General features: G+C 67.4%; 220 protein-coding genes, 2 tRNA genes and 7 pseudogenes (2 of these 229 cut by a window edge). 75 read left to right on the forward strand and 154 right to left on the reverse strand.

Features of this window, described 5'->3' with window-relative positions; translation table 11 throughout:
• The 3 genes from I3K84_RS10755 to I3K84_RS10765 form a co-directional block, all read right to left on the reverse strand.
• Nucleotides 1-121, reverse strand: partial view of a M14 family metallopeptidase gene (locus I3K84_RS10755; RefSeq protein WP_196994485.1) — the beginning only. The gene continues 980 nt to the left of window position 1, outside the view; the window shows 121 of its 1101 coding nt (coding positions 1-121); it begins with the start codon at nucleotides 119-121; the stop codon falls past the left edge of the window.
• A gap of 100 nt (nucleotides 122-221) precedes the next feature.
• On the reverse strand, nucleotides 222-1427 hold the full coding sequence (locus I3K84_RS10760; protein WP_011803913.1) for a M20 aminoacylase family protein: 1206 nt from the start codon (nucleotides 1425-1427) through the stop codon (nucleotides 222-224).
• Between the two features lie 115 nt (nucleotides 1428-1542).
• The gene (locus I3K84_RS10765) at nucleotides 1543-2691 is read right to left on the reverse strand and encodes an ABC transporter substrate-binding protein (protein WP_196994486.1); all 1149 of its coding nucleotides are present in this window, start codon (nucleotides 2689-2691) and stop codon (nucleotides 1543-1545) included.
• Nucleotides 2692-2812: 121 nt separating this feature from the next.
• On the opposite strand from I3K84_RS10765, the pseudogene I3K84_RS10770 reads away from it, so the two are divergent.
• Nucleotides 2813-4880, forward strand: a pseudogene (locus I3K84_RS10770) (molybdopterin-dependent oxidoreductase).
• Nucleotides 4881-4944: 64 nt separating this feature from the next.
• On the opposite strand, the gene I3K84_RS10775 reads toward I3K84_RS10770, so the two are convergent.
• Nucleotides 4945-5913 (reverse strand): tripartite tricarboxylate transporter substrate binding protein, encoded by a 969-nt coding sequence (locus I3K84_RS10775; protein ID WP_196994487.1) that lies wholly within the window; start codon nucleotides 5911-5913, stop codon nucleotides 4945-4947.
• 76 nt (nucleotides 5914-5989) lie between these two features.
• Complete coding sequence (locus I3K84_RS10780) at nucleotides 5990-6973, reverse strand: fumarylacetoacetate hydrolase family protein (protein ID WP_196994488.1); 984 nt, start codon at nucleotides 6971-6973, stop codon at nucleotides 5990-5992.
• Nucleotides 6974-7088: 115 nt separating this feature from the next.
• Here I3K84_RS10780 and I3K84_RS10785 point away from each other — a divergent pair, with 115 nt between their 5' ends.
• From I3K84_RS10785 to I3K84_RS10795, 3 genes are all read left to right on the forward strand, one after another.
• Nucleotides 7089-7877: an IclR family transcriptional regulator gene (locus I3K84_RS10785; protein ID WP_047350255.1), complete on the forward strand. Its 789-nt coding sequence runs from the start codon at nucleotides 7089-7091 to the stop codon at nucleotides 7875-7877.
• A gap of 4 nt (nucleotides 7878-7881) precedes the next feature.
• The gene (locus I3K84_RS10790; protein ID WP_196994489.1) at nucleotides 7882-9123 is read left to right on the forward strand and encodes a DUF3108 domain-containing protein; all 1242 of its coding nucleotides are present in this window, start codon (nucleotides 7882-7884) and stop codon (nucleotides 9121-9123) included.
• A gap of 176 nt (nucleotides 9124-9299) precedes the next feature.
• Entirely contained in the window at nucleotides 9300-9590 is a 291-nt protein-coding gene (locus I3K84_RS10795; protein WP_011803906.1) for a DUF3567 domain-containing protein, read from the forward strand.
• A 234-nt stretch (nucleotides 9591-9824) separates the two neighbouring features.
• Here the strand turns inward: I3K84_RS10795 and I3K84_RS10800 are convergent, their stop codons facing one another.
• From I3K84_RS10800 to I3K84_RS10870, 15 genes are all read right to left on the reverse strand, one after another.
• Nucleotides 9825-10370: a hemerythrin domain-containing protein gene (locus I3K84_RS10800; RefSeq protein ID WP_103738173.1), complete on the reverse strand. Its 546-nt coding sequence runs from the start codon at nucleotides 10368-10370 to the stop codon at nucleotides 9825-9827.
• Nucleotides 10371-10374: 4 nt separating this feature from the next.
• Nucleotides 10375-10800, reverse strand: coding sequence for a hypothetical protein (locus I3K84_RS10805; RefSeq protein WP_011803904.1), 426 nt, complete (start codon nucleotides 10798-10800; stop codon nucleotides 10375-10377).
• Nucleotides 10801-11463 (reverse strand): nitroreductase family protein, encoded by a 663-nt coding sequence (locus I3K84_RS10810; RefSeq protein WP_011803903.1) that lies wholly within the window; start codon nucleotides 11461-11463, stop codon nucleotides 10801-10803.
• A gap of 5 nt (nucleotides 11464-11468) precedes the next feature.
• The gene (locus tag I3K84_RS10815) at nucleotides 11469-12803 is read right to left on the reverse strand and encodes an NnrS family protein (RefSeq protein ID WP_196994490.1); all 1335 of its coding nucleotides are present in this window, start codon (nucleotides 12801-12803) and stop codon (nucleotides 11469-11471) included.
• Between the two features lie 36 nt (nucleotides 12804-12839).
• On the reverse strand, nucleotides 12840-13517 hold the full coding sequence (locus tag I3K84_RS10820; RefSeq protein ID WP_011803901.1) for a carbonic anhydrase: 678 nt from the start codon (nucleotides 13515-13517) through the stop codon (nucleotides 12840-12842).
• Nucleotides 13518-13538: 21 nt separating this feature from the next.
• The gene (locus I3K84_RS10825; protein ID WP_172205677.1) at nucleotides 13539-14375 is read right to left on the reverse strand and encodes a peptidylprolyl isomerase; all 837 of its coding nucleotides are present in this window, start codon (nucleotides 14373-14375) and stop codon (nucleotides 13539-13541) included.
• A gap of 90 nt (nucleotides 14376-14465) precedes the next feature.
• The gene (gene narI / locus I3K84_RS10830) at nucleotides 14466-15200 is read right to left on the reverse strand and encodes a respiratory nitrate reductase subunit gamma (protein ID WP_011803899.1); all 735 of its coding nucleotides are present in this window, start codon (nucleotides 15198-15200) and stop codon (nucleotides 14466-14468) included.
• A complete protein-coding gene (gene narJ, locus I3K84_RS10835; RefSeq protein ID WP_011803898.1) occupies nucleotides 15197-15895 on the reverse strand; it encodes a nitrate reductase molybdenum cofactor assembly chaperone in 699 nt (232 codons plus the stop codon). Before narJ ends, narI begins: the two co-directional genes overlap by 4 nt.
• A gap of 19 nt (nucleotides 15896-15914) precedes the next feature.
• Nucleotides 15915-17438 (reverse strand): nitrate reductase subunit beta, encoded by a 1524-nt coding sequence (gene narH, locus I3K84_RS10840; protein WP_196994491.1) that lies wholly within the window; start codon nucleotides 17436-17438, stop codon nucleotides 15915-15917.
• 18 nt (nucleotides 17439-17456) lie between these two features.
• Nucleotides 17457-21257, reverse strand: coding sequence for a nitrate reductase subunit alpha (locus tag I3K84_RS10845; RefSeq protein ID WP_196994492.1), 3801 nt, complete (start codon nucleotides 21255-21257; stop codon nucleotides 17457-17459).
• A 36-nt stretch (nucleotides 21258-21293) separates the two neighbouring features.
• Nucleotides 21294-22739, reverse strand: coding sequence for a NarK family nitrate/nitrite MFS transporter (locus I3K84_RS10850; RefSeq protein WP_196994493.1), 1446 nt, complete (start codon nucleotides 22737-22739; stop codon nucleotides 21294-21296).
• Nucleotides 22740-22758: 19 nt separating this feature from the next.
• The gene (locus tag I3K84_RS10855) at nucleotides 22759-24066 is read right to left on the reverse strand and encodes a nitrate/nitrite transporter (protein WP_196994494.1); all 1308 of its coding nucleotides are present in this window, start codon (nucleotides 24064-24066) and stop codon (nucleotides 22759-22761) included.
• A 146-nt stretch (nucleotides 24067-24212) separates the two neighbouring features.
• Nucleotides 24213-24884: a response regulator gene (locus I3K84_RS10860; protein WP_196994495.1), complete on the reverse strand. Its 672-nt coding sequence runs from the start codon at nucleotides 24882-24884 to the stop codon at nucleotides 24213-24215.
• Entirely contained in the window at nucleotides 24881-26797 is a 1917-nt protein-coding gene (locus tag I3K84_RS10865) for a type IV pili methyl-accepting chemotaxis transducer N-terminal domain-containing protein (protein ID WP_196994496.1), read from the reverse strand. Before I3K84_RS10865 ends, I3K84_RS10860 begins: the two co-directional genes overlap by 4 nt.
• A gap of 170 nt (nucleotides 26798-26967) precedes the next feature.
• A complete protein-coding gene (locus I3K84_RS10870; protein ID WP_196994497.1) occupies nucleotides 26968-29409 on the reverse strand; it encodes an adenosylcobalamin-dependent ribonucleoside-diphosphate reductase in 2442 nt (813 codons plus the stop codon).
• A 290-nt stretch (nucleotides 29410-29699) separates the two neighbouring features.
• Here I3K84_RS10870 and I3K84_RS10875 point away from each other — a divergent pair, with 290 nt between their 5' ends.
• Entirely contained in the window at nucleotides 29700-30554 is an 855-nt protein-coding gene (locus I3K84_RS10875; RefSeq protein ID WP_196994498.1) for a ChaN family lipoprotein, read from the forward strand.
• A gap of 27 nt (nucleotides 30555-30581) precedes the next feature.
• Here I3K84_RS10875 and I3K84_RS10880 read toward each other — a convergent pair whose 3' ends face one another.
• Nucleotides 30582-32954 (reverse strand): putative bifunctional diguanylate cyclase/phosphodiesterase, encoded by a 2373-nt coding sequence (locus I3K84_RS10880; protein WP_370567734.1) that lies wholly within the window; start codon nucleotides 32952-32954, stop codon nucleotides 30582-30584.
• Between I3K84_RS10880 and purU the strand changes: the two genes are divergently transcribed.
• The 4 genes from purU to I3K84_RS10900 all read left to right on the forward strand — a co-directional run bounded on the left by purU (nucleotide 32955) and on the right by I3K84_RS10900 (nucleotide 36956).
• Nucleotides 32955-33803 carry a formyltetrahydrofolate deformylase gene (gene purU, locus I3K84_RS10885; RefSeq protein ID WP_011803889.1) on the forward strand — a complete coding sequence of 283 codons (849 nt, stop codon included), beginning with the start codon at nucleotides 32955-32957 and terminating at the stop codon, nucleotides 33801-33803.
• 24 nt (nucleotides 33804-33827) lie between these two features.
• Entirely contained in the window at nucleotides 33828-34748 is a 921-nt protein-coding gene (locus tag I3K84_RS10890; protein ID WP_012655462.1) for a LysR substrate-binding domain-containing protein, read from the forward strand.
• A 175-nt stretch (nucleotides 34749-34923) separates the two neighbouring features.
• Nucleotides 34924-36408: an FAD-linked oxidase C-terminal domain-containing protein gene (locus I3K84_RS10895; protein WP_187148595.1), complete on the forward strand. Its 1485-nt coding sequence runs from the start codon at nucleotides 34924-34926 to the stop codon at nucleotides 36406-36408.
• Between the two features lie 92 nt (nucleotides 36409-36500).
• A complete protein-coding gene (locus I3K84_RS10900) occupies nucleotides 36501-36956 on the forward strand; it encodes a carboxypeptidase regulatory-like domain-containing protein (protein WP_231403309.1) in 456 nt (151 codons plus the stop codon).
• A 59-nt stretch (nucleotides 36957-37015) separates the two neighbouring features.
• Here I3K84_RS10900 and I3K84_RS10905 read toward each other — a convergent pair whose 3' ends face one another.
• From I3K84_RS10905 to I3K84_RS10915, 3 genes are all read right to left on the reverse strand, one after another.
• Nucleotides 37016-38362 carry a DUF445 domain-containing protein gene (locus I3K84_RS10905; protein WP_187148593.1) on the reverse strand — a complete coding sequence of 449 codons (1347 nt, stop codon included), beginning with the start codon at nucleotides 38360-38362 and terminating at the stop codon, nucleotides 37016-37018.
• Nucleotides 38363-38441: 79 nt separating this feature from the next.
• Complete coding sequence (locus I3K84_RS10910) at nucleotides 38442-39578, reverse strand: aminotransferase class V-fold PLP-dependent enzyme (RefSeq protein WP_196994501.1); 1137 nt, start codon at nucleotides 39576-39578, stop codon at nucleotides 38442-38444.
• Nucleotides 39579-39616: 38 nt separating this feature from the next.
• Nucleotides 39617-40333, reverse strand: a complete 717-nt coding sequence (locus tag I3K84_RS10915) for a YggS family pyridoxal phosphate-dependent enzyme (protein WP_196994502.1) — start codon at nucleotides 40331-40333, stop codon at nucleotides 39617-39619.
• Between the two features lie 39 nt (nucleotides 40334-40372).
• Between I3K84_RS10915 and I3K84_RS10920 the strand changes: the two genes are divergently transcribed.
• The 4 genes from I3K84_RS10920 (at nucleotide 40373) to I3K84_RS10935 (ending at nucleotide 44299) form a co-directional block, all read left to right on the forward strand.
• Entirely contained in the window at nucleotides 40373-41416 is a 1044-nt protein-coding gene (locus I3K84_RS10920; RefSeq protein WP_011803881.1) for a type IV pilus twitching motility protein PilT, read from the forward strand.
• A gap of 76 nt (nucleotides 41417-41492) precedes the next feature.
• Nucleotides 41493-42122 (forward strand): Crp/Fnr family transcriptional regulator, encoded by a 630-nt coding sequence (locus I3K84_RS10925; RefSeq protein WP_047350275.1) that lies wholly within the window; start codon nucleotides 41493-41495, stop codon nucleotides 42120-42122.
• Between the two features lie 46 nt (nucleotides 42123-42168).
• Entirely contained in the window at nucleotides 42169-43305 is a 1137-nt protein-coding gene (locus I3K84_RS10930) for a PilT/PilU family type 4a pilus ATPase (RefSeq protein WP_012655455.1), read from the forward strand.
• A gap of 64 nt (nucleotides 43306-43369) precedes the next feature.
• Nucleotides 43370-44299: an NAD(P)-dependent oxidoreductase gene (locus tag I3K84_RS10935; protein WP_011803878.1), complete on the forward strand. Its 930-nt coding sequence runs from the start codon at nucleotides 43370-43372 to the stop codon at nucleotides 44297-44299.
• Nucleotides 44300-44396: 97 nt separating this feature from the next.
• Here the strand turns inward: I3K84_RS10935 and I3K84_RS10940 are convergent, their stop codons facing one another.
• Genes I3K84_RS10940 through I3K84_RS10950 form a run of 3 tightly spaced genes read right to left on the reverse strand, consistent with a single transcriptional unit; the run spans nucleotide 44397 to nucleotide 46118 of the window.
• Nucleotides 44397-45071, reverse strand: a complete 675-nt coding sequence (locus I3K84_RS10940; RefSeq protein WP_012655453.1) for a BON domain-containing protein — start codon at nucleotides 45069-45071, stop codon at nucleotides 44397-44399.
• Entirely contained in the window at nucleotides 45068-45661 is a 594-nt protein-coding gene (locus I3K84_RS10945; RefSeq protein ID WP_011803876.1) for an SIS domain-containing protein, read from the reverse strand. Before I3K84_RS10945 ends, I3K84_RS10940 begins: the two co-directional genes overlap by 4 nt.
• 58 nt (nucleotides 45662-45719) lie before the next feature.
• Complete coding sequence (locus tag I3K84_RS10950) at nucleotides 45720-46118, reverse strand: YraN family protein (RefSeq protein ID WP_011803875.1); 399 nt, start codon at nucleotides 46116-46118, stop codon at nucleotides 45720-45722.
• Here I3K84_RS10950 and rsmI point away from each other — a divergent pair.
• A complete protein-coding gene (gene rsmI, locus I3K84_RS10955) occupies nucleotides 46118-47056 on the forward strand; it encodes a 16S rRNA (cytidine(1402)-2'-O)-methyltransferase (RefSeq protein ID WP_196994503.1) in 939 nt (312 codons plus the stop codon). The genes I3K84_RS10950 and rsmI overlap by 1 nt on opposite strands.
• A gap of 205 nt (nucleotides 47057-47261) precedes the next feature.
• On the opposite strand, the gene I3K84_RS10960 is transcribed toward rsmI, so the two are convergent.
• Together I3K84_RS10960 and I3K84_RS10965 are read right to left on the reverse strand one after the other, a co-directional pair.
• A complete protein-coding gene (locus I3K84_RS10960; protein WP_196994504.1) occupies nucleotides 47262-48191 on the reverse strand; it encodes a lysylphosphatidylglycerol synthase transmembrane domain-containing protein in 930 nt (309 codons plus the stop codon).
• Nucleotides 48188-49219, reverse strand: coding sequence for a glycosyltransferase family 2 protein (locus tag I3K84_RS10965; protein WP_103738158.1), 1032 nt, complete (start codon nucleotides 49217-49219; stop codon nucleotides 48188-48190). The genes I3K84_RS10960 and I3K84_RS10965 overlap by 4 nt, the downstream gene beginning before the upstream one ends.
• A 103-nt stretch (nucleotides 49220-49322) precedes the next feature.
• On the opposite strand from I3K84_RS10965, the gene I3K84_RS10970 reads away from it, so the two are divergent.
• From I3K84_RS10970 to I3K84_RS10980, 3 genes are read left to right on the forward strand one after another with little or no spacing between them, the layout of a single operon-like run.
• Entirely contained in the window at nucleotides 49323-50840 is a 1518-nt protein-coding gene (locus I3K84_RS10970) for a glycosyltransferase family 39 protein (RefSeq protein WP_168727693.1), read from the forward strand.
• Nucleotides 50837-51847, forward strand: a complete 1011-nt coding sequence (locus tag I3K84_RS10975; RefSeq protein WP_196994505.1) for an NAD-dependent epimerase — start codon at nucleotides 50837-50839, stop codon at nucleotides 51845-51847. The genes I3K84_RS10970 and I3K84_RS10975 overlap by 4 nt, the downstream gene beginning before the upstream one ends.
• Nucleotides 51844-53184, forward strand: coding sequence for a UDP-glucose/GDP-mannose dehydrogenase family protein (locus I3K84_RS10980; RefSeq protein ID WP_196994506.1), 1341 nt, complete (start codon nucleotides 51844-51846; stop codon nucleotides 53182-53184). Before I3K84_RS10975 ends, I3K84_RS10980 begins: the two co-directional genes overlap by 4 nt.
• Before the next feature lie 146 nt (nucleotides 53185-53330).
• On the opposite strand, the gene I3K84_RS10985 is transcribed toward I3K84_RS10980, so the two are convergent.
• The 25 genes from I3K84_RS10985 to I3K84_RS11105 form a co-directional block, all read right to left on the reverse strand.
• Nucleotides 53331-53407 (reverse strand) — tRNA-Met (locus tag I3K84_RS10985).
• A gap of 24 nt (nucleotides 53408-53431) precedes the next feature.
• A complete protein-coding gene (gene rplQ, locus I3K84_RS10990) occupies nucleotides 53432-53821 on the reverse strand; it encodes a 50S ribosomal protein L17 (protein ID WP_047350282.1) in 390 nt (129 codons plus the stop codon).
• Nucleotides 53822-53910: 89 nt separating this feature from the next.
• Entirely contained in the window at nucleotides 53911-54903 is a 993-nt protein-coding gene (gene rpoA / locus I3K84_RS10995) for a DNA-directed RNA polymerase subunit alpha (protein ID WP_011803867.1), read from the reverse strand.
• A 111-nt stretch (nucleotides 54904-55014) separates the two neighbouring features.
• A complete protein-coding gene (gene rpsD, locus I3K84_RS11000) occupies nucleotides 55015-55638 on the reverse strand; it encodes a 30S ribosomal protein S4 (RefSeq protein WP_011803866.1) in 624 nt (207 codons plus the stop codon).
• Nucleotides 55639-55726: 88 nt separating this feature from the next.
• Complete coding sequence (rpsK, locus tag I3K84_RS11005) at nucleotides 55727-56131, reverse strand: 30S ribosomal protein S11 (RefSeq protein WP_011803865.1); 405 nt, start codon at nucleotides 56129-56131, stop codon at nucleotides 55727-55729.
• A 17-nt stretch (nucleotides 56132-56148) separates the two neighbouring features.
• Nucleotides 56149-56514, reverse strand: coding sequence for a 30S ribosomal protein S13 (gene rpsM / locus I3K84_RS11010; protein WP_011803864.1), 366 nt, complete (start codon nucleotides 56512-56514; stop codon nucleotides 56149-56151).
• 23 nt (nucleotides 56515-56537) lie between these two features.
• Nucleotides 56538-56651 (reverse strand): 50S ribosomal protein L36, encoded by a 114-nt coding sequence (rpmJ, locus tag I3K84_RS11015; RefSeq protein WP_003050535.1) that lies wholly within the window; start codon nucleotides 56649-56651, stop codon nucleotides 56538-56540.
• A gap of 144 nt (nucleotides 56652-56795) precedes the next feature.
• Nucleotides 56796-58115, reverse strand: a complete 1320-nt coding sequence (secY, locus tag I3K84_RS11020; protein ID WP_011803863.1) for a preprotein translocase subunit SecY — start codon at nucleotides 58113-58115, stop codon at nucleotides 56796-56798.
• Nucleotides 58116-58138: 23 nt separating this feature from the next.
• Nucleotides 58139-58570: a 50S ribosomal protein L15 gene (gene rplO, locus I3K84_RS11025; RefSeq protein ID WP_011803862.1), complete on the reverse strand. Its 432-nt coding sequence runs from the start codon at nucleotides 58568-58570 to the stop codon at nucleotides 58139-58141.
• A gap of 10 nt (nucleotides 58571-58580) precedes the next feature.
• Nucleotides 58581-58763: a 50S ribosomal protein L30 gene (gene rpmD, locus I3K84_RS11030; protein WP_012655443.1), complete on the reverse strand. Its 183-nt coding sequence runs from the start codon at nucleotides 58761-58763 to the stop codon at nucleotides 58581-58583.
• Between the two features lie 14 nt (nucleotides 58764-58777).
• Complete coding sequence (rpsE, locus tag I3K84_RS11035) at nucleotides 58778-59299, reverse strand: 30S ribosomal protein S5 (protein ID WP_011803860.1); 522 nt, start codon at nucleotides 59297-59299, stop codon at nucleotides 58778-58780.
• A gap of 17 nt (nucleotides 59300-59316) precedes the next feature.
• Nucleotides 59317-59682 (reverse strand): 50S ribosomal protein L18, encoded by a 366-nt coding sequence (gene rplR, locus I3K84_RS11040; protein WP_011803859.1) that lies wholly within the window; start codon nucleotides 59680-59682, stop codon nucleotides 59317-59319.
• Between the two features lie 11 nt (nucleotides 59683-59693).
• Nucleotides 59694-60227 (reverse strand): 50S ribosomal protein L6, encoded by a 534-nt coding sequence (gene rplF / locus I3K84_RS11045; protein ID WP_011803858.1) that lies wholly within the window; start codon nucleotides 60225-60227, stop codon nucleotides 59694-59696.
• Between the two features lie 24 nt (nucleotides 60228-60251).
• Complete coding sequence (rpsH, locus tag I3K84_RS11050; RefSeq protein WP_011803857.1) at nucleotides 60252-60647, reverse strand: 30S ribosomal protein S8; 396 nt, start codon at nucleotides 60645-60647, stop codon at nucleotides 60252-60254.
• A gap of 20 nt (nucleotides 60648-60667) precedes the next feature.
• Complete coding sequence (gene rpsN, locus I3K84_RS11055) at nucleotides 60668-60973, reverse strand: 30S ribosomal protein S14 (RefSeq protein ID WP_011803856.1); 306 nt, start codon at nucleotides 60971-60973, stop codon at nucleotides 60668-60670.
• A 9-nt stretch (nucleotides 60974-60982) separates the two neighbouring features.
• The gene (gene rplE / locus I3K84_RS11060) at nucleotides 60983-61522 is read right to left on the reverse strand and encodes a 50S ribosomal protein L5 (protein ID WP_011803855.1); all 540 of its coding nucleotides are present in this window, start codon (nucleotides 61520-61522) and stop codon (nucleotides 60983-60985) included.
• Nucleotides 61523-61531: 9 nt separating this feature from the next.
• Entirely contained in the window at nucleotides 61532-61852 is a 321-nt protein-coding gene (gene rplX / locus I3K84_RS11065; protein WP_011803854.1) for a 50S ribosomal protein L24, read from the reverse strand.
• Nucleotides 61853-61862: 10 nt separating this feature from the next.
• Complete coding sequence (rplN, locus tag I3K84_RS11070) at nucleotides 61863-62231, reverse strand: 50S ribosomal protein L14 (protein ID WP_011803853.1); 369 nt, start codon at nucleotides 62229-62231, stop codon at nucleotides 61863-61865.
• 191 nt (nucleotides 62232-62422) lie between these two features.
• A complete protein-coding gene (locus I3K84_RS11075) occupies nucleotides 62423-64021 on the reverse strand; it encodes a glycerol-3-phosphate dehydrogenase/oxidase (RefSeq protein ID WP_196994507.1) in 1599 nt (532 codons plus the stop codon).
• A gap of 103 nt (nucleotides 64022-64124) precedes the next feature.
• Nucleotides 64125-65858, reverse strand: a complete 1734-nt coding sequence (locus I3K84_RS11080; RefSeq protein WP_123674860.1) for an ABC transporter substrate-binding protein — start codon at nucleotides 65856-65858, stop codon at nucleotides 64125-64127.
• Between the two features lie 174 nt (nucleotides 65859-66032).
• A complete protein-coding gene (locus tag I3K84_RS11085; protein WP_011803850.1) occupies nucleotides 66033-66341 on the reverse strand; it encodes a DUF2160 domain-containing protein in 309 nt (102 codons plus the stop codon).
• 149 nt (nucleotides 66342-66490) lie between these two features.
• Nucleotides 66491-67303 (reverse strand): carbohydrate ABC transporter permease, encoded by an 813-nt coding sequence (locus I3K84_RS11090; RefSeq protein ID WP_012655440.1) that lies wholly within the window; start codon nucleotides 67301-67303, stop codon nucleotides 66491-66493.
• A complete protein-coding gene (locus I3K84_RS11095) occupies nucleotides 67296-68192 on the reverse strand; it encodes a carbohydrate ABC transporter permease (RefSeq protein WP_196994508.1) in 897 nt (298 codons plus the stop codon). The genes I3K84_RS11090 and I3K84_RS11095 overlap by 8 nt, the downstream gene beginning before the upstream one ends.
• 141 nt (nucleotides 68193-68333) lie before the next feature.
• Nucleotides 68334-69404 (reverse strand): ABC transporter ATP-binding protein, encoded by a 1071-nt coding sequence (locus I3K84_RS11100; protein WP_196994509.1) that lies wholly within the window; start codon nucleotides 69402-69404, stop codon nucleotides 68334-68336.
• 1 nt (nucleotide 69405) lies between these two features.
• Nucleotides 69406-70500 carry an ABC transporter ATP-binding protein gene (locus tag I3K84_RS11105; RefSeq protein ID WP_123674858.1) on the reverse strand — a complete coding sequence of 365 codons (1095 nt, stop codon included), beginning with the start codon at nucleotides 70498-70500 and terminating at the stop codon, nucleotides 69406-69408.
• 195 nt (nucleotides 70501-70695) lie between these two features.
• On the opposite strand from I3K84_RS11105, the gene I3K84_RS11110 reads away from it, so the two are divergent.
• The 3 genes from I3K84_RS11110 (at nucleotide 70696) to proC (ending at nucleotide 74005) form a co-directional block, all read left to right on the forward strand.
• Entirely contained in the window at nucleotides 70696-71463 is a 768-nt protein-coding gene (locus tag I3K84_RS11110; RefSeq protein WP_196996103.1) for a DeoR/GlpR family DNA-binding transcription regulator, read from the forward strand.
• Nucleotides 71464-71512: 49 nt separating this feature from the next.
• A complete protein-coding gene (glpK, locus tag I3K84_RS11115) occupies nucleotides 71513-73009 on the forward strand; it encodes a glycerol kinase GlpK (RefSeq protein ID WP_196994510.1) in 1497 nt (498 codons plus the stop codon).
• Nucleotides 73010-73174: 165 nt separating this feature from the next.
• The gene (proC, locus tag I3K84_RS11120; RefSeq protein ID WP_047350288.1) at nucleotides 73175-74005 is read left to right on the forward strand and encodes a pyrroline-5-carboxylate reductase; all 831 of its coding nucleotides are present in this window, start codon (nucleotides 73175-73177) and stop codon (nucleotides 74003-74005) included.
• Between the two features lie 54 nt (nucleotides 74006-74059).
• On the opposite strand, the gene ubiA is transcribed toward proC, so the two are convergent.
• From ubiA to recG, 5 genes are all read right to left on the reverse strand, one after another.
• The gene (gene ubiA, locus I3K84_RS11125) at nucleotides 74060-74932 is read right to left on the reverse strand and encodes a 4-hydroxybenzoate octaprenyltransferase (RefSeq protein ID WP_196994511.1); all 873 of its coding nucleotides are present in this window, start codon (nucleotides 74930-74932) and stop codon (nucleotides 74060-74062) included.
• Between the two features lie 193 nt (nucleotides 74933-75125).
• A complete protein-coding gene (locus I3K84_RS11130) occupies nucleotides 75126-76664 on the reverse strand; it encodes a CYTH and CHAD domain-containing protein (protein WP_103738507.1) in 1539 nt (512 codons plus the stop codon).
• A 24-nt stretch (nucleotides 76665-76688) separates the two neighbouring features.
• A complete protein-coding gene (locus tag I3K84_RS11135) occupies nucleotides 76689-77207 on the reverse strand; it encodes a Dps family protein (protein ID WP_011803840.1) in 519 nt (172 codons plus the stop codon).
• Between the two features lie 77 nt (nucleotides 77208-77284).
• The gene (locus tag I3K84_RS11140) at nucleotides 77285-78250 is read right to left on the reverse strand and encodes a LysR substrate-binding domain-containing protein (protein WP_011803839.1); all 966 of its coding nucleotides are present in this window, start codon (nucleotides 78248-78250) and stop codon (nucleotides 77285-77287) included.
• Nucleotides 78251-78318: 68 nt separating this feature from the next.
• Complete coding sequence (gene recG / locus I3K84_RS11145; protein WP_196994512.1) at nucleotides 78319-80490, reverse strand: ATP-dependent DNA helicase RecG; 2172 nt, start codon at nucleotides 80488-80490, stop codon at nucleotides 78319-78321.
• A gap of 58 nt (nucleotides 80491-80548) precedes the next feature.
• Between recG and I3K84_RS11150 the strand changes: the two genes are divergently transcribed.
• The 3 genes from I3K84_RS11150 (at nucleotide 80549) to I3K84_RS11160 (ending at nucleotide 83896) form a co-directional block, all read left to right on the forward strand.
• Nucleotides 80549-81808, forward strand: coding sequence for an HD-GYP domain-containing protein (locus I3K84_RS11150; RefSeq protein ID WP_196994513.1), 1260 nt, complete (start codon nucleotides 80549-80551; stop codon nucleotides 81806-81808).
• A 103-nt stretch (nucleotides 81809-81911) separates the two neighbouring features.
• Nucleotides 81912-83012 (forward strand): tRNA preQ1(34) S-adenosylmethionine ribosyltransferase-isomerase QueA, encoded by a 1101-nt coding sequence (gene queA / locus I3K84_RS11155; RefSeq protein WP_196994514.1) that lies wholly within the window; start codon nucleotides 81912-81914, stop codon nucleotides 83010-83012.
• Nucleotides 83009-83896 carry a DMT family transporter gene (locus I3K84_RS11160; protein ID WP_196994515.1) on the forward strand — a complete coding sequence of 296 codons (888 nt, stop codon included), beginning with the start codon at nucleotides 83009-83011 and terminating at the stop codon, nucleotides 83894-83896. Before queA ends, I3K84_RS11160 begins: the two co-directional genes overlap by 4 nt.
• On the opposite strand, the gene I3K84_RS11165 is transcribed toward I3K84_RS11160, so the two are convergent.
• The 8 genes from I3K84_RS11165 to trpE form a co-directional block, all read right to left on the reverse strand.
• Nucleotides 83897-84610: a uracil-DNA glycosylase gene (locus I3K84_RS11165; RefSeq protein WP_011803835.1), complete on the reverse strand. Its 714-nt coding sequence runs from the start codon at nucleotides 84608-84610 to the stop codon at nucleotides 83897-83899. It lies immediately after the preceding gene.
• 54 nt (nucleotides 84611-84664) lie between these two features.
• Nucleotides 84665-87337 (reverse strand): diguanylate cyclase, encoded by a 2673-nt coding sequence (locus tag I3K84_RS11170; protein WP_196994516.1) that lies wholly within the window; start codon nucleotides 87335-87337, stop codon nucleotides 84665-84667.
• Between the two features lie 138 nt (nucleotides 87338-87475).
• Nucleotides 87476-88276, reverse strand: coding sequence for an indole-3-glycerol phosphate synthase TrpC (trpC, locus tag I3K84_RS11175; RefSeq protein WP_103738514.1), 801 nt, complete (start codon nucleotides 88274-88276; stop codon nucleotides 87476-87478).
• A gap of 70 nt (nucleotides 88277-88346) precedes the next feature.
• Nucleotides 88347-88520: a hypothetical protein gene (locus I3K84_RS11180; RefSeq protein WP_172205614.1), complete on the reverse strand. Its 174-nt coding sequence runs from the start codon at nucleotides 88518-88520 to the stop codon at nucleotides 88347-88349.
• Between the two features lie 10 nt (nucleotides 88521-88530).
• The gene (gene trpD / locus I3K84_RS11185; RefSeq protein WP_011803832.1) at nucleotides 88531-89565 is read right to left on the reverse strand and encodes an anthranilate phosphoribosyltransferase; all 1035 of its coding nucleotides are present in this window, start codon (nucleotides 89563-89565) and stop codon (nucleotides 88531-88533) included.
• Nucleotides 89566-89662: 97 nt separating this feature from the next.
• Nucleotides 89663-90235, reverse strand: a complete 573-nt coding sequence (locus I3K84_RS11190; RefSeq protein WP_012655422.1) for an aminodeoxychorismate/anthranilate synthase component II — start codon at nucleotides 90233-90235, stop codon at nucleotides 89663-89665.
• Nucleotides 90232-90576 (reverse strand): chorismate mutase, encoded by a 345-nt coding sequence (locus I3K84_RS11195; RefSeq protein ID WP_011803830.1) that lies wholly within the window; start codon nucleotides 90574-90576, stop codon nucleotides 90232-90234. Before I3K84_RS11195 ends, I3K84_RS11190 begins: the two co-directional genes overlap by 4 nt.
• Complete coding sequence (trpE, locus tag I3K84_RS11200; protein ID WP_041835856.1) at nucleotides 90573-92072, reverse strand: anthranilate synthase component I; 1500 nt, start codon at nucleotides 92070-92072, stop codon at nucleotides 90573-90575. Before trpE ends, I3K84_RS11195 begins: the two co-directional genes overlap by 4 nt.
• Before the next feature lie 356 nt (nucleotides 92073-92428).
• Between trpE and I3K84_RS11205 the strand changes: the two genes are divergently transcribed.
• Both I3K84_RS11205 and I3K84_RS11210 read left to right on the forward strand, forming a co-directional pair.
• Nucleotides 92429-93031, forward strand: coding sequence for a chalcone isomerase family protein (locus I3K84_RS11205; RefSeq protein WP_011803828.1), 603 nt, complete (start codon nucleotides 92429-92431; stop codon nucleotides 93029-93031).
• 222 nt (nucleotides 93032-93253) lie between these two features.
• Nucleotides 93254-93703, forward strand: a pseudogene (locus I3K84_RS11210) (hypothetical protein); the annotation flags it as partial.
• Nucleotides 93704-93962: 259 nt separating this feature from the next.
• On the opposite strand, the gene gph reads toward I3K84_RS11210, so the two are convergent.
• On the reverse strand, nucleotides 93963-94748 hold the full coding sequence (gph, locus tag I3K84_RS11215) for a phosphoglycolate phosphatase (protein WP_011803826.1): 786 nt from the start codon (nucleotides 94746-94748) through the stop codon (nucleotides 93963-93965).
• A gap of 166 nt (nucleotides 94749-94914) precedes the next feature.
• Between gph and I3K84_RS11220 the strand changes: the two genes are divergently transcribed.
• Nucleotides 94915-95280, forward strand: coding sequence for a hypothetical protein (locus I3K84_RS11220; RefSeq protein WP_011803825.1), 366 nt, complete (start codon nucleotides 94915-94917; stop codon nucleotides 95278-95280).
• 40 nt (nucleotides 95281-95320) lie between these two features.
• Here the strand turns inward: I3K84_RS11220 and rpe are convergent, their stop codons facing one another.
• Entirely contained in the window at nucleotides 95321-96001 is a 681-nt protein-coding gene (gene rpe, locus I3K84_RS11225; RefSeq protein ID WP_011803824.1) for a ribulose-phosphate 3-epimerase, read from the reverse strand.
• A gap of 121 nt (nucleotides 96002-96122) precedes the next feature.
• On the opposite strand from rpe, the gene apaG reads away from it, so the two are divergent.
• The 7 genes from apaG to I3K84_RS11260 all read left to right on the forward strand — a co-directional run bounded on the left by apaG (nucleotide 96123) and on the right by I3K84_RS11260 (nucleotide 103199).
• Nucleotides 96123-96530 (forward strand): Co2+/Mg2+ efflux protein ApaG, encoded by a 408-nt coding sequence (gene apaG, locus I3K84_RS11230; protein ID WP_047349333.1) that lies wholly within the window; start codon nucleotides 96123-96125, stop codon nucleotides 96528-96530.
• Nucleotides 96527-98509: a site-specific recombinase gene (locus tag I3K84_RS11235; RefSeq protein WP_172205580.1), complete on the forward strand. Its 1983-nt coding sequence runs from the start codon at nucleotides 96527-96529 to the stop codon at nucleotides 98507-98509. Before apaG ends, I3K84_RS11235 begins: the two co-directional genes overlap by 4 nt.
• A gap of 181 nt (nucleotides 98510-98690) precedes the next feature.
• On the forward strand, nucleotides 98691-99956 hold the full coding sequence (locus tag I3K84_RS11240) for a cation:proton antiporter (protein WP_011803821.1): 1266 nt from the start codon (nucleotides 98691-98693) through the stop codon (nucleotides 99954-99956).
• Complete coding sequence (locus I3K84_RS11245; RefSeq protein WP_012655413.1) at nucleotides 99946-101070, forward strand: YbdK family carboxylate-amine ligase; 1125 nt, start codon at nucleotides 99946-99948, stop codon at nucleotides 101068-101070. Before I3K84_RS11240 ends, I3K84_RS11245 begins: the two co-directional genes overlap by 11 nt.
• Nucleotides 101071-101085: 15 nt before the next feature.
• Nucleotides 101086-102060, forward strand: coding sequence for a thiamine-phosphate kinase (thiL, locus tag I3K84_RS11250; RefSeq protein WP_196994517.1), 975 nt, complete (start codon nucleotides 101086-101088; stop codon nucleotides 102058-102060).
• Between the two features lie 63 nt (nucleotides 102061-102123).
• A complete protein-coding gene (locus I3K84_RS11255) occupies nucleotides 102124-102654 on the forward strand; it encodes a phosphatidylglycerophosphatase A (protein WP_011803818.1) in 531 nt (176 codons plus the stop codon).
• 5 nt (nucleotides 102655-102659) lie between these two features.
• The gene (locus I3K84_RS11260) at nucleotides 102660-103199 is read left to right on the forward strand and encodes a CinA family protein (RefSeq protein ID WP_196994518.1); all 540 of its coding nucleotides are present in this window, start codon (nucleotides 102660-102662) and stop codon (nucleotides 103197-103199) included.
• A 230-nt stretch (nucleotides 103200-103429) separates the two neighbouring features.
• On the opposite strand, the gene I3K84_RS11265 is transcribed toward I3K84_RS11260, so the two are convergent.
• The 11 genes from I3K84_RS11265 to argS all read right to left on the reverse strand — a co-directional run bounded on the left by I3K84_RS11265 (nucleotide 103430) and on the right by argS (nucleotide 114553).
• Entirely contained in the window at nucleotides 103430-104260 is an 831-nt protein-coding gene (locus I3K84_RS11265; RefSeq protein ID WP_135149295.1) for a YecA family protein, read from the reverse strand.
• A gap of 481 nt (nucleotides 104261-104741) precedes the next feature.
• Complete coding sequence (locus tag I3K84_RS11270; protein WP_011803815.1) at nucleotides 104742-106043, reverse strand: UDP-N-acetylglucosamine 1-carboxyvinyltransferase; 1302 nt, start codon at nucleotides 106041-106043, stop codon at nucleotides 104742-104744.
• Entirely contained in the window at nucleotides 106031-106516 is a 486-nt protein-coding gene (locus tag I3K84_RS11275; protein WP_196994519.1) for a putative toxin-antitoxin system toxin component, PIN family, read from the reverse strand. The genes I3K84_RS11270 and I3K84_RS11275 overlap by 13 nt, the downstream gene beginning before the upstream one ends.
• Nucleotides 106506-107819, reverse strand: a complete 1314-nt coding sequence (locus I3K84_RS11280) for a class I SAM-dependent RNA methyltransferase (protein ID WP_196994520.1) — start codon at nucleotides 107817-107819, stop codon at nucleotides 106506-106508. The genes I3K84_RS11275 and I3K84_RS11280 overlap by 11 nt, the downstream gene beginning before the upstream one ends.
• Entirely contained in the window at nucleotides 107816-108259 is a 444-nt protein-coding gene (locus I3K84_RS11285; RefSeq protein WP_172205570.1) for a thioesterase family protein, read from the reverse strand. Before I3K84_RS11285 ends, I3K84_RS11280 begins: the two co-directional genes overlap by 4 nt.
• Nucleotides 108260-108262: 3 nt before the next feature.
• The gene (locus I3K84_RS11290; protein WP_135148076.1) at nucleotides 108263-109840 is read right to left on the reverse strand and encodes an RNA polymerase factor sigma-54; all 1578 of its coding nucleotides are present in this window, start codon (nucleotides 109838-109840) and stop codon (nucleotides 108263-108265) included.
• A gap of 52 nt (nucleotides 109841-109892) precedes the next feature.
• Nucleotides 109893-110645, reverse strand: a complete 753-nt coding sequence (gene lptB / locus I3K84_RS11295; RefSeq protein WP_088888621.1) for an LPS export ABC transporter ATP-binding protein — start codon at nucleotides 110643-110645, stop codon at nucleotides 109893-109895.
• Nucleotides 110646-110668: 23 nt separating this feature from the next.
• On the reverse strand, nucleotides 110669-111328 hold the full coding sequence (lptA, locus tag I3K84_RS11300) for a lipopolysaccharide transport periplasmic protein LptA (protein WP_041838776.1): 660 nt from the start codon (nucleotides 111326-111328) through the stop codon (nucleotides 110669-110671).
• A gap of 173 nt (nucleotides 111329-111501) precedes the next feature.
• Nucleotides 111502-112152, reverse strand: a complete 651-nt coding sequence (locus I3K84_RS11305; RefSeq protein ID WP_011803808.1) for a thiol:disulfide interchange protein DsbA/DsbL — start codon at nucleotides 112150-112152, stop codon at nucleotides 111502-111504.
• A gap of 58 nt (nucleotides 112153-112210) precedes the next feature.
• Nucleotides 112211-112837 carry an SPOR domain-containing protein gene (locus I3K84_RS11310; protein WP_196994521.1) on the reverse strand — a complete coding sequence of 209 codons (627 nt, stop codon included), beginning with the start codon at nucleotides 112835-112837 and terminating at the stop codon, nucleotides 112211-112213.
• A 12-nt stretch (nucleotides 112838-112849) separates the two neighbouring features.
• Nucleotides 112850-114553 carry an arginine--tRNA ligase gene (gene argS, locus I3K84_RS11315; protein WP_196994522.1) on the reverse strand — a complete coding sequence of 568 codons (1704 nt, stop codon included), beginning with the start codon at nucleotides 114551-114553 and terminating at the stop codon, nucleotides 112850-112852.
• 125 nt (nucleotides 114554-114678) lie between these two features.
• On the opposite strand from argS, the gene I3K84_RS11320 reads away from it, so the two are divergent.
• Nucleotides 114679-115011: a PsiF family protein gene (locus I3K84_RS11320; protein WP_196994523.1), complete on the forward strand. Its 333-nt coding sequence runs from the start codon at nucleotides 114679-114681 to the stop codon at nucleotides 115009-115011.
• Between the two features lie 100 nt (nucleotides 115012-115111).
• Here the strand turns inward: I3K84_RS11320 and I3K84_RS11325 are convergent, their stop codons facing one another.
• From I3K84_RS11325 to I3K84_RS11335, 3 genes are all read right to left on the reverse strand, one after another.
• Nucleotides 115112-115567, reverse strand: a complete 456-nt coding sequence (locus I3K84_RS11325) for a DUF2214 family protein (protein WP_196994524.1) — start codon at nucleotides 115565-115567, stop codon at nucleotides 115112-115114.
• Nucleotides 115568-115606: 39 nt separating this feature from the next.
• Complete coding sequence (locus I3K84_RS11330) at nucleotides 115607-116191, reverse strand: DUF3016 domain-containing protein (RefSeq protein ID WP_196994525.1); 585 nt, start codon at nucleotides 116189-116191, stop codon at nucleotides 115607-115609.
• Between the two features lie 91 nt (nucleotides 116192-116282).
• Nucleotides 116283-117221 (reverse strand): LysR family transcriptional regulator, encoded by a 939-nt coding sequence (locus I3K84_RS11335; protein WP_135148174.1) that lies wholly within the window; start codon nucleotides 117219-117221, stop codon nucleotides 116283-116285.
• 226 nt (nucleotides 117222-117447) lie between these two features.
• On the opposite strand from I3K84_RS11335, the gene I3K84_RS11340 reads away from it, so the two are divergent.
• The 5 genes from I3K84_RS11340 to I3K84_RS11360 all read left to right on the forward strand — a co-directional run bounded on the left by I3K84_RS11340 (nucleotide 117448) and on the right by I3K84_RS11360 (nucleotide 121641).
• Nucleotides 117448-119649 (forward strand): malate synthase G, encoded by a 2202-nt coding sequence (locus I3K84_RS11340; protein ID WP_196994526.1) that lies wholly within the window; start codon nucleotides 117448-117450, stop codon nucleotides 119647-119649.
• A 106-nt stretch (nucleotides 119650-119755) separates the two neighbouring features.
• Nucleotides 119756-119992, forward strand: coding sequence for a cysteine-rich CWC family protein (locus I3K84_RS11345; RefSeq protein WP_196994527.1), 237 nt, complete (start codon nucleotides 119756-119758; stop codon nucleotides 119990-119992).
• Between the two features lie 23 nt (nucleotides 119993-120015).
• On the forward strand, nucleotides 120016-120189 hold the full coding sequence (locus I3K84_RS11350; protein ID WP_196994528.1) for a 4-oxalocrotonate tautomerase: 174 nt from the start codon (nucleotides 120016-120018) through the stop codon (nucleotides 120187-120189).
• Nucleotides 120190-120237: 48 nt separating this feature from the next.
• Nucleotides 120238-121005: a class II glutamine amidotransferase gene (locus I3K84_RS11355; RefSeq protein WP_011803798.1), complete on the forward strand. Its 768-nt coding sequence runs from the start codon at nucleotides 120238-120240 to the stop codon at nucleotides 121003-121005.
• A gap of 126 nt (nucleotides 121006-121131) precedes the next feature.
• A complete protein-coding gene (locus I3K84_RS11360; RefSeq protein ID WP_172205556.1) occupies nucleotides 121132-121641 on the forward strand; it encodes a DUF4142 domain-containing protein in 510 nt (169 codons plus the stop codon).
• Between the two features lie 132 nt (nucleotides 121642-121773).
• Here I3K84_RS11360 and I3K84_RS11365 read toward each other — a convergent pair.
• The 7 genes and pseudogenes from I3K84_RS11365 to I3K84_RS11395 form a co-directional block, all read right to left on the reverse strand.
• A pseudogene (locus I3K84_RS11365) lies at nucleotides 121774-122938 on the reverse strand (zinc-dependent alcohol dehydrogenase).
• Nucleotides 122939-123002: 64 nt separating this feature from the next.
• Nucleotides 123003-123464 (reverse strand): hypothetical protein, encoded by a 462-nt coding sequence (locus I3K84_RS11370; protein WP_196994529.1) that lies wholly within the window; start codon nucleotides 123462-123464, stop codon nucleotides 123003-123005.
• Nucleotides 123465-123676: 212 nt separating this feature from the next.
• Nucleotides 123677-124006 (reverse strand): KGG domain-containing protein, encoded by a 330-nt coding sequence (locus I3K84_RS11375; RefSeq protein ID WP_088888622.1) that lies wholly within the window; start codon nucleotides 124004-124006, stop codon nucleotides 123677-123679.
• 273 nt (nucleotides 124007-124279) lie between these two features.
• Nucleotides 124280-124957 (reverse strand): HAD family phosphatase, encoded by a 678-nt coding sequence (locus I3K84_RS11380; protein ID WP_011803793.1) that lies wholly within the window; start codon nucleotides 124955-124957, stop codon nucleotides 124280-124282.
• 84 nt (nucleotides 124958-125041) lie between these two features.
• The gene (locus tag I3K84_RS11385) at nucleotides 125042-126460 is read right to left on the reverse strand and encodes an efflux transporter outer membrane subunit (RefSeq protein ID WP_159597435.1); all 1419 of its coding nucleotides are present in this window, start codon (nucleotides 126458-126460) and stop codon (nucleotides 125042-125044) included.
• Nucleotides 126457-129609: an efflux RND transporter permease subunit gene (locus I3K84_RS11390; protein ID WP_196994530.1), complete on the reverse strand. Its 3153-nt coding sequence runs from the start codon at nucleotides 129607-129609 to the stop codon at nucleotides 126457-126459. The genes I3K84_RS11385 and I3K84_RS11390 overlap by 4 nt, the downstream gene beginning before the upstream one ends.
• A gap of 10 nt (nucleotides 129610-129619) precedes the next feature.
• Nucleotides 129620-130750, reverse strand: coding sequence for an efflux RND transporter periplasmic adaptor subunit (locus I3K84_RS11395; protein ID WP_172205550.1), 1131 nt, complete (start codon nucleotides 130748-130750; stop codon nucleotides 129620-129622).
• Between the two features lie 222 nt (nucleotides 130751-130972).
• Between I3K84_RS11395 and I3K84_RS11400 the strand changes: the two genes are divergently transcribed.
• Nucleotides 130973-131746, forward strand: a complete 774-nt coding sequence (locus I3K84_RS11400) for an IclR family transcriptional regulator (RefSeq protein ID WP_196994531.1) — start codon at nucleotides 130973-130975, stop codon at nucleotides 131744-131746.
• A 238-nt stretch (nucleotides 131747-131984) separates the two neighbouring features.
• Here the strand turns inward: I3K84_RS11400 and I3K84_RS11405 are convergent.
• Nucleotides 131985-132060, reverse strand: a tRNA-Arg gene (locus I3K84_RS11405).
• Nucleotides 132061-132112: 52 nt separating this feature from the next.
• Nucleotides 132113-132724 carry a TetR family transcriptional regulator gene (locus I3K84_RS11410; RefSeq protein WP_011803787.1) on the reverse strand — a complete coding sequence of 204 codons (612 nt, stop codon included), beginning with the start codon at nucleotides 132722-132724 and terminating at the stop codon, nucleotides 132113-132115.
• A gap of 163 nt (nucleotides 132725-132887) precedes the next feature.
• Here I3K84_RS11410 and I3K84_RS11415 point away from each other — a divergent pair, with 163 nt between their 5' ends.
• From I3K84_RS11415 to I3K84_RS11430, 4 genes are all read left to right on the forward strand, one after another.
• Entirely contained in the window at nucleotides 132888-134189 is a 1302-nt protein-coding gene (locus tag I3K84_RS11415) for an efflux RND transporter periplasmic adaptor subunit (RefSeq protein ID WP_196994532.1), read from the forward strand.
• An 18-nt stretch (nucleotides 134190-134207) separates the two neighbouring features.
• Nucleotides 134208-137363, forward strand: coding sequence for an efflux RND transporter permease subunit (locus tag I3K84_RS11420; protein WP_196994533.1), 3156 nt, complete (start codon nucleotides 134208-134210; stop codon nucleotides 137361-137363).
• A gap of 24 nt (nucleotides 137364-137387) precedes the next feature.
• A complete protein-coding gene (locus I3K84_RS11425) occupies nucleotides 137388-138830 on the forward strand; it encodes an efflux transporter outer membrane subunit (protein ID WP_196994534.1) in 1443 nt (480 codons plus the stop codon).
• A 120-nt stretch (nucleotides 138831-138950) separates the two neighbouring features.
• On the forward strand, nucleotides 138951-139490 hold the full coding sequence (locus I3K84_RS11430; protein WP_012655387.1) for a cytochrome c5 family protein: 540 nt from the start codon (nucleotides 138951-138953) through the stop codon (nucleotides 139488-139490).
• A 76-nt stretch (nucleotides 139491-139566) separates the two neighbouring features.
• On the opposite strand, the gene I3K84_RS11435 is transcribed toward I3K84_RS11430, so the two are convergent.
• The 3 genes from I3K84_RS11435 to I3K84_RS11445 form a co-directional block, all read right to left on the reverse strand.
• Entirely contained in the window at nucleotides 139567-140106 is a 540-nt protein-coding gene (locus I3K84_RS11435) for a DUF2946 family protein (protein ID WP_012655386.1), read from the reverse strand.
• 40 nt (nucleotides 140107-140146) lie between these two features.
• The gene (locus tag I3K84_RS11440; RefSeq protein ID WP_196994535.1) at nucleotides 140147-141151 is read right to left on the reverse strand and encodes a YheT family hydrolase; all 1005 of its coding nucleotides are present in this window, start codon (nucleotides 141149-141151) and stop codon (nucleotides 140147-140149) included.
• Between the two features lie 72 nt (nucleotides 141152-141223).
• Complete coding sequence (locus tag I3K84_RS11445) at nucleotides 141224-141673, reverse strand: nuclear transport factor 2 family protein (RefSeq protein WP_011803781.1); 450 nt, start codon at nucleotides 141671-141673, stop codon at nucleotides 141224-141226.
• Nucleotides 141674-141817: 144 nt separating this feature from the next.
• Between I3K84_RS11445 and I3K84_RS11450 the strand changes: the two genes are divergently transcribed.
• From I3K84_RS11450 to I3K84_RS11460, 3 genes are read left to right on the forward strand one after another with little or no spacing between them, the layout of a single operon-like run.
• A complete protein-coding gene (locus I3K84_RS11450; RefSeq protein ID WP_011803780.1) occupies nucleotides 141818-142423 on the forward strand; it encodes a LemA family protein in 606 nt (201 codons plus the stop codon).
• 20 nt (nucleotides 142424-142443) lie between these two features.
• Entirely contained in the window at nucleotides 142444-143349 is a 906-nt protein-coding gene (locus I3K84_RS11455) for a YgcG family protein (protein WP_172205542.1), read from the forward strand.
• A 25-nt stretch (nucleotides 143350-143374) separates the two neighbouring features.
• Nucleotides 143375-143926, forward strand: a complete 552-nt coding sequence (locus I3K84_RS11460; protein WP_011803778.1) for a TPM domain-containing protein — start codon at nucleotides 143375-143377, stop codon at nucleotides 143924-143926.
• A 48-nt stretch (nucleotides 143927-143974) separates the two neighbouring features.
• On the opposite strand, the gene pdeM is transcribed toward I3K84_RS11460, so the two are convergent.
• The 13 genes from pdeM to I3K84_RS11525 form a co-directional block, all read right to left on the reverse strand.
• The gene (gene pdeM, locus I3K84_RS11465) at nucleotides 143975-144649 is read right to left on the reverse strand and encodes a ligase-associated DNA damage response endonuclease PdeM (RefSeq protein ID WP_011803777.1); all 675 of its coding nucleotides are present in this window, start codon (nucleotides 144647-144649) and stop codon (nucleotides 143975-143977) included.
• Nucleotides 144650-144652: 3 nt separating this feature from the next.
• Nucleotides 144653-147565 carry a ligase-associated DNA damage response DEXH box helicase gene (locus tag I3K84_RS11470; protein ID WP_196994536.1) on the reverse strand — a complete coding sequence of 971 codons (2913 nt, stop codon included), beginning with the start codon at nucleotides 147563-147565 and terminating at the stop codon, nucleotides 144653-144655.
• Nucleotides 147566-147656: 91 nt separating this feature from the next.
• Entirely contained in the window at nucleotides 147657-149336 is a 1680-nt protein-coding gene (locus I3K84_RS11475; protein ID WP_196994537.1) for an ATP-dependent DNA ligase, read from the reverse strand.
• On the reverse strand, nucleotides 149336-150436 hold the full coding sequence (locus I3K84_RS11480) for a ligase-associated DNA damage response exonuclease (protein WP_196994538.1): 1101 nt from the start codon (nucleotides 150434-150436) through the stop codon (nucleotides 149336-149338). The genes I3K84_RS11475 and I3K84_RS11480 overlap by 1 nt, the downstream gene beginning before the upstream one ends.
• A 130-nt stretch (nucleotides 150437-150566) precedes the next feature.
• Nucleotides 150567-150983 carry a F0F1 ATP synthase subunit epsilon gene (locus I3K84_RS11485; protein WP_011803773.1) on the reverse strand — a complete coding sequence of 139 codons (417 nt, stop codon included), beginning with the start codon at nucleotides 150981-150983 and terminating at the stop codon, nucleotides 150567-150569.
• A gap of 75 nt (nucleotides 150984-151058) precedes the next feature.
• Complete coding sequence (gene atpD, locus I3K84_RS11490) at nucleotides 151059-152465, reverse strand: F0F1 ATP synthase subunit beta (protein WP_196994539.1); 1407 nt, start codon at nucleotides 152463-152465, stop codon at nucleotides 151059-151061.
• Nucleotides 152466-152507: 42 nt separating this feature from the next.
• On the reverse strand, nucleotides 152508-153374 hold the full coding sequence (gene atpG, locus I3K84_RS11495; RefSeq protein ID WP_011803771.1) for a F0F1 ATP synthase subunit gamma: 867 nt from the start codon (nucleotides 153372-153374) through the stop codon (nucleotides 152508-152510).
• Between the two features lie 18 nt (nucleotides 153375-153392).
• A complete protein-coding gene (gene atpA / locus I3K84_RS11500) occupies nucleotides 153393-154952 on the reverse strand; it encodes a F0F1 ATP synthase subunit alpha (RefSeq protein WP_011803770.1) in 1560 nt (519 codons plus the stop codon).
• A 46-nt stretch (nucleotides 154953-154998) separates the two neighbouring features.
• Nucleotides 154999-155541, reverse strand: coding sequence for a F0F1 ATP synthase subunit delta (locus I3K84_RS11505; protein ID WP_011803769.1), 543 nt, complete (start codon nucleotides 155539-155541; stop codon nucleotides 154999-155001).
• A gap of 11 nt (nucleotides 155542-155552) precedes the next feature.
• Nucleotides 155553-156023 carry a F0F1 ATP synthase subunit B gene (locus I3K84_RS11510; RefSeq protein WP_103738591.1) on the reverse strand — a complete coding sequence of 157 codons (471 nt, stop codon included), beginning with the start codon at nucleotides 156021-156023 and terminating at the stop codon, nucleotides 155553-155555.
• 35 nt (nucleotides 156024-156058) lie between these two features.
• On the reverse strand, nucleotides 156059-156307 hold the full coding sequence (gene atpE / locus I3K84_RS11515) for a F0F1 ATP synthase subunit C (protein ID WP_011803767.1): 249 nt from the start codon (nucleotides 156305-156307) through the stop codon (nucleotides 156059-156061).
• A 51-nt stretch (nucleotides 156308-156358) separates the two neighbouring features.
• Nucleotides 156359-157222 (reverse strand): F0F1 ATP synthase subunit A, encoded by an 864-nt coding sequence (gene atpB / locus I3K84_RS11520; RefSeq protein ID WP_012655375.1) that lies wholly within the window; start codon nucleotides 157220-157222, stop codon nucleotides 156359-156361.
• 22 nt (nucleotides 157223-157244) lie between these two features.
• On the reverse strand, nucleotides 157245-157733 hold the full coding sequence (locus I3K84_RS11525) for an ATP synthase subunit I (protein ID WP_172205504.1): 489 nt from the start codon (nucleotides 157731-157733) through the stop codon (nucleotides 157245-157247).
• A 240-nt stretch (nucleotides 157734-157973) separates the two neighbouring features.
• Here I3K84_RS11525 and I3K84_RS11530 point away from each other — a divergent pair, with 240 nt between their 5' ends.
• The 3 genes from I3K84_RS11530 to lipA are packed head-to-tail and all read left to right on the forward strand — an operon-like array spanning nucleotide 157974 to nucleotide 159972.
• Nucleotides 157974-158270 carry a YbeD family protein gene (locus I3K84_RS11530; RefSeq protein ID WP_088887827.1) on the forward strand — a complete coding sequence of 99 codons (297 nt, stop codon included), beginning with the start codon at nucleotides 157974-157976 and terminating at the stop codon, nucleotides 158268-158270.
• 11 nt (nucleotides 158271-158281) lie between these two features.
• A complete protein-coding gene (gene lipB, locus I3K84_RS11535) occupies nucleotides 158282-158974 on the forward strand; it encodes a lipoyl(octanoyl) transferase LipB (RefSeq protein WP_196994540.1) in 693 nt (230 codons plus the stop codon).
• Nucleotides 158975-158991: 17 nt separating this feature from the next.
• A complete protein-coding gene (gene lipA, locus I3K84_RS11540; RefSeq protein ID WP_011803762.1) occupies nucleotides 158992-159972 on the forward strand; it encodes a lipoyl synthase in 981 nt (326 codons plus the stop codon).
• A 71-nt stretch (nucleotides 159973-160043) separates the two neighbouring features.
• On the opposite strand, the gene ptsP is transcribed toward lipA, so the two are convergent.
• Genes ptsP through I3K84_RS11565 form a run of 5 tightly spaced genes read right to left on the reverse strand, consistent with a single transcriptional unit; the run spans nucleotide 160044 to nucleotide 164314 of the window.
• Nucleotides 160044-161813 (reverse strand): phosphoenolpyruvate--protein phosphotransferase, encoded by a 1770-nt coding sequence (gene ptsP, locus I3K84_RS11545; RefSeq protein WP_011803761.1) that lies wholly within the window; start codon nucleotides 161811-161813, stop codon nucleotides 160044-160046.
• Nucleotides 161814-161831: 18 nt separating this feature from the next.
• Nucleotides 161832-162101: an HPr family phosphocarrier protein gene (locus I3K84_RS11550; RefSeq protein WP_011803760.1), complete on the reverse strand. Its 270-nt coding sequence runs from the start codon at nucleotides 162099-162101 to the stop codon at nucleotides 161832-161834.
• Nucleotides 162070-162519 carry a PTS sugar transporter subunit IIA gene (locus I3K84_RS11555; RefSeq protein WP_012655370.1) on the reverse strand — a complete coding sequence of 150 codons (450 nt, stop codon included), beginning with the start codon at nucleotides 162517-162519 and terminating at the stop codon, nucleotides 162070-162072. Before I3K84_RS11555 ends, I3K84_RS11550 begins: the two co-directional genes overlap by 32 nt.
• On the reverse strand, nucleotides 162516-163754 hold the full coding sequence (locus tag I3K84_RS11560; RefSeq protein ID WP_196994541.1) for an MFS transporter: 1239 nt from the start codon (nucleotides 163752-163754) through the stop codon (nucleotides 162516-162518). The genes I3K84_RS11555 and I3K84_RS11560 overlap by 4 nt, the downstream gene beginning before the upstream one ends.
• Entirely contained in the window at nucleotides 163751-164314 is a 564-nt protein-coding gene (locus I3K84_RS11565) for a hypothetical protein (RefSeq protein WP_196994542.1), read from the reverse strand. The genes I3K84_RS11560 and I3K84_RS11565 overlap by 4 nt, the downstream gene beginning before the upstream one ends.
• A gap of 253 nt (nucleotides 164315-164567) precedes the next feature.
• Here I3K84_RS11565 and I3K84_RS11570 point away from each other — a divergent pair, with 253 nt between their 5' ends.
• Nucleotides 164568-165071 carry a TlpA disulfide reductase family protein gene (locus I3K84_RS11570; protein WP_135149121.1) on the forward strand — a complete coding sequence of 168 codons (504 nt, stop codon included), beginning with the start codon at nucleotides 164568-164570 and terminating at the stop codon, nucleotides 165069-165071.
• A 95-nt stretch (nucleotides 165072-165166) separates the two neighbouring features.
• Here I3K84_RS11570 and I3K84_RS11575 read toward each other — a convergent pair whose 3' ends face one another.
• A complete protein-coding gene (locus I3K84_RS11575; protein ID WP_011803755.1) occupies nucleotides 165167-165628 on the reverse strand; it encodes a cytochrome c in 462 nt (153 codons plus the stop codon).
• Between the two features lie 180 nt (nucleotides 165629-165808).
• Between I3K84_RS11575 and I3K84_RS11580 the strand changes: the two genes are divergently transcribed.
• On the forward strand, nucleotides 165809-166477 hold the full coding sequence (locus tag I3K84_RS11580; RefSeq protein WP_012655366.1) for a cytochrome b/b6 domain-containing protein: 669 nt from the start codon (nucleotides 165809-165811) through the stop codon (nucleotides 166475-166477).
• 42 nt (nucleotides 166478-166519) lie between these two features.
• The gene (locus I3K84_RS11585) at nucleotides 166520-167035 is read left to right on the forward strand and encodes a GNAT family N-acetyltransferase (protein WP_012655365.1); all 516 of its coding nucleotides are present in this window, start codon (nucleotides 166520-166522) and stop codon (nucleotides 167033-167035) included.
• A 143-nt stretch (nucleotides 167036-167178) separates the two neighbouring features.
• On the opposite strand, the gene I3K84_RS11590 is transcribed toward I3K84_RS11585, so the two are convergent.
• From I3K84_RS11590 to I3K84_RS11695, 22 genes are all read right to left on the reverse strand, one after another.
• On the reverse strand, nucleotides 167179-167685 hold the full coding sequence (locus I3K84_RS11590) for a peroxiredoxin (protein ID WP_041835851.1): 507 nt from the start codon (nucleotides 167683-167685) through the stop codon (nucleotides 167179-167181).
• A 114-nt stretch (nucleotides 167686-167799) separates the two neighbouring features.
• The gene (gene rpsQ / locus I3K84_RS11595) at nucleotides 167800-168069 is read right to left on the reverse strand and encodes a 30S ribosomal protein S17 (RefSeq protein ID WP_011803751.1); all 270 of its coding nucleotides are present in this window, start codon (nucleotides 168067-168069) and stop codon (nucleotides 167800-167802) included.
• Nucleotides 168070-168078: 9 nt separating this feature from the next.
• On the reverse strand, nucleotides 168079-168276 hold the full coding sequence (gene rpmC / locus I3K84_RS11600) for a 50S ribosomal protein L29 (RefSeq protein WP_011803750.1): 198 nt from the start codon (nucleotides 168274-168276) through the stop codon (nucleotides 168079-168081).
• 12 nt (nucleotides 168277-168288) lie between these two features.
• Complete coding sequence (gene rplP / locus I3K84_RS11605; protein WP_011803749.1) at nucleotides 168289-168705, reverse strand: 50S ribosomal protein L16; 417 nt, start codon at nucleotides 168703-168705, stop codon at nucleotides 168289-168291.
• A gap of 2 nt (nucleotides 168706-168707) precedes the next feature.
• A complete protein-coding gene (rpsC, locus tag I3K84_RS11610) occupies nucleotides 168708-169574 on the reverse strand; it encodes a 30S ribosomal protein S3 (RefSeq protein ID WP_196994543.1) in 867 nt (288 codons plus the stop codon).
• Nucleotides 169575-169591: 17 nt separating this feature from the next.
• Complete coding sequence (rplV, locus tag I3K84_RS11615) at nucleotides 169592-169924, reverse strand: 50S ribosomal protein L22 (RefSeq protein ID WP_196994544.1); 333 nt, start codon at nucleotides 169922-169924, stop codon at nucleotides 169592-169594.
• Between the two features lie 9 nt (nucleotides 169925-169933).
• Nucleotides 169934-170212 (reverse strand): 30S ribosomal protein S19, encoded by a 279-nt coding sequence (gene rpsS / locus I3K84_RS11620; protein ID WP_047349368.1) that lies wholly within the window; start codon nucleotides 170210-170212, stop codon nucleotides 169934-169936.
• Nucleotides 170213-170222: 10 nt separating this feature from the next.
• Nucleotides 170223-171047, reverse strand: a complete 825-nt coding sequence (rplB, locus tag I3K84_RS11625; RefSeq protein ID WP_196994545.1) for a 50S ribosomal protein L2 — start codon at nucleotides 171045-171047, stop codon at nucleotides 170223-170225.
• Between the two features lie 3 nt (nucleotides 171048-171050).
• On the reverse strand, nucleotides 171051-171365 hold the full coding sequence (gene rplW, locus I3K84_RS11630; RefSeq protein ID WP_196994546.1) for a 50S ribosomal protein L23: 315 nt from the start codon (nucleotides 171363-171365) through the stop codon (nucleotides 171051-171053).
• On the reverse strand, nucleotides 171362-171982 hold the full coding sequence (rplD, locus tag I3K84_RS11635) for a 50S ribosomal protein L4 (RefSeq protein ID WP_011803743.1): 621 nt from the start codon (nucleotides 171980-171982) through the stop codon (nucleotides 171362-171364). Before rplD ends, rplW begins: the two co-directional genes overlap by 4 nt.
• Complete coding sequence (gene rplC, locus I3K84_RS11640; RefSeq protein ID WP_011803742.1) at nucleotides 171982-172656, reverse strand: 50S ribosomal protein L3; 675 nt, start codon at nucleotides 172654-172656, stop codon at nucleotides 171982-171984. The genes rplD and rplC overlap by 1 nt, the downstream gene beginning before the upstream one ends.
• Nucleotides 172657-172906: 250 nt before the next feature.
• The gene (rpsJ, locus tag I3K84_RS11645) at nucleotides 172907-173218 is read right to left on the reverse strand and encodes a 30S ribosomal protein S10 (RefSeq protein ID WP_003059431.1); all 312 of its coding nucleotides are present in this window, start codon (nucleotides 173216-173218) and stop codon (nucleotides 172907-172909) included.
• Between the two features lie 27 nt (nucleotides 173219-173245).
• Nucleotides 173246-174436 (reverse strand): elongation factor Tu, encoded by a 1191-nt coding sequence (gene tuf, locus I3K84_RS11650; RefSeq protein ID WP_011803741.1) that lies wholly within the window; start codon nucleotides 174434-174436, stop codon nucleotides 173246-173248.
• A 184-nt stretch (nucleotides 174437-174620) separates the two neighbouring features.
• The gene (fusA, locus tag I3K84_RS11655; RefSeq protein ID WP_196994547.1) at nucleotides 174621-176729 is read right to left on the reverse strand and encodes an elongation factor G; all 2109 of its coding nucleotides are present in this window, start codon (nucleotides 176727-176729) and stop codon (nucleotides 174621-174623) included.
• Nucleotides 176730-176886: 157 nt separating this feature from the next.
• Nucleotides 176887-177360, reverse strand: a complete 474-nt coding sequence (gene rpsG, locus I3K84_RS11660) for a 30S ribosomal protein S7 (RefSeq protein ID WP_011803739.1) — start codon at nucleotides 177358-177360, stop codon at nucleotides 176887-176889.
• Nucleotides 177361-177530: 170 nt separating this feature from the next.
• On the reverse strand, nucleotides 177531-177908 hold the full coding sequence (gene rpsL / locus I3K84_RS11665; protein WP_003059441.1) for a 30S ribosomal protein S12: 378 nt from the start codon (nucleotides 177906-177908) through the stop codon (nucleotides 177531-177533).
• A gap of 150 nt (nucleotides 177909-178058) precedes the next feature.
• Nucleotides 178059-179222, reverse strand: a complete 1164-nt coding sequence (locus tag I3K84_RS11670; protein WP_196994548.1) for a D-alanyl-D-alanine carboxypeptidase family protein — start codon at nucleotides 179220-179222, stop codon at nucleotides 178059-178061.
• Nucleotides 179223-179301: 79 nt separating this feature from the next.
• On the reverse strand, nucleotides 179302-179949 hold the full coding sequence (locus tag I3K84_RS11675; protein WP_196994549.1) for an alpha/beta hydrolase: 648 nt from the start codon (nucleotides 179947-179949) through the stop codon (nucleotides 179302-179304).
• An 83-nt stretch (nucleotides 179950-180032) separates the two neighbouring features.
• The gene (locus I3K84_RS11680; protein WP_011803736.1) at nucleotides 180033-180374 is read right to left on the reverse strand and encodes a ferredoxin; all 342 of its coding nucleotides are present in this window, start codon (nucleotides 180372-180374) and stop codon (nucleotides 180033-180035) included.
• 9 nt (nucleotides 180375-180383) lie between these two features.
• Nucleotides 180384-181481, reverse strand: coding sequence for a VanZ family protein (locus I3K84_RS11685; RefSeq protein ID WP_196994550.1), 1098 nt, complete (start codon nucleotides 181479-181481; stop codon nucleotides 180384-180386).
• Between the two features lie 97 nt (nucleotides 181482-181578).
• On the reverse strand, nucleotides 181579-182007 hold the full coding sequence (locus I3K84_RS11690; RefSeq protein ID WP_011803734.1) for a CopD family protein: 429 nt from the start codon (nucleotides 182005-182007) through the stop codon (nucleotides 181579-181581).
• Nucleotides 182008-182217: 210 nt separating this feature from the next.
• On the reverse strand, nucleotides 182218-182931 hold the full coding sequence (locus I3K84_RS11695; RefSeq protein ID WP_196994551.1) for a ligase: 714 nt from the start codon (nucleotides 182929-182931) through the stop codon (nucleotides 182218-182220).
• 160 nt (nucleotides 182932-183091) lie between these two features.
• Between I3K84_RS11695 and hemB the strand changes: the two genes are divergently transcribed.
• The 7 genes and pseudogenes from hemB to I3K84_RS11730 form a co-directional block, all read left to right on the forward strand.
• On the forward strand, nucleotides 183092-184099 hold the full coding sequence (gene hemB, locus I3K84_RS11700) for a porphobilinogen synthase (protein ID WP_011803732.1): 1008 nt from the start codon (nucleotides 183092-183094) through the stop codon (nucleotides 184097-184099).
• A 39-nt stretch (nucleotides 184100-184138) separates the two neighbouring features.
• On the forward strand, nucleotides 184139-185344 hold the full coding sequence (locus I3K84_RS11705) for a magnesium transporter CorA family protein (RefSeq protein ID WP_196994552.1): 1206 nt from the start codon (nucleotides 184139-184141) through the stop codon (nucleotides 185342-185344).
• Nucleotides 185345-185448: 104 nt separating this feature from the next.
• Nucleotides 185449-185964 carry a MarR family winged helix-turn-helix transcriptional regulator gene (locus I3K84_RS11710; protein ID WP_088887839.1) on the forward strand — a complete coding sequence of 172 codons (516 nt, stop codon included), beginning with the start codon at nucleotides 185449-185451 and terminating at the stop codon, nucleotides 185962-185964.
• A gap of 58 nt (nucleotides 185965-186022) precedes the next feature.
• Nucleotides 186023-187575: pseudogene (locus tag I3K84_RS11715) on the forward strand (efflux transporter outer membrane subunit).
• 37 nt (nucleotides 187576-187612) lie between these two features.
• Nucleotides 187613-188821, forward strand: a complete 1209-nt coding sequence (locus I3K84_RS11720) for an efflux RND transporter periplasmic adaptor subunit (protein WP_196994553.1) — start codon at nucleotides 187613-187615, stop codon at nucleotides 188819-188821.
• Between the two features lie 10 nt (nucleotides 188822-188831).
• Nucleotides 188832-189755 (forward strand): annotated as a pseudogene (locus tag I3K84_RS11725) (DHA2 family efflux MFS transporter permease subunit); the annotation flags it as partial.
• 268 nt (nucleotides 189756-190023) lie between these two features.
• Nucleotides 190024-190668, forward strand: a pseudogene (locus tag I3K84_RS11730) (MFS transporter); the annotation flags it as partial.
• Nucleotides 190669-190755: 87 nt separating this feature from the next.
• Here the strand turns inward: I3K84_RS11730 and I3K84_RS11735 are convergent.
• Complete coding sequence (locus I3K84_RS11735) at nucleotides 190756-191445, reverse strand: dienelactone hydrolase family protein (protein ID WP_196994554.1); 690 nt, start codon at nucleotides 191443-191445, stop codon at nucleotides 190756-190758.
• Between the two features lie 107 nt (nucleotides 191446-191552).
• Here I3K84_RS11735 and I3K84_RS11740 point away from each other — a divergent pair, with 107 nt between their 5' ends.
• Both I3K84_RS11740 and I3K84_RS11745 read left to right on the forward strand, forming a co-directional pair.
• Nucleotides 191553-192299, forward strand: a complete 747-nt coding sequence (locus tag I3K84_RS11740; protein ID WP_196994555.1) for an SDR family oxidoreductase — start codon at nucleotides 191553-191555, stop codon at nucleotides 192297-192299.
• Nucleotides 192299-192937, forward strand: a complete 639-nt coding sequence (locus I3K84_RS11745) for a MarC family protein (RefSeq protein ID WP_011803724.1) — start codon at nucleotides 192299-192301, stop codon at nucleotides 192935-192937. Before I3K84_RS11740 ends, I3K84_RS11745 begins: the two co-directional genes overlap by 1 nt.
• A 3-nt stretch (nucleotides 192938-192940) precedes the next feature.
• Here I3K84_RS11745 and I3K84_RS11750 read toward each other — a convergent pair whose 3' ends face one another.
• From I3K84_RS11750 to I3K84_RS11785, 8 genes are all read right to left on the reverse strand, one after another.
• On the reverse strand, nucleotides 192941-193870 hold the full coding sequence (locus I3K84_RS11750) for a sensor domain-containing diguanylate cyclase (RefSeq protein WP_196994556.1): 930 nt from the start codon (nucleotides 193868-193870) through the stop codon (nucleotides 192941-192943).
• Nucleotides 193871-194049: 179 nt separating this feature from the next.
• Nucleotides 194050-194556 carry a hemerythrin domain-containing protein gene (locus I3K84_RS11755; protein WP_011803722.1) on the reverse strand — a complete coding sequence of 169 codons (507 nt, stop codon included), beginning with the start codon at nucleotides 194554-194556 and terminating at the stop codon, nucleotides 194050-194052.
• A 148-nt stretch (nucleotides 194557-194704) separates the two neighbouring features.
• On the reverse strand, nucleotides 194705-195283 hold the full coding sequence (locus I3K84_RS11760; protein WP_196994557.1) for a hypothetical protein: 579 nt from the start codon (nucleotides 195281-195283) through the stop codon (nucleotides 194705-194707).
• A gap of 76 nt (nucleotides 195284-195359) precedes the next feature.
• The gene (locus I3K84_RS11765) at nucleotides 195360-195575 is read right to left on the reverse strand and encodes a CsbD family protein (RefSeq protein ID WP_011803720.1); all 216 of its coding nucleotides are present in this window, start codon (nucleotides 195573-195575) and stop codon (nucleotides 195360-195362) included.
• Between the two features lie 244 nt (nucleotides 195576-195819).
• Nucleotides 195820-196497, reverse strand: coding sequence for an ABC-type transport auxiliary lipoprotein family protein (locus I3K84_RS11770; RefSeq protein WP_196994558.1), 678 nt, complete (start codon nucleotides 196495-196497; stop codon nucleotides 195820-195822).
• A 17-nt stretch (nucleotides 196498-196514) separates the two neighbouring features.
• Nucleotides 196515-197492 carry an MlaD family protein gene (locus tag I3K84_RS11775; protein WP_196994559.1) on the reverse strand — a complete coding sequence of 326 codons (978 nt, stop codon included), beginning with the start codon at nucleotides 197490-197492 and terminating at the stop codon, nucleotides 196515-196517.
• Complete coding sequence (locus I3K84_RS11780; protein ID WP_012655342.1) at nucleotides 197492-198334, reverse strand: ABC transporter ATP-binding protein; 843 nt, start codon at nucleotides 198332-198334, stop codon at nucleotides 197492-197494. The genes I3K84_RS11775 and I3K84_RS11780 overlap by 1 nt, the downstream gene beginning before the upstream one ends.
• A 2-nt stretch (nucleotides 198335-198336) precedes the next feature.
• On the reverse strand, nucleotides 198337-199455 hold the full coding sequence (locus tag I3K84_RS11785) for an ABC transporter permease (RefSeq protein ID WP_123675269.1): 1119 nt from the start codon (nucleotides 199453-199455) through the stop codon (nucleotides 198337-198339).
• Nucleotides 199456-199791: 336 nt separating this feature from the next.
• On the opposite strand from I3K84_RS11785, the gene I3K84_RS11790 reads away from it, so the two are divergent.
• From I3K84_RS11790 to I3K84_RS11820, 7 genes are all read left to right on the forward strand, one after another.
• Complete coding sequence (locus I3K84_RS11790; RefSeq protein ID WP_041835849.1) at nucleotides 199792-201486, forward strand: GMC family oxidoreductase; 1695 nt, start codon at nucleotides 199792-199794, stop codon at nucleotides 201484-201486.
• A 299-nt stretch (nucleotides 201487-201785) separates the two neighbouring features.
• Entirely contained in the window at nucleotides 201786-202544 is a 759-nt protein-coding gene (locus I3K84_RS11795; protein WP_012655339.1) for a TSUP family transporter, read from the forward strand.
• Nucleotides 202545-202581: 37 nt separating this feature from the next.
• Complete coding sequence (gene rocF / locus I3K84_RS11800; RefSeq protein WP_196994560.1) at nucleotides 202582-203502, forward strand: arginase; 921 nt, start codon at nucleotides 202582-202584, stop codon at nucleotides 203500-203502.
• A 165-nt stretch (nucleotides 203503-203667) separates the two neighbouring features.
• Nucleotides 203668-204429: an ABC transporter substrate-binding protein gene (locus I3K84_RS11805; protein ID WP_012655337.1), complete on the forward strand. Its 762-nt coding sequence runs from the start codon at nucleotides 203668-203670 to the stop codon at nucleotides 204427-204429.
• 39 nt (nucleotides 204430-204468) lie between these two features.
• Complete coding sequence (locus I3K84_RS11810) at nucleotides 204469-205251, forward strand: amino acid ABC transporter permease (RefSeq protein ID WP_011803711.1); 783 nt, start codon at nucleotides 204469-204471, stop codon at nucleotides 205249-205251.
• Nucleotides 205248-206000: an amino acid ABC transporter ATP-binding protein gene (locus I3K84_RS11815; RefSeq protein WP_196994561.1), complete on the forward strand. Its 753-nt coding sequence runs from the start codon at nucleotides 205248-205250 to the stop codon at nucleotides 205998-206000. The genes I3K84_RS11810 and I3K84_RS11815 overlap by 4 nt, the downstream gene beginning before the upstream one ends.
• A 132-nt stretch (nucleotides 206001-206132) precedes the next feature.
• Nucleotides 206133-207032, forward strand: coding sequence for a DMT family transporter (locus I3K84_RS11820; protein ID WP_011803709.1), 900 nt, complete (start codon nucleotides 206133-206135; stop codon nucleotides 207030-207032).
• Between the two features lie 16 nt (nucleotides 207033-207048).
• Here the strand turns inward: I3K84_RS11820 and mrdA are convergent, their stop codons facing one another.
• From mrdA to I3K84_RS11840, 4 genes are read right to left on the reverse strand one after another with little or no spacing between them, the layout of a single operon-like run.
• A complete protein-coding gene (gene mrdA / locus I3K84_RS11825; RefSeq protein ID WP_012655335.1) occupies nucleotides 207049-208989 on the reverse strand; it encodes a penicillin-binding protein 2 in 1941 nt (646 codons plus the stop codon).
• Between the two features lie 27 nt (nucleotides 208990-209016).
• Complete coding sequence (gene mreD, locus I3K84_RS11830; protein ID WP_012655334.1) at nucleotides 209017-209538, reverse strand: rod shape-determining protein MreD; 522 nt, start codon at nucleotides 209536-209538, stop codon at nucleotides 209017-209019.
• Nucleotides 209535-210452, reverse strand: a complete 918-nt coding sequence (mreC, locus tag I3K84_RS11835) for a rod shape-determining protein MreC (RefSeq protein ID WP_196994562.1) — start codon at nucleotides 210450-210452, stop codon at nucleotides 209535-209537. Before mreC ends, mreD begins: the two co-directional genes overlap by 4 nt.
• 29 nt (nucleotides 210453-210481) lie before the next feature.
• On the reverse strand, nucleotides 210482-211525 hold the full coding sequence (locus I3K84_RS11840) for a rod shape-determining protein (protein ID WP_172205440.1): 1044 nt from the start codon (nucleotides 211523-211525) through the stop codon (nucleotides 210482-210484).
• Between the two features lie 205 nt (nucleotides 211526-211730).
• Between I3K84_RS11840 and gatC the strand changes: the two genes are divergently transcribed.
• From gatC to gatB, 3 genes are read left to right on the forward strand one after another with little or no spacing between them, the layout of a single operon-like run.
• Nucleotides 211731-212030: an Asp-tRNA(Asn)/Glu-tRNA(Gln) amidotransferase subunit GatC gene (gatC, locus tag I3K84_RS11845; RefSeq protein WP_088887854.1), complete on the forward strand. Its 300-nt coding sequence runs from the start codon at nucleotides 211731-211733 to the stop codon at nucleotides 212028-212030.
• Between the two features lie 10 nt (nucleotides 212031-212040).
• Nucleotides 212041-213543: an Asp-tRNA(Asn)/Glu-tRNA(Gln) amidotransferase subunit GatA gene (gatA, locus tag I3K84_RS11850; RefSeq protein ID WP_196994563.1), complete on the forward strand. Its 1503-nt coding sequence runs from the start codon at nucleotides 212041-212043 to the stop codon at nucleotides 213541-213543.
• A 2-nt stretch (nucleotides 213544-213545) separates the two neighbouring features.
• Entirely contained in the window at nucleotides 213546-215003 is a 1458-nt protein-coding gene (gene gatB / locus I3K84_RS11855; RefSeq protein ID WP_011803702.1) for an Asp-tRNA(Asn)/Glu-tRNA(Gln) amidotransferase subunit GatB, read from the forward strand.
• A 71-nt stretch (nucleotides 215004-215074) separates the two neighbouring features.
• Here the strand turns inward: gatB and I3K84_RS11860 are convergent, their stop codons facing one another.
• Both I3K84_RS11860 and pyrE read right to left on the reverse strand, forming a co-directional pair.
• Nucleotides 215075-215758, reverse strand: coding sequence for a DUF4124 domain-containing protein (locus I3K84_RS11860; protein ID WP_196994564.1), 684 nt, complete (start codon nucleotides 215756-215758; stop codon nucleotides 215075-215077).
• Between the two features lie 65 nt (nucleotides 215759-215823).
• Entirely contained in the window at nucleotides 215824-216534 is a 711-nt protein-coding gene (pyrE, locus tag I3K84_RS11865) for an orotate phosphoribosyltransferase (protein WP_196994565.1), read from the reverse strand.
• A 10-nt stretch (nucleotides 216535-216544) separates the two neighbouring features.
• Here pyrE and I3K84_RS11870 point away from each other — a divergent pair, with 10 nt between their 5' ends.
• A complete protein-coding gene (locus I3K84_RS11870; RefSeq protein ID WP_011803699.1) occupies nucleotides 216545-217348 on the forward strand; it encodes an exodeoxyribonuclease III in 804 nt (267 codons plus the stop codon).
• Nucleotides 217349-217452: 104 nt separating this feature from the next.
• Here the strand turns inward: I3K84_RS11870 and I3K84_RS11875 are convergent, their stop codons facing one another.
• The 3 genes from I3K84_RS11875 to I3K84_RS11885 are packed head-to-tail and all read right to left on the reverse strand — an operon-like array spanning nucleotide 217453 to nucleotide 220468.
• Nucleotides 217453-218493 carry a phosphotransferase gene (locus I3K84_RS11875; RefSeq protein WP_196994566.1) on the reverse strand — a complete coding sequence of 347 codons (1041 nt, stop codon included), beginning with the start codon at nucleotides 218491-218493 and terminating at the stop codon, nucleotides 217453-217455.
• Complete coding sequence (locus tag I3K84_RS11880; protein WP_196994567.1) at nucleotides 218490-219266, reverse strand: SDR family NAD(P)-dependent oxidoreductase; 777 nt, start codon at nucleotides 219264-219266, stop codon at nucleotides 218490-218492. The genes I3K84_RS11875 and I3K84_RS11880 overlap by 4 nt, the downstream gene beginning before the upstream one ends.
• A 2-nt stretch (nucleotides 219267-219268) precedes the next feature.
• The gene (locus tag I3K84_RS11885) at nucleotides 219269-220468 is read right to left on the reverse strand and encodes an acyl-CoA dehydrogenase family protein (protein ID WP_196994568.1); all 1200 of its coding nucleotides are present in this window, start codon (nucleotides 220466-220468) and stop codon (nucleotides 219269-219271) included.
• A gap of 124 nt (nucleotides 220469-220592) precedes the next feature.
• On the opposite strand from I3K84_RS11885, the gene I3K84_RS11890 reads away from it, so the two are divergent.
• On the forward strand, nucleotides 220593-221291 hold the full coding sequence (locus tag I3K84_RS11890; RefSeq protein WP_196994569.1) for a GntR family transcriptional regulator: 699 nt from the start codon (nucleotides 220593-220595) through the stop codon (nucleotides 221289-221291).
• A gap of 102 nt (nucleotides 221292-221393) precedes the next feature.
• Nucleotides 221394-221726: pseudogene (locus tag I3K84_RS11895) on the forward strand (MBL fold metallo-hydrolase) (it continues 305 nt past the right edge of the window).

Raw genomic sequence — 221726 nt, forward strand, 5'->3', positions numbered from 1 at the left:
TGGGGCCGCACAGCGGATGCACCTGCGGCTGCAGCGCCAGGCCGGCCACCGCCGCGGCGCCAACAAATTGGGCCCGCGCCTGTGCGTAACTTGCGGCGAACGCCTGCGGGATACCGATCATCGAAACCCCCTTTGGACATGTAAAAAAGGCCCCACCGCGCAACGGTGGAGCCTGGGCATGTCAGCCGTGTGAATGCCGCCTCACGGGGACCCGGAACCTCTCAGGCCGTGGGCTGTGCCAGCCATTGGCGCGCCAGTTCCACCCAATAGGTGCCGCCCAGCGGAATCAGCGCATCGTTGAAGTCGTAGCTGGGGTTGTGCAGCGTGCAGGGACCGCCGCCGTGGCCCATGGCGCGGTGGTCGCCGTCGCCGTTGGCGATGAACACATAGGCGCCCGGCTTGGCCTGCAGCATGAAGGAGAAATCCTCCGCGCCCCCGGTGGGCTCCTGCGCCAGCACCTTGTCTTCACCCACGATGCCCACCATCACCTGGCGCGCGAACTCGGCCTCGGCCGGCGAGTTGATGGTGGGGGGGTAATTGCGCACGAACTCGAATTCGCAGCGCGCCTCGAACGCGGCGCAGGTGTGCTCGGCCACCTGCCGCATGCGGCGCTCGATCATGTCCAGCAGCTCGGTGGAGAAGGTGCGCACCGTGCCCTGCAGCTCGCAGCTGTCGGGCACTACGTTGGTGGCCTCGCCGGCGTGGATCATCGTCACCGAGATCACGCCCGCCTCGATGGGCTTCTTGTTGCGGCTGATGATGTTCTGGAACGCCTGCACCATCTGGCAGGCCACGGGCACGGGGTCGATGCCCATGTGCGGCATGGCGCCGTGGCTGCCCTTGCCGCGGATGGTGATCTTGAACTCATTGCTTGACGCCATCACCGGGCCGGGGCTCACGGCAAAGCTGCCGGCCGGCATACCCGGCCAGTTGTGCATGCCGAACACCGCCTGCATGGGGAACTGCTCAAACAGGCCGTCCTTGATCATCTCGCGTGCGCCGCCGCCGCCCTCTTCCGCCGGCTGGAAGATCAAATACACGGTGCCGTCGAAGTCGCGGTGCTTGGAGAAATACTGCGCCGCCGCCAACAGCATGGCCGTGTGGCCGTCGTGGCCGCAGGCGTGCATCCGGCCCTGGTGCTTGCTCGCATGCGCGAAGGTGTTGAACTCCTGCATGGGCAGGGCGTCGATGTCTGCGCGCAGGCCCACGGCGCGGCCGCAGGCACCGCCGTCACGGCCGTGCACGATGCCCACCACACCGGTGGTGCCCAGGCCGCGGTGGATGGGGATGCCCCATTCGGTGAGCTTGGCCGCGATCACGTCGGCCGTGCGCACCTCCTGAAAGCACAGTTCGGGATGGGCATGGATGTCGCGCCGCACCTCGGCGATGGCGGCCGCTTCGCGGGCGATGGAGTCGATGATGTTCATGGGGATCGGGCCTGTCGTCCTGGGAATGCCACAGTCTAGCCGTGCTCCCCGATCCGCGCCGAAGCGGGCCCGAAGCCCCTGCGACCCGCCGATGGCGCCGGCGGGCGAGGAGCGCTCAGGTGCGCACGCGGCCGTCGCCGGTGAGCATGGACATCTCCACGAAGCGCGAGCCCTCATGGTCGGACGGGCTGAAGTTGACCGTAAAGCCGCCCACCGAACCGCGCATGGATTCCAGCCCCGCCACCAGGCTCTCGCGCGTGAGCTTGCCGCTGGCGTGCGCCTGCGCGTTGCGCAGCCCCTCGATGAAGACGCGCGCGGCCAGGTAGCCCTCCATGCTGGAGTAGTTGGCCTGCACGTTGCCGCCCTTCTTGATGGCCTCTTGGAATTCACGCGTGATCTGGCGCGACTGTTGGTAGGGCGAAGGCACCACCTGCGACACCACCACGCCCGCGCCGTTGGCGCCCAGCGCATCCGCCAGCGCCTGCGTGCCCACGAAGGACACGTTGTAGAACTTGCCGCCGTATCCCGCCTTGCGCGCGGCCAGCACGAACGCCGCACTGGCGGCATAGGCACCGATCTGCACGATGGCCACGGGCTGCGCCGCCACCAGCGGCGCCACGGCAGCCGTCACGTTGGCGGAGTTGCGCGCCACCGTGCCGGTCGCCACGGGCGCCAGCTTGCGCGTGGCCAGTGCACGGGTCACGGCGTCCAGGCCAGCCTTGCCATAGGCGTCGTCCTGGTAGAAGACGCCGATACGGTCCAGCCCCAGGTTGGTGAGCTGGCGCACGATGAGCTCGGCCTCGTCCGCGTAGGAGGCGCGCACGTGGAAGGCCAGGCGGTTGAACGGCTGGCGCAGGGATTCCGCGCCCGTGACGGGCGCGAAGAATGGCACCTTGGCCTGCGTGAACAGTGGTTGCGCGGCCAGGCTGGTGGGCGTGCCCACGTAGCCAAAGAGGGCCAGCACGTCCTCATTGATCAGGCGGCGCGTGTTCTCGGCGCAGCGGTCGGGCTCGTAGCCGTCGTCCAGCGAACGCAGCTCGATGGTGCGCCGCCCGATGCCACCCTGGGCGTTGACCTGGTCGAACGCCAGCTTGGCACCCGCCTGGAACTGCAGGCCCAATTGGCTGGCAGCCCCGGTCAGGGCCGCGGATTGGCCCAGCACAATGCGCGTCTCGCTCTGCGCGCGCGCCAGGGATGCGCCGGTCAGCAGGGCCGCGCCCATCCCTGCCGAGAATTGCCGGCGGCTCAACCGCGTTGAATGCATAGAAAACCCTCAGAGTAAACCATTATTGAAATAAATAAGGCACTGCGTTAAACGGAGTGCCCGGCGCGAAGTTTACCGAAGCCCGTTTCCCCCGGTTCATCCCTCACCAAAGTCCCCACACATGCTCCCGACTCCCGTCCCCGACGCTTCGGCCACCCACCAGGTGCGCGGCGCCTGCCCCCACGACTGTCCCGACACCTGCGCCCTGCTCACCGCCGTGGAGAACGGCCGCGCCGTGCGTGTGCAAGGCAACCCGGCGCATGCGCAGACCGGTGGCGTGCTGTGCGCCAAGGTGTCGAAGTACGCCGAGCGCACCCACCATGCCGAGCGCATCCTCACGCCCCTCAGGCGCTCGGGCCCCAAGGGCAGCGGGCAGTTCACGCCGGTGAGCTGGGACGAAGCGCTGGGGGACATCGCGGCGCGCCTTGCGCACATCGCCGCGCGCGCCCCCCCAGGCCATCCAGCCTTACAGCTACGCGGGCACCATGGGGCTGGTGCAGGGCGAGAGCATGGACCGGCGCTTCTTCCACCGCCTGGGCGCGTCGCTGCTGGCGCGCACCATCTGCGCCACGGCCGGCGGCGAAGGCCTGGTGCACACGCTGGGTGCCAAGGTGGGAATGAAGGTGGAGTTCTTCGCCGGGGCCCAGCTCATCCTGATCTGGGGCAGCAACTCCATCGGCAGCAACCTGCATTTCTGGCGCATCGCGCAGCAGGCCAAGCGCGACGGCGCGCGCCTGGTCTGCATCGACCCGCGCAAGAGCGAGACGGCCGAGAAATGCCATGAGCACCTGCAGCTGCGCCCGGGGACCGACGCCGCGCTGGCCCTGTCGCTGATGCACGAACTGATCGTGCACGACTGGCTGGACCACGACTATCTCGCCCGGCACACGCTGGGCTGGGAGCCACTGCGCGAGCGCGCCCTGCAGTGGCCGCCCGAGCGCGCGGCCGAGGTCTGCGGCCTGCCCGTGGAGCAGATCCGCCGGCTGGCGCACGACTACGGCACCACGCGGCCCGCCGCCATCCGCCTGAACTACGGCGTGCAGCGCGCGCACGGCGGCGCCAACGCGGTGCGCGCCATCGCCAGCCTGCCAGCACTCACGGGCGCCTGGCGCCACCGCGCGGGCGGCGTGCTGCTGTCCAGCTCCGGCAGCTTCCCCGTGGACCGGGCCGCGCTGCAGCGCCCCGACCTGCTGGCGGGCCGCAGCCCGCGCACCATCAACATGGTGACCATCGGCGACGACCTGCTGCGCGACGCATCGCCCAGCTTCGGGCCGAAGATCGAGGCGCTGGTGGTCTACAACAGCAACCCCGTGGCCGTGGCGCCCGACTCCCGCCAAGTGGTGCGCGGCTTTGCGCGCGAGGACCTGTTCACCGTGGTGCTGGAGCACTTCCAGACCGACACGGCCGACTACGCCGACTACATCCTGCCCGCGACCACGCAGTTGGAGCACTGGGACGTGCACCTGGCCTACGGCCACACCGACGTGCTGCTCAACCGGCCCGCGATTGCGCCCCAGGGCCAGGCGCGCAGCAATGCGCAGATCTTCCGCGACCTGGCAGCGCGCATGGGCTTCACCGAACCCTGCTTTGCCGACAGCGACGAGGCGCTGTGCCGCCAGGCCTATGGCGACAGGGTGGACTTCGATCTGCTGCTGGAACAAGGCTTCGCGCCCCTGCCAGTGCCCGATGCGCCATTCGCCGACGGCGGCTTTCCCACGCCCTCGGGCAAGTGCGAGTTCTACAGCCAGCGGCTGGCCGACCAGGGGCTGGATCCGCTGCCGGGCTACGTGCCCAACCACGAGGGCGCGGGCACCTCGGCCGACTACCCGCTGGCCATGATCTCGCCGCCGGCGCGCAACTTCCTCAACTCCACCTTCGTCAATGTGAAGAGCCTGCGCGACATCGAAGGTCGACCGCTGCTGGAGATGCACCCCGAGGACGCCGCCGCGCGCGGCATTGCCGACGGCGCCCTGGTGCGCGTGTTCAACGAGCGCGGCAGCTACGAATGCCACGCCGCGCTCAACGGCCGCGCCCGCCCCGGCGTGGTCAACGGCCTGGGCGTGTGGTGGCGCAAGCTGGGCCACAACGGCACGAACGTCAACGAGCTCACCAGCCAGGCGCTGACGGACATGGGCGCGGGGCCGACGTTCTACGACTGCCGGGTGCAGGTGGAGCCGCTGGCCTCTTAACTATCAAAAAGTGAGCTGATAGCGCTTGACTGTCAAGCGCTACAGCCACTTTTGGCACCAAACTTCAATCCAGCTTCACGCCCGTGGCGGCAATGATCGGCCCCCAGCGCCGCGCCTCGGCGCGGGCCAGCGCGTGGAACTGCTCGGGCGTGCCGGCCAGCGGTTCCATGCCAAAGGCCCGCATGCGCTCCACCACCTCGGGCGCGGCCAACGCCTGGTTCAGCGCGGCATTCAGCCGTGCGGTGATGGCCGTCGGCAGCCCGGCCGGGCCCAGCAGGCCCTGAAACGCATAGACCTCGGCATCGGCCACGCCCACCTCTGCCAGCGTGGGCACGTGCGGCAGCGCGGCCGCACGCCGGGCGGCGCCGATGGCCAGCGCCCGCACCTTGCCCGACTGGATCACCGGCAGGCCGGCCGCAAGGTCCAGGAACATGCAGGGCACCTGGCCACCCATCACGTCCTGCACCGCCGGGGCCGCGCCGCGATAGGGGATGTGCGTGAGGAAGGTCTGTGTGCGGTGCTTGAACAACTCCATCGCCAGGTGGTGCGGCGAGCCGTTGCCGGGCGAGGCGTAGTTCACCTGGCCGGGGTGGGCCTTCACATAGGCCAGGAAGTCCTGGAAGGTCTGCGCCGCGAACGCCGGATTCACCACCAGCACCAGAGGAAAGCGCGACAGCCCGCCGATGTACGTGAAGTCCTTGTCCGGGTGGAAGGGCAGCCAGCGGTACAGGTGCTCGTTGTAGGCCAGCAGCGCGTTGTCCGCCGACATGACGGTGTAGCCGTCCGGCTTGGCGGTGGCGACGATCTGGCTGCCGATGTTGGTGGACGCGCCAGGCCGGTTGTCCACCACGATCTGCTGGCCCAGCCCGCCGCGCATGGCCTCGGCCACGGTGCGCGCCAGCACGTCGGTGCCGCCGCCCGCCGGGTAGGGCACCACCCAGCGGATGGGTTGGCTGGGATAGCCCGTGTCGGCGCGTGTCCACGGCGCCGCCGCCGTGGCGGCACAGGCCGCCAGGAAGGTTCTGCGTTCCATCGGTTGTCTCCTTGCTCTTTTATTCATAGCTGCTCGCGCTTGATGGACGAGCGCTACGGCCCAAAATGACCTCAAACTACTGCGGCGCGGCAATGGTCTGGTCAATGGCGCCGAACAGGCTCTGGCCGGCCTTGTTCTTCATCTCGATGCGGATGGTGTCGCCATAGCGCATGAACTCGGTGCTGGGCTGGCCGTCCTGGATGGTCTCGATGCAGCGCTTTTCGGCAATGCAGCTGTAGCCCTTGGCCCAGTCCTTGTTGCTCACCGTGCCGCTGCCCACGATGGAGCCGGCGCGCACGTTGCGTGTCTTGGCGATGTGCGCGATGAGCTGGCCGAAGTGGAAGGTCATCTCCGGCCCCGCGTCGCACATGCCCACCTTGCGGCCGTTCCAGGTGGACTGCAGCGTGAGGTGCACGCGCCCGCCCTGCCAGGCGTCGCCCAGCTCGTCCAGCGTCACCGCCACGGGGCTGAAGGCCGTCGCCGGCTTGGACTGGAAGAAGCCGAAGCCCTTGGCCAGCTCGGCCGGGATCAGGTTGCGCAGGCTGACATCGTTGGCCAGCATCACCAGGCGAATGCCTTCCAGCGCCTGCTCGGGCGCCGCGCCCATCTTCACGTCGCCGGTGATCACGGCGATCTCGGCCTCGAAGTCGATGCCCATGGCCTCGCTGGGCACCACCACGTCGTCGCAGGGGCCCAGGAAGTCGTCGCTGCCGCCCTGATACATGAGCGGGTCGGCGTAGAAGCTCGCCGGAACCTCGGCGCCGCGCGCCTTGCGCACCAATTCCACATGGTTGATGTAGGCCGAGCCGTCCGCCCACTGGTAGGCGCGTGGCAGCGGCGCCATGCACTGGCGCGGGTCGAACGGGAACGGATGGCGCGCGCGGCCGGCGTTGAGCTGGTCATACAGGTCCTGCAGCTGGGGCGCCATGAAGTTCCAGTCGTCCAGTACCTGCTGCAGGCGGCTGGCGATGCCGGTCGCATAATGGGCCGTGCCCAGATCGCGCGACACCACGACAAGCTGGCCGTCGCGCGATCCGTCTTTGTAGGTAGCAAGTTTCATGGGCCTGGGTCTCCGGGTGAATGCATCGCCTGCGCCGCGCGAGCCCTCTCGCCTGGCACAAATTACGATCCAGTAAATTGATTTAACTAAACAAAACTCCAAAATTCTAGTGCAGATGGACAAGGAACGCGTCGGCATTCAGTCGGTGGAGGTCGGGTTCGCGCTGCTGGACGCGCTGTCGCGCGCCCGCGGGCCGCTGATGCTCAAGGACCTGGCGCAGGAGGCCGGCATGAGCGCGGCCAAGGCCCACCGCTACCTGGTGAGCTTTCAGCGCCTGGGCCTGGTGGTGCAGGACGCCCGCAACGCCCGTTACGACCTCGGCCCTGCGGCACTCAAGTTAGGGCTTGCTTCGCTGGCACGCCTCGATGCCATGCGGCTGGCGCGCGAGCGCATGGCGCCACTCATGGATGCGCTGGGCCACACACTGGCGCTGGCCGTCTGGGGCAACCATGGACCGACCATCGTGCACTGGGAGGAGGCACCACGCGCGCTCACGGCCAACCTGCGCCTGGGCGACGTGATGCCGCTGCTCAGCTCCGCCACGGGCCGCTGCTTTGCCGCTTACCTGCCACGCGAGAAGACCGCCGCGCTGCTGGCCGAGGAACTCGCGCTCGCCACCCGCCAGGGCCGCGCCGACCTGCCGCAAGACGAGGCCGGCGTGCAGGCACTGCTGCACGAGGTGCGCGAGCGCCGCTGCGCGCGGGTGCTGGACACGCTGCTGCCGGGCATCCACGCTTTCTGCGCACCCGTGTTCGACGCCGGCGGCCACCTGGCCCTGGCCATCACCACCCTGGGCCCCGCCGCCACATTCGACGCCGCCTGGGGCGGCGCGATAGAGGCCCCGCTGCGCGCCGCGGCCGAGCAGCTCTCGCGCGACCTGGGTCACGCCGCCACACCCGGCTGAACGCATGCCGCGCCGCGCCCTGCTGCTGCTGACCGCCGTGGTACTGGCCCTGCACTGGCTGGTGCTGGTCGGGTTGCCGCGGGGCGGCACGGACCAGGGCGCGCCGCAGCGGCTGGCCTTCCATACGCGGATGGTGGAGCCCCCGCCTCCGCCGCCTCCGCCGCCGCCTCCCCCGGAACCCCAGGCCGCACCAGTGCCGCCGCCGGCCTCCAAGCCGCGCCCCCGTCCCGTGCGCAAGCCACCGCCGCCGCCCGTGGAGGCACCGCCTCCCACGCAGCACCCTGAGCCCGCACCAGCCACGGAGGCGCCCGCGCAAGCCGCACCCTTTCCCGCGGAGCCCCCTGCCGAGGTGCCGGCCGATTCCTCCGCCCCAACCCCCGAAGTGCCGGCGGACGCCGCGGCGCCCCAGGCACCCTCCGCCCCCCTCTCCCCAGCCAGCGATCCGGCCATGCCCGCAATGGCCGAAGCCGCCAGCGCGTCCGCGCCAGCCGCCGCATCGCAGCCGGCGCAGCCGGCGCAGGAGGCGTCCGCGTTGACCGCAGGCGTGGAGATCCTGCCCCCCGGCGCCGCGGGTGCCGTGGCCGGCACCGAGCCGCCCCCGGTGCGCCTGCCGCCCTCGGCGCGGCTGGCGTTCGACGTGACGGGCGAGGTGAAGAAGTTCCACTACAACGCCAGCGCCGAACTGCTGTGGCGCCAGGACGGCACGCAGTACGAGGCGCGCCAGCAGATCAAGGCCTTCTTGCTGGGAGCGCGCTCGCAAAGCAGCGTGGGCCAAATCACGCCGCAAGGGCTGCGCCCCACGCGCTTCGGCGACAAGTCGCGCAGCGAGCGCGCAGCGCATTTCGACTTCGAGCGCGGCGAGGTGATCTTCAGCGCCAACGCCCCGCGCGCGGCCATCGGCAGCGGCGCCCAGGACCGGCTGAGCGTGTTCATCCAGCTGGGCGCCCTGCTGGCCGCCGCTCCCGAACGCTACCCCCCTGGCACCCGGATCACGCTGACCACCGTGGGTGCGCGCAGCGCCGAGCGCTGGACCTTCACCGTGGAAGGGCCGCAAACGCTGGAGCTGCCCGCCGGCCGCACGCCCGCGCTCAAGCTGCAGCGCCTGCCCCGCCCCGACCAGCGTTACGACCAGAAGGCCGAACTCTGGCTGGGCACGGACATGGGCTATCTGCCGGTGCGCATCCGCCTCACGCAAGCCAACGGCGACTTCGCCGACCTGTCCCTGAGCCATCACGACACGCCCTGATGCCGGCATTTGCCGCGGGCGGCGGGCGCGTCCCGGCGTGGGACAAGGCCGCGACCGCGCACGAAGGCCGCCACGGCCACTTTTCCGTGGAATACTGGTCACAGCGGCGGGGCGCGGGGGCTTGAACTCTGCCGATCCGCTGCAATCTGACAGGCATACCGATAGGGGGACACGCCATGAATATGCTCTACGACTCTGACTCCTTTGTGGTGGTCCACATGCTGGCAGACGCAACCCCCGACAGCGCCAGCGACGCCGCCACACCCGCCGTTCCACAACTGGTGCGCCATGGCTTCGAGATCGTGGACAAGCGCTCCGGCAAGGAGGTGTACCTGGATGGCTCCTGGGCCGAGATGTTCCAGCAGCAGATCCTGGCCTGGCAGCGCAACACGCCCACCCAGGAAGAAGTGGAGGACACGCTGGATGGCTATGTCGGGCTCGCGCAGAACCCGGTGATCGTGCACTGACGCGGCACCAGAGTTTCGGGGGCCAGGCCCCCGTTGCGGTCCGCTCCGGGCGGGTCGCCCCCGGCGGGTCGCCGCCCCGTGAGGGGCACAGCGCGCCGTGGCCTTGGCCACGGCGCCTTTTTTTTGGGGGCCGCCCGCTGACGAACAGCGGCGCGCAGCCGCCCGTCCGATTGAGAAGAAAAATGGCTCTAGCGCTTATCCATCAAGCGGTAGCAGCTCATATTTCAATAGCAATCAACGCACGCCGCGGCGACGCGCCATCTCCTGCCCCATGGACTGCTGTGCGGGGTCGTCCAGCAGCGCGCGCGCGGCGGGATAGATGCGGTCGTCTTCATGGCGCAGGTGATCGTCGTAGCACTGCGCAAACCGGTCCAAGGCCGTCTCGTGCTGCGGCGTGAACGCCTGCACGGCCCCGTCGGCCAGCGCCTGCAACCCCACGCGCGCGGCAGCCCAGCGTTCGGCCATCAGCACATGGTCCCGCTGCAGCTGGCGCACCAGGTCCTTCAGCGCGGCGTCGCCACCGGCCAGCAGGGGCGGGAAGACGTGGAGTTCCTCGTCCTCGTGGTGCAGCGGGGCGGCGATGTCGAAATAGCGCAGCACGTCGCGCGCCGCCTGGCGGGCGGAGTCGTCGCAGGCGTGCGTCTTGAGGTAGTCGCGCAGGCGCTGCAGCAGGTCCAGCGAGCGGCGTACGCGGTCATGGCAGGCGCCCAGCATCTCGAACGGCTCGTCAAAGCCCGCGCCTGGCGTGTGCAGACCGGGCAGGGACACACGGCTGGCCATGGCGTCAGCCCAGCCGCACGGGCTGGCCGTCGCGGTTGAAGGGCAGATAGGCGCTGAAAGCGCCCGTTTTCACGGCCTCCACCATGCGGCGCAGCACCTTGTCGGCGTCGTCGTCGGACGGCGCCTGCGCCGCCGTGCCCGACAGCGCCGCGGTGAACACCAGGCGCCAGGGCTGGCCCGGCTGCTCGAACTGCTGCGACTCGCGCACCAGCGCGTCGAACGACTCCAGCTCCTCGGGCAGCTTGTCCACGCACATCAGCGGCACCAGCACCCCGCCCTCGCCCTGCGCGAAGCGCTCGCGCTGCTCCGGCGTGGCCTCGTCGGGCAGCTCTGTACCGGCAAACACGAACAGCAGGCGCTGGCGCTCGCGGTGGCTGCGCGCGGCGCGCAGCAGGTCGTCAAAACTGTTGATCTCGGTTTTCACTTGCATTCATTCCCCTTGTTGCGGCCAAGGCTGCACGCCCCGGCCGGGCACCAGCGTGCCCACATACTGCGCCGGCACGGGCCGCGCGCGCACGGGCTTGCGCGACACGACCGTTCCCACGCTCACGAAACACAGCGCGCGCTCGCCTTCGCCCAGCGCGAACAGCCCGCGCAGCGCCTGCGACTGCAGCGCCTTGCCGCTGGTGAGCGCGGAGCCAAAACCCAGCGCGGTCGCCATGAGCAGCAGGTTCTGCACCGCGCAACCCGCGGACACCAGCCGCTCACTGGGTGCGATCTCGGGATCGCCCCCGCATTCGTCCACCACCACCAGCAGCAGCACGGGCGCGCGCAGGGCCTTCTCGCGCGCCTGCTCCTGCTGCTCGGGCGTGGCCTGCGCGTCGCGCTCGCGCAGCGCATCGGCAAACGCCTGGCCCAGCGCCGCGCGGGCCGCGTCGGGCACCAAGACAAAACGCCAGGGCAGCAGACAGCCATGGTCCGGCGCATGCGCGGCCGCGGCCAAAATGGCCTGCAGCTGCGCGGCGTCCGGCCCCGGCGCGCCCAGCCGCTTGGGCAGGATGGTCTGGCGCGCCTGCAGCAGCGCGGCGGCCAGTTCCGCCGTGGCGGCTGCATTGTTCAAGGCCTGTGGAGGCACCGGTCTCTCCTGTTCCATGGCATTCACCCCGGCCGGCCATCGGCGCGCAGCCGGCCATACCAGCCCATGAGGCGCAGGCCCCACACCGCCATGATGCCAGCCCACAGCAGGGCCGCGACGGCCAACAGCACGGGCGACCAGGGCCATGGCGCGCTCGCCGCCAGCCGCACCACGGTCGCCAGTTGCAGCACCCAGAACAGCGTCCAGACCAGGCGATCCGCCACCAGCGCGCGGCCGCCATGGCCGCAGGACACGCGCGTGACCATGGCGAGCATGAGCGAGCCCAGGCACCCCATGGTGAGCGCATGCAGCGCGCCCAATTCCCCGGCAGCGCTGCCGTAGAGACCCTGCGCCCCGTGCGCTAGGCCGTGGCCCACGAAGGCCAGCCCCAGCCAGATGAAGCCGATGTGCAGCATGGCCAGCAAGCGCTGCGCCAAGCTCTGCAGCAGGCCCCAGCGGTAGGCCAGCCACAGCAGCACGGCCCCCACCGACAACTCCAGCGCGCCACGCACCAGCAGCCCGGCCGTGTCGAGCGCGGGCGCCCAGCCAAGCCACGGCAGCCAGACGGCGAGCGCCTCGGCCACCACCGCGGCAAGCATCAGCCACAGAACCCAGAAAGGGCGCCATGCCTGCGCCATAGGCAGCACGGCCGAGGTGAAGAAAGGAATCATGCGGTGCGCCACCACCACGAAGACCGCGGCCACGAACCCCCACAGCCCGGTCAGCACCCAGGCACGCGCCAGGTCGCCACGGCCGCCGGCCAGGCTCAGCCCCAGCGCCGCGATGCACACGCAGCCCACCAGGCAGGCCGCGGCAATGGCGCGCGCATGCAAACGGTCCTGCAGCGTGCTGCGCTGGACCAGGCGGATGAAAAGCACCGTCATCCATGCCAATCCCAGGAACGCGGCAGCGCAGCCGGCGAGCGCCGCCAACAGCCCCCAGGAACCGCCGGCGAGCCACACCAGCCAGCCGCCGGCCTGCAGCAGCAGGGGCGGCATGACGCGGGAGACCGGCCAGGGCTCGACATGCAGCCACTTCGGTCCCGCGGTGAAAAGAAAGCCGGCGAAAAACAGCGGCATGAAGCCAAACGTCATCACCGCCGCGTGCACCAGCGACGGCGCCACACCGTATGGCAATGCCAGCGCCCCGCTCACGCGGTCGATCTGCACCAGAGCCCACCACAGGCCCGAGGCCATGAGCAGCAGCATCGCCAGGAAGAACCCCAGTCGGTGCGGCGCCAGCATGAGGTAGCGCGGCCGCCAGCGCCGGTCCAGCCGCGCCAGCGCCTCGGCCGAGGGCCGGCCCGGCGCGGCGGGCTCGCTGCGCAGGGGCACGGTGCGGCGCCGCGCTTCAGTCATGGGCGTGGGCCTCGCCCAGTGTGGCCAGCGCGCACCTCAGTCCACCAGCACTTGCCCATCATGTTCCACATACGGCGCATACGGGCCCGTGCCGCTGCTCTTGGCCTTGGACGCCGCCACGAAGCCGCCGGTGGCCACGTCGAACACGTGGACCTCGCCCTCCTCGATCACGTAGTGCCAGCCATGCAGCGCAATGCTGCCGTCCTCAACGCGGCGGCGCACCATGGGGTACTCCATGAGGCGTTCCAGTTGCAGCACCACGGCGCGCTGCTCGGTGCGGCGCAGGGCTTCGGGGCCGGGCTGCACGGGCAGCGCGGCCTCGCGGCCCAGGTCCAGCCAGCGCTGCAGGTTGCGCGCCTCGGGCGAGACCTCGCCATACAGCGCCTTGATGGCGCCGCAGTGGCTGTGGCCGCACACGACGATGCGGCTCACATGCAGTTCGAGCACCGCGAACTCGATGGCGGCGGCCGTGCCGTGGTGGCCGTAGGAGCCGTCGTAGGGCGGTACGAAGGCCCCCACGTTGCGCACCAGGAACAGCTCGCCCGGTCCTGCCCCCGTCAGCAGGTAGGGCAGCAGACGGGAATCCGAGCACCCGATGAACAGGGTCGTCGGGTGTTGCCCCTCGTCCACGAGCGTCTGGAATTGCTCGCGGTATTGGGGGAAGGCATCCAGATGGAAGCGGCGCAGCCGTTGCAGCAGCTCGTCGTCAGGCATGGGTGTCTCCCCTGCCTGGCGCTACTGCACCAGCGGCGTATCGGCCGCATCGAGGTGCACGCCCTCGACCTCGGCCTCGCCCGCCAGCAGCTGCAGGTACTGGCGCAGCGCGTTGACCCACGCCTGCTGGCGCAGCATGAGCGCCACGCTGGCGCGCACCTGCTCGAAGGGCAGCTCCTGGCCCGGCTGGCGCTCGCACACCTCGACCACGTGCAGGCCGAAGCGGCTGTGCACCAGGCGCGAGAGCACGCCCACTTCCTGCGTGCCGAACACCTCGCGCGCGAACTCGGGCGCGCAGTCCTCGGCCGACAGCCAGCCCAGATCGCCGCCCTCCTGCCCGCTGGGGCAGTTGGACCACTGGCCCGCCGCGGCGGCAAAGCGCGCGCCGTCATCGTCAGCGCAACGCAGATCCAGCAACACGCCTTCGGCGCGCTGGCGCAGCAGCTTCACATCCACCCCCGGGGTGACCGCGAACAGCACGTGGCGCATCCGCACGCGCTCGCCCTGCCCGCCCAGCGTCGGGTGGGCGGCGTGGTAGCGGCGGCAGGCCTCCTCGGAGGGCTCGGGCACTTGCAGGGCCTGGTCGAGCAGGCGCTCGATGGCCTGCGATGCCTCGGCGCTGGTGGCGCCGTCCAGGCCCGGCGCGTCGTCTTGCGACAACAGCCCCTCGCGCTGCGCCTGCTGGCGCAGCAGCTCGGTGCAGGCGCGCTGGCGCAGTGCATCGGGCGGCAGGATCTCGCCGTCGGCGTGCAAAGGCACGCCATTGATGCGGGCCACCGGGGCGGCGTCTTCCTGTGGGAGGTTGTCGGTGCTGCCGGCGCAGCCGCAGCCGCCCGATCCGCAGGTGGTGTTGCTCATGGGGTTCTCCTGGAGGCTGGGAGGCCGAAAGCCGATTTAAGAGAAATTGGCCTCCAGCCCGCTACCAGCAAGCGCTGGCAGCTATTTACTTCATAGCGCGTTGCGATTGCCCGGCTGGTTGTGGCCTGCGGGCAGGTTCATGCGGCGGGCGCGCACCAGTTGGTACGGGCGCGTGATGTAGGCCAGTGTGCCAAACCCGCTCCACACGTGCACCAGGCGGGTGAACGGGAAGATCAGGAACACGGTCATGCCCAGGAACATGTGCGCCTTGAACACCCAGCCGGCATTGGCCAACAGTTCCACGGCGCCGCCGCGGAAGGTGACGATGCGTTGCGCCCATTCGGCCAGCAGCATCATCATGGAGCCGTCCAGGTGCTGCGCCGACAGCGGAATGGTCGCCAGGCCCAGGGCCAACTGCACCCACAGCACCCACAGCAGCAGGATGTCGCTGGTCTTGGAGGTGGCGCGGATACGCGCGTCCGTCAGGCGGCGGTGCAGCAGCAGCGTCACGCCGATGAAGCCCAGGATGCCGGCCACGCCGCCCACGACCATGGCCATGATCTGCTTGGCGCCTGCGCTCATGAAGGGCTCGTACAGCGCGTGCGGCGTGAGCATGCCCACGAAGTGGCCGAAGAACAGGACCAGCACGCCCACGTGGAACAGGTTGCTGCCCCAGCGCAGGCTGCCGCGGCGCAGCAGCTGCGAGGAGTCGCTCTTCCATGAGTACTGGTCGCGGTCGAAGCGCGCCCAGCTGCCGATGAAGAAAACGGCCAGACAGATGTAGGGGTACAGGCCGAACAAGAGGTTGTCGATCCAGGCGGTCATACCGAGGCTCCTTGGGACGAGTTGGCGCGTGCGTTGCGCACGAAATGCAGGGGTTGGGGCTGGTCCGGGCGGTTCTGGCCGCGGGTGGCGCAGCCGTCGAATGCCTCGGGCTCGGCCCAGGCGTCGTCCAGGCCCGGCTCGGGCGCGATGGCGACGGCCTGCACGCGCTGGCCGGCGACTTCGAGCACCGCCGCGATCACGCAGGCGTAGGGGTTGCCCTTGCTGGTCAGCGCGGTGAACAGCGCATTGAGGATGTGCGCCATCTCGCCAAGGAATTCGCGCGCCACCGCCGGCGGCTGGGTGGAGGCGAATTCCAGCACCACCGCCAGATGGTCGGGCAGTTCCTGCGCGTCGAACTGCAGGCCGGCCTTCTCGTAGGTTTGCATCAGGTCGATGAGCGCGGGGCCGCGCTCGCGCGAGTCGCCGTGCACGTGCTCGAACAGGTGCAGCGAGGTCTGGCGGCCGCGGTCGAAGGTGTCGACGTAGCGCGCCTCGGCCTCGTAGGGCTCCATGGCACACAGTTGGCGGCACAGGGCTTCGATCTCCTGCATGCGCGCCTCGGGCAGGGCGCGCTCCAGCCGCAACGCGTCCAGCAGCGCCGGCGCATTCGCACGCAGCGCGGCATCGGGATAGCCCAGCAGGTGCGCCAGCGCACGCAGCGTCAGGCGCAGGGATTCAGGCGTTTTCTGGAACATGGCAATTCTTCCTTTCGCCTCAGACCGTGGCCTTGATGGGGATGGTGCGTCGCTTCTTGCCACCGAACATGCTCACGTCCGTGGAGCCGTCGGAGCAGCCGTTGCCGAACGAGAAGCCGCAGCCGCCGCGCAGGTCGAATGCGTTCTCGGCGTACTCGCGGTGCGCCGAGGGGATGACGAAGCGGTCTTCGTAGTTGGCGATCGCCATGACCTGGTACATGTCTTCCACTTCATGCACCGTGAGCCCCACCTGTTGCAGCACGGCCAGGTTCTGCTGACGGTCCACATGCATGCCGCGCTGGTAGGCGCGCATGGCCAGCATGCGCTCCAGCGCCAGCACCACAGGGCCGGTGTCGCCGGCGGTGAGCAGGTTGGCCAGGTACTGCACGGGGATGCGCAGCTGCGACACGTCGGGAATCTCGCCATTCACGCCCAGGTGGCCGGCGTTGGCCGCCGAGGTGATGGGCGACAGCGGCGGCACGTACCACACCATGGGCAGTGTGCGGTACTCGGGGTGCAGCGGCAGTGCGATCTTCCAGTCCACGGCCATCTTGTAGACGGGGCTGTTCTTGGCGGCTTCCAGCCAGGCGTCGGAGATGCCGTCGGCTTTGGCCTGGCGGATCACGTCCGGGTCGTTGGGGTCCAGGAAGATGTCCAGCTGCGCCTCGTACAGGTCGCGGTCGCGCTCCACGCTGGCGGCTTCCTGGATGCGGTCGGCGTCATACAGCAGCACGCCCAGGTAGCGGATGCGGCCCACGCAGGTCTCGGAGCACACCGTGGGCTGGCCCGCCTCGATGCGCGGGTAGCAGAAGATGCACTTCTCGGCCTTGCCGGTCTGCCAGTTGTAGTAGATCTTCTTGTAGGGGCAGCCCGAGACGCACATGCGCCAGCCGCGGCACTTGTCCTGGTCGATCAGCACGATGCCGTCTTCCTCGCGCTTGTAGATCGAGCCCGAGGGGCACGATGCCACGCACGCCGGGTTCAGGCAGTGCTCGCACAGGCGCGGCAGGTACATCATGAAGGTGTTCTCGAACTGGCCGTACATGTCCTTCTGGACCTGCTCGAAGTTCACGTCGGCGCTGCGCTTGGAGAACTCGCCGCCCAGGATTTCTTCCCAGTTCGGGCCCCACTCGATCTTCTCCATGCGCTGGCCCGTGATCAGGCTGCGCGGGCGCGCCGTGGGCGCGGCCTTCATCTCGGGGGCCGACTGCAGGTGGTCGTAGTCGAAGGTGAAGGGCTCGTAGTAGTCGTCGATCTGCGGCAGGTTGGGGTTGGCGAAGATGCGCATCAGCAGCTTCCACTTGCCGCCCTGGCGGGGGGCGATGGAGCCGTCCGGGTTGCGCACCCAGCCACCGTTCCACTTGTCCTGGTTTTCCCATTCCTTGGGGTAACCGATGCCGGGTTTGGTCTCGACGTTGTTGAACCACGCGTATTCCATGCCAGGGCGGCTGGTCCACACGTTCTTGCAAGTGACCGAGCAGGTATGGCAGCCGATGCACTTGTCCAGGTTCAGCACCATGCCGATTTGTGCGCGAATTTTCATCGTGTCTCTCCTTGTCGCTCAGGCGTGGGCGGCGCTGGTGGATGCCTCGTCGTCCATCCAGTCGACGCGGCGCATCTTGCGCACCAGCACGAACTCGTCGCGGTTGGTGCCGATGGTCCCGTAATAGTTGAAGCCGTAGCTGTACTGCGCGTACCCGCCGATCATGTGCGTGGGCTTCAGCACCACGCGCGTGACGGAGTTGTGGATGCCGCCGCGCGTGCCCGTGATCTCCGAGCCCGGGGTGTTGATGATCTTTTCCTGCGCGTGGTACATGAGCACCATGCCCGGGTTCACGCGCTGGCTGACCACCGCACGTGCCGCAATGGCGCCGTTGGCGTTGAACAGCTCCACCCAGTCGTTGTCCACGATGCCGCCGCGCTTGGCGTCGTCCTCGCTGAGCCAGATCACCGGGCCGCCGCGGTTGAGCGTCAGCATGTGCAGGTTGTCGCTGTACGTGCTGTGGATGCCCCACTTCTGGTGCGGCGTGATGAAGTTCAGCGCGATCTCGGGATTGCCGTTGGGCATCTTGCCCTCGACCTCGTGCAGTGCCTTCAGGTGCACCGGCGGACGGTAGCTCACGAAGCCCTCGCCGAAGTCGCGCATCCAGGGGTGGTCCTGGTAGAACTGCTGGCGACCGGTGAGGGTGCGCCATGGGATCAGCTCATGCACGTTGGTGTAGCCGGCGTTGTAGCTGACCTTCTCGCTCTCCAGCCCGCTCCATGTGGGCGAGCTGATGATCTTGCGCGGCTGCGCCTGGATGTCGCGGAAACGGATCTTCTCGTCCTCGCGGTGCAGCGCCAGGTGCACGTGTTCGCGTCCGGTCTGCTTGCCCAGGGCCTCCCAGGCCTTGCAGGCCACGTGGCCGTTGGTCTCGGGGGCGAGCATCATCACCACTTCGGTGGCGTCAATATCGCTCACGATGCGCGGACGGCCCTGCGTGACGCCTTCCTCGCGCACGCGGCCGTTGAGGTCGCCCAACTGCGCCACTTCGGTCTCGGTGTTCCAGGCAATGCCCTTGCCGCCGTTGCCCACCTTGTCCATCAGGGGACCTAAGGCCGTGAAGCGCTTGTAGGTGTTGGGGTAGTCGCGCTCGACCACTGTCACCTGCGGCGCGGTGACGCCGGGGATCAGGTCGCACTCGCCGCGCTTCCAGTCTTTTACGCCGTAGGGCTGGGCCAGCTCGGCCGGGGTGTCGTGCATGATGGGTGTCAGCACCACTTCTTTTTCCACGCCCAGGTGGCCCACGCAGACTTCGCTGAAGGCCTTGGCGAAGCCCTTGTAGATCTCCCAGTCGCTGCGCGACTGCCATGCCGGATCGACAGCAGCCGACAACGGGTGGATGAAGGGATGCATGTCACTGGTGTTGAGGTCGTTCTTCTCGTACCAGGTGGCCGTGGGCAGCACGATGTCGCTGTACAGGCAGGTGGTGCTCATGCGGAAGTCCAGCGTGACCAGCAAGTCCAGCTTGCCCTCGGGCGCATTGGCGTGCCACTTGACCTCCTGCGGCTTAGCCTCGTCCTTGCCGAGGTCCTTGCCCTGCACGCCGTGGGTGGTGCCCAGCAGGTGCTTGAGGAAGTACTCATGCCCCTTGCCCGAGCTGCCCAGGATGTTGGAGCGCCACACGAACATGTTGCGCGGCCAGTTCATGGGGTTGTCGGGGTCTTCGCAGCTCATGGTGAGCGAGCCGTTCTTGAGCGACTGCACCACATAGTCCTTGGGATCCACGCCCTTGGCCTGTGCGTCACGTACCACCTGCAGCGGGTTGGTCTGCAGCTGCGGCGCGCTGGGCAACCAGCCCATGCGCTCGGAGCGCACGTTGAAGTCGATCATCGAGCCCTGGTAGTCCTTGGGGTCTGCCAAAGGCGAGAGCACTTCTTCGACGCCCAGCTTTTCGTAGCGCCACTGGTCGGTGTGGGCATAGAAGAAGCTGGTGGAGTTTTGCTGGCGCGGCGGGCGAATCCAGTCCAGCGCAAAGGCCAGCGCCGTCCAGCCGGTCTGCGGGCGCAGCTTTTCCTGGCCCACGTAGTGCGACCAGCCGCCGCCGCTTTGGCCGATACAGCCGCACATCATCAGCATGTTGATGATGCCGCGGTAGTTCATGTCGCAGTGGTACCAGTGGTTCATGGCCGCGCCGATGATCACCATGGACTTGCCATGGGTCTTGTCGGCGTTGTCGGCAAACTGGCGCGCAATGGCGATCACCTGGTCGCGCGGCACGCCGGTGATGCGCTCTTGCCAGGCCGGGGTGTAGGGCGCGTTGGCGTTATATCCACCCTCCTCGCCGCCGTCTTTTTCTTCGCCCGGCAGGCCGCGCAGAACGCCGTAGTTGGCTGCCTGCAGGTCAAACACCGTGGCCACGGCCACGCGGCCGGATACGCCCTCGCCCTGCAGGTCCAGGTGGGTGATGGGCACGCGGCGCACGATGACGTCGCCGCCCTGGTCGTTGGACTGGAAGTTGGGCGTGTCGATACCGCCAAAGTACGGAAAGGCAACGTCCGTCACGTCATGCGCCTGCGCGCCGTCCTCCAGCACCGACAGCTTGAGCTTGACGTCGTTGCCGGTGCGCGCCTCTTTGGACTCCAGGTTCCACAGGCCCTTGTCGTCGCGCCCGTCCTTGCCCCAGCGAAAGCCGATGGAGCCGTTGGGCAGCGCCACCCGGCCGTCCACATCGTAGGCCACGGTCTTCCAGTCGGGGTGGTTGCTCTGGCCCAGCTTGTCGGCAAAGTCGCTGGCGCGCACGTAGCGGCCCGGCACCATCACCGTGCGGCCGTCGGGCAGCTGCTTTTCTTGCAGCACCACCAGCAGCGGCAAGTCGGTGTAGCGGCGCGCGTAGTCATCAAAGTACGCGGAGCGCTTGTCAAAGTAGAACTCTTTCAGGATCACATGCCCCATGGCCATGGCCACGGCGGCGTCGGTACCCTGCTTGGGGTGCAGCCACAGGTCGGCCAGCTTGGCCACCTCGGAGTAGTCGGGCGTCACGGCCACGACCTTGGCGCCCTTGTAGCGCACCTCGGTAAAAAAGTGCGCATCCGGCGTGCGCGTCTGGGGCACGTTGGAGCCCCAGGCAATGATGTAGTTGGAGTTGTACCAGTCGGCCGACTCGGGCACGTCTGTCTGCTCGCCCCACACCTGCGGGCTGGACGGCGGCAGGTCACAGTACCAGTCGTAAAAGCTCATCGGCACGCCGCCGATCAGGTTCAGGTAACGGCTGCCCGCGGCGTACGAGATCATCGACATGGCCGGAATCGGCGAAAAACCAATGATGCGGTCCGGCCCGTGCTTCTTGATGGTGTAGACGTTGGCCGCAGCAATCATCTGGTTAACCTCGTCCCAGGTGCTGCGCACAAAGCCGCCCAGGCCGCGCTGCTTCTGCCATTCGCGGCGCGCGCTGTCGTTCTCGACGATGGCGGCCCAAGCGTCCACAGGGCTCTTGGCGATGGCCAGTGCGGCGCGCCAGTGCTTGAGCAGGCGGCCACGCACCATGGGGTATTTCACGCGATTGGCGCTGTACAGGTACCAGCTGTAGCTGGCGCCGCGTGCGCAGCCGCGCGGCTCATGGTTGGGCAGATCGGGACGCGTGCGCGGGTAGTCGGTCTGCTGTGTTTCCCACGTGACGATGCCGCCCTTGACGTAGATCTTCCACGAGCAACTGCCCGTGCAGTTCACACCGTGGGTGGATCGCACGATCTTGTCATGCGCCCAGCGGTCGCGATAGGCGTCTTCCCATGTACGGTCTTCGCCGTTGGTCTGGCCGTGGCCCTGCGAGAAGGTTTCGCGCGGCTGCGCAAAGTACGAGAGGCGGTCTAGGAAATGGCTCATCGTGGGACTCCTTGGAAATCGTTGTAGTGGCGTGGCTCAGCAGGGCATCTCTGCATGCTTGCGAGAGTAGTACCACCAAGTGATGATGATGCAGAGAACATAGAAAACGGCAAACATCCACAGCGCGAATTCGGGACCGCCCGTCGCGGCGATGGAGCTGCCATAGCTCTTGGGAATGAAAAAGCCCCCGTAGGCGCCCAGCGCTCCGGCGAAGCCCACCGCGGCCGCGCCTTCGGTGTTGCCATCCTTGATGGCTTGGGCGCGCGATGCTTCGTCATCGGTGCGCAACTCGCGCAGCTTCTGGGTCAGAAATATCACGGGGATCATGCGGAAGGTGGAGCCGTTGCCGATGCCGGTGGTGAAGAAGAGCACCAGGAACATCAGGAAAAAGCCCGTGAAGCTGCCTTCAGCCGGGCCAAAGGGCAGCGCAAAACCGCCCGAGCCCTTGGGCAGGAAAAACAGAACACCCACCACGGCCAGCGCCATGACGAGGAAGTTCCAGACCGTGACCCGGGCACCGCCCACCTTGTCGGCCAACCAGCCACCGAGCGGACGCACCACGGCGCCCACCAGCGGACCCAGCCAGGCGTAGGCCAGGGGGTTGACTTCAGGGAAGAGCGCCTTGATCAGCAGCGGAAAGCCTGCGGCAAATCCGATGAACGAACCGAAGGTGCCCAGGTACAGCACGCACATGATCCAGTTGTGCTTGCGCTTGAAGATGGCCGCCTGCGCGGCGAAGCTGGCACGCGCATCGGCAATGTCGTTCATGCCGAACCACGCCGCCACCGCGGCCAGTGCGATCCAGGGCACCCAGATGAAGGCGGCGTTCTGCGCCCACACCATCTGCTCCTGGCCATTCTTCACGATGGTCTGGGGCTCCCCGCCAAAGATACCGAAGATGCCTGCCGTAATGACCAGCGGGCTCAGGAACTGCACCACCGACACCCCCAGGTTGCCCAGGCCGGCGTTCACACCCAGCGCGGAACCCTTGCGCTCCTTCGGGAAGAAGAAGCTGATGTTGGCCATGCTGGAGCTGAAGTTGCCGCCGCCCAGGCCGCACAGCAGCGCCAACAAAAGCATGGTGGGGTAGCTGGTGGTGTTGTCCTGCACCGCATAGCCGATGCCGATGGCGGGGATCAGCAGCGACGCGGTGGACAGCGCAGTCCAGCGGCGGCCGCCGAAGATGGGCACCATGAAGGAATAGAAGATACGCAGCGTGGCGCCGGACAACGCCGGGGCGGCAGCCAGCCAGAACAGCTGGTTGGTCGAATACTTGAAACCCAGCGCCGGCAAGTTCACGGCGACCACACTCCAGACCTGCCAGATGGCGAAGGCCAGGAACAGTGCGGGCACCGAGATCCAGAGATTGATCTTGGCGACAGCCTCGCCCTCTCGCGCCCAGAAGGACTTGTCCTCGGGGGTCCAGAGCGTGAGCACCCGGCCTTTGCGGCCGCTGCCTTGCGAAACGGTGTTGGTGGACATGTGGGATTTCCGGTGGGGATCAGTGGGCAGCCGGGGCGGCGTTGTGAGACTTCATCACGTCGGTGCGGCGCACCTCGGTGAAATACATCCAGATCAACGAAACCCATACCACGCCGTACATCAGCATGAAGGCACTGGAGCGGATGCCCGTCCAGTCCATGAGCATGCCGAACAGGATGGGCAGGATGAAGCCGCCCATGCCGCCCGCCAGGCCCACGATGCCGCTGATGGCGCCGATGTTCTTGGGGTAGTCGTCGCTGATGTACTTGAACACGCTGGCCTTGCCGAAAGCCCAAGCGATGCCCAGGACGAACAACAGCGCGGTGAACATGTATACGTTCAAGCCGACGTGCAGGGTGATGGGTCCGTTGACGGTCTGGATGGTGAAGTCGGTCTGCGGGTAGGACAGCAGGAACAGGCAGATCCAGCTCACCCACATCACCCACCAGGTCACGGAGTGCGCCCCGAACTTGTCGGACAGCACGCCGCCGATGGCGCGCAGCACGCCGCCCGGCAGCGAGAAGCAGGCTGCCAGCAGCGCCGCCACACGGATGTCAAGGCCGTACTCACCGACGTAGTACTGCACCATCCACAGGGAAAGCGCCACATAGCCACCGAACACGATGCTGTAGTACTGGCAGTACTTGAGCACCTTGGGGTCCTTCAGTGCCTTGAGCTGCTCGCCAAAGGACACGTTGCTGGGTACCAGGTGTGCCGGGTCGCTGTGGCTGAACAGCCAGAACAGCACCAGCGTACCGAGCATGATGGCGGCATACACATGCGGCACGGCCGCCCACCCGAAGGCCACCAGGATCACGGGCGCCACGAACTTGTTCACGGCCGCGCCCGAGTTGCCCGCGCCATACACGCCCATGGCCATGCCCTGGCGGTGCTTGGGGAACCACCGGGCCACATAGGGCGTACCGACCGAGAACGAGCCGCCGGCCAAACCGACGAACAGGCCGATCACGAGGAAATGCCAGTATTCGGTGGCGTAGCCCATCATCCAGATGGCGGGAACGGTGGCGGCCATGAGCAACGCCATCACGATGCGGCCGCCGTAGCGGTCGGTCCAGATACCCAGCGGCACGCGCACCAGCGAGCCCGTGAGCACGGGCATGGCCGTGAGCAGACCGAACTGGGTGGAGCTCAGGTTCAGCATCTTCTTGATCGGGATCCCGATGACGCCGAACATCATCCAGACCATGAAGCAGACGGTGAAGGCGAGCGTGCTCACGATGAGCACTGACCAGGCTTTGCGGGTATGGCGTGGATCTTCGCCGATGGTTGAGGCGCTCGGCGCGGCGCGCTGGGGCAGTTGAGCCATTGCAGATGTCCTCTCTTGGGTACGGTGCAATGGTCCCGCAACTGGCCGTGCCTGCACATCCTTCGCTGGGACACCGCGGGCGGTGCAAAAGGACGAGCGCGGCCTATGCCGCCCTACTCCCTAAGAACTATGCCGGGCTCTGGGGGTTATTCCGTGAGGCGGTGGCGGTCCGAGGCGTAGACCGCCGCCTGCACGCGCGAGGACAGTCCCAGCTTGCGCAGAATGTGCTGCACATGGATCTTCACGGTGGTCTCGGCAATGTCGAGCGCACGTGCGATTTCCTTGTTGCTGAGACCGCGCGCAATCTCGCGCAACACGTCTTCTTCGCGCGGCGACAACACCGACGCGGGCTCTTCCTCTTCGGGCAGGGGCTCGGGCGTGGGCGCCCCCTGGGACTGGAACGCCGCCACCAGCTTGCCCATCATTTCGGGGCTGACCACCGGCTCGCCGCGTGCAGCCCGCCGTATCGCCTGCGCAAGCAGGTCACCGTCAATGGTCTTGAGCAGATACCCCTGCGCGCCGTTGCGCAAGGCGGCCGCCAGGTCCTGCCCATCCTCGCTCACCGTGAGCATCAACACGCGGCTGCCCTGCGACGCCTCGCGCAGGTCGGCGATGGCGTCCACGCCGCGCACACCGGGCAGGTGGTTGTCCAGCAGGATCACGTCGGGGCGCAGCGCAGGCAGCAGACGCAGGGCCTCCGCGGCGTCCCCGGCCTCGCCCACCACGCGCAGGTCCGGCTGCTGGGACAGCAGCGCCACCAGTCCGCGGCGCAGCAAGGTGTGGTCATCGATCAGGAAAAGCGTGGTGGGAACATTCATGCGGCGGCGGAAGAAACAAGGGAGAGGGGCAACGCAGGCTCCTCGCGGGTGGTTGGTGGCAGCTCCAGGACTACGCAGGTGCCACCGCCGCCGGGGCGCGAAACCAGCTCCAGATGCGCACCGATGCGCTGCGCGCGTTCACGCATGATGCCCAGGCCCACATGCAGCGAATCGGGTGGCACGCTGTCCGGGTCGAACCCGCAGCCATCGTCCTGCACCTCGAAGCGCCAGCGGGGGTGGCGCTGCACCCGCAGCTCCACGCGGCGTGCATCGGCGTGCTTGCGCACGTTGGACAAGGCCTCCTGCAGGATGTGCAGCACCTGGATCTGCACGTCCTGCGCCAGCGGCAGGCCGTGCCCCGCCATGCTCAGCGCCGTGGCCGCGCCGGTCTGGTGTTCGAACTTCGAGAGCGTGGCGCGCAGCGCCGCTTCGATGTCCTCGTCCTGCGTGCGCGTGCGAAAGTGCACCAGCAGCTCACGCACGTCGGCATAGCATTCGCGCACACCGGTATCCAGCTCCGCCATGCTGCGGTCACGCGCTTCGGTGTTGCCCTTCGCCACCGCGTCGCGCAGCAGCTGGGTCTGGATCTTGAGAAAGGCCAGCGACTGCGCGATGGAGTCGTGCAATTCGCGCGCAATGAGGCTGCGCTCCTGCGCCACCGCTGCCTCGCGCTCCAGCGCCGAGGCGCGCAGGCTTTCCATGGAAGTGGCCAAGTGATGCGCCATGGTGGACAGCAGCTCGCGCATCTCCGCCGACAGCTCCAGCGGACTGCGATACAGCAGCGTGACCTCACCCAACAGGCGCTGGTGCATCTGCACCGGGATACTCACCACCGTCTCGAAGCCGGCCTCGCGGCAATGCGGCAACTGCAGGCCCCCGACAGGCATGATCGGAATCACACGCATGCGCGCCTGGCCCTGCGCCTGTCCGCATTCGCAGGCGCCGGTGACCACGCAGTGCTCGTGTTCCACCAGCGACTGGGGCAGCCCGTCGGAGGCCAGCAGCACGTAGCGCTCGTTGGCTTCGTCCGACCAGCGCACGGCCGCCGCGTCGCACCCCGCCACGCGGCGGATCTGCTGCACGAAACCCTGGGTCAACTCCTCCAGGCTTCCCGCCTCCGCCGCAAGGGCGCTCACCGCATACAACGCCGCCAGGCGCTGGTTGCGCACTTCGATGGTGGCGGTCTTCTCGCGTACCTTGCGCTCCAGGTCCTCATGCGAGGTCTGCAGCGCATGGGCCATGAGGTTGAAACCCGCCGTCAGCTGGCCGAACTCGTCGTCTGCTTCCACCTCCAGGCGCGTGCCCAGGTCGCCCTTGCGCAGCCGCGCCAGGGCCTGTTGCAGCCGCGTGACGGGGTTGAGTACGAGCAGGTAGCTCAGCGCCATGAAGGCCACAGCCGAGCCGATGGCCAACGCCACCATGAACAGGTGGAACAGATGCAGCACCGCCGTGAGGCGCACGATCTGGATCTCGATGGCCTCGACGAAGCTGTCCAGGTCCAGCACGAAGGCATCGGCGCGCGCCACGGCCGAGGCGGTGCTTTCATAGTGCGCGGCAGCTTTCCAGTCGTTTTCGATGAGCAGCCACTGCCGCCGGATGTGTTCGTAGCGCTCGCGCGTGTCATCGCTCCAGGGCACGAACAGCGGCCGGGCGGGGTCACCCGTGCGCAGCAACTCCAGCCCTTCGTTGAAGCGCGTTTCCAGCCGCGCGAATTCCTGGGGCGACTCGTTCTGCTGGGCCAGCACCATGCGCAGCATGTTCATGCGCAGGCGGCCCGCCTCGTTCACCGCAGCGGCGCCCCCCTCCAACTTCCAGGTCACCCACAGCGTGAAGCCGATGGATGCCAGCGCCACCAGCAGGAACACCGTGCCCATGGCCAGCAGCTTGGTGGACAGCGTGGACTTGTTGCGCATGGCGGCAGTGTAGGCACGCGCTTTTGAAATGTCTTGATGGAAGTCAAGTTTGCTCAAGCCTACGGCCGCGGCATACAAGCGAAAACATGCTTCCGCGCGCTCCCATCAAGCGCAAACAGCTATCATATTGATAGTGAACGCCCTGATGTTGCCAGGGCGTTCCGGTCTGCTCAGCCGCAGCTGCCCAGGGCGCCGCACTGGGTGCAGTAGTCGCAGCCGTCCTTGCGGATCACGGCGTGGGCACCGCACTCATTGCACTTCTTGCCGGCCATGGCCGGAGGCATGCCGGTCGCGGGCGCTGCGGCGGGCTCGTCCAGCGGCAGCACCTGCTGCTGCGGCATGGCACGCTGGGCCAGGATGTTCTGCACGGCATACGCGATGGCGGCCACCTCGGAGTCGTGCCACAGCGGCACGTGGGTGCCGTCGGCCTTCTGGTGCGTGCCCAGGCGCACGGGGCCACGGTCCCAGGCGACCTTGCGCATGTCGGACAACGCGCGCTCCAGGAAGCCGCCGCGCGCGGCCAGCGACAGCAGGCGCATGCTGGAGGTGATCCACTGCAGCGATTCGCCGCTCTGCCCCACGGGCATGAAGAACTCGATGGCGCGGTCCACCGTGCCGCCGCGCCCGTCAGGCACGGGCAGGAAGGAGACGATCAGGTACAGCGTCTTGTGGCCTTCCTGCGTCCAGTACTCCAGCTTCTCCGCCACGGCCGACAGGCCGCCTGTGGGACGGCTCTCGATCATGGTGCGCATGGGGTCCACCACCACGGGGGCGGGCGCGGCCTCGGGTGCGGCGGCGGGGGCTGGCGCTGCGGCGGGCGTGACTTCCAGCACGGCGCCCAGGATGCTGTTGGGCCGGTAGGTGGCCAGGCCCTTCAGGCCCGAGTGCCAGGCCTGCATGTACAGGCCCTTGAAATCGGCGTAGGGGTAGTCCTCGGGCACGTTCACGGTCTTGGAGATCGCCGTGTCCACGAAGGGCTGCACGGCCTCCATCATGGCCACGTGGTCGGCGGCCGCCATGTCCATGGCGCTCACGAAGTACGCTGGCAGATGGTTCACGTCGCCGCCCAGCGTCTTGTACAGACGCCAGGCGTAGTCCTCCACCACGTACTCGCTCTTGCTGCCGTCGGCCTCGCGCTTGCGGCGCGTGTAGCTCCAGGAGAACGGCGGCTCGATGCCGTTGGAGGCGTTGTCGGCAAAGGCCAGGCTCACCGTGCCCGTGGGCGCGATGGACAGCAGGTGGCTGTTGCGGATGCCGTGCTTGCGGATGGCCTTCTGGATGTCCGCGGGCAGGCGGCTGGCGAAGGTGCCCTTGGCCAGGTAGCCATCGGCGTCGAACTTGGGGAATGCGCCCTTTTCCTTGGCCAGTTCCACCGACGCGCGGTAGGCCGCGTTGCGCATGCGCTCGGCGATCTGTACCGCCATGTCGCGCCCTTCCTGGCGGTCGTAGCGCTTGCACAGCATGGCCAGCGTGTTACCCATGCCCGTGAAGCCCACGCCGATGCGGCGCTTGGCCGCCGACTCGGCCTGCTGCTGCGGCAGGGGCCAGAAGGTCACGTCCAGCACGTTGTCCAGCGCGCGCACCTGGGTGGCCACGGCCTGCTCGAAGGCATCGAAGTCGAACGACGCCTCGCCATGCAGCCCGAACGGGTTGCGCACGAAGCGTGTGAGGATGATCGGGCCCAGGTCGCAGCAGCCGTAGGGCGGCAGCGGCTGCTCGCCACACGGGTTGGTCGCCTGGATGGTCTCCGTGTAGTGCAGGTTGTTGTCGGTGTTGATCTGGTCCAGGAACAGGATGCCGGGCTCAGCGAAGTCGTAAGCCGACTTCATGATCGTGTCCCACAATTCGCGCGCGCGCACCGTGCGGTACACCCACTGGCCGTCGGCGCGCTGGTGTGCGCCCTGGGCCTGCAGCTCCGCACCGGGCGCGGCGCCATGCACCAGCTCCCAATCACGGTCCTGCTCCACCGCTTCCATGAAGGCGTCGGGCACGCCCACGGACACATTGAAATTGTTCCAGCGGCCCGGCGTACGCTTGGCGGTGATGAAGTCCAGCACGTCCGGGTGGTCGATGCGCAGCACGCCCATCTGCGCGCCGCGGCGCGCGCCCGCACTCTCCACCGTGGAGCAGGACTGGTCGAAGACGTTGATGTAACTGCAGGGGCCCGAGGCCATGGAGGCCGTGCCCTTCACCAGCGCGCCGCGCGGGCGGATGCGCGAGAAGTCGTAGCCCACGCCGCCGCCGCGGCGCATGGTCTCGGCGGCCTCGCGCAGGGCCTCGTAGATGCCGGGGTAGCCCGCATCGTCCACGCCCTGGATGCAGTCGCCCACGGGCTGCACGAAGCAGTTGATGAGGGTGGCCTGGATGTCGGTGCCGGCGGCGCTCATGATGCGCCCCGCCCCGATGGCGCCGGCACGCAGGTTGTCCAGGAAGCGCGCCTCCAGGGCCTGGCGCATGTCCTCGCGCTCGACCGAGGCCAACGCCCGCGCCACGCGGCGGAATAGATCCTCGACATCGCTCTCGCCGTCTTTGAAGTATTTCTCCTTCAGCACATCCATGCTGATGGGTTGTGTAGACAGGGCGGGGGCAAGGTCGGTGATTTCACGCTGCATGGAAGGGGCTCCGAAAGGATCTAACTGACGTGCACGCCGCGACCCAAGCGCGGCGGCAATTCTCGATTTTCACACCGCGCGGGACGCTTCGCCGCGAACCTTACATGAAGACCCTGCGAAGTCGTTGTCGCCTCGGCGGTCACGCGGCCGTGCAGCCTAGTTGCGCTCTCCGTTTCCTGTAGCACGCCAGCCGCCCGTGGCGCGGCCTGCCGCAAATTACGGCCCAAAGCGCTCCTCATGCAAGTCACATTTACGCCCGGTTGCAATGCCGCCACGTCCTACCATTGGGCATGCCAACCCTACCGCTGTACCGCTTTCTGCTCGCCACGCTGGCTCTGGCATTCGCCGCCGGCTGTACCACACTTCTGGAGCAGTCGGCACCAACCACCGCGGGCAACGCCGCCTGGGACGCCCAACTGGAGCGCTGGCCGCCCGTGGACGCCCTGCTGCTGGGCGAGCAGCATGACGCCGCCGCCCACCAGCAGTGGCAGCGGCACACGGTCCAGTGGCTCGCCGCGCGCCAGCGCCTTGCGGCCCTGGTGTTGGAGATGGCGCCCGAAGGCGCGGGCACCGATGGCCTGCCGCCGGACGCGGACGCTGCCCAGGTGCGCGCCGCGCTGCAATGGGATGAGCAGGCCTGGCCCTGGGACCGCTATGCGCCGGTGGTGATGGCTGCCGTGGCCGCGGGCGTGCCGGTGCGCGGCGGTAACCTGCCGCGCAGCCAGATGCCGCAAGCCATGCGCGACACCGCGCTGGACACGCACCTGCGTCCCGCAGCGCTGGCGCGCCAGCGCACCGCGATCGAGGAGGGCCACTGCGGCCTGGTGCCGGCGCAGCGGCTGATGCCCATGGTGCGCATCCAGTTGGCGCGGGACGCCCGCATGGCGCGCGCCGTGCAGGCCGCCCACCGCCCCGGCCGCACGGTATTGCTGGTGGCGGGCTTCGGCCATGTGCAGCGCAGCCTGGGCGTGCCCACGTGGCTGCCGAGTAATTTCACGTCAAAAGTGGCAATAGCCCAAGCGGGACAGGCGCGAGCAGCTATTGAAAGTGAAGCGGATCACATCCACCGCACGCCGGCGCTGACGCCCCACGACCCGTGCGCGGAGCTGCGCGAGCGCTGGCCCGGCCCGCCGCCCGCGCCGTAGCGGACGCTGGCCCCAGCCCGCGCTCGCTCAGCCCGCCATGCCGTTGTGCGCCTGCAGCAGCCGGGCGAACTCCTCCGCCGGCAGGGGGCGGCTGCACAGGTAGCCCTGGTAGGCGTCGCAGCCGCGCTCGCGCAGGAACGCCAGCTGCTGCGGCGTCTCCACCCCCTCGGCCAGCACCGACAGCCCCAGGCTGTGCCCCATGGCAACGATGGCGGCGCTGATGGCCATGTCGTCGGCGCTGCGGGGAATGTCGCGGATGAAGCCCTGGTCGATCTTGAGCACGTCGATGGGAAAGCGCTTGAGGTGCGCCAGGGACGAATAGCCGGTGCCGAAGTCGTCCACCGCCATGCGCACGCCCAGCTGCTGCAGGCGTTGCAGCACGGCGCGGATCTCGTCGGGCCGCTCGGCCAGCACCGACTCGGTCAGTTCCAGCTCCAGGCAGCGGGCCGGGAAGCCGCTGGACTTGAGCGCCTCGGCGGCGCAGGCGGCCACGTCGGTCAACTGGAACTGGCGCGGCGAGAGGTTGATGGCCAGGCGGATCTCCGGCAGGCCGTCGGCGCGCCAGCGTTGGCCCTGCTCGCAGGCGGCGCGCATCACCCACTGGCCCAGCGGGCCGATCACGCCCGAGGTCTCGGCCACGGGGATGAAGCGCGCGGGCGAGATCATGCCCTCCTGCGGGTCCAGCCAGCGCACCAGCGCCTCGGCCCCCATGATCCGGCCGGTGGCGATGCATACCTGCGGTTGGTAGTACAGCCGCAGGTGCCCCTGCGCCAGGGCCACGCGCAGCCGCGCCTCGATCTCCAGGCGCTCGCGCGCGGCCTGAATGAGCGATTCGTCAAAGAAGCAATACGCGCCGCGCCCGCGGGCCTTGGCGCCGTACACCGAGGAATGCGCGCCCTGCAGCAGCGCCTCGGTGGTCCGCGCATGCCCGGGGAACATGCAGATGCCCACGCTCACGCCCACCACCACCTCAATGCCATCGGGCGTGCACCAGGGCGTGCTGGCCGCGGCGATCAGGTGCCGCGCCACGGCTGCCGCGCCGTCCGCATGGCGCAGGTGGCGGGCCAGCACGGCGATCTCGTCGCCGGCCAGCCGCCCCAGCAGATCGCCCGGGCGCAGGCTCTGCTCCACCTGGCGGGTGATGTGCCTGAGCACCTCGTCGCCCACGGCGTGGCCGTAGCTGTCGTTCACGTCCTTGAAGCGGTCCAGGTTCAGGAGCAGCAGGGCCATCAGCTCGCCGCTGTCCTGTGCCTGGCGCACGGCGCTGTCGAGCTGCTCGCCAAACCAGGCGCGGTTGGGCAGGCCGGTCAGCGGGTCGCAGTGCGCCAGGAACTCCAGGCGCTGGTGCTGGGCCTTTTCCTCGGAGATGTCGGTGAACATGCACACGTAGTGCGTCACCGCGCCGTCCGCGCCGCGCACGGCCGAGAGCGACATGCGCTCCGGGAACACCTCGCCGTTCTTGCGCCGGTTCCAGATCTCTCCCTGCCAGTGGCCCGTCTGGCGCATGGTGTCCCACATGGCCTCGTAGAACACCGGTCCGTGCCGCCCCGACTTGAACACGCGCGGGTTCTGGCCCAGCAACTCTTCCTCGGTATAGCCCATGAGCCGCGTGACGGCCGGGTTGACCGAGAGGATGCGGCCGTCCGCATCGGTGACCACCACGCCTTCGATGGTGTTGTCCACCACCGTGGCCGCCAGGCGCCAGCGCTGTTCGCTGAGCGCCTGCGCGTCGCGCGCGGCATGCACTTCACGCAGGGACTGCAGCACGCACACCAGGTGGTCGGGCTCGCTCTCCAGGGCCAGCACATGGCTCACGGTGCACAGCACGGGCAGCTGCGATCCATCGCGCTGGTTGCGGCACCAGCGCTCGCCCTGGTAATGGTCGATCTCGCCGGCGCGCAGCCGCTGCAGTTGCCGCTGCGCCCAATCGCTGTCGTGCGGACGCACCAGCGTGCGAAAGTCGACCTGCGGCAGCGGCTCGTGCGGCGCCACGCCCAGCCATTCACGCAGGCGTTCATTGGCCCACACCAGGTGGCCGTCCATGCTCAACCGCGCCATGCCGGCGGGCGCGTGGCGCAGCACCTGCTCCACCCGGCGCGCCAGGGTGCGCCGGCTCCCGCCCCGGCGCCAGCGCAGCAGGAGCCAGCCCAGCAGTGCGCCCGCCAGCACGGCGTCCAGCCCGCTCTTGTACTGCAGCAGGGTCTGCAGCGCCTGCGGCTCCAGGGGCAGGTACTGCAAGGCGGCCGCACCCGCCCAGGCCCAGGCCGCACCCATGGCAACAACGGCCAGCGCCAACATCCAGCGGCCCTGCAGGGGCCTCCACGAGGGCCTGCGGCCCGCGCCTTTACTCAGCAATCCACACTCCTGAAGGGGCCTCGCGTGCTGCGACAATCGCAGCATATGACCCATTCCTACATCCTGACACTGTCCTGCCCCGACCGGCTCGGGCTGGTGCACGCCGTCTCCGGCTTCCTGCTGGACCACGGCGGCAACATCGAGGAAGCCGCTCAGTACAACGACCAGGGCACCGGCCTTTTCTTCATGCGCGTGCAATTCGCATGCGAGTCCACCGACGAAGCCACCCTCAAGGCCGAACTGGCCACCTTTGCCGAAGAGCACAGCATGCGCTGGAGCCTGCATGCCACCAGCGCGGCCATGAAGACCGTGCTGATGGTCAGCAAGGAAGGCCACTGCCTCAACGACCTGCTGTTTCGCTACAAGAGCGGTCTGCTGCCCATCGACATCCGCGCCATCATCAGCAACCACCGCGACTTCTACCAGCTCGCGGCCAGCTACAACATCCCTTTCCACCACATCCCCGTCACCGCCGCCACCAAGGCGCAAGCCGAGGCCAAGCAGTACGAGATCATCCAGGCCGAGGGGGCCGAACTGGTGGTGCTGGCGCGCTACATGCAAGTGCTGTCCAACGACCTGTGCACCAAGCTGTCGGGCCGCGCGATCAACATCCACCACAGCTTCCTGCCCAGCTTCAAGGGCGCCAAGCCCTATTACCAGGCGCATGACCGCGGGGTGAAGCTGATTGGCGCTACCGCCCACTACGTGACGGCCGACCTCGACGAGGGGCCGATTATCGAACAAGATGTTACAAGAGCAGATCACACGGATACCGTGGAAGATCTCACCGCCCGCGGGCGGGACACCGAAAGCCAGGTGTTGGCGCGCGCCGTGAAGTGGCACAGCGAGCACCGCGTGCTGCTCAACGGCCACAAGACCGTCGTCTTCCGCTGAACCCGCCCTGCCCCACACGCCGCCATGGCCACGCAATCCCTTTCCATCGCGGCCAAGGCGGCCCTGGACGCCGCCAGCCTGCGGCGCATCCCGCCCATCCAGTGCCTGCTGACCTTCGAGGCGCTGGCGCGCCTGCGCAGCGTGACGCAGACGGCCGATGAGCTGTGCGTCACCCCCAGCGCCGTAAGCCACCGCGTCAAGCAGCTGGAGCAGATCCTGGGCACGCGGCTGTTCGGGCGGGCCGACTTTTCCCTGACCACCGACGGCAGCGCCTATCTGGCCCATGTGCGCGAGGGGCTCACCGCGCTGCAGCGCTTCCCAGGCACGGCAGTGGCGCCGGGCAAGCGCCGGCTGAAGATCGCGGTCACCCCCACCTTCGCGCGCGCCTTGCTCATCCCGCGGCTGCGCCAGTTCACCGAGACCTACCCCGAGATCGACCTGGCCCTGCAGGTCTCCATCCCGCTGCTGGACGTGGTGGCGGAGGACGCGGACCTCGTCGTGCGCTACGGCCCCGGCCACTACGCCGACATGGAGCATGTGGAGATCGCACGCGACGTGCTCACGCCCCTGGCCTCGCCCGGCTTCGTGCGCGAGCACGGCCCCTTCGAGCGCCCCGAGGACCTGGAAGGCCTGCCCCTGCTGCGCAGCCCGCTGGAGCCCTGGCGCAGCTGGTTCGCAGCCGTGGGCCTGGCCTGGGCCGAACCCAACGAAGGCTCGCAATTCAACGACGTGGGCCTGATGTGCGACGCCGCCGCGGCGGGCATGGGCGTGGCCCCGGTACGGCTCAAGCTCGCCGCGCCCTGGCTGGACCAGGGCACACTGGTACGCCTGTTCGACACCGACGCCCCCAGCCCCTACGCGCACTACCTGTGCTGGCGCACCGGCACCATGGACCGCTGGGAATGCGCGGCCTTCGCCGACTGGCTGCGCCGCACGCTGGGGTAACCCCGCAAGCGGCGCGGCCGTGCGCAAGCCAATTTCCATAAGCCAAATCAGGCTCTAGCGCTTATCCATCAATCGCCAGTAGCTATTAATAACGCAGCAATTGGCGCAACACGGCTCACGCCCGCCTGCAAGAAAACTCACGCCGCGCGCGCACACCATGGCCTACAGTCACGCCATGCCCAGCCCCACATCCACCGAACGCGCCCAGCGCCAGGCCGAGGTCGTGCAGGCCCTTTCGGCCTGCGTGCCGCAGCATGCACTGCTCTGGCAGCCCGAGGACACCACGCCTTACGAATGCGACGGCCTCACGGCCTACCGCCAGCGCCCGCTGGTCGTGTGCCTGCCCGAGACGGAAGGCGAAGTGCAGGCCGTGCTGAAGACCTGCCACCGCCTGGGCGTGCCCGTGGTGGCGCGCGGCGCAGGCACGGGCCTGTCGGGCGGCGCCATGCCGCATGCTATGGGCGTGACGCTGTCGCTGGCCAAGTTCAACCGCATCCTGGACCTGGACCCGGTCGCCCGCACGGCGCGCGTGCAGTGCGGCGTGCGCAACCTGGCCATCAGCGAGGCCGCCGCGCCCTACAACCTGTATTACGCCCCTGACCCCAGCAGCCAGATCGCCTGCACCATCGGCGGCAACGTGGCCGAGAACTCCGGCGGCGTGCATTGCCTGAAGTACGGCCTGACGGTGCACAACGTGCTGCGCGTGCGCGGCTACACCATGGAGGGCGAGCCCATCACCTTCGGCAGCGAGGCGCTGGACGCACCCGGCTACGACCTGCTGGCCGCCGTGATCGGCAGCGAGGGCATGCTGGCCGTGGCGCTGGAGGTCACCGTCAAGCTGGTGCCCAAGCCGCAGCTGGCGCGCTGCATCATGGCCAGCTTTGACGACGTGCGCAAAGCCGGCGACGCCGTGGCCGCGGTGATCGCCGCCGGCATCATCCCCGCCGGGCTGGAGATGATGGACAAGCCCATGACCGCCGCCGTGGAGGACTTCGTCAAGGCCGGCTACGACCTGACGGCCGAGGCCATCCTGCTGTGCGAGTCCGACGGCACACCCGAGGAGGTGGAGGAAGAGATCGCGCGCATGAGCGAGGTGCTGCGCGGCTCGGGCGCCACGGCCATCTCGGTCAGCACCAGCGAGGAAGAGCGCATGCGCTTTTGGAGCGGGCGCAAGAACGCCTTCCCCGCCAGCGGCCGCATCAGTCCCGACTACATGTGCATGGACTCCACCATCCCGAGGAAGCGCCTGGCGGACATCCTGCTCGCCATCCAGGAGATGGAAAAGAAGTACCAGCTGCGCTGCTGCAACGTGTTCCACGCGGGCGACGGCAACCTGCACCCGCTGATCCTGTTCGATGCCAACGACCCCGACCAGCTGCACCGCTGCGAGCTGTTCGGCGCCGACATTCTGGAAACCAGCGTGGCCATGGGCGGCACCGTGACGGGTGAGCACGGCGTGGGGGTGGAAAAGCTCAACTCCATGTGCGCGCAGTTCACCGTGGAGGAGAACGCGCAGATGTTCGCGCTCAAGGAGGCGTTCGACCCGCAGGGCCTGCTCAACCCCGGCAAGGTGATCCCGACGCTGAACCGCTGCGCCGAGTACGGCAAGATGCTGGTGCGCAACGGCAAGATGAGCCACGCCAACCTGCCGCGCTTCTGACGGCCACCACGCGCGCTCGCGCCCTGGGCTGACAGCGCGGCGCGCAACCAGGTGCCAGCATGGCGCTTTTACCCCTGACAAGGAGGTGCGCCATGCCCGTGTTGTCCCCGTTCCCGTTTCGACTTCCGCGCCGTCTGGCGCCGCTGGGTCTGTGTGCCCTGCTGACCAGCGGCGCCAGCGCCGTGCAGGCGCAGGCCGACAGCGCGCCCCGCCCGGCCGTGCTGCCGCCCGTGCAGACGGCCGGCGCGCTGCACTACCAGTGCGGCGGCATCGGCACGGACGAATCCACCGCCATGCGCGCAGCCATGAAGGACTACCCCCTGTCGCTGCTGTTCGCGCGAGCGGATGGCGCCTACGAGGCCAACGTCGACGTGCGCATCACCCCGCAAGGCGGGGGCGACGCGATGCAACTGCGCGCCGGCGGTCCCGTGTGCCTGCTGCAACTGCCTGCGGGCAGCTACCGTGTGGAGGTACAGGGCACCGGCCAGAACCACAGCCGCACCGTGCAGGTAGGCCGGGCGCCGCAAACGCTGGATTTTCGGTTCTAAGCAAAATCGGGGCTTAGCGCTTATCCAGCAAGCGCTAGCAGCTACCAATTAGATAGCGATCACGACCCGACCACCGCCGCCCACAACGCGCCCGCGTGCGAGACGGCGAACAGCAGCAGCCCGATGCAGCCCCCCACCACGGTGCCGTTGATGCGGATGTACTGCAGGTCGCTGCCGATGTGCAGTTCCACCAGCCGCGCCATCTCCTGCGCGTCCCAGCGCTGCACCGTAGCGCGGATGTGTTCGGCCACCGACTGCGCCACATCGGGCGCAAAGGTGGCGGCCCACAGTTCCAGGCGCACGTTCAGGCGCACCCGCAGCGCCGCATCACCCGCGAGCGACAGCCCCAGCCACTGCCCCATGTCGGCCACGCGCGCGGACAATGCCGAGTCTTCGTTCATCAGATCGTCGCGCAGCTTCTGGCGCAGGTCGCTCCACAGATCGCGCACATAGCGGCCCAGCACCTCGTCGTTCTGCAGGTAGCCGCGCACCTCGTCGCCGCGGCGCGCCCAATCGGGGTCGGTCTGCAGGCGGGCGATGAGGCGCTGCACGGCGCCGTCCAGCGCCTCGCGCAGCTCGTGCTGCGGGTCCTCGGCCACCGCCTTGAGCAGGGTGTCCACGGCGTGCGTGATGGCCGAGGCGCCCTTGCCCGAGAGCCAGTCGGTGGGCAGCACCTTCTGCTTGAGCGGATGCTCACGCTTGATCCACTGCAGCAGCGTGTCGGCCACGAAGGCGCGCGTGTCCTCCGATCGCACCATGCCGCCCAGGCGCTCCAGCAGGTCGTCCAGCAGCGCCTGGTGCCGGCCCTGGTAGGTGAGCGCGCCCAGCGCCGACGCCATGGAGCGCGACAGGTCGATCTTGCCCACCAGCGTGCGCGCGGCCTGGCTCAGGAAGGCCTGGATCTTCGCGTCCTCCACCGTGTCCAGCGCGGTCAGCGCCAGCCTGGCCACCTGCCTGCCCAGCAGGCGCGCGTTGGCCGGTGCCGTGAGCCACTGCGCCAGCATGTTGGCCGGATCGTGGCGGCGGATCATGGTCACGAGCGAAGGCGCGTCCAGGAATTTGTCGCGTACGAACACCGCCAGGTTGCCGCCGATGCGGTCCTTGTTGCGCGCAATGATGTCGGTGTGGCGCTGCACCAGCGGCAGCGGGATGCGCCGAAACAGCGCCGACACCGCAAACCAGTCGGCCAGGGCGCCCACCATGGCGGCCTCCGCCACGGCGCGCACGCAGGCCACGCCCAGACTGGGTGGAAAGAAATAGGTCAGCGCAAAGACGACGACCACTGCCAGCAGCAGGCCGGTGGCCTGGCGCTTGGCCCGGGACAGCTGGGAGGCACGGCCCGCGAGCGCGGCCGGCTCGGCCGAAGCCGCGGCCTGCGCACCAGGCTCCAGGGGGGACGCATGCATGCGGGAAAGCATAGCCGCGCACCGCGGCCCACGCCACCCCGCGGTTGTAGGAGATGGACGCTTTTGCGCCGCCGGCCAGTCAGCGCGCCGGCGCGACCTGGTCCAGCGCCGCGGCCAGGTGGCCCACCGTGCGGTCCACGTTGTGCCACTTCTCCAGGCCGAACAGGCCCAGGCGGAAGGTCTGGAAGTCCGCACCCTCGCCGCATTGCAGCGGCACGCCCGAGGCGGTCTGCAGCCCCGCCTCGGCGAACTTCTTGCCGCTCTGGATGCCGGGGTCGGTGGTGTAGCTCACCACCACGCCCGGTGCCTCGTAGCCCGCAGCCGCCACGCTGGGAAAGCCCCGCGCCTGCAGCAGCGCGCGCACCTTGGCGCCGAGTGCGATCTGCTCGTCGCGCACCTTGGCAAAGCCGTAGTCGCGCGTTTCCAGCATCACGTCGCGCAGGCGCACCAGCGCATCGGTGGGCATGGTGGTGTGGTAGGCGTGCTGGCCCTTTTCGTAGCCCTCAGCGATCTGCATCCACTTCTTGAGGTCGCACGAGAAGCTGGAGCTCTGCGTCTGCTCGATCGCCTCGCGCGCGCGGGCCGACAGCATCACCATGGCGCAGCAGGGCGAGCCGCTCCAGCCCTTTTGCGGCGCGGAGATCAGCACGTCCACACCGGTCTTTTCCATGTCCACCCACATGGCACCGGAGGCCACGCAGTCCAGCACGAACAGCGCGCCCACCTCGTGCGCGGCGTCGCTCACGGTGCGCAGGTAATCGTCGGGCAGCAGGATGCCACTGGCCGTCTCCACATGCGGGGCGAACACCACCTTCGGCCGCTCGGCGCGGATGGCGGCGGCCACCTCGCTCGCCGGGCAGGGAGCCCAGGGCGCCTGTGGACCGTCGCCCTGGCGGCGCGCCTGGCAGACCACGGCACCACCGCCCAGCCCGCCGGCGTCGAAGATCTGGCTCCAGCGGTAGCTGAACCAACCGTTGCGCACGATGAGCACCTTCTCGCGGTTGGCGAACTGGCGTGCCACGGCCTCCATGCCGAAGGTGCCGCTGCCGGGCACGAGCACCGCGGTGTGCGCGCGGTAGACCTCCTTGAGCGTCGCCAGGATGTCCTGCATCACGCCCACGAAGCGGCGCGACATGTGGTTGAGCGCACGGTCGGTATAGACCACCGAGAATTCGAGCAGGCCATCGGGATCGACATCGGGCAGCAAACCGGGCATGAGGGAATCTCCGTCAAAACTAGAGGACGGCCAGCTTATCAGGCCGGGTAGTGGCGCGCACCGAAGATGCCGCTGCCCACGCGCACCATGGTGCTGCCGGCGCGCACCGCGGCCTCCAGGTCGCCGGTCATGCCCAGCGACAGGGTATCGACCGCCTCGAACCCCGGGCCGCCCTGCGCGCGCAGGGTGTCGAACACCTGGCGCACGCGCAGCAGCACGGCCAGTTGCGCGGCCTCGTCGGGCGCCGGGTCGGGGATGCTCATGACGCCGCGCAGCGTGAGCCGCGGCAGCGCTGCCACCGCCTGGGCCAGCGCCAATGCCTCCTCGGCCGGCACACCGGCCTTGGTGGCGCCACCATCCACGTTCACCTGGATACAGACCTGCAGCGCGGGCAGGTTGTCGGGACGTTGGTCGGACAGACGCTGCGCCGTCTTGGGGCGGTCCACCGTGTGCACCCAGTCGAAGTGCTGGGCCACCAGGCGGGTCTTGTTGCTCTGCACCGGGCCGATGCAGTGCCACTCCAGCGGCTGCGGCAGCCCGAGCGCCGCCACCAGAGCCATCTTTTCCACGGCTTCCTGAATGTAGTTTTCGCCAAACCGCCGCTGGCCCGCCAATGCCGCGTCACGCACGGCCTCGGGGCCGAAGGTCTTGGAAACCGCCAGCAGCGCCACGGCATCGGGTGGCCTGCCGGCAGCCGCGCAGGCGCGCGCGATGCGCTCCCGCACATTCTGGAGGTTGCTGGCAATCGTCGTCATAATGTTCGCCCAAGCGTATCAAACGATAAGAGGGAATCCGTGGACATCACCCAATTGCTCGCCTTCAGCGTGAAGAACAAGGCGTCCGACCTGCACCTTTCCGCCGGCCTGCCGCCCATGATCCGGGTCCACGGGGACGTACGCCGCATCAACGTCGATGCACTGGACCACAAGACCGTCCACGCCATGGTGTACGACATCATGAGCGACGCCCAGCGCAAGACCTACGAAGAGTTCCTGGAAGTGGACTTTTCCTTCGAGATCGACGGCCTGGCGCGCTTTCGCGTCAACGCGTTCAACCAGAACCGCGGCGCGGCCGCGGTGTTCCGTACCATTCCGAGCAAGATCCTGACGCTGGAGCAGCTCAACGCGCCCAAGATTTTTGCCGACCTGGCGCTCAAGCCGCGCGGCCTGGTGCTGGTGACGGGCCCCACAGGCTCGGGCAAGTCCACCACTCTGGCGGCCATGGTCAACTACCTCAACGAAAGCGAGTACGGCCACATCCTCACGGTGGAAGACCCGATCGAGTTCGTGCACGAGTCCAAGAAGTGCCTGATCAACCAGCGTGAAGTCGGCCCGATGACGCTGTCGTTCGCGGCCGCGCTGAAGTCCGCCCTGCGCGAAGACCCGGACGCCATTCTGGTGGGCGAAATGCGCGACCTGGAGACCATCCGCCTGGCCATGACCGCCGCGGAAACGGGCCACTTGGTGTTCGGCACGCTGCACACGTCCAGCGCCGCCAAGACCATCGACCGGATCATCGACGTCTTCCCCGCCGAGGAAAAGGAAATGGTGCGCGCGATGTTGTCGGAGTCGCTGCAGGCGGTGATCTCGCAGACGCTGTGCAAGACCAAGGACGGTTCTGGCCGCGTGGCGGCGCACGAGATCATGCTGGGCACGAGCGCCATCCGCAACCTGATCCGCGAGGCCAAGGTGGCGCAGATGTACTCCACCATCCAGACCAGCAACAGCGTGGGCATGCAGACGCTGGACCAGAACCTCTCTGACCTGGTGCGCCGCAACATCATCAGCCCGGCCGAGGCGCGCAGCAAGGCCAAGATTCCCGAGAACTTCCCCGGCTGACCCCCCTCCAAGGCGGGCCCGCACACTTTTTCACTACCAGGCTCGTTGGTACACGAGCCCGCATCGGAGCCCCATCATGAAAGGCATTCTCGGCCTGCTCAAGTCCAAAAACCGCAAGTCCGGCGAGGAGAGCACCGACTCGGTGTTCTTCACCACCGCATTTGCCGGCCAGGGCGTGGAGCAATCACAACTGGTCCCCTGGGAGGCGCGCGCCGTCGAAGTCGATGCCAAGCGCCTGCCCCAAAGCCGTGGCGGTAGGCTGCTGCAGTCGCTGTGGAGCAAGGACAAGTACATGGCGCACCTGGACCACGACGCCGTGGAACGCATGGAGCGCTTCTTCGAGTTCGCCTCCGTTGCGCCCAACCGCGACCTGATCCGCCAGGACGAATACGGCAACTTCATGGTCGTGCTGCTCACGGGCACCATCGCCGTGGACCGTGTCCAGCCCTGGGGAGAGCAACTGCGCCTGGCCGAGACGCGGCCCGGCGATATCCTGGGCGAGATGTCGCTGCTGGACAGCGGCATCCGTTTTTCGGCGTGCACCACGCTCACGGAATGCGAGATCGCGGTGCTCAGCGCCGAGGCGCTGGATGAGATGATGGCCCACGACCCGCAACTGGCCGCCAGCCTGGTGGCCCTGCTGGCGCGCAAGCTGTCGCAGCGCCTGCGCGTGGTGAGCGCGCGTCTGAGTGAAAATCAACGCTGAACAGCCCGGCACAACAACACAAGGCTGACGACCAAGGGGGTATGGGATGGAACGGGATCAGGCGAGTAAATTCATCAACGATCTGCTCAAGCTGATGGTCAGCCGCGGGGGGAGCGACCTTTTCATCACGGCGGAGTTTCCGCCGGCGATCAAGGTCGACGGCAAGGTCACCAAGGTCTCTCCCCAGCCTCTGACGCCCAACCACACGCTCACGCTGGCGCGCGCCATCATGAGCGACAAGCAGGTGGCCGACTTCGAGCGCACCAAGGAGTGCAACTTTGCCATCTCGCCTGCGGGCGTGGGCCGGTTCCGCGTGAACGCCTTCGTGCAGCAGGGCCGCGTGGGCATGGTGCTGCGGACGATTCCGCTCACGCTGCCCACCATCGACGGCCTGGGCGTTCCGCAGGTGCTCAAGGAAGTCACCATGACCAAGCGCGGACTGTGCATCCTGGTCGGCGCGACGGGCTCGGGCAAGTCCACCACGCTGGCCGCCATGCTGGACTGGCGCAACGAGAACTCCTTCGGCCACATCATCACGGTGGAAGACCCGGTGGAATTCGTGCATCCGCACAAGAACTGCGTAATCACGCAGCGCGAGGTGGGCCTGGACACCGACAGCTGGGAGGCGGCCCTCAAAAACACCCTGCGTCAGGCGCCGGACGTGATCCTGATGGGCGAAATCCGCGACCGCGAGACCATGGAGCACGCCGTGGCGTTTGCCGAAACCGGCCACCTGTGCCTGGCCACGCTGCACGCCAACAGCGCCAACCAGGCGCTGGACCGGATCATCAACTTCTTCCCCGAGGAGCGGCGCGCCCAGCTGCTGATGGACCTGTCGCTGAACCTCAAGGCACTGATCTCGCAGCGCCTGATTCCCAAGCAGGACGGCAAGGGGCGCGCGGCCGCCGTCGAGGTGATGCTGAACACGCCGCTGATCGCCGACCTCATCTTCAAGGGCGAGGTGGCCGAGATCAAGGAAATCATGAAGAAGAGCCGCAACCTGGGCATGCAGACCTTCGACCAGGCACTGTTCGACCTGTTCGAGGCCAACGTGATCAGCTATGAGGATGCCCTGCGCAACGCCGACTCGGTGAACGACCTGCGCTTGCAGATCAAGCTCAGCAGCCAGCGTGCCAAGACGACGGACCTGGCCTCGGGCACCGAGCATTTCGCCATCGTCTGATACCCACACACTCGCCCCACCCGGCCCGCCCCTGCGGGCCTCTCTTTTTGACGGAGCCCAACCCATGAGCAGCAGCATCAATCCCCGCACCTACGATCCGGTCCCCGCACGCCGCGTGGCCTTCCTGGGCTTGGGCGTCATGGGCTACCCGATGGCGGGGCACTTGGCATCGGCGGGCCATACCGTGACGGTGTACAACCGTACCGCTACAAAATCAGAAGCATGGTGCGCTGAATTCAAGGGCGTTGCAACCGTAAAACATGCCAAGACGCCGCGCGAGGCCGCACAAGGCGCGGACATCGTGTTTTGCTGCGTGGGCAATGACGACGACCTGCGCTCCGTGGTGCTCGGGGCCGACGGCGCGTTCGCCGGCATGCAGCAGGGTGCGGTCTTCGTGGACCACACCACGGCATCCGCGGCGGTGGCGCGCGAACTCTATGGCGCCGCCCGCACGCTGGGCCTGCAGTTCATCGACGCGCCGGTCTCCGGCGGGCAGGCCGGCGCGCAAAACGGGCAACTGACCGTGATGTGCGGCGGCGACGCTGCGGCCTTCGATGCCGTACGCCCCACGGCGATGGCCTTCTCGCGCGCGTTCACCCGCATTGGCGACAGCGGCGCTGGCCAACTGGCCAAGATGGTCAACCAGATCTGCATTGCCGGACTGGTGCAGGGTCTGTCCGAGGCGATCGCCTTCGGCCAGCACGCGGGCCTGGACATGCCGCTGGTGCTCGACGTGATCGGCAAGGGCGCTGCCCAGAGCTGGCAGATGGACAACCGCGGCAAGACCATGGTGGAGGGCCGTTTTGACTTCGGCTTTGCCGTGGACTGGATGCGCAAGGACCTGGGGCTGGTGCTCGACGAAGCCAAGCGCAACGGTGCGCGTCTGCCGGTCACGGCGCTGGTGGACCAGTTCTATGCCGACGTGCAGCTTGCCGGCGGCAACCGCTGGGACACGTCCAGCCTGATCACCCGCCTGGCGCCCAAAAAAGACTGAGGCCCCAAGCGCACTGCCCGCGCAGGGCGAGCAGTGGTTCAATCGCCTGTCACAAGGCGCGGATGGTGCCGACCTGTTCGGCGCGAGCAGCCCGTGCTCAGGGCTTGACTGGCTGCGCCGCCGCGGCGGGGTCCTGCGAGACGGGCGCGGGCTGCTGCGCCGCGCCACCGCGGATCAGTTCCTCTTCGGAGATCACCTCGAACACGCGCACGACCTTGCGTACGCCATCCACGCCGCGCGCGATCTCCGCGGAGCGCTTGGCTTCGCGCTGCGTGACACGGCCCATCAGGTACACCACGTCGCGCTCGGTGACGACCTTGAACGCATTGGCAGACAGGTCCTTGGCGTCCACGAGGCTCGCGCGCACCTTGGTCGAGATGAAGGCGTCGCGCGAGCGCTGCGTCAGCGAGGACGCGGGCATCACGCCCAGGTCGTTGACCACCGAGCGCACGTTGTCCACGCCTTGCGCGATCTGCTCCACCTTCTGGCCGTCGGCGGCCGTGGGCACTTCGCCCGTCAGCAGCACCTGGCGGTTGTAGCTGGTCACGTTCACGTGCACGCGGTCGCCCAGGGTCTCACGGATGCGGCTGGCGGTGCGCATCTCGATGCCTTCGTCCTCCACCTGGGTGCCGGTGGTGCGCCGGTCGGTCGCCATCAGGGTGCCGACCACGGCACCGCCGCCGATGACCAGCGGCGCGCAGCCGGCGAGGCTGCCGGCCAGGGCCGCGGCAGCGAGCGCGGCGCTAGAAATTCGCAGCAGGGGAAATGTCATAGAGGAATCTCCTGTTCTCCAAGTAACTGGGCGTCCACGCCGTCGCACAGGCAGTGCAGCACCAGCGCATGCACCTCGCGTACACGGGCGGCTCGGTCGTGCGGCACGCAGATCTGGACATCGGTCTCGTGCAGCAGCGCGCCCAACGCCCCGCCGTCGCGGCCACACAGGGCGACCACGGTCATGTCCCGCTCATGGGCGGCCTGCACGGCCTGCAGCAGGGCTGGCTCGTTGCCGCCGATGGTGATGACCAGCAGCAGATCTCCTGCCTGCCCCAGGGCGCGCACCTGGCGCGCCAGCACGGCGCTGTCCGCTACGGCGCTGGTGCCGGTGGCCAGGGCATCGGGCAGCAGGGCCAGCGCCGCCAGTTCGGGCCGGTCGCGCTCGAAACCGGCCACGCAAAAGGCTGCGAACTGCAGGGCCTGCGCGGACGAAGGGCCGCTACCGCAGGCCAACACCTTGGCGCCGTTGGTCACACAAGCCCAGATGGCCTGCACGGCTGCGCTGATGGGATGGCTGAGCGCCTGGGCCGACTGGTATTTCAGGTCGGCGCTGTCGATGAAATGCTGTTGGATGCGTTGCTCAAGCATGGGCCGTGAATGATACCTGCGGGTATCGCGGCGCCTGCAGCAAACGGTAGGCCGCGCGCTACGCGGCGTCGAATGCGCCGCGCAGCCACTGCAGCCGGTCGCCCTCGATGAGCACCGCATCGAAGCGGCATGGCGGCGGTGCGGGCCAGCGCAGCAGGTAGTGCTGCGCGGCAAAGACGATGCGCCGCTGCTTGGCCACGCCGATGCTGCCGCCCGCGCCGCCGTAGGCGCTGGCGCCGCGGCTGCGCACCTCCACGAACACCAGCGTGCCGTCGCGCTCGCGCAGGATCAGGTCGATCTCTCCGCCGCCGCGCCCCGGCGTCCGATAATTGCGCTCCACCAGCGCCAGGCCCGCCGCCGTGAGATGGGCCAGCGCGCGGTCTTCCCCCGCCTGCCCCGCGGCGCGCGTGGTGCGCGCGGGCGCACTGCCATTCACCTTCTTGCCGAGGAATCCCATTGAGCGCCTCTTTTGCCTCTGCCTTGAGCGCCGCGCGCGATGCGGCGGCCGCGCAGCATTATCCGCACGGCGCCCTGTACGTGGTCGCCACGCCCATCGGCAACCTGGCCGACATCACACTGCGTGCGCTGCACGTGCTGCAACTGGCCGACACGCTGGCGTGCGAGGACACGCGCCACACCCAGTCGCTGCTGCGCGCCTACGGCATCGACAAGCCCTCCGACCGCCTGCTGGCGCTGCACCAGCACAACGAGGCGCAGGCCGCGCAGATGGTGGTGCAGCAACTGCAGGCCGGCCAGCGCGTGGCATACGTGAGCGACGCCGGCACGCCCGGGGTGAGTGATCCCGGCGCGCGCCTGGTGGCGGCCGTGCAGGCCGCGGGGCTGCGCTGCATTCCCTTGCCGGGGGCCAGCAGCGTGACGAGCGCGCTGAGCGTCGCGGGCGCGGTGGCCCCCACCGCCGACAGCGGCGGCTTCCTGTTCGCGGGCTTTTTGCCGCCCAAGGGTGCCGAGCGCACGGCCGCGGTGCAGCGCCTGGCGGCCGAGCCGCGCTGCGTGGTACTGCTGGAGGCGCCGCACCGCATCGCCGCGCTGGCCGACACGCTGGCGGACCTGGGCGAGCGGCCGGTGACGCTCGCGCGCGAACTCACCAAACAGTTCGAGGAAGTCTCCACGCATCCCGCGCGGGAGCTGGCCGCCTGGCTGGCCGGCGCTCCCCAGCGGGTCAAGGGCGAGTTCGTGGTGCTGCTGCACCCGCTGGCGGCCACGCAGGGCGACGGCGCGGAGGTCGAGCGCGTGCTGCGCCTGCTGCTGGACGAGCTGCCGACCAAGACCGCGGTGAAACTGGCGGCCGACATCGCGCACGCCTCGCGCAACACGCTGTACGAGCGCGCGCTGCAGATCAAGCGGGACGCAGAGCCCGCGGGCGAACACGGCTGAATCGCGCCGGCGCCCCGGTGCCGGCAGCGCCAGCGCCCCATCCGACCGGCATGCACGGGCACGGCGCCGCTGCATGGTCGGCGCGGGCACGCCCCTCATTTCAAGCCGAATTGACCTCCAGCGCTCATCCATCAAGCGCAAGGTGCTATCAATTTGATAAAAATACACCAATGATGGCCAGGCCATCGCGGGCCAGCGCCCGGGCCTACCGCCCCGCGCTGCGCGGCAGGCCGAACGCCAGCGCCCCCAGCGCGCCCTGCGCCAGGCCGTAGACGCCATAGACCACGCCCACGCCCACGGCGGCGGACGCGGCCACGCCGAAGGGGGCCAGCGCGGCCACGGCGGCCGCCTCGCGCGTGCCCCAGCCGCCCACGCTCACCGGCAGCGCCGCCATCAGGAACACAGGCGCGATCGCCCAGGCCCACACGCTGGCCGGCAGCGCCACGCCCAGTGCCAGCCCGCCCCCCGCCAGCGCCGCGGCCGACAGCAGCTGCACCGCCGCCGATGCCCCGGCCTGCCAGACCAGTTGACGCGGGAAGTCGGGGCGCGTTGCGGCTTCACGCAGCGGCGCGAGCCAGCCGCCCGCAAACCGGCGGCTGCGCAGCAGCGCAGGCAGGCACCACGGCAGCGCCAGCCACAGCAGCGTGCCCCCAAGCATCAGCGCGATGAAAAGTCCCCTTGGCAACCGCAGCCAGGGCGCCAGCACGTCGGCACAGGCGGCAGCGCCCAGGCCGCCGATGGCGCACAGCATCCACAGGCCGCTCAGCCGGTCCAGCACCACCGACCAACTGGAGGCCGCCGTGTCCTGACCGCTACCACGCAGTACCACGGCGCGGTACACGTCGCCCCCCACCACGGCCCCCGGCAGCAACGCATTCAGGCCGATGGCCTGGAAGTACCAGCGGCAGGCATCGCGCGCGCTCGCGTTGGCGCCCAGCCACCGCGCCAATGCCCGCCAGCGCAGCGCCGAGACGAGGTTGGAAGCGATGCCCGCCAGCAGGCCCGCCAGCAGCCACACTGGCTGGGCCTGGCGCAGTTGGCCCCACACGCGGGACGGATCGGCCAGCGCCACCACCGCGCCCAGCAGGGCCAGGCCCACCAGGCCGCGCAGCAGGGCCTTGAACGGACGTTTCACGCTATCTTATTAGTAGCTGCTTGCGCTTGCTGGTCGCGCGCCGCAGGCATATTTACTCTTGAATCCGGCACATATTCCTGCGCATGGAACTGCGGTGCCCCGCCGGCCTTGTGGTAGATGCGCATCAGCAGCTCGCCGATCAGGCCCGCCACCACCATCTGCACGCCCATCAGCACCAGCATGACGCCGGCAAGCAGCAGCGGCCGGCCGCCGATGTCCTCGCCCAGCACTTTCTGCAGCAGCAGCCAGGCCAGGATCAGCACGCCCGGCGCAGCCAGCCACAGCCCCAGCCCGCCAAAGGCATGCAGCGGGCGCTGGCGGTAGCGCATGAAGAAGACGATGAGGATCAGGTCCAGGATGACGCGGAAGGTGCGGTCGATGCCGTACTTGGACACGCCGCGCGTGCGCGCATGGTGGCGCACCGGCACTTCAGTGATGCGCGCGCCCGCCTCCTTGGCCAGCGACGGGATGAAGCGGTGCAGCTCGCCGTAGAGGCGGATACGGTCGATGATGGGCCGGCGGTAGGCCTTGAGCGCGCAGCCGTAGTCGTGCAGGTGCACCCCCGTGGCGCTGGAGATCAGCCGGTTGGCGATGCGCGAGGGCAGCTTGCGCGACAGCTCCGCGTCCTGCCGGTCCTTGCGCCAGCCGCTGACCATGTCCACGCTGGAGTCGGTTTCCAGGCGCTCCAGCAGCAGCGGAATGTCGCCGGGTTCGTTCTGCAGGTCGGCATCCAGCGTCACCACATAGCGGCCGCGCACGCGATCGAAACCCGCCTGCAGGGCGCTCGACTGGCCGTAGTTGCGTGCCAGGAACACCGGGCGCAACCAGGGGCGCGTGGCCGCCAGTTCACGCAGCGTGTCGGCGCTGCCGTCGCGCGAGCCGTCGTCCACCGCCAGCAATTCGAAGCTGAGCGGCTGCGCGGACATCGCCTGCGCGATGCGCTCCACGAGGTCGGGCAGGTTCTCGACCTCGTTGTAGATCGGCACCACGATGGAGACGTCGGGCGCTGGAGTAGGGGCGGTGTTCATCAAGGAAACAGTTGTAGCGGGATAATGGCTGCGATTGTGCCTCGCGCGCCCCGCGCGTTCGCGCCCGCCGGACGCACACAGTGCGCTACTTTCCCCTTGCCCCATGACCGCCTCCACCGCGCCCCGCGCGCTTTCGTCCCGCCTTCCCTGGACCCACCCGCTGTTCTGGTTCGCGGCCATCTCGCTGGCGCACGTGGCCATGCGCCTGCTCGCTTCGCCCGCGCTGAAGTGGGATGAGGCCGAGCAGATTCTGTGGACCCAGGAGCTGGCACTGGGCTACGGCCCGCAGCCGCCGCTGTACACCTGGCTGCAATGGGCGATGAACCAGGTGTTCGGCCCCAGCGTGCTGGCACTGTCGCTGCTCAAGCATGGGCTGCTGGCACTGACGTATTCGCTCATGTACCTGGCCGGGCGGGAACTGCTGGACGAGCGGGGGGCCTTCTGGGCGTCGGCGAGCATGGTGCTGATGCCCGCGCTGGGCTGGTATTCGGTCCGCGACCAGACCCATACCATCCTCGTCACGGCGATGGCCTGTGGCGCGTGGTGGCTGCTGCTGCGCATCGTGCGGCGCCCGCGGCCGCTGGACTTTGCCTTGCTGGGGCTGGTGTGCGGCTTCGGCATGCTGGCCAAGTACAGCTTCGCGCTGGTGGCGGGCGCCATGCTGCTGGCGGCACTGTCGGTACCCGAGGCGCGCCGCGCGCTGCTGTCGCGCGGCTGGTGGTGGGCGCCCCTGGTGGGCCTGCTGGTCGTGCTGCCGCATGTGGCATGGCTGCTGTCACACCTCACCGAGGCGACGTCCGGCACCATCAGCAAGATGAACATCCAGCCTGAAAACGGGCTGGTCAAGGGCCTGCTGAGGCTGCTGGAGGGTGTGGTCCCCAGCACGCTGCTGCTGTGGGCGCTGTTCGCGTTGTGGGCTTTCCGTTCGGCCTGGTGGCAGCGGCCGCTGGCGCCGGTGTCGCCGCCGATGCACCGCGTGTTCGTGCGCTACCTGGGCCTGGTGTTGCTGGCGCTGGCCGGCATGGTGGTGTTTGCAGGCGTGAGCAACTTCAAGGGCCGCTGGATACTTCCACTGCTGTGTATGGCACCCCTGGCCGCCTTCTCTGCGCGGCCCGAATTGCAACACCATCCCCGTGCACGGCGCTACACGATCGCCGTGGCCACGATGGCCGTCATCCTGCTGGTGGCTGCCGGCATACGCCCCTGGTTCAGCGGGCTGCGCGGCGAGGTGGATGAGCTGAACCACCCGGCCATCGAACTGGCGGACGCCCTGCGCGCCGCGGGCTATGACGGTACCAGCCCCATCGTCGCGTCCGACCATATGCTGGCCGGCATGCTGCGGGTGCGCTTTCCCGACGCGTTGGTGGACGCCTGTGCGCCGGGCGAAGACGAGATCCCGACCTGCGTCGCGGACCATTTGCGCCGCAGCGTGCAGCGGGGGCAAGGCCTGCTCTTGATTTCACGCACCGACTACGTTCCGTCGAGCTGGTGGGATCAGGCCCAGGCCCGCATCGCGCCGCGTGCGCTGCAGTCCATCCACCTGCCCTTCCACATGGTGCGCGCGGGCACACCCCTGGCCCATTACGAATACATCTGGAGCCCACGCGGCACACAACCATGAGCGTCACCCTGGTCACCGGCTGCGCCGGCTTCATCGGCATGCATTGCGTGCAGCGGCTGCTGGAGCGCGGCGAACGGGTGGTGGGCATCGATAACCTCAATGCCTACTATGACGTCGGCCTGAAGCACGCGCGCCTGGACCGCTTGCACTGTCAGAGCGACTTCACTTTCGAGCAGATCGATGTCGCCGACCGCGACGCCATGCATGCGCTGTTTGCGCGGGTGCGTCCCCATCGGGTGTTGCATCTGGCGGCACAGGCCGGCGTGCGCTACTCCATCGACCAACCCGACGATTACACCGACTCCAATCTCCTGGGCTTCGGCAACATCCTGCAGGGCTGCCGCGCACAGCAGGTGGAGCACCTGGTGTTTGCCAGCAGCTCCAGCGTGTACGGAGGCAACGCGAAGTTGCCGTTCTCCGAGCGCGACGCGGTGGACCATCCCGTCAGCTACTACGCGGCGACCAAGAAGGCCAATGAGGTGATGGCGCATGCCTACGCGCACCTGTACGGCATTCCGACCACGGGCCTGCGGTTTTTCACGGTGTATGGGCCATGGGGGCGGCCCGACATGGCGCTCTTCAAGTTCACCCGCGCCATGCTCGCGGGCGAGACGATCGACGTCTACGGCGAAGGTCAGTTGGTGCGTGACTTCACCTACATCGACGACATCGTCGAGGGCGTATTACGCGTACTCGACAAGCCCGCCACACCCGACGCCGCATTCGTTCCACTGTCGCCGTCGCCCGGCTCGGGCCTTGCGCCCTACCGTATCTTCAATATTGGCAACAGCGCTCCTACGCTGCTCATGGACTACATCCAAGCGCTGGAGGAGGCGTTGGGGATGGTCGCCCTCAAGCGCATGCTTCCACTACAGCCCGGCGACATGCACAGCACGGCGGCCGACATGTCGGCGCTAGCTTCCTGGGTCGGCTTTGCCCCCCATACGCCCGTGCGGGACGGCGTGGCGCGCTTCGTCCACTGGTACAAGGACTTCTACCCATCATGAAAGTTACGGTTTTTGGCACCGGCTATGTCGGCCTGGTGCAGGGTGCAGTGCTGGCCGACGTCGGCCACGATGTGATCTGCGTGGACGTCGATGCCGCCAAGGTGGCCGCGCTGCAGGCGGGCCACATTCCCATCCACGAGCCGGGGCTGGAGCCCCTGGTGCAGGCCAACCAGGCGGCAGGCCGGCTGCGCTTCACTACTGACGCCGCTCAGGGCGTGGCCCATGGGGAGCTGATCTTTCTCGCCGTCGGCACCCCGCCCGATGAGGACGGCAGCGCTGATCTGCAGCATGTGTTGGCCGTCGCGCGCACCATCGCGACCCACATGACCGCGCCGAAGACCATCGTCAATAAATCCACCGTCCCCGTGGGCACGGCCGACAAGGTCGCCGATACCGTACGCAAGGTGCTGGAGACGCGGGGCGTGGCCTTGGCATTCGAGGTGGTGTCCAACCCCGAATTCCTCAAGGAAGGCGCTGCCGTCGCCGATTGCAAGCGGCCCGACCGCATCGTCATCGGTACACGCGCACCCCAGGCCGAGCGCCAATTGCGGGAGCTGTATGCGCCTTTCAATCGGAACCACGACCGCATCGTGATGATGGATGTACGCAGCGCCGAACTGACGAAGTACGCCGCCAACGCCATGCTGGCCACCAAGATCAGCTTCATCAATGAAATGGCCAACCTGGCCGAGCAACTGGGTGCGGACATCGAAGACGTGCGCCGCGGGCTCGGAAGTGACCCGCGCATTGGCTACCACTTCATCTATCCCGGCGTGGGTTACGGCGGGAGCTGCTTTCCCAAGGACGTCAAGGCCCTCATCCACACGGCCCAGTCCATTGGCTTCACCCCCGATCTGCTGCTGGCGGTCGAAAGCCGCAATGACGCGCAGCGGCAGTTGCTGGCGCGGCGCATCATTGCGCACTACGGCGGCAGCCTGCGCGGCAAGACCATCGCGGTCTGGGGGCTGGCCTTCAAGCCGGAAACCGATGACATGCGCGAAGCGCCCAGCCGTTACCTCCTGCAGAGCCTGTGGGCGGCAGGCGCCCAGGTGCGCGCCCACGACCCGGCCGCCATGGACGAGGCCCGGCGCATTTTCGGAGAGCGTGACGACCTGGTGCTGTGCGGCAGTCCCACCGAGGCATTGGAAGGAGCGGACGCGTTGGCCATCGTGACGGAATGGAAAATCTTCCGCGTGCCCGACTTTGCGCAGATGGCCCATGCGCTCCACGACCGTATGGTCTTTGACGGACGCAACCTCTATGACCCCGAGACCATTACGCGCTTCGGCCTGGGGTACGTATCAATAGGACGCGCGCCAGTCGTCGGCATGTCCTGAAACCCAACCACGTGGGGGACCTAAGACAACAGAGGGCCGTTTCCGTCCGCCCTCGGGTCCCGCGCGCCGCAGATTCAAGAAGCGGAGCAGCCTGAACAAAAACAAAAAGGCCCACCGAAGTGGGCCTTTTTTTGACTGTCAGTATTTGGTTGCGCGAGAAGGATTTGAACCTCCGACCTTTGGGTTATGAGCCCAACGAGCTACCAGACTGCTCCATCGCGCGGTAGACAGAAATTATAACCTATATTTAAGCTTCCGTGGAAGAAACTTCAGGCGTCTCAGAACGATCCACCAGTTCGACGTACGCCATGGGCGCGTTGTCGCCCACCCGGAAGCCCATCTTCAGAATGCGGGTGTAGCCGCCGGGACGCGTCTTGAAACGCGGACCCAGGTCGTTGAACAGCTTCGTCACGCTGTCACGATCACGCAGGCGATTGAAAGCCAGGCGGCGATTCGCAACGGAATCTTCCTTGGCCAGGGTGATCATGGGTTCGATCACGCGGCGCAGTTCCTTGGCCTTGGGCAATGTGGTCTTGATGGCCTCGTGCTCGATGAGCGAGTTCATCATGTTCTGCAGCATCGCGAGGCGGTGCGAGCTGGTGCGATTGAGTTTACGGAGACCGTGTCCGTGGCGCATGGTGCTTTCCTTAGATGTAATTAAATCGGGCAGCCGTATCAGGTACTGCCCGAGGCACTGGCTCTTTTCAGAGAACCTTAAATTATAACTTAACGCTTGTCGAGCCCTGCCGGAGGCCAGTTCTCGAGCTTCATACCGAGGGTCAGGCCGCGCGAAGCGAGCACTTCCTTGATCTCGTTGAGCGACTTGCGACCCAGGTTCGGCGTCTTCAGCAGTTCATTCTCGGTTCGCTGAATCAGATCACCGATGTAATAGATGTTCTCTGCCTTGAGGCAGTTGGCAGAGCGAACGGTGAGTTCCAGTTCGTCCACAGGACGCAGCAGGATCGGATCGAAGGTCGCAGCGCCGCGAGAGCTTGCCGGCGCATCGAAAGCTGCCAACTCACCGCCTTCCAGCTGCGCGAATACTGCCAGTTGTTCCACCAGAATCTTGGCGGAAGCGCGGACCGCGTCCTCGGCAGTAATAGCGCCGTTGGTTTCGATCTCGACGACGAGCTTGTCCAGGTCCGTGCGCTGTTCCACACGCGCGCTCTCGACGGTATAGCTCACGCGTTTCACCGGCGAGAAGGAAGCATCCAGCACGATACGGCCAATGGACTTCGTCGCCTCGTCCGCGTAGCGGCGCAGGTTGCCGGGCACGTAGCCGCGGCCCTTCTCCACCTTGATCTGCATGTCCAGCTTGCCGCCCGCAGACAGCGTGGCAATGACGTGCTCGGGGTTCACGATTTCAACGTCGTGCGGCGTCTGGATGTCGCGCGCTGTGACGACGCCTTCGCCATCCTTGCGGAGGCTCAGCGTGACTTCGTCACGGTTGTGCAGCTTGAACACCACCCCCTTGAGGTTCAGCAGGATGTTGACCACATCCTCCTGAACGCCGTCAATGGACGAGTATTCGTGCAAGACACCGGCAATCGTCACCTCCGTTGCTGCGTAACCCACCATGGAAGAGAGCAGTACACGGCGAATGGCATTGCCCAGCGTGTGCCCGTAACCGCGCTCAAAAGGCTCCAACGCCACCTTGGCACGGTTGGGGCCAAGTTGCTCGACATTGATTGCCTTGGGTTTCAGCAAATTGGTTTGCATGCAGACTTCCTCTCAATACCCCCAGCTCGTTACACCGGTAAGGCTGGTGAAGCGCCTAAACCGCGATGCCTCGCGGTTCAGGGACGATTTCGGCTAACTTAAGGCTATGGTTTAACGCGAGTACAACTCAACGATCAGGGATTCGTTGATGTCTGCACCGAACTCATCGCGATCCGGGACCTTCTTGAAGGTACCTTCTACCTTGTCGGCATTCACTTCGACCCAAACGGGCATGCCCACCTGCTGCGCCAATTGCAAAGCTTCAACAATACGTGCCTGCTTCTTGGATTTGTCGCGTACCGCAACCACGTCGCCGGCCTTGACCAGATAGGATGCGATGTTGACGCTTTGACCATTCACCGTGATGGCCTTGTGGGACACGAGCTGGCGCGCTTCGGCACGGGTCGAGCCGAAGCCCATGCGGTACACCACGTTATCCAGGCGGCACTCGAGCAGGCCGAGCAAATTAGCGCCTGTATTGCCCTTGAGGCGTTCAGCGGCCTCGAAATAGCGGCGGAATTGCTTTTCCAGCACGCCATACATGCGCTTGACTTTCTGCTTTTCGCGCAGTTGCAGACCATAGTCTGACGTGCGTGCGCCAGAAGTACGGCCATGCTGGCCTGGCTTCGAATCAAACTTGGCCTTGTCCGCGATAGAGCGGCGTGCGCTCTTCAGGAACAGGTCGGTGCCTTCGCGGCGGGAGAGTTTGGCCTTGGGGCCGAGATAACGTGCCACTTTTTATATCCTTGAATCGACTGCCGCAGCGGACTGCGGGAGCCACCATCGCGCCAGGCGATCGGTGGCGGTGGGCTTATGAAACCAATTAAATACGGCGGCGTTTCTGGGGGCGGCAACCGTTGTGGGGCACAGGCGTCACATCCGAGATGGAGGTGATGCGGATGCCGAGAGCGCCCAGCGCGCGCACCGAGGATTCGCGGCCAGGACCGGGACCCTTGATTTCGACATCGAGGTTCTTGATGCCTTGCTCAATGGCTGCGCGACCGGCCACTTCCGATGCCACCTGAGCAGCAAAAGGAGTTGACTTGCGCGAACCCTTGAAGCCCTGGCCACCAGAAGACGCCCAGGACAGAGCATTGCCTTGGCGATCGGTGATCGTAATGATCGTGTTGTTGAAGGAGGCGTGCACGTGGGCGATGCCGTCCGAAATGTTCTTGCGAACCTTCTTGCGCACACGTTGCGCGGCATTATTGGCAGGAGATTTAGCCATAGTGATCTTTCAGAATCTTACTTCTTCAGTGCCGCTGCACCCTTGCGCGGGCCCTTGCGGGTGCGTGCGTTGGTGCGCGTGCGCTGACCACGCATCGGCAGACCGCGACGATGACGGAAACCGCGATAGCAACCAATGTCCATCAGTCGCTTGATGTTCATCGTGGTCTCACGGCGCAGGTCACCTTCGATGGTGAACTGAGCGATCTGGTCGCGAATCTTCTCCAGATCGGCATCGGTCAATTCCTTGACCTTCTTGGAATAAGCAATTCCGCATGCCTCGCAAATCTTGCGAGCACGGGTACGCCCGATCCCGTAGATGGCCGTCAGGCCAATCTCGGTGTGCTGATGGGGCGGGATATTGATACCAGCAATACGTGCCATGTTCGTCCTCTAATACTTCCCAATCAACCTTGGCGCTGCTTGTGGCGCTGATCCGTGCAGATCACGCGCACAACGCCCTTGCGGCGGATGATTTTGCAGTTACGGCAAATTTTCTTGACCGAAGCCGAAACCCTCATTGCATTCTCCTAAACTTGTCCAATCGTTCCGGCCCAGTGCGCGGAACACAAAATAAGTGCCCGCGATGGATCGAAGGGCATCAATAAGCCGTTGCTTCTTGACGAACCCGCGACTATAGCGCATTCGCCAAAGGCACACGGACATCAGGTACCTAATGTCGTCTTGAAGTTAGCCTTCTTCAGCAGCGACTCGTACTGCTGCGACATCATGTAGTTCTGTACCTGAGCCATGAAGTCCATCGTCACGACAACGATGATCAGCAACGACGTACCACCAAAATAGAACGGCACGTTGTACTTCAGGATCAGGAACTCGGGCAGCAAACACACGAATGTGATGTAAACAGCCCCGGCCAGCGTCAGCCGCACCAGGATCTTGTCGATGTAGCGCGCGGTATGTTCACCCGGGCGGATGCCTGGAATGAATGCTCCGCTCTTCTTCAGGTTGTCTGCCGTTTCGCGGCTGTTGAAAACCAGAGCCGTGTAGAAGAAACAGAAGAAGATGATCGCCGCGGCGTAGAACATCACATAGACCGGCTGGCCGGGCGTCAGTGCCGCAGAAATATCACGCAACCACCGCATCGACTCTCCCGCACTGAACCAATTCACAATGGTTGCAGGCAGCAGGATGATGGACGACGCAAAGATTGGAGGAATCACACCCGCCATGTTGAGCTTCAAAGGCAGATGGGAGGATTGCCCACCATAGACCTTGTTGCCCACCTGGCGCCGCGCATAGTTCACCAGTATCTTGCGCTGACCACGTTCGACGAAGACGACGAAGTACGTCACCAGTCCCACGACGATCACGATGAAGATGGCTGCCAGGATGCTCATCGCCCCCGTGCGCACCAGCTCCAACAGACCACCGATAGAACTGGGCAGACCCGCGGCGATACCGGCAAAGATCAGGATCGAAATACCGTTGCCCAGGCCGCGCTCAGTGATCTGTTCACCCAGCCACATCAGGAACATCGTGCCGGCGGTCAGGCTGACCACTGCCGTGAGCCGGAAGCCGAAGCCCGGACTCAACACGAGACCTGCGGAGCTCTCCAGAGCCACCGCAATACCCAGCGATTGGAAAATCGCCAAGCCCAACGTTCCATAACGGGTGTACTGCGTGATCTTGCGGCGCCCGGCCTCCCCTTCCTTCTTCAACTGCTCGAATGTGGGCACCACATAGGTCATCAGCTGCATGATGATCGATGCCGAGATGTACGGCATGATCCCCAGCGCGAAGACCGTGAAGCGCGAGAGCGCTCCACCCGAAAACATATTGAAAAGGTTGAGAATGCCGCCCTGCTGGCCACTGAACAACTGCTGCAGCTGCGCCGGGTCAATCCCAGGAACGGGAATGTGCGCGCCGATGCGGTACACAACCAACGCGAGCAGCAGAAAGACCAGACGCCGGCGGAGATCGCCAAACTTACCGGTTTTTGCCAGTTGAGCTGCGTTAGTAGCCACAGATGCCTTTCGTCAGAACCAGATCAGGCCAGGCTACCGCCGGCCGCTTCGATGGCAGCCTTGGCGCCAGCAGTTGCGGTGATTCCCGACAGCTTCACAGCCTTGGAAATCTCGCCACTCTTGATCACCTTGACCACCTTGGCCAGCTCGCCCACCAGTCCTGCGTTCTTCAACGCCAGCACATCCACCTCAGCCAACCCCAGGTTTTCCAGGGCGGTCAAGGAGATTTCCGCATTGAACTTCAGCAGGTGCGACTTGAAGCCGCGCTTGGGCAGACGGCGCTGCAAAGGCATTTGACCGCCTTCGAAGCCCACCTTGTGGTACCCCCCGGAGCGGGACTTTTGTCCCTTGTGGCCACGGCCAGCGGTCTTGCCCAGGCCGGAACCAATGCCGCGACCAACGCGGCGCGCGGCGTGCTTGGCACCATCTGCGGGCTTGATGCTATTGAGTTCCATCATCAACCTCTCAGAGGACTTTGACCAGATAGCTGATCTTGTTAATCATGCCGCGCACTTCAGGCGTGTCCTTGAGTTCGCTGATGCTGTTGAGCTTGCGAAGACCCAGGCCACGAACGGTAGCGCGGTGCGATTCTTTGGTGCCAATCGGGCTGCGCACCAGTTGAATCTTGATGGTTTGTTGCGTTGTCATTGCACGCCTCCCTATCAGGCAGCGAAGAGGTCTTCGACCGTCTTACCGCGCTTAGCGGCCACTTCGGCCGGCGTAGTGGAATTGGTCAGGGCGTCAAACGTGGCGCGAACCATGTTGTAAGGGTTGGACGAACCATGGCTCTTGGCCACGATATCGGTAATGCCCATCACCTCGAACACGGCGCGCATCGGGCCGCCAGCGATGATGCCGGTACCCTTGGGGGCCGGGGCCATCATCACCACGGCTGCGCCGTGGTGGCCCGTCACGTTGTGGTGAATGGTGCCGTTCTTCAGCGACACCTTCACCATGTTGCGACGTGCCTCTTCCATGGCCTTTTGCACGGCGGCGGGCACTTCCTTGGACTTGCCCTTGCCCATGCCCACGCGGCCGTCACCATCGCCAACCACCGTCAGCGCAGCGAAGCCCAGAATGCGGCCACCCTTCACGACTTTGGTCACGCGGTTGACCGCGATCATTTTTTCGCGCAGACCGTCGTCCTGACCTTCGCTCTGTACCTTGGGTTGAAATTTAGCCATTTTGTATTCCGCTCCGCTTAGAACTGCAGGCCGGCTTCACGGGCTGCATCGGCCAGGGCCTTCACGCGGCCGTGGTATGCAAAACCTGCACGATCAAATGCAACCTTCTCGACACCGGCCGCCTTCGCCTTCTCGGCGATGCGCTTGCCGATGATCTGGGCTGCAGCGGCGTTGCCACCCTTGCCCGAGCCACCGAGCGACTTGCGCACATCGGCTTCGGCCGTGGATGCGCTGGCCAGCACCTTGCTGCCATCGCCGGAGATCACACTGGCGTAGATATGGAGATTCGTACGATTGACCGTCAGACGCGCGACACCTTGCTGGGCAATGCGGATGCGGGTCTGGCGGGCACGACGAAGACGCTGCTCTTTTTTGGTCAACATGCTGCAGCTCCTTACTTCTTCTTGGTCTCTTTGATCGTGACTTTTTCGTCCGCGTAGCGGATACCCTTGCCCTTATAGGGCTCGGGCGGACGAACGGCACGGATCTCGGCGGCCAGCTGGCCCACCACTTGGCGGTCAGCACCCTTGATCACGATTTCGGTGGGCGTCGGCGTGGCAACGGTGATGCCGGTAGGCATCTCGAAGTTCACGGGATGCGAAAAACCGATGGCCAGGTTCAGCTTGTTGCCGGAGGCTGCTGCCTTGAAGCCCACGCCAATCAGCGTCAACTTCTTCTCAAAGCCCTTGCTCACACCGACCACCATGTTGTTCACCAACTGGCGCACGGTGCCGCTCATGGCATTGGCTTCACGCGAGTCGTTGACCGGCTCAAAGCTCAGCTTGCCTTCGTTGTTAGACACCTTCACCAGCGCGTTCTGCGCCAGCGACAGCACGCCACCAGCACCCTTGACACTGATCTGGTCGTCCTTGATGGACACATCCACGCCTGCGGGGATGCTTACCGGGGATTTACCTACACGGGACATTTCAGTCTTCTCCTCAATGCCACGTTAAGCGACGTAGCAAAGCACCTCGCCACCGACACCGGTAGCGCGCGCCTTGCGGTCGGTCATCACACCCTTGGGCGTCGTGACAATTGCCACACCCAGGCCGTTCATGACTTGCGGAATGGAACCACAGCCCTTGTACACGCGCAGGCCGGGACGGCTCACGCGCTCGATGCGCTCGATCACCGGGCGACCGGCGTAGTACTTCAGGGTGATTTCGAGTTCAGTCTTGCCGCTCTCGGACTTCACTTCGAAGCCGTCGATATAACCCTCGTCCTTCAGCACCTGGGCGATGGCAACCTTCACTTTGGAAGAAGGCACCGACACGGTGGCCTTGGACACCATTTGTGCGTTGCGGATGCGGGTCAGCAAGTCAGCGATGGGATCACTCATGCTCATGTTGTATCTCTCCTGCCTGCTTACCAGCTGGCCTTGGTGACACCGGGGATGTCACCGGCAAATGCCAGTTCACGGATCTTTGCGCGACCCAGACCGAATTGACGGAAAGTGCCACGGGGACGACCGGTGATTTCGCAGCGGTTACGCTGGCGCGTGGGGTTGGCGTTGCGAGGCAGTTTCTGCAGGCCCAGACGGGCCGCTTCGCGCTCTTCGTCGCTGCGCTTGGCATCGCCGGCAATCGCCTTCAGTTCCGCGTACTTGGCGGCGTACTTGGCGGCCAGTTTTTCGCGCTTCAGTTCGCGCTGGATCAAAGCTACTTTAGCCATACGCTGCCTTTAGTTCTTGAACGGGAAACGGAAAGCCGTGAGAAGCGCCTTGGCTTCTTCGTCGGTCTTGGCCGTCGTGGTGATGCTGATGTTGAGGCCGCGCAAGGCATCCACCTTGTCGTACTCGATCTCAGGGAAAATGATCTGCTCTTTGACGCCGATGTTGTAGTTGCCGCGGCCGTCGAATGCGCGACCGGAGATACCACGGAAGTCGCGCACGCGGGGCAGCGCGATCGTCACGAAGCGATCCAGGAATTCGTACATCTGCGCACCGCGCAGCGTCACCATGCAGCCAATGGCCTGGCCTTCGCGGATCTTGAAACCGGCGATAGCCTTCTTGGCCTTGGTCACCACGGGCTTCTGACCAGCGATCTTGGTCAGGTCTGCCACGGCGTTGTCCATGATCTTCTTGTCCGCCACGGCCTCGCTCACGCCCATGTTGAGCGTGATCTTGGTCAGACGGGGAACCTGCATGGGCGAGGTGTAACCGAACTGTTTGACCAGTTCGGGGGCGATCTTGTCGCGGTAGATTTCTTGCAGTCGTGCCATGTGGACTCCTTAGGCAGCCTTGATTTCGGCGCCGCTGGACTTGAACACGCGAACACGCGTGCCGTCGGCCTGCACCTTGATGCCCACGCGGTCAGCCTTGCCGGTAGCGGCATTGAAAATGGCCACGTTGGATTGGTGGATGGGCATGGCCTTTTCCACGATGCCGCCAGTCGTACCCTTCATGGGGTTCGGCTTGACATGCTTCTTGACCAGGTTAATGCCTTCGATGACCAGATGAGAGTCATCCTTGCGCAGCGACACCGTGCCGCGCTTACCCTTGTCGCGCCCGGTGAGCACGATGACTTCGTCGCCCTTGCGGATCTTGTTCATGGCGCGTCCTTCAGAGAACTTCGGGAGCCAGGGACACGATCTTCATGAAGCGCTCGGTACGCAGTTCACGCGTCACGGGGCCGAAGATGCGGGTGCCGATGGGCTCCAGCTTGGAATTGAGCAACACTGCTGCATTGCCGTCGAACTTCACGAGCGAACCGTCGCCGCGGCGGATACCCTTCGCCGTACGCACAACCACTGCGCTGTAGACCTCGCCCTTCTTGACGCGGCCACGCGGAGCAGCTTCCTTCACGCTCACCTTGATGATGTCGCCAACGCTGGCATAGCGACGCTTGGAACCGCCCAGCACCTTGATGCACAGGACGGACTTCGCGCCGGTATTGTCGGCAACGTCTAACCGAGATTCTGTTTGGATCATTTCAATATTCCCAACTTGCACCAGCGGTCGAATGCCCCGAAGCCTTTCAAGGCGGCCGACCTGCCAGTCAGTCTTGGGCCCGTCGTCCACGCCGCAAACCATTTGCGGCGCTTCCCGCTGGGCAGAAACCTCGCGCACTTAACGCGAAGCCCGGTAGTATCGCAAACTTGGAACCGGGCGTCAAGCGCTTTTTATGCCGGCACCGTGGCGTAGTGTGCGGCCAACTCCAGGAACGCGGGCAGCTGCGGGTCCTGGCCGGGGATTTCCTCGCGCAGGATGTCCGCCACGCGCGGCGCCAGCGCGGCCGCCAGGCGCGCATCGAGAAACAGCACGCGCGAGCGCCGTGCGAGCACGTCCTCCACGGTGCGTGCGTACTCATGGCGCGCGGCAAAGCGCACCATGGCCTCGCTGAGCCCTTCGGTCAGTTGCACCTGCGATCCCGGCAGGGCTTGCACCCGCGCGGCCTCGTCCCCGTAGGAATGCAGACCCTGGGGCGCGTTCATTCCCTGGCGCTCCCGGGTGGCACCGGCTCCTACCAGAGGCAGCGCAACGGTGATCCCGCCCGGGCGGCGCGGCAGCAGGTGTTCGTCCATGCACTTGAGCAGTACATCCTCGGCCATGGCGCGGTAGGTGGTCCACTTGCCGCCAGTCACGGTGACCAGCCCGCTGCGGCTGGCCAGCACGGTGTGTTCCCGGCTGATGCTCTTGGTGGCGGCGGCGTCTTCGTCCGAGGGCTTGACCAAGGGACGCAGGCCCACCCAGATGCTGCGCACATCGCTCGCCTGGGGGGCACGCCGCAGGTAGCGCGCCGATTCCCCCAGGATGAAGGCCACTTCCTCCCGCATGGCCTGGGGCTCGCGCGCCAGATCCTGGCGTGGGCTGTCGGTCGTGCCCAAAATCACCTTGCCCAGCCAGGGCACCGCAAACAGCACCCGCCCGTCGGCCGTCTTGGGCACCATCAGCGCATGGTCGGAGGGCAAGAACTCGCGGTCCACCACGATGTGCACCCCCTGGCTGGGCGCCACCATGGGCTTGGCGGGCTGGCCGGTCACATCGCCATCGCGCTGGCGCAGGGCATCCACCCACACGCCGGTGGCGTTGACCACGCAGCGCGCACGCACCTCGTAGCGCTGCCCGGTCTCGGCATCCTGGCAAACCACGCCCGCCACCTTCCCCCCGTCGTACAACAGGTCGTCCACGGGGCAGTAGTTGAGCAGCAGGGCCCCCCGCTGCGCGGCGGTACGCGCCAGGGCCAGGGCCAGTCTGGCGTCGTCGAACTGCCCGTCCCAATACTTCACGCCGCCCTTGAGCCCGTCGGCCATGGCCGTGGGCAGGCAGCGCAGGGTCTCCATGCGCCCAAGGAATTCGGTAGGCCCCAGGCCCGCCTTGCCGGCCAGGGCGTCGTACATCTTCAGGCCCACACCGTAGAACGGTGTTTCCCACACCTTGTAAGAAGGCATGACGAATGCCAACGGCTGCGCCAGATGGGGGGCGTTGCGCAACAGCGTGGTGCGCTCGTGCAGCGCCTCGCGCACCAGGGCGATGTTGCCCTGAGCGAGGTAGCGCACGCCGCCGTGTACCAGCTTGGTGGCACGCGAGGAGGTGCCCTTGGCGAAGTCGTGCGATTCCAGCAGCACGACGGAAAAGCCGCGCGCCGCCGCATCCAGCGCCACCCCCAGGCCCGTCGCCCCACCTCCGACGACCGCCAGGTCGTAGGTCACGGGTTGAGCCAGGCGGGCCAGCAGGTCGGCCCGTACGGTTGCCAAAGGGGTGGAGGTGTCGCTAGTCATAAGGGGAATGGTCCGTAACCCTGGCGGAAAAAATCAGGGTTTACCCTGAATTGTGACCGGATCCGCGGGGATGGGCCCGGCAAAGGGCCCATCCGCTGCGGCATCAACGCACCTTGCCGTCCTTCCAGGCCTGCAGCAGGGTGTTGTAGTTGATGGTTTCGCCCTTGGGCTTCTCATTGGCGAGCTTCTTCCAGGGCGCGTGCTGGTCGCTCAGCCACTTGGCGGGGTCACCCTTGGCGTTCAGCTTGGGCGCGCAGCGCTCCATGCCGGCGCGCTGCAGGCGGGCCATCACCTGGTCCATCTCGTCGGCCAGTGTGTCCATGGCTGCCTGCGGGGTCTTCTCGCCCGTGACGGCCTGGGCCACGTTCTTCCACCACAGCTGCGCCAGCTTGGGGTAGTCGGGCACGTTGGTGCCGGTGGGCGACCAGGCCACGCGCGCAGGGCTGCGGTAGAACTCGACCAGGCCGCCCAGCTTGGGCGCCATGTCGGTCATGGCCTTGGAGCGGATGTCGGACTCGCGGATCGGCGTCAGGCCGACGACGGTCTTCTTCAGCGACGTGCTCTTGGCCGTCACGAACTGGGCATAGAGCCACGCGGCGGCCAGGCGGTCGGGGTTGTGGTCCTTGAAGAAGGTCCAGCTGCCCACGTCCTGGTAGCCGTTTTGCATGCCCTGCTTCCAGTACGGGCCGTTGGGGCCGGGGGCCATGCGCCACTTGGGCGTGCCGTCGGCATTCACCACGGGCAGGCCGGGTTTGGTCATGTCGGCGGTGAAGGCGGTGTACCAGAAGATCTGCTGGGCGATCTGGCCCTGGGCGGGCACGGGGCCGGCCTCGCCGAAGGTCATGCCCATGGCTTCCTTGGGCGCGTACTTCTTCATCCAGTCCACGTACTTGGTGAGCGCGTAGACTGCGGCCGGCGAGTTGGTGGCGCCGCCACGGGCCACGCTGGCGCCCACGGGGGTGCACTTGTCGTCGGCCACGCGAATGCCCCATTCGTCGATGGGCAGGCCGTTGGGCGTGCCGATGTCGGCGCTGCCGGCCATGGACAGCCAGGCGTCGGTGAAGCGCCAGCCCAGCGACGGGTCCTTCTTGCCGTAGTCCATGTGGCCGTAGATCGGCTTGCCGTCGATGTTCTTCACGTCGTTGGTGAAGAACTCGGCGATGTCTTCATAGGCGCTCCAGTTCAGCGGCACGCCCAGGTCGTAGCCGTACTTGGCCTTGAACTTGTCCTTCAGGTCCTTGCGGTCGAACAGGTCGGCGCGGAACCAGTACAGGTTGGCGAACTGCTGGTCGGGCAGCTGGTACAGCTTGCCGTCCGGGGCGGTGGTGAACTTGGTGCCGATGAAGTCCTGCAGGTCCAGGCCGGGGTTGGTGTAGTCCTTGCCCGGGCCGGCCATGTAGTCGGACAGGTTCAGGATCTTGCCGTAGCGGTAGTGGGTGCCGATGAGGTCGGAGTCGCTGATCCAGCCGTCATAGATGGACTTTCCCGACTGCATGGAGGTCTGCAGCTTCTCGACCACGTCGCCTTCCTGGATCAGGTCGTGCTTGACCTGGATGCCCGTGATCTCGCTGAACGCCTTGGCCAGGGTCTTGGATTCGTACTCGTGCGTGGTGATGGTCTCGGAGACCACCGCGATCTCCTTCACGCCCTTGGCCTGCAGCTTCTTGGCCGCGTCGATGAACCACTTCATCTCGGCCATCTGCTGGTCTTTGCTCAGCGTGGAGGGCTGGAACTCGCTGTCGATCCACTTCTTGGCCTCGGCCTCGCCGGCCCAGGCTGCCTGCCCCAGCGCCAGCGCCGCGGCGGCGAACGCGATCGCCTTGAACTGCATCTTCATTGCTGTCTCCTCACAAGAACGCTCCCCGGGGGTTGGATGGGCGCCGGTGCCGGGGGAGAGTCGGCTGGCCCCTTTTATAAAAATGTGAGCTACTGGCGCTCGTTGTTATTGGGTTTTAGATATTTTTCTATCTCAAATCCCCGTAAATCAAGCGCACGCAGCTATCTTTTTTGACTACCCTTTGCGCAGCACCAGCGCCAGCACCAGCATGGACAGCACGAAGCTGATCCACACCGAGGGCTCGGCCTCCAGCGAGAACCACTGCGCCATCTTCTCGCCCAGGCCCACCCAGGCCAGGTTGATGTACGCGGCGGTGAGCAGGCCGATGAACAGCCGGTCGCCGCGCGTGGTGGTCATGGGCAGGAAGCCCTTGCGCTCCACCGTGGGGGATTGGATTTCCCACACCGTCATGCCGATCAGCATGAGCACGATGCAGGTGAAGAACACCGCCACCGGGGTGGTCCAGGCCATCCAGTCAAACATGGGTGCCCCCCTGAGCGCCTGCGGCGCTTCCCCCCAGGGGGACGCAGCCGGTGGCCGGGCAAAACCCGTTCCACGGCTGCCGCTGGTATGGGACGCGTTGCGCGTGCCGCTGCGAATTGCGGTGGTTCATGTGTTGGCTTCCCTTCCCGTCAGACGCGGCCCATCGCGAACCCCTTCGCGATGTAGTGGCGCACGAACCAGATCACGATCGCGCCCGGCACGATGGTCAGCACCCCCGCTGCGGCCAGCGTCGCCCAGTCCATGCCGCTGGCGCTCACGGTGCGCGTCATGGTGGCCACGATGGGCTTGGCATTCACGCTGGTGAGCGTGCGTGCCAAGAGCAATTCCACCCACGAAAACATGAAGCAGAAGAACGCCGCCACGCCCACGCCCGCCTTGATCAGCGGCAGGAAGATGGTGAGGAAGAAGCGCGGGAACGAGTAGCCATCGATGTACGCCGTCTCGTCGATCTCGCGCGGGATGCCGCTCATGAACCCTTCCAGGATCCACACCGCCAGCGGCACGTTGAACAGCAGGTGCGCCAGCGCCACGGCGATGTGCGTGTCCATCAGCCCCACGGTGGTGTAGAGCTGGAAGAATGGCAGCAGGAACACGGCCGGCGGCGTCATGCGGTTGGTCAACAGCCAGAAGAACACGTGCTTGTCGCCCAGGAACTGGTAGCGGCTGAACGCATAGGCCGCGGGCAGCGCCACGGTGAGCGAGATCACCGTGTTGATGGCCACGTAGATCAGGCTGTTGATGTAGCCCGAGTACCAGCTCTCGTCGGTGAAGATGGTCTGGTAGTTGGCCCAGGTGAAGTGCTGGGGCCACAGCGAGAAGCTGGACAGGATCTCCTCGTTGGTCTTGAAGCTCATGTTGACCATCCAGTAGATGGGCAGCACGGCGAACACCAGGTAGGCGATCAGGAACAGCGTGCGTTTCTGGAAGCGGGGCTCATTCATGGCCGGCACCCTCCTTCGGCGTGGTGCCCACGCGCTGCATCCAGTTGTAGAGGATGAAGCACAGCAGCAGGATGATGAGGAAGTAGATCAGCGAGAACGCCGCCGCCGGCCCCAGGTCGAACTGGCCCACGGCCTTTTGCGTGAGGTACTGGCTCAGGAACGTGGTCGCGTTGCCCGGCCCGCCGCCCGTGAGCACGAAGGGCTCGGTGTAGATCATGAAGCTGTCCATGAAGCGCAGCAGCACGGCGATCATGAGCACGCCGCGCATCTTGGGCAGCTGGATGTAGCGGAACACGGCGAACTTGCTCGCGCCGTCGATGCGCGCGGCCTGGTAGTACGCGTCGGGAATGCTGCGCAGCCCCGCGAAGCACAAGAGTGCCACCAGCGGAGTCCAGTGCCACACGTCCATGGCCAGCACGGTGAGCCAGGCGTGGGTGGCGTTGCCGGTGTAGCTGTAGTCGAAGCCGATGGCCTCGAACGCCGCGCCCAGCAGGCCGATGTCCGAGCGGCCAAAGATCTGCCAGATGGTGCCCACCACGTTCCACGGGATCAAGAGCGACAGCGCCACGGTGACCAGCACCGCCGACGACTTCCAGCCCTGCGCGGGCATGCTGAGCGCCAGCAGGATGCCCAGCGGAATTTCCACCAGCAGCACCGCCAGCGAGAACGTGAGCTGGCGCAGGAGCGCGCCGTGCAGTTCCTCGTCGCGCAGCACGGCGGCGAACCATTCCGTGCCCACGAACACGCGGCGCTCGGGGCTGATGATGTCTTGCACCGAGTAGTTCACCACCGTCATCAAGGGCAGGATGGCCGAGAAGGCCACGCACAGGATCACCGGCAGCACCAGGAACCAGGCCTTCTGGTTCACGGGTTTGGTCGTACTACTCATGGCAGTGCTCCAAGGGATAGCCTGCGACGCGCACCACTGGTGCGGCGCAAACGGCGGGGCGCCCAGCAAGGGCCGCTCCGCAGCAAAGGGCGCCGTCCCCCATCCAGGGGGAAGCCGCGCTGCGGCTCAAGGGGTAGCCATTCATGGCAGCAGCTCCTCGTTCTTGTAGAAGCAGGTGTGCTCGCCCAGCACCTGCAGCCAGACCGCCTCGCCCGGCGCGGGCAGCGCCTGCTCGGGCGCGAAACGGGCCTTGAGGGACTGACCTTCCACGGTGGCCGTGAGCATCTGGTGCGTGCCCACGTCCTGCACGCGCGCCACGGTGCAGCGCAACGCACCGGGCGCATGCGCGTCGGCCCGGGCCAGGTATTCGGGGCGCACGCCCAGTTGCACGGCGCCCTCCGGCAGCGCACGCGGCAGAGCCCAGCGCTGCGCGGCCACGGTGATCTCGCCGCCCTGCACCTGCGCGGGCAGGAAGTTCATGCCCGGCGAGCCGATGAAGTGGCCCACGAAGGCGTGCTGCGGGCGCTCGAACAGATCGCCCGGCGTGCCCATCTGCACCACGCGCCCGCGCGTCATCACCACCACCTGGTCGGCGAAGGTGAGTGCCTCCACCTGGTCGTGCGTCACGTAGATCAGCGTGAGCTTGAGCTCGTGGTGGATCTGCTTGAGCTTGCGGCGCAGCTGCCACTTGAGGTGCGGGTCGATCACGGTGAGCGGCTCGTCGAACAGCACGGCCGCGACGTCCTCGCGCACCAGGCCGCGGCCCAGCGAGATCTTCTGCTTGGCGTCGGCCGACAGGCCGGCCGCGCGCATGTCCAGTTGGTGGCTCATCTCCAGCATCTCCGCGATCTGGCCCACGCGCTGGCGGATGCGATCGGCCGGCACCTTGCGGTTCTTGAGCGGGAACGCCAGGTTCTCGGCCACCGTCATGGTGTCGTAGATCACCGGGAACTGGAACACCTGCGCGATGTTGCGCTCCTGCGGGCTGGCGCGGGTGACGTCGCGGCCGTCAAACCGCACCTGCCCCTGCGAGGGCACGAGCAGGCCGGACATGATGTTCAGCATGGTGGTCTTGCCGCAGCCCGAGGGGCCCAGCAGCGCGTAGGCGCCGCCGTCATCGAAGACCATGTCCAGCGGCAGCAGCGCGTAGTCGCTGTCCTGCTGCGGGCGGGGTTTGTAGGAATGCGCCAGGTTGAGCTCGATGCGCGCCATGTCAGTGCCCTCCCTGCGCGCGTTCCGAGGCGCGCACGGGCGCCAGGGCCAGCGCGCCATCGGCGCCGAACACATAGGCCTGCGCCGGATCGAGGTACAGCGTGACGGCGCTGCCCAGTTCCAGATAGTGCACGCCCGTGACCTGCGCCACCAGCGCGCCCCAGGGCGTGGCGGCGTGCACGAAGGTGTCGGATCCGGAGATCTCCGCCAGCTCCACCACGCCCTGCACCGCCACGTCGCCCGCGCGCTGGGCCAGCCGCAGGGCACTGGCGCGCAGGCCCACCGTGAGCGTGCCGCCCGCAGGGGCCTGCAGCGGCTGGCGCAGGGCCAGCACGCTGCCGCCCGCCAGCTGCACGCCGCCGGGCACGGGCTGCGCGGGCAGCAGGTTCATGGGCGGGTCGCTGAAGGCGCGTGCCACGCGCAGCGAGCGCGGCGCGTGGAACACCTCGGCCGTGGGGCCGTACTGCAGCAGCTCGCCCTCGTGCAGCACAGCGGTGTAGCCGCCCAGCAGCAGCGCCTCGCCCGGTTCGGTGGTGGCGTAGACCACGGTGGAGCCACCGGCGGCGAACAGTTGCGACAGTTCCTCGCGCAACTCCTCGCGCAGCTTGTAGTCCAGGTTGACCAGGGGCTCGTCCAGCAGCATCAGCGGGGCGCCCTTGGCCAGTGCGCGCGCCAGCGCCACGCGCTGCTGCTGCCCGCCCGACAGCTCGGACGGCAGCCGATCGAGGAAAGGCGTGATGTGCAGCCGCTCGGCCAGTTCGCGCACGCGCGCGGCCACGTTCTTGTCGCCGCGCAGCTTGAGCGGCGAGGCGATGTTGTCCGCCACCGTGAGCGACGGGTAGTTGATGAACTGCTGGTACACCATGGCCACGTTGCGCTCACGCACGGGCACGCCGGTGACGTCCACGCCGTCCACACGCACGCGGCCCTCGGTGGGCCGGTCCAGCCCGGCCATGATGCGCATCAGGCTGGTCTTGCCCGCCTGCGTGGCCCCCAGCAGCACGGTCACGGCGTCGCTGTGCAGCCGCAGGTCCATGCCATGCAGCCACACCTGCGGGCCGACCCGCTTGGTGATGCCGTCCAAAATCAGCTCCATGCGCGCTCCTCGCCTCCCCTGTGGCAGCGGGGGTGCCAGGCGTCCGCACGCCTGCCACTCCCGGCAAAATCTTCGTATTCATTCATTTTTGTTGTTTTGTGATCGAAACGAATCAAGGTTTACCCTTGCTCAATTCCTTTTTGTTCGTTTTAAAGTGCATCCCGCCCCACTGACATGCCCGCCCCAGCGCCGCCCGTGAACACCAACCCCCGCCAACTCCAGTTGCTCGATGAAGTACGCCTGCGCAAGTCGCTGAGCGTGGAGCAGCTGGCCGACATCCTGGGCGTGACGCTGCAGACCGTGCGCCGCGACGTGCAGCGCCTGGCCGAACTGGGCCTGGTCAGCCGCTTTCATGGCGGGGTGCGCATGCCCAGCTCCACCGTGGAGAACCTGGCCTACACCCAGCGCGAGGCGCTGAACTCCACGGGCAAGGCGCGCATCGCGCGCGCCGTGGCCGCGCAGGTGCCCGATAACTGCTCGCTGATCCTGAACATCGGCACCACCACCGAAGCCATTGCCAAGGCGCTGCTGCACCACAAGGGCCTGCGCGTGCTGACCAACAACCTGAACGTGGCCGCCATCCTGTGCGCCAACCCCGATTGCGAGGTGACAGTGGCCGGCGGCGTGGTGCGCAAGCGCGACCGCGCCATCGTGGGCGAGGCGGCGGTGGACTTCATCCGCCAGTTCCGCGTGGACATCGCGCTCATCGGCATCTCCGGCATCGAGCCCGACGGCTCGCTGCGCGACTACGACATGCGCGAGGTGAAGGTCGCGCAGACCATCATCGAACACGCGCGCGAGGTCTGGCTGGCCGCCGACCACACCAAGTTCAACCGTCCGGCCATGGTGCAGCTGGCGCAGCTCGCGCAGATCGACCGGCTGTTCACCGACGCGCCGCCGCCCGAGCCCTTCCCGGCCCTGCTGCACGAGGCCGGCGTGCAATGCACCGTGGCTGCCGCATGAGAGGCCCTCCCGGCGACTGAACAGCGCCCCAACACGTTACGCTCCGCCCATGACCTACCTGCTCGCACTCGACCAAGGCACCTCCAGCTCCCGCAGCATCGTGTTCGACGAACGTGGCCGCATCGTGGCCCAGGCGCAGCGCGAGCTGCCGCAGATCTATCCCCGCCCCGGCTGGGTGGAACATGACCCGCGCGAGATCTGGCGCACGCAGCTCGCCACCGCGCAGGACGCGCTGCGCGAGGCGCGCATCACCGCGCAGGACGTGCGCGCCCTGGGCATCACCAACCAGCGCGAGACCACCGTGCTGTGGAACCGCCGCACCGGCCAGCCCGTGCACCACGCCATCGTCTGGCAGGACCGGCGCGCCGAGCCCGCCTGCGCGCAACTGCGCGAACAGGGCCATGCCGCCGCCATCCAGGCCAAGACGGGCCTGCTGATCGACGCCTATTTCTCCGGCACCAAGCTGCAGTGGCTGCTGGACCATGTGCCCGGCGCGCGCGACGCGGCCGAGGCCGGCGAGCTGGCCTTCGGCACCGTGGACAGCTGGCTCATCTGGCAGCTCACCGGCGGCAAGCGCCATGTCACCGACGTGAGCAACGCCAGCCGCACCATGCTGTTCAACGTGCACACCAACCAGTGGGACGATGAGCTGCTGCAGCTCCTGCGCATCCCGCGCGCGCTGATGCCCGAGGTGCTGCCATCGGCCAGCGACTTCGGCGCCACCGACGCGGCGCTGCTGGGCGGCCCGATTGCCATTGGCGGCGTGGCAGGCGACCAGCAAAGCGCGCTCTTCGGCCAGGCGTGCTTCACCGCCGGCATGGCCAAGAACACCTACGGCACGGGCTGCTTCATGCTCATGCACACCGGCAGCCGCTTTCAGAAAAGCGAGAACGGCCTGCTCACCACCAGCGCAGCGCAGGCCGGCCAATCGCCCGAGTACGCCATGGAAGGCAGCGTGTTCGTGGGCGGCGCCGTGGTGCAGTGGCTGCGCGACGGGCTGCGCGCCATCTCGGCCAGCTCCGAGGTGCAGGCGCTGGCCGAAAGCGTGCCCGACTCGGGCGGCGTGATGATGGTGCCTGCCTTCACCGGCCTGGGCGCGCCCTACTGGAAGCCCGACGCGCGCGGCACCATCACCGGCCTCACGCGCGGCACCACCATCGCGCACATCGCGCGCGCCGCGCTCGAATCCATTGCCTACCAGAGCGCCGCGCTGCTGGCCGCCATGAGCCGCGACGCCGTGGCCGCAGGCGGCGCCCCGGTGAGCGAGCTGCGCGTGGACGGCGGCGCCTGCGTGAACGACCTGCTGATGCAGTTCCAGGCCGACCTGCTGGGCATTCCCGTGGTGCGCCCCGCCGTGGTGGAGACCACCGCCCTGGGCGCCGCCTACCTGGCGGGCCTGGCGAGCGGCGTGTATGCCAGCACCGACGAGCTGTCTGCCCTGTGGCAGGCCGAGCGGCGCTTCACCCCCACCCTGCCGCGCAGCCAGGCCGAGGCGTTGATGGCGCGTTGGGAGCACGCCGTCGCGCAGGCCGTGCTACCCGGTTGACGTAAAAACCATAGCTGCTGGCGCTTGCTGCAACCCATTTTCAGATACAAAACACTCTGAACCTCCCGCGTAGCAAGCGCGAGCAGCTCCTGTTTTTGAATCACTCTGAATGATGCTGGACGGCGCACAATGCCGCCTGACCCCATCGCTTCCCCGCCCCATCCCATGACAGCCAGCGCATCCCCCCTTCCCCCCATTGCCTTCATCGGCGGCGGCAACATGGCCAGCGCCATCATCGGCGGCCTGCTACAGCGCGGCCTGCCGGCCGGCCAGATCGAGGTGGTCGAACCCTTCGAGCCCGCGCGCGCCGCGCTGCAGGAAAAATTCGGCATCACCGCGCAGCCCGCGGCCGGCGATGCGCTCGCGCGCGCCGCGCTGGTCGTCTGGGCCGTCAAGCCCCAGACCTTCAAGGAAGCCGCCGCCGCCACCCGCGCCCACACCGCCACCGCCCTGCACCTGAGCGTGGCCGCCGGCATTCCCACGGACAGCATCGCGCGCTGGCTGGACACGCAGCACATCGTGCGCGCCATGCCCAACACCCCCGCGCTGGTGGGCAAGGGCATCACCGGCCTGTTCGCCCGCCCGCAAGTGGACCCGCAGGGCAAGGCGCTGGTGGAACGCGTGATCGCCACCACCGGCCAGTTCGTCTGGGTGGAGGCCGAGGAGCAGCTCGACGCGGTCACCGCGCTGTCGGGCTCCGGCCCGGCCTATGTGTTTCTGTTCCTCGAAGCCATGACCCAGGCCGGCGTGGACATGGGCCTGCCCCCCGCGCAGGCCTACCAGCTGGCCGTGGCCACGTTCCAGGGCGCATCGGAGCTGGCCGCGCGCTCGCCCGAGAGCGCCGAGGTGCTGCGCCAGCGCGTGACCAGCAAGGGCGGCACCACGCACGCCGCCATCACGCACCTGCAGGCTGCACAGGTGCCCGCGCACTTCATCGCCGCCATGCGCGCGGCAGAGGCCCGTGCCAAGGAACTGGCGGCCGAGTTCGGCGCCTGATTCATGCGTCAAAAATAGCTCCAGCGCTTGACAGTCAAGCGCTGGCAGCTATCACTAGCGTAGCAAATACCCTAGCGCCACGCCGGCAAAGATCGCCGCGCCGATCCAGTGGCTCTTGCTGAAGGCGGTAAAGCACCCCTCGCGCGTGCGGTCCTTGATCAGCGTGAAGTGCCATGCCACCTGCGCCGCCGCCACGCCCAGCCCCAGCCACAGCGGCCAGCCCAGGCCGTAGGGCGCGAGCACCCACGCCGTGAGCCCCAGGCACAGCACGAAGAAGCCCATGATGGCCGCCACGTCGAAGCGCCCCAGCGTGATGGCCGAGGTCTTCATGCCGATCTTCAGATCGTCGTCGCGGTCCACCATGGCGTACTCGGTGTCGTAGGCCAGCACCAGGAACAGGTTGGCCAGCCACAGCACCCAGGCCGTGGCAGGCACCCGGCCCTGCACGGCCGCAAAGGCGATCACGATGCCGAAGTTGAACGCAATGCCCAGGAACGCCTGCGGCATGGCGAAGAACCGCTTGGTGAACGGGTACAGGATGGTGAACAACACCGCGGGCACCGACCAGGCCACCGCCTCCCAGCGCGTGGTGAGCACCAGCACGAAAGCCACCAGCGTGAGCACCACGCCCACCAGCGCGGCCTCCCTCACGCTGAGTTGGCCGCTCGTGATGGGGCGCTGCGTGGTGCGCTTCACATGGCGGTCGAAGTCGCGGTCGGCAATGTCGTTGATGGTGCAGCCCGCACTGCGCATGAGCACCGTGCCGGCCACGAACACCGCCAGCAGGTGCCAGCCTGGAAAGCCGTCCGCCGCCACCCACAGCGCCGCCAGCGTGGGCCACACCAGCACCAGCCAGCCCGCGGGGCGGTTCCAGCGGATCAGGTCGAGGTACAGGGACAGGCGGGAGCGCGGGGCGACAGCGGACATGGAGGCAAGGGAAAAGACAGGTTGCGCGGGGCGGACACGGACACTGAGGGCACAAAGGACACAAGGCCCGCGGACGACGCAGCACACGGGGACGGGCGCCCGCCAGCGTGCGCCAAAGCCCGCTTTTATACGCCATGGCGGCCGGCGCGCCCGCGTGAGCGCACGGCACTGCCCGTGAGCGGAAGACTGCCGTTCAACGGCGCGCGGCGTCCCGCAGGGGATCCCAGCCGCGCCCCAGCGCGGCGCCGCGCAGGAAGGCAACCACGGCGGCATCGCCCCCGCAGCCAGCCACCAGAGCGGCGGCCTGCGCCCAGTCGCGCTGCGCGCCCAGGCGCTCCTGCCACTGCTCGGCCGCGCCCCGGTGGCGGCCCATGCGACGGGGCAGCAGCGGCGCCAGCGACGTGCTGCCGTAGCGCAACCGCTTGGCGAGAATGCGGGCATGGTGCAGGCCTTCGTCATCGCCCGCCGTTTTGAGCGCCGCGCCCAGGCGCCGCACCAGCCGCTGGACGCGCTTGCGCACCCAGTGCCGCGCCGGCGCGCCGGCCAGGGCATCGCTGGCACAGGCGTCCACGCCGCACTCCCCCTGCGCGGCCAGCGCCCAGCCATGCAACCAGTCCTGCCAGGCCAGCAGCGCGGCGCCCACGGCGGGCCGATGGAGTGCGGCGCGCGTTTGCGCGCGGGCCTGGTCTGCGGCGGCATCCAGCGCGGCCTGCGCTGCCGCCCAGGCGGCGGCCTGCCGCGCGCCGCCCTGCGCGTAGTGCGCGGCCAACGCAGGCAGCGTCTGGGTGCGCGCCACATCCAGGTCGCGTAAATGTCCCAGGGACTGCAGCAGCGGCGCAAGCGCTGCGGCGGCGGGGGCCGGCCGCGCGGCACAGGCCGGGGCGAAGAGGCGCGCCAGGCTGCGCAGCCGGCGCCAGCCCACGCGGGCCTGGTGCACCACCTCGGGCGCGTCGCTGCCCTGCTGCAGCGCAAACAGGTTGGCGCAGAACTGGTGGAAAGGCTCCTGCAGCACGCGTTCGGCGACCTGCGCAACCGTCATGCCGCGCTTCAGCGCGGGCGGCTGGGCCTCCAAGGCCGGGCTGGCCGGCGGGTGTAGCAGCGCGTAGCCGCGTGCGGCCTTGCTCGCGGCCAGCGGCAACACCGGCACGTGCCGCGCGATGCGCCGCGCCAGCGCCAGCAGTGCCTCAGGGGGCCCCTGCAGCAACTCCAGCTCCAGTTCGCACAGCGGCGTGGCATGCGCCGCGCCGTCCACCGTGGCGGTCACGGCGCCCACGTCCAGCGCCACCTCCACCACGGCGCCGCCGCGCACCCGCACACGCCAGCGGGTGCGCACGAAGTCGGTGGTAAAGCACGGTTGCAGCGCGGCGGCCAGCACGCCATCGGGGTCCATGGCGGGCCAGGGCGTGCCCTCCAACCGGTGCAGCTCCAGCGCCGGGCCGGCCACGGGCATTTCCCACTCGCCGCGCTGGCTCAGCGCGGACGTGGTGTCGCCCGCGGTCTTGAGGGTCTGCAGCCAGCGGGCACCCGCGCCCTCAGGCCCCTCGCGGCGCAGGCGCAGGGCGACGCGCTGGCGCAGCAGGTCCTGCGCAGGCGTGTCGTGGTAAAGGCTGACCAGGTGCTCACGCACCGGCGTGGCGCGTGCCAGCGCCGGCACGCGCATGAGGCGCGCCGCCAGCGCCGCCGCATCGCGCGGGGGCAGCGCCAGCTTGAGCTCTGTCTCGGTGGCGGACATGGCCCGGCCCGCGTGCACAGTTGCTCAGTCCTCCAGCAGCGAGCGCAGCATCCAGGCCGTTTGCTCGTGCACCGTGAGGCGCTGGGTCAGCAGGTCGGCCGTGGGCTCGTCGCTGGCCTTGTCGGCCAGGGGAAACAGCTCGCGCGCAGTGCGGGCCACGGCCTCATGGCCTTCCACCAGGATGCGGATCATCTCGGTCGCCTTGGGCGGCTGGGCCGGCACGTCGGGCAGGCTGGTGAGCTGGCCGAACTGCGCGTAGGAGCCCGGCGCCACATGGCCCAGCGAGCGGATGCGCTCGGCCACCGGGTCCACGGCGTTCCACAGCTCTGTGTACTGCGCCATGAACATGGTGTGCAGCGTGTTGAACATCGGGCCCGTCACGTTCCAGTGGAAGTTGTGGGTCGTGAGGTACAGCGTGTAGGTGTCGGCCAGCAGGCGCGACAGGCCCTGCGCGATGGCGGCCCGGTCCTTGTCGCTGATGCCGATGTTGATGCGCGGTGCGCCGCTCTTGGTGCTGACGGATTTGCTGCTGGGCTTGGCCATGGTGCGTCCTTTCTGGGTGGTTGGGATGACTCTGCCATGACTGTACCAACTGCCGCGCCGCGCAGCATCGCCCTGCGTCAAGACAAGCGCGTGACGCCGGGCAACTCGCAGGCGTAGACAGCGTTGCGCAGCGCGGCGATGGCCTCGTAGCGCGTGAAGCTGCGCCGCCAGGCCAGCACCACGCGGCGCATGGGCGGCGGGCTGCCGTCGCTCTCCTTGATGGGCAGGTAGCGGATGTGCGTGTCGTCGCTCTTGCGCCGGCGTGCACCCGTGTGCAGCGCATCCCGCGGCACCGACAGGCGCGGCACCAGCGTCACGCCCATGCCGGCGGAGACCATGTGCTTGATGGTCTCCAGCGACGAGCCTTCGAACGTGCGGCGAATGCCTTCGGCATTGCTCGCGTAGCGCGCGAACTCGGGGCACACCCCCAGCACGTGGTCGCGAAAGCAGTGGCCCGCGCCCAGCAGCAGCATGGTTTCGTTCTTGAGTTCCGACGCCGAGACCGCATCGCGCTCGGCCAGCGGGTGGCTGCTGGGCACGGCCGCCAGGAAGGGTTCGTCATACAGCGGCGCGATGGCCAGGCCGGTGTCGGGGAAGGGCTCGGCCATGATGGCGCAGTCGATCTCCCCGGTGCGCAGCATCTCCAGCAGCTTCACGGTGAAGTTCTCCTGCAGCATCAGCGGCATCTGCGGCGTGCGCGCGATGGCATGGCGCACCAGCTCGGGCAGCAGGTAGGGGCCGATGGTGTAGATCACGCCCAGCGTGAGGGCGCCGGCCAGCGGGTCCTTGCCGCGCTTGGCGATCTCCTTGATGGCGGCGGCCTGCTCCAGCACGCTCTGCGCCTGGCGCACGATTTCCTCGCCCAGCGGCGTGACGGAGACATCGCCCGCGCTGCGCTCGAAGAGCTTGACCTCCAGCTCGTCCTCGAGCTTCTTCACCGCTACCGACAGCGTGGGCTGCGAGACATAGCAGGCTTCGGCGGCGCGGCCGAAGTGTTTTTCACGCGCAACGGCGACGATGTATTTGAGTTCGGTAAGAGTCATGGCGAATCCGGCCGGCAGAATCGGCCATTGTGCAACGCCCGCCGCGCTGTGCGGCCGCGGGCGGCCCATCAGGCTTTGAGATAGTCCGATTTTCCGCCAAGCCAGCGCTGGATGTGGCGCTCGGCCAGCAGCGGGTGGCGGTCCAGCATCTGCGGCGCCGTCTCGCGCGCCCATTCCAGCAGCAGCGTATCGGTGGCCAGGTCGGCAAAGCGCAGCAGTGCGTCGCCCGACTGGCGAGCGCCCAGGAACTCGCCAGGCCCGCGGATCTCCAGGTCGCGCCGCGCGATCTCGAAACCGTCGGTGGTCTCGGCCATGGCCTTCAGGCGGTCGCGCGCGGTCTCGCCCAGGCGGCCCGAATCGCCCGTGGAGTACAGCAGCACGCAGGCCGAAGCCGCCGCGCCGCGCCCCACGCGCCCGCGCAACTGGTGCAGCTGCGACAGGCCGAAGCGCTCGGCATGCTCGATGACCATGAGCGAGGCGTTGGGCACGTCCACGCCCACTTCGATCACGGTGGTGGACACCAGCACGCCCATCTGCCCGCCCTTGAACAGGTCCATCACGGCCTTCTTCTCGGCGGCGGGCATGCGCGAGTGCAGCAGGCCCACCATCACCGGCGCGCGCCCGTGCGCCGCGTCGCCCTGCAACGCCTCGCTCAACTCGGCGTGCGTGGCGGTGGCGTTGGACAGGTCCAGCGCCTCGCTCTCCTCGATCAGCGGGCACACCCAGTACACCTGCCGGCCCGCCGCCACCTGCGCACCGATGCGCTCGACCACCTCATCCTTGCGGCTGTCCGCGATCAGCTTGGTGACGATGGGCGTGCGCCCGGGCGGCAGCTCGTCGATGGTGGACACATCCAGATCGGCGTAGTAACTCATGGCCAGCGTGCGCGGGATGGGCGTGGCACTCATCATCAGCATGTGCGGCTCCATGCCGGCGTGCTGCAGCTTTTTGCGCAGCGCCAGGCGTTGTGCCACGCCGAAGCGGTGCTGCTCGTCGATCACCGCCAGCGCCAGGTTCTTGAAACGCACCTGCTCCTGGATGACGGCGTGCGTGCCCACAACCAGCGCGGCCTCGCCGCTTTCGATGCGCGCGAGCATCTCGGCACGCTCCTTCTTCTTCTGCCCGCCCACCAGCCACGCCACCTGGCGCCCGCGCGCGGCCAGCAGCGGCTGCAGCCAGCCGATGAGCTTGGCGAAGTGCTGCTCGGCCAGGATCTCGGTGGGCGCCATCAGCGCGCACTGCCAGCCCGCGTCCATGCACACCGTGGCGGCCAGCGCGGCCACCACGGTCTTGCCCGAGCCCACATCACCCTGCAGCAAACGGTGCATGGGCACCGGCCGGGCCAGATCGCGCGCGATCTCCTCACCCACGCGGCGCTGCGCGGCCGTCAGGCTGAAGGGCAGCACGCCCAGCAATTGCTCGTGCAGCGGCGTGCCCCCTGCCTGCGTCTGCGGGCGCAGCGCCGGTGCGCGCAGGCGGGCGCGCTCGCGCTTGGCGGTGAGCTGCGACAGCTGCTGCGCCAGCAGTTCTTCGGCCTTCAGGCGCTGCCACGCCGGGTGACTGTGGTCCTGCAGCGTGGCCAGCGCCACATCGGGCGTGGGGTGGTGCAAAAACAGGAGCGCCTCGCGCAGGCTCCATGGGTGCTGGAGGCCGTTTTGGCCATCAATCCGCACCCCCGAGGGAACCGCGGGGGGCTCCAGCCCCGGCGGCAGCGTCTCGGGCAATTCCACGCGCGTGAGGGCGCTCGCCACCGCGCGGCGCAGGTACGCCTGAGGCAGCTGCGCCACCGTGGGATAGACGGGGGTCAGCGCCGCGGGCAAGTCCCCTTCGGCCTTGCGGAACGCCGGGTGCAGCATCTGGCGGCCCCAGAAACCGCCCTTGATTTCGCCGCGCACGCGCAGGCGCGCGCCAACGGCCATGGTCTTCTGGTGCGAAGGGTAGAAGCTGAAGAAGCGCAGCTCGCAGCTGCCGGTGCCGTCCTCCACGGTCACCACCAGTTGCCGGCGCGGGCGCATCTGCACCTCGCTGGCGGTCACCGTGGCCTCGATCTGCACCGTGTCGCCATCGCGTGCGCTGCGGATCGGCGTGATGCGTGTCTCGTCCTCGTAGCGCAGGGGCAGGTGCAGGGCCAGGTCAATGTCGCGCACCAGCCCCAGCTTGACGAGGGCCTGCTGTGCAGGGCTGGGGGCGGGCTTCGCGGAGGACGAGGCGGAGGTGGAGGAACGTGTGGGTCTGGGCACGGCAAAAAGGCTATCATGCCCGCAGTTACCGCACGTTACCGTCTCGTCGTCTCCCGTCATGCTCAAGCGCATCGAAGTCAAACATCTCACCCTGGGCATGTACCTGCATGAGTTCTGCGGCTCCTGGATGGAGCACCCCTTCTGGCGCTCGCGCTTTCTGCTGCAGGACCCGCAAGACCTGGCGCGCATCCGCGCCACGGAGATCCACGAGGTCTGGATCGACACATCCAAGGGCCTGGACATCGCGCCCGGCACGGCCAGCGTGTCCCGCGCCGAAGCCGACGCGCAACTGGACAGCGACTTCCAGCAACTGGAGGACCTGCCTGCCCAGCCCGCGCCGGCCCCGGCCGTGACGCCCCAGCCGGCAGGCATGGACCAGGAGCTGCGCCGCGCGGCGGCCATCTGCTCGCAGGCCAAGCAGGCCGTGGTCACGATGTTCGGCCAGGCACGCCTGGGCCGCGCCATCGATACCGCCGTGGCGCAGGAAATGGTCAACGAGATCACCGACTCGGTCACGCGCAACCCCGGCGCGCTCATCAGCCTGGCGCGGCTCAAGACGGCCGACGAGTACACCTACATGCACTCGGTCGCCGTGTCCGCGCTGATGGTGGCGCTGGCCCGGCAGATCGGCATGGACGATGGCGCCACGCGCATGGCCGGGCTGGCCGGGCTGCTGCACGACATCGGCAAGGCGGCCGTGCCGCTGGAAGTGCTCAACAAGCCCGGCAAGCTGACCGACGACGAGTTCACCGTGGTGCGCAGCCACCCCGTGGCCGGCTACGCCCTGCTGCAGGGCACCGACCTGCCCGAGCCCGTGCTGGACGCGTGCCTGCACCACCACGAGAAGATGGACGGCACGGGGTACCCCCACCGCCTGCCGGGCGAGCAGATCAGCACGCTGGCACGCATGGCCGCCATCTGCGACGTGTACGACGCCGTCACCTCCGACCGGCCCTACAAGCGCGGCTGGGACCCCTCAGAGTCGCTGCGCCGCATGGCGGAATGGACCCGCGACCACTTCGACAGCCGGCTGTTCCAGGCCTTCGTCAAGAGCATCGGCATCTACCCCGTGGGCTCGCTGGTGAGCCTCGCCTCGGGCCGCCTGGGCGTCGTGACAGAGCAGTCGCCGGGCAAGCTGATCGCGCCGCGCGTGAGGGTCTTCTACTCCACCCGATCCGAGTTGCGCATCCCCCCCGAGGTGGTGGACCTGTCCGAGCCCGACTGCCGCGACAAGATCATCGCGCGCGAGGACCCGGCGCGCTGGCAGTTCCCCGACCTCGCGCAACTCTGGTCCGACCTGCCCGATCCTCGCTGGTAGCGCCCGAGGTGCACCAACGCGCTGCACGGCGGCGGCATCTTTGCGAGAATCGCGGGCTTGTCTTTCTGCCTTGGAACGGGCCCGTCCGGCCCTCAAGCCCCGCATGTCCCCTGCCTCCACCGCACCCCGCACCTTCACCCTGAGCGACTTCGACTTCGAGCTGCCCGAGCTGCTCATCGCCCAGCACCCGGCCCCCCAGCGCAGCGGCTCGCGCCTGCTGGACGGGCGCGCCGCCCCGCCCACCGACCGCATCTTCCGCGAACTGCCCGACCTGCTGCAGCCGGGCGACCTGCTGGTGTTCAATGACACACGCGTGGTCAAGGCCCGCGTGTTCGGCGAGAAGGCCAGCGGCGGCAAGCTGGAGCTGCTGATCGAGCGCGTGCTCACCGGCAACGAGGTCGTGGCGCACATGAAGGTCAGCAAAAAGCCGCTGCCCGGCGCCACGCTCCACCTGGCCGGCGGCGCGGCCGCGGGCGGGTTCGACGCCGCGCTGCTCGGCCGCTACCCGGACGCGGACGGCCCGCTGTTTCGCCTGGCCCTGCGCGGCCCCGCGGGCGAGAGCCCCTGGGAGCTCATGGAGCGCCACGGCCACCTGCCGCTGCCGCCCTACATCGAGCGCCAGCAGGCCGGCGGCAACGACCCCCATGCCGGCGAGGACAGCGAGCGCTACCAGACCGTGTTCGCGCGCGCGCCCGGCGCGGTGGCCGCGCCCACCGCCGCGCTGCACTTCGACGATGCCGTGCTGGCCCGGCTGGCCGAGCGCGGCATCGAGCGCGCCAGCGTCACGCTGCACGTGGGCGCGGGCACCTTCCAGCCCGTGAAGACCGAGAACCTGGCCGAGCACCGCATGCACAGCGAGTGGTACGAGGTGCCGCTGGCCACGCTGGCGGCGCTGGAGCGCTGCCGCCAGCGCGGCGGCCGCGTGGTGGCCGTGGGCACGACCACGGTGCGCACGCTGGAATCCTGGGCCGCGAGCGGCCAGGCCGCGGGCGACACCAGCATCTTCATTACGCCGGGCTTTCCATTCCAGGTGGTCGACCTGCTGCTCACCAACTTCCACCTGCCCAAGAGCACGCTGATGATGCTGGTGAGCGCCTTTGCGGGCTACGAGCACATCATGCAGCTGTACCGCCACGCGGTCGCGCAGCGCTACCGCTTCTTCAGCTACGGCGACTGCATGCTGCTGGAGCGGCCCCGCGCATGAGCGCCGGGCCGGCCGGGCACAGCCCCCGCACCGCCCTGGCCGGCATCGCGCTCACGGTGGGCGCCTGCGCCTCGTTCGCGCTGCTGGACACCGCCACCAAGCTGGTGAGCGCCACCACGCCGCTGCTGCTGGCGCTGTGGCTGCGCTATGTGTTCCAGTCGCTGGTCACCAGCGCCTATGTGCTGCCACGCAGCGGCTGGCGCCCGCCGCGCACGGACCACCCGCGCTATCAACTGTTGCGCGCGGTGCTGTTCGCCGCGACCAGCCTGTTCGGCATCTTCAGCATCCGCGCCATGCCGCTGGCGGATTTCACCGCCATCGTGGCCGCCACGCCGCTGTGCGTGACGCTCGTGGCCGCGTTGTGGCTGCGCCAGCCGGTCAGCCCACTGCGCTGGCTGCTGGTGGCCACGGGGCTGGCCAGCGTGCTGCTGATCCTGCGCCCGGGCGGCCAGTCCTTCAGCGGGGTATTGGTGCTGCCGCTGGGCATGCTGGCCTGCGGCACGGGGTACCAGATCTTGAGCAGCCGCATGGCCGGGCAGGAGGCCCCCACGACCACGCAGTTCTACACCAGCTGGATTGCCGCCGGGCTGATGACGCTGGCGGCGCCCTTCGTGTGGACCGCCATCACCAGCGCCTGGGTATGGCTGGGGCTGGTGGTCATGGGACTGTCGAGCGCGCTGGGCCATCTGTTGCTGCTGCGGGCCTACGCCTGCGCAGCGCCCGCCACGATCGCGCCGTTCCTCTACACCCAGATCGCGTTTGCCATGCTGGCCGGCTGGGCGGTGTACGGCCACATGCCGGACCGCTGGTCGCTGCTGGGCATCTGCCTGATCGCCGCCAGCGGCGCCGCGAGCGCGTGGCTGACGGTGCGCGAGCGGCGCTGATCAGTAACCGTACTGCTGGCGGAACGCCCGCGCCTGGCCGAAGTGGCCGTTGCCGATGAACGGCACGGGCGGGCGCAGCGCCGACAACGGCGAGGGATGGTTGGAGGTAAGCACCAGGTGCCCCCGGTCCTGCGGGATGAAGGCGCGCTTGGACTGCGCATGGCTGCCCCAGAGCATGAACACCACGGGGCGCGGCCCTTCGGCCACCTCGCGGATGACGGCATCGGTCAACTGCTCCCAGCCCTTGCCCGCGTGGCTCGCGGCCTGGCCCTCTTCCACCGTGAGGCAGGTGTTGAGCAGCAGCACACCGTTCTGTGCCCACTTCACCAGGCTGCCGCCCGGGTTGGGAAACGGTGGGAAGGGTACGCCCATGTCGCGCTGCATTTCCTTGAAGATGTTCTGCAGCGAGGGCGGCAGGCGCACGCCCGGCGCTACCGAGAACGCCAGCCCCTCGGCCTGGCCACGGCCGTGGTACGGGTCCTGCCCCAGGATGACCACGCGCGTGTCCTCGGGGGCGGTGAGCTGCAGCGCCCGCAGCGGCTGCGGCGGGAAGATGGCGGCGCCGGCCTCCAGCCGCGCCTGCAGGAAGGCCAGCAACTGCCGCCCGCGCGCGCTGGCAAAGAACGTATCGACCAGCGGCTGCCAGCCCGGCGCGACAGGCCAGTCGGCGGGGTCGGCACTTTGCAGTTGCGTGGCGGCGGGAGTATTTAGCATCAAATCATGCTCCAAGGCTTATCCATTCTGCGCTACAAGCTATATTTACGATAGCTAATCCATTCCATCATGCACCCGGTTGCGGCCTGCCGCCTTGGCGCGGTACAGGTTCGCATCCGCGCGCGCCAGCAACTGTTCGGGGGTGTCTTCGGCGCCGGGCACCACACAGGCCACCCCGGCACTCACCGTGACCACGGGCGCAATCGGCGAGCCGCGGTGTTCCATCTGCCGCGCATGCACGGCCCGGCACAGCGCCTGCGCCTTGGCGCGCGCGCCGTCCAGGTCGCACTCGGGCAGCAGGCAGACGAATTCCTCGCCGCCGTAGCGGGCCACGAGGTCGTGCGACCGCCCCAGGCCGCCGCGCAGCGCGGCGGCCACGGCGCGCAGGCAATCATCGCCCTGCTGGTGGCCATACAGGTCGTTGAACTGCTTGAAATGGTCGATGTCCACCATCACCACGGACAGGGGCTGGCCGCTGCGCCGGCAGCGCCGCCATTCGGCCTTGAGGGTGCGGTCCAACTGGCGGCGATTGGCCAGGCCCGTCAGCCCGTCCATGAAGGCCAGCTTGCGCAGCAGTTCATGTTGCGCGCGCTGCTCGGTCACGTCCACGAACGTGGCCATGCAATGGTCTCCAAACGCGAGCCCGCCGATGGTCATCGTATGCAGCCTGCCGTCGCGGTCGGTGACGCGGTATTCCCTGTCCGCGATCTCGCCCCCCTGCGCGCCTGCCTGCGCCAGGTCTGCGTTCCACGCGGCGATGACCTGTTCGCGGTAGTGCGGATCGGGATAGGCGCGCGGCCACCACTGCCCCAGCGTGGGCACCTCGGCTTCGGTGTAGCCGAACAGGTCCTGGAAGCGCCGGTTGCGAAAGTAGATCACGCCCGCGGCATCGATCATGCACAGCCCGATGGGCATCTCCTGCATCAGATGCGTGAGCAGGCGCTCGGTTTCCTGCAGCTGCAGCGCCTGCTGCTTGGCCAGCGTCACGTCGTGGATATAGCCATGCCACAGCACGGCGCCCGAGGCCGTGCGCGCGGGCCGTGCCTGGCCGCTGACCCAGCGCTCGCGCTCCCCGGGCACGAGCACGCGGTACTCGGTGCGCCACAGCTCCAGGGTCTGCGCGGATGCCAGCACGCTCTCGCGCAGCGCCTGCAGGTCGTCGGGGTGGATGCGCGCGAAGACCTGCTCCGCATCCACGCACAGGGCCTGCGGGGGAAGCCCGTAGATGTCCTGCACCCCGGGGCTGGCGTACGGGAAGTGGCTGCGCCCGTCGGGCTCGCGCTGGTATTGGTACAGCGCGCCGGGCACGTTCTCGGCCAGGCGGTCCAGCGTCTCCTGGTGCTGCCGCTGCGCGGTCACGTCCGTGTGGGTGCCGATGAGCCGGGTGGGTCGGCCGCTGGCGTCGCGCGCGGTCACCTGGCCGCGGTCCTGCACCCATTTGTAGCTGCCGTCCTTGCAGCGCATGCGGTGCACGTTCTCATAGACCGCCGTTTCACCCGCCAGGTGGCGCGCCACGTCGGCGTTCACGCGCGCCAGATCGTCGGGATGCACGCGGCTTTCCCATTCCTGCAGGCTGTCGCCGATGTCGCCTTCCGCGTAGCCGAGCATGGTCTTCCATACCGGCGAGAAATACACCGTGCCCGCGGCCACGTCCCAGTCCCACACGCCCTGCTGGGTGGCGTGCAGCACCGCCTGCCAGCGGGCCTGCAGCGCGGCCTCCTGGGCGGCCAGCGCCTGCTCGCGGCGCCACAGCTGGCGGCGCCGGCGCTGCATGAAGCCCAGGCCCAGCCCAATGGCAACCCCCGTCAGCAGCCATGCCACGCCCAGCGTCCAGGCCCGCGCGCGCCAGGCGGCGAACACCTGGCTCCAGTCCCGCGCAACGGCCGCAACCAACGGCTTGTCCATGTGCAGGTGGGCCGGAAAGATGGTGCGCAGCGCCACCAGCCGCTCGGCCGGGTCCGGCTCCATCGCGCCGACGAAGAGGCTTTCCATCCGCCCGCTGTCCAGGTGCGCCTGAAAGAGCGTGCCGGGCTGCGCCAGCGTGGCGCCCAGCAGCCCCGCCCGTTCGGGCACGCGCAGGAAGCGCACGCCGTCGCCGTGCACCAGGGTGCTCTCCACGTCGGGGGCGTAGCGCACGGAATCCAGCAGGGTCTTGAACTCCTCGGGGTCCAGCGTCGCCGCGACCACGCCGCCGGGCAGCCCATCTTCCGCCACCACCGGGCGCGACAACGTGATGGCCCAGATACCCAACACCGTGCGCATGGGCGCGCTGACGATCAGCGAGGGCTGCTCGCGGCTTGCCAGTCGCCGCGCCGACTGGAAGTAATCGCGGTAGGCGAGGTTCTCTCCGAGCAACTCGGCACGGCTGGAGGCGACCACCGTACCCTCGGCATCCAGCACGGTCAGCGTGCGCACGCCGGTCATGGCGTCGCTGAAGGCCCGCAGCCGCTCGTTGAATGGCAAGGCGCCTTCAGGGCGCGCGCGCCACTGCGCCAGGTTCGCAACAATATCCCCCAGCGCCTGGTTCACGGCATGCAGTTGGCGCTCCAGGTTCTCATGGACGATATGCACCTGGTGCGCGACCTGCTGGCGCTCGCGTGCCTCGGTGTCCCGCCGCTCCAGGATCAGCACGACCGCAATCAGCGCCCCCAGCGCCAGCCACAGGCCCGCCAGCAACCACCACTCCCTGCGAAAACGCTCGGCCTGCGTATCCGGTCTCTCGCGCAAGGCAACTCCTCCATGCGGGCACGATAAGAATGGCCGGGTAACCGCCTCAGACAAGGCTCATCGACGCGGCCCGATGACTTTCATGGGCCCAGTATGCCGCCACCGCCCCAACCCCGGGGGACGCCCGGCCTGCGGCCGTCAGGCGAACAGCTGGGCCAGCGCCCGCCCCGGGTCGGGCGCGCGCATGAAGGCCTCGCCCACCAGGAACGCATTCACGCCGGCATCGCGCAGCGTGTGCACATCCACCGGCGCAAGGATGCCGGACTCGGCCACCAGCAGGCGGTCGGCAGGCACTTCCTTCTTCAGGTCCAGCGTGGTCTGCAGGCTGACCTCGAAGGTGCGCAGGTTGCGGTTGTTGATGCCCACGAGCGGCGTCTGCAGGCGCAGCGCGCGCTCCAGCTCGGCGCCGTCGTGCACCTCCACCAGCACGGCCATGTCCAGGCTGCGGGCGATCTGCTCCATCTCGGCCATCAGGCCATCCTCAAGGCAGGCGGCGATCAGCAGCACGCAGTCCGCTCCAAAAGCGCGCGACTCGTAGATCTGGTACGGATCGATCATGAAGTCCTTGCGCAGCACCGGCAGCGGGCAGCTGGCGCGTGCCTGCTTCAGGTAATCGGGCTGGCCCTGGAAGAACTGGCGGTCGGTCAGCACCGACAGGCAGGCCGCGCTGACCTTGCCGTCGCCCTCGGCGTAGCTTTGCGCGATGTCGGCCGGGATGAAATCCTCGCGGATCACGCCCTTGCTGGGGCTGGCCTTCTTGATTTCGGCGATCACGCCGGCCTGGCCCTGGTCGATCTTGGCGCGCAGCGCGCCCACGAAGTCGCGCGTGAGCACGCGGCTCTCGGCGTCGCGGCGCATGTCGGTGAAGGACACGCGCTTTTGCGCGGCGGCCACTTCCTCGACCTTCACGTCGCAGATTTTCTTCAGGATGTCCGACATGCTTGCTTCCTTGCTCCCCGCAGGGAGCGTCAATGGTGACGGCGCGCACTGGCGCCAGCGCCCGTCCCGCTCATTCGCGCGGAGGTACCGGGCCCTTGTGGCCTTGCGTGGGCGGTGCCGGGCCGCGCACCACCTTCATGATGATGCGGTGCATCACGATGCCCACGACGATGAACAGCAGCGACACGCCCAGCACGATCCACGTCGCGGGGTCGTTCCAGATGGGAGCGTCCAGCAGGCTCATCGCCGTGCGCTCAGGCCGCGAGCTTCTGGGTGTAGGCGACCAGCTGCTGCAGCTTGGCCAGGGCCGCGCCGCTGGCCAGGGCCTGCTGGGCGCGGCGCAGGCCGTCTTCCAGCGAGTCGGCCACGTTGGCAGCATACAAGGCGGCACCGGCATTCAGGCAGACGATGTCGCGCGCCGGGCCTTCGTCGCCCTGCAGCACGCCCATCAGCATGGCCTTGGATTCGGTCGGGTTCTCCACGCGCAGCGCCCGCGTGCCTGCCATGCGCAGGCCGAAGTCCTCGGGGTGGATCTCGTACTCGCGCACCGCGCCGTCTTTCAATTCGCCCACCAGCGTGCCCGCGCCCAGGCTGATTTCGTCCAGCCCGTCACGGCCGTAGACCACCAGCGCGTGCTCGGCGCCCAGGCGTTGCAGCGCACGCACCTGGATGCCCACCAGGTCTTCGTGGAACACGCCCATGAGGATGTTGGGCGCACCTGCCGGGTTGGTCAGCGGCCCCAGGATGTTGAAGATGGTCCGCACGCCCAGCTCCTTGCGCACCGGCGCCACGTTCTTCATGGCGGGGTGGTGGTTGGGCGCGAACATGAAGCCGATGCCCACGTCGCCAATGCACTGCGCGATCTGCGCAGGCTGCAGGTTGATGTGCACGCCCAGCGCCTCCATGGCGTCGGCGCTGCCGCTCTTGCTGCTGACGCTGCGCCCGCCATGCTTGCTGACCTTGGCGCCCGCGGCGGCGATCACGAAGGTGGCGCAGGTGGAGATGTTGAAGGTGTTGGCGCCGTCGCCGCCCGTGCCCACGATGTCCACGAGGTGCTTGGTGTCGTGCACCTGCACCTTGTGGGAGAACTCGCGCATCACCTGCGCGGCGGCGGTGATCTCGCCGATGGTTTCCTTCTTCACGCGCAGGCCGGTGGTGATGGCCGCGGTCATGACGGGCGAGAGTTCGCCGCTCATGATCATGCGCATGAGGTGCAGCATCTCGTCGTGGAAGATCTCGCGGTGCTCGATGGTGCGCTGCAGCGCTTCCTGGGGGGTGATGGGGGTCATGGAAGTACCTCTATTTTGATAGCTGCTTGCGCTTGCTGTATATGCATTTCAAGCATTTTTCGCAGTGAATTCGTTGACAGGCAAGCGCTGGCAGCTATTATTTTTGATCCAGGAAGTTCTTGAGCATCGCGTGGCCGTGCTCGGTGAGGATGCTCTCGGGGTGGAATTGCACGCCCTCGATGGCCAGCTCGCGGTGGCGGATTCCCATGATCTCGCCGTCGTCCGTCCAGGCCGTCACCTCCAGCACTTCGGGGCAGCTCGCGCGCTCGATGGACAGGGAGTGGTAGCGGTTCACCGTGAACTGCTTGGGCAGCCCGGCGAACACGCCCGTCTGCGTGGTGGTGATGACGCTGGTCTTGCCATGCATGAGTTGCTGCGCCCGGATGATCTTGCCGCCGAAGGCCGCGCCAATGCTCTGGTGGCCCAGGCACACGCCCAAGATGGGGAGCTTGCCCGCGAAGTGCTGGATCGCCGCCACCGAGATACCCGCCTCGGCCGGCGAGCAGGGCCCGGGCGAGATCACCAGCCGGTCGGGCGCACGCGCGGCAATGCCCTCCAGCGTGATCTCGTCGTTGCGAAACACCTCGACTTCGGCGCCCAGCTCGCCGAAGTACTGCACGATGTTGTAGGTGAAGCTGTCGTAGTTGTCGACCATCAGCACGCGCGTCATGGCGTCACCTCCTGGCCCTTGCGGCCCTCTGCGCACAGGCGCGCGAATTCACGGTGTTCGTAGGCGATGTAGGCCTCCATCATGCTGCGGTAGATGGCCTCGATCACGTCGGGCTCGCCGCCCTCGGCCGCCGCACGCGCACGCACGCGCTGCACGATGGCCTCGATGCGCGCTTCGTCGCGCACCTGGTCTTCGCGCGGCTTGTTGAGGGCAGCCTGGGTCATGTAGCCGCCGCGCTCCACGAGCAGCGGCACCAGGATGTCGTCCAGCGCGTCGATGCGCGCGCGCACCTCGGCCATGCTGGCGCAGGGCTGGGTCTTGTCGATTGCACGGGTGGTCATTCCAGCCCCTCCTCCACCAATTCGGCCGCACGCAGCAGGGCGCGCGCCTTGTGTTCCGTTTCCTTCCATTCGAGCTCGGGCACCGAGTCGGCCACCACGCCGGCCGCCGCCTGCACGTAGAGCGTGCCGTCCTTGACGATGCCGGTGCGGATGGCGATGGCCACATCCATGTCGCCCGCATAGCTCAGGTAGCCGCAGGCGCCTCCGTAAAGGCCCCGCTTGCTGGGCTCCAACTGGTCGATCAGTTCCATGGCGTGCACCTTGGGCGCGCCGGTGAGCGTGCCGGCCGGGAAGGTGGCCTTGAGCACGTCCATGCTGGTCATGCCGTCGTTGAGGATGCCCTCCACGTTGCTCACGATGTGCATCACGTGGCTGTAGCGCTCCACCGCGAAGGCCTCGGTCACCTTCACGGTGCCGGTCTTGGCGATGCGGCCGATGTCGTTGCGCGCCAGGTCGATCAGCATCACGTGCTCGGCGCGTTCCTTGGGGTCGTTCACCAGCTCCACTTCGGTGGCCTTGTCGGCCTCTGGCGTGGCGCCGCGCGGGCGCGTGCCGGCCAGCGGGCGGATGGTGACCTTCTGGCCCTCGGGCGTGCTCTCCTGGCGCACCAGAATCTCGGGGCTGGAGCCCACCACCTGGAAATCGCCGAAATTGTAGTAGTACATGTACGGCGACGGGTTCAGCGAGCGCAGCGCGCGGTACAGCGACAGCGGCGATTCTGTGTAGCGCTTGTGGATGCGCTGGCCCACCTGCACCTGCATGAAGTCGCCCGCGGCGATGAGCTCCTTGGCGCGCTCCACGGCTGCCAAGTAGTCGGCCTTGGCAAAGCTGCGCTGTGCGGTGTGGCTCTCGGTGGGCCGCACCACGGGCGCGCTCACGGAATACTTGAGCTGGTCCTTCAGCTCCCGCAGGCGCTTCTTGCCCTTGGCATAGGCCTCGGGCTGGGCCGGGTCGGCGTAGACGATGAGATACAGCTTGCCCGAGAGGTTGTCGATGACCGCCAGTTCCTCACACTGCAGCAGCAGGATGTCGGGGCAGCCCAGCGTGTCGGGCGGGCAGGTGGCCTCTAGCTTTTTCTCGATATAACGCACCGCGTCGTAGCCGAAGTAGCCCGCCAGCCCGCCACAAAAGCGTGGCAGCCCCGGGCGCAGCGCCACCTTGAAGCGCTCTTGGTAGGCGGCAATGAAGTCCAGCGGGTTGCCCGGGTGCGTCTCCACCACTTGGCCGTCGGTCACCACCTCGGTGCGCGCCGCATCGCCGAAGCCGCTGGACCGCAGCAAGGTGCGCGCAGGCAGGCCGATGAAGCTGTAGCGCCCGAAGCGCTCGCCGCCGACGACCGACTCCAGCAGAAAGCTGTGCTTGCCGTCGCCTTTGCCATGGGCCAGCTTGAGGTACAGGGAGAGAGGGGTTTCCAGGTCCGCAAAGGCTTCCGCCATCAGCGGGATGCGGTTATAGCCTTCGCTTGCCAGGCTTTTGAATTCCAGTTCAGTGATCACAAGAAGATTCCCAGCTCGTGCGGCGCGGTCGCTGGCTGCGCCAGTGCGCCGCAGGATCATTCAGAGGAGTCGGCCCCGTGCAGGACAGCACGTGTGGGGCCACGGGCGCACGCTGGGGAGGCGCCCAGGTGCAGTCAGGGGTTCAACGACGCAGGCTTGCGCCAGGGCCAGGCTCCCCGGTCGCTGCAACCTGTGATGAACGTGTGGTGAATGAACATGGACCCGCAGTGTAGCAAAGCACTTTGTCACCTGCGCGGTGGATGCTGCAGCGCATCCACGCGAAAACCCTATTGCCGACCGCCCCTCGATGGCGCAACATTTAGAAACGAACGAGCGTTCTTTTTTGGAGTTGCGCAATGCCCTTCACCCGTCGTCGCACCCTGCAGTGGGGTGCTCTGGCCCTTCCCCTGTGCCTGGCGCTTCCGGCTCCCGCATCGACGGAGCCGACGACCGCAGCCGGCGTCAAATTCGAGCCCACCCTCGACCTGGGCGGCAGCAAGCTGCAACTCAATGGCGCCGGAGTGCGCTACAAGGCCGTGTTCAAGGTGTATGCCGCAGGCCTGTACCTGGAGAAGAAGGCGTCCACGCCTGCCGAGGTCTACGCGCTGCGCGGCCCCAAGCGCATCAGCGTGACCATGCTGCGCGACATCGACTCCACCGAACTCGGCAAGCTGTTTTCGCGCGGTATGGAAGACAACATGGACAAGGCCGCCTTTTCCAAGCTCATCCCGGGCGTGCTGCGCATGAGCCAGATCTTTTCGGAGCACAAGAAGCTCATGGCGGGCGAACAGTTCGTCGTGGACTGGCTGCCCGGCACGGGCACGCAGGTGACGGTGAAGGGCGTCCCGCAGGGCGAACCGTTCAAGGAGCCCGAATTCTTCAACGCATTGCTGGGTATCTGGCTCGGCAGCCAGCCGGCCGACTGGAAGCTCAAGGACGCCCTGCTGGGCAAGGAATAAAGCCCATCGACCCACGCAGTGACGATGCGCAGAGAAAGCATGCCATTGCCCCTTTGATGGCGTTTTCAGCCATCTCCCCTTGGCGATACACTTTATTGCAATTGCGCAGCAAGGGGCCTCTATGCATCTCAGCAACCTCAAGGTCGGCACGCGCCTGGCCTTGTCCTTCGGCTTGGTTCTGCTCATCACCGTGGTCATCGCGGCGGTAGGCATATGGCGTTTGAGGTGGTCACCGCCATTCGCCGCGTGACCGACATCATGGGGGAGATCAGCGCCGCCAGCAGCGAGCAAAGCGCGGGCGTGGCCCAGGTGGGCGAGGCCATCACCCAGATGGACCAGGCCACGCAGCAGAACGCCGCGCTGGTCGAGGAGATGGCCGCCGCCGCCAGCAGCCTCAGCGGCCAGGCCCGCGAGCTCGTCGAGGCCGTCGCCGTGTTCAAGCTGGCGCAGAAGGCCTCCGCCCTGCCATGCATGGCGCCCGTGCATGCCCCGGCCGTGCCGGCTCCCGTACCCGCCACCTCCGCGACACCCGCCGCCCCTGCCCGGCCCGCCACGCCGCCGGCGTCCGCCCGGGCGCCGACCGCCGCCTTGGCACGTCCGGCGGCAGCGCGTCCTCAACCCGCGCAGGCGGCCCGCACGGCTGCCGACAACGACGAATGGGAGAGCTTCTGAGGACCCGGGCGCCCCGCGCGGCGCCCATGGCGCGCATGCGGCCGGAGGAATTCAGCTAGGGCCTGTTCACACTATTTTTGCCAGATGCGTTGCGATCAAAAAGGGCCAGGCGCAAGGCGCCAAACGAAGCTGGGGTGCTACCCCAGCGAGGCTTGGCAACGCCGCGAATGGCCCTTTTTGATCGCAACCCGGAGGGAACGGAGTGAAAACCGCGCCATTCGTCGTTGCCCTCCTAGCCAAGGCCCCGGCCTTGGCGTCGTCACGCGCCTAGATTGGCGCGGTTTTCACGCCATTCGCACTGGCAAAAATAGTGTGAACAGGCCCTAGCGATCAGCTCGGTGAGCGCATCCACGTAGCCGTCCGCGTCCACGCCGCGCACGGGCTGGCCGTGGTTGTAGCCGTACGTCACCAGCACCACGGGGCAGCCCGCCGCACGCGCGGCCTGGGCATCGTTGCTGGAGTCGCCGATCATCAGCGTGCGCGCGGGCGAGGTTCCCACCGCCTCGCAGGCCTTGAGCAGTGGCAGCGGGTCGGGCTTCTTGCGCGCGAACGCATCGCCGCCGAACACGTGGGTGAAGAAGCCGTCCAGCCCTTTGGCGCGCAGCAGAGGCCGGGCGAAGTCGGTGGGCTTGTTGGTCAGGCACACCAGCGGCCGACCGGTGCGGTGCAGCGCCGCAAGCCCTTCGGCCACGCCGGCGTACAGCGCCGCATACTGGCCGTTGATGGCCAGGTAATGGTGCTGGTAGCGCTCCCACGCCTGGGGATACAAGGCCTCGGCCTTTGCTTCCAATTGCATAGCTGTCAGCGCTTGCTGGTCGGGCGCTAGAACGTGTTTCAACACTGAACGCAGGAGATGCTCCGACCCCTTGCCGACCATGCGCTCGATCGCCCCCGGCGCGATGGCGGGCAGCTGCAGGTCGCGCAGCATGCGATTGAGCGCCTCGGCAAAATCGCCCAACGTATCCACCATGGTGCCGTCGAGGTCCACGATCGCGGCGTCGGTGCGCGCGAGCAGCGCGGCGAGGTCTTGTTGCACCCGTTCCATCCCTTGTCCTTGTCAGTCATGCATTGAGCGCGGGCAGTGTATGCGCTGTCCGACCCGTCCGACACACCACGGCGCCGCATGCGGACAGACGCCTTCCGGGTGGCGCCCTACGCTGGACAGCCATTGTTGGAACCGTCAAAACCATCGCCCTTCAGGAGGTCATCCCATGGCATTGCATCGATTCACCGCCCTGCTTCCCGCCGCATTGCTGCTGTGCGCCGGCGCGGCGCAGGCTGCCAACGAAGTGCGCAGCCAGTACAGCAGCGACCGTGCCGCCTGCGCGTCCGTGCCCGCGGAAAGCCGCGCCGCCTGCGTACGCGAGGCAGGGGCGGCCGCCCAGGCCGCGCGCACGGGCCAGCTGTCCAGCAGCGACACCAGCATCTATGAGCGCAACGCGCTGGCCCGCTGCGAGGCCTTCAAGACTCCACAGGACCGGTCCGATTGCGAGGCGCGCGTGCGCAGCAGCGCCACGGTGTCGGGCTCGGTGGAAGGCGGTGGCGTGCTGCGCGAAGCCACCACGCCGGTGCAATAGGCTTTTTCAGCGGATTGCGATCAAGCCGCGCGGCGGCGCCTCACGCCAGTTCGGCGCGCATGGCGTCGATCACCGCCTTGTAGTCGCTCTTGCCGAAGATGGCGCTGCCTGCAACGAACGTGTCCGCGCCCGCATCCGCCACCCGGCGGATGTTGTCGGCCTTGATGCCACCGTCCACCTCCAGGCGGATGTCCTTGCCCGAGGCCTCGATGCGCCTGCGGGCCGCTTCGATCTTGCGCAGCGTGCTGTCGATGAAGCTCTGTCCGCCAAAGCCGGGGTTCACGCTCATCAACAGGATCAGGTCGATGTCCTCGATCACCCAGTCCAGCACGTCAAGCGGCATGGCGGGGTTGAAGGTCAGGCCCGCCTTGCAGCCCTGCGCGCGGATGTTCTGAATGCTGCGGTGCACGTGCGCCGAGGCATCGGGGTGGAAGCTGATGAGGTCCGCCCCCGCCTTGGCAAACGCCGTGGCCAGTTCGTCCACGGGCTGCACCATCAAGTGCACGTCGATCGGGACGGCGTGCCCTGCGGGCGTCACGGCATGGGGCTTGAGGGCCTGGCACACCATGGGGCCGAAGGTGAGGTTGGGCACATAGTGGTTGTCCATCACGTCAAAGTGGATCCAGTCGGCGCCGGCGGCGATGACGTTGCGCACTTCTTCGCCCAGGCGGGCAAAGTCGGCAGACAGGATGGAGGGGGCGATGCGGTAGGTGCGGCTCATGGCCGCGATTGTCGCAGTTGACGCCGCCGCGGCGCGACGGTCGCATGCCGGGCACAGCCGGGGCGGGGCATTAGCAGGCCTTGTGCGACGCGGGACTCACCATCGCCGCTACCATTGCACGATGCCGAAATACCAGTTCCAGGTGGAGGTGCAACCGCAGTACCTTCCCGACCAGTCCGCGCCCGACGAAGGCGTATACAGCTTTGCCTACACCATCACGATCACCAACACGGGCGACGTGACCGCGCAGCTGATTTCACGCCACTGGATCATCTCCGACGCCAATGGCCACACCGAGCAGGTCAAGGGCCTGGGCGTGGTGGGCCAACAACCGCTGCTCAAGCCCGGCGAGGCATTTCAGTACACCAGCGGCTGCCGCCTGCGCACCGCCAGCGGCAGCATGCACGGCAGCTATTTCTGCGTGGCCGAGGATGGTGAGCCGTTCACCTGTCCGATCGAGCTGTTCGTGCTGGAGGCCTTCTCGCCCGGCCAACCGGGCCAGCCCATGGCGGCAAGGGTGCTGCATTGAGCCGCAGCGGCCCTGACCTGGCGCAGCTGCTCGCCGGGATCGACCCGACCGCACCGCTGGCACAGCGGCACCTGCAACTCATCGCCGTGCTGGATTGGGTGCGCGGCGACGGCCAGTCCACGGAGGGCGCCGCAGGCCGCGTGGCCCTGCTGGTCGAAGCGGCGGAACGCTCGCCCGACATCCAGGTGCGGCTGCAGGCCTGGTGGGCAGCGCTCACGCAGCAGGTGGACATCACCACGCTGCTGGCGGACTTCGGCTTTGCCCAGCGCACCTCCATGGCCAGCGAGCTGGCCGAGCGCGTGCGCTACAAACTGCTGCCCTCCAGCCCCGAAACGCTGGATGCGTCGGAGTTGTTCATGCTGGCGCTGCCTGGCGATTTCGACGCGCGCTGGCTGGCGTCGCTGGACGAAACCCTGCTGGGCCGCCTGCTGGCCGTGCTGGTGCCCGCCAGCGAGCAGGGCGGCGCCAGCCATTGGCAGCGCGCGCTGCTGGACGCCATCACCTACTGCGCCGGGCAGATCCTGTCCACCGGCTTTGCGCCCGAGCTGCGTCTGCGCATGAGCGAAGAGGCGCGCGAGGCCCAGCCCTTTCATGCGCTGATCCGCGATGTGGAGAGCCTGCGCGTGGAGGTGGAGCACCCGCTGCGCACCGGCGACCGCCTACAGGAAGCCGTGCAGCGCCTGCGCGAGCGCCTGGACGCCTGCCGCGCCGCCACCAACACGGTGTATGCGCACTTCGAGGACAACGGCATCTCCGTGGGCCTGGTGTTTCGCCTGCGCCAGCTGCGCGAGCGCATCCTGCGCGTGCGCGAGCTGCTGGAATGCCTGCTGTCGCCCCGCCCCGCCGTGGCGGCGGCCAAGTTCCTTGCGCGCCTGGTGACCGTGGGGCGCGAGCGGCGCAGCCTGCGTGCGCTGGTGGCGTCCAACTCGTCCATGCTGGCGGCCAAGGTCGCCGAGCGCAGCGCCGAGACGGGCGAGCACTACATCACCCGCACGGCGGGCGAATACCTGGCCATGGTGCGCAAGGCGGCGGGTGGCGGGCTGGTGATGGCCTTCACCACGCTGGCCAAGTTCGGGCTGTACGCGCTGGCGCTGTCCGCGTTCTGGGGCGGCTTCATGGCGGGCGTGAACTACGCCGTCAGCTTCGTGCTGATCCAGCTGCTGCACTTCACGGTGGCCACCAAGCAGCCCGCCATGACGGCACCCGCCATGGCCGCCAAGCTCAAGGACCTGGACGAGGCGCAGGGGCTGGAATCCTTCGTGGACGAGGTCGCGCATCTCGTGCGCTCGCAGGTGGCCGCCGTGCTGGGCAACGTGCTGTTGGTGTTCCCCGGGGCGCTGGCCCTGGCGCTGCTCATCGCGCAGATGCTCGGGCAGCCGGCCATCGGCACGGCCCAGGCGGAACACGTGCTGCAGTCGCTGCACCTGCTGGGCCCCTCGCTGCTGTTCGCGGCCTTCACCGGCGTGCTGCTGTTCGCGTCCAGCATTTTCGCGGGCTGGGTGGAGAACTGGTTCGTATTGCGCCGGCTGGACTCGGCCATCCAGTACAACCCGCGCATCACGCACATGCTGGGTGCTGCACGCGCCGCCCGCTGGGCGCGCTTCCTGCGGGGCAACATCTCGGGCTTTGCGGCCAACATTTCGCTCGGCTTCATGCTGGGGCTGACGCCGGCCTTTGCCGCGTTCTTCGGGCTGGGCCTGGATGTGCGCCACGTTACGCTGTCCACCGGGCAGATCGGCGTGGCCAGCGCCACATTGGGCATGGACGTGCTGCACCAGCCGGCTTTCTGGTGGGCCGTGGCCATGGTGCCCTTCAACGGTGCGCTCAACGTCCTCGTCAGCTTCTACCTGGCGTTCCGCCTGGCATTGCGTGCGCACAACGTGGGCAGCGTGGACCGCGCGCGCATCTACCGCGCGCTGCTGGCGCGCTGGCGCAGCGCGCCGCTGGGCTTTTTCCTGCCCCCGCGCCGCACCGTCTGATAAGGTGCGCCCACCGCAGGCTGCGCGCCGTCCTACAGAAGCAACGCGACCGCTGCAGATACATTCAGTTAACAGCCTGGGAACGTAGTCACGTTCCACGCAGCCGCAGCGCGCACCCTTGGCGCAGGCTGCGCCCGGGCATCCAGCGGGCCTGCCCGCACGAGACAGAGGATCTACAACAATGAATGAGCTGATGAGCTTTTGGGCGCAGTGGCTGCGCCCATCGGCGGGGTTGCCCACGGTGCAGTGGTCGCTGCTGCTGGCCGTGGCCTCCATCACGGGCTATCTGGTGCAACGCTACAGCGGCCTGCCCAAGGTCGTGGGTTACACGCTCGTGGGCACCATCGTGGGCCTGCTGGGCTTTGGCGGCGCCGTGTGGCCGCTGCAGGGCATTGGCCTGTTCCTGGTGGAGCTGGGCGTGGCCGTGGTGCTGTTCGAGGCGGGCGGTCGCATTCCGCTGCGCTGGTTCCGCCATAACCCCATGGTGCTGGTGCAGAGCATCGCGGAGTCCGCCTTCACCTATTTCGCGGTGTACTGGACGATGCTGTGGTTCGACGTACCCGAGCGCGCCGCCGGCCCGCTGGCCCTGGTCGCGATGGCGGCATCACCGGCGGTTCTGACGCGCGTGGTGTCCGACACGCGCGCCGCCGGCCCCGTGACCGACCGTGCCGTGGTGCTCGCAACGCTGTCGTCCCTGTATGCGCTGGCGCTGGGCAGCGCGCAGGCCGAGCTCATCAACCGCCCCGGCGTGGGCCTGGTGGGCACGCTGTATCCCGCGCTGGTGGTGCTGGGCGTTTCTGTGGCCGTGGGTGCGCTGCTGTCGCTCATCCTGCGCCTGGCGTTGCGCGTGATGAGCCCGACGAGCGAGAACACCTCCATGCTGCTGATGGCCCTGATCGCCGCCAGCACCGCCGTCACCGCGCACATGGGCGGCTCGGCCCCGCTGGCCGCGCTGCTGGGCGGCATGCTGCTCAAGCAGCTGCACCCGCGCCCCTGGGCCTGGCCGCGGCAGATGGGCACCGCCTCTTCGCTGCTGACGATGCTGATGTTCGTGCTCGTCTCCACCGTCGCCGCGCAGGCCGACTGGAGCGGCCCGGTGGTCGGCGCCGTGCTGGCGCTGATCTTCGTGCGCCTGCTGGCCAAGGCGCTGGGCGTGGGCGTGGGCAACGTGGGCAGTGGCGCCAGCTGGCGCCAGGCCCTGTGGCTGAGCTGCGCCATGGCGCCGATGTCGGCCATCGCATTGCTGGTGGCCTCGCAGTTCGTGGTGGCCTCGGCCTCCACGGGCCACCTGATCGCGCGCATCGCCCTGCCGGCCATCCTGGTGATGGAAGTGCTGGGCGCAGTGATCGCCACCGTGGCCATCTACCGCGCGGGCGAAAGCTCCAAGCCCTGGGCGCCCCTGAGCAGCCGCGGCAGCAACACCGGAGACACCCAACGTGAGTCTTGAAGCCTTCCACCATTCCGAGCCCCTGACGCTGGGCGTCGAGCTGGAACTGCAGCTCGTGAGCACCAACGACTACGACCTCGCGCCCTACGCCGAGGACATGCTGCGCCTCATGAAGAAGGTGCCGCTGCCCGGCAGCGTGGTGCCCGAGATGACCAACAGCATGATCGAGATCTCCACCGGCGTGTGCCACAGCAGCTCCGAGGTGCTGGGCCAGCTCACGCAGATCCGCGACGCGCTGGTCAAAAGCGCCGACAAGCTCAACATCGCCGTGGTGGGCGGCGGCACCCACCCGTTCCAGCAATGGCACGAGCGGCGCATCTACGACAAGCCGCGCTTTCAGGAGCTGTCGCAGCTGTACGGCTACCTGAGCAAGCAGTTCACCATCTTCGGCCAGCACGTGCACATCGGCTGCCCCGACGCCGACTCCGCCCTGCTCATGCTGCACCGCATGAGCCGCTACATCCCGCACTTCATCGCGCTGTCGGCCTCCAGCCCGTACGTGCAGGCGCAGGACACGCAGTTCGACTCCGCGCGCCTCAACTCGGTGTTCGCGTTCCCGCTGTCGGGCCGCGCGCCCTGCGTACTCACCTGGAGCGAGTTCGAGCAGTACTTCAACAAAATGACGCGCACCGGCGTGGTCAAGAGCATGAAGGACTTTTACTGGGACATCCGCCCCAAGCCCGAGTACGGCACCATCGAGATCCGCGTGTTCGACACGCCGCTCACCATCGAGCGCGCCGCGGCGCTGGCCGGCTACGTGCAGTCGCTGGCCGCGTGGTTCCTGGCCGAGCAGCCCTTCACCCCCACCGAAGACGACTACCTCGTCTACACCTACAACCGCTTCCAGGCCTGCCGCTTCGGACTGGACGCGGTGTACGTGGACCCCGCCAGCGGCGACCACATGCCGCTGCGCGACCACATCCTGCAGACGCTGGACCACGTGGCGCGCTACGCCGGCACGCATGGCGCATCGGGCGCGCTGCACATGCTGCGCGGTGAGACCGCGCTGGGCCAGAACGACGCCCGCTGGCTGCGCGAGCGCCAGCGCGAAGAGCAGTTGCTGGCCGAGGTCAGCCGCCAGGCCGCGCTGCGCTTTCGCGGGCACGACATCTGAACGCGGCAGCCGCCCATGGGTGAGTTCGACCTGATTGCGCGCTACTTCACGCGCCCGGTGCGCCGTGCGGCGCTGGGCGTGGGCGACGACTGCGCGCTGCTGTCGGTCACGCCCGGCATGCAACTGGCCGTGTCCAGCGACATGCTGGTCGAGGGCCGCCATTTCTTTGCCGACGTGGACCCCGCGCACCTGGGCCACAAGGCGCTGGCGGTGAACCTGTCGGACCTGGCCGCCTGCGGCGCCAGGCCGCTGGCCTTCACGCTGGCGCTGGCGTTGCCGCGCGTGGATGCGCCCTGGCTGCAGGCGTTTGCGGACGGCCTGCTGCGGCTGGCCGACGCGCACCAGTGCGAGCTGGTCGGTGGCGACACCACGCAGGGGCCGCTGAACCTCTGCGTCACCGTGTTCGGCGAAGTGCCCACGGGCCAGGCCCTGCTGCGCAGCGGTGCGCGGGTGGGCGACGACATCTACGTGAGCGGCACGCCCGGCGAGGCGCGCCTGGCGCTGGATGCGCTGCGCGGCCGCCTGGCGCTGCCGCCCACCGCCCTGCAGCAGCTGCGCCCACGGCTGGAGCAGCCCACACCGCGCGTGGCGCTGGGTCTGGCGCTGCGCGGCGTGGCCAGCAGCGCCATCGACGTGAGCGATGGCCTGCTGGGCGACCTGGGTCACATCCTGAAGGCCTCGGGCGTGGGCGCCTGCGTGGACGCCACCGTCGCTACCAATTTGCTAGCTGCCAGCGCCCAGCAGGCGGGCGCTGCAGCCGATTTTGACGCACAAACGCTGATGCAATGCGCGCTGGCCGGCGGCGACGACTACGAACTGGTCTTCACCGCCCCTCCCGCACAGCAGGCCGCCGTGCAGGCCGCCGCGCAGGCCAGCGGCACGCGCGCCACGCGCATCGGCCGCGTCGAGCCCGCGCCCGGCCTGCGTGTGGTGGACAGCCAGGGGCAGCCCGTGGCGCAGCACTTCGCCTCGTTCGACCACTTCGCCTGACCGCTCCCGCTACCGGGCCGGCGCCGCTGGTAGCATCGGCCGGCCCTTGCATCCTTGCCGCCCATGCCCGATACGCCGCCCCCCACCCCGCTGCCGCCCCACGCCCTGCGCCGCTTTCTGTTCGTGCACCCCGCGCACTGCATCGCGCTGGGCTTTGGCAGCGGACTGTCGCGTGTGGCACCGGGCACGGTGGGCACGCTGTGGGGGTGGCTGGCGTTCCTGGTGCTGCAACTGTGGCTCACGCCGCGCGGCATGGGGCTGCTGATCGCGCTGTCGCTGCTGCTGGGCTGGTGGGCCTGCACCGTCACCGCACGCCACATGCGCGTGGCAGACCCCGGACACATCGTGTGGGATGAGATCGTCGCGATCTGGATCGTGCTGTGGCTGGCCATGCCCATGGGCTTCTGGGGCCAGCTCGCCGCCTTTGCGCTGTTCCGTTATTTCGATGCCGCCAAACCCGGCCCCGTGGCCTGGGCCGACCGGTTGTTCAAGGGCTTCGGCTGGCGCGGCGGCCTGGGGATCATGCTGGACGACCTGGTGGCCGCGTTCTGCACGCTGCTGGTGATCGCGCTGTGGCGCCACTGGTTCGGGTGAATGCCATGGAACTATCAAAAATAGAGCTGCCAGCGCTTGATGGACGAGCGCTGGAGGCCGATTTGATTCATATCTCCACCACGCTGCTCGCACGCGGCTGGATGCTGGCCACGGCCGAGAGCTGCACCGGCGGCCTGATCGCCGCCGCCTGCACCGACCTGTCGGGGTCGAGCCAATGGTTCGAGCGCGGCTTCGTCAGCTATTCCAACGCCGCCAAGACCGCGCTGCTGGGCGTGCCCGCCGATCTCATCACGGCCCACGGCGCCGTGAGCGAGCCCGTGGCCCGCGCCATGGCCGAGGGCGCCGTGCGCCACAGCGCCGCGCAGGTCAGCGTGGCCGTGACGGGCGTGGCCGGCCCCACGGGCGGCAGCCCGGACAAGCCGGTGGGCACGGTGTGGTTCGGCTGGTGCGTGGCGGGCGCCATCCATTCGGAGCTGCGGCGCTTTGCCGGAGACCGCGCCGCCGTGCGCGCCGCCACGGTGCGCCACGCGCTGGGGCGGCTGGCGCAGTTGCTGGCCCAGCTGCCCGCCCCTTCGCGCTCCTGACGGTCCCACTGGGCCTGGCGGCGCCGTAGCACCTGGGCAGGCCCAGAGCGCAATACCGGGCCACCGGCTGCGTGCCGCCCACTCAATGCCGGCGAGTCGAACCGTGCCGCGTCAGGCCGTGCCGCGTCAGGCCGTGCCGCGTCAGGCCGTGCCGCGTCAGGCCGGGCCGCGCCAGGCCAGCTACACCAGGCAAGGCCGCGCCAGGCGAGCCACACCTGGCCACAGCCGCGTCAAGCCGCGCCGCAGCACTTCTTGTACTTCTTGCCGCTGCCGCAGGGGCAGGGGTCGTTGCGGCCGGGCTGCTCGCCCTTGACGATGGTTTCCTGGCGCGGACCCAGGCTGCGCCAGAGCTGGCGCAGGTCGTACACGCCCCAGATGGCCTCGCCAAAGACCTCCAGCCGCTCCTGGCTGGTGCTGGGTGGGCCGTCCTCGGCGTACATGCAGATCTCGGGCTTGCCGGTGTCGTCCTCGGTGAGGGCGACGATGGATTCGAGCGCGCCGTCCAGCCACTGGGCGGCTTCCTTGTCGCGCGGGGTGGCCCAGTCCTCGGGCCAGTTCTCCACGGCGAACATGAAGCCCAGCGCCCAGACCTGGCCGAAGGAAGGAATCTCCTGCCCCGCCATCTCGGCGCGCTCCTCCTCGGGCAGGCTGGCGATGGCGCCGCGCATGTCGATCACCTCGGGCTGGAAGGCGTTGTCGGCGTCCAGCGATTCGGCCTGCTCGTCCAGTTGCGCCTGCACTTCGGCGCGGCGCAGCTCCCACAAGGCAAGAAAGCGCTCCTGCTGCGCCAGGTCCTTGAACGTGGGCACCAGCGGCAGGGGCTCGCCTTCGGCCACGTCCAGCTCCAGGCCGTCGCCCAGCAGCATGGGCAGCCATTCCGCCGCGGGCACGGGGCGGCGCGTGCAGACCAGCGCCGTCAGGAAGCCGTCGCAGAACTCCCACTGCGGCACATCTTCCTCACGCGTGCGCAGGTCGTCCAGCAGGCTGTCGAGTTCGTCCAGTTCATCCGGCCCCAGGGCGGGGACGGCGGCGGATGCGGGGGTATCGGAGGTGGCGTTCATGCGGAATCGGGCGGGGCTTGGACCCGCGGGCTAAGGAGGAGGAGAAACGGGGCCCCAGGAGGCCTGAGGCGCGCAGTGTAACGCCGCAGGCCGCGCATCAGCTATTGTATTAATAGCTGTTCGCGCTTATCACACAATCGCTAGAGCTTGATTTGGCCTAAAAACAGAAACGCCCCATGCCAAGGCAATGGGGCGCAGCGGTCGGTACCAAAGGGCCGTCTGGGCGGCCCACCCAGCCTTATTGGCTGGCGATTTCCAGATGGGCCTCGCGGGCTTCTTGGATGAACTCGAGGATCAGACGGACGGCTTCGCGCATGGTGTGGTTTCCTGACTGAGATGCTCATCCGGTGCGGAACGGCGCGCATCTCATACGCCGACCAACACCGGGTTAACCACTAGGTGTTAACCCTTAGGCGTAAGTATAAACCACAATCCACTTTTGTGCTGCAGCGCAGCGAAGGCTGGGGCGATCAGGGCGCGGCTACTCCTCTGCCGTCCACTCCACCCGGGCCCCCAGGCTGCGCAGGTTCTCCACGAAGTGCGGGTGCGCGCGGCGGATGGGCGTGGCGTTGCGGATCTCCGAGCGCCCCGGGATGCTGGCCGCCACCATGAACAGCGCGATCGCCACGCGGATGATGTAGGGGCTCTCCACCACCGCCGGCGCGAGCGGCCCGCCACCGAAGGTGACGATGCGGTGCGGGTCGGACTGGTACACATGCGCGCCAAACTTGGACAGCTCGCCCGTCCAGCCTAAAGCGCCGTCGTACACCTTGTTCCAGAACATGGCGTTGCCCTGCGCGCGCACGCCCAGCGCGATGAAGATCGGCAGCAGATCCACCGGGAAATAGGGCCAGGGTGCTGCCTCCACCTTGGTCAGCACGTTGGGGGTGAAGGGCGTCTGCACCGTGAGCGGCCCGTCCACGAAGGCGCGCGACCAGCCGTCCCGGTGCTCCACGCGCACGCCAAACTTGGCAAACGTGCGGTCGATCAGCGGGAAGTTCTCCGGTGCGCTGTTCTTCACCACCACGTCGCCGCCGGTGATGGCCCCCAGCGCCAGGAAGGTAGTGATCTCGTGAAAGTCCTCGGCAAAGCGGAATTCACCGCCCCCCAGGTCGCCGCCGCCGTGCACCGTAAGCCGCGAGGTGCCCACGCCCTCGATCTGCGCGCCCAGCATTTGCATGAAGCGGCAGAACTCCTGCACGTGCGGCTCGGACGCCGCGTTGGTCAGCGTGGAGGTGCCCTGCGCGGCCACGGCGCACAGCACGAAGTTCTCGGTGGTGGTCACCGAGGCATAGTCCAGCCAGTGGTGCACCGGCGTGAGCATGCCTACGCGGCGCACCAGCAGCGAGCCCTCGGCCCGCTCCACCTGGCCGCCGAAGCTGCGAAAGACCTCCACATGCGGGTCGATCTCGCGCACGCCCAGGGTGCAGCCCTTCACGTTGTCCTCCAGCCGCGCCACGCCGAAGCGCGCCAGCAGCGGCGGCACCAGCATGATGGACGAGCGCATCTCCTCGGGCAGGCGGTGCGTGGCGGCGTCGAAATGCGTGGCCTGGTGGTGCAGTTCCAGCGTGGCGCTGGCATGGTCCCAGCGCACCTCGCTGCCCAGGGTGCGGAAGATCTCCAGGATCTTGCGCACGTCGGTGATGTCGGGCACGCCCACCAGGCGCAGCGGCGCGCGCGTGAGCAGCGTGGCGCACAGCACGGGCAGCACCGCGTTCTTGTTGGCCGAGGGGGTGACGCGGCCACGCAGCGGCGTGCCGCCATGCACGATCAGGTTGGACATGGTTCGCAAATCTCTTCAAAAACAATAGCTGCCACCGCATGCGTGTCCTGCGTCAACAGCCGTTTGCGCATGCAAAGCACAGCCTTGTCCTTGGACACGATGATGGCGCGGTGCGCGACCGCCAGGTCGATGAACTTCTGGTCGTCCGCGTCCTTGCAGGCCCAGGGCGCGCGCGGCGCCACCTCGACCAGGCGCACGCCCGCGTCGAACGCCGTCAGTACGTCATCCGCGCCCACGCCGTAATACGCCATGCGCGGCTGCAGGTGGGTGTACTGCAGCACGCGCTCCAGCTCGTCCCGCATGTGCTGCGTGGCAATCCAGTCCAGGCGCTGGGCATGCAGCAGCGCACGCACGGTGGCCACGGCCGCGTCGGCGAAGATGAACAGGTCGAGCACGATGTTGGTGTCCAGCACCACGGCACGCACGCTCTCGCCCGCCGGCGCCACGGCGGGCAGGCGCAGCTCAGGACGCATCCGAGGCTCCGCCGGCCGGCGCACCGTTGGCCGCGCCGCCCTCCCCCGTGTGGCCGGCGCGCGGCCGATCCCGCACGGCGCCCGCCACGAGGTCGAAGCGGAACAGGCGGCATTCGATGGGGCCGTTCCACAGCGGCACGCGGCGCGACTCCTTCAGGCGCATCTTCCCGGGCAGCTTGAGGTCGGGCGTGAGCATCCAGGCCTGCCAGCCGGCGTAGTGCTTCTTCCAGTGCGCGGCCAACTGCGCGAAGAAGTCCACGCCGTCCTCGGTCTGCGCCGTCTCGCGGCCCATGCGCTCGACCGTGGACATGCGCTCACGCGCATTGCGCCCCGCCGTGCCGGCCGCGGCGATGCGCTCGCCATACGGCGGATTCAGCAGCATCACCCCGGGTTGTTCACTGGGCGGCATGCGCTGCAACGCGTCGCCGCCGCGCAGCTGCACCGCGTCGGCCACGCCGGCGCGCGCGGCATTGCGCTGGGCAAAGTCCACCATGCGGTGCGACACGTCGCTGCCAAAAATCGGCACCGAAGCCGCGGTAACGGCGCTGGAAGCTTCTTCCTTGATAGCAGACCAGACATGCGCCTGGTGCGGCAACAGCTTCTCGAAGGCAAAGCGCCGCTGCAGCCCCGGCGCGATGCGGCAGGCGATCTGCGCGGCCTCGATGACCACGGTGCCGCTGCCGCAGCAGGGGTCGTACAGCGGCAGCGGCTGCTCGCCATGCGGGTCCCAGCCGGTGGCGGCGATCATGGCGGCGGCCAGCGTTTCCTTGAGCGGCGCGTCGCCCTTGTCCTCGCGCCAGCCGCGTTTGAACAGCGGTTCGCCCGAGGTGTCGATGTAGATCTGGGCGCGGTCGCTGGTCAGGTGCAGGTGCACGCGCACGTCGGGCCACTGCGTCTGCACGTCGGGGCGCACGCCGGCCTTGGCGCGGAAGCGGTCGGCCACGGCATCCTTCACGCGCAGCGCGGCGAAGTTCAGGCTCTTGAGCGGGCTGTGCTGCGCCGTCACCTCCACCTTGAAGCTCTGGCGCGGGGTGAACCAGATCTCCCAGGCCACGTCGGCCGCGGCGGCATAGATGTCGTCCTCGTTGCGGTAGGGCCGCTCGGCCAGTTGCACCAGCACGCGCTGCGCCAGGCGGCTGTGCAGGTTCAGGCGCAGCGCATCGCGCCACGAGGCGCGCAGCAGCACGCCCGCGCGGCCCACGAGCAGGTCCTGCCCGGCCAGCCCCGTGAGGCTGTGCACCTCGTCGGCCAGATAGCCCTCCACGCCAGCGGCGCAGGGCAAGAAGAGTTGAAGCTGGTTCATTGCGGCTGTGCTGCGCGCTGCAGCAATGGCTGGAGCACGGATTCAGGAATGGGTGCGGGCTTGCGGGCCGCCCGGTCGATGAAGACGATGCCGGTCTTGCCGCGCGCGATCTCGCGCCCCTGGCTCTTCTCGGTCATCCGGAAGACGAGGTCGAAGCCGTAGAGGTTGAAATCCTGCGGCGTCATCTCCACGCGCAGCGTCTCGCCGTGGAACGCCTCGGACTTGTACTGCGCCACGATGTCGCCCACCACGGTGGACAGGCCCGCCACGTCGGCCTCGGGGTAGCCCAGCGACTTGAAGAAACGCACACGCGCCTCGGACACGAGGCTGAGCAACTGCGCGTTGTCCAGGTGCCCGCCCTGGTTGACATGGCTGATGTAGATCTGCAGCTCGGTACTGAAGCCGAAGTGCGGGGGAAGGTCAAAGACGACGCGTGCCATGGTTCAAAGTGCCTTGCGGAGGTTGGCCGGGGCGATCTTGAGCGCCTCACGGTATTTGGCCACGGTGCGGCGCGCACATTCAATGCCCTGCTCCTTGAGCATCTCGGCGATCTGGCTGTCCGACAGCGGCTTGTGCGGGTTCTCGGCCGCGATGAACTGCTTGATGAGCGCGCGCACGGCCGTGCTGGAGGCGTTGCCGCCGGTTTCGGTGCCCAGCCCCGAGCCGAAGAAATACTTGAGCTCGTAGGTGCCTTGCGGCGTGGCCATGTACTTGGCGGTGGTCACGCGGCTGATGGTGGACTCGTGCAGGCCCAGTTCATCGGCAATGTCGCGCAGCACCAGCGGGCGCATGGCCAGTTCGCCATGCACGAAGAAGTTCTTCTGCCGCTCCACGATGGCGCGCGACACGCGCAGGATGGTGTCAAAACGCTGCTGGATGTTCTTGATGAACCAGCGCGCCTCCTGCAGCCGTGCCTGCAGCGCCTGGTGGCCTTCGCCACGGCCGCCGCGCAACGCACCGGCGTAGATGTCGTGCACGCGCAGACGCGGCATCACGTCCGGGTTGAGCTGCACGCTGAAGTTCTGCTGTCCGCCGCGGCCAGTTTTCTTGACGATCACGTCGGGCACGATGATGTTGCGGTCCACGTCGGCAAAGCGCCTGCCCGGGCGTGGCTCCAGCCGTGCGATCAAGGCCATCGCGGCACGCGTGCGCTCTTCGCTGGTGCCGCAGGCCTGCGCCAGGCGGCGCACGTCGCGCTTGGCCAGCAGGTCCAGCGGCTGGCCGCAAATGGCCAGCGCGGCCTGGATCACGTCGGGGTCGCCCTCTTCGTCCTGGTCCATCGCACGCAGCTGCAGCGTGAGGCATTCGGCCAGGCCGCGCGCGCCCACGCCCGCGGGCTCCAGGCTTTGCAGCAGGCGCAGCGCGACTGTGAAGCGGTGCACCAATTCATCGAGTTGCTCGGGGTCTTCGGTGCCCGCCAGGCTGGCGGCCAGGTCCTGCAGCGACTCGTCCAGGTAGCCGTCGTCGTTCAGCGATTCGATGAGGAAGCGCAGCGCGGCCATGTCCAGCTCGGACAGGCGCAGCGCCAGCGCCTGGCGGTGCAGGAAGGCCGTGAGCGACTCCTGGCTGCGGGCCAGCTCGGTGGCGTCCACCTCGTCGTCGCTCCCCGCGCCGGCACCGTTGCGTGCCGGAGCGTCGCCGCCCCACTCGCTGTCGTCGGGCGCCAGGTCTACCGAGCCGTCGCCTTCCCAGTCCGCGGGTTCGGCCGTGGATTCGGCGGTGGAGGTTTCTGCATCATTTTGGCTTGTAGCGCTTTCCTGTCCTGCGCTGACAGCTCCTGAATAAATAGCATCTTCGGCTTCGCGGTCTTGCTCGCTCACCGGCGCATCGGCCTGGGCCAGGCCGAACTCCTCGCGCGGGGCCTCTTCCAGCGTGCGCTCCAGGAAGGGGTTCTCGTCGAGCATCTGCTCGACCTCCTGGGCCAGCTCCAGCGTGGACAGCTGCAGCAGGCGGATCGACTGCTGCAACTGCGGTGTGAGCGCCAGGTGCTGCGAGACGCGCAGCGACAGGCCGGGCTTCATGGCCTGCAACCCACTGTCTGGTCCTGCATCGCGCCGTGGTCGCCCATCACTCTCACATGCGGAAGTGCTCGCCCAGGTACACCCGGCGCACTTCCGCGTTGTCGACGATGTCCGACGGCGTACCCTGAGCCAGCACCTGGCCGTCGCTGATGATGAAGGCGTGGTCGCAGATGCCCAGCGTCTCACGCACGTTGTGGTCGGTGATCAGCACGCCAATGCCGCGCGCCTTGAGAAAGCCAATGATGCGCTGGATCTCGATCACGGCGATCGGGTCGATGCCGGCAAAGGGCTCATCCAGCAGGATGAAGCGCGGCTGCGTGGCCAGCGCGCGCGCGATCTCCACGCGCCGGCGCTCGCCGCCCGACAGCGCCAGTGCAGGCGACTTGCGCAGGTGGTCCACGCGCAGCTCCTGCAGCAGCGCGGTCAGGCGCCGCTCCACCTCGGCGCGCGGCAGGGTGCGGCCGGCCTCGTCGGTCTGCAGCTCCAGCACCGCGCGCACGTTGTCTTCGACATTGAGCTTGCGAAAGATCGAGGCTTCCTGCGGCAGGTACGACAGGCCCAGCCGCGAGCGCCGGTGGATGGGCATGTCCGTCACGTCCTGCCCGTCGATGCTGATGCGGCCGCCGTCGCTGCGCACCAAGCCGACGATCATGTAGAACGACGTGGTCTTGCCGGCGCCGTTGGGGCCCAATAGGCCCACCACCTCGCCCTTTTGCACGACCACGGACACGTCCTTGACCACCTTGCGGCTGCCGTAGGACTTCTCCAGGTGCAGCGCCTCCAGGCGGCTGACGCCTTCGCTCATGCGCGCATCGTCCAAGGCCGCGCTCACTTTGCGCCGTCCAGGCTGGGGCTGGTACGCAGCGCGGGCGGCTCGGTGCGCACGGGCGGCGTGGCGCTGGTGCCCGAGGCAGGCTCCTTGGGCGCGAGCACCGCCCGCACCCGGCCGCCCGGCGTGCCGGCAGTGGCGCCGGCGGGCGCGGTCTTCTGCCCGTCCACGGTGAACACGTCCGTGAGGTTGTTGTAGACGATGAGGGCGCCGGCCAGCTCGTCGGTCAGTGTGGCCTCGCGGTAGCGGCGCAGCTCGGCGCGGCGGATGAGCTTCACCACGTCGGCGCGGCCGTCGTATTCGATGACCTCGCCCTCGCCCTCGACGAACTCGTCGGGCGCGCCCGGCGCGGTGTCACGTTTTTGCCGGAAAAAAGCGCGCTTGCCCGGCTCGGCCGTCACCACACCGTACTGGAAGCCGTCGGCATCCTGGCGCACCTCCAGCTGCGCGCCGCGCAGCACGATGGTGCCCTTGGTCATGACGACACGGCCGGTGAAAACGCTGGTCTGCTTGAGCTCATCGTGGCGCAGGGCATCGGCCTCGATGTTCATGGGCTTGTTGCGGTCGGCTTTTTCGGCATGCACCAGCGGCGATGCGGCCAGCGCCAGGGCCAGCGCTGCGGCGCGGGACAGGAGGAGGAAGGGCAATCGGGTTCTCATAGAGGGCACGAATCTTGCGGTCATTGTACTGACGCAAGCGCGCCGCCGCCGCAGTGGATCGCATCAACCCGTACAGGCCTGCCACCGGCTGTCATGCCGCCGCGCCAACCGGTGCGCAGGCATGAAAAAAGCGCGCCCGTAGGCGCGCTTGTCGCTGGTGGCGGCGGGGCGCTTCAGCCCTTGCGCGCTACGCCAACCAGGTGCTCCACCACCTGCAGCACGCTTTGCATGTTGCCCGCCATGGTGCCGTCGGTGTAGTAGCGGCCGGCCACTCCCATGGAGGGAACGCCTTCGACCTGGTAGCCATCCTGCAGCTGCGACGCCTTACGCACTTGGTTGGATACGGTGAAGGAGTTGTAGACCTCCTTGAACTTCGCCACGTCCACGCCCTGCTTGCCGATCCAGTCGAAGATCAGCTCGTCCTTGTTCAGCGGCAGGCGTTCCACGTGCACCGCACGGAACACCTTCGCATGCAGCTCGGGCAGCTTGCCCATGCCTTCCAGCGCGTAGTAGAGCTTTTGCTGCGGCACGAAGCTCGCATTGAACGCCACGGGCACGCGGCGGATGTGCAGGTCCTTGGGCGCCGACTTGATCCAGGCCTCCAGCGAAGGCTCGAACGTATTGCAGTGCGGGCAGCTGTACCAGAAGAACTCGATGACCTCGATCTTCCCGGCAGGTGCCTCGGTTGCGACGGGCTTGCCCAGCTTGACGTAGTCCTTGCCTTCCTTGAACTGGCGGCCTTGCGCCAATGCGGGCGCCGCCAGCGGCAGGCTCAGGGCGGTGGCCGCGGAGGCGACGGTCAGAGAAAACTCACGGCGTTTCATAGGTTGGGATCACTCCTGGACAGCATGGAGGGTTGTGAGCGCCAGCGCGGGCAAAAGTTCAGCGCTGCACCCGGACCAGCGCGGACTCCACCCCCGCGCCATCGAGTTTTTCCTTCAGCGACTCGGCGTCGTCACGCTTGCCGAACGGGCCCACGCGCACGCGGAACACCGTGCGGCCGTTCTGCTCACGCTCGCTGACGCGCGCCTCCCAGCCCAGCATGGCCAGCTTGGCGCGCTGCGCATCGGCATCCTGCTGGGTGCGGAACGCGCCCGCCTGCACGAAGTATTCGAAAGGATCGGCACTGGTCGCGGGAGCGGGCGCCGCGTTGGCCTTGGCGCGGGCCAGGTCGCCCAGCGGGTCGGCCGACGTCGGTGCCGCGCCGGGCCGGCTGGCCGCCGCCCGCGGACCCGACGCAGGCAGGGCTGCGGCGGTCGCGGTGTCGGACGCGGGAGCGGCAGCCGGCGCAGCGGGGCGCACAGGGTTCTTGCCGTACAACGGCGCGTTGGGGTCCCAGTTCTTGTTCTTCGTGGCCTCGTCCTGCTCGGACGCACGCGGCGTGCTCTTGTTCAGGAAGGGCACGGGCACCTTGGTCACATACACGGCCACGGCCAGCGCGACTCCCAGGCCCACGATCACCCCGAGGATGAAGCCCACGATGGTGCCGCCGCGTTGCTGTTTCTTCATATCAGTGGTCACTTACATTCTGGCTGGCGCAGACACGCCCAGCACCGCCAATCCATTGTGCAATACCTGCGCCGTGGCCGCGACGAGCGCCAGCCGCGCCTGCTTGACGGTCTCGTCGTCCACCAGAATGCGCTCGGCGTCGTAATAGCTGTGGTAGGCGGCAGCCAGGTCGCGCAGGTAGAACGTCACGTCGTGCGGCGCATTGCCGGCCGCGGCCGCGGTGAGCATCTCGGGATACTTGGCGAGCAGCAGCATCAGCGCCTGGGCCTGCGGGCCTTCCAGCGGCGACAGGTCCACATCGCGCAGCGCGGCCACGTCGTAGTCCTCGCGCCAGCCGCGCAGCACCGAGCAGATGCGCGCATGGGCGTACTGCACGTAATACACGGGGTTGTCGTTGTTCTGCGCCACTGCCAGGTCGACGTCGAAGGTGTATTCGGTGTCGGGCTTGCGCGACAGCAGGAAGAAACGCACCGCGTCCTTGCTGGTCCACTCGATCAGGTCGCGCAGCGTCACGTAACTGCCGGCGCGCTTGCTGATCTTGACCTCCTCGCCATTGCGCACCACGCGCACCATGGTGTGCAGCACGTAGTCGGGGTAGCCCTGGGGGATTCCCACGTCCGCCGCCTGCAGGCCGGCGCGCACGCGCGCGATGGTGCCGTGGTGGTCCGTGCCCTGGATGTTCACCACCTTGGTGAAGCCGCGCTGGAACTTCTGGATGTGGTAGGCCACGTCAGGCACGAAGTAGGTGTACGTGCCGTCCTGCTTGCGCATGACGCGGTCCTTGTCGTCCCCGTAGTCGGTGGACTTGAGCCACAGCGCGCCGTCCTGCTCGTAGGTCTTGCCGTTGGCGACGAGGCGCTGCACGGTAGCGTCCACATGGCCGTTGGCGTAGAGGCTGGACTCCAGGTAGTACTGGTCGAACTGGAGGTTGAAGGCCTGCAGATCCTTGTCCTGCTCATTGCGCAGGTAGGCCACGGCGAACTGGCGGATGTTCTCGTAATCCTCGACATCGCCATTGGCCGTGAACGCACGGTCATCGGCCTGGACGGTGGCCTTGGCGAGGAAGGCGTCGGCGATGTCCTGGATGTAGTCGCCGTTGTAGAAATTCTTGGCCAGCGGGTTGTCCGCGTCGGTGGGCCAGCAGTCATCCCCCGGCTTGAAGCCCTTGGCGCGCAGTTGCGTGCTCTTGGTGAGGGTGTCGATCTGCACGCCCGCGTCGTTGTAATAGAACTCGCGGTGCACGCTCCAGCCCTGGGTGGCGTACAGATGGCTGATGGCGTCGCCGATGGCGGCCTGGCGGCCGTGACCGACGTGCAACGGGCCGGTGGGGTTGGCGGAGACGAACTCCACCAGGACTTTCTCGCCGCGCGCCGGCTGGTAGCCATATTGCGCGCCTTGCGCCAGCACCTCGTGCACCACCTGCTGCTTGGCGGCGGGCTTGAGGCGGATGTTCAGAAAACCGGGGCCGGCGATCTCGATGGCCTGCACCCATTTTTGGAACGCGGGCGTGGCCTCCAGCGCGGCCTGTAGCTGTTCACCCAGTGCGCGGGGATTCTGCTTGAGGGGCTTGGCCAGCTGCATGGCGGCCGTGCACGCGAGGTCGCCATGGGCAGCGACCTTGGGAGATTCGAAGGCCGCGCGGCTGCCTGCGCCGGGCGACACCTTTTCCAGCTCGTCGGCCAGCGCCGCGAGCAATTCCTGTTTGACGGAGAGCATGGGGGCGGATTCTACGGGCCGACCCGTCATCCATTCGTGACCGCCCGGCGTTATGCTGGGTGGCCCGTGGGGCACTGCGTTGCCGACGGGCGCATTCACCTTTTCCTTTTTTGCAGGAGCATTACATGAAGAAACTGCTTCCCCTGTTGGCCGCTGCCGGCTTTGCCCTTTCGTTCGCCGCACACGCTGCGGACGCCCCCGCGACCGGCGCCTCTGCCCCCGCCAAGGCGCCCACGGCGCAGCAGACGCGCATGAAGACCTGCAATGCCGACGCCGGCGCCAAGAACCTCAAGGGCGACGAACGCAAAGCTTTCATGAAGGAGTGCCTGAGCGGCAACAAGGCGTCCACCCAGCAGGACAAGATGAAGAGCTGTAACGCGGACGCCGTTGCGAAGAACCTCAAGGGCGACGCCCGCAAGGCCTTCATGAAAGAGTGCCTGAGCGGCGCGGCCAGCTAAAGGACCGACGCACCGCACGGGCCCGCCCATCGGGCCTGCACGAGAAAACCCCGCGCGCCTGCCGCCCGCGGGGTTTCTTTTTTTGCCCTTCCCTCAGCGCTCAGCGCGTGCCCACGCCGCGTGCCAGGAAGACGGCCAACAGCGGAATCAGCGCCAGCAGATGGGCCTCGATCATCACCAGACGGCGCGTGCTGCGCACCTGGTCATCCGAGGGCAGCGCGCCGCCGGCGCGCACCGCGCGGCGCCAGCGCAGGAAACGCATGGTCGGGACGATGGACATCAGCCCGATCACCACGAACAACGTGACCTTGGCATGCAGCAGCGGCTGCGACCAGTACCACGCCCCGCCCTTCATGCCCCACCAGGTGCGCGCCAGCCCGGTGGCCAGCACCAGCAGCGCCGAGATACCGTACAGCATGTCCACCCGCGCCAGCCGCTCGACTGCGGCCGCGTTCATCCACTCCTTGCGGCACAGCGCGGTCTCGCTGGCAAGGAAGGTGGCGGCCATGAGGAAGGCCATGATGTGGGCATAGGCGAGCAGGGCTTCGGTGGTCACAGGTTTCCTTTCGGCAGAGGTACGCGCGGCGCGCACAGGTCATGGGCGGCGCGCGGAGAACTCCTGCGCCACCCAATCGTCGATCAGCGTCTTTTCGTGGCGCAGCTTGTCGCCAGGATAGCGGTCCCCGCGCATCTGGAATGCCAAGCCCGGCAGCGTGCGACTGCCTTCGGCCAAGGTACGGCCGTCAGGCGAGAGGCGCTTGAACTCCAGCGCGATGCGCGGCGGATGCACGTCGCGCACCACGCGCACCGCCTGGGCGGTGGCCCGCGCCGCGGGCTCGAATGCACCGGCGCGGCGCACGTCGGTGATGTGCACCTCCGCGCGCTCGCCCTCCGGCAAGGCTGCGGCCACGCGCTCGGCCAGGTGTTCGCACAGCGCATCCATCCAGGCACGCCGGGCCACGGCGGGCTCGTGCGGGGTTTGCTCGCGCGCCTCGGCAAAGCTGGCCGGATCGGCGTAGGTGACGCTGACCATGCCGGCCGGCACCCCGTGGGCGCGCGGCGTGGTTTCCGCGTGCCGGGCGGGCAAGGCGCAGCCGGCGACCAGGGCCAGCGCCATAACGGCCAGCATCCAGCGAGCGGCGGGCAACGCGGGGAGAACAGAAAGAACGGGAATGCGCATGAAAGCTCCTGTACGGTGGGCCGTGCGTACGGCCCCGGCATGATGGGGGCCGGGCGGGAGGAATGCCGCGGCATTGTGCCCCGCGTTCATGTCAGACAGAGGCGGGCCGTGCCCAGAATTCGGGCTGCGCGTAATGGTGCTTCAGGTACTCGATCCACAGCCGCACGCGCAGCGGCAGGTGCTTGCGCTGGGGAAAGACGACATAGATGCCGTTGGGCGGCGCGGCGAACTCCTCCAGCACCGCCACCAGGCGGCCGGCCGCGATCTCGGACTCTACCTCCCAGGTGCTGCGCCAGGCGATGCCCCAGCCGCCCAGGCACCAGTCGTGCAGTACCTGGCCGTCGGAGCAATCGAGGGGCCCGCCGGGCTTGAAGTGCACGACCTCAGTGGCACCAGCGCCGCCGGCCACCGGCACGCGAAACGCCCAGCCGCGCGTTTGCGAGGCATCGCTGGAGAGGGTCAGGCAGTCGTGCTGGGCCAACTCGCCCGGGTGGGTGGGTGTGCCGCGCCGCTGCAGGTACTGGGGCGTGGCCACGCACAGGCGACGGTTGTCCGCCATGCGCACGCTGACCAGGGACGAGTCGGGCAGGTCGCCCACGCGCACGGCGCAGTCGTAGCCCTCGCCCGCCAGGTCCACCACGCGGTCGCTCAGGTTCAGCGAGAGGGTCACCTCGGGGTGCAGGTCATGAAAGCGCGGCACCAGGGGCGCCACATGGCGCCGGCCAAAGCCCGCGGGCGCAGTGACGCGCAGATGCCCCGTGGCCTTCACGCCGCCGGCGGATACGCTGGCCTCGGCGTTGGCCACATCGGACAGCAGGCGCTGGCAGTCCTCCAGAAAGGCGCTGCCCTCGTGCGTGAGCGAGATGCGCCGCGTGGTGCGCACCAGCAGCTTCACGCCCAGGTGCTCCTCCAACGCGTCCAGGCGCCGCCCCATGATGGCCGGGGCCACGCCCTCGGCCTTGGCAGCGGCGGTGAGGCTGCCCCGCGTGGCCACCGACACGAATGACTCGAACGCTTTGAGTTTGTCCATGAATACAAGCCAAATCAGGCTCCAAGCCTTATACAGCAAGCGCAAGCAGCTATCAATTTCATGAAAGCATGCACCGCACTCCCCATGCGGAGTGTGCCAACCTTTGCAAAAAAGTCATTGGTTAAGAGATATGTGCGCGATTTATTAATGGAAATATTTCCAATACAGTGGCATGCAAGGCTCCGCCATGGGCCACGGCTTTTCAATTACCGCTAGGGGGTTTCTCATGACCGCACGTACCCACGTCCACGGCCTGCAGGTGGCCAACGAACTGCACGCCTTCATCAACGAGCAGGTGCTGCCGGGCACCGGCGTCGAGCCGGCAGCCTTCTGGAAGGGCTTCGATGCCCTCGTGGCCGACCTGGCGCCCAAGAACGCGGCCCTGCTGGCCGAACGCGACCGCCTGCAAAAGGAACTGGACACCTGGCACAAGGCCAACCCGGGCCCTATCCAGGACATGGCAGGCTACCGCGCCTTCCTGAGCCAGATCGGCTACCTGGTCGAGCCCCCCAAGGGCGCGCAGGCCACCACCACCAACGTGGATGCCGAGCTGGCCATCCAGGCCGGCCCGCAGCTGGTGGTGCCCATCCTGAACGCACGCTACGCCCTGAACGCCGCCAACGCGCGCTGGGGTTCGCTGTATGACGCGCTGTACGGCACCGACGTGATCGGCGAAGAAGGCGGCGCCGAGAAGGGCAAGGGCTACAACCCCGTGCGCGGCGCCAAGGTCATCGCATTCGCACGCGACTTCCTGGACCAGGCGGCCCCGCTGGCCAGCGGCTCGCACAAGGACGCCACGGCCTACAGGCTCGAGGGCGGCACGCTGGCCGTCACGCTCCAGGGCGGTGCCACCACCGGCCTGAAGAACGCGGCCCAGTTCGTGGGCTACCAGGGCAATGCGGCCGAGCCATCGTCCGTGCTGCTGGTGAACAACGGCCTGCACATCGACATCCGCGTGGACCGCAACACCCCCATCGGCAAGGGCGACGCCGCCGGCGTGGCCGACGTGGTGGTGGAAGCCGCGCTGTCCACCATCCTGGACCTGGAAGACTCCGTGGCCGCCGTGGACGCCGAGGACAAGGTGCTGGGCTACAGCAACTGGCTGGGCATCCTCAAGGGCACGCTGACCGACACCTTCGACAAAGGCGGCAAGCAGGTCACGCGCGGCCTGAACCCCGACCGCGAATACACCGGCGCCGACGGCAAGCCCGTGAAGCTGCACGGCCGCTCGCTGATGTTCGTGCGCAACGTGGGCCATCTGATGACCAACCCCGCCATCCTGTGGGGTGCCGAGAGCAAGGAGATCCCCGAGGGCATCCTGGACGCCATGGTCACCACGGCCATCGCCATCCACGACCTCAAGGGTGGCGCGGGTGGCATCCGCAACAGCCGCACGGGCAGCGTCTACATCGTCAAGCCCAAGATGCACGGCCCGGCCGAAGTGGCGTTTGCCAACGAGCTGTTCGCCCGCGTGGAGCAGGTGCTGGGCCTGCCCGCCAACACCGTGAAGCTGGGCATCATGGACGAAGAGCGCCGCACCAGCGTGAACCTGAAGGCCTGCATTGCCGCCGCTACGGCGCGCGTGGCCTTCATCAACACCGGCTTCCTGGACCGCACCGGCGACGAGATACACACCGCCATGCAGGCCGGCCCCATGATCCGCAAGGGCGACATGAAGAGCAGCGCCTGGATCCAGGCCTACGAGCGCAACAACGTGCTGGTGGGCCTGTCCATGGGCCTGTCCGGCCGCGCGCAGATCGGCAAGGGCATGTGGGCCGCGCCCGACCTGATGAAGGCCATGCTGGAGCAGAAAATTGCCCATCCCAAGGCCGGCGCCAACACCGCCTGGGTGCCCAACCCCACGGGCGCCACGCTGCACGCGCTGCACTACCACCAGGTCAACGTGGCCGCCGTGCAGGCCGAGCTGCTCAAGGTGGACGCCGACGCCGAGCGCGACAACCTGCTGACCGGCCTGCTCACCGTACCCGTGAGCAGCAACCCGAACTGGAGCGAGACCGAAAAGCAGCAGGAGCTGGACAACAACATCCAGGGCATCCTGGGCTACGTGGTGCGCTGGATCGACCAGGGCGTGGGCTGCTCCAAGGTGCCGGACATCAACGACATCGGCTTGATGGAAGACCGCGCCACGCTGCGCATCTCCAGCCAGCACGTGGCCAACTGGCTGCTGCACGGCGTGGTGACAGAAGGCCAGGTGCGCGCCACGTTCGAGCGCATGGCCGCCAAGGTGGACCAGCAAAACGGCGGCGACCCGCTGTACCAGCGCATGCACGGCCGCTTTGCCGAGTCCATGGCCTACCAGGCCGCCTGCGACCTGGTGTTCAAGGGCGTAGAGCAGCCCAGCGGCTACACCGAGCCGCTGCTGCACGCCTGGCGCCAGAAGGTGAAGGCCGCGCAGAAGAAGGCTTGATTGCTATTCAAACAATAGCTGCTAGCGCTTGATGGACGGGCGCCAGGGGCCATTTTGACCACAACGGCACCCACGGGTGCCGTTGTGCTTTCGTACACTCTCCCCCATGCCCACCGCCGCTCCCACCACCACGCACTGCCCGCTGTGCGGCCAATCCAACGGTTGTGCCGTGGCCGCCGGGTTGCCGGCGCAGCAATGCTGGTGCATGCACGAGAGCGTTTCGCGCGACGCGCTGGCGCGCCTGCCCGCCGAGGCGCGCGGCCGCGCGTGCATCTGCCCGCTGTGTGCCCGCGAAGAGCCCGCTGCGCCGCAGGCCCCGGCGCCTATCCTTCCCCGTCCCTAAACCCCAACCGGAATCCCAACACCATGCCCACGTACCACATCGAGATGATGGAAGGCCGCACCGTCGAGCAAAAGCGCAAGCTGGTCGAGGAGATCACGCGCGTGTCCGTCGAAATCCTGGGGGGCTCCCCCGAGTCGGTGGACATCCTGATCACGGACGTGAAGCGCGAGAACTGGGCCACGGGCGGCAAGCTCTGACTGGACCGGCAGTAAGCCGCCCTCCAACACACCACAGGCCGATCGCCCATGTGCCAGCTCCTTGGCATGAATGCCAACACGCCGACCGACGTGACCTTCAGCTTCACGGGGTTTGCGCAACGCGCCGGCAACACGGCCGACCACACGGACGGCTGGGGCATCGCCTTCTTCGAGGGGCGCGGGCTGCGCCACTTCGTGGACCATGAGCGTGCCACCGATTCACCCGTGGCGGAGCTGATCCGCCGCTACCCCATCAAGAGCCGCAACGTCATCGCCCACATCCGCAAGGCGACCCAGGGCGTGGTGAGCCTGGAAAACTGCCACCCCTTCGTGCGCGAGCTGTGGGGGCGCTACTGGGTGTTTGCGCACAACGGCGACCTCAAGGACTTCCGTCCGCGCCTGCACGCGCACTTCCACCCGGTCGGCACCACCGACAGCGAGCATGTGTTCTGCTGGCTGATGCAAGAGCTGAGCAAGTCCCACGCGGGCATGCCGAGCATCGAGGAGCTGACCCTCACGCTGCGCGAGCTGGCGGCGCGCATTGCGCCCCACGGCACCTTCAACTTCCTGCTGTCCAACGGGCAGGCGCTGTGGGCGCACGCGTCCACCCACCTGTACTACATCGAACGCCGCCACCCGTTCTCGCAAGCCCAGCTGTGCGATGAAGACCTGCGCGTGGACTTTTCCGCCCACACCACGCCCAACGACAAGGTGGCCGTGGTCGTCACGGCGCCGCTGACCTCCAACGAGCAATGGACTGCCTTCCAGTCGGGGGAGATGCGGGTGTTCGTGGACGGCCAGTGCCAGGCCGCCTGAGCGCCCCGGCCGGCGCAGCCGCCCCGCAGTGGCGGTAGGAGACGGCTGACCCACCCCTCCTGCACGGGCCGACAGCCCCTTCGCAGTGCCGTCCGGATACTGGCCCTTTTTTCTAGGGGGACAGCCATGCCAAAGATCTGCACCGCCAGGCTGGTGACCGCAGCCTGCGGGCTGGTGCTCGCCGCAGCGGCCCATGCCGATGCCAGCACGAAAGACCGCGAATTCCTGACGCAGGCCGCTACCGGCGGGCTCTACGAGGTCCAAGCCGGCAAGCTTGCACAGAACCGCGCTACGGCCAACGAAGTGAAATCGTTTGGCGCGATGCTGGTGAAGGACCACACCGCCGCCAACGACGAACTCCGGGCCTTGGCGGCGCGCAAGGGCGTCGCGCTGCCCACCACCCTCCCCGGCGACAAGCAAAAGCAGCTGGACCAGCTCGCCAAGGCCCAGAAATTCGACCAGGAATTCCTCTCGCAGGTTGGCCTTAACGACCACCGCAACGATATCGCGCTGTTCGAGGCGGCCGGCAAAGACGCAGACGATCCGGAGATCCAGAGCTTCGCCCTCAAGGCGCTGCCGAAACTCAGGGCACACAAGGACCACGCCGAAGACCTGGCGGTTTCCATCAAGCGATGAAGGCCCGGCCCATGGGTGGCCGCATCGCCACCCGCGTGAGGGAGGCGATGACTGACTCCGACGGCCGGTGGCCTGCCCAACCTGGCCCGACCTCACCGTACGCGGGCAGCAGCACGCGCGGGTAGCAGCGCGCTAGGGCGTCAACACCACCTTGCGGCACTCCTCTTCCTTCTTCTCGAAGATTTCATAGCCGCGCGCGGCATCGGCAAGCTTCATGCGGTGGGAAATGATGACCTCCGGCCGCATGCGGCCGTTGGCGATGTGTTCCAGCAACTGGGGCATGTACTTTTGCGCATGCGTCTGCCCCATGCGGAAGGGCAGCCCCTTCTCGAAGGCGTCACCGAAGAGGAAGCCGTGGATGAAGCCGGCATAGACCCCCGGGCACGCTGAGGACTCCGCCGCGGCGCGTCGCGGCGATGCACTGGCGCAGCGCCTTGCCGCTGGAACCCTCCAGCCGCACGGCGGTGAGCGCCGTCTCCAGCGCGCTGCCCTTGGCCTCGAATCCTACGGCGTCGATCGTGGCGTCCACGCCGTGCCCACCCGTGGCCGAGAGAATGGTTTCGGCCGGGTCCTCGTCCTTGTCGAAGTTGATGGGCACCACGCCGTACGTGGCCTGGGCAAACTGCAGCCGGTACTCGTTGTGGTCCACCATGAAGACCTGCTCCGCGCCAAGGAAGCGCGCCGCCAGGGCGCTCATCAGCCCCACCGGTCCCGCGCCGAAGATCGCCACAGAAGAGCCCGGACCGATCTGTGCATTGACCGCCGCCTGGTAGCCGGTGGGAAGGATGTCGGACAGGAAAAGCACCTGCTCGTCACTCAGCACCTGGGGCACCTTCAGCGGCCCGACGTTGCCGTGCGGCACCCGCACGTACTCGGCCTGCCCGCCGGGGTAACCGCCGTAGAGGTGGCTGTAGCCGAACAGCCCTGCACCCGCGGTGGCGTTTTTTTTGTTGAGGATGGCGCCGCGTCCCGGATTGGTGTTCTCGCAGGCCGCGAACAGGGTTTTGTCGCAATAGAAGCAGGACCCGCAGGCGATGACGAACGGCACCACCACGCGATCACCAGTGCGCAGCGCCGTCACTGCAGGGCCCACATCCTCCACGATACCCATGAATTCATGGCCGAGGATGTCGCCATCCTTCATGCCAGGAATCTTTCCGCGGTAGATGTGCAGGTCCGAGCCGCAGATGGCCGTGGCAGTGACGCGCAGCAGCACATCGTCCTGTGCGAGCAGCATGGGGTCGGGCACGTCTTCCACGCGCACGTCCTTGGCGCCTTGGTAGGTGAGAGCTTTCATGCGATCACTCCGTCAATGGCTGGGGTCACCGGGCGCACGGCGCGCCGGGCTGTGCGCCGGGGTTTCAGATTTCCATGCCTTCGGGTTCGCCGGCTTCGATCAATGCGCTGTTCAACAGCGTGACGTCCGTGGCCAACGCGTTGCGGCGACCATCGCCGCCGATGCTGAAATGGGCCATGGGACTGTTGACGAACTGGAGCGCGGAGCCAAAGCAGGGAGAAGGCAGGATCAGCCTTCCCACCGCGGCGTTATCGACCAGTTGGAACGTCGGCAGCATGACGCGGTTGGACTCGGAAAACCCGATCTTCAGAAACGTGCGGAAGGACCCGGCGCGCATCCCCGTCAGCTCGATGAAGCCGGTGGCCATGGGCACGGTGAAGCCCTCCGCGCTGAAGGTGTCGATGCCGGAGAGCAAGGCCGCCCGCACATGCTTGACCTTCGTGACGACGTAACTGTCCCAGTCCGGTTGAAAGGTCTGGGCTTTTTGCAGATTCGTTCCCCAGGGATGGGGAGTTGATGTGGTCATGGGTAGTCCTATGGGAGCGGACCAGATGCTGTATCCACCAGAGTTCGATCACGTTTGAAACGTCTCATCCTGCGGACATGCCCTCGTATGGGATGTAGGAGCACGCTTATATGGCTGACAGCTTGGGGCTCAAGCGCGCGTGCCGACCCGCGCGGGACACCGGCTGGATCGAAGGCCCTGCCTACTGCGGGCCTCCGGTCCCGTGCCAGACGTCAACGGTCGTTCTTGTGGCTCTGGCTGCCGGCGCGCGCCTGCTGCTCGCTGCTGCCGCCCCGGGTATTGCCCGAGCCGGAAGAGGCGTTGTTGCCCCCGCCGCCATGGCTCTTGGCTCCCGCGGCGCGGGCTTCCTGCGATGTGAACTCGTGAGCGTTACCCGAAGCGTGCGCTGCACGGCCCCCCTCTGCGGCGATCTCGCGCTGGCGGTCGGGGTCCATTGAGGCAAATCCGCGCCCCGAGCCCGACTGCCCTTGGTTGTTGTCCCGGCTCCCCTGGCTCTGATTGCGGTTGCCTTGGTTCTGGTTGCCCTGATTGGTGTTTGCCATTTCCATCTCCGGTAAGTTGAACAAGTCACACGGAAACTGCCGTGTGAAGTTCACTGTCGGGGGACTGCAAAGGGCCAACCGTAGGCTAGGGACTACCCGTCCGTAGGCGCGGCTTGACGAATGGACGGTGGGAACAAAAAAGCCCTTGGGAACAAGGGCTGGGGAATGTGGCGCGGCTGGCGGGGGTCGAAATGCCCGTTGGCAGGACGCGAAAGCACTACGTTATTGATAGCTGCTCGCGCTTGTTTCGTAGGGACTGAGGCCACTTTTGACTCACAACCCCCGCAGCGCCTGCAGCAGCACAGGCAGCTCGGCCATATCGGTCATCACCTGCAGGGCGCCGGCGGCGCGCAGGGCATCGGGCGAGCCGTGGCCCACGGGCGACGGGCTGTAGCCCACGACGGTGGCGCCCGCTGCCACCCCGGCCATGACGCCCGTGACCGTGTCTTCCACCACCAGGCAGCGCGCGGGCGGCACGGCGACCGATGCGGCGGCTGCCAGGTACACGTCGGGCGCGGGCTTGGTGGCGGGCATTTCGTGGCCGCTGAAGATGCGGCCGGCAAAGTACGGCGCCAGGCCCACCTGGGTCAGCTGCATCTCGACCTTGAAGCGGTCGGCGCCCGATGCGCAGGCAATGCGCCCCTGCAGCAGCGCATGCACCGCATGCACGGCCTGGGGGGCGTTGGCAATGGCGACCAGTTCGGTCTGCAGGCGGGCGTTGCGGCGGGCGTAGAACTCGGCCATCCAGGCGTCGGTCAGCGGGCGGCCGGTTTCGGCTTCGATGCGGGCGGTTTCGCTGCGCACGGTTTTGCCGATAAACAGGCGCATGCACTCGTCGGGCGACAGTTGCCAGCCGGCTTCTCCCAGCATCTGGCACAGCACGCCGTTGGTGATGGGCTCGCTGTCCACCAGCACGCCGTCGCAGTCAAACAAAATGGCTTCAAAGGTCATGGAGCGGATGATCGCAGACCTGCCGCGCGCCGGGCTGTCGGCCCGTGCAGCGCGGCGCAACCGGCCGGGCGGGCCGGGTGACTATCAGGCGCCGGGCTGCGCATCAGCCACCAGCATGCCGCCGCCCAGGGCCTTGAACAGCTGCACTTCGCTCAACGCCTGCTGCAACCCGGTCTGCACCGCGCCCAGCTCGGCGCTCAGCAGGTTGCGCTGCGCGTCGATCACGGTCAGGTAGCCCTCCACGCCGGCGTCGTAGCGCAGCTGGGCCAGATCCAGGTATTTGCCCGAGGCCTGCACCAGGCTTTGGTTGGCCTGCAGCTGGCGCACAAAGGTGTGGCGTGCCGACAGGCCATCGGCCACTTCGCGGAACGCCGTCTGGATGGCTTTTTCGTATTGCGCCACACGCATGTCTTTTTGCAGCGTGACGTAGTCCAGGTTGGCCGCCAGCCGGCCCGCGTTGAACAGCGGGATGCTGATTTGCGGCGCAAAGCTCCAGGCGCCCGAGCCGCCGTTGAACAGGCCCGACAGGTCGCTGCTGGCCGTGCCCACGCTGGCGGTCAGGGCGATGCGCGGAAAGAAGGCCGCGCGCGCAGCGCCGATGTTGGCGTTGGCGGCCCGCAGTTGCTGCTCGGCCGCCAGGATGTCAGGGCGCTGGGCCAGCACCTGCGACGGCAGGCCCACGGGCAGCTGCGCCAGTTGCCAGTCTGCAATGCCCACCCGGGTCTGCAGTACCGATGGGGGCAGCGGTGCGCCCACCAGGGCCTGCAGCGCGTTCAGGTCTTGCTCCACCGCCCGGGTGAACTGGGCGTGCTGGGCGCGGGCGCTGTCCACCGCGGTTTGCGCCTGGTGGCGCTGCAGGTCGGTGGCAATGCCGTTGTCCACCTGCGCCACGATCAGGTCCAGCGCCCGCTCATTGGCGGCCAGTGTGCGCGTGACCACGTCCAGCAGCTGCTGATCGGCCTGCCAGGTCATCCAGGCGCTGGCGGTGGCGGCCACCAGGCTCAGCTGCGTGGCCTTGCGGGTGCTGTCCATCGCCAGGTAGTTTTGCAGCGCCTGATCATTCAGGCTTTGCACGCGGCCGAACAGGTCCAGCTCGTACGCGGCCATGCCCAGCCCCACGCTGTAGGTGCTGGCGGTGACCGCCTGCGGCGTGCCGGCCACGTCGGCGGGCACGCGCTGGCGCGAGCCGCCAGCCTCGGCGCCTATGGTGGGCAGGCTGTCGGCCTTCTGGATGCGGTACAGCGCCTGGAAGGCCTGCACGTTCAGCGCGGCGGCGCGCAGGTCGCGGTTGTTGTCCAGCGTCAGCTCGATCAGCGTGCGCAGCTGCGCATTGCCAAAGAACTGTTGCCAGTTCACCGGCGCTGCCGCCTGGGTGCTGCCCGCTGCGGGCTGCGGCCATTCGGCAGGCACGGGGGCGGCGGGGGTTTGGTGCTTCGGGACCATGGAGCAGGCGCTCAACAGCCCCGCCAGCGCGATGGCGCCGGTCAGGGTGTGCAGTTTCATGCGGTTTTCTCCTGGATAGGGGTCACGGGCGCCGCAGGCCGGGCCTTGCGAAAGCGCTGGGTGATGCTGGCAATCACATAAAAGAACAGCGGCACGAAGAAGATGGCCAGGAAGGTGCCCGCCAGGGTGCCGCCCACCACGCTGGTGCCAATGGAGTGCTGGCTGCCACTGGACGCGCCCGTGGCAATGGCCAGCGGCACCACGCCCAGCACAAATGCCAGAGACGTCATGACGATGGGGCGCAGGCGCAGGCGGGCGGCCTCCACGACGGCCTGGAACAGCGGTTTGCCTTCGTCTTCATACAGCTCGCGCGCAAACTCCACGATCAGGATGGCGTTCTTGGCCGCCAGGCCCATGGTGGTGATCATGCCGATCTGGAAGAACACGTCGTTGGTCAACCCACGGCCCAGTGTGGCCAGCACCGCGCCCAAAATGCCCAGGGGCACGACCAGCATCACCGAGAACGGGATGGACCAGCTCTCGTACAAGGCGGCCAGGCACAAAAAGACCACCAGCATGGACAAGGCCATGATCCACGCGCTTTGGTCGCCGGCCTTGATTTCTTCGTACGACAGGCCGGTCCACACCAGATCCACACCCGGGGGCAGCTGTTTGGCCATGTCTTGCAGGATGGCCATGGCTTCGCCGGTGCTCACGCCAGGGGCGGTGCTGCCCACGATCTGCAGGGCAGGCACGCCGTTGTAGCGCTCCAGCTTGGCGGGGCCGTACACCCATTTGCCGGTGGCAAAGGCGCTGAAGGGCACCATCTTGCCGAGGTTGTTGCGCACATACCATTTGGCAAAGTCTTCCGGGCCCACGCGGGCGTCGGCCTTGCCTTGCAAAAACACCTTTTTCACCCGGCCGCGGTCGATAAAGTCGTTGATGTAGGCCGAGCCCCAGGCAATCGACATGGTGGCGTTGATGTCCGCCAGATTGAGGTTGAGCGCGCGCGCCTTCTCTTCGTCGATCTCGATCTGGTACTGCGGCTCGTCCGACAGGCCGTTGGGGCGCACCAGGGCCAGCTTGGGCGATTGCGCGGCCATGCCCAGCATCTGGTTGCGCGCCTGCATCAGCACCTCGTGGCCCACGCCGCCGTTGTCCTGCAGGAAGAAGTCGTAGCCAGTGGCGTTGCCCAGCTCGATGATGGCCGGCGGCATGATCGGGATGATCATGGCGTCGTTGAGCTGGCTGACAAAGCCCCAGGTGCGGCCGTACAGGGCTTTCAGGTGCTGGTGCGCGCCCTTGCGTTCGTCAAAGGGTTTCAGCTCGACAAACAACAGGCCAGAGTTCTGACCGCGACCGGCGAAGTTGAAGCCGTTCACGGCCATCACGCTGTGGACGGTGTCTTTCTCGTTCTCCAGCAGGTGCTGGCTCACGGTCTGCAGCACTTGGTCGGTCCGCGCGGCCGAGGCGTTCGATGGCAACTGGACTTGCACCATCATCGTGCCCTGGTCTTCCTCTGGCAGAAATGCCGTGGGAATGCGGGCAAACAACGCTACCAGGCCCGCCAGCAGCAGCACGTAGATCAGCAAAAACCACTTGTTGCGCTTGAGGATGCCCTCCACGCCCACGGCATAGCCGCTGGCGCTGGCGTTGAACACCCGGTTGAACCAGGCGAAGAACCGGGCGGGCTTTTTGCCCGGCACGGGCGCCTTCAGGATGGTGGCGCACAGCGCAGGCGTGAAGATCAGCGCCACGAGCACCGACAGCGACATGGCCGCCGCAATCGTGATGGCGAACTGGCGGTAGATCACGCCGGCGGAGCCGTCCATGAACGCCATGGGCACGAACACGGCCGAAATCACCACGCCGATACCAACCAGCGCGCCAGAAATCTGGCCCATGGACCTGATCGTGGCCTCCTTGGGCGACAGGTGCTCGTCGTGCATGAGGCGCTCGACGTTCTCGACCACCACGATCGCGTCGTCCACCAGCAAGCCAATCGCCAGCACCATGGCAAACATGGTCAGCAAATTGATGGTGAAGCCCGCCGCCAGCAAGATACCGAAGGTGCCCAGCAGCACCACCGGCACGGCCAGCGTGGGGATGATGGTGGCACGTATGCTTTGCAGGAACAGCAGCATCACCAGGAACACCAGCACGATGGCTTCGAGCAGGGTCTTGATCACCGAGTCGATCGACACCTGCACCACGGGCGAAGTGTCGTACGGATAGACCACCTTCACGCCCTGCGGGAAGTTGGGCTCCAGCTGGGCAATGGTGTCGCGCACGGCGGCGATGGATTCGAGCACGTTGCCGCCGGTGGCCAGGCGCAGCGCCAGGCCCGAGGCGGGCTTGCCGTCGTACTTGCCCGAGATGCTGGAAAACTGCCCGCCCAGCTGCACGTCAGCCACGTCTTTCAGGCGCACTTGCGCGCCGTTGGGCCGCACCTTGAGCATGATTTCGCGGAACTCGTCCGCCGTCTTCATGCGGGTCTTGCCCAGTACCGTGGCCTGCAGCTGCACCTTGTCGTTGATGGTGGGCAAGCCGCCCAGCTGGCCGGCAGAAATCTGCACGTTCTGGCTTTGCACGGCCGCAATCACGTCGGTGGGCGTGAGCTGGTGTGCGTTGAGCTTGGCAGGGTCCAGCCAGATGCGCATGGCGTAGGGCGCGCCGAACAGCGTGAAGTCGCCCACCCCTTTGGTGCGCGAGACCGGATCCTGGATGTTGGAGGCAATGTAGTCCGCCAGGTCTTCGGAGTTCATGCGCCCGTCTTCGGACACCAGGCCCACGACCATCATGAAGTTCATCTGGTACTTGGCCACGCGAATGCCCTGCTGCTGCACTTCCTGCGGCAGCATGGGCGTGGCCAGGTTCAGCTTGTTTTGCACCTGCACCTGGGCAATGTCGGGGTCGGTGCCCTGCTCGAAGGTCACGACGATCTGCATGTAGCTGTCTGACTCGGATGCCGAGGTGATGTAGCGCAGGCCATCCAGGCCGTTGAGCTGCTGCTCGATCACCTGCACCACCGTGTCCTGCACGGTCTGCGCCGATGCGCCGGGGTAGGTCACCGAAATCCTGATCGCAGGCGGCGCCACGTTCGGATACTGGCTGATGGCCAGGCCCTTGATGGCCAGCACCCCCAGCAACATGATCACGATGGCGATCACCCACGCAAAAATGGGGCGGTTGATAAAAAACTTGGACATCGTGCTTCCTTCAGTCGCCCTTGCCCACGGCGTTCACGGCGTACAGGTCGGTCACGATGTCCACGTTCTGGGCAGGCACCGGCTGCACTGGCATCTCGCCACGGAGCTTTTGCAGGCCTTCGGTGATCACGCGCTCGCCGGACTGCAGGCCGCCTTCCACCAGCCAGGTGTTGCCCACCGTGCGCACCGCGTTCACGGGGCGCGGCTTGGCCACGTTGTCATCGCCCACCACCCAGACCATGGACTTGCCCTGGGTGTTGCGCCACACGGCCTGCTGCGGCACCAGCAGCGCCTCTGGCTTGGTGCCCGTCTGCAGCTGGGCGCGCACAAACATGCCCGGGCGCAGCAGGCCGTCGGGGTTGGCAAAAGTGGCGCGCAAGGTCACAGAGCCCGTGCTTTCATCCACATTGACCTCAGAAAACTTGAGCGTGCCCGGCACGGGATAGACGCTGCCGTCCTCCAGAACCAGGCGCACTTTGGCGCTGGCCTGGGCATTGGCGGCCTGCAGGCGCAGGATGTCCGTCATGGACTGCTGCATGTCCACATGCATGGGATCGATCTGCTGCACCGTCGCCATGGGCTGCGCCTGGCCCACACCGACCAGCGCGCCTTCGGTCACCTGCGAGCGGCCAATGCGGCCCGCGATGGGCGACAGCACCTTGGCATAGACGGTGTCGATGCGTGCCAGCTCCACGTCAGCCTGCGCGTTGCGCCAGGCACTCATGGCGTCGTCGTACTGCTGCTGGCTGATGGCGTTTTTCTCGCGCAGCACGGCATAGCGCTTGGCAAGGTTCTCGGTGCTTTGCAGCTGGGCCTGGGCCTTGACCAGGCGCGCATTCATGGTGGCCGGGTCAATCTGGTACAGCGCCTGGCCCTGCTTGACCACGCTGCCCTCTTCAAACAGGCGCTTTTGCACGATGCCGCTGGTCTGGGGGCGCACCTCGGCCACGCGCGAAGCCACGGTGCGCCCGGGCAGCTCGGTGCTCAAAGTCACCGCCTGGGTCTGCACGGCAAAAACGCCCACGGCAGCAGGGCCCTGGGGGCCGCCCTGGCCCTCGGGTTTGCCGCCGCATGCCACCAACATGCCTGCTGCCGCCACAGCCAAAGCCGCACGGGCCGCCGTTGGAAACTTCACGCTCATGAGTTCACGCTCCTCGTAAAAACAGCCCCACTCGGGCGGATCGGGAAGAAAACACAAAAAGGACAGAGTTCCTCCAGAGAACAACTGTCCTTATGTATCGATTAGCGGTGCAGTGTATCACTGGGCGATTAAAATAACGGGTCATCAGGGATCCCCCCCTTGCCTCCAAGGCGATGAGCCTCCCCACTTGCCTTTCAGGCTTTTTTCTGCACCAATTTTTCAATGCCAGCACCACAAGACACCGATGAACGGCAGCACAGCGGCATTCAGGTCATCGCCCGGATGAGCCGCATCATGCGAGCGCTCAGCACACACAGCCAGCTCAGCGGCATGAGCCTTGCGGCCATCGCGGCCGAGGTAGAGCTGCCCCGCTCGACCGTGCAGCGCATCATCAACGCACTGGTGGCCGAAAACATCGTTGAACCTGCGGGCCCCACCGGCTTTCGCATGGGGCCGGCGCTGGGGCAGATGCTCTACACCGCGCAGTCCGACGTGGTGCCGGTGCTCAAGCCCCATGTGCAGCAGCTGTCCGCCAAGCTGCAAGAGACCGTCTGCCTGGCCCGCCTGCAAATGCACAAACTGCACATCGTGGATGCGGTGGTGGGCGAGCAAGTGCTGCGCGTGGTGCCGCACCTGGGCATCATGCCGCCCCTGGAGATCACCGCCGCAGGCAAGGTGCTGCTGGCGCGCCTGGATGAGGCATCGCTGCAAGCCTGGATTCAGCAAGAGCTGGGCGACCGTCCGCAGCAGGCAGCCGCCTTGCGGCAGACCCTCGACACCGTCCGCCAGCAGGGCTACGCCCTGGACGATGGGCAGATCATTCCAGGCGTCTCTGCCATTGCCGTGGCCATCAACACCTACCGCGGCGCCTACGCCATGATGGTGCTGGCACCGTCGGTACGCATGCAGGCGCAGCTGGAACTCTTCAAGCAAGAGCTTTTCAGCCTGCGCACGAACCTGGAGAAACTGCTCAACAGCCCCACTGGGGTGCGCTGAATCATTTTTAAGCCAAATCCGGCTCAAGCCCTTTTATATCAAGCGCTAACAGCTATTAAATCAGGAGCAAATCCAACCACCTTCGGCCCTGCATGGGCCAACGCAGTGGACGGGGGCTTGGTGGGACGGGGGGACGCGCGGAGTACAGGCGGGGACGAATAGGCCCGCTGCTCGGCAACGACAGCATGGCTCCTGGACAGGAGCCCCGGCGTTCGGTGCAAATCGTTGGCGTTGATTTTGGTGCGGCTGGCGGGGATCGAACCCACGACCCTTGGCTTCGGAGGCCAATACTCTATCCACTGAGCTACAGCCGCTTAAAGGATGACCACCCTCATCACGAGGGTGGAGCGGGATTATTGCACGGCCTCACAGGCAAAAGCCCAGACCGCGCAGATATGCGTCGATGGTCTGGCGGCTGGCGGCTTCCAGGTCGAAATTGGCATCGTTGAGCAGCCACGACTGCAGCAAGCCATCAAACAGCGCCTGCACGCCCATGGCCGCAACCGGGGCCGATAGGGGCAGGTCGATGCCTTGCGCCGCGGCGGCCAGGCCCAGCTCCCGGGCAATCTGCGCCTGGAAAGCCGCGCACCCTGCGACATGATGGCGTTTCACGGCCTCAAAGTCTTCGACGTATTCAACCCGGTACAGCGCGATCTCGAAAACACGGCGCATGCGCTCATCGTGCGCGACGGCGCCTTGCACGCCCTGCACCAGGCCGCGCAAACGCGCCAGGTGCGCCATGCCTTGGGTGTCTTCAATGGCCTGCATCAGCGGATGCGTGACGCGATCCAGCATGGCATTGAACAAATCTGCCTTGTCCTTGAAGTGCCAATAAATGGCGCCACGGGTGGTGCCGGCCACGGTGGCAATATCGGCCAAGGACGCGCGAGAAACGCCCTTCTCGTAAAAAACATGCTCAGCCGCATCCAGCAGGCCATTGCGCGTGGCAGCCGCATCTGCCTTGGTACGCCGTGCCATCGTGGGAACCTCCGAAACGCGACGCTGCGCGGGTAGTGACATTTATACATACATGGATGGATGGATGCTGCATTCCTTTTTGCGCCATTGTCATTCGCTGATGCCAACACCCACCGCCAGCGTCACGAAGCCTCGCCGCACACCGCCCTCCCAAAGGACTCCCATGCCCCTCCTGAACCACGCGATGGCGCCGACTATCCGCCAGGCCCAGCGTACCCCGGCAATCGTTTCTTCCCTGGCCCTGGCAGGGGTTCTCACCCTCAGCGCCTGCGGCCAGAAAAATGATGCCGGCGGCGCCCCTGCCCAGCCGCCCACCCCCGAGGTGGGCGTGGTCGCGGTGCAGGCCAGCAGCATCGGCCTGGTCACCGAGCTGCCCGGCCGGCTGGAAGCGTCGCGCGTTGCCGAAGTGCGCGCTCGGGCCGCGGGCATTCTGCAAAAGCGCCTCTTCAGGGAAGGCAGCGATGTGAAGGCCGGCCAGCAACTGTTCCTGATCGACAGCGCGCCCTACCAGGCCAGTGTGGCCCAGGCCGAGGCCAGCGTGGCCCAGGCCGAGGCGAGCCTGGCGCAAAGCCGTGCGCTGGCCGAGCGCTATCGCCCGCTGGTGGCCGTCAACGCCATCAGCAAGCAGGAATACGACAATGCGGTCGCCGCGCAGAAGACCGCCGAAGCCAATGTTGCCGCCGCCAAGGCCGCGCTGACCACGTCGCGCATCAACCTGGGCTATGCGACGGTCACCGCTCCGATTTCCGGCCGCATTGGCCGCGCCCTCGTCACGGAAGGCGCGCTGGTCGGCCAGGGCACGCCGACCGAGCTGGCCGTCATCCAGCAGATCGACCCGCTGTACATCAACTTCACGCAATCGGCCTCTGATGCGCTCAAGCTGCGCGCCGCCATGACCAGCGGCAAATACAAACAGGCCGACGCCAAGGCGGCGGCGGTGCGCGTGGTGCTGGAAGACGGCAGCGTGTATCCGCAGGTGGGCCGGCTGTTGTTCACCGACCTCACGGTGGACGCCACCAGCGGCCAGGTGACCCTGCGTGCCGAAGTCCCCAACCCCGAGCGCGCCCTGCTGCCCGGCCTGTATGTTCGCGTGCGGCTGGAGCAGGCGCAGGTGGACAACGGCATCTTGCTGCCCCAGCAGGCGGTCACCCGCTCGGGCAAGGCCGACACGGTGCTGGTGGTGGGCCCGGACAACCAAGTCACCCCGCGTGTGGTCAAGCTGGGGCCTGCACAGGGCTCCCATTGGGTGGTGCTCGATGGCCTGAAGTCGGGCGAACAGGTCATGGTGGATGGCTTCCAGAAGCTGCCGCGCGGCAAGCCCGGCGATCCGATCGTCGTCAAGCCCGTCGCCTGGCAAGCCGCTGGTGCCGCCCAACAGCCCGCCACAGCGCCCGCATCAGCAGCGCCCGCCACCCCCGCCTCGGCGGCCTCCAGTCAGCCGGCCCCTGCGGCGGCAAAGCAATAAAAGACAGGAGCGCGGCACATGGCCAAGTTCTTCATCGAGCGCCCCATCTTCGCGTGGGTGATCGCAATTTTCATCATGGTGATCGGCGCTGTCTCGATCACCCAGCTGCCCGTGGCGCAGTACCCCACCGTGGCGCCTCCCACCATCCAGGTAACCGTTGCCTACCCGGGCGCGACGGCGCAGACCCTGGAGGACACCGTACTGTCGGTCATCGAGCGTGAGATGAACGGCGCCACCGGTCTGGCCTACATGGAAACCACCAGCCAGGCGAACGGCACGGGCTCGATCGTGCTGAGCTTCGAGCCAGGCACGAACGACGACCTGGCCCAGGTGGATGTGCAAAACCGCCTGTCGCGCGCCACCCCGCGCCTGCCAGCCGCAGTGACGCAGCAGGGCGTGCGCGTGGAAAAGTCGCGCTCCAACTTCCTGCTGTTCTCCATCCTCACGTCTGACAACCCCAACGTGAGCATCGAGGCACTCAACGACTATGCCGCGCGCAACGTGGTGCCTGAACTGCAGCGCCTGCCGGGTGTGGGCGGTGTGACGCAGTTCGGCTCCGAGCGTGCCATGCGCATCTGGATCGACCCGGTCAAGCTCAAAGGCTTCAACCTGTCGCTGGATCAGGTCAATGCCTCCATCCGCGCGCAAAACGTGCAGGTGTCCGCCGGCAACCTGGGCGAGCTGCCCAGCCCAGCGGGCCAGACCATATCGGCCACCATTGTCGTGAAGGGCCAGCTGTCCACACCCGAAGAGTTTGGCAACGTCATCCTGCGCGCCAACACCGACGGCTCCACCGTGCGCCTGAAAGACGTGGCGCGCATCGAGCTGGGCGCGCAGACCTACAACTTCAGCGGCCGGCTCAATGGCTCGCCCTCGGTGGGCATGGGCGTGCAGCTCACCTCCAGCGCCAATGCGCTGGCCACTGCCGACGCCGTCAAGTCCAAGCTGGCCGAGCTTCAAAGGTACTTCCCGCAGGGCGTGGCCTACACCATCCCCTACGACACCTCCACCTTCATCTCGGTGTCCATCGAAAAAGTGGTCTATACCCTGCTTGAAGCGATCGGACTGGTGTTTCTGGTGATGTTCCTGTTCCTGCAGAACTTCCGTTACACCATCATCCCCACCATCGTGGTGCCGGTGGCCTTGCTGGGCACCTTTGGCGCACTGCTGGCCATGGGGTTCTCGATCAACGTGCTGACCATGTTCGGCATGGTGCTGGTGATCGGCATCGTGGTGGACGACGCCATCGTGGTCGTGGAAAACGTCGAGCGCATCATGGCTGAAGAAGGCCTGCCACCGCTGCAAGCCACGCGCAAGGCCATGGGCCAGATCTCCAGCGCCGTGATCGGGATGACCGTGGTGCTGGTGTCCGTGTTCGTGCCGCTGGCCTTCTTTGCAGGCTCGACGGGCAACATTTACCGCCAGTTCGCGGTCACCATGGCCACGTCCATCGCATTTTCGGCCTTCCTGGCGTTGTCGCTCACCCCCGCGCTGTGCGCCACCCTGCTCAAGCCCGTGACCGAGGGACACCACGACAAAACAGGCTTCTTTGGCTGGTTCAACCGGTCCTTCAAGCACGCCACGCACAGCTACGAGTCCTTTCTGGCCAGGCTCGTGCGCCGCAGCGGCCGCATGATGATCATCTACGCCGTGCTGCTGGGCGCGGTGGCGGTGGTGTACATGCGTCTGCCGACCTCGTTCCTGCCCAATGAAGACCAGGGCTTTCTGATCTCCAACGTGCAACTGCCCCCTGGCGCCTCGCAAGAGCGCACCCGTGCAGCATTGACCAAGGTGGAAGAGTTCATGCTCAAACAGCCTGAAGTGCGCGACATCGTCACCGTTTCGGGCTTTTCGTTCTCGGGTCAGGGGCAAAACGCCGGCCTGGCCTTCATCACCCTCAAGGACTGGAGCGAGCGCCCCGGTCCCGACCAGACCGCGCAGGCCGTGGCCGGTCGCGCCATGGGCGCGCTGGGCGGCTTTCGCGATGCGTTCATCTTCACGCTCAGCCCGCCACCCATCCCCGAACTGGGCTCGGCGTCCGGCTTCACCTTCCGCCTGCAAGACCGCGGCAGCAAGGGTCACGATGCGCTACTGGCGGCACGCAATCAGCTGCTGGGCATGGCCTCGCAAAGCAAGGTGCTCGCCGCCGTGCGCCCCGACGGCATGGAGGACGCGCCACAGATGCAGATTGACATCGACCGCGACAAGGCCAACGCCCTGGGCGTGTCGTACGACCGCATCGCCAGCGCGCTGGCGACGGCGCTGGGCTCCACCTACGTGAACGACTTCCCCAACCAGGGCCGCCTGCAACGGGTAGTGGTGCAGGCCGACGGGTTTGCGCGCATGCAACCCGAGTCGGTGCTCGACATCCCCATCCTCAACGACAAGGGCCAGGTGCTGCCGCTGTCCACGTTCGCGTCCACGCGCTGGATCACCGGCGCCATGCAGACCGTGCGCTACAACGGCTATCCGTCGATGAAGATCGCCGGTGACGCCGCCCCGGGCTACAGCACGGGCGACGCCATGGCAGAGATGGAGCGCCTTGCCTCCCAGCTACCAGAAGGCTTTGGCTTTGAGTGGACCGGCCAGTCCCGCGAGGAAAAACTTGCCGGCTCGCAAGCCCTGGTGCTGTATGCGTTCGCGCTGCTGGCGGTGTTTTTGTGCCTGGCGGCGCTGTACGAGAGCTGGTCCATTCCGTTCTCGGTGATGCTGGTCGTACCGCTGGGCGTGCTGGGCGTGGTGCTGGGCGTGCTGCTGCGCGGCATGGCCAACGACGTGTACTTCCAGATCGGTCTGGTGACCATCATTGGTCTGTCGGCCAAGAACGCCATCCTGATCGTCGAATTTGCCAAGGACCTGCAGGCCCAGGGCAAGAACATCATCGAGGCCGCGCTGGAAGCCGCCCACCTGCGCTTTCGCCCCATCGTCATGACCTCGCTGGCGTTCACGCTGGGCGTCGTGCCGCTGTATCTGGCCTCCGGCGCGAGCTCGGCCAGCCAGCGCGCCATCGGCACCGGTGTGGTCGGCGGCATGATCACCGGTACCGTCCTCGCCGTGGTTTTCGTGCCCGTGTTCTTTGTGGTGGTGCGCAGCCTGTTCCGGGGCAGCGAGCGACAGCACGATCACGACGCCAAACTGGCCCAGCAGCACAGCAGCAGCGGCACAGAAGCCTGAAGCCCCCCGCCGGAGCAAGACACCATGCACAAGCACAACCTGCACAGCACGCGCCCGGCGCGTGCCCTGTCCACCCTGACGGCAGCGGTACTGCTGGCCGGATGCAGCTTCATCCCGCACTACGAGCGGCCCGCGGCGCCAGTGCCGCCAACCTACCCGCTGGCAAGTGCCAGCGCTGCAGCCCCCCAGAGCGCCGCCAGCATCGACTGGAAGGACTACTTCACCGACCCGCGCCTGCAGCGGCTGATCGGCATGGCCCTGGGCAACAACCGCGACCTGCGCGTGGCCATGCTCAATGTCGAGCAGGCGCGCGCGCAATTCCAGATCCAGCGCGCCAACCAGTTCCCCACGGTCAACGCCATCGCCAGCGGCACGCGCCAGCCCAGCGCGACCACGGGCAGCTACGCCAATCAGTTCCAGGTGGGTTTGGGCATCTCGGCCTGGGAGATCGACTTCTTCGGGCGCGTGGCGGCCCTCAAGGAGCAGGCCCTGGCCCAGTACCTGGCCACGGACGAGGCGCGCAAGTCGGCGCAGATCAGCCTGGTGGCGGCCGTGGCCTCGGGCTGGCTCACCCTGATGGCCGACGAGGAGCTGCTCGACATCTCGCGTCGCACGCTGGAAACGCGCGATGAGTCGGTCAAGCTCACACGCCTGCGCCTGGAGAACGGCGTGAGCTCCGAGCTCGACAACCGCCAGGCCGAGAGCCTGGCCCAGGCCGCACGCGCCACCTATGCGCAGCAGCAGCGCCAGCGCATGCTCGATGAAAACGCCCTGGCCTTGCTGCTGGGCCAGCCGCTGCCAGACGACATCCGCGCCAGCCTGCCATCGTCGCGCCTGGTCAATGCCGCGCCCATGCAGCCGCTGCCCGCCGGTCTGCCCTCAGATCTGCTGGAGCGCCGCCCCGACATCCGCCAGGCCGAGCAATTGCTAATCGGCGCCAACGCCAACATCGGCGCGGCGCGCGCGGCGTTCTTTCCGCGCATATCGCTCACGGCGCAGTTTGGCACCGTGAGCGATGAGCTGTCGGGGCTGTTCAAGAGCGGCTCCTGGGCGTTCTCGCTGGCGCCGCAACTGGCCCTGCCGATCTTCGATGCCGGCCGCAACCAGGCGGGGTTGGAGTCCGCGCGCGCGGGCCGCGAAATCGCCGTGGCCCAGTACGAGAAGTCCATCCAGACCGCGTTCCGCGAGGTGTCCGACGCCCTGGCCGGCCAGGCCACGCTGCAGGAGCAGGTCGACGCCCAGCGCGCCCAGGCGCAGGCGGATGCCAAACGCTTCGAGCTGTCGGACATGCGCTATCGCAACGGCGTGGCCAGCTACCTGGACCTGCTGGATGCGCAGCGCTCGCTGTTCGCCACCGAGCAGTCGCTGGTGGTGACACGCCTGCAGCAACTGCAGAACCAGGTGACGCTCTACAAGGTGCTGGGCGGCGGCTGGACCGCTCCCGCCGAAGAGACCCCACGCTCCTGACATAGGTCACGACGCGCGCCTGCCCGTTTTTTCCCCAACGGGCGGGCGTGGAGCGCGCTCCTATAATCGAAAAGTCTTTTCCCTTCAGCCCCCAGTACAACAGAATCACCAGAGGATCCCATGAGCGACACCCACGACGAAGCGCATACCGGACCGATCAAGAACCCCAAGCAACTCCTGGTCACCGTCATTTTTGCGTTTGTGCTCCCGGTGTTCGCCATCATCGGCCTGGTGCTGTTCGTCACGGCCGACAAGAAGCCGGCGGCCGGCTCCGCCAACCCCGAACTGGCCGTGGCCCAGCGCATCCAGAAGATCGGCAACGTCGAGGTGCGCGACGCCAACCGCCCGCTGCGCACAGGCGAAGCCGTCTTCCAGGGGCAGTGTGCCGCCTGTCACGCCACCGGCGCCGCGGGCGCGCCCAAGCTGGGCGACGCCGCCGCCTGGGCGCCGCGCATTGCCACGGGCTTCGAAGCCCTGGTGCAATCGGCCCTCAAGGGCAAGGGCGCCATGGCACCGCAGGGTGGCGGCGACTTCGACGACACCGAGATCGCGCGCGGCGTGGCCTACATGGCCAATGCCGCCGGCGCCAAGTTCGAGGAGCCCAACCGTCCCGGCGCCGAAGGCGGCGCGGCCGCTGCGAGCGCACCTGCCTCCAACTAAGGCCCTTTTCGCCTCGTCACAAGCCGGCCGCGTGCCGGCTTGTTGGTTTCTGGCCGGGGGTTTTCTGCAGTGCGCGTTACGCCGGCAGTGGGCCCGCAACCGCCTGCGGGCTCGGCACAAAGCCGTAGGCACCGGGCAGGTCGGCCGCCAGCACCTCGCGTGGCGTCCAGCGGCCCTGATCGATCTGGCGCGCCAACGCCTCCACATCCAGGCTGTGCACCAGGCCCAGGCCGGCGGTGCAGGCCAGGTACACGCGGCCGGCCTCGTCCACCAGGCACTCATTCGCCCGACCGGCCGGCCGGCCGGTGTGCGCCACGGGCTCGCCGTCGGCGCCCAGACGCCAGATCAGCGGTGTGGCCTCCAGTTCCACATAGACGCGCTGCGGTCCGTTCTGGAAGAACCAGCGGCCTTCACCATCCGCCTCATAGTTGCGGTGGATGAATTCGATCAGCTTGGCATGCTCCAGCCGCGTTCCGCGCGCCACGGCGAAGCCGCCCTGTAACTGCACGGCGTCATCGCGCAGGTACCAGTGGCCGCGCGCATCCAGCCCCAGCCAGCCGTAGCAGGCCGGCACGTTGGGCCATTTGGCGATGGCCTGCTTGACGATGTCATCCATGACAGCGATTGTGCGCCCTCGTCCGCGCCCCCGCAGGTATTCACCCCAGCGCCGCGTGGTCGGCCAGCCAGGCAGCCACGGCTTCGGGCAGGGCGCGCACATGGCCGGGCCAGCCGCCCTGCGCAAAGCCGACGTGGCCGCCATGCGCCGGCTGCCAGAGCGTGACCACGGGCGCCACCTCACCGTCGCGCGGCAGGCTGGCGCCGGGCACGAAGGGATCGTTGCGCGCATTGACCAGCAGCGCCGGCACGCGCACCGCAGGCAGCAGCGGCTTGGCCGACGCGCGGCGCCAGTAGTCGTCCGCATCGCGAAAGCCGTGCAGCGGCGCGGTGAAGAGGTCGTCAAAAGCGTGCAGATCGCGCGCGGCCAGCAGGGCCGCGCGGTCGAACAGGCCGGGGTACTGCGCCAGCTTGGCCAGCGCCTTGGGCACCATGGTGCGCAGGAACATGCGCGTGTACACCTGCCGGTTGAAGCCCCGCCCGATGGCGTGGCCGCCGGCCGCCAGGTCCAGCGGAGCGCACACGCTGGCGATGGCGTCCGCGCTGGCGAGCGCGCTGCCGCCCTGCTCGCCGGCCCAGCGCATCAGCGCATTGCCGCCCAGCGACACCCCCACGGCCAGCAGCGGCGCCCGCGCCCCACCGCCGGTCCGCTGCAACCCGGCCAGGCGCCGGAGGATCCAGTCGATCTCTTCATGGTCGCCCGAATGGTAGGCGCGCGGCGCGCGGTTGATCTCGCCGCTGCAGCCGCGAAAATGCGGCACGGCAAAACCCCAGCCGCGCTCGCGGGCCACGCCGGCGAAGGCCTGCGCATAGTGGCTGCGCGACGAGCCTTCCAGTCCATGGAACAGCACCAGCAGCGGCGCGGGGGCCGCGCCCGCCGCGGCACACGGCCACAGGAAGTCCACGTCCACGAAGTCGCCGTCGGGCGCCAGCCAGCGCTCGCGCACATAGGCCGGCGGCGGCCCCAGCGTGCGCCGCGCCCACAGCGCGGGCCAGATGGTCTGTGCATGGCCGCCGGGCAACCACCAAGGCGCTTCATATTTCATAGCTGGCAGCGCTTTCTGGTATTGTGCTGAAGGCCAATTTGCCCCATAAACCAGCCCCTCAAAGGCTTGGCATCAATGCAGCAGGTGCCCGGCGGGCGCAGCGCCCTCGGCCTCGTGCATGCCGGCGGCGCTGGCATGGTGCGCCACCAGGCGCCAGCCTTGCGGGGTCTTGTGGTAGACGTTGGTGGCCTGTACCACGGCCTCGCGCGGACCGTCGGGCAGCATCACACGCACATGTTCCAGCACGCTGTGCACGGCACTCGCCAGGGCCTGCACGCGCATCACCTGCGCGGGATGCACGTTGAGGCCGCCCTGCTGCAGCAAGGTGGCGAACGCCGCGCGGATGGCGGCGGGCCCCACGTGGCGCGCGGCGCCGGGGTGCACACAGACGATGTCGTCCTCGTCGGCCCAGCAGGCCATCACGCGCTCCACGTCGCCGGCTTGCAGGGCGTCGTAGAACGCGGCTTCCAGATCGTCGGGGGAACCGGCCAGGGCGGCCGCGCGCAGCGGGGTTCGGGGCATGGCGAAGTGTCGGTGGTTGCAACCCAGCCGCGTATTGTGCCTTTCGATGGCCCTGTCATGCGCCTGGCCGATGCATGCACAATGATCGGCATGCGCGGCGCCGTGCCGCCCGTCTTTCTTCTGCATTGAAAAGGCCTCTTCACCATGAAACGACTCATCGCCATGCTTTCCGCCGTGCTGGCCCTCTCGGGCTGCGGCTACAACGACTTCCAGCGCCTGGACGAGCAGTCCAAGGCCGCGTGGAGCGAAGTGCTCAACCAGTACCAGCGCCGCGCCGACCTGGTGCCCAACATCGTGGCCACCGTCAAGGGCGAGGCGGCGTTCGAGCAGGAGACGCTGACCAAGGTGATCGAGGCGCGCGCCAAGGCCACCTCGATCCAGGTGACGCCCGAAACCCTCAACAACCCCGAGGCGTTCAACAAGTTCCAGCAGGCGCAGGGCGAGCTGTCCAGCGCGCTGTCGCGCCTGATGGTGGTGGCCGAGCGTTACCCGCAGCTGCAGGCCAACCAGGCCTTCCGCGACCTGCGCGTGACGCTGGAGGGCACCGAGAACCGCATCACCGTGGCACGCAACCGCTACATCCAGACCGTGCAGGAGTACAACGTGCTCGCACGCAGCTTCCCCACCAACCTCACGGCCATGGTGTTCGGCTATGAACCCAAGCCCAGCTTCACGGTGGCGAACGAGGCCGAGATCTCTGCGCCGCCCAAGGTGGATTTCTCCAGCCCCGCACCCGCCTCCAAGCCCTGACATCGGGGTTGTAAGCAAATATGCCGCTAGCGCTTGCCCTTCAAGCGCTGATAGCTATATTTCTTGTAGCTATCGGAGCCCTCCCCGCCACCGCGCAGCCGCTGCGCGCGGTGCCTGCGCTGCAGGCGCGCGTGATCGACCAGACCGGCACGCTGAACGACGCGCAGCGCCAGAGGCTGGAGGCGCGGCTGGCCGCCATCGAGCAGCAGCACGGCTCGCAGGTGGTGGTGCTGATGGTGCCCACCACCGCGCCCGAGGACATCGCCGCCTTCGCCAACCGCGTGAGCAACGCCTGGAAGATCGGCCGCAAGGACGTGGGCGATGGCGTGCTGGTGGTCGTGGCCAAGGACGACCGGCGCATGCGCATCGAGGTGGCCAAGGCGCTGGAAGGCGCCATACCCGACATCGCCGCCGCGCGCATCATCGACGGCGCGATGAAGCCGCGCTTTCGCGAGGGCGACTTTGCCGGCGGGCTGGACGCCGCGGTGCAGCAAATCGGCGCGCGCATCGCGGGCGAAAACCTGCCCGCGCCGCAAAGCAGCCAGCAGGGCGACGGGCAGGGCCGCGGCGCGTCCGCGGGCTTTGACTGGACAGACCTGGCCGTCTTCCTCTTCTTCGGCGTGATGGTGGCAGGCCCCGTGGTGCGCCGGCTGTTCGGCCAGCGCCTGGGCGGCCTGGTGATGGGCGGCGGCGCTGGGTTCCTGGCCTTCATCGTCACCTCCAGCCTGCTGCTGGCGGGTGGCGCGGGGCTGCTGGCGCTGCTCTACACCTGGATCTTTGCGGGCCGGGGCGGCCCCGTGGTGTGGCACGGCGGCGGCGGCTGGGGAGGCGGTCACGGCGGTGGCTGGGGCGGTGGAGGCGGTGGTGGATTCGGCTCGGGCGGCGGCGGAGACTTCGGCGGCGGCGGTGCATCGGGCGACTGGTAGGGCGGCAAGCACAGAGCGAAACACCATGGTCACACCCTCTTCATCCCCACCTTCCGGCGTGCTGGCGCGCCTGACGCGGCTGCTGCGGCACCGTTGGTCCGACGGCGGCCTGCACCAGGCCCTGCCACCCGAGGTGCTGGAGCGCCTGGGCCAGCGCGTGGCCGCCAGCGAGCGCCGCCACACCGGCCAGATCCGCATCTGCGTGGAAGGCGGCCTGCCGCTGTCGTACCTGTGGCGCGGCGCCACGGCGCGCGAGCGCGCGGTCACGCAGTTCGGCAAGCTGCGTGTGTGGGACACCGAACACAACAACGGCGTGCTCATCTACCTGATGCTGGCCGAGCATGCCATCGAGATCGTGGCCGACCGCGCTCTAGCGCGCCGCGTGCCCCCGGCGACATGGCGCAGCATGGTGTCGCACATGGCCGAGGCTTTCCGCCAAGGCCGGTACGAGGACGGTCTGACCCAGGCGCTGAGCGAGGTCTCTGCGCTGCTCGTGGAGCACTTCCCGGCCACCGAGGGCGTGGACCGGCCGAACGAGCTGCCCGACGCTCCCGTCATCCCGGGCACGGTGGACTGAGTACCAGAGCACGCCTTGCGAGGCGGAACTCCCTTTTCGATCACTCCTTCAGGGCAGCGCCCAGACGCGCCCCGCCCCCACCGCGAAGCGCTGGCGCCCCGGCGCGGCGGGCACGGCATGGCCGCCGGTGAACTCGCCAAAGGCCGGCAGCACCAGCAGGCCCGGCTCCGCCACGAAACAGGGCATGCGCAGCGCATCGCGCCCGCCGCCGTACAGCACGGCCGTGGGGTGCAGGTGCCCGGCCAGCACCCACTGCCCCGCGCGGTGCTGTGGATGGTGGCAGCAGGCGAAAGGTCCCAGAGACCAAGGCTCCTCCACGATGCGCGCGCCCAGCCACGCCGGTGGGTCGCCCGCGTGGCGGTCGTGGTTGCCGCGCACCAGCACCAGTTCCAGTGCCGCATGGTCCTCGCGCCAAGCGGCCAACGCGCGCAGCAACGCGGGCGCGTGGGCCTCGGCCGCATGCAGGAAGTCGCCCAGCACCACCAAGCGCTGCACGCCGGGGTGGCGCGCCAGCAACTGCGCCAGCCGATCCAGGTTGCCCCGCGTGGTGCCCGCGGGCACGGGCAGGCCGCGCGCGCGGAAGGTGGCGGCCTTGCCCAGGTGCAGGTCGGCCAGGCACAGCATGGCGCCCTCCGGCCACCACAGCGCGCGCTCGGGCAGCAGCCACACGGTGGTGCCGGCCAGGTCCACGGCCAGGTCGGCGGGCGGATCAGGCGCATGCATGGGTCACAGGCGCGGCAACGGGCGCGAAGGTTTGCGCGCGCGGCGCGGGGAACGGCCCCGCGCCGCGGCCGGCGCGGCGCCCGTGCCCTCGGAGGCATCGGCAAAGTCCAGCGTGCCGCGCAGTGCGTCGGTGACGGCGGACGATGCTTCCTGCCGCGGTGGCGCGGCCGGGGGGGCGGCGCGCCGGCGGCGCGGCGGGTCAGGGGGCACGACGTCCTGCACCGGTGGGGCGGGTACGGGTTTGCGCGCGCTGGCGGCGGCTTCCATGTCGCCCAGCATGCGCGCGATGCGGTCGGCCAGCGCCTCGTTGCTGAGCTGCTCGCGAAAGCGCTCCACCATCAGCGCAAAGGCCAGCGGCCCGGGTCGCACGAGAGGCTGCACCATGAGCTGCTGCGCCTGCATGCGTGTGAGCGCCGCCAGCAGCTGTGCCACGTCCAGCTCCTGGCTCAGCACTTCCTGGTCGGCCTGGCGCAGCAGCAGGTTGCCCGCGTCATAACGCCGAAAGACCTCGAAGAACAACTGTGAAGACGCCTGCAGCTGGCGCGCGCTGCGCTGCTCGCCCGGGTGGCTTTGAAAGATGAGCCCCGCCACGCGCGCAATCTCGCGAAAGCGCCGGCGCGCCATTTCAGTGGCGTTGAGGCTGGCTAGCACCTCGTGCAGCAACGCTGCGCGCGCGTCACGCTCTTGCGGCACCGACTCGGGCGCCGTGGCGTTGGCAGTGTTGCGGATGGCCAGCGCCTCGTCGGGCGCCAGGGCGTGCGCCTGCCGGGCGGCCTGCGGCGCGGCGGCGTCGGTGCGCAGCAGGTCGGGCAGCAAGGCCGGCCAGTCGCGTTCTGTGGCGGACAGCAGCTCCAATCCATAGTCGTTCACGGCGATCGAGAAGGTGCCCGGCACCCCCTGGGCCGCGCGCCAGGCGAACAGGCTGGCCAGCCCGATGTGCGCATGCCGGCCGGCGAACGGGTAGAGGAACAGGTGCCAGCCCTCGCGCGTGCGCAGCGTCTCGGCCAGCAGCGTGCCCGGCGTGGGCAGGGCGGACCAGCGGCGCTGCACCTCCAGCAGCGGGCGCACGGCGCGCAGCTCGGGGCTGGCGTAGCGGCCCCGCCCCGCCTGCGCGAGCTGTTGCACCACGTAGTCGGCCAGCACGGTGGACAGCGGCATGCGCGAGCCGTTCCAGCGCGGCACCGTGGGCTGCCGCCCCGGCGCGCGCCGCACGAAGGCGGTCATCTCGCGCGTGCGCACCAGTTCCAGCACCTGCCCGGCGAACACGAAGCAATCGCCCGGCGACAGCCGCGCGATGAAGCCCTCTTCCACCGCGCCCAGGCGAGCGCCCTGCAGAATCTGCACCTGCATGCTGGCATCGCTCACGATGGTGCCGATGTTGGCGCGGTGGCGGCGTGCCAGGCGCGCATCGGGCAGGCGCCACACACCGTTCTCGTCCGGCACGACACGGCGGTAGTCCGGGTAGGCCGCCAGGGCGCTGCCGCCACGCGCAACGAAATCCAGGCACCACTGCCACACGCCGCGCGGCAGCGTGCGGTACGCGGCCGTGCGGCGCACCTCGGCATACAGCGCCTCGGGCTCGAAGCCCCCGCCCAGCGCCACCGTGGCCAGGTGCTGCACCAGCACGTCGACGGGCTGGTGCGGCGAGACGCGCTTTTCCACCCGCCCGGCATGCACCGCGGCGCGCGCGGCGGCGGCCTCCACCAACTCCAGGCTGTGCGTGGGCACCAGCGTGATGCGCGAGGGCCGCCCTGGTGCGTGGCCCGAGCGGCCGGCGCGCTGCAGCAGGCGCGCCACGCCCTTGGCCGAGCCGATCTGCAGCACGCGCTGCACCGGCAGAAAGTCCACACCCAGATCCAGGCTGCTGGTGCAGACCACGGCGCGCAGGCTGCCGCTCTTGAGCCCCGCCTCCACCCATTCGCGCACACCGCGGTCCAGCGAGCCGTGGTGGATGGCGATCTGCCCCGCCCAGTCCGGCCGCGCGTCCAGCAGCGCCTGGTACCACTGCTCGGCCTGCGAGCGCACGTTGACGAACACCAGCGTGGTGCCGGGCGACTCCTCCAGCGCGCGCACCACCGCCGGCAGCATGGCCAGGCCCAGGTGACCGGCCCAGGTGAAGCGCTCGGGCCGCTCGGGCAGCAGGGTGTCCACCACCAGGCGCTTTTCCACGCGGCCGCGCACCAGCGTGCCGCCCTCCCGGCCCAGCAGCGTCTGCATGGCCTCGGGCAGGTTGCCCAGCGTGGCCGACATGCCCCAGACCAGGAGCCGCGGGTTCCAGCCCGCGAGCCGCGCCAGCGCCAACTGCACCTGCACGCCGCGTTTGTTGCCCAGCAGCTCGTGCCATTCATCCGCCACCACCAGGCGCACGCGGGCCAGTTGCTCGCGCGCGTCCGCGCGCGCCAGCAGCAGCGACAGGCTTTCGGGGGTGGTGACGAGCACCGTGGGCAGACGCCGCGCCTGGGCGCTGCGTTCGGCGCTGCCGGTATCGCCCGTGCGTGCGCCCAGGCTCCAGCGCGCCAGGCCGGCATGCTGTGCGGCCAGGGCCTGCAGCGGCGCCGCCAGCGCACGCAGCGTGTCGGCGGCCAGCGCGCGCATGGGCGTGATCCACAGCACGGTGAGTGGTACGGTCCGCGGTGCTGCTTCGTTATTTATAGCGTGCAGCGCTGAATGGACGGGCGCTACAGGCCGTTTTGACTCCCAGTCCGCAAAGGCCTGCAGCGCCCCGAGCCACACCGCGTAAGTCTTGCCGGCGCCCGTGGTGGCATGCAGCAGGCCCGAGCGTCCCTGCGCGATGGCGCGCCACACCTGGCGCTGGAAGGCGAATGGCGCCCAGCCGCGCGTGGCCAGCCAGCCGGTTGCGAGGGGGAAGCGCGGGGCGGTCACGGCACCCCCCGTTGCACCGCGCGGCCAAGGCATTGCCGCCGCGCGGGCCACTGCATTTCAAGGGGAAATGGCCCGCAGCGCCCGTCCATCCAGCGCCAGCAGCTCTTATATTCATAGCACCAGATCAGGGCGTAGCAGGCAACAGCGCTGCCAGCGTATCCAGCGAATCGGCTTCGTCCACCGGCTTGTCTTCACGCCAGCGCAGCATGCGCGGGAAGCGCACGGCGATGCCGCTCTTGTGCCGCGCGCTGCGCGCTATGCCCTCAAAACCCAGTTCGAACACCAGCGTGGGCCGCACGCTGCGCACCGGGCCGAAGCTCTCCACCGTGGTCTTGCGGATGATGGCGTCCACCCTCGCCATCTCGGCATCGGTCAGGCCCGAATACGCCTTGGCAAACGGCACCAGCGTGCGCCCCTCGGTGCCCTGCGGCGCACTCCACACGGCGAACGTGTAGTCGCTGTACAGGCTGGCGCGGCGCCCATGGCCGCGCTGCGCATAGATGAGCACGGCGTTCACGCTCATCGGGTCGATCTTCCACTTCCACCAGATACCCACGTCCCGCGTGCGGCCCACACCATAGTGCGCCGTGCGCCCTTTGAGCATCATGCCCTCCACGCCCAGGGCACGCGCGCTGTCCCGCAGGCGGGCCAGTTCTGCCCAGCTCTGTCCCTGCAGCACCGGGCTGGGCACCAGCGCCGGGTGGTCGGTGCGCGCCAGCAGCGCGTCCAGCCGCGCGCGCCGCGCCTGCAGCGGCAGGCCGCGCAGGTCCTGGCCGTGCTCCTCCAGCAGGTCGTAGGCCAACAGCACCACGGGCACCTCGCGCAGCAGCTTGGGGCCCAGCGACTTGCGGCCGATGCGCTTTTGCAGGTCGGCAAACGGGCGCGGCTGCGCCGGCGCATCCGCTCGCGCGGGCTGCCAGACGACGATCTCGCCGTCGAGCACCGTGCCGTCGGGCAGGGCTTCGTCGCCCAGCGCCTGCAGTTCGGGGAAGCGATCGGTCACCAACTCCTCCCCGCGCGACCACAGCCAAGTGGCGCCAGCGCGCCGCACGAGCTGGGCGCGGATGCCGTCCCACTTCCATTCCACGATCCAGTCCGCCGGCGGGCCGAGCGCGGCGTCAAACTGCGCCACCGGCAGCTGCAGCGGGTGCGCCAGAAAGAAGGGATAGGGATGGCCCTGGGCCTCCGCAGCCTGCGCGCCCGCACTGTCTCCCTCGGGCGCCACGAGGCGCTGGTAGTCGGCCGCCCCGGGCTGCGCGCCCACGTGGGTGTAGCCCATGAGGCGCTGGGCGATGCGCTTGGCGTCCACGCCGCTCACGGCCGCGAGCGCCTGCGTGACCTGCAAGCGCGACACGCCCACGCGGAAGGCCCCCGTGATGAGCTTGAAGTACACCAGCCGCTCCTCGGGCGCCAGCCGCGCCCATTGCGCACCCAGCCGTTCAGCCTGGGTGTCGGGCGCCAGGCCGCGCAGCGGCAGCAGGTGTTCGCGCATCCATGCGGCCAGCCCCAGGGCGTGCGCCTGCGTGGGCGGGGGCAACAGCAGTGCGATGGTCTCGGCCAGATCGCCCACAGCCTCGTAGCTTTCGTCGAACAGCCATTCCGGCAACCCCGCCGCTTCGCGCGCCACCGCGCGCAGCAGCTTGGTGGGCACGAGTTGGCGTGGTTTGCCACCCGCGAGGAAGTAGACGGCCCAGGCGGCATCCTCGGGTGGCGCACCCCGCAGATAGTCGCGCAGCGCGGCCTGCTTGGCGAGGCTGGACGTGCTGGCATCCAGCGCCTGGTAGAGCGCGGCAAAGGCCTGCATCAGGAGGTGCCTCCGGCCGCGTCGCCTGCGTCGCCTTCCGGTGCAGTGGGCGCTGCAGTTGGCGCGTCGGCCGGCGCTGCCTCGTCCTCGTCGCCGTATTCGGTGGCGAAAGCCTGGGCATCCAGCCCTTGCTCGCGCAGCCAGCGGACCATGACGGCCACGCTGCCGTGGGTGACGAACACGCGCTCGGCCCCCGTGGCGGCAATCGCCTGCTGCAGGCCCGGCCAGTCTGCGTGATCGGAGAGCACAAAACCACGATCCACCCCGCGGCGGCGACGCGTGCCGCGCAGCTGCATCCAGCCGCTGGCAAAGGCATCGGCGTGGCGTGGGAAGCGGCGCATCCACGGACTGCCTTGGGCCGAGGGCGGCGCCAGCACCAGCGCGGTCTCGCGTGTCGCCGCATCCAGTGACGCGTCGGTGGCCCCCTGCGTGGGCGGCAGGCGCACGCCGGCGGCGCGGTAAGCGGCATTGAGGGGCTCCACCGCGCCATGCATGAGCAGCGGACCAATGCTGGCATCTACGCCATGCAGGATGCGCTGCGCCTTGCCGAACGCATAGCAAAACAGCACCGAAGGGCGGCGCATGGCCGCGTTGGAACGCCACCAGTCGTTGATCTGGGCTTGCAGGACGGCCTGGGCGGGCCAACGGTAGATGGGCAGGCCGAAGGTGGATTCGGTGATGAACGTGTCACAGCGCACGGGCTCGAACGGCGCGCAGGTGCCGTCGGCCTCCAGCTTGTAATCACCCGAGGCCACCCACACGCGACCGCCGTGCTCCAGTCGCACCTGGGACGAGCCCAGCACATGGCCCGCAGGGTGCAGTGAGATACGCACGCCGTTGTGGTGCAGGGGTTCGCCGTAGGCCAGCGTCTGCAAAGCGATGTCCGCCCCCAGCCGACCGCGCAGGATACCCGCGCTGTGCTCGTGCGCCAGGTAGTGTCCATGCCCGCGCCGCGCGTGGTCGCCATGGCCATGGGTGATGACGGCCCGGTCCACCGGCCGCCAGGGGTCGATGTAAAAGCCACCCGGTGGACAATACAGCCCTTCGGGGCGCGCTACCACCAGGTCGTCTGCCGCAGACTCTGCCAAAGGGTTGACCATGGCCCATGCTAGCGCCGCGTTGGGCCTGGCTGGCGTCGGACGGCGCCGATGGACGAGCGCCATAGCGGGCCCACCCATAACGACAAAAGCCGCCCGAAGGCGGCTTTTGCGATGAAAGGCGATCAGTCGATCAGCGCTTCTGGCGGAACTTGCGCAGCGCGGCAATCTGCGCTGCCATCACGGCCAGCTCGGACTGGGCGCGGGCCAGATCGATCTCGCTCTTGGCGTTCTTCAGTGCTTCCTCGGCCGCAGCCTTGGCTTCCTGCGCCTTCTGGTCGTCCAGGTCACGGCCACGGATGGCGGTGTCGGACAGCACGGTCACGCAGTCGGGCTGCACTTCCAGAATGCCACCGGCCACGAAAACGAACTCTTCATTGCCGTCAGGCAATTCGATGCGCACCGAACCCGGCTTGATGCGGGTGATGAGTGGCGTGTGGCGCGGATAGATGCCCAATTCGCCCGCTTCGCCGGGCAGCGCGACGAAGCGCGCCTCGCCGGAGAAGATGGACTCTTCGGCACTGACCACATCAACATGGATGGTGTTCATCTTTGCTCCTAGAAAAAGGGAATGGCAAGCCTGTGAGGCTCACGAGGGCCGGACGCGGGGCCGGCCTTCGGACCATCAGGCCACCTTCTTCGCCTTTTCGAAGGCTTCGTCGATGGTGCCCACCATGTAGAAGGCCTGCTCGGGCAGGTGGTCGCATTCGCCAGCCACGATCATCTTGAAGCCGCGGATGGTCTCGGACAGCGGCACGTACTTGCCAGGCGAGCCCGTGAACACCTCGGCCACGTGGAACGGCTGCGACAGGAAACGCTGGATCTTGCGGGCACGGGCCACGACCAGCTTGTCCTCGGGGGCCAGCTCGTCCATACCCAGAATTGCGATGATGTCGCGCAGTTCCTTGTAGCGCTGCAGGGTACCCTGCACTTGGCGGGCCACTTGGTAGTGCTCTTCACCCACGACCTGCGGGTCCAGCTGGCGGCTGGTGGAGTCCAGCGGGTCCACGGCAGGGTAGATACCCAGAGCGGCGATGTCACGCGACAGCACCACGGTGGAGTCCAGGTGGGCGAAGGTGGTGGCAGGCGACGGGTCGGTCAAGTCGTCGGCAGGCACGTACACGGCCTGAATGGACGTGATGGACCCGACCTTGGTCGAGGTAATACGCTCTTGCAGACGGCCCATTTCCTCGGCCAGCGTCGGCTGGTAGCCCACGGCGGAAGGCATCCGGCCCAGCAGGGCGGACACTTCGGTACCGGCCAGCGTGTAACGGTAGATGTTGTCCACGAAGAACAGCACGTCGCGGCCTTCGTCGCGGAAGGACTCGGCGATGGTCAGGCCGGTCAGGGCCACGCGCAGACGGTTGCCCGGGGGCTCGTTCATCTGGCCGTAGACCATGGCCACCTTGGACTCGCCCAGGCTCTCCAGATTCACGACGCCGGAGTCGGCCATCTCGTGGTAGAAGTCGTTGCCCTCGCGGGTACGCTCACCCACGCCAGCGAACACGGACAGACCCGAGTGCGCCTTGGCGATGTTGTTGATGAGCTCCATCATGTTCACGGTCTTGCCCACGCCGGCGCCACCGAACAGGCCCACCTTGCCGCCCTTGGCGAACGGGCACACCAGGTCGATCACCTTGATGCCGGTCTCGAGCAGTTCCTGCGAAGGGCTGAGCTCGTCATAAGCGGGGGCCTTGCGGTGGATGGAAGCCGTCAGGCTCTGGTCCACGGGGCCGCGCTCGTCGATGGGGTTGCCCAGCACGTCCATGATGCGGCCCAGCGTGGCCTTGCCCACGGGCACGGTGATGGGGTTGCCGGTGTTCGTGACCATCAGGCCACGCTTGAGGCCGTCCGAAGAACCGAGCGCAATGGTACGCACCACGCCGTCGCCCAGCTGCTGCTGCACTTCCAGCGTCAGGGGCGAGCCCTCGAGCTTCAGGGCGTCATACACCTTGGGCAGCTGGTCGCGCGGGAACTCCACGTCCACCACGGCGCCGATACATTGAACAATCTTGCCTTGCACTTGAGCCATTTGATTTGCTCCAAAAATTTAAACCGAGACCCGAAGGCGGCGTCAGACTGCCGCGGCACCTGCAACGATCTCCGAAAGTTCTTTCGTGATCGCCGCTTGGCGCGTCTTGTTGTAGACCAGCTTGAGCTCGTTGATGACGTTACCGGCGTTGTCGGTGGCGGCCTTCATGGCCACCATGCGCGCGGACTGCTCCGAGGCCATGTTCTCTGCCACTGCCTGGTAGATCAGCGACTCGACATAGCGCACCAGCAGTTCATCGATCACGCTCTGCGCGTCAGGCTCGTAGATGTAATCCCAACCATGGCCGGTCTTCTGGGCCTGCATTTGCTCGGACGACAGGGGCAGCAACTGCTCCACCACCGATTCCTGCTTCATGGTGTTGATGAACTTGGTGTAGCTGAGGTACACCGCGTTGATCTTGCCTTCCGCGTAAGCATCCAGCAGCACCTTCACCGGTCCGATCAGCTTGTCCAGGTGCGGCGTATCGCCCAGCCCGGTGGCATGCGCCACGACCTTGGCACCCACGCGGTTGAGGAAGCCCAACCCCTTGTTGCCAATAGCGACGGACTGCACATCGACACCCGTAGACTGCAGTTCGCGCAGCTTGGTGGTGACGGCGCGCAGCACGTTGGTGTTCATGCCTCCGCACAGGCCCTTGTCGGTCGTCACGACAATAATGCCAGCCGCCTTCGCATCGTTCGCCTTCATGAAAGGGTGCACGTACTCAGGGTTGGCCTCGCCGAGGTGGGCGGCAATGTTGCGCACCTTCTCGGCATAGGGTCGGGCGGCACGCATGCGGTCTTGCGCCTTGCGCATCTTGGACGCGGCCACCATTTCCATGGCCTTGGTGATCTTCTTGGTGTTTTCCACCGATTTGATCTTGCCGCGTATTTCCTTACCTGCTGCCATGATGGTTCCTCGTCCGATTTAAACGAACGACTTCTTGAACGCCGTGATGGCTTGCGTCAGTTCGGCCTCGTCCTTGCCTTCCTTGTCGAACGCGCGGTTCTGCTGCAGGCGGTCCAGCAGCGCACCGTGGCTCGTCTTCAGGTACTGGTGCAGGCCGGCTTCGAAGGCCAGCACCTTCTTCACGTCCACGTCGTCCAGGAAGCCCTTGTTCACCGTGAAGAGCGTCGCGCCCATCAGGGCCGTGCTCAGCGGGCTGTACTGGGGCTGCTTGAGCAGTTCCGTCACGCGGGCGCCGCGATCCAGCTGCTTGCGCGTGGCTTCGTCCAGGTCGGAGGCGAACTGCGCGAACGCCGCGAGTTCACGGTACTGGGCCAGGTCGGTACGGATACCGCCGGACAGGCCCTTGATCAGCTTGGTCTGGGCGGCACCACCCACGCGCGACACCGAGATACCGGCGTTGATGGCGGGGCGGATACCAGCGTTGAACAGGCTGGTTTCCAGGAAGATCTGACCGTCGGTGATCGAGATCACGTTGGTTGGAACGAAGGCAGACACGTCGCCGGCCTGGGTTTCGATCACGGGCAGTGCGGTCAGCGAACCCGTCTTGCCCTTGACCTCGCCCTTGGTGAAGGCTTCCACATAGTCGGCATTCACACGGGCTGCACGCTCCAGCAGGCGGCTGTGGAGATAGAACACGTCGCCGGGGAAGGCTTCGCGGCCTGGCGGGCGGCGCAGCAGCAGCGAAACCTGGCGGTAGGCCACAGCTTGCTTGGACAGATCGTCGTACACGATCAGCGCGTCTTCGCCACGGTCGCGGAAGTATTCGCCCATCGTGCAGCCGGAGTAGGCCGACACGTACTGCATGGCGGCGGACTCGGAAGCCGAAGCCGCCACGACGATGGTGTATTCCATGGCGCCGGCCTGTTCCAGAGCGCGCACCACGTTCTTGATCGACGATGCCTTCTGGCCGATGGCGACGTAGATACACGTCACGCCCTGACCCTTCTGGTTGATGATGGCGTCGATGGCCACTGCCGTCTTGCCGGTCTGGCGGTCGCCGATGATCAGCTCACGCTGGCCACGGCCGATTGGCACCATGGAGTCGATGGACTTCAGGCCGGTTTGCAGCGGCTGGTCCACGGACTGGCGCGCGATCACGCCGGGAGCGACCTTCTCGATCACGTCCGTCATCTTGGCGTTGATCGGACCCTTGCCGTCGATCGGCTGGCCGAGAGCGTTCACCACGCGGCCGATCAGTTCCGGGCCCACCGGCACTTCCAGAATGCGGCCCGTGCACTTCACGGTATCGCCTTCAGAAATGTGTTCGTACTCGCCCAGAATCACAGCGCCGACGGAGTCGCGCTCGAGGTTCAGGGCCAGGCCAAAGGAGGGCTGACCGTCTGCCGCAGCAGGGAATTCGAGCATTTCGCCCTGCATCACGTCCGACAGGCCGTGGACGCGCACGATACCGTCGGTCACGGACACCACGGTGCCCTGGTTGCGGATGTCGCTGCTGGCTGCCAGACCTTCGATGCGGCTCTTGATCAGTTCAGAAATTTCTGCGGGATTGAGTTGCATGACTCTTTCCTTCTTTCTTGGGGGTATAGCCGAGACCTCACGCCCATCAGGCGGTGAGGGCAGCTTTCATTTGTTCCAGACGGGCTTTGACGGAAGTGTCGAGCACCTCGTCGCCCACCACCACGCGCACGCCGCCGATCAGGGTCTCATCCAACTGCACGGAGAGATTGAGCTTGCGACCGAAGCGCTTTTCAAGCGTGGCACCCACATCGGTCAGAGCCCCCGCATCCAGCGGGAAGGCGCTGTACACCACGGCATCCGAAGTGCCGTGGCTGCGATTGACCAGCGTACGGAACTGGGCCGCGATTTCAGGCAGCGCCTGCACGCGCCCGTTGTCGATCACGGTACGCAGGAAGTTCTTGGCCAGGTCAGGCAATGCCGAGCGGGCCACGCCCACGATGACGTCGAACACCTGCTCGCCCGTCACCTTGGGGTTGTCCGCCAGTTGGCGCAATTGGGGATTGGCGGCAATCGCCGCCAGCTCGTCCACCCAGGCTGTGGCGCCATTCAGGTCCACACCGGCTTGGTCGGTGCAGGCCTTGTACAGCGCCTCGGCGTAAGGGCGGGCAATGGTGGCGAGTTCAGCCATTGAATGCTCCCTTACAGCTCGGTCTTCAGACGGTTCAGCAGATCGGCATGAACGCCGGCATTGACTTCCTTGCGGAGAATCTGCTCAGCCCCCTTGACGGCCAGGGCCGCCACCTGCTCGCGCAGGGCTTCACGTGCCTGGATCGCTTGCTGCTCGGCCTCGGCACGGGCAGCAGCGACGATCTTGTTGCCTTCGTCGTTGGCGCGCGCCTTGGCCTCTTCGATGATGGCCTGTGCGCGGCGCTCAGCGTCGGCCAAGCGTGTCGCGGCTTCGTTGCTGGCGGCAGCCAGTTCCTGCTTCACACGCTGGTCGGCAGCAGCAAGCTCGGTCTTGGCACGATCGGCAGCTGCGAGACCATCGGCGATTTTCTGGGCTCGCTCATCCAGCGCCTTCGCAATCGGGGGCCACACGAACTTCATCGTGAACAGCACCAGGATCAGGAAAACAATGGCCTGAACGAACAGGGTCGCGTTGATACTCACGGCAACACCTTTCTTTCTAGGGCGTTGACGGAGGCTTAGGCCAGAACGAAGGGGTTGGCGAAAGCGAACAGCAGAGCGATGGCCACGCCGATCAGGAAGGCGGCGTCGATCAGACCTGCCAAGATGAACATCTTGGTTTGCAGTTCGTTGATCAGCTCAGGCTGGCGTGCGGAGGATTCCAGGAACTTGCCACCCATCAGGGCAATACCGATCGAAGCGCCGATAGCGCCGAGGCCCACGATCAGACCACAAGCCAGAGCGACGAGACCGAGAATGTTTTCCATGATGACTCCTAGGATGAAAAGAAAGGAAGGTTGAGAAAGGAAACGAAAGGATCAGTGAGCTTCATGCGCCTGGCCGAGATAAATCAGCGTCAGCATCATGAAAATGAAGGCCTGCAGGGTGATGATCAGGATGTGGAAGATCGCCCAGATAGAGCCCGCAATGATGTGCCCCACGGGGAGCAACACACCAGAGAGCGACATAGCCGCTGCGCCACCCATCAGGGCAATCAGCATGAACACCAACTCACCAGCGTACATGTTGCCGAACAGTCGCATGCCATGCGACACGGTCTTGGCAACGTATTCAATGATCTGCATGAGCAGATTGACCACGCCCAGGATCAGGGCGAAAACGGGGTTCTTGCTGGTACCGAAGGGCGCGGTCACCAGTTCATGCGCCCAGCCGCCCATTCCCTTGATCTTGATGCTGTACACGAAGCACAGGATCAGCACGGCGCTGGACAGACCCAGGGTGGTGGACAGATCGGCGGTGGGAACGACGCGCAGGTAGGCATGCGAGTCACCTGTGGCGCCCTGCCAGAGCACGGGCAGCAGGTCCACCGGCAGCAGGTCCATGGCGTTCATCAGGAAAATCCAGACGAACACGGTGAGCGCCAGAGGTGCAATGAACTTACGGCTTTGCGCGTTGTGGATGTTGGCCTTGGCCTGGTTGTCCACCATCTCGACCAGCATCTCGACAGCCGCCTGGAAGCGGCCTGGCACGCCGGAAGTGGCCGTGCGGGCAGCGAGCCACATGACGAACAGACCCAAAACACCCAAGATCACGCTGACGGCAACGGAATCGAGGTTGACAACCGAGAAGTCGATGATGGACTTCTGCTTGATGTTCTGGAGATGCTGCAGGTGGTGAACGATGTATTCACTTGCAGTCGGGGCGTGCGCATCTGCGGCCATCGGACAACTCTTCTCTCAAATATCAATCGGTTCGTCGGACACCAGGCCGCGCCAGCAGCGCGATCCAGTACGTTTTCATCGTTACCACCATGCCGACCAGCAACGCCAGCCAACTGAGCCCCGGCACTACCCGGGGCGCCGCCGCCAACATGGCGACGGTCAATGCAATCTTGACCAACTCCCAACCCAGAAGCCCGACCATCGCAGCACCAGCCGTGGAGCGCGTGCGCGCCATGCCACGGGCAAACAGCGCCGCCGGCACCACGACGGACAAAGCCCCGTACCCGGCGGACCATGCCACCGGCAGCCTGCCCGTCAGCCACCATGCCAGCAGGGCCACTGCCGCCCCCACCGCCGCCTGGCCCCAGACAATGCGCCAGACCGACAGCGCCGGATGGCGTGACCGCCACTCCCGCGCCTCTTGTGCAGTCAGGGGCTTGAAGTCGGAATCCTCAACCTCAGATTCAGTCTCGGAGGCGATTTTTTTATCGTTGGAAGACGCCTGCGCCACAGACCAAAACTTTCACAAAACCCTTGATTATAAGTAAAAACCCCGGCCGATCCACAATCGGTAACGGAGCGCGGGTGGATCACTGCACATAGCCGCACCATTGTGGCAACGCGCCAACGCCCATTGTGGTGCAGCGCGGCCACGGGGCCCGCCTAAAGCCACAGCGAACCGCGGGTATACCATTGCCACCCGCTTGGGGCATCCCCTTCCCTTCGGCCCCTCCGGCCTTGAAAGAGCCTAATGACGACGCCCAACCAGCCCTCTTCCGCCGATCCTCGCAAGGACTCGTTGATCGAATATCCGTCCCGCTTTCCCATCAAGGTCATGGGAGCAAACGTGAACGGGTTCGTGCATGCCGTCACCGAGGTTGCGCGCCGCTTCGACCCCGACTTCGACGCTTCCACCATCGAGTTGCGCGACAGCCGCGCGGGCAACTATCTGGGCGTGACCATCACCGTGACTGCCACCAGCCGGGAGCAGCTCGATGATCTGTACCGGGCTCTGACCTCGCACCCGATGGTCAAGGTCGTGCTCTGAACGTCCGCACCATGGAGTTGCGCATGCTGGGCCGGGTGGACTACCCGGCCACGGTGGCCGCCATGCAGCGCTTCACGGAGGAGCGCACTGACGAGACGCCCGACGAGCTGTGGATTTGTGAGCACCCCGCGGTGTACACACAGGGCCTGGCCGGCAAGAGCGACCACGTCCTCTCGCCCGGCGGCATCCCCGTCGTTGCCACCAACCGCGGCGGGCAGGTGACGCACCATGGCCCCGGCCAGGTCGTGGCCTACCCGCTCATCGATCTGCGCCGTGCGGGCTACTACGTCAAGGAATACGTGTACCGCATTGAGGAAGCCGTGATCCGCACGCTGGGCCACTACGGCGTGACGGGCCACCGCGTGGCCGGCGCGCCCGGCATCTACGTGCGCCTGGACGATCCGCACGGCCACAACATGCTGCCGCAGCGTCCGCAAAAACGTACCCACGCCGATGGCCCACCCCAGCCGGACTTCACCGGCTTGGGCAAGATCGCCGCGCTGGGCATCAAGGTCGCGCGCCACTGCACCTACCACGGTGTGGCGCTGAACGTCGCCATGGACCTGGAACCCTTCTCGCGCATCAACCCTTGCGGTTACGCAGGTTTGCAAACGGTGGACCTTTCTACAATCGGCGTCCACATCCCCTGGGACGATGCCGCGGCCATGCTGGGCCAACAGCTCGCACGCCGCCTCGCGCCCTGACCTCTCCCTCAGCAGCCATGAGCACTCCCGACGTCGTGCGCGAAGCGCAGTCCACCGAAGCCTACAACCCGCTGGCCAAGCAGAAGGCCGCAGCCAAGCTGTCGCGCATCCCGATCAAGGTCGAGCAGGGCGAGGTGCTCAAGAAGCCCGAGTGGATCCGCGTGAAGGCAGGCAGTCCCACCACGCGCTTTTACGAGATCAAGAACATCCTGCGCGAGCACAAGCTGCACACGGTGTGCGAGGAAGCCAGTTGCCCCAACATCGGCGAATGCTTTGGCAGGGGCACGGCCACGTTCATGATCATGGGCGACAAGTGCACGCGCCGCTGCCCGTTCTGCGACGTGGGCCACGGCCGCCCCGACCCGCTGGACAAAGACGAGCCGCTGAACCTCGCCAAGACGATTGCCGCGCTGCGCCTGAAGTACGTGGTCATCACCAGCGTGGACCGCGACGATCTGCGCGACGGCGGCTCGGGCCACTTCGTGGAGTGCATCCAGCGTACCCGCGAACTCTCGCCCAGCACGCAGATCGAGATCCTCACGCCCGACTTCCGCGGCCGCGACGACCGTGCGCTCGAAATCCTCAAGGCCGCGCCCCCGGACGTGATGAACCACAATCTGGAAACCGTGCCGCGCCTGTACAAGGAAGCGCGCCCCGGCTCCGACTACCAGTTCAGCCTCAACCTGCTCAAGAAGTTCAAGCAACTGCACCCCGGCGTGCCCACCAAGAGCGGCCTGATGGTGGGCCTGGGCGAGACGGACGAGGAAATTCTGGAAGTCATGCGCGACATGCGCGCCCATGGCATCGAGATGCTGACCATCGGCCAGTACCTCGCCCCCAGCAACAGCCACCTGCCCGTGCGCCGCTACGTGCACCCCGACACTTTCAAGATGTTCGAGGAAGAAGCCTACAAGATGGGCTTCAGCCACGCCGCAGTGGGTGCCATGGTGCGCTCCAGCTACCACGCCGACCAGCAGGCGCACGCCGCTGGCGTTTGACTCGGAATACAAGTCAAATCGACCTCTAGGCCAATACTGACAAGCGCCAGCAGCTATTATTTAAATAGCGATCAGGGCGCTTGCAACGACGCAGCCGGATCGTCCGCATCCAACAGCTGCTGCGCCCACTCGCCCAGCTTGCGCGCGTCGGCGCGCAGCACCTCCTGCTTGACGGCCAGGATCTGCGCCGGCTGCATCGAGAAGCTGCGCAGGCCCAGGCCCAGCAGCAGCCGGGTCATGGCGACGTCGCCCGCCATCTCGCCGCACACGCTCACGCTCTTGCCCTGGCGCGCGCCCTCCGCGATCACGTCGGCCACCAGCCGCAGCACGGCCGGGTGCAACGGGTCGTACAGGTGGGCCACGGCCTCGTCCGCGCGGTCGATGGCCAGTGCGTACTGGATCAGGTCGTTGGTGCCGATCGAGAGAAAGTCGAAGTAGCGCAGGAACTGGCGCACCATGAGCGCCGCAGCCGGCACCTCGATCATGGCGCCCAGCTGCACCGCACCGTAGGCAGCGCCGCGTGCGTCCAGCTCGGCGCGCGCCAGGTCCACCTGGGCCAGCGTCTGCCGGATCTCGCTCACATGCGCGAGCATGGGGAACAGCAGCCGCACCGGGCCGTGTGCCGCAGCGCGCAACACCGCGCGCAGCTGGGTGCGGAACATGGCCGGATCGGCCAGGCTCCAGCGGATGGCGCGCAGGCCCAGCGCCGGGTTGAGCGAACTGTCCTTGTACCCCTTGTCCAGAGGCTTGTCGGCGCCCACATCGACGGTGCGGATGGTCACGGGCAGGCCCTGCATGCCCTCCACCGCCTCGCGGTAGGCGCGGTACTGCTCCTCCTCGTCCGGCAGGCGGCCGCTGCGGCCCATGAACAAAAATTCGCTGCGAAACAGCCCCACGCCCGCCGCGCCCGCGCGCAACGCGGCACCCGCATCACCGGGCTGCTCGATGTTGGCCAGCAGCTCAATGGCCTGCGCATCCAGCGTGACGGCCGGCGTGTGGCGCAGCCGCATGAGGCGCTCGTGCTCCAGCGTGATCTGGCGCTGGCGAAAGCCGTATTCCGCCAGGATGATCGGCGTGGGGTCGACGATGACCACGCCGGCATCGCCGTCGATGATGACCCAGTCGTCCTGTCGCACCAACTGGCTGGCGCTGCGCGCGCCCACCACAGCGGGGATGTCCATGCTGCGCGCCACGATGGCCGTGTGGCTGGTCTTGCCCCCCACGTCGGTCACGAAGCCGGCGAACACGCTCTGCTTGAACTGCAGCATGTCAGCCGGCGACAGGTCGTGCGCCACCAGCACCAGCGGCGCATCGGCCGCGCCGCCCAGCAGGAACTCTGCCTCCGCACCCGCCTCGGCCTGGCGGCGCGGGGCAGAGGGCGGCGGCGCGACGGGGCTGGCCACGCCGCGCATGTGGCGCAGGATGCGCTCCACCACCTGCTCCAGGTCGGCCTTGCGCTCGCGCAGGTACTCGTCCTCCATTTCGTCAAACTGGCGACTGATGATCTCCAGCTGCGTGGTCAGCGCCCACTCGGCGTTGTAGAGGCGGTCGGTGATCCAGTGCTTGACGCCGTTGACCAGCATCTCGTCCTGCAGCAGCATCAGGTGCACGTCCAGCAGCGCGGCCAGCTCGGGCGGCGCGTCGTGCGGCATGTCGGCCTGCAGGCGCTGCAGCTCCTCGGCCACCGCGTCCCGTCCGCGGCGCGCACGCAGGATCTCGGCCTCGACCTGGCCGGGCTCGATGAAGTAGTGCACCACCTCCATGCGGCTGGATACCGCGAGCACCGCCCGCCCGATGGCGATGCCGCGCGCGACAGCCAGACCGTGGATGGAGAAGGTCATGCGTGCCTCGCCTGCGGTTTATTCGCCCTCGCCGAACTTGCCATCGATGAGCGCGACAAGCGCATCCATGGCTTCCTGCTCCTGCGCGCCATCGGTCTCGATCTCGACCTCGGACCCCATGCCCGCCGCAAGCATCATCACCCCCATGATGCTCTTGGCATTGATGCGGCGTTCTCCCTTGCGCATCCAGACGTCGCAGGGAAAACTGCCCGCCATCTTGGTGAGTTTGGCGGAGGCGCGGGCATGCAGGCCCAGCTTATTGCTGATGGTGATGTTCTTCTTGATCATGAGACGGACGTCGGTTTTGATTCTGCGGCGCAGCCGCGCCCACCTGCATCACGCCCTGCGTGCCACCCACGAGGGCGCGTGCCACCAGCGCATCCAGCGGCTCGCTACGGTAGCTCACGGCGCGCAGCAGCATGGGCAGGTTCACGCCCGCCACCAGGCGGGACTGCAGGCCGTCCACCAGCCGCTGGGCCACGTTGCAGGGCGTGGCGCCGAACAAGTCGCTCAGCACCAGCACCGAGGCCTCGCCCTGCTGCTCCATCAGCGCGCGGGCGGCCAACAGCGTGGCCTCGGGGGCCTCATGGGGCGGCACGTCCAGCGCCAGCACCTCCTGCCAGCAGTCGGGGAACACGTGCAGCGCGCATTCACGCAGCGCATGGGCCAAAGGGGCGTGGGCGATGATGAGAAGGCGCGTATTCATGGGGTGCTGCAGTGCAGTGCATTATCACCGTGCCCGCGCCGCGCCATGAACCATGCATAGGCCCCCGCCGTGCAGGCCAGGTGCAGCGCCATGGCGGCCCGGTAGGCGCGCGCCATGTCCAGCCCGGCGGCCACGAACGCGTCCACCGCCAGGCCAATACCCCATTGCACGGCAAACACCCCCGCAAAGATCACCAGGTTGTACGCCGACAGCGCGCGCCCCGCCAGCGCCTGCGGGAACGCCAATGCCACCGCGGGCTGCGACAGCGCCACGCTGGTGCATGACACGCAATACAGCGCCCAGGCCGCGGCGCCCGCACGTCCGCCCGCCAACACAATGCCCGCCAGCACCAGCAGCGACAGCGGCAAACTCGCGGCCATCACCGGGTCGGCCCCGCCCACGCGACGCAGCAACCACGGGCTGGCCATGCCCCAGGTCCAGAAGGTGAGCAGCATGCTCACATTGATCCAGAACAGCCCGGTGGCGGCCTGCAACGGCGTATAGCCGGCCACGTGCTGCATCCAGGGCGCGGCCCACAGCGTCTGCACCGCGACCATGCCGCCATAGCAGAAGAAGCCCAGCGGCGCCGTGCGCAGGAAGTACGGATGGCGCCACACCTGTGCATAGCCCGTTTCTACGCCTGCTCCCGACTCTGCCGGCGCCTGCGACCAGCGCGGCACGCCCAGCGCCAGCAGCGCCATGGCCAGCACGATGAGCGCCGCCAGCCCCCAGAACAACGGGCGCCACCCTGCCAGTGGCAGCAGCCACTGCACCGGCAGCGTGGACGCCACCATGCCCAGCGAACCGGTCATCAGCATCCAGGAGTTGGCGCGCAACTGCGCACCGGGCTCCAGCCAGCGCCGGAATCCCGTGAGCGGAGCCATCAGGCAGGCGCTGACGCCCGCGCCGCACAGCATGCGCCCCGCAAGCAGCCCCGAGAAGCCCGTGGCCCAGGAGAACACCAGGCACCCGGCCACCGCCACGCCCAGAAAGCCGAGCAGCACCGTGCGCGGGCCGTGACGATCGAGCCACCGGCCCAGCGGCAGTTGCGTGAGCGCGAAACCCAGGAAGTAGCCACCCGCCAACAGCCCCAGGTCGCGCGCGTGCAACTGGAACTCGGCCTCCAGTGTGGGCGCCAGAGTGGCGGTGATCGCGCGCAACAGCGCCGAGATAAAGTAGGTGAACGCAAAGGCCAGGAAGACGACCACGGCCGTGCGCCGCGTGAGCGCGCTCATGGCTGCAGCGCCAGGCTGGCGAAGAAGGTGTCAGCCGCCGTGGCCGTCGTGCGACGCGGCGCATAGACCGCCGCGTGGTACAGACGTGCCTGGCCGCCCTCCAGGCGCGCGAACCACACGGCATCGACGGTGACGGCCGAGCCGCCGGGCGCCTGGCCCTGCGCCTGCCGCCGCACCGACTGCGGCACAGCCAGCGCGCGCGTGGGCACGAAGGCGACGGGTGCAGTCGGCTGCGAAGCGCGCATGCCGGCCTGTACGGCCGCCTGCCAGCGCGCCAGCATCGCCCCGGCCTGCGCCGCTTCGGCCAGCGGCATGTGGGATACGGCGAAGGTGGCGCCATCGGCCTCGCAGCCGACCATGGCGAGCGGCACGGCGCCCGTGCCCAGGTCCACGGGCCGGCTCGCATACTCGGGCTTGCAGGGCAGCGTCAGCGCCAGGCCGGCGTCGGGCAAGGTGACGCTGCGCCAATTCAGCGCAGGGCTGCAGGCGGCCAGCGCCAGCATGCTGGCCGCGAAGGCCAGGGTCAGGAGACGGCGCGCGCCGGCAGGAGCAAGGGTCATGTGCCTGATTATTCCCAGCGCCGCCCTGGCTGGCTGCTGGCGGTTGCCCCTCTAGACGGCGCACGGTATGGACCCCAGGGCTTTGCGCTGGCGCAAACCGCGCGCTCGCGGCCGGCCGTCCGGTGAACTTACCGCCTTGCTGGCAATCCCATGGTGGCGAGTGCTGGAACGCCCCGCGCGGCACAATCCCGTACCTATCGCGTCAAACACACGAACGGCCACCCGAACGGCGGCCCACACGGAGTACCTGGTTATGCAGATCAAGAAATGGCTGGCGGCGGGCGCCCTGGTGGCGGGCGCTGCCATGGGCGCCGTGGTGGTGCTGGGCTCTGGCACGTCCCAGGCACCGCAGTCCACGTTCGTTCTGCTCGACGGTTCGCAGCAGACCACCGCCGACCTCAAGGGCAAGGTGGCGCTGGTGAACTTCTGGGCCACCAGCTGCACCACCTGCGTGGCGGAGATGCCCGAGATCGTCGCGACCTACGACAAATACAAAGGCCAGGGCTTCGAGACGCTGGCCGTGGCCATGAGCTACGACCCGCCGAGCTACGTGGTCAACTTCACCGAGACGCGCAAGCTGCCGTTCAAGGTGGCCATCGACAACACCGGCGCCGTGGCCAAGGCCTGGGGCGACGTGAAGCTCACCCCCACCACGTACATCGTCAACAAGCGCGGAGAGATCGTGAAGAGCTACATCGGCGCACCCGATTTCGAGGAGCTGCACAAGCTCATCGAACGCCTGCTGGCCGAAGCCTGAGGCACCTTTCTTCAGAAAAAAGGCCGATTTCCTGAACGAAATCGGCCTTTCGCGCTTATGCAGCAAGCGCTAGCAGCTACTAGTTCAATAGCGCATCAACGTGCGCGGTAGGCGTCGTGGCACGCCTTGCAGGAATTGGCCGCCGGGCCGAACGCGGCCTTCAGGTTGTCCAGGCTGCCCGTCTTGGCGGCGGCGGCCAGCTTGGCGGCCTCGGCCTGGAACTTGTCGGCATGCTCCTGGAACTTGGCCTGTTCGGTCCACACGCCGGGCTTGGCCTTGGTGGGAGCGCCCTTGTCCGTGCCGGGGCCGAAGCCGGCCCACGGCAAAGCGGCCAGGGCGGCGACGGTATCGGCATTCTCTTGCGCAGCCTTCGCGTCGAACGGCACGCGGCCATTGGCCATTGCGCCGATGCGGCCGAAATGCTGTCCTATCACGAACAGCGCACCCTGGCGGTACTTGATGGCATCTTCTGGCTTGGCGAACTGGGCAGCGGCGGGCAGCGACACCAGCGTGGCGGCTGCTGCGGTGGCGGCAAGAGCGAGGGCTTTGATTGGCATGGAATGCACCTTGTCGTGGGGAAGGGAATGGCTGCGGCGACGGCTGGACGCCCTGCGCCGGCGCGCAGTATGGCGCGGCCGCGTGACGCCATGGCCGCAAGCGCCCGAAGGGCAGTCGGATATAGCCCGACGGGGGCACGCTGGGCACAATAGCCGCGTCCTCCGCTCCCACGCTTCGCCATGCCGCACACCGTACGCATCTGGGATTTGCCGACCCGGCTGTTCCACTGGTCGCTCGCCGTGACCACCGTCGCCCTGGTCGTCACCGCCAAGCTGGGCGGCAACGCCATGCAGTGGCATCTGCGGCTGGGCTACGTGATGCTGGCGCTGCTGGCCTTTCGCCTGGCCTGGGGCCTGGTGGGCGGACGCTGGTCGCGTTTTGCGAGCTTCCTACCCACACCCGCGCGCCTGCGCAGCCACTTCGCCAACCAGGAAGGCAAGGTGACCAGCCCCGGCCATTCGCCGCTGGGCGCACTGTCGGTCTTTGCCCTGCTGGCGGTGCTGCTGGCCCAGGTAGGCACCGGCCTGCTGAGCGACGACGAGATCGCCTTCGCCGGTCCGCTCACGCGTTTCGTTTCTGGCGAGTGGGTATCGCAGGCCACTTGGTATCACAAGGACGTGGGCCAATTCCTGCTGTTGGGGCTCGTCGCGCTGCACCTGGCGGCGATTGTTTTCTACGCCCTGGTGCGCCGTCAGGCCCTGGTGGGCGCCATGGTGCACGGCGATCGTCAACTGCCCGGGGCCACACCCGCGTCGCGCGACGATGCGCTCAGCCGCGCAGGGGCGGCCCTTGTGGCGGCTCTGAGCGCGCTGCTGGCCTGGTGGGTCGCCAGCCTAGGGGCTTTTTGAGTGCCCACAGCGGTGCGGCTACACTGGCCCCTGCCTTTTTCCATGCCGGATTCTTTCTGCACAGTGGACCATTCCCCTGACGTTACGCTGCTGAGCCCCGCCCTGCCCCACGAGATGCACGTGGTGCGCGACATCTTCCAGGAATATGCCGACAGCCTGGACGTGGACCTGTCGTTCCAGAACTTTGCGCAGGAACTTGCCACCCTGCCGGGCGAATACGCGCCGCCGCGCGGCCATATCCTGCTGGCCGAGGTGGAGGGCAGCATTGCCGGGTGCTGCGCCCTGCGACCGCTGGACACCGCCGACTACCCCAACGCCTGCGAGATGAAGCGCCTGTACGTGCGCAAGGCGTTCCGCGGCTTCGGCCTGGGGCGGCAGTTGGCCGAGGCCATGCTGGACCAGGCACGGCAGGCCGGCTATGCCTGCGTGTTGCTGGACACGCTGGACGGCATGGAATCGGCGCGTGCGCTGTATTCCGAACTGGGCTTCGAGGAAATACCGCCGTACTACCACAACCCCCTGCCGGGTTCGCACTACCTGAAAGCGGAAATTTACTAGCCTTCTAGGCCTCTAGCGCTTATCAGAAAAGCGTTAATAGCTATTCAAATAATAGCAAAGCCGCCCACATCTCGCGACGGGGCGGCGTTTCGCCTGCGGCGTGGTGCCAGCACCGGAGGCCTCCGATGCCAGCGTCAGCAGCCTCAGCCCTTGGCCTGGCCGAGCAGCGTAGCGGCGTCGCTCACCTCGAACTTGCCCGGCGCCTCAACGTTCAGTGCAACCACCTTGCCGTCCTTGACCAGCATGGAATAGCGGTTGCTGCGCAGGCCCAGGCCCTTGCCGTTCAAGTCCAGCGTCAAACCGGTGGCCTTGGCGAACGCGGCGTCGCCGTCCGCCAGCATGCGCACCTTGCCATCGGTCTTCTGGTCGCGCGCCCAGGCGCCCATCACGAAGGCATCGTTCACCGACAGGCACCAGATCTCGTCCACGCCGGCAGCCTTCAGGGCGCCCGCCTGCTCCACGTAGCCGGGAACGTGCTTGGCCGAGCAGGTGGGCGTGAAGGCGCCCGGCACCGCGAACAGCGCAATCGTCTTGCCCGCGGCGGCCTTTTGCACATCCACCGGGTTCGGGCCGAGGCTGCAGCCATTGCCCTCGACTTCCGAGTACTCCATCAGTGTGATGGCGGGCAGCGTGTCGCCGACTTGGATCATGAGAATCTCCTTGCTGGGTTGGAGGGCCCTGGCAGGATCTGCGGGCCCCAAAAAGAAAAACGACCCACATTGTGGGTCGTTTCTCGGAGGCGCGCAGACGGCGTCTGCGAAGGCTTAGAGCAGCCCAGCCTTTTGCACCAGGCGTGTGGCCACCCAGTTCTTGGTCTTGGAGAGCGGACGGCTCTCCGTGATCTCGATGGTGTCGCCCATCTTGTACTCGCCATTCTCATCATGGGCGTGGTACTTGCTCGACTTGATCATGATCTTGTCGTAGATGGGGTGCTTCACACGGCGCTCGACCAGCACGGTCACGGTCTTGGCGCGCTTGTCGCTGACCACCTTGCCAACCAAGGTGCGCTTGAGGGATTTTTTAGCTTCCGTCATGTCGGCTCCTTACTTGGCGGCTTGCTTTTCAGCAAGAATGGTCTTGGCGCGGGCGATGTCGCGGCGCGTGGCCTTCAGCGTGGCGGTGTTGCCCAGCTGTTGCGTGGCCTTTTGCATGCGCAGGCCGAAATGGGCCTTTTGCAGCGATTTGATTTCGGCTTCCAGGCCGGCCACGTCTTTTTGGCGGAGTTCAGCAGATTTCGTCATGTTGATTTCTCCTTAGGCGCCAATCTGACGGGCAACGAACGTGGTGCGCAGCGGCAGCTTGGCGGCAGCCAGGCGGAACGCTTCGCGGGCCAGTTCTTCAGGCACGCCAACGATCTCGAACACCACCTTGCCGGGCTGAATCTCAGCCACGTAGTACTCGGGGTTGCCCTTACCGTTACCCATACGCACTTCAGCGGGCTTGGTAGAGATCGGCTTGTCGGGGAACACGCGGATCCAGATACGGCCACCACGCTTGACGTGGCGGGAGATCGCACGGCGTGCGGCCTCGATCTGGCGGGCCGTCAGACGGCCACGGTCCGTGCACTTCAGACCGAAGTCACCGAAAGCCACCGAATTGCCACGCGTGGCAACGCCGGTGTTGCGGCCTTTTTGCTCCTTACGGAACTTGCGGCGAGCAGGTTGCAGCATGTTTATTCTCCTTTACCGTCCGCCGCTGCGGCAGCGGGCGCGCTCTTGACGCGCTTAACGGAATCGCCACCAGCGCCGGCAGGCTTGTCGCTACCGTCGGCAGGGGCTGCATTGGTGCCCATCGGGCGGCGGCCGCCACGGCCAGCACCGGCGCGGTCGCCTGGGCGGCCATCGCGGCGCGGGCCACGGGGACGGCGCTCTTCTTCAGGACGCGGCGTCTCCGCGGCGGGCAGGTCGTTGCGGCCCAGCGTGTCGCCCTTGTAGACCCACACCTTCACGCCGATCACACCATAGGTGGTCTTGGCTTCGGAGGTGCCGTAGTCGATGTCGGCGCGCAGGGTGTGCAGCGGCACACGGCCTTCGCGGTACCACTCGGTACGGGCGATTTCGATGCCGTTCAGACGGCCCGAGGACATGATCTTGATGCCCTGGGCGCCCAGGCGCATCGCGTTCTGCATGGCGCGCTTCATGGCGCGGCGGAACTGGATCCGCTTTTCGAGCTGCTGGGTGATGCTGTCGGCGATCAGCTTGGCATCGATTTCGGGCTTGCGCACTTCTTCGATGTTCACTGCGACCGGCACGCCCAGGCGCGTGGCGAGTTCCTTCTTCAGGTTCTCGATGTCTTCACCCTTCTTGCCGATCACCACACCCGGACGGGCCGAGTAGATGGTGATGCGGGCGTTCTTGGCGGGGCGCTCGATCAGGATGCGCGAGACGGCGGCGTTCTTCAGCTTGGCCTTCAGGAACTCGCGCACCTTGATGTCTTCGGCCAGCATGCCGGCGAAGTCACGGTTGCTCGCGTACCAGCGGCTGGCCCAGTTGCGGCTGACCGAAAGGCGAAAGCCGGTAGGATGGATTTTCTGTCCCATGTTCGTTCCTATTGGCCTTAGTTACCCACGGTCACGTAGATGTGACACGTAGGCTTGCTGATGCGGTTGCCGCGGCCCTTGGCGCGCGCGGTGAAGCGCTTGAGCGTGGTGCCCTGCTCGACGAAGATGGTCTTGACCTTCAGGTCGTCGATGTCGGCGCCGTCGTTGTGCTCGGCGTTGGCAATGGCGGATTCCAGCACTTTCTTGACGATTCCCGCAGCTTTTTTCTGCGTGAAGGCCAGGATGTTCAGGGCTTGATCCACCTTCTTGCCGCGGATCAAATCAGCGACCAGGCGACCCTTGTCCACCGACAGACGGACGCCCCGGAGGACTGCACGTGTTTCAGACATGGTCGTTCCTTATTTCTTCTGGACTTTTTTGTCCGCGGGGTGACCCTTGAAGGTGCGCGTCAGGGCGAATTCGCCCAGCTTGTGGCCCACCATCTGGTCAGTGACATAAACCGGCACGTGCTGCTTGCCGTTGTGCACGGCAATGGTCAGGCCGATGAAATCGGGCAACACCATGGAGCGGCGCGACCAGGTCTTGACTGGCTTCTTGTCCTTGGTGGCGATGGCCTTCTCGACCTTGGCCAGCAGGTGATGGTCAACAAACGGGCCCTTTTTGAGAGAACGAGTCATTTGCTACCCCTTACTTCTTGCGACGCGACACGATCATGGTCTGTGTGCGCTTGTTGTTGCGGGTGCGGTAGCCCTTCGTCAGGTTGCCCCATGGGTCAACTGCGTGACGGCCTTCGCCGGTACGACCTTCACCACCACCGTGCGGGTGGTCGATCGGGTTCATGGCCACACCGCGAACGGTCGGGCGGATGCCCATCCAGCGCTTCACACCGGCCTTGCCCAATTGGCGCAGGCTGTGCTCTTCGTTGGCAACTTCGCCGATGGTGGCGCGGCACTCGATGTGGATCTTGCGCACTTCGCCGGAGCGCATGCGCACCTGGGCATAGACGCCTTCACGGGCCAGCAGCGTGGCCGACGTGCCGGCCGAGCGGGCGATCTGGGCACCGGCACCGGGCTTGAGCTCGATGCAGTGAATGGTCGAGCCCACCGGAATGTTGCGGATCGGCAGCGTATTGCCGACGCGGATCGGGGCCTCGGAGCCGCTCACGATCGTGGCGCCCACTTCCAGGTTGCGCGGGGCGATGATGTAGCGACGCTCGCCGTCGGCATAGCACACCAGGGCGATGTGGGCCGTGCGGTTCGGGTCGTACTCGATGCGCTCCACCTTGGCAGGGATGGCATCCTTGTTGCGACGGAAGTCCACCACGCGGTAGTGGTGCTTGTGGCCACCGCCCTTGTGACGGGTGGTGATGTGACCGTTGTTGTTGCGGCCGGCCTTCTGGAACTGGGGTTCCAGCAGACCTGCAAACGCTTCACCCTTGTACAGGTGGTCACGCGAGATCTTCACCGCGCCGCGCTGGCCCGGGGAAGTGGGTTTGATCTTGATAACGGCCATGGTTTACGCAGCCTCCCCGGACAGGTTCAGCTCTTGACCTTCCTTCAGCAGCACATAGGCCTTGCGCACGTTGTCACGGCGGCCCATGCTCTTGCCAAAGCGCTTGGTCTTGCCTTTGGTGTTCACCACAGAAACGCCCTTGACCTCTACCTTGAACATCAGTTCCACGGCAGCTTTGATCTCGGGCTTGCTTGCGTTCTGCAGCACCTTGAACGTCACAGCGTTGGACTTCTCGGCAACCATGGTGGCCTTCTCGGACACGATGGGAGCAACCAACACTTGCATCAAACGACCTTCGTCAAACTTGAGCGTGCTCATGCGAACATCTCCTTGAGTTTGTCGATCGCGCCCTTGGTGACGAGCACTTTCTTGTAGTGCACCAGCGACACGGGATCTGCATAACGCGGCTCGGTCACGAACACGTTCTTCAGATTGCGGGATGCCAGGTACAGGTTTTCGTCCACTTCATCGGCGATCACCATCACCGATTGCAGGTTCATGGCCTTGAACTTGTCGGCCAGGACCTTGGTCTTGGGCGTATCAAGCTTCAGGGAGTCCACCACAGCCAGACGGCCTTCACGGGCCAGCTGCGACAGGATGGAAGCCATGCCAGCGCGGTACATCTTCTTGTTGATCTTCTGCGAGAAGTTTTCTTCAGGCAGGTTCGGGAAGATGCGACCGCCCCCACGCCACAGAGGCGAGGAGGTCATACCGGCACGTGCATTGCCAGTACCCTTTTGCTTGAAAGGCTTCTTGGTCGAGTGCTTGACCTGCTCGCGGTCCTTCTGGGCGCGCGTGCCTTGACGGGCGTTGGCCTGGTAAGCGACGACGATCTGATGGATCAGGTCTTCGTTGTACTGACGGTCGAACACGGTCTCGGGCACATCCACCTTGGACGCTGCCTGGCCCTGTTCATTCAGGAGTTCGAGCTGCATTAGTTCGCTCCTTTGGAAGCTTGCGCCTTGACAGCCGGACGCACCGTGACGAACCCACCCTTGGAGCCCGGAACAGCGCCCTTGATCAAGAGCAGTTGGCGTGCTTCGTCGATGCGAACCACGTCGAGGTTTTGCGTCGTGACGGTGACATCACCGAGGTGACCCGTCATCTTCTTGCCAGGGAACACGCGGCCCGGATCCTGCGCCATACCGATGGAGCCAGGAACGTTGTGCGAACGGCTGTTACCGTGCGAGGCGCGCTGCGAACCGAAGTTGTGGCGCTTGATCGTGCCGGCGAAGCCCTTACCGATCGAGGTGCCCTGCACGTCGACCTTCTGGCCCACGGCGAACACATCAGCCACGGGCACAGCAGCGCCAGCGGCGTACTTGCCTGCGACTTCGGGGGTCACGCGGAATTCACGGATGATTTCACCGGCTTCAACACCCGCCTTGGCGAGGTGGCCAGCTTCAGGCTTGGTCACGCGAGATGCCTTGCGCGAACCGAACGTGACCTGCAGGGACACGTAGCCATCGTTCTCTTGGGTTTTCACCTGGGTCACGCGGTTGTTGGACACATCCACCACCGTGACGGGCACTGCGTCCCCGTCATCGGTGAACAGACGCATCATGCCCACCTTGCGGCCCAGCAACCCGAGGGAGTTGCTCAGACTCATTGGTTGTTCTCCAAAACTTCCGCCGCCCCGACTTCAATTGGCCAGAACGTTTGCACGACGGGCGCTGGCCTCGACGGCTTGCACCTATGTGCGCGAAAGAAGGTTGATAAAACTCCGCATCACGCATCCAAAATTGGACGCAAAAACGCGAAGCCGCAAAGTATAACGCGGACTGCTTTTACAAGCAAGTCCGCGTTGGGGGTGCCCGGCCCACATTGAGGGCCGGGACGAAGCAAGCAACAGGAAGGGATTACTGGAGTTTGATTTCGACGTCCACGCCAGCCGGCAAGTCCAGCTTCATCAGGGCGTCCACTGTCTTGTCCGTGGGATCGACGATGTCCATCAGGCGCTGGTGCGTGCGGATTTCGAACTGGTCGCGGCTGGTCTTGTTGACGTGCGGCGAACGCAGGATGTCGAAGCGCTTCATGCGCGTCGGCAGGGGCACGGGGCCCTTGACGATGGCGCCGGTACGCTTGGCGGTGTCAACGATCTCGGCTGCAGACTGATCGATCAGCTTGTAGTCGAATGCCTTCAGGCGGATGCGGATCTTTTGCTTGGACATTGTGTATTCCTTCAGTGCTTTGCTGGATTACGCAATGATCTTGGCAACGACGCCGGCGCCCACGGTACGGCCGCCTTCGCGGATAGCGAAGCGCAGGCCTTCTTCCATGGCGATGGGGTTGATCAGCTTCACAGTGATCGACACGTTGTCGCCGGGCATCACCATTTCCTTGTCGGCCGGCAGCTCGATGGAGCCGGTCACGTCGGTGGTGCGGAAGTAGAACTGGGGGCGGTAGTTGTTGAAGAAGGGCGTGTGGCGGCCGCCTTCGTCCTTGCTCAGCACGTACACTTCAGCAGTGAAGTGGGTGTGGGGCTTGATCGAGCCGGGCTTGCACAGCACTTGGCCGCGTTCCACGTCTTCGCGCTTGGTGCCGCGCAGCAGCAGACCAACGTTGTCGCCAGCTTGACCTTGGTCCAGCAGCTTGCGGAACATTTCCACGCCGGTGACGGTGGTCTTCTGCGTGTCGCGGATACCCACGATTTCGATTTCTTCGCCGACCTTGATGATGCCGCGCTCGACACGGCCGGTCACCACGGTGCCGCGGCCGGAGATGGAGAACACGTCTTCCACGGGCATCAGGAAGGCACCGTCCACGGCGCGCTCAGGCGTGGGGATGTAGGTGTCCAGAGCTTCGGCCAGGCGCAAGATGGCGGGCTCGCCCTTGTCGGACTGGTCGCCTTCCAGGGCCAGCTTGGCGGAGCCGCGGATGATGGGGGTGTCGTCGCCGGGGAAGTCGTACTTGTCCAGCAGCTCGCGCACTTCCATCTCGACCAGCTCGAGCAGTTCCTCGTCGTCGACCATGTCGCACTTGTTCAGGAACACGATGATGTAGGGCACACCCACCTGGCGAGCCAACAGGATGTGCTCGCGCGTCTGGGGCATCGGGCCGTCAGCGGCCGAGCACACCAGGATGGCGCCGTCCATCTGAGCGGCGCCGGTGATCATGTTCTTGACGTAGTCGGCGTGGCCGGGGCAGTCGACGTGGGCGTAGTGGCGGGTGGCCGTTTCGTATTCCACGTGCGAGGTGTTGATCGTGATGCCGCGCGCCTTTTCTTCAGGGGCGTTGTCGATCTGGTCGTAGCCCTTGGCTTCGCCGCCGAACTTCTTGGCCAGCACCGTGGCGATGGCCGCCGTCAGCGTCGTCTTGCCATGGTCCACGTGACCGATCGTGCCCACGTTCACGTGGGGCTTGGTACGTTCAAACTTACCTTTTGCCATTTTCAAACTCCAAAAGAGCAATGCCTGTGTGAGGGTTTAACGTCTGCATCCGGTTGCTGGCTCGGCCCGCACAGTGCAACAGGACGGCACCGGATCGCAGATTGCAAGAAACTTGCTATAAATACAAGAGCTGCCATCGCCTATCAGATAAGCGCTAACAGCTCTTTTGGCTTACATGCCCAGCTTACTTGGCGCGGGCAGCAACGATGGCCTCGGCCACGTTGCGCGGAGCTTCAGCGTAGTGCTTGAACTCCATTGTGTACGTGGCGCGACCTTGCGTCATGGAGCGCAGCTGCGTGGCGTAGCCGAACATCTCGGACAGCGGGACTTCGGCCTTGATGACCTTGCCGCCGCCGACCATGTCGTCCATGCCCTGCACCATGCCACGACGGCTGGACAGGTCACCCATCACGGTACCGGCGTAATCCTCGGGCGTCTCGACTTCCACGGCCATCATGGGCTCGAGGATGACGGGGTTGGCCTTGCGAGCCGCTTCCTTGAAGCCGAAGATAGCAGCCATCTTGAACGCCTGTTCGGACGAGTCCACATCGTGGTACGAACCGAACGTCAGACGCACGCGAACGTCCACCACAGGGTAGCCCGCCAGCACGCCGGAGGTCAGCGCTTCTTCCACACCCTTCTGCACCGCAGGGATGTATTCGCGAGGAACCACACCGCCCTTGATTTCGTCGACGAACTCGAAGCCCTTACCTGCTTCCAGGGGCTCCAGCGTGAACACCACGTGGCCGTACTGACCCTTACCACCGGATTGGCGCACAAACTTGCCATCCACATCGGTGACGGTCTTGCGCACGGTTTCGCGGTAGGCCACCTGGGGCTTGCCCACGTTGGCTTCCACGTTGAACTCGCGCTTCATGCGGTCCACGATGATTTCCAGGTGCAGCTCGCCCATGCCGGCGATGATGGTCTGGCCCGATTCTTCGTCGGTGCGCACGCGGAACGACGGGTCTTCGGAGGCCAGGCGCGACAGGGCAATACCCATCTTTTCCTGGTCAGCCTTGGACTTTGGCTCCACGGCCTGTGCGATCACGGGCTCGGGGAACACCATACGCTCCAGGATGATGGGGTTGTCCACGTCGGACAGCGTTTCACCCGTGGTTACATCCTTCAGGCCCACGCAGGCAGCGATGTCGCCGGCGCGGATCTCGTCCACTTCGATACGCTCGTTGGCCATCATCTGCACGATACGGCCGATACGTTCCTTCTTGCCCTTGACCGAGTTGAACACGGTGTCGCCCTTGGACAGGACGCCCGAGTACACACGCACGAAGGTCAGCTGACCCACGAACGGGTCGGTCATCAGCTTGAACGCCAGCGCGGAGAACTTCTCGCCGTCGTCGGCCTTGCGGGCCAGCTTCTTCTCTTCGTCGTCGGGGTCGGTGCCTTCGACGTCAGGAATGTCCACGGGCGAGGGCAGGTAGTCGATCACAGCGTCCAGCATGCGCTGCACGCCCTTGTTCTTGAACGCCGTGCCGCACAGCATAGGCTGGATTTCAACGGCCAGGGTACGGGCACGCAGACCTGCCTTGATGTCCTCTTCCGACAAGGTACCTTCGTCCAAGTACTTGTTCATCAGCTCTTCACTGGCTTCCGCCGCAGCTTCCACCATGTTCTCGCGCCACTTCTCGGCCGTCTCCTTGACTTCCGCGGGAATGTCGGTGTACTCGAACTTCATGCCCTGAGAAGCCTCGTCCCAGATGATGGCCTTCATCTTCAGCAGATCGACCACACCCTTGAAGTTGTCTTCGGCACCGATCGGCACCACCACGGGCACGGGGTTGCCCTTCAGGCGGGTCTTGATTTGGTCCACCACCTTGAAGAAGTTGGCGCCGGTACGGTCCATCTTGTTCACGAAGGCCAGGCGGGGCACCTTGTATTTGTTGGCCTGACGCCAAACGGTTTCCGACTGGGGCTGCACGCCGCCCACGGCACAGTACACCATGCAGGCACCATCGAGCACGCGCATGGAGCGCTCCACCTCAATGGTGAAGTCCACGTGGCCGGGGGTGTCGATGATGTTAAAGCGGTGCTCGGGGTAGGACATGTCCATGCCCTTCCAGAAGCAGGTCACGGCCGCCGAGGTGATCGTGATACCGCGCTCTTGCTCCTGCTCCATCCAGTCGGTCGTGGCGGCGCCATCGTGCACCTCGCCCAGCTTGTGGGTCACACCGGTATAGAACAGGATACGTTCGGTCGTGGTGGTCTTGCCCGCGTCGATGTGGGCGGAAATACCGATATTACGATAACGCTCGATGGGGGTTTTGCGAGCCATGATGAATCCTTGGTTGATCGCTTTGGGGATCCGATCGCGCATCGATAACGCGCGACCTTTGATGACAGGGCCTCAATCAACACAGGCCGCCGCGTGCTTCAGCACGTCAGCGGCCTTTATCGTGTACCGAGGTGAACCCTTGATGACTTCCGTTTGATTAGAAACGGAAGTGACTGAAGGCCTTGTTGGCTTCGGCCATGCGGTGCACTTCGTCACGACGCTTCATGGCGCCACCACGGCCTTCGGTGGCTTCCATCAGCTCGTTGGCCAGGCGTTGGGCCATGGACTTCTCGCCGCGCTTGCGGGCGGCTTCCTTGATCCAGCGCATCGACAGGGCCAGACGGCGCACGGGACGTACTTCCACGGGCACCTGGTAGTTGGCACCGCCCACACGGCGGGACTTCACTTCGACCATCGGCTTCACGTTGTTGATGGCCGTGACGAACACTTCCAGAGCATCCTTTTCAGGCTGCTTCTGGGAGATCAAATCCAGGGCGCCATAAATGATGCGCTCTGCAACTGCTTTCTTACCGCCTTCCATGATCACGTTCATGAATTTGGACAGCTCGACATTGCCGAACTTGGGATCCGGCAGGATTTCACGTTTGGGGACTTCGCGACGACGTGGCATTTTTTACCTCTATCTTTGCTTCAGTTGGCACCGTTCCCGGCACCGCGAGAGCCATTCAGGACTCCCACTTACTCGACCCGCGCAGAACACCTGCGTTTAGGGTCACTACGCTGTGTCACCGCGCCACGCGGGAACAGCACCGAAAAATCTCAGACCGAAAGGCCCAGGGCTTACTTGGCCTTGGGCTTCTTCGCGCCGTACTTGGAGCGGGCCTGCTTGCGATCCTTGACGCCTTGCAGGTCCAGCGAACCGCGCACGATGTGGTAACGCACACCGGGCAAGTCCTTCACACGACCGCCGCGCACCAGCACCACGCTGTGCTCTTGCAGGTTGTGGCCTTCACCGCCGATGTAGGAGATCACCTCGAAACCGTTGGTCAGGCGCACCTTGGCGACCTTACGCAGAGCGGAGTTAGGCTTCTTCGGCGTCGTGGTGTACACACGGGTGCACACGCCACGGCGCTGGGGGCAGTTTTCCATAGCAGGGCTTTTGGATTTGACAACTTCGACCGTGCGGCCCTGACGCACGAGTTGGTTAATGGTTGGCATTAATACGTCCCTAAACGTGAATTGCTATAAAAAGCGAAAACGTGAAACCCTTCGGAAATTCCGAAAAGCCTTCTAATGTACCAGTTTGGAAGCGGACAGGCAATCCGGGGACGATGAACCCCCGGCTGAGCCGCCTCCAAAGCGTGGCGATTACTTGATCCAGAGGCGAATAGCGTCCCAGGCACGGCCGAAGATGCCGGCCTGTGCCACATCCTCCAGCGCCACCAGGGGCACCTCGGCCACCTGCTGCTCACCCAACTTCACCTTCAGCGCGCCGATGGCCTGGCCCTTGGTGAAGGGTGCGACCAGCGGGTCCTTGCGCACGATCTCGGTCGTGACCTTGCCCGCGCTGCCCGAAGGCACGGTGATCACGATGGCTTCGGGGCGGCCGATCTTGAGGGTGCTCTGCGTGCCCTTCCACACGGCGGGCGTGGCGGCAGCCTGGCCAGCGTCGAACAGCTTGACCGAATCGAACGCCGTGTAGCCCCAGTTCAGCAGCTTCTGGCTCTCGTTGGCGCGGGCGTTCTCGCTCGCGGCCCCCAGCACGATGGACAGCAGGCGGCGCTGCCCCACATTGGGAAACTCGCGCTTGGACGTGGCGACCAGGCAATAGCCCGCGGCGGCGGTATGGCCGGTCTTCAGGCCGTCCACCGATGGATCGCGGAACAGCAGCATGTTGCGGTTGTTGCTGTTGGAGGCGGGCGTGCCCTCGTAGCGGTACTGCTTGGTCGAGTAGTAGTGCATGTACTCGGGGAAGTCCTGCATCAGCCGGGTGGCCAGGGTGGCCAGGTCGCGCGCGGTGGTGGTGTGGCCGGGCTCGGTCAACCCCTCGGGGTTCTTGTAGGCGGTGTTCGTCATGCCCAGCGCCTTGGCCTGCTCGTTCATCAGGCGCACGAAGTTTTCCACCGTACCGCCCACACCTTCGGCCAGGGCCACGGTGGCGTCGTTACCCGACTGCACGATCATGCCCTTGAGCAGGTCGTCCACCGGAACCTGCATCTTGGGATCGATGAACATGCGCGAACCCGGCATCTTCCAGGCGCGCTCGCTCACCGGCAGGCGCTGCTCCAGCGTGATCTTCTTGGCGCGCAGTGCGTCAAAGACCAGATAGCCCGTCATGAGCTTGGTCAGCGAAGCCTGCTCCACCGGCGCGTCGATGTCCTTGGTCGCCAGCACCTGGCCGGCCGTCACGTCCACCAGCATGTAATTGCGGGCGGCGATCTCCGGCGGTTGGGGCACCTGCGCCCAGAGGATGGCGGGGGCCATCAGGGCGGCGCAGGCAAGGGTTCGCAGGGAGGACAACAGAGACTTCATGGTGGGAACAGGCACTCGGGAAACGGGAGAAGAAACGGCCCGACCGCATGGCCGGGACAAGAGAAATGGTGCCGCGCCGTCAGGGCGCGGATTGCAGGTGGCGCATGACCAGGCCCTTGAGCAGCGGTAATTGTCCGTGAAAGAAATGACCGCCCCCAGGCACAACCGTAACCGGCAGTGTCTGCGGGCGCGCCCAATCCATCACAGCGGACAGGGGCACGGTGTCATCGGCTTCGCCGTGCACGACCAGGGTGCGCAGATGGGCCTCGGCGGGTACGTCGGCCACCTTGAAACGGCTGGCCGCCGTGCCCACGAGCACGGCGCGTTCCACTGGGCGCTCGGGCCACAGCCGCGCCAGCGCGTGGCTGGTGACGAAGGCGCCGAAGGAGAAACCCGCGAGGGCAATCGGCACGGCGCCAGGCCCTTCGGGCGCCACCTGGCGGACGACGGCCAGCAAATCCTCCAGCTCACCGCGCCCTTCGTCATGCACGCCAGCGGTACCGCCGACGCCCCGGAAGTTGAAACGCACGGCCGTCCAGCCGCAGGCCACAAAGGCGCGCGCCAGGGTCTGCACCACCTTGTTGTCCATGGTGCCGCCGAAGAGCGGGTGGGGATGGGCGATCACCGCCACGCCGCGCGGCGGTACGCCGTCGGCCGCGGCATCGCGCGCAGCCTCGATGGCGCCCGCGGCGCCCGTGAGGGTCAGGCGTTCGGTCTGGGCATTCACGTTGCTATCCAATCAAGAGCTGCCCGCGCTGGATGGGAAAGCGCTGGAGCCCAAAACACTACAAAAAGGATAGTGAGCGCAAATCAGCGGCCAAGTTCCGGCGGCGTGAGCAAGCGCTCGACCACCACGCCGTTCTTGAGGTGCGACTCCACGATCTCGTCGATGTCGCTCTCATCCACGTAGGTGTACCAAGTCCCTTCGGGATAGACCACGGCGATGGGGCCGCCGGCGCAGCGGTCCAGGCAGCCCGCCTTGTTCACGCGCACCTTGCCGGGGCCCATCAGGCCTTGCTGCTTGACCAGCATCTTGCAGCGGTCAAACGCCTGCTGTGCGCCATGGTGGGCGCAGCAGTTCTCGCCGTTCGTGCGCTCGTTCAGGCAAAAGAAGATGTGGCGCTGGTAGTACTGGGGGGTGGTGTCGCTCATGGCACGATTCTAGGAGTCGCCATCGCGGCGCGACACCCGCAATACCACATAGACGAGTGCCCCATAGGGCCAGAGCCAGCCCAGCCACTGCCCCAGGCCGTAGAAGCGGATGAAGCGCCCCTGCTCCCAGGCCTGCAGCGTCTGTGCGAAGTAGGCGCTGGCGGGCGCCTGGTTGAGCAGGTTCAGGTGCAGCATCAGCGCCAGCAGCAGCAACGCCGCGCAGCCGCGCCGCGGCACGGCCGCCATCGCCAGGGCCGCCCCCAGGGCAACGAGCACGCCCATGCGGGCCGGCAGCGTGAGCCACTCCCAGGCGTGCGTGGGCCCGTAGCTCAACAGCGATGACAGCGCCGTCACGCCCACGCCCACGGCGGCCGTCGCCAGTGCGAAGGCCATGCGGCGCCCCGCATGGCGCATGACGCAGTAGCCCAGCAGGCAGGGGATCAGCAGCCCCAGCGCGACGGCCATGAGCTCGGCGCCCGGCGACAGGGGCTCCAGCGGCGCCTCGCGCACGGGCAGCCACTGCAGAAACGGCGTGTCCTGCAGCGCGTCGATGAGCGCGGCCTCCAGCCGCTCCCACATCTGCCCCAGGCCAAAGGGCAGCGCCGCCGGGAACAGCAGGGCCCAGGGCCACAGCGCCAACAGCACCAGCGCGCCGCGCGCATGCGGAACGAACCAGCGCTCGCGAAAGCGGCTCCAGCGCGCAATGGCCCCGAAGCGCTCCAGCAGCGCGGCCGCCAACGCTCCCAGCAGCGCACCGGTCGCGTTGAGCGCGAAGTCCATGTTGGACGGCACCCGCCGCGGCAGGAAGATCTGCAGGTATTCCATGCCCAGCGACAGCAGCGCACCCGCCAGTGCCGCCAACGGCACAGCCGCGCGCGGCCAGCCAGAGCGCAGGCCCGCCAGGGCCAGCAGGAACCCCAGCGGGGCATAGCCCGCGATGTTCATGTTGACGTCGAACCAGGTCCAGTACGGCGGCGGGATGCGCGCCGAGAAGAACACCCAGGGCGAGATTCCCTGCTCGCGCCACCCGTCGAACGGGAACAGGCTGGCGAAGACGATCAGCGCCGCGTAGATGAGCGCCAGAGGCCAGGCGGACGTCTTGTGCATGCCCTCTCAATCACCTCGCGCCGTGGCCGCTGCCGCCCGCCACACGCCGCCCCCATTGCGAGGAAACGAAGCCGGGCAACGCTGCAGCCGCTGCATCTCAGAACGGCTTGACGACCACCAACACCACGGCGACCAGCAGCAGCAGCACCGGCACCTCGTTGAACCAACGGAACCAGCGGTGGCTGTGCTGGTCCGCGTTGGAAGCCAGCCTGCGCAGCAGTACGGCGCAGGCGTGGTGGTAGCCCACCACCAGCAGCACCACGGCCAGTTTGGCGTGCAGCCAGCCGTTGCCCGGCCCCTTGCCGATGCCGTAGCCCAGCCACAGCCACAGGCCCAGCGCGATGGCGGGGACCGACAGCAGCGTGGTGAAGCGCAGCAGCTTGCGCGCCATGAGCAGCAGGCGCTCCCGCTCGGCCACCGACCCGGGCGCCACCATGGCCAGGTTGACGAAGATGCGCGGCAGGTAAAACAGGCCAGCAAACCAGCTGGCGACGAAGACGATGTGAAAGGCTTTGACCCAGAGCATCGGCGCAGTGTACGTGGCGGTGCCGGCGCTGCATGACCCGGTCGGGACCCGGAACCGCCATGAGGCAAAAAAAATGCCCGGAAATCCGGGCGGAAAACCCCGCCGCGTCGCAGGCAGCGGGGCCCGCTCAGGGAGGTGAAGCGGGGGGCGGAGGGGCCGCCCGGGGCCAATCTAGCACCCACCGCCAGGGTGCGCAAGATGGAGCGTCCGCTAGGGACGGTTCGGCGCCGTTGCCTGGCGCGCGGAGTCGTCCGCCGCCTCGCCCGCGCCGTCGCCCGCTTCTTCACCCAGCGTCTGTGTCAGCGCCACGCGCAAGGCGCGGGCCATCTGCTGCGCATCCGGCGCACGGGCACTGAGTTCGGCGCACGAAACGGTGCGCGCGCGCAGTGCAGCTTCGTCGCCCTGCTGGTCCAGCGCCTGGCACAGCAACGCCCAGTCCGGGGGCGTGACCAGGGTGCCCGCCACCAGCAGCACGCCGGCGCGCTGGCGCCGCTGGGCCAGGCCGACCAGCTTGCGGCCGGCCACATCCACCACTTCCCACGGTGCAAGGCTGCCGTAGCAGGCCCAGGGCACCACCGGCCCGCCGCGGACGTTGGCAGCGGCAACCTGATCGGGCGGCAGCGCCCGCGCCGCCACACCCCACGGAGCCAGTACCTGCGCATGCAGTTGGCCCAGCCCCTGGTAGCTGTCGGGCAGGCGGCCCTGCACCCAGGGGTGCGATGGCGGCAGCACCACCGAACAACTCACCATCCACGGGCCGCACAGCACCGCACCACCGCCCGACGGGCGCTGCAACAACTCCATGCCGAGCGCCAGGCGCGCGCGTGCCCCGTCCAGATAGGCGCGCTGCGAGCAGCCCAGCACCACCGCGGGCGTTTCGTAAGTCCACACGCGCCAATAGGGCCGCGTCACTGCGGTTTGCATGTACCGCTGGTTCCAGCGGTGCTCCTGTGCTGCGGTGGTGATGGCGCACTCCTGGCGAGATGGCAAGTGGCACAGGCTACCACCAGCGGCCACGGGCAGGCCCGCGCAAGGATGAGCGCAGGGGTGGAGCCCGGCATGGGAGTGAAGGACAATCGACGCCATGCATCTGTCCAGCCCCACCCCCTTTCCCGCCAATCGCCCGCGCCGCCTGCGCCGCGATGCATTCACCCGCAACCTGGTGCGTGAGACCGTGCTCACGCCGCACGACTTCATCTACCCGGTGTTCGTGCACGAGGGCTCCAACCTGCGCGTACCCGTGGCGTCCATGCCCGGCGTGGAGCGCCTGAGCCTGGACCTGCTGCTGCCCGTGGCCGAGGAATGCGTGAAGCTCGGCATCCCGGTGCTCGCGCTGTTTCCGTCGATCGATGCGGCGCTCAAGACGCCCGATGGCAAGGAGGCACTGAACCCCGACGGCCTGATCCCGCGCGTGGTGCGCAAGCTCAAGGCCGAATTCCCCGACCTCGGCGTGATGACCGACGTGGCGCTGGACCCCTACACCAGCCACGGCCAGGACGGCCTGCTGGACGACACCGGCTACATCCTGAACGACGAGACCGTGGAACTGCTGGTAGGCCAGGCCCTGACCCATGCCCAGGCCGGCGTGGACATGGTCGCGCCCAGCGACATGATGGACGGGCGCATCGGCGCCATCCGCGAGGCGCTGGAGGCCCACGGCCAGATCTACACCCGCATCATGGCCTACAGCGCCAAGTACGCCAGCGCCTTCTACGGCCCGTTCCGCGACGCGGTGGGCTCGGCCGCCAACCTGGGGCGCAGCAACAAAAACGTCTACCAGATGGACCCGGCCAACACCGACGAGGCCCTGCGCGAGGTGGCGCTGGACCTGGCCGAGGGCGCCGACATGGTCATGGTCAAGCCCGGCATGCCCTACCTGGACGTGGTGCGCCGCGTGAAGGACGAGTTCAAGGTGCCCACCTTCGCCTACCAGGTCAGCGGCGAGTACGCCATGCTCAAGGCCGCCGCGGCCAACGGCTGGCTCGACCACGACAAGGTGATGATGGAGTCGCTGCTGGCCTTCAAGCGCGCGGGCGCCGACGGCGTGCTGACCTACTTCGCGCTGGACGCCGCGCGTTTGCTCGCAAAATAATAGCTGCTTGCGCTTGCCCCATAAGCGCTGGAGGCCGATTTGACCCTAACCCCGCAGGCGATCCGCATCTTCCACCTGCAGCCCGGCGCCCAAGCGCGGGAACTGCCCGAGCTGCCCACCCAGCCGCCCGCGCGGGGGTTTCACTGGATCGCCTGCACACGTGCGGCGTTCAGCGCCGAACTGCCGCGCCTGCAGGGCGTGCTGCAGGCGCTGACGGGCCAGCAGCTGGTGGACCTGCACGTGTCCGATCTGCTCAACGCCCAGCTGCCCTCGCATTACGACTACACCTCGCAGTACGACATGCTGGTGGTGCGCCGCCTGAGCGCATCGCTCGCCCCCGCGGCCGCCCCGCTCATGCCGGCGGCGGCGCGCGGCGGCCCGCCCGTACTGCGGCGCATCGACACCAGCCCCGTGGGCTTCGCGGTGTTCGACCAGGTGCTGCTGTCGGTGCACCCGGCCGACTGCTCCGTGCGCGATGCCTACGCGGCGCGCCTGATCACCCCGCCGGCTCCGACGACGACGCCTCCGGCCGAGGCGCCCAAAGACAGCGCGCCGCCCACCACGCCCGCCGAAGCCGTGGTGCGCGAACTGCGCACTGGCCCTGTGGCCGGCACGCGCCTGCCCGCCAGCCCGGCCGACCTGATGCTGCGCATGGTCAACCAGATCGTGGACAACTACCTGGACCTGCGCCGCGAGCTGTCGCGCCAGCTCGACCACTGGCAGGCCGAGCTGCTGCAGCCGCGCACACGCTTCAACAACTGGCGCGCCCTGATGGACGCGCGCCTGACCCTGCACCAGCTCGACGAGATCTGCGAAGACCAGCGCGCCGCCGTGCAGGCCTGGTGCGCGGTGCTGGAGACCTGGGCCCCCTCGTCGGACACGCCGGCGGCCCTGCGCGAACTGGACCTGCTCAAGGTGCGCAGCCGCGACGTGCTGGAGCACATCGAGCGCGTGGTGCATCACGTGCGCCGGCTGGAGCAAAGCACCGAGGCCACGGTGCAGATGCACTTCTCGGCGCAGAGCAACCGCACCAACGACATCATGCGCACGCTCACGGCGCTCACCGCCGTGTTCCTGCCGCTGAACCTGATCGCCGGCATCTTCGGCATGAACTTCGAGTTCATCCCCTTGGTGCACAAGCAGGACGGCTTCTGGTGGGCCATGGGCAGCATGACCGCCACGGCCGTCGGCCTCACGCTGTTCTTCTGGCGCAAGCGCTACCTGGCGCGCACCGGCCAGGGCTGACCCCTTCGCCGCACGCGCGGCTGCACGGCCACGCCGTCCCGGTTACCAGCAGGGTTGTGTTTTCTTGCTTTGACAATGATTGACCAGTCAACTATTGTCGCGGCATGAATTCACCTTCCATTCCGCCCCCCCTGTCGGCGGATGCCGCCTGCCCGCTGTCCGACCCGGAGCTCCCGGTACCGTTCGAGATCGAGCGCAGCATCGGCTTTCAGATGCGGCGCATCACCACCCTGCTGGGGTATGAGGTGGAGCGCCGCATGGAACCCCTGGGCCTGACCGACGCGCAGTGGAAACCCCTGCTGCGCCTGCTGCTGGACCCGCCCGGCACCGCCGCGGCCCTGGCGCGCATGTGCCACCTGGACGCGGGCGGCCTCACGCGCCTGCTGGACCGGCTGGAGGCCAAGGGCCTGTGCCAGCGCGAGCGATCGCAGGAAGACCGCCGCGTGGTGCATGTCGCGCTCACGCCGGAGGGCCAGGCCGTCGCCGCCCAGCTGCCCGCCCTCCTGGGCGAGGTGCAGGACCAACTGCTGCAGGGCTTCTCCGCCGAGGAAGAGGCGCAGTTGCGCGACTTCCTGAAACGCATCTACGCCAACGTACGCCCTCCAGAAGGCGGGCCATAGGCGCCAGCGCCTGGGCCTTACCGCCCGCCCCGTTTGCCCTTTGCCGAGAGACCACAACATGAAAAACCACCTCTCACCCTCCAGCGCCCCGGCGCTTACTCCTCCGACCGCGCCCCGCGGCAGTGCGCTGCTGTATGGCGCCACGCTGGCCGTCGCCCTGCTGGCCCTGCCTCTGCTGTCGGGCTGCGCCGACATGGCGGGTATCGACTCTCACGCCCGGATGCGCGACCCTGCCTCCCTGGGCCTGGCCGCTGCGTCCTCATCCGGCGCAGATGCTGCTGTGCAGCCGCAGGCCGCGGTCTCTGCCGACTGGTGGCGCAGCTTTGGCGATGCCCAGCTGGATGCGCTCATCGCCCAGGCCCTGCAAGGCAACCCCGGGCTGCAACAGGCCGCCGCCCGCATCGCGCGCGCCGAGGCCTTTGCCGACACCGCCCGCGCGGCCCAGAGCCCGCAGGTCAACGGCAGCCTGGACGCCACGCGCCAGCGCTACAGCGCCAACGGGCCGTACCCCCCCGGCCAGGCCGGCGCCGTTCGTAGCGTGGAAACCGCCCGCCTGTCGGGCAGTTGGGAGCTGGACTTTTTCGGCAAACACCGTGCCGCTCTCGCCGCCGCGCTGGGCGAGGCCCAGGCCGCGCGCGCCGACGCCGAGGCCGCGCGCCTGCTGCTCGCGAGCCGCGTGGCGCAGGGCTACTTCCAGCTGGCACGCTGGCAGGCCCAGCGCGCCGTGGCCGAGCGCACGCTGCAGCAGCGCACCGAAATGCTGCAACTGGTGCAGCGGCGCGTGCAGGCCGGACTGGACACCCAGCTGGAGCTGCGCCAAAGCGAAGGCGCCCTGCCCGAAGCGCGCCAGCAGATCGAGGCGCTGCGCGAGCAGGAAGCCCTGGCACGCAACGCGCTGGGCGCGCTGATTGCAGACCCCCAGACGGCCCAGACGCGACCCCACGAGCGCTGGCAGCTATCCATTTTTCAGAACCCCCCGCCGCCGTGCCCGCCGACCTGCTGGGCCGCCGCCCCGACGTGGCGGCCGCGCGCTGGCGCGTGGAAGCCGCCACCCAGGACATGGGCGTGGCGCGGGCGCAGTTCTATCCCAACGTGAGCCTGACCGCCTTCGTGGGCCTGGCCAGCGTGGGGCTGGACCGTTTCATCGAGGCCGGCAGCCGTGAATGGGGAGTGGGCCCGGCGCTGCGCCTGCCGATCTTCGATGCCGGCCGCCTGCGCGCCAACCTGCGCGGCAAGGCGGCCGACCGGGACGCCGCCGTCGAAAGCTACAACGCCGCCCTGCTGGAAGCGGTGCGCGACGCGGCCGACCAACTGGCCAGCAGCAGCTCGATCGCACGGCAGATCGCGGAGCAGCGCCAGGCCGGCGAATCCGCGCAGGCCGCCTATGGCATTGCGCGGCGCCGCTATGAGGCAGGCCTGGGCACCTACCTGCAAGTGCTGTCGGCCGAAAGCCAGGTGCTGGCCCAGCGCCGCCTGGCCGTGGACCTGACCGCACGGCGGCTGGACAACCAGGTGGGCGTGATGCGCGCCCTGGGCGGCGGCTATGCGGCCACGCCGCCGCCCATGGCGCAAGCCCCGCAAGCGGCCCCCACGGTGGCGGCCGCCCGCTGAATTCGCCCCCATTCCCCCTTTTTTGCCCTTGTCCACCATGACCGCAACTCCCTCCACCCCTTCCACCGCGTCGAAGGCTTCCCGCCGCAAGGCGCTGTTCACCCTGGCCGGCGTCGTCGTGCTCGCCGGCTGCGCCTGGGGCCTGTACGACTGGCTGGTCGCCAGCCACTACGAGCACACCGACAACGCCTACGTGCAGGGCAACGTCATCCAGATCACGCCGCAGACCGGCGGCACGGTGATGTCCATCCTGGCCGACGACACCGACTTCGTGCGCGCCGGCGCCGCGCTGGTGCAGTTGGACCCGGCTGACGCGCGCGTGGCGCTGCAGCAGGCCGAGGCCAACCTGGCGCAGGCTGTGCGGCAGACACGCACGCTGTACGCCAACAACAGCGCCCTGGCCGCGCAGGTGCGCCTGCGCGAGGCCGAGGCCGCACGCGCCCAGGCCGAGATCGCGCGCGCCGAGGACGACCTGCGCCGCCGCCAGGCCCTGACCGGCGAGGGCGCCGTCTCGCAGGAGGAACTGCGCCACGCGCAGAGCCAGTTGCAGACCGCGCGCACGCAGTTGGCCGCTGCGCAGGCAGGCGTGGCCGCCGCGCGCGAGCAGCTCGCCAGCAACCAGTCGCTCACCCAGGGCGTGGCCGTGGCGCAGCACCCCAGCGTGCAGGCCGCAGCCGCCAAGGTGCGCGAGGCCTACCTGGCCGATCGCCGCACCGCCCTGCCCGCACCCGTGGACGGCTACGTTGCGCGGCGCACGGTGCAACTGGGCCAGCGCGTGGCCGCGGGCACGCCGCTGATGACCATCGTGCCGCTGCGCGAGGTCTGGGTGGACGCCAATTTCAAGGAGAACCAGCTGCGCAACCTGCGCCTGGGCCAGCGCGCCACGCTCGTCGCCGACCTGTACGGCAAGAAAGTGAAATACACCGGCACCGTGGCCGGGCTGGGTGTGGGCACGGGCGCGGCCTTCGCGCTGCTGCCGGCGCAGAACGCCACCGGCAACTGGATCAAGGTGGTGCAGCGGGTGCCCGTGCGCATCGCGCTGGATGCCGGGCAGCTGGCCGAGCACCCGCTGCGCGTGGGCCTGTCGATGAACGTGAGCGTGGACACGCAGGACCGCAGCGGCCCCGCGCTGGCCGATGCGCCGCGCAAGGACGCGGTGGCCAGCACGGCCGTGTACGACACGCTGGACAAGGGTGCCGATGCCGACGTGGCGCGCATCATCCGCGCCAACCTGGGCACGCTCTGAGCCGACGCGCATGACCGCACCCGCACACACACCGCCGCTGCCGCCGCCACCCCTCACGGGCAGCGCCCGGCTGTGGGGCACGCTGGCCCTGTCGGCGGCCACCTTCATGAACGTGCTGGACACGTCGATCGCCAACGTGTCCCTGCCCGCCATCGCGGGCGACCTGGGCGTGAGCCCCACCCAGGGCACCTGGGTGATCACCAGCTTTGCCGTGGCCAACGCCATCGCGGTGCCGCTCACGGGCTGGCTGTCGCAGCGCTTCGGGCAGGTGCGCCTGTTCGTGGCGAGCGTGGCGCTGTTCGTGATCGCGTCGCTGCTGTGCGGCCTGGCGCCCAACATGGCGCTGCTGATCGCGGCGCGCGCGCTGCAGGGCTTCGTGGCGGGGCCGATGATCCCGTTGTCGCAGTCGCTGCTGCTGTCCAGCTACCCGCGCGCGCTGGCGGGGTTGGCCATGGCCATGTGGTCCATGACCACGCTGATCGCGCCGGTCATGGGGCCGCTGCTGGGCGGTTGGATCACCGACAACATGACCTGGCCGTGGATCTTCTACATCAACGTGCCCGTGGGCATTGCAGCCGTGGTGGTCATCTGGGGCATCTTCCACCAGCGCGAGACCGAGCGGCGCGCGCTGCCCATCGACTCCATCGGCCTCGCGCTGCTCGTGATCTGGGTGGGTGCCATGCAGGTCATGCTGGACATCGGCAAGGAGCACGACTGGTTCGAGTCGCCCTGGGTGGTGGCCTGCGGCCTGGTCGCGCTCGTGGGCCTGGTGGCCTTCGTGGTCTGGGAGCGTGGCGAGGACCACCCCGTGGTGGACCTGGCGCTGTTTCGCATCCGCAATTTCTGGGCCGGTGCGCTGGCCACCTCCGTGGGCTACGGCCTGTTCTTCGGCAACGTGGTGCTGCTGCCGCTGTGGCTGCAGCAGTACATGGGCCAGGGCCTGTTCACACTATTTTTGCCAGATGCGTTGCGATCAAAAAGGGCCAGGCGCAAGGCGCCAAACGAAGCTGGGGTGCTACCCCAGCGAGGCTTGGCAACGCCGCGAATGGCCCTTTTTGATCGCAACCCGGAGGGAACGGAGTGAAAACCGCGCCACGCGTCGTTGCCCTCCTAGCCAAGGCCCCGGCCTTGGCGTCGTCACGCGCCTAGATTGGCGCGGTTTTCACGCCATTCGCACTGGCAAAAATAGTGTGAACAGGCCCTACACCGCCACGCAGGCCGGCGAGGTGATGGCGCCCGTGGGCCTGCTGGCCATGGTGCTGTCCCCCCTGGTGGGCAAGAACATCGCCAAGGTGGACCCGCGCCGCTTTGCCACGCTGGCCTTCCTGGTGTTTGCGCTGGTGCTGTGGATGCGCTCCAATTTCAACACCCAGGCAGATTTGGCCACCATCATGGTGCCCACCATCATCCAGGGCGTGGCGATGGCGTTCTTCTTCATCCCGCTGGTCACGATCACGCTGTCGGGCATTGCGCCCGACCGCATCCCGGCGGCCTCGGGGCTATCGAACTTCATGCGCATCACGGCCGGCGCGGTGGGTACGTCCGTCACCACCACGCTGTGGGAGCGGCGCGCCAGCCTGCACCATGCCCAGCTGACCGAAGGCCTGCACCAGGGCCACCTGCCGTTCACGCAGGCGCTGCAGGGCCTGCAGGCCGGGGGTCTCACGCCCGAGCAGGCACTGGCCCAGGTGGAGCGGCTGGTGAACCAGCAGGCCTTCATGCTCGCGGCCAACGACATCTTCTATGCCTCGGCCCTGCTGTTCCTGCTGCTGATCCCACTGGTGTGGCTGGCCCACCCCACGCGCGCTGCCAGCGGCAGCGCCGACGCCGCGGCCGGTGCACATTGAGCGGCGATGTCGATGCGAAAACGCTATCAATAATCTAGCTGCTAGCGCTTACCAGGTGGGCGCTAGCAGTGATTTTCTCTATAAATCTCAGCCGACGTGCCGTGCCAGGAAGGCGAGCGTGCGGTCGCGCGCGGTCATGGCGGCGGCCTCGTCGTAGCTGGCGCGCTGGTCACAGTTGAAGCCGTGGTCCGCCGCGTACACGTGCACCTGCGCCTCGGGGTGCGCGCGGGCAAAGGCCTGCACGCTGTCCAGCGGGATCCACTGGTCGCGCTCGCCAAAGTGCACCAGCACCGGCACGCGCGGCTGGCGCGCCACCTCGGCGGGCGTGGTCATGCCGCCGCCGTAGTAGGGCACGGCCGCGGACAGCCCCTGCAGCATGCAGGCCGCGCGCCAGGTGAGCAGCCCGCCCCAGCAAAAGCCCACCACGCCGACCTTGCAGTCGCTGTGCCGCGCGGCATAGTCGATGGCGGCCTGGATGTCAGGCATCACGCCCGGCGCGGGCAACCCCTCCACGGCGGCCTTGAGTGCCCGGCCGGCCTTCATGTCGGCATCGCTGTAGCCCAGGTCCACGCCCTTTTGCACCCGCGCGAAGGTGGACGGCGCCACCGCCAGGTAGCCGCGCATGGCCAGCCGGTCGGTCACGGCGCGGATGTGGGCGTTGACGCCGAAGATCTCCTGCAGCACCACCACCGCGCCGCGCGGCGCGCCGTCGGTGCGCGCCACCCAGGCGGGGGCCGTGAATCCGTCGCTGGCGGTAAGGTCCACCCACTGTCCCATGTCGTGTCTCCTGAGGCGTTGAGCGAAGGGAATGCAGGCGCGTGGACGATACGCGTCAGCGCCGCAAACCTGTTCCAATGCGCCATTCTTGCAGGAGTCACCCGTACATGGACAAGATTGTTCTGATCACCGGCGGCAGCCGGGGCATCGGCGCTGCCGCCGCCGTACTGGCCGCGCAGCGCGGCTGGGCCGTGGCCATCAACTACCTGCGCCACGCCGAGGCCGCGAACGGCGTGGTGCGCCAGATCGAGGCCGCGGGCGGGCGCGCCATCGCCGTGCAGGCCGATGTGGCGGTGGAGGCCGACGTGGTGACTCTGTTCGAGACCGTGGACCACCGCCTGGGGCGCCTCACGGCACTGGTGAACAACGCGGGCGTGGTGGACCGCCCTGCCCGCGTGGACGAAATGCACGGCGAGCGCCTGCGGCGCATGTTCAGCATCAACGTGCTGGGCGCCTTCTACTGCGTGCGCGAGGCGGTGCTGCGCATGAGCACGCGCCATAGCGGCGCCGGCGGCAGCATCGTCAACGTGTCCAGCATCGCGGCCCGGCTGGGTGCGCCCCATCAGTACGTGGACTATGCGGCGTCCAAGGGCGCGCTGGACACGCTCACCATAGGCCTGGCGCACGAGGTGGGCGGCGAGGGCATCCGCGTGAATGCCGTGCGCCCCGGCCTGATCGACACCGATATCCACGCCAGCGGTGGCCTGCCCCACCGCGTGCGCGACCTGGCAGGCCAGGTGCCCATGGGGCGCGGCGGCACGCCCGAGGAAGTGGCCGAGGCCATCGTGTGGCTGATGTCGGACGCGGCCAGCTACACCTCGGCCACGCTCATGGACATTGCCGGGGGACGCTGATGGACTTGAAGCCGCTCATCACGCTGCTGGCCATCGTGAATCCATTGGCCATCGTGCCGTTCTTCATCCACTACACCAGCGGTTTCAACGCAGCGCAGCGCCGGCGCACCGTCCAGGTGGCGGCGTTCAGCGCGTTTTGCGTGATCGCGGCCTGCGCGCTCGTCGGCCTGCAGATCCTGGACTTCTTCAACATCTCGCTGCAGAGCTTCCAGGTGGGCGGGGGCATGCTGCTGCTGATCAGCGCCATGAACATGCTCAATGCGCAGCCAGCCGAGGCCAAGCCGCACACCCACGAGCTGGAGCAGGGCGCCGAAAAGGCGGCTGCGGGCAGCAGCATCGCCGTGGTGCCGCTGACCATCCCGCTGCTCACGGGGCCGGCGGCCATGTCCACCGTGGTGATCTACGCCGACCGCGCGCAGAGCATCTGGCAGCACCTGGCGCTGGTGGGCTACGGCGTGGTGGTGGGCGCGGCCACGGCGCTGTGCTTTGCACTGGCCGAGCCCATCGAGCGCGTGCTCGGCAAGACGGGCATCAACGTGATGACGCGGCTCATGGGGCTGATCCTCGCGGCGCTGGCCGTGGAGGTGATGGCCGACGGGCTGAGCAAGCTGTTCCCGGTGCTGGCCGCGCGTTCATAGCGGTCAGGCCGTGGCCTCGATGCGGTTGCGCCCCGCGTGCTTGGCACGGTAAAGGCAGCGGTCCACCGTTTCCAGGAACCGCTTGGAGTCATCCTGCGTGCCGGGCAGGGCCGTGCCCATGCCCACGCTCACCGTGAGCTGCTGGCCCAGGGGCGAAGCCGCATGGACGATACCGGCGTGGGCCACCTCCTGCATGCAGCGCTGCGCCACCGCGCGCGCGGAAGATGCATCCGCGCCGGGCAGCAGCACGAACTCCTCGCCGCCGTAGCGCGCCAGGCAGTCGCGCGGGCGGTGGGCGGCCTGCTGCAGCGCGCGGGCCACGCGCCGCAGGCACTCGTCGCCCTCCACGTGGCCGTACTGGTCGTTGTAGCTCTTGAAGAAATCCACATCGAACATCAGCAGCGACAGCGGCTCGCCGGTGCGCTGCGCCTCCTGCCATTCGCGCTCGTACTCCGCGTCGAACTTGCGGCGTTTGTTCACGCCCGTGAGCCCGTCGCGGAATGACAGTTCCTGCAGCACCTGCTGCAGTTGCAGCAGCTGGTGTTCGTTCTGCTTGCGCTCGGTGATGTCGAACATGAAGCCCACGAGCGACACCACATTGCCCTGCAAGTCGCGCACCACATGCACCACGTCGCGGATCCACACGTAATCCCCGCCTGTGGTGAGCGCGCGGTAGTCCGCCTCGTGGTCCACGCCCGACTGGGATTGCGAAATGCAGAAGTTGACCACCCGGTCCCGGTCGTCGGGGTGCATGCGGTCAGCCCAATCCTGCACGGTGCGCCAGCTGGTGGGCGCCCAGCCCAGCAGGTCCTCGATCTGCGGCCCGATGTAGGCAAAGGTCGCCGTGGCCCAGTCGATCTTCCACGGAATGGCGCGCGTGGATTCGAGCAGGGTGCGATAGAGCGCGCTTTCGGGTGGTTCATGCGGCGTCATGGGGGCTCCGGCTGGCCGTGAAAACGCAGCAAGCTTAGCGGGGCGACGCGACAGCAACCGTGGCGGGCGCGGGACGCCACACCGCGCCACTCCGGCACAACCTGTCGCCAAGCGCCACACGCACCCGGCGCGGCGCCGCACCGCCCCAGTTTTGCAGTTCTGCTGAGCCGGCCGATCGTTCAGGCCACGGCGGCGGGCTGGGCGGGGGTGTCGTCACCCGAAGAGCAGGCCCCACCGCAGCCGTGGATCAGATCGTCGGGCAGCGCGCCCGGCTTCTGCACGCTGCCCGTGGCGGGGTCGAAGCCCACGCGGCGCAGGTGCTGGGCGAGGGACGCGTCCATGGCGTCCGTATGCTGGGGGAACCATACGGCCAGCTCTGCAGCCATCTCACGCAGGACATGCAGCTCGCCCTGGCGCGCGCGGTCGGTGCCCTCGCGCATGATCTTGAGCACCACCTGGTGCTGCGTGCTGTGGCAGTTGCCCGCGGCAAAGCGGGTGGCCTGCATCCAGCGGTCCTCCTGGGCGAAGTGGGCGTCGGTGTGCGCCACCAGGTCTTCCCAGGCACCGATGAGCGCCACGTCGTCTGCGCTCTCCACGGCCTGCAGCAGTGCCACGAATTCCTGGTGCGTGTGGTCCATCTGCGGCAGATCCAGTGCGAGTTCCTCGGACCATTGCAATGCGGCCATGGGCGGTCTTTCCTTCCTGTGCGGCGTTGTGAAGCGGCGCGAGCTTAAGAAAAACCGCCACCGGCGGTATTGACACATGTCATGTCGGTGCCGCTGGTGGGGGACAAAAAAAGCCCCGCCAGAGGCGGGGCTGCACATGTTTGCCGGTTTATTGGCCGTAGGTGCGCTTGGCATCGGCCACGCACTTGTCCTTGGCGTCACCGCTCATGGTGTCGCAGCGCTCCTTCGCAGCCTTGTAGTTGGCTTCGCGCTGGGCCTCTGCGGCGTCCTTCTTGGCCTCTGCGACATCGGCGCGCTTCTCGGCGGTGGAGTCGGCGGGCTTGGCCTGCGCGCGCTGCACCTTGGCGTTTTCCTTGGCGGCCACATGGGCGGCCTTGGCGTCCTTCACGCAAATGTCCTTGGCGTCGCCCTTCTGGTCGTCGCATTTTTCCTTGGCCACTTCATAGTCAGCATCGGCACGGGCCTCGTTCACGTTGTAGGTGGCCTTGTCGCTGGGCCTGTACTGGGCTTCCAACTCGGCCTTGGCCACCTTCTCGCGGCCCTTGGCCTCCTTCATGCAGACGTCCTTGGCGTTGCCCTTCAGGGTGTCGCACTGCGCCTTGGCAGCCTTGTAGTCAGCGCCGATGCGGTCCTTGGCGGCGTTGTATTCCTCCTTGGTCATGGCCATGCCCGAAGTGGCCATCAGGGCAGCGGCCGCCAGGGCCAGCAGATTGCGTGCGTTTTTCATGGAATGTCCTCCAGATGAATGTGATGGAAATTGGATCCCGCAGGGCGCGCGAGTCATGCCCCTGCGGCGCGTTGCGTCAGTCGTAGCGGAAGTCGGGGTTGCGCTGCTCCCAGCCCTTGAGCTGTTCCTCGGCCGCCTCCCGGGCCAGCCCGTGGCGCTCCTGCAGCTTGCCCAGCAGCTGGTCGCGCTTGCCGGCGATGACGTCCAGGTCGTCGTCGGTCAGCTTGCCCCATTGCTCCTTCACTTTGCCCTTGAACTGCTTCCAGTTGCCTTCAATGCGGTCTTCGTTCATACGTCACTCTCCTGTAGCGGTTGTTGAGGGATCGCCTGCCTGGCCCCTGTACAGCGCCGGGCATTGCGAGGCGATGAATGGACTCTAGGCAGGTGCCCGGCGGCAGCGCGTCGGTGCGCGCACGCAAGCCGCGTCAGCCCAGGGCGACAGCGGCATGTAGGCCTCCGCGCCGTCGCCGGTGCGCGGCAGGCAAAAAAAAGAGACATGCGCAGCATGTCTCTGGGGGTGGGAAGGGCGCAGGCGCTCAGCGGCCGGACTGCTCCACCCATGCGGCCAGCTCCTCGGCCACCTGGGCCGCCGCATCGGCCAGGGCCTTGGCGCCGCCGGCGGCATCGGGCGTGGCGGCATCGCGCCGCGCCACGAACACCCGCTGCGCGACCAGCGTCTCACCCGCGGTGCTCGCGTCGGCCAGCACGGCGCGCACACGCACCAGGCCGGCGCTCGCCTGGGGCGCGCCGAACACATGGCTGAACTCCTCCAGCTCCAGGCGCAGCACGCTGGGCATGCGGCCGCGCTCCAGCAACACGGCCATGCCGTCGTCGCCTGAGAGCACCGCGCGGCGCTGGCCCAGGCGCTCGCGCACCGCCTGGTGCAGCAGCACGGCGGGTGGCAGGCTCCAGCGCGCCTGGGTGTAGGGGCGCAGTTGCTGGGCGTTGGTATAGGCCAGCCGGTACAGCAGCGCGGTGCTGCCCTCGGGCAGGCCCGTGGCGGTCACCTCGGCCAGCGCGATCGGGGGCAGCGGCGCGCTGGCCGCGGGGCCCGGCGCCTGCAAGGGGCCCGGGCCGAAGTCGTACACATCGGCGCGCACCGGTGGCTCGGGGAGGATGGAGCAGCCTGCCATCAGCGCCATAAATGTGAAGCCAAAAATGGCTTTAACGCTTATCTGGCGAGCGCCAACAGCTATCATTTTAATAGTCATCATAGGGTCCTTGCAATGCGTCAGGGCTGCGCTGCGGGAGCGGCGAAACCAGGCTCGCCGGGCCCCGCGGCCGAGCGGCCTGGTCCATAGATGAGCGACTGCGGGTTGTCGTTGATGCCCGAGGCCGTGCGGCCCAGGCGGCGTGCGGCGCGCGCGGTCTCGTCGGCCGCATGGTTGATGCGCGGCAGCGTGACACGGCCGAAGCGGTCGGCCGCGCCGGCCAGCGACTTGGCGCCCGCGGCGATCTCGTCGAGCGCGCCGCCCTCGGCCTGCAGCGTGCGGATGGCATGGCTGACGTCGTTGGCGGCCGTGGCCGCGCTGCTGCCCGCCTGGCGCAGCGCCTGCAGGGTCTGCTGCGTGTCCTGCACCAGCGGCGGCACGCCCGCCAGCGCAGGGTCCAGCCGGGTGGTCACGGTGTTGTCCAGGCGGCGCGCGAGCTGGTCGATGCTGCCCGCCGCGTCGCCCAACTGCTTCAGTGCCGTGGAAAAGCGCTGCTGGTTCTCGTCGCCCAGCAGGGTGTTGATGCGCTGCGTGGCCTCCTGCACCTGGCCCAGGATGGCCGGGCCCTGCTCGGCCAGTTGGCTGAACGAGGAGCTGTGCAGCGGCAGGCGCGGCAGCCCGCTGGCGCCCGGCGGCGGCGCGGGCAGCGGCGCCTCCGCGTCGTCCAGCTGCACATGAGCCAGGCCCGTCACGCCCTGGTAGCCCAGCGTGGCGAAGGTGGTGGGGCTGATGGGCGCGTCCGCATTCACGGCGATACGGATCAGCACGTTGCCCGAGACCTGCGGGTCAAAACCGATGTGCGTGACCTTGCCTACGGCCACGCCCTTGTAGCGCACGGCTGCCTGGGGCTGCAGGCCGCTCACGCTGTCCTTGCTGGACAACTCGTAGAGCTGGTAATCGGTCTGGTCGCGCGTGAGCCACATGCCGAGGCCGGCCAGCAGCGCCGCCACGGCGATCACGAAAATGCCTGCGGCCAGGGCATGGGACTTGTTTTCCATCAGGCTTCCTTGGACGAAGAGGCGGCGGGCGGCTGGGCCATGGCACGGCGGCCGCGTTCTCCGAGAAAAAAGTGGTGAATGAAGGGATGGTCGAAGCGCGCGACCTCCTGCGGCGTGCCGGTGACGATGACGCGCCGGTCGGCCAGCACGGCCACGCGCGTGGACAGGGCGTACAGGGTATCCAGGTCGTGCGTGACCATGATCACCGTGAGGCCCAGCGCCGCATGCAGCTCGCGCAGCAGCGCGCAGAACTCGTCGGAACTGCTCGGGTCCAGCCCCGCCGTGGGCTCGTCCAGCAGCAGCAGCGGCGGGTCCATGATGAGCGCGCGCGCCAGGGCCACGCGCTTGATCATGCCGCCCGAGAGGTCCGCCGGCATGCGCGTGGCGTGCTCGGGCTTGAGCCCCGCCAGGCGCAGCTTGACCATGGCCGCGTCGTTGACCAGCGCGGGTGGCAGCGTGCCCAGCTCGCGCAGCGCGAAAGCAATGTTGTCCAGCACGTTGAAGGCCGAGAACAGCGCCCCGTGCTGGAACAGCATGCCCACGCGGCTGCTGGCGCGCTCGCCGCCGACCAGCTCAGCCGCCGAGCGGCCCAGCACCTCCACACTGCCGCGTGTGGGCCGCGTGAGCCCCAGGATGTGGCGCAGCAACACCGTCTTGCCGGTGCCCGAGCCTCCCACGAGCGAGAGGATCTCGCCGCGCTGCACGGTGAGCTGCAGGTCGTCGTGCACCGTGAAGGCTTCGTCACCCCGGCCGAACACCGTGGCCAGGCCGCGGATGTCCACCACCGGCGGCTCAACCACGGCCCGGGTGTCGGCGTCTGCGGCGGGGCGGGTGGCATCCATGGCTAGAAACCCACGTTCTTGAAGGCGACGGCGAACAGCGCGTCCACGATGATCACCATGGTGATGGCGCTCACCACCGAGGCGGTGGTGCCTTCGCCCAGGCTCTGGGTGTTGGGCTTGACGCGCAGCCCCCAGTGGCAGCCGATGAGCGCGATGAACACGCCGAACACCACCGACTTGGACATCGCCAGCCACAGGTTGGACACATTCACGGCGGCAGGCAGGGCCTGCGCGAAGTAGGCCGACGAGATGCCCATGGTCAGGTCCGCAGCCAGCATGCCGCCCGCCAGCGCCGCCAGCGTGGTCCACAGGGCCACCAGCGGCATGGCCAGCGCCAGCGCCAGCGCGCGCGGCATCACCAGGCGAAAACCGTGCGGTATGCCCATGACGCGCATGGCGTCCAGCTCCTCGGTGACGCGCATCACGCCGATCTGCGCGGTGATGGCCGAGCCCGATCGCCCCGCCACGAGGATGGCGCCCAGCATGGGCCCCAGCTCACGAATCAGCGAGATGCCCAGGATGTTCACGATAAACGCTTCGGCGCCGAACTGCCGCAACTGCAGCGACATGAGATAGGCCAGCACCACGCCGATCAGGAAGCCCACCAGCGCCGTAATGGGCAGCGCCGTGGCGCCCATGCGGTACAGGTGGCCCGAGATGTCGCGCCAGGGCCCGCGCCGCGGGTTGCGCAGCAGGCGCAGCACGTCCAGCACCAGCTGGCCCACCAATATCACCAGATGGCGCACATGGTCCAGCGCGTGCAGCACCAGCACGCCCAGGCGGTCCACCTGGTCGCCCAGGCGCCAAGGCGCAGGGGGCTCGCAGGGGGTGGTGTACTGCGCCACGCGCTCCAGCATCTCACGCTGGTTCTCGGTCAGTTCCAGCTGCTCGGGCCAGGCGCGGCCCCAGTGGTTCCACAGGATCTGCGCGCCCACGTGGTCCAGACGCTGCACGCCTTGCAGGCTCCAGGCAACGCCGGGACCGCACTCCTTGAGCTGCGCCGCCACCCGCCGCCAGGCCCGGCGGTCGGCAAAGGCCGCGGCCACCCACTCGCCCTGCGGCTGGGCAAGGGGCCTGGCAGCGTGGTCCTGCACGACCGATGGAGGGTGGGTGACGGGCATGGTGGTCGGGAAAGAGGCCGGGCGACCGGCTGGCGCCGGCGCCACTGGCGGCACCCGCAGTTTTGCATATTCCGGCGGCCGCGCCGCGCACGGGGCTGACGCGGCGCATCATTCCACAGAATTGGCGCGTGGCAAAAGCGAGGCCCGCCGGCGCTTGAAAAAACATCAAAAACCGGTCGTGACGCACCCGCAGCGCGCGCTGCCACTATCAAAAAGCGTAGCGCAGCGGGGTTTCCCTCTCGACACCCGAGTGCCGAATCGCACAATCGATTGCTGCACTGCGGCAGCCCCGGCGCTGGCGCGTTGCGCTCCTTCCCTGACGTGCGATCGGCATCCATGAGCGACACCACTTTCGACTACATCATCATCGGCGGCGGCACCGCCGGCGCCCTGCTGGCCAACCGGCTCAGCGCAGACCCCAAGAACCGTGTGCTGCTCGTGGAGGCCGGCCGCAGGGACGACTACCACTGGATCCACATTCCCGTGGGCTACCTGTATTGCATCGGCAACCCGCGCACCGACTGGCTCTATCACACCGAGGCCGACACCGGCCTGAACGGCCGCAGCCTGCGCTACCCGCGCGGCAAGGTGCTGGGCGGCTGCAGCAGCATCAACGGCATGATCTACATGCGTGGCCAGGCGCGCGACTACGACCAGTGGGCCCAGATCACGGGCGACGACGCCTGGCGCTGGGACAACGTGCTGCCCGCCTTTCGCCGCCACGAGGACCACTGGCGCCTGGACCAGCCCGAGGGCGTGAACGAGAACTTCAAGCGCCTGCACGGCAGCAAGTCCACGGGCAGCTCGGGCGAGTGGCGCGTGGAAAAGCAACGCCTGCGCTGGGACATCCTCGACGCCTTCGCCCAGGCCGCGCAGCAGGCCGGCATTCCCGCCACCGACGACTTCAACCGCGGCACCAACGAGGGCGTGGGCTATTTCGAGGTCAACCAGAAGAACGGCTGGCGCTGGAACACGGCCAAGGCCTTCCTGCGCCCCACCTGCTACGGGCGGCCCAATTTCGAGATGTGGACCTCGGCCCAGGTGACGCGCCTGGTACTGGACCGTCAGCCGGACGGCAGCCTGCGCTGCACCGGCGTGCAGGTGTGGACCGGCGAGGAAATGGTCACGGCCCACGCGCAGCAGGAGGTGATCCTGAGCGCCGGCGCGGTGAACTCGCCACAGATTCTGCAGCTCTCGGGCATCGGCCCCGGCGCGTTGCTGCAGCGGCACGGTATCGACATACAGGCCGACCTGCCCGGCGTGGGCGCCAACCTGCAGGACCACCTGCAGATCCGCGCCGTGTACAAGGTGCAGGGCGTGCCCACACTGAACATGCTGGCGGGCAACCTGCTGGGCAAGGCCAGGATCGGCCTGGAATACGCCTTCAAGCGCAGCGGCCCGATGAGCATGGCACCGTCGCAACTGGGCGCCTTCACACGCAGCCAGCCGGACCTGCCGCACCCCAACCTTGAGTACCACGTGCAGCCCCTGTCGCTGGAGGCCTTCGGCGAGCCGCTGCACCGCTTCCCGGCCTTCACGGCCAGCGTGTGCAACCTGAACCCCACCAGCCGCGGAACCATCCAAATCAAGAGCCCGGACTTCCGCACCGCGCCGGCCATCGCTCCCAACTACCTGTCCACACCCGAGGACCGCCAGGTGGCCGCCGACAGCCTGCGCGTCACGCGCCGCATCGTGGCCCAGCCCGCGCTGGCTCCCTACCAGCCCGAGGAATACAAGCCCGGCCCGCAGTACCAGAGCGACGAAGACCTCGCCCGGCTGGCGGGCGATATCGCCACCACCATCTTCCACCCCGTGGGCACTACGCGCATGGGCCGGCTGGACGACCCGCAGGCCGTGCTGGATGCGCGCCTGCGCGTGCGCGACGGCCGCGGCGGCGTGGTGGCCGGCCTGCGCGTGGTGGACGCGGGCGCCATGCCCACCATCACCAGCGGCAATACCAATGCACCCACGCTGATGATGGCCGAGATGGCCGCCCAATGGATTCGCAGCGAGGCGCGTGCCCCAGTTTGAACCAGTGGCAGCAGGTGCGGGAAACCACCAATGCACCACCGGGGTGCGTTTTATTACAGTCCATGCACTCGAAGCGCGCCTCGGCACGCCAACCGAGGGGACCGAGGAGACAACAGCCCTAACACAAGAACATCAACCATCCAATCAGGCATCCGCAACGAGATGCCCCTTCACAAGGCACCCGCAACCCGGGTGCCTTTTTATTTGTCAAGACTTTCAGCAAAAGTGGCCCCAGCGCCCGCAGGTTGGGCGCAAGCAGCTACTGATTCCGTAGCGGTAGCGGTGCGACAATCGCGCCCATGGAATGGATCATCGTCTCGCTGGCCTCGCTGCTGGCCGGCTTCGTGGACGCAATCGTCGGCGGGGGCGGCCTGATCCTGCTGCCCGCCCTGTTCGCCACGTTTCCCACCGCGCCGCCGGCCACGCTGATGGGCACCAACAAGAGTGCCGCCATCTGGGGCACGGGCATCGCCACCTGGCAGTACAGCCGCCGCGTGCAGATGCGCTGGCGTGCCATGCTGCCGGCGGCGCTCGCGGGATTCGTCGGCGCGTTCGCCGGCGCCTGGGTGGTGACGCTGATTTCCGCCGATTTCCTGCGCAAGCTGCTGCCGCTGGTGCTGGTGGCGCTGCTGATCTACACCCTGGCGCGCAAGGACCTGGGGCGCCACCACGCGCCGCGCCTGGCTGCAGGGCGTGAAACCCTGGCGGCCTGCGCCATCGGCGTGACCATCGGTTTCTACGACGGCTTCTTCGGCCCCGGCACGGGCAGTTTCTTCGTGTTTCTCTTCGTGCGCGTGCTGGGCTACGATTTCCTGAACGCGTCGGTGTCCGCCAAGCTGCTGAACCTCGCCACCAACGTGGCCGCGCTGATCCTGTTCACGGCCAAGGGCCATGTCTGGTGGCACTTCGCGCTGCCACTGGCCGTGGCCAACGTGGTGGGCAGCCTGCTCGGCGCCCACCTGGCGCTGAAGCACGGCGCGGGCTTCGTGCGCGGCATCTTCATCCTGGTGGTGGGCATGCTGATCCTGAAGACCGGCTACGACGCGTTCCTGCGCTGACCCGATCCACCCGCATTCACTGGCAAGGAGAGACCCGATGACGACCCTGACCCTGATCGGCGCCCCCACCGACGTGGGCGCCAGCGTGCTGGGCGCCAGCATGGGCCCCGACGCGCTGCGCATCGCGGGCATCGCGCGGGCCATGCAGGCACGCGGCTTCGACGTGCGCGACCAGGGCAACCTGGCCGGCCCCGGCAATCCGCAGGCCGAGCCCGCCAGCGGCTTTCGCCATCTGGCCGAGGTCGCGGCCTGGAACCGGGCGGTGTACGAAGCCACGCACGCTGCGCTGCAGGCGGGCCAGCTGCCGCTGCTCATGGGCGGCGACCACTGCCTGGCCATCGGCTCCATCAGCGCCGTGGCGCAGCACTGCCGCGCGCGCGGGCGGCGGCTGAAGGTGCTGTGGTTCGACGCGCACGCGGACGCCAACACCCCCGAGTCCTCCCCCAGCGGCAACCTGCACGGCATGCCTGTGGCGTGCCTGCTGGGCCACGGCCCGGCACAGCTCACGCGCCTGGCCGGCCCCGAGGCGCCACCGGCGCTGCAGCCCGGGCAGATCACGCTGATCGGCGTGCGCAGCGTGGACGCCACCGAGAAGCGCTTCGTCAACGACCATGGCATCGAGGTGTACGACATGCGCACCATCGACGAGCTGGGCATGCGCGCGGTGATGCAGGCCGCGCTGGCCGACGTGGACCAGGACACGCACCTGCACGTGAGCTTCGATATGGATTGCCTGGACCCGTCGGTGGCCCCGGGCGTCGGCACCGGCGTGCGCGGCGGCCCGACCTACCGCGAGACCCAGCTGTGCATGGAGATGCTGGCCGACTGCGGCGCGCTCGGCTCGGCGGACCTGGTGGAGCTGAACCCTGCGCTGGACGTGCGCAACCAGACGGCCGAGCTGGCCGTGGACCTGCTGGAGAGCCTGTTCGGCAAGTCCACGCTGATGCGCCCGCAATGACCCTGGCCCCCGGGTTTGCGTCAATGCGGCGCCCCAGGGGCCGCTCTCTATAATGTGACCGCCTCGTGACGCCGCCCTTACCCGGGCTTCTTGCGCAGGCGTTGGTTTCCGGCTTGTGATCCGCAATGCCGGATTTTTTGTACCTGAAGCAAGCAGGAACTCCCTATGAAGATGTTCAAGACCCTGGCCACTGCTGTGGCGCTGTGCGCCGCCGTTGTCGTGCAGGCGCGTCCCCTGGAAGAAATCCAGAAGAGCGGCACCATCATCCTCGGCTCCGAGGGGCAGTACGCGCCGTTCAACTTCTTCAAGGGCAAGCAGCTCACGGGCTACGAGATCGAAGTGGCCGAGGCCGTGGTCAAGAAGATGGGCCTGAAGTACGAGTGGAAGACCGTCGGCTTCGACGCGCTGCTGACCGGCCTGGCCCAGGACCGCTGGGACCTGGTGATCGCCTCGCACGCCATCACCGACGAGCGCTCCAAGGCCGTGACCTTCACGCTGCCGCACTACTGCTCGGGCGGCATCATCGTGTCGATGAAGCCCGAGGTGGCCAAGGCCGCAGACCTGAATGGCAAGGTGGTGGCCGTGCAGACCGGCACGACCTATCTGGACGCCGTGAAGAAGGTGCCCGGCGTGAAGGACGTGAAGAACTTCCCCACCGACGAAGCCGCGCGCAACGCCCTGGCTTCCAAGCGCGTGGACGCCTGGGTGACCGACCGCTTCGTGGCCAAGGAAATGCTGGCCAAGGCGCCCAAGGCGGGCTTCCGCACGGGCGACATGCTGTTCGTTGAGCAGGTGGCCTCCGCCGTCTCCAAGGGCAACCAGGGCCTGGCCGACGCCTGGAACAAGGCGCTGAAGGAAGCGATCGCCGACGGCACTGTGGGCAAGATCTCCCAGAAGTACTTCCAAGAAGACGTCACCTGCAAGTAACCGACTGCGCCGGGCCTGCGGGTCCGGCCCGCTTTGCCCATGCTTCTCGCTCTCTGGCCCGCACACTGGAGCCGCACCCAGCGCAGCAATGCAACGCTGGTGGCGGCTTTGGTGTTGATGGCGCTGGTCCTCGCCCTGCTCGGCCAGTTCCTCTCCTTCTTTCCTGAGCCCATCGGCTCCAACGCGGAGCTCTTCTCCGAAGGCGCGCTCACCACGCTGTACCTGACGCTGGTCAGCGGCACCGTGGGCCTGCTGCTGGGCACCGCCGCGGCGCTGGCGCGCACCTCGCGCCTGGCCTGGCTGCGCTGGGTGGCCAGCTTCTACATCTGGGCGATCCGCGGCACGCCGCTGCTGGTGCAGATCCTGTTCGTGTACTTCGCGCTGCCCGTGCTGGTGCCGGGCCTGAACCTGCCCGACTTCGCCGCCGCCGTGGTGGCGCTGGGCCTGAACGTGGGCGCCTACAACGCCGAGGCCATCCGCGCCGGCCTGCTGGCCGTGCCGCGTGGGCAGACCGAGGCCGCGCGCGCACTCGGCCTGTCGCGCACGCACGTGTTCTTCGACGTCGTGTTCCCCCAGGCCTTCAAGATCGCGCTGCCGCCGCTGGTGAGCAACTTCGTGGCGCTGCTCAAGGACTCGTCGCTCGCCTACGCCATCGGCGTGGTGGAGCTGACCAACGTGGGCAACCGCATCCAGTCCGCCACCTTCCAGCCCGTGGCCACGCTGACCACGGTGGCCATCACCTACCTGATCCTGACCACGCTGGTGACGCAGGTCACGCATGCCATCGAGTACCGCTTTGACGTCGAAGGGCGTGTGAAATGAGCCACGCCGCTTCCGCCAATCCCTACATCGTGTGCAAGGACGTGCGCAAGGCCTTCGGCAGCCACGAGGTGCTCAAGGGCGTGTCCACCGTGTTCCGCACGGGCGAGGTCACCGTGATCATCGGCGCCTCGGGCTCGGGCAAGTCCACGCTGCTGCGCGCCATCAACCGCCTGGAGCCGCACGACAGCGGCAGCATCACCATCGACGGCGTGGAGGTCACCGACGACCCGCGCACGCTGCAGCTGCAGCGCAGCGAGGTGGGCATGGTGTTCCAGCAGTTCAACCTGTTCGGCCACATGACGGTGCTGGACAACGTGACGCTGGCGCCGCGCCGCATCCGCCACACGTCGCGCCGCGAGGCCAACGACAAGGCCATGGCCCTGCTCAAGCGCGTGGGCATGCAGGACCATGCGCACAAGTACCCCTGGCAGTTGTCGGGCGGCCAGCAGCAGCGCGTGGCGATTGCGCGCGCGCTGGCCATGGCGCCGAAGGTGATGCTGTTCGACGAGCCCACCAGTGCCCTTGATCCCGAGATGGTGCAGGAGGTGCTGGACGTGATGCGCGAGCTGGCGCGCGGCGGCATGACGATGATCGTGGTCACGCACGAGATGGGCTTTGCGCGCGAGGTGGCCGACCGCGTGATGTTCTTCGACCAGGGCTGCATTGCCCACGATGCGCCGCCGGCCGAGTTCTTCTCCCACCCGGCCAACGACCGCATCCGCTCCTTCATCGGGCGCATGAGCCACTGACCCGCCGGGCGGCACGGTGCGGCCGCTTATAAAACCATAGCTGCCAGCGCTTGATGTACTTGGGTTTCGACATGAAAACATATCGAAATCCTTTTGAAACAAGCGCCATCAGCTCTCATTTTTGAAGAAGCCATGCGTTCCGAACGCCAGGGCCTGCTGGCCCTCCTGCTGGTGGTCGCCGTCTGGGGCACCACCTTCCCTGCGATGAAGATGATGTCCGCGCACCTGGATGCGCTGCAGATCATCTGGGCCCGCTTCGCGATTGCGCTGCTGGTCCTGGCGCCGCTGTGGCGCGGTCTGCGGCGCACGGAACTGCGCTGGGGTCTGCTGCTGGGCGCCCTGCTGTTCCTCGCGTTCTGGCTGCAAATCGAGGGGCTGGCGCGCACCAGCAGCAACCGCAATGCGTTCGTCACCGGGCTGAACGTGCTGGTGGTGCCGCTGTTGGCCATGGCCGTGCTGGGCCGGCGCTATGGCGCCGCGCTGTGGGCGGCCTGCGCCATGGCGTTGGCCGGCATGGTGCTGATGTTCCACGAGAACGAGCCCTGGAACCTGGGCGACACGCTGACGCTCGCCAGCACGCTGTTCTATGCCATCTACATCCTCACGCTGGAGGAATGCGCGCGCCGCACCGCGGCCCAGCCGCTGCGCGCCACACGCATGGCGGCGGTGCAGGCGCTGGTGATGTTCGCCGCGGCCAGCGTGCTGCTGCTCGCGCGCCATGGCGAGGTCGCCACGACGCTGCAGGCCCTTGCGGACCTGCCGGCGCACGCGCTGACGGCGCTGGCCTACCTGGGCGTGGTGGCCAGCGTGCTGGTGGTGACGCTGCAGGCCTGGGGCCAGCAGCGCGTGGATGCCATGCGCAGCGCCATCGTCTTCGGGCTGGAGCCGGTGTTTGCCGCCGCCACGGCCTGGGTGCTGATCGGCGAGCGCCTGGGCGCGGCCGGCCTGGCAGGCGCGGCGCTGATCGTGGCCGCCCTGGTGGTGAGCCAGTTGCCGCCGCCGCGCGCACTGGCGCGTCCTTCGACCCCCTGATCGGGCGCAAGAGCCCTCAGGGCATCGCGAGCGGCACGTCCGCCACGTTGCGCGGCGTGCCCATGGGAGCACCGGCCTGCCCCTTGGAGACGGCCGCCAGGTCTTGCTCGCTCGGGTACTGGCCCAGCAGCCAGTAGTCGAACACGCGGCGCACGATGGGCGCCGCCGCCGCCGCGCCAAAGCCCGCGTTCTCCACGATCACGGCCACGGCGATGCGGGGCTCCTCCACGGGCGCGAACGCGGCAAACAGGGAATGGTCGCGCTGGTGCTCCTCCAGCAGCTTGGCGTTGTACCGCACGTTCTGCCCCAGGCTCACCGCCTGCGCCGTACCGGTTTTGCCCGCCGAGGTGTAGGGCGCGCCCGCGAACACGCGCCGCCCCGTGCCCGCCTGGTTCACGGCCATCAGCGCGTTGTTCACGATCGCCACATGCTTGGGGTTGTAGCCCAGGCGCTCGCCAGGGGGCTGCTGCACCTCGGTCACCTGCCCGCCCACCTGGTCTTTCACGGCCTTGATCAGGTGCGGACGGTGGCGGGTGCCGCCGTTGGCCAGCGTGGCCTCGGCCACGGCCAGCTGCAGCATGGTGAAGTTGTTGTAGCCCTGGCCGATGCCCAGCGACACTGTCTCGCCCGAGTACCAGCGCTTGGCCTCCGGGCGCTTGTAGGTGTTGCGCTTCCACTCGGTGCTGGGCAGCACGCCGCGCACTTCGCCCCCGAGGTCGATGCCGGTGATCTGCCCGAAGCCCAGCGGCTTCATGAAGTCGTGGATGGCGTCCACACCCATCTCCACGGCCAGCGAATAGAAATAGGTGTTGCTCGAATACTGGATGGCGCGGTGCATGTCCACGCCGCCCAGGCCGCCTTCGTGGCTGCGGAAGGTGCGCCCGCCATAGTTGTAATAGCCCGGGTCGTTGAACACCTGCCCCGCCGTGCGCTTGCCCAGCTCCAGTGCGGCCAGCGCCATGAAGGGCTTGTAGGTGGAGCCGGGAGGGTAGGTGCCGCGCAGCGCGCGGTTGAGCAGCGGCTTGTTGATGGACTCGTTGAGCGCCTGCCAGTTTTCCTGGTCGATGCCCTCGACGAACAGGTTGGGGTCGAACGTGGGTTTGGACACCAGCGCCAGCACCTCGCCGTTGCGCGGGTCCAGCGCTACCAGAGCGCCGCGGCGCTCGCCGAACATATCTTCGATCAGCTTTTGCAGCTTGATGTCCAGCGACAGCATCACCGTGTTGCCCGGCGTCGCCGGGTGGCTGTTCAGGCGCCGCACGGCATGCCCGCCGGCCGAGGTCTCCATGCGCTCGAACCCCGTCTGGCCGTGGAGCGTGGATTCGAAGCTCTGCTCCACCCCCAGCTTGCCGATGTAGTCCGTGCCGCGGTAGTTGGCCGCATCGTCCGAGTCCTCGATGCGCTCCTTTTCGCGCTGGTTGATGCGGCCGATGTAGCCGATGGCGTGGCTCGCCACCTCGCCCAGCGGGTAGTTGCGAAACAGCCGCGCCTTGATGTCCACGCCGGGGAAGCGGTAGCGCTGCGCCGCAAAGCGCGCCACCTCTTCGTCCGACAGCCGTGTGCGAATGGGCAGGGAGTCGAAGCTGCGCGACTCCTCGCGCAGACGCTTGAAGCGGCGCCGGTCGCGCGGCTGGATGTCCACGACCTCGGCCAACGCGTCGATCGTCGCCTCCAGGTCCATGGTCCGCGAGGGCGTGATCTCCAGCGTGTATGCCGAGTAGTTGGTGGCCAGCACCACGCCGTTGCGGTCCAGGATGAGGCCGCGGTTGGGCACGATGGGCACGACCGCCGTGCGGTTGCTCTCGGCCTGGTCCGCGAGGTCCTCGTGGCGCACCACCTGCAGCACCACCAGGCGCGCGACGATCAGCAGGAATGCCAGCAGCACCACCACGCCCACGACGAACACGCGCAGGCGAAAGTGCCAGACATCGGCCTCGGCATTGCGCAGTTCGGTCATCCGCGGCGGCCCTTCACCCCTGCGCGCTCACAGCGGCCGGTTTTCATCGCGGTCGGGCGGGCGGCGCTGGGGTGCCAGCAGCACCCAGCTGGCCAGCGGCCAGAGGGTGGCCTCCAGCAGCGGCGCCACCAGGCCTTCGAAACCCGGCAGGATGCCCCCGCCGATGGCTACGCGCAGCAGCAGTTCGAGCGCATGGGCCGCAAAGAACAGCGGCAGCAGTTGCAGCGCCTGCAGCAGCGGGCCGAACCACAGCAGCCGGCGGTGCGTGTATTGCGCGCCGAACATCAGCAGGCAGTACACCAGCGCATGCTGGCCCAGCAGGGCAGACTGGTACACATCCAGGCACAGCCCCATGAGGAAAGCCACCCCCAGCCCCACGCGCTGCGGCTGGTGCATGCCCCAGAACACGAGCAGCACCATGACCCAGTCGGGCGTCCAGACCACGCGGCCCAGTGGCAGCATGTTCAGCGCCAGCGCGGCCACCAGGCTGGCAGCGATGAAGACCGGGTTCACGGGCAGCAGCAGCTGCTGGCCCTTGGGCATGATCATTTGCGGCCTCCGCGCTTGGGCGCCGCCGGCGCAGGTTCGGGGCGCGGTGGCAGGTCGGCCACCACCGGCTTGAGCACCATCACATGGCGCGCTCCGTACATCTGCGCCACGGGAGCGCAGTAGATGCGCGCAAAGGCGGAGTCGGCGCGCCGCTCCACGCGCAGCACGCGCGCAACCGGCAGGCCCGCGGGGTACAGGCCGTCCACGCCGCTGGTGGTGAGCAGGTCGCCTTCCTGCACATCCGCATTGCCCGGCGTGAAGCGCAGCTCCATGCCTCCGCCATGCCCGGCCACCGGGTCACCGTAGGCCACGCTGCGTGCACCGGTGCGCAGGTTGAGCACAGGAATGGCCTGATCGCGGTCGATGAGCAGCGTGACTTCGCTGAGCATGGGGAACACGCGCGTGACCTGCCCCAGCACCCCCGAGGCATCCATCACCGGCGAGCCCGGCTCCACGCCTGCCAGCTGCCCACGGTCCACCATGACACGCCGCGTATAGGGGTCTGCCGTGTCATAAATCACTTGCGCGGCTGTGGCCTCGGTGGTCAGGCGCTCGCGCAGTGCCAGCAACTGGCGCAGCTCGGCGTTCTCGCGCAGCAGCTGCTCGGCCTCGCCGGCACGCACCGCCATTTGCGCCATGGTGCGCTGCGCGTCGTCCACACCCTGCTGTGCGGCCTGCAGCGACTGGAAGTATCCAGCCCCCTTGTCCGCGAATTCCACCGGCTGCAGCATCAGCCATTGCAGCGGGTACAGCGCCGTGGAGACGGCCTTGCGCAGCGGCTCGGTCAGGTGAAAGCGTGCGTCCGCCACCATCAAAAACAGCGCCAGGGCGCTGTAGAGGGTGAGGCGGGAGAGCGGCGATGGCCCCTGCTTGAGCAGCGTCGGCGCCGAACGGTCCAGGGTTCCCAGTGGCATGCGGACAGCTCGTCAGGCGCGGTTCGGGCTCAGTCGCTGGTGAAGATGCTGCCCTGGCGGTCCATGCGCTCCAGCGCGATGCCGCAGCCGCGCACCACGCAGGTCAGGGGCTCCTCGGCCACCAATACGGGCAGGCCGGTTTCCTCGGCCAGCAAACGGTCCAGGTCGCGCAGCAGCGCGCCGCCGCCGGTGAGCATCATGCCGCGCTCGGCAATGTCGGCGCCCAGCTCCGGCGGGGTCTGCTCCAGCGCGTTCTTGACGGCGGAGACGATCTGGTTGAGCGGCTCGGTCAGGGCCTCCAGCACCTCGTTGGACGAGATGGTGAAGCTGCGCGGCACGCCCTCGGAGAGGTTGCGGCCCTTGACCCCCATCTCCTTGACCTCGGAGCCTGGGAAGGCAGAGCCGATGTTCTTCTTGATGGCCTCGGCCGTCGGCTCACCGATCAGCATGCCGTAGTTGCGGCGGATGTAATTGATGATGGATTCGTCGAACTTGTCGCCACCCACGCGCACGCTGCCCTTGTAGACCATGCCACCCAGCGAGATCACGCCGACCTCGGTGGTGCCGCCGCCAATGTCCACCACCATGGAGCCAGAGGCCTCGGATACCGGCAGGCCCGCGCCGATGCCGGCGGCCATGGGTTCTTCAATCAGATACACGGCGGTGGCGCCGGCCGCTTCGGCCGCGTCCTTGATGGCGCGGCGCTCCACCTGGGTGGAGCCGCAGGGCACGCAGATGATGATGCGCGGGCTGGGTGTGAGCACCGAGCGGGGATGCACCATCTTGATGAACTGCTTGATCATCTGCTCGGTGATCACGAAATCGGCAATCACGCCGTCCTTCATCGGGCGGATGGCGTCGATGTTGCCAGGCACTTTGCCCAGCATGGCCTTGGCCTCGTGGCCCACGGCCTGGATCACTTTCTTGCCATGCGGGCCGCCCTCGTGGCGGATGGCGACGACGGAGGGTTCGTCGAGCACGATGCCCTTGTCGCGGGCGAAGATCAGGGTGTTGGCTGTGCCAAGGTCAATGGCCAGGTCGGTGGAGAAGTACCGACGGAAAGCTCCGAACATGCAGGGGTCCTCTCAGGCACGGCATGCACGTCGGCCTGCCGTCGCCGGATATTACGGGGTGTTTGTTGGCTTTTTTCGCACAATGACCGGCAATATGGAGGTCTAGCGGCAAAGCCGGGATAATAACGCATCCCCTGTGAATAACTCCCCCTGGCGGAGCCCGGAAAGCCGCTTTACATCTGGTTTCCGCCCGTCCCTCTTCCCTATGGCACTGACACCCCAGGATATCGGCCGCATCGCCAATCTGGCCCGGCTCGAACTGAGCCCCGGCGAAAGTGAGCGCATGCTCACGCAACTCAACGGTTTTTTCGGCATCGTCGAGAAGATGCAGGCTGTGGATACCCATGGCATCGCCCCCCTGTCGCACCCGGTGGCGGTGGTGCAGGATGTGCAGCTGCGCCTGCGCGAGGACGTGGCCAGCGAGCCCGACCAGCGCGAGGCCAACCAGCGCAGCGCGCCGGCCGTCGAGCGCGGCCTGTTCCTGGTGCCCAAGGTCATCGAGTGAGGACGACAGCATGAGCAACACCCCCTCCTCCGAACTCCACGACCTGGGCATCGCACAGCTGACCAGCGCACTGCGCAGCAAACAGGTCTCGGCCGTCGAGGCCGCGCAGCATTTCCTGGCCCGCGCACGCCAGCACCAGAACCTGGGCGCCTACGTCGCCATGAACGAGGACGCCACCCTGGCGCAGGCCCGCGCGCAGGACGCGGCCCTCGCCGCCGGCACGGCTGCCCCGCTGGCCGGCGTGCCGATCGCGCACAAGGACATCTTCGTCACCCGCGACTTCCCCAGCACCGCCGGATCGAAAATGCTGGCCGGTTACCAGTCGCCGTTCGACGCCACCGTGGTCACTCGTCTGGCCGATGCCGGCTGCGTAACCCTGGGCAAGCTCAACTGCGACGAGTTCGCCATGGGCTCGGCCAACGAAAACTCCGCCGTGGCGCCCGTGGGCTACGACGCCCCCGCACCGGTGCGCAACCCCTGGGACACCAGCCGCATCCCCGGCGGCTCCTCGGGCGGCAGCGCCGTGGCCGTGGCCGCGCGCCTGGCGCCGGCCGTCACCGGCACGGACACCGGCGGTTCCATCCGCCAGCCGGCATCGTTTTGCGGCGTCACCGGCATCAAGCCCACCTACGGCCGCGCCAGCCGCTACGGCATGATCGCCTTCGCCTCCAGCCTGGACCAGGCTGGCCCGATGGCCCGCTCGGCCGAGGACTGCGCGCTGCTGCTGTCGGCCATGTGCGGCCCCGACCCCGACCGCGACTCCACCAGCCTGGACGTGCCGGCCGAGGATTTCAGCGCCCAGCTGAATGACTCCATCGACGGCCTGCGCATCGGCATCCCGGCCGAGTTCTTCGGCGACGGCCTGGCGGGCGACGTGCGCGCCGCCGTCGATGCGGCACTCAAGGAGTACGAGAAGCTCGGCGCCAAGCTGGTGCCCATCAGCCTGCCGCGCACGGAGCTGTCGATCCCCGTGTACTACATCATTGCGCCGGCCGAGGCGTCGTCCAACCTCTCGCGCTTTGACGGCGTGAAGTTCGGCCACCGTGCCAAGGACTACGCCGATCTGGTGGACATGTACAAGAAGACCCGCGCCGAAGGCTTCGGCGACGAGGTCAAGCGCCGCATCATGATCGGCACCTACGTGCTCTCGCACGGCTACTACGATGCCTACTACCTGCAGGCGCAGAAGATCCGCCGCATGATCGCGGACGACTTCCAGAACGCCTTCAAGGATTGCGACCTGATCGCCGGCCCCGTGGCGCCCAGCGTGGCCTGGAAGCTCGGCGAGCACGGCAACGACCCGCTGGCCGACTACCTGGCCGACATCTTCACCCTGCCCGCATCGCTGGCCGGCCTGCCCGGCATGAGCGTGCCCGCCGGCTTTGGCGCGGGCGGCATGCCCGTGGGCCTGCAGCTCATCGGCAACTACTTCCAGGAGGGCCGCCTGCTGAACGCCGCGCACCGCCTGCAGCAGGCGACCGACTTCCACCTCCGTGCGCCGGAGGGCATCTGACCATGACCGCGAAACTCATCCAGGGCTACGAAGTCGTCATCGGCTTCGAGACCCACACCCAGCTCGCCACCCGCAGCAAGATCTTCAGCCGCGCCAGCACCGCCTTTGGCGCCGAGCCCAACACCCAGGCCTGCGCTGTGGACCTGGCGCTGCCCGGCACGCTGCCGGTGATGAACCGCGAGGCCGTCGCCTGCGCTATCAAATTGGGACTGGCCCTTGGCTCCCACATTGCGCCAGAGAGCATTTTTGCGCGCAAGAACTACTTCTACCCGGATCTGCCCAAGGGCTACCAGATCAGCCAGTTCGAGATCCCGGTGGTGCAAGGCGGCGAAGTCTCCTTCTATCTGGGCGATGAGAAGAAGACCGTGCGCCTGGTGCGCGCCCACCTGGAGGAAGACGCGGGCAAGTCGCTGCACGAGGACTCCTCATTGGGTGGAGGGGGCCAGTCGGGCATCGACCTGAACCGCGCGGGCACGCCGCTGCTGGAGATCGTGACCGAGCCCGACATCCGCAGCAGCGAAGAAGCCGTGGCCTACGCCAAGGAACTGCACAAGATCGTGACCTGGATCGGCATCTGCGACGGCAACATGCAGGAAGGCAGCTTCCGCTGCGACGCCAACGTCTCGGTGCGCAAGCCCGGCCAGCCCCTGGGCACGCGCCGTGAGATCAAGAACCTCAACAGCTTCAAGAGCATGCAGCAGGCGATCGACTACGAGATCCGCTGGCAGATCGAGGAGATCGAGGATGGCCGCGCGATCCAGCAGGCCACCGTGCTGTTCGACCCCGACACGGGCGAGACGCGCGCCATGCGCACCAAGGAAGACGCGGCCGACTACCGCTACTTTCCCGACCCCGACCTGCCGCCGCTGCGCATCGCCGCGCCCTGGATCGATGACATCAAGGCCCAGATGCCCGAGCTGCCGCGCGCGATGGCCGCGCGTTTCGTGCAGCAGTACGGCCTGCCCGAGTACGACGCCACCACGCTCACGCAGAGCCAGGCCATGGCGGCCTATTTCGAGGACGCCGCCAAGGGCTGCGGCCAGCCCAAGCTCGCCTCCAACTGGGTGATGGGCGAGATCTCGCGCCGCCTGAATGCCGAGGAGATCGGTGTGGAGCAGGCCAAGGTGAACAGCGCCCAACTGGCGGCGCTCATCGGCCGCATCAACGACGGCACCATCAGCAACAACGCTGCTCGCCAGGTATTCGAAGCCTTGTGGAGCGGCGAAGGCCATGACGTGGACGCCGTGATCGAGGCCAAGGGCCTCAAGCAGATGAACGATACGGGCGCGCTGGAGAAGATCATCGACGAGGTGATTGCCGCCAACGCCGCCAACGTGGAACAGTACAAGGCCGGCAAGGACAAGGCCTTCAACGCCCTCGTAGGCCAGGTGATGAAGGCCAGCAAGGGCAAGGCGAACCCCCAGCAGGTCAACGACTTGCTGAAGGCCAAATTGGCCTAGAACGCAGGCCAGTCAAGCGCTGGCAGCTATCAAAAAAGAAGGCTCCCGTTGGAGCCTTTTTGTGTGCCGTCTCAGCGCGAGGCGCCGGGCGATACGAGCGTGGACTGCGGCGGCACCAGTTGCGACGCCGCCGCGCGCTGGGCCGCCCATAACTGGCGCAGCTGGGCCAGTTCGGCGTCGAAGCGCTGGTGGATGCGGCGCTTTTCCTGGTCCTGCGCGGTCAAAAAGCGCTGCTGCTCGGCCACGGCCTCATCGTTTTCGGCGATCTGGCGCTGCAGCTTCATCGGCGCCTTGAGCGGGTCGCGGCGGTAGAACTCCATCTCGCCGTCAATGCGCTTGCGCTCGACCTGCAGTTCCTGGATGCGCTTGCGTGCTACGGCCATGACCTCGTCCACCTGCACGAGGGCGGCCTCGCGCTCAACCTGGTGGGCCGCCTCGTCGGGGTAGCGCGCCATCAGCACGCGCTCGCGGCGGCGCTCTTCGGCAATGCGCGCGCGCTCCTGCGCCTCCTTGCGGCGCTGCACTTCCAACGCGGCACGCTCGTGTTCGGTCAGCGTGGGGCCGATGCGGCGCCGCTCGGCACCGGTGTGGTCCAGGATGCGCTGCTCACGGTCCACGCAGTCGGCGATGGGGCGGTCGGCGGTGATGCGCCTGCCGGTTTTGTCGATGCAGGTATAGACCTCTTGCGGCGGCTTCGGCTGCGCCCAGGCGACCGGGGACAATAGGCCCAGCGCTGCGGCGGCCATACCTGCCATGAACCAGCCCGCGTGTCGTGTGCCTGCTTTCAAAACCCCCGCCCTCCTGGCCGCTGCCGTTGTTTTCAGTCGTTCACGCCGTAGCGCTGACGATAGGCCAGCACCCGCTCGTGGTGCTCGCGCATCTGCGCATCGCCGCCACCTGTCGATAGATATTGCAATAAGTCTGCCAGCTTGGCGATAGCGCAAACCTGCATGCCCAGTTCACGGCGCACGTACTGCACGGCGCTGTGGTCCACGTCCTGTCCATTCTCGGTGGCCTTCTCCTGGCGGTCGAGGGCGATCGCAATGGCATGCGGCGTGGCACCCGCGGCGCGGATCAGCGCGATGGACTCGCGCGCGGCGGTGCCGGCGCTCATCACGTCGTCGATGATGAGCACCTTGCCCTGCAGCGGCGCGCCCACCAGCGTGCCGCCCTCGCCATGGTCCTTGGCCTCTTTGCGGTTGTAGGCAAAGGGGACGTTCTTGCCCAGGCGCGCCAGCTCCACGGCCACCGTGGCGGCCAGCGGAATGCCTTTGTAGGCGGGGCCGAAGACCATGTCGAACTCCACGCCGCTGGCCAGCAGGGCTTGTGCATAGAATTGCGCCAGCCGCCCGAGCTTGGCGCCGTCGTCGAACAGACCGGCGTTGAAGAAATACGGGCTCATGCGGCCTGCCTTGGTCTTGAATTCACCAAAGCGCAGCACCCCTGAATCCACAGCAAACCGCACGAAATCCTGCGCCAGGCGGGCTTGGCTCGCCCCTTGTTCCACCGTCTGCGCGCTGTCTGTCACCATGGATGCATCCTTGTTCAAATTAACCAGTCTCAACCTCAACGGCATCCGCTCGGCCACGTCCAAAGGGGTCGAGGCATGGATTGCCCAAAGCCGGCCGGATTGTATTTGCGTACAGGAAATCAAGGCCCAGTCTGCGGACATGCAGGGGCGTTTCGAGGAGCTGGCCGGCCTGAAGGGCTACTTTCATTTTGCGGTGAAGAAGGGCTACTCCGGCGTGGGCATCTATGCGCGCCACGAGCCCAGCGACGTGGTCATCGGCTACGGCTCCAGCGAGTTCGACACCGAGGGGCGCTACGTGGAACTGCGCTTTGACACGCCCGCGCGGCGCCTGTCCATCATCAGCGCCTACTTCCCCAGCGGCTCCTCGGGCGAGGAGCGCCAGTTGGCCAAGTTCCGCTTCCTGGAGGAATTCCATCCGCACCTCATGCGGCTGAAGGCCGAGCGGGAGTTCATCCTGTGCGGCGACATCAACATTGCCCACCAGCAGATCGACCTGAAGAACTGGCGCAGCAACCAGAAGAACAGCGGCTTTTTACCCGAGGAGCGCGCCTGGATGACAAAGTTGTTGCACATCTCTGACCCCGCGGGCGGGCTGGTGGACGTTTACCGTCAGTTACAGCCGGAGACCACGGACGCTTGCTACACGTGGTGGAGCAACCGCGGCCAGGCCTATGCCAACAACGTGGGGTGGCGCCTGGACTACCACCTGGCGACGCCCGCCATCGCGGCGCTCGCGCGTACCGAGGAAATCTACAAGGCGCAGAAGTTCAGCGACCACGCGCCCATCACCGTGGGGTACGAGCTGTCGCTCTGAATTCAGGAGCTATTCGCGCCGGGTGTTCGGCGTTTTCCACGCGCTTTCGCATGGAAAAGCTTACATATCCAGCGCGAACAGCTTCTATTTTCATAGCGACCTGCTTACTGGCGCCCGGCCATGTAACGCTGCGCCGCCTCCCACCCCAGTTCGGCCAGCGGTCCGGCCTTGGCGCCTGTCTCCACCGCATCGGCGGCCGCGGCATTGCCGTCCTGCGCCCGCTGGGCGATGCCGTGCAGGATGGCCGCCATGCGGAACAGGTTGTAGGCCAGGTAGAAATCCCAATGCTCCGCCGCCTGGCGTCCGGTGGCCTGCTCGTACCAGCCCACGTACTCGCTTTCCTGAGGGATGCCCAGCGCCGCGAGATCGAGCCCGCCGATGCCGCGCCAAAGGGTGGGCGGGATGCGCCAGGCCATGCACTGGTAGGCCAGGTCGGCCAGCGGGTGGCCCAGGGTGGACAGCTCCCAGTCCAGCACGCCGATCACGCGCGGCTCGGTGGGGTGAAAGACCAGGTTGTCCAGCCGGTAGTCGCCGTGCACCAGCGTGGTCTCGTCGCCTGCGGGCAGGTGCTCGGGCAGCCAGTCCATCAGGCGGTGCATGGCCTCGTTCATGGGCACGGTGGATTCGCGGCACTGGCGCGACCAGCGGGCGATCTGCCGGCCCACGTAGTTGCCCACCTTGCCGAAGTCGCCCAGCCCCACCGCGACATAGTCCACGGCGTGCAGCGCGGCAATCACGCGGCTCATGTCGCGGTAGATGGCGCCGCGCTCTGCAGGCTGCATGCCGGGCAGGGACTGGTCCATGAAGACCCGGCCCTGCAGGAACTCCATCACGTAGAACGGTGTGCCCAGCAACGCCGAGTCGTCGCAGTAATGCAGCATGCGCGGCACCGGCACAGCGGTGTCCTGCAGGGCGCGCATCACGCGGTATTCGCGGTCGATAGCGTGGGCGGATGCGATCAGCGGCCCGTCGGGCTTCTTGCGCAGCACGTACTGGCGCCCATCGTCGGTGGTCAAGCGGTAGGTGGGGTTGGATTGTCCGCCCGCCAGCACCGTTGCGGTCAGCGGGCCCGCGCCCGCCAGGCCCTGCGCGCGCAGGTAGTCGCCCAGGGCGTCCAGCGGCAGATGGGTCACTGCGCCGGTCATAGCGAACTCACCAGGTGCGCGCCGTCCACGGCCACGGTGGCGCCGGACATGGCGGCGCCCGCATCGCTGGCCAGCAGCAGCAGCGGGCCGTCCAGGTCCGTCAGCTCGCCAAAGCGGCGGCTGGGGATGCGGCTGCGCAGCTTGTCGCCCGCCTCGCTGGCCAGAAAGTCGCGATTGAGGTCGGTCACCACATAGCCGGGCAGCAGCGCGTTCACGCGGATGCGGTGGCGCGCCAGCTCCAGCGCCATGGCCTTGGTGGCCTGGATCACGCCGGCTTTCGATATGGCATAGGGTGCCACGCCGCCCGCCACGCGCTCGCCCAATATGGACGCCACGTTGACGACTGAGCCGCCCTTGCCCGCCACCACCATGCGGCGGGCGGCCTCGGTGGCCACCAGCCAGCAGCCCTTGAGGTTGGTGTCCAGCACCTGATCGAAGTCGGCCTCGGTCTGCTCCAGCAGGGGGCGCGTCACGGTCACGCCGGCGTTGTTGATGACCACGTCGGGCACGCCCCAGTCGGCCAGATCATCGAAGCAGGCGCGCACGCTGGCGCTGTCGGTCACGTCCAGCGCGCAGGCCCGCGCCTGGCCGCCTGCGGCGTTGATGTCGTCCACCGTGCCCTGCAGCTTGTCGGTGCGGCGCGCCGCCAGCGCCACCTGGGCGCCCTGCGCCGCCAGCAGGCGGGCAAAGTGCTGCCCCAGCCCGCTGGAGGCGCCGGTCACCAGCACGCGCTTGCCGTTCAGGCGAAAGCGTTGCATCACGTCGTTGTCCATGCTCAAGCCCCTCCTTCGTGCAGCAGTTCGGCCTCGGCCTTTTCGGCCATGTGCACCAGCTTGCGCGCCATGCTCCAGCGGTGCACCTCGCTCGGGCCGTCGTAGATGCGAAACGCGCGCATGTCGGTGAAGATGCGCATCACGGGCGTCTCGCCCGTCACGCCCTGGCCGCCCAGAATCTGCACGCTGCGGTCCACCACGCGCCATTCGGCCTCGGAGCAGACCACCTTGGCGCGGCTGGACTCAAAGTTGCACTTCTCGCCCTGGTCCAGCAGCCACGCCGTGTGCCAGATGTGCAGCCGCGCGGTGTGCATGTCCATGTCGTTGTCGGCCAGCATGTAGCCCACGCCCTCGTGTTCGGCCAGCGGCTTGCCGAAGGCGTGGCGCTTGCGGGCGTATGCCAGCGCCGTGTCGTGCGCGCGGCGTGCCTGGCCCAGCCAGCGCATGCAGTGCGTCAGTCGCGCGGGCGCCAGGCGCACCTGGGCGTAGCGAAAGCCCTTGCCGATCTCGCCCAGCACATCGCTGGCGGGCACGCGCAGGTTGTCAAAGCGCAGCACGCCGTGGCCGCCTGTAAAGCAGCTGTCCATGGCGTCCATGTTGCGCTCCAGCACGATGCCGGGCCGGTCCATGTCGGTCAGGAACATGGTGGCTGATCGGTCCTCCATGCGCGCCATGATGATGGCGTAGTGCGCGCCTTCGGCGCCGGTGATGAACCATTTGCGGCCGTTGATCACGTAGTCGTCACCGTCGCGCACCGCCGTGGTGGCCAGCATGGACGGATCGGCCCCGGCGCCGGGCGCGGGCTCGGTCATGGCAAAGCATGAGCGCCACTGCCCCGCCACCTGGCCGCGCAGCCAGCGCTCTTTTTGCGCGGGCGTGGCCACCTCTTCCATCAGGTGGATGTTGCCTTCGTCCGGCGCATGGATGTTGAGCGCCGTGGGGCCCAGCCAGGAGTAGCCGGCCTCTTCAAACACCACGGCCTTGGCGACATGCGACAGCCCCAGCCCGCCCATGTCGCGCGAGGCGTGGGGCGTGAGCAGCCCGGCCGCCCGGGCTCGCGCCACCAGCTCGTTGCGCAGCGCCTCATCGGGGCCGTGGTGCGACTGGCGCCCGTCGTTTTCCAGCGGAATCACCTGTTCGGCGATGAATTGCCGCACCTTGTCGCGCAAGGCGAGCAGCTCGGGGGAGAGGGAAAAGTCCATGCAGGGCCTCTTTGAAATGAAGCGCCAGAACGCCTGGCGCGTTGCAGATGATATTGTCAGACAATATTGAAAACAAGCCCTGTCACGCTGTGATAATGTTTGTCCTCCTTCCTGCCGCCCGCCCATGTTGCCCACCCTGCCGCCCGAGCCCGCTGACGACGCTCCCGAAATCGCCCCCGTGACCGCCGCCGACGCGGTGTTCCACGGCATCGTGCAGGGGCTGGCGCAGCAGCGCCTGGTGCCCGGGCAGCGGCTGGTCGAGGTGGATCTGGCCGCGCAGTTCGGCGTCAGCCGCGCGTCGGTGCGCGAGGCACTGCAGCGCCTGGCCGCGCAGGGACTGGTCGATTTGCACCGCAACAAGGGCGCCGCCATACGCAGCCTTTCGGCGCAAGAAACGCTGGAAGTATTGGACGTGGCCGAGCGCATGACCGGCCTGCTGGCGCGCAGCGCGGCGCGGGCGATTGCCGCGGGAGCACCGACCGCCCCCATCGAGGCGGCGCTACAGCAACTGCACGAAGCCGACCGCAGCCAGGATGCAGACCGCTTTGCCAGCGCCCGACGCGCCTTGTACCGCGCGCTGCTGGCCACCAGCGGCAGCCGCGAGCTGCGCCGCCTGCTGCCCTCCATCCACATGCCCATCGTCTATGCCCAGCACCGCCCCGCCACGCTGCAGCAGGTGCGCATGCGCGACTACCAGGCCATGTGCCAGGCCATCCTGGCCGGTGACGCAGCCGCGGCCGACGCCGCCGGCATGCAGCATGTGCGCAATGTGCGCGAGGCCATCGCACCCGCGCTGCAGGCGGACGACATGCGTTTTGCATGAAATATGCCTCCAGCGCTTGTTTAACAAGCGCTGGCAGCTATTGTTTTTGAATAAGCAACGCGCCGCGGCGCCTACGATCCGCAGCCGCGCGACAATCGCCGCATGCTGCACTACCATACCGTCCCGTCACCCCGTTCCAGCAAAACTGCTCCATCGTCTGGTGCGACCAGACCATGGATGCCGCCGTCATCGACCCCGGGGGCGACCTGGATGTGCTGCTGGCCGAAGTGCAGCGCCTGGGCCTGCACCTGAAGGCCATCTGGCTCACGCACGCCCATATCGACCACGCGGGCGGCACGGGCGAGCTGGCGCAGCGGCTGCAACTGCCCATCATGGGCCCGCATGAGGGCGATCAATACTGGATTGACGGCCTGGCGCAGCAAAGCGTCATGTTCGGCTTTGCGCCGGCGCTGCCCTTCACGCCCACACGCTGGC

This window comes from Diaphorobacter sp. JS3051 (assembly GCF_015832135.1).
GTDB lineage: Bacteria > Pseudomonadota > Gammaproteobacteria > Burkholderiales > Burkholderiaceae_C > Diaphorobacter > Diaphorobacter nitroreducens.

Coding starts and splice junctions, on each gene's coding strand:
- I3K84_RS11785 (WP_123675269.1), bottom strand. CDS start 199,455: ATGCCCGTCACCCACCCTCCATCGGTCGTGCAGGACCACGCTGCCAGG.
- I3K84_RS10945 (WP_011803876.1), bottom strand. CDS start 45,661: ATGCTTGAGCAACGCATCCAACAGCATTTCATCGACAGCGCCGACCTG.
- I3K84_RS11580 (WP_012655366.1), top strand. CDS start 165,809: ATGCCGCACACCGTACGCATCTGGGATTTGCCGACCCGGCTGTTCCAC.
- I3K84_RS11455 (WP_172205542.1), top strand. CDS start 142,444: ATGCCGCTAGCGCTTGCCCTTCAAGCGCTGATAGCTATATTTCTTGTA.
- I3K84_RS11530 (WP_088887827.1), top strand. CDS start 157,974: ATGACGACGCCCAACCAGCCCTCTTCCGCCGATCCTCGCAAGGACTCG.
- I3K84_RS11135 (WP_011803840.1), bottom strand. CDS start 77,207: ATGGCCAAGCCCAGCAGCAAATCCGTCAGCACCAAGAGCGGCGCACCG.
- I3K84_RS11460 (WP_011803778.1), top strand. CDS start 143,375: ATGGTCACACCCTCTTCATCCCCACCTTCCGGCGTGCTGGCGCGCCTG.
- I3K84_RS10950 (WP_011803875.1), bottom strand. CDS start 46,118: ATGGGATTCCTCGGCAAGAAGGTGAATGGCAGTGCGCCCGCGCGCACC.
- I3K84_RS11415 (WP_196994532.1), top strand. CDS start 132,888: ATGCCCCTCCTGAACCACGCGATGGCGCCGACTATCCGCCAGGCCCAG.
- I3K84_RS11150 (WP_196994513.1), top strand. CDS start 80,549: ATGCTCAAGCGCATCGAAGTCAAACATCTCACCCTGGGCATGTACCTG.
- I3K84_RS11275 (WP_196994519.1), bottom strand. CDS start 106,516: ATGCGTCCTGAGCTGCGCCTGCCCGCCGTGGCGCCGGCGGGCGAGAGC.
- pyrE (WP_196994565.1), bottom strand. CDS start 216,534: ATGGTGACAGACAGCGCGCAGACGGTGGAACAAGGGGCGAGCCAAGCC.
- rpsJ (WP_003059431.1), bottom strand. CDS start 173,218: ATGTCCAAGCAAAAGATCCGCATCCGCCTGAAGGCATTCGACTACAAG.
- rpsE (WP_011803860.1), bottom strand. CDS start 59,299: ATGGCTAAATTTCAACCCAAGGTACAGAGCGAAGGTCAGGACGACGGT.
- I3K84_RS10775 (WP_196994487.1), bottom strand. CDS start 5,913: ATGGAACGCAGAACCTTCCTGGCGGCCTGTGCCGCCACGGCGGCGGCG.
- I3K84_RS11290 (WP_135148076.1), bottom strand. CDS start 109,840: ATGAAGCCCGGCCTGTCGCTGCGCGTCTCGCAGCACCTGGCGCTCACA.
- I3K84_RS11720 (WP_196994553.1), top strand. CDS start 187,613: ATGACCGCAACTCCCTCCACCCCTTCCACCGCGTCGAAGGCTTCCCGC.
- I3K84_RS11565 (WP_196994542.1), bottom strand. CDS start 164,314: ATGACCCTTGCTCCTGCCGGCGCGCGCCGTCTCCTGACCCTGGCCTTC.
- I3K84_RS11775 (WP_196994559.1), bottom strand. CDS start 197,492: ATGGAAAACAAGTCCCATGCCCTGGCCGCAGGCATTTTCGTGATCGCC.
- I3K84_RS10895 (WP_187148595.1), top strand. CDS start 34,924: ATGCCCAGCCCCACATCCACCGAACGCGCCCAGCGCCAGGCCGAGGTC.
- I3K84_RS11400 (WP_196994531.1), top strand. CDS start 130,973: ATGCCAGCACCACAAGACACCGATGAACGGCAGCACAGCGGCATTCAG.
- I3K84_RS11320 (WP_196994523.1), top strand. CDS start 114,679: ATGAAGAAACTGCTTCCCCTGTTGGCCGCTGCCGGCTTTGCCCTTTCG.
- I3K84_RS11470 (WP_196994536.1), bottom strand. CDS start 147,565: ATGCCTTGGCCGCGCGGTGCAACGGGGGGTGCCGTGACCGCCCCGCGC.
- rpsN (WP_011803856.1), bottom strand. CDS start 60,973: ATGGCTAAAGTAGCTTTGATCCAGCGCGAACTGAAGCGCGAAAAACTG.
- I3K84_RS11075 (WP_196994507.1), bottom strand. CDS start 64,021: ATGACTAGCGACACCTCCACCCCTTTGGCAACCGTACGGGCCGACCTG.
- I3K84_RS11410 (WP_011803787.1), bottom strand. CDS start 132,724: ATGGCACGGCGTACCAAGGCAGATGCGGCTGCCACGCGCAATGGCCTG.
- I3K84_RS11310 (WP_196994521.1), bottom strand. CDS start 112,837: ATGAAGAAACAGCAACGCGGCGGCACCATCGTGGGCTTCATCCTCGGG.
- I3K84_RS11380 (WP_011803793.1), bottom strand. CDS start 124,957: ATGACCTTTGAAGCCATTTTGTTTGACTGCGACGGCGTGCTGGTGGAC.
- gatB (WP_011803702.1), top strand. CDS start 213,546: ATGACCGCGAAACTCATCCAGGGCTACGAAGTCGTCATCGGCTTCGAG.
- I3K84_RS11475 (WP_196994537.1), bottom strand. CDS start 149,336: ATGCAGGCCTTTGCCGCGCTCTACCAGGCGCTGGATGCCAGCACGTCC.
- I3K84_RS11100 (WP_196994509.1), bottom strand. CDS start 69,404: ATGGCGCGCATCGAGCTCAACCTGGCGCATTCCTACAAACCCCGCCCG.
- I3K84_RS10875 (WP_196994498.1), top strand. CDS start 29,700: ATGCCAACCCTACCGCTGTACCGCTTTCTGCTCGCCACGCTGGCTCTG.
- rplV (WP_196994544.1), bottom strand. CDS start 169,924: ATGTCTGAAACACGTGCAGTCCTCCGGGGCGTCCGTCTGTCGGTGGAC.
- I3K84_RS11195 (WP_011803830.1), bottom strand. CDS start 90,576: ATGACCACCCGTGCAATCGACAAGACCCAGCCCTGCGCCAGCATGGCC.
- I3K84_RS11160 (WP_196994515.1), top strand. CDS start 83,009: ATGAGCGCCGGGCCGGCCGGGCACAGCCCCCGCACCGCCCTGGCCGGC.
- I3K84_RS10975 (WP_196994505.1), top strand. CDS start 50,837: ATGAGCGTCACCCTGGTCACCGGCTGCGCCGGCTTCATCGGCATGCAT.
- I3K84_RS10865 (WP_196994496.1), bottom strand. CDS start 26,797: ATGCGCAACAAGTCCACGCTGTCCACCAAGCTGCTGGCCATGGGCACG.
- I3K84_RS11505 (WP_011803769.1), bottom strand. CDS start 155,541: ATGGCTGAACTCGCCACCATTGCCCGCCCTTACGCCGAGGCGCTGTAC.
- I3K84_RS11255 (WP_011803818.1), top strand. CDS start 102,124: ATGCCCGATACGCCGCCCCCCACCCCGCTGCCGCCCCACGCCCTGCGC.
- I3K84_RS10880 (WP_370567734.1), bottom strand. CDS start 32,954: ATGCTGCGATTGTCGCAGCACGCGAGGCCCCTTCAGGAGTGTGGATTG.
- rplO (WP_011803862.1), bottom strand. CDS start 58,570: ATGGAACTCAATAGCATCAAGCCCGCAGATGGTGCCAAGCACGCCGCG.
- tuf (WP_011803741.1), bottom strand. CDS start 174,436: ATGGCAAAAGGTAAGTTTGAACGTACCAAGCCCCACGTGAACGTGGGC.
- I3K84_RS11420 (WP_196994533.1), top strand. CDS start 134,208: ATGGCCAAGTTCTTCATCGAGCGCCCCATCTTCGCGTGGGTGATCGCA.
- purU (WP_011803889.1), top strand. CDS start 32,955: ATGACCCATTCCTACATCCTGACACTGTCCTGCCCCGACCGGCTCGGG.
- atpE (WP_011803767.1), bottom strand. CDS start 156,307: ATGGAAAACATTCTCGGTCTCGTCGCTCTGGCTTGTGGTCTGATCGTG.
- rplD (WP_011803743.1), bottom strand. CDS start 171,982: ATGCAGCTCGAACTCCTGAATGAACAGGGCCAGGCAGCGTCCAAGGTG.
- I3K84_RS10790 (WP_196994489.1), top strand. CDS start 7,882: ATGCCGCGCCGCGCCCTGCTGCTGCTGACCGCCGTGGTACTGGCCCTG.
- I3K84_RS11140 (WP_011803839.1), bottom strand. CDS start 78,250: ATGACTCTTACCGAACTCAAATACATCGTCGCCGTTGCGCGTGAAAAA.
- I3K84_RS10925 (WP_047350275.1), top strand. CDS start 41,493: ATGAAAGGCATTCTCGGCCTGCTCAAGTCCAAAAACCGCAAGTCCGGC.
- I3K84_RS10855 (WP_196994494.1), bottom strand. CDS start 24,066: ATGGCTCAACTGCCCCAGCGCGCCGCGCCGAGCGCCTCAACCATCGGC.
- I3K84_RS11260 (WP_196994518.1), top strand. CDS start 102,660: ATGGAACTATCAAAAATAGAGCTGCCAGCGCTTGATGGACGAGCGCTG.
- I3K84_RS10980 (WP_196994506.1), top strand. CDS start 51,844: ATGAAAGTTACGGTTTTTGGCACCGGCTATGTCGGCCTGGTGCAGGGT.
- I3K84_RS11345 (WP_196994527.1), top strand. CDS start 119,756: ATGCCCACCGCCGCTCCCACCACCACGCACTGCCCGCTGTGCGGCCAA.
- I3K84_RS11695 (WP_196994551.1), bottom strand. CDS start 182,931: ATGCAAACCGCAGTGACGCGGCCCTATTGGCGCGTGTGGACTTACGAA.
- I3K84_RS11085 (WP_011803850.1), bottom strand. CDS start 66,341: ATGTTTGACTGGATGGCCTGGACCACCCCGGTGGCGGTGTTCTTCACC.
- mreD (WP_012655334.1), bottom strand. CDS start 209,538: ATGATCATGCCCAAGGGCCAGCAGCTGCTGCTGCCCGTGAACCCGGTC.
- ptsP (WP_011803761.1), bottom strand. CDS start 161,813: ATGACCTTCTCCATCCACGGTCTGGCTGTCGCGCGCGGCATCGCCATC.
- I3K84_RS11350 (WP_196994528.1), top strand. CDS start 120,016: ATGCCCACGTACCACATCGAGATGATGGAAGGCCGCACCGTCGAGCAA.
- I3K84_RS11670 (WP_196994548.1), bottom strand. CDS start 179,222: ATGAAGTCTCTGTTGTCCTCCCTGCGAACCCTTGCCTGCGCCGCCCTG.
- I3K84_RS11740 (WP_196994555.1), top strand. CDS start 191,553: ATGGACAAGATTGTTCTGATCACCGGCGGCAGCCGGGGCATCGGCGCT.
- rpsC (WP_196994543.1), bottom strand. CDS start 169,574: ATGGGACAGAAAATCCATCCTACCGGCTTTCGCCTTTCGGTCAGCCGC.
- I3K84_RS11355 (WP_011803798.1), top strand. CDS start 120,238: ATGTGCCAGCTCCTTGGCATGAATGCCAACACGCCGACCGACGTGACC.
- I3K84_RS11555 (WP_012655370.1), bottom strand. CDS start 162,519: ATGAATACGCGCCTTCTCATCATCGCCCACGCCCCTTTGGCCCATGCG.
- lptA (WP_041838776.1), bottom strand. CDS start 111,328: ATGAGAACCCGATTGCCCTTCCTCCTCCTGTCCCGCGCCGCAGCGCTG.
- I3K84_RS11590 (WP_041835851.1), bottom strand. CDS start 167,685: ATGATCCAAGTCGGCGACACGCTGCCCGCCATCACACTGATGGAGTAC.
- I3K84_RS10930 (WP_012655455.1), top strand. CDS start 42,169: ATGGAACGGGATCAGGCGAGTAAATTCATCAACGATCTGCTCAAGCTG.
- I3K84_RS11570 (WP_135149121.1), top strand. CDS start 164,568: ATGCAGATCAAGAAATGGCTGGCGGCGGGCGCCCTGGTGGCGGGCGCT.
- I3K84_RS11385 (WP_159597435.1), bottom strand. CDS start 126,460: ATGAAACTGCACACCCTGACCGGCGCCATCGCGCTGGCGGGGCTGTTG.
- I3K84_RS11795 (WP_012655339.1), top strand. CDS start 201,786: ATGGAATGGATCATCGTCTCGCTGGCCTCGCTGCTGGCCGGCTTCGTG.
- I3K84_RS11760 (WP_196994557.1), bottom strand. CDS start 195,283: ATGAAAAACGCACGCAATCTGCTGGCCCTGGCGGCCGCTGCCCTGATG.
- rpmJ (WP_003050535.1), bottom strand. CDS start 56,651: ATGAGGGTTTCGGCTTCGGTCAAGAAAATTTGCCGTAACTGCAAAATC.
- I3K84_RS11875 (WP_196994566.1), bottom strand. CDS start 218,493: ATGACCGGCGCAGTGACCCATCTGCCGCTGGACGCCCTGGGCGACTAC.
- rocF (WP_196994560.1), top strand. CDS start 202,582: ATGACGACCCTGACCCTGATCGGCGCCCCCACCGACGTGGGCGCCAGC.
- I3K84_RS11370 (WP_196994529.1), bottom strand. CDS start 123,464: ATGACCACATCAACTCCCCATCCCTGGGGAACGAATCTGCAAAAAGCC.
- I3K84_RS10805 (WP_011803904.1), bottom strand. CDS start 10,800: ATGCAAGTGAAAACCGAGATCAACAGTTTTGACGACCTGCTGCGCGCC.
- I3K84_RS11745 (WP_011803724.1), top strand. CDS start 192,299: ATGGACTTGAAGCCGCTCATCACGCTGCTGGCCATCGTGAATCCATTG.
- I3K84_RS11445 (WP_011803781.1), bottom strand. CDS start 141,673: ATGCCCCGAACCCCGCTGCGCGCGGCCGCCCTGGCCGGTTCCCCCGAC.
- I3K84_RS11305 (WP_011803808.1), bottom strand. CDS start 112,152: ATGAAACGCCGTGAGTTTTCTCTGACCGTCGCCTCCGCGGCCACCGCC.
- I3K84_RS11435 (WP_012655386.1), bottom strand. CDS start 140,106: ATGGATGACATCGTCAAGCAGGCCATCGCCAAATGGCCCAACGTGCCG.
- I3K84_RS11860 (WP_196994564.1), bottom strand. CDS start 215,758: ATGGCAGGTATGGCCGCCGCAGCGCTGGGCCTATTGTCCCCGGTCGCC.
- I3K84_RS10870 (WP_196994497.1), bottom strand. CDS start 29,409: ATGCAGCGTGAAATCACCGACCTTGCCCCCGCCCTGTCTACACAACCC.
- I3K84_RS11780 (WP_012655342.1), bottom strand. CDS start 198,334: ATGGATGCCACCCGCCCCGCCGCAGACGCCGACACCCGGGCCGTGGTT.
- I3K84_RS10800 (WP_103738173.1), bottom strand. CDS start 10,370: ATGGCCAGCCGTGTGTCCCTGCCCGGTCTGCACACGCCAGGCGCGGGC.
- apaG (WP_047349333.1), top strand. CDS start 96,123: ATGCCGAAATACCAGTTCCAGGTGGAGGTGCAACCGCAGTACCTTCCC.
- gph (WP_011803826.1), bottom strand. CDS start 94,748: ATGGAACGGGTGCAACAAGACCTCGCCGCGCTGCTCGCGCGCACCGAC.
- I3K84_RS11550 (WP_011803760.1), bottom strand. CDS start 162,101: ATGATCAAGAAGAACATCACCATCAGCAATAAGCTGGGCCTGCATGCC.
- I3K84_RS10825 (WP_172205677.1), bottom strand. CDS start 14,375: ATGAGCAACACCACCTGCGGATCGGGCGGCTGCGGCTGCGCCGGCAGC.
- I3K84_RS11340 (WP_196994526.1), top strand. CDS start 117,448: ATGACCGCACGTACCCACGTCCACGGCCTGCAGGTGGCCAACGAACTG.
- atpD (WP_196994539.1), bottom strand. CDS start 152,465: ATGGCTCAAGTGCAAGGCAAGATTGTTCAATGTATCGGCGCCGTGGTG.
- I3K84_RS11480 (WP_196994538.1), bottom strand. CDS start 150,436: ATGGTCAACCCTTTGGCAGAGTCTGCGGCAGACGACCTGGTGGTAGCG.
- I3K84_RS11180 (WP_172205614.1), bottom strand. CDS start 88,520: ATGAGCCTGCTGGACGCTCCCATCTGGAACGACCCCGCGACGTGGATC.
- queA (WP_196994514.1), top strand. CDS start 81,912: ATGTCCCCTGCCTCCACCGCACCCCGCACCTTCACCCTGAGCGACTTC.
- rplQ (WP_047350282.1), bottom strand. CDS start 53,821: ATGCGCCACGGACACGGTCTCCGTAAACTCAATCGCACCAGCTCGCAC.
- trpC (WP_103738514.1), bottom strand. CDS start 88,276: ATGTCGGACATCCTGAAGAAAATCTGCGACGTGAAGGTCGAGGAAGTG.
- rpsL (WP_003059441.1), bottom strand. CDS start 177,908: ATGCCAACCATTAACCAACTCGTGCGTCAGGGCCGCACGGTCGAAGTT.
- rpmC (WP_011803750.1), bottom strand. CDS start 168,276: ATGACGAAATCTGCTGAACTCCGCCAAAAAGACGTGGCCGGCCTGGAA.
- lptB (WP_088888621.1), bottom strand. CDS start 110,645: ATGAGCGAAGGCGTCAGCCGCCTGGAGGCGCTGCACCTGGAGAAGTCC.
- proC (WP_047350288.1), top strand. CDS start 73,175: ATGACAGCCAGCGCATCCCCCCTTCCCCCCATTGCCTTCATCGGCGGC.
- I3K84_RS11205 (WP_011803828.1), top strand. CDS start 92,429: ATGCCCTTCACCCGTCGTCGCACCCTGCAGTGGGGTGCTCTGGCCCTT.
- argS (WP_196994522.1), bottom strand. CDS start 114,553: ATGCTCTCCGTCAAACAGGAATTGCTCGCGGCGCTGGCCGACGAGCTG.
- I3K84_RS11755 (WP_011803722.1), bottom strand. CDS start 194,556: ATGGCCGCATTGCAATGGTCCGAGGAACTCGCACTGGATCTGCCGCAG.
- I3K84_RS10850 (WP_196994493.1), bottom strand. CDS start 22,739: ATGTCCACCAACACCGTTTCGCAAGGCAGCGGCCGCAAAGGCCGGGTG.
- rpsS (WP_047349368.1), bottom strand. CDS start 170,212: ATGACTCGTTCTCTCAAAAAGGGCCCGTTTGTTGACCATCACCTGCTG.
- I3K84_RS11270 (WP_011803815.1), bottom strand. CDS start 106,043: ATGTCCAACCTGATCGTGCATGGCGGCACGCCGCTGCGTGGCCGCGTC.
- rplE (WP_011803855.1), bottom strand. CDS start 61,522: ATGGCACGACTGCAAGAAATCTACCGCGACAAGATCGCCCCCGAACTG.
- I3K84_RS11710 (WP_088887839.1), top strand. CDS start 185,449: ATGAATTCACCTTCCATTCCGCCCCCCCTGTCGGCGGATGCCGCCTGC.
- I3K84_RS11395 (WP_172205550.1), bottom strand. CDS start 130,750: ATGAGCGTGAAGTTTCCAACGGCGGCCCGTGCGGCTTTGGCTGTGGCG.
- I3K84_RS11790 (WP_041835849.1), top strand. CDS start 199,792: ATGAGCGACACCACTTTCGACTACATCATCATCGGCGGCGGCACCGCC.
- I3K84_RS11335 (WP_135148174.1), bottom strand. CDS start 117,221: ATGGACAAACTCAAAGCGTTCGAGTCATTCGTGTCGGTGGCCACGCGG.
- I3K84_RS11390 (WP_196994530.1), bottom strand. CDS start 129,609: ATGTCCAAGTTTTTTATCAACCGCCCCATTTTTGCGTGGGTGATCGCC.
- rpoA (WP_011803867.1), bottom strand. CDS start 54,903: ATGCAAACCAATTTGCTGAAACCCAAGGCAATCAATGTCGAGCAACTT.
- I3K84_RS11575 (WP_011803755.1), bottom strand. CDS start 165,628: ATGCCAATCAAAGCCCTCGCTCTTGCCGCCACCGCAGCAGCCGCCACG.
- gatA (WP_196994563.1), top strand. CDS start 212,041: ATGAGCAACACCCCCTCCTCCGAACTCCACGACCTGGGCATCGCACAG.
- I3K84_RS10785 (WP_047350255.1), top strand. CDS start 7,089: ATGGACAAGGAACGCGTCGGCATTCAGTCGGTGGAGGTCGGGTTCGCG.
- I3K84_RS11770 (WP_196994558.1), bottom strand. CDS start 196,497: ATGATGACTATTAAAATGATAGCTGTTGGCGCTCGCCAGATAAGCGTT.
- I3K84_RS11890 (WP_196994569.1), top strand. CDS start 220,593: ATGTTGCCCACCCTGCCGCCCGAGCCCGCTGACGACGCTCCCGAAATC.
- I3K84_RS11265 (WP_135149295.1), bottom strand. CDS start 104,260: ATGAACGCCACCTCCGATACCCCCGCATCCGCCGCCGTCCCCGCCCTG.
- pdeM (WP_011803777.1), bottom strand. CDS start 144,649: ATGCATGCGCCTGATCCGCCCGCCGACCTGGCCGTGGACCTGGCCGGC.
- lipB (WP_196994540.1), top strand. CDS start 158,282: ATGGAGTTGCGCATGCTGGGCCGGGTGGACTACCCGGCCACGGTGGCC.
- mreC (WP_196994562.1), bottom strand. CDS start 210,452: ATGCCACTGGGAACCCTGGACCGTTCGGCGCCGACGCTGCTCAAGCAG.
- atpG (WP_011803771.1), bottom strand. CDS start 153,374: ATGGCAGCAGGTAAGGAAATACGCGGCAAGATCAAATCGGTGGAAAAC.
- I3K84_RS11425 (WP_196994534.1), top strand. CDS start 137,388: ATGCACAAGCACAACCTGCACAGCACGCGCCCGGCGCGTGCCCTGTCC.
- glpK (WP_196994510.1), top strand. CDS start 71,513: ATGACCTACCTGCTCGCACTCGACCAAGGCACCTCCAGCTCCCGCAGC.
- ubiA (WP_196994511.1), bottom strand. CDS start 74,932: ATGTCCGCTGTCGCCCCGCGCTCCCGCCTGTCCCTGTACCTCGACCTG.
- I3K84_RS10765 (WP_196994486.1), bottom strand. CDS start 2,691: ATGCATTCAACGCGGTTGAGCCGCCGGCAATTCTCGGCAGGGATGGGC.
- rpsK (WP_011803865.1), bottom strand. CDS start 56,131: ATGGCTAAATCTCCTGCCAATAATGCCGCGCAACGTGTGCGCAAGAAG.
- atpA (WP_011803770.1), bottom strand. CDS start 154,952: ATGCAACTCAATCCCGCAGAAATTTCTGAACTGATCAAGAGCCGCATC.
- atpB (WP_012655375.1), bottom strand. CDS start 157,222: ATGGCCGCAGATGCGCACGCCCCGACTGCAAGTGAATACATCGTTCAC.
- rplW (WP_196994546.1), bottom strand. CDS start 171,365: ATGAGCACGCTCAAGTTTGACGAAGGTCGTTTGATGCAAGTGTTGGTT.
- I3K84_RS11585 (WP_012655365.1), top strand. CDS start 166,520: ATGCCGGATTCTTTCTGCACAGTGGACCATTCCCCTGACGTTACGCTG.
- rplP (WP_011803749.1), bottom strand. CDS start 168,705: ATGCTGCAACCTGCTCGCCGCAAGTTCCGTAAGGAGCAAAAAGGCCGC.
- I3K84_RS11280 (WP_196994520.1), bottom strand. CDS start 107,819: ATGAACCAGCTTCAACTCTTCTTGCCCTGCGCCGCTGGCGTGGAGGGC.
- rplX (WP_011803854.1), bottom strand. CDS start 61,852: ATGAACAAGATCCGCAAGGGCGACGAAGTCATCGTGCTCACCGGGCGC.
- rplR (WP_011803859.1), bottom strand. CDS start 59,682: ATGTTGACCAAAAAAGAGCAGCGTCTTCGTCGTGCCCGCCAGACCCGC.
- I3K84_RS11735 (WP_196994554.1), bottom strand. CDS start 191,445: ATGGGACAGTGGGTGGACCTTACCGCCAGCGACGGATTCACGGCCCCC.
- I3K84_RS11840 (WP_172205440.1), bottom strand. CDS start 211,525: ATGTTCGGAGCTTTCCGTCGGTACTTCTCCACCGACCTGGCCATTGAC.
- I3K84_RS11095 (WP_196994508.1), bottom strand. CDS start 68,192: ATGAGTAGTACGACCAAACCCGTGAACCAGAAGGCCTGGTTCCTGGTG.
- I3K84_RS11330 (WP_196994525.1), bottom strand. CDS start 116,191: ATGCGCATTCCCGTTCTTTCTGTTCTCCCCGCGTTGCCCGCCGCTCGC.
- rplB (WP_196994545.1), bottom strand. CDS start 171,047: ATGGCCGTTATCAAGATCAAACCCACTTCCCCGGGCCAGCGCGGCGCG.
- I3K84_RS11885 (WP_196994568.1), bottom strand. CDS start 220,468: ATGGACTTTTCCCTCTCCCCCGAGCTGCTCGCCTTGCGCGACAAGGTG.
- I3K84_RS11485 (WP_011803773.1), bottom strand. CDS start 150,983: ATGAACACCATCCATGTTGATGTGGTCAGTGCCGAAGAGTCCATCTTC.
- I3K84_RS11450 (WP_011803780.1), top strand. CDS start 141,818: ATGAAACGACTCATCGCCATGCTTTCCGCCGTGCTGGCCCTCTCGGGC.
- I3K84_RS11880 (WP_196994567.1), bottom strand. CDS start 219,266: ATGGACAACGACGTGATGCAACGCTTTCGCCTGAACGGCAAGCGCGTG.
- I3K84_RS10815 (WP_196994490.1), bottom strand. CDS start 12,803: ATGACTGAAGCGCGGCGCCGCACCGTGCCCCTGCGCAGCGAGCCCGCC.
- I3K84_RS10860 (WP_196994495.1), bottom strand. CDS start 24,884: ATGAATGTTCCCACCACGCTTTTCCTGATCGATGACCACACCTTGCTG.
- I3K84_RS11360 (WP_172205556.1), top strand. CDS start 121,132: ATGCCAAAGATCTGCACCGCCAGGCTGGTGACCGCAGCCTGCGGGCTG.
- I3K84_RS11440 (WP_196994535.1), bottom strand. CDS start 141,151: ATGAAATATGAAGCGCCTTGGTGGTTGCCCGGCGGCCATGCACAGACC.
- rpe (WP_011803824.1), bottom strand. CDS start 96,001: ATGAGCCGCACCTACCGCATCGCCCCCTCCATCCTGTCTGCCGACTTT.
- I3K84_RS11240 (WP_011803821.1), top strand. CDS start 98,691: ATGAATGAGCTGATGAGCTTTTGGGCGCAGTGGCTGCGCCCATCGGCG.
- rpsG (WP_011803739.1), bottom strand. CDS start 177,360: ATGCCACGTCGTCGCGAAGTCCCCAAACGTGAAATCCTGCCGGATCCC.
- I3K84_RS11685 (WP_196994550.1), bottom strand. CDS start 181,481: ATGCACAAGACGTCCGCCTGGCCTCTGGCGCTCATCTACGCGGCGCTG.
- I3K84_RS11375 (WP_088888622.1), bottom strand. CDS start 124,006: ATGGCAAACACCAATCAGGGCAACCAGAACCAAGGCAACCGCAATCAG.
- I3K84_RS11430 (WP_012655387.1), top strand. CDS start 138,951: ATGAGCGACACCCACGACGAAGCGCATACCGGACCGATCAAGAACCCC.
- I3K84_RS10810 (WP_011803903.1), bottom strand. CDS start 11,463: ATGGAACAGGAGAGACCGGTGCCTCCACAGGCCTTGAACAATGCAGCC.
- I3K84_RS11820 (WP_011803709.1), top strand. CDS start 206,133: ATGCGTTCCGAACGCCAGGGCCTGCTGGCCCTCCTGCTGGTGGTCGCC.
- I3K84_RS11130 (WP_103738507.1), bottom strand. CDS start 76,664: ATGTCCGCCACCGAGACAGAGCTCAAGCTGGCGCTGCCCCCGCGCGAT.
- I3K84_RS11810 (WP_011803711.1), top strand. CDS start 204,469: ATGCTTCTCGCTCTCTGGCCCGCACACTGGAGCCGCACCCAGCGCAGC.
- mrdA (WP_012655335.1), bottom strand. CDS start 208,989: ATGACCGAACTGCGCAATGCCGAGGCCGATGTCTGGCACTTTCGCCTG.
- I3K84_RS10820 (WP_011803901.1), bottom strand. CDS start 13,517: ATGCCTGACGACGAGCTGCTGCAACGGCTGCGCCGCTTCCATCTGGAT.
- I3K84_RS11815 (WP_196994561.1), top strand. CDS start 205,248: ATGAGCCACGCCGCTTCCGCCAATCCCTACATCGTGTGCAAGGACGTG.
- I3K84_RS10905 (WP_187148593.1), bottom strand. CDS start 38,362: ATGCATGCGTCCCCCCTGGAGCCTGGTGCGCAGGCCGCGGCTTCGGCC.
- hemB (WP_011803732.1), top strand. CDS start 183,092: ATGCATCTGTCCAGCCCCACCCCCTTTCCCGCCAATCGCCCGCGCCGC.
- I3K84_RS11220 (WP_011803825.1), top strand. CDS start 94,915: ATGGCATTGCATCGATTCACCGCCCTGCTTCCCGCCGCATTGCTGCTG.
- rpsQ (WP_011803751.1), bottom strand. CDS start 168,069: ATGACGGAAGCTAAAAAATCCCTCAAGCGCACCTTGGTTGGCAAGGTG.
- narH (WP_196994491.1), bottom strand. CDS start 17,438: ATGAAAATTCGCGCACAAATCGGCATGGTGCTGAACCTGGACAAGTGC.
- I3K84_RS10910 (WP_196994501.1), bottom strand. CDS start 39,578: ATGCCCGGTTTGCTGCCCGATGTCGATCCCGATGGCCTGCTCGAATTC.
- I3K84_RS10890 (WP_012655462.1), top strand. CDS start 33,828: ATGGCCACGCAATCCCTTTCCATCGCGGCCAAGGCGGCCCTGGACGCC.
- I3K84_RS10845 (WP_196994492.1), bottom strand. CDS start 21,257: ATGAGCCATTTCCTAGACCGCCTCTCGTACTTTGCGCAGCCGCGCGAA.
- rpmD (WP_012655443.1), bottom strand. CDS start 58,763: ATGACAACGCAACAAACCATCAAGATTCAACTGGTGCGCAGCCCGATT.
- I3K84_RS10935 (WP_011803878.1), top strand. CDS start 43,370: ATGAGCAGCAGCATCAATCCCCGCACCTACGATCCGGTCCCCGCACGC.
- I3K84_RS11165 (WP_011803835.1), bottom strand. CDS start 84,610: ATGCTAAATACTCCCGCCGCCACGCAACTGCAAAGTGCCGACCCCGCC.
- rpsH (WP_011803857.1), bottom strand. CDS start 60,647: ATGAGCATGAGTGATCCCATCGCTGACTTGCTGACCCGCATCCGCAAC.
- thiL (WP_196994517.1), top strand. CDS start 101,086: ATGGGTGAGTTCGACCTGATTGCGCGCTACTTCACGCGCCCGGTGCGC.
- I3K84_RS11765 (WP_011803720.1), bottom strand. CDS start 195,575: ATGAACGAAGACCGCATTGAAGGCAACTGGAAGCAGTTCAAGGGCAAA.
- trpD (WP_011803832.1), bottom strand. CDS start 89,565: ATGACCCCCATCACCCCCCAGGAAGCGCTGCAGCGCACCATCGAGCAC.
- I3K84_RS10970 (WP_168727693.1), top strand. CDS start 49,323: ATGACCGCCTCCACCGCGCCCCGCGCGCTTTCGTCCCGCCTTCCCTGG.
- fusA (WP_196994547.1), bottom strand. CDS start 176,729: ATGGCTCGCAAAACCCCCATCGAGCGTTATCGTAATATCGGTATTTCC.
- gatC (WP_088887854.1), top strand. CDS start 211,731: ATGGCACTGACACCCCAGGATATCGGCCGCATCGCCAATCTGGCCCGG.
- I3K84_RS11285 (WP_172205570.1), bottom strand. CDS start 108,259: ATGGCACGCGTCGTCTTTGACCTTCCCCCGCACTTCGGCTTCAGTACC.
- I3K84_RS11105 (WP_123674858.1), bottom strand. CDS start 70,500: ATGGAGCTGATTTTGGACGGCATCACCAAGCGGGTCGGCCCGCAGGTG.
- rpsM (WP_011803864.1), bottom strand. CDS start 56,514: ATGGCACGTATTGCTGGTATCAATATCCCGCCCCATCAGCACACCGAG.
- narI (WP_011803899.1), bottom strand. CDS start 15,200: ATGACCGCCTGGATCGACAACCTCTTGTTCGGCCTGTACCCCTACATC.
- I3K84_RS10965 (WP_103738158.1), bottom strand. CDS start 49,219: ATGAACACCGCCCCTACTCCAGCGCCCGACGTCTCCATCGTGGTGCCG.
- I3K84_RS10900 (WP_231403309.1), top strand. CDS start 36,501: ATGCCCGTGTTGTCCCCGTTCCCGTTTCGACTTCCGCGCCGTCTGGCG.
- rplF (WP_011803858.1), bottom strand. CDS start 60,227: ATGTCCCGTGTAGGTAAATCCCCGGTAAGCATCCCCGCAGGCGTGGAT.
- I3K84_RS11080 (WP_123674860.1), bottom strand. CDS start 65,858: ATGAAGATGCAGTTCAAGGCGATCGCGTTCGCCGCCGCGGCGCTGGCG.
- I3K84_RS11090 (WP_012655440.1), bottom strand. CDS start 67,303: ATGAATGAGCCCCGCTTCCAGAAACGCACGCTGTTCCTGATCGCCTAC.
- I3K84_RS10760 (WP_011803913.1), bottom strand. CDS start 1,427: ATGAACATCATCGACTCCATCGCCCGCGAAGCGGCCGCCATCGCCGAG.
- rplN (WP_011803853.1), bottom strand. CDS start 62,231: ATGATCCAAACAGAATCTCGGTTAGACGTTGCCGACAATACCGGCGCG.
- I3K84_RS10780 (WP_196994488.1), bottom strand. CDS start 6,973: ATGAAACTTGCTACCTACAAAGACGGATCGCGCGACGGCCAGCTTGTC.
- I3K84_RS11190 (WP_012655422.1), bottom strand. CDS start 90,235: ATGACGCGCGTGCTGATGGTCGACAACTACGACAGCTTCACCTACAAC.
- I3K84_RS10915 (WP_196994502.1), bottom strand. CDS start 40,333: ATGACGACGATTGCCAGCAACCTCCAGAATGTGCGGGAGCGCATCGCG.
- narJ (WP_011803898.1), bottom strand. CDS start 15,895: ATGTTCCAGAAAACGCCTGAATCCCTGCGCCTGACGCTGCGTGCGCTG.
- I3K84_RS11750 (WP_196994556.1), bottom strand. CDS start 193,870: ATGACGCCGCATGAACCACCCGAAAGCGCGCTCTATCGCACCCTGCTC.
- I3K84_RS10795 (WP_011803906.1), top strand. CDS start 9,300: ATGAATATGCTCTACGACTCTGACTCCTTTGTGGTGGTCCACATGCTG.
- I3K84_RS11805 (WP_012655337.1), top strand. CDS start 203,668: ATGAAGATGTTCAAGACCCTGGCCACTGCTGTGGCGCTGTGCGCCGCC.
- lipA (WP_011803762.1), top strand. CDS start 158,992: ATGAGCACTCCCGACGTCGTGCGCGAAGCGCAGTCCACCGAAGCCTAC.
- I3K84_RS11690 (WP_011803734.1), bottom strand. CDS start 182,007: ATGCTCTGGGTCAAAGCCTTTCACATCGTCTTCGTCGCCAGCTGGTTT.
- I3K84_RS11560 (WP_196994541.1), bottom strand. CDS start 163,754: ATGAGCGCGCTCACGCGGCGCACGGCCGTGGTCGTCTTCCTGGCCTTT.
- rplC (WP_011803742.1), bottom strand. CDS start 172,656: ATGAGTCTGAGCAACTCCCTCGGGTTGCTGGGCCGCAAGGTGGGCATG.
- I3K84_RS11680 (WP_011803736.1), bottom strand. CDS start 180,374: ATGAGCGACACCACCCCCCAGTACTACCAGCGCCACATCTTCTTTTGC.
- I3K84_RS10940 (WP_012655453.1), bottom strand. CDS start 45,071: ATGACATTTCCCCTGCTGCGAATTTCTAGCGCCGCGCTCGCTGCCGCG.